Source organism: Streptomyces diacarni, from assembly GCF_003323715.1.
Classification (GTDB): Bacteria; Actinomycetota; Actinomycetes; order Streptomycetales; family Streptomycetaceae; genus Streptomyces; species Streptomyces diacarni.
Map to the genome: position 1 here is coordinate 453,624 of NZ_QOIN01000048.1, position 230,686 is coordinate 684,309.

Annotated in this window: 198 protein-coding genes, 3 tRNA genes, 3 pseudogenes and 1 riboswitch (1 of these 205 running past the window's edge); of the genes and pseudogenes, 139 read left to right on the plus strand and 65 right to left on the minus strand. The window is 71.9% G+C overall.

All coding sequences use genetic code 11. The annotated features are described in order from the left end of the window. The 5 genes in view from DTL70_RS23915 to DTL70_RS23935 are tightly spaced (at most 21 nt apart) and all read right to left on the minus strand, a layout consistent with a single transcriptional unit that may run on beyond the window. Positions 1-109, minus strand: the 5' end (the start) of a protein-coding gene (locus DTL70_RS23915; protein WP_114024018.1) for an SDR family NAD(P)-dependent oxidoreductase. It extends 818 nt beyond the left edge of the window; only the first 109 of its 927 coding nucleotides appear in the window; its start codon is at positions 107-109; the stop codon falls past the left edge of the window. Between the two features lie 21 nt (positions 110-130). Beyond that, positions 131-1,147 (minus strand): SDR family oxidoreductase, encoded by a 1,017-nt coding sequence (locus DTL70_RS23920; protein ID WP_114024019.1) that lies wholly within the window; start codon positions 1,145-1,147, stop codon positions 131-133. Then, positions 1,144-2,469, minus strand: a complete 1,326-nt coding sequence (locus DTL70_RS23925; protein ID WP_114024020.1) for an NAD(P)/FAD-dependent oxidoreductase — start codon at positions 2,467-2,469, stop codon at positions 1,144-1,146. The genes DTL70_RS23920 and DTL70_RS23925 overlap by 4 nt, the downstream gene beginning before the upstream one ends. Continuing rightward, entirely contained in the window at positions 2,470-3,360 is an 891-nt protein-coding gene (locus DTL70_RS23930; protein WP_114024021.1) for an SAM-dependent methyltransferase, read from the minus strand. After that, entirely contained in the window at positions 3,357-3,608 is a 252-nt protein-coding gene (locus DTL70_RS23935; protein WP_027735527.1) for an acyl carrier protein, read from the minus strand. Before DTL70_RS23935 ends, DTL70_RS23930 begins: the two co-directional genes overlap by 4 nt. Before the next feature lie 189 nt (positions 3,609-3,797). Between DTL70_RS23935 and DTL70_RS23940 the strand changes: the two genes are divergently transcribed. From DTL70_RS23940 to DTL70_RS23960, 5 genes are all read left to right on the plus strand, one after another. Next, positions 3,798-5,555 carry a thiamine pyrophosphate-binding protein gene (locus DTL70_RS23940; protein ID WP_114024022.1) on the plus strand — a complete coding sequence of 586 codons (1,758 nt, stop codon included), beginning with the start codon at positions 3,798-3,800 and terminating at the stop codon, positions 5,553-5,555. Then, positions 5,552-6,220 carry an SRPBCC family protein gene (locus tag DTL70_RS23945; RefSeq protein ID WP_245979595.1) on the plus strand — a complete coding sequence of 223 codons (669 nt, stop codon included), beginning with the start codon at positions 5,552-5,554 and terminating at the stop codon, positions 6,218-6,220. Before DTL70_RS23940 ends, DTL70_RS23945 begins: the two co-directional genes overlap by 4 nt. Beyond that, a complete protein-coding gene (locus tag DTL70_RS23950) occupies positions 6,217-7,242 on the plus strand; it encodes a 3-oxoacyl-ACP synthase III family protein (RefSeq protein ID WP_114024023.1) in 1,026 nt (341 codons plus the stop codon). Before DTL70_RS23945 ends, DTL70_RS23950 begins: the two co-directional genes overlap by 4 nt. An 87-nt stretch (positions 7,243-7,329) precedes the next feature. After that, positions 7,330-8,529 carry an FAD-dependent oxidoreductase gene (locus tag DTL70_RS23955; RefSeq protein ID WP_114024024.1) on the plus strand — a complete coding sequence of 400 codons (1,200 nt, stop codon included), beginning with the start codon at positions 7,330-7,332 and terminating at the stop codon, positions 8,527-8,529. A 107-nt stretch (positions 8,530-8,636) separates the two neighbouring features. Beyond that, complete coding sequence (locus DTL70_RS23960) at positions 8,637-9,131, plus strand: hypothetical protein (RefSeq protein WP_114024025.1); 495 nt, start codon at positions 8,637-8,639, stop codon at positions 9,129-9,131. 275 nt (positions 9,132-9,406) lie between these two features. Here DTL70_RS23960 and DTL70_RS23965 read toward each other — a convergent pair whose 3' ends face one another. The 7 genes from DTL70_RS23965 to DTL70_RS23995 all read right to left on the minus strand — a co-directional run bounded on the left by DTL70_RS23965 (position 9,407) and on the right by DTL70_RS23995 (position 19,026). Then, a complete protein-coding gene (locus DTL70_RS23965) occupies positions 9,407-10,156 on the minus strand; it encodes a 4'-phosphopantetheinyl transferase family protein (RefSeq protein ID WP_114024026.1) in 750 nt (249 codons plus the stop codon). Next, complete coding sequence (locus tag DTL70_RS23970) at positions 10,153-12,648, minus strand: helix-turn-helix transcriptional regulator (RefSeq protein ID WP_114024027.1); 2,496 nt, start codon at positions 12,646-12,648, stop codon at positions 10,153-10,155. Before DTL70_RS23970 ends, DTL70_RS23965 begins: the two co-directional genes overlap by 4 nt. A 54-nt stretch (positions 12,649-12,702) precedes the next feature. Next, entirely contained in the window at positions 12,703-14,970 is a 2,268-nt protein-coding gene (locus DTL70_RS23975; protein ID WP_220183647.1) for an MMPL family transporter, read from the minus strand. Between the two features lie 86 nt (positions 14,971-15,056). Continuing rightward, a complete protein-coding gene (locus DTL70_RS23980; RefSeq protein WP_114024028.1) occupies positions 15,057-15,971 on the minus strand; it encodes a TauD/TfdA family dioxygenase in 915 nt (304 codons plus the stop codon). Beyond that, positions 15,968-17,596, minus strand: a complete 1,629-nt coding sequence (locus DTL70_RS23985; RefSeq protein ID WP_114024029.1) for an AMP-binding protein — start codon at positions 17,594-17,596, stop codon at positions 15,968-15,970. The genes DTL70_RS23980 and DTL70_RS23985 overlap by 4 nt, the downstream gene beginning before the upstream one ends. Continuing rightward, entirely contained in the window at positions 17,586-18,233 is a 648-nt protein-coding gene (locus DTL70_RS23990) for a thermostable hemolysin (protein ID WP_147266811.1), read from the minus strand. Before DTL70_RS23990 ends, DTL70_RS23985 begins: the two co-directional genes overlap by 11 nt. Before the next feature lie 25 nt (positions 18,234-18,258). Beyond that, positions 18,259-19,026 carry a thioesterase II family protein gene (locus DTL70_RS23995; protein WP_245979599.1) on the minus strand — a complete coding sequence of 256 codons (768 nt, stop codon included), beginning with the start codon at positions 19,024-19,026 and terminating at the stop codon, positions 18,259-18,261. Between the two features lie 454 nt (positions 19,027-19,480). Between DTL70_RS23995 and DTL70_RS33685 the strand changes: the two genes are divergently transcribed. The 6 genes from DTL70_RS33685 (at position 19,481) to DTL70_RS24020 (ending at position 28,062) form a co-directional block, all read left to right on the plus strand. Beyond that, positions 19,481-19,657, plus strand: coding sequence for a hypothetical protein (locus DTL70_RS33685; RefSeq protein ID WP_181861055.1), 177 nt, complete (start codon positions 19,481-19,483; stop codon positions 19,655-19,657). Beyond that, positions 19,654-21,915, plus strand: a complete 2,262-nt coding sequence (locus DTL70_RS24000) for a TOMM precursor leader peptide-binding protein (RefSeq protein WP_114024031.1) — start codon at positions 19,654-19,656, stop codon at positions 21,913-21,915. The genes DTL70_RS33685 and DTL70_RS24000 overlap by 4 nt, the downstream gene beginning before the upstream one ends. 214 nt (positions 21,916-22,129) lie before the next feature. Further along, entirely contained in the window at positions 22,130-23,380 is a 1,251-nt protein-coding gene (locus DTL70_RS24005; protein ID WP_181861056.1) for a sensor histidine kinase, read from the plus strand. A 58-nt stretch (positions 23,381-23,438) separates the two neighbouring features. Next, a complete protein-coding gene (locus DTL70_RS24010) occupies positions 23,439-24,044 on the plus strand; it encodes a response regulator transcription factor (protein ID WP_114024033.1) in 606 nt (201 codons plus the stop codon). A gap of 135 nt (positions 24,045-24,179) precedes the next feature. Beyond that, positions 24,180-26,294, plus strand: a complete 2,115-nt coding sequence (locus DTL70_RS24015) for an AAA family ATPase (protein ID WP_114024034.1) — start codon at positions 24,180-24,182, stop codon at positions 26,292-26,294. Positions 26,295-26,358: 64 nt separating this feature from the next. Next, complete coding sequence (locus DTL70_RS24020; RefSeq protein WP_114024035.1) at positions 26,359-28,062, plus strand: hypothetical protein; 1,704 nt, start codon at positions 26,359-26,361, stop codon at positions 28,060-28,062. 149 nt (positions 28,063-28,211) lie between these two features. Here the strand turns inward: DTL70_RS24020 and DTL70_RS24025 are convergent, their stop codons facing one another. Both DTL70_RS24025 and DTL70_RS24030 read right to left on the minus strand, forming a co-directional pair. Further along, positions 28,212-28,811: a dienelactone hydrolase family protein gene (locus tag DTL70_RS24025; RefSeq protein WP_114024036.1), complete on the minus strand. Its 600-nt coding sequence runs from the start codon at positions 28,809-28,811 to the stop codon at positions 28,212-28,214. Positions 28,812-28,962: 151 nt separating this feature from the next. Further along, entirely contained in the window at positions 28,963-29,556 is a 594-nt protein-coding gene (locus DTL70_RS24030) for a TetR/AcrR family transcriptional regulator (RefSeq protein ID WP_114024037.1), read from the minus strand. Positions 29,557-29,656: 100 nt separating this feature from the next. Between DTL70_RS24030 and DTL70_RS24035 the strand changes: the two genes are divergently transcribed. Next, positions 29,657-30,397 (plus strand): nitroreductase, encoded by a 741-nt coding sequence (locus tag DTL70_RS24035; protein WP_114024038.1) that lies wholly within the window; start codon positions 29,657-29,659, stop codon positions 30,395-30,397. A 584-nt stretch (positions 30,398-30,981) separates the two neighbouring features. On the opposite strand, the gene DTL70_RS24040 is transcribed toward DTL70_RS24035, so the two are convergent. The 4 genes from DTL70_RS24040 to gcvT form a co-directional block, all read right to left on the minus strand. Next, positions 30,982-32,364, minus strand: a complete 1,383-nt coding sequence (locus tag DTL70_RS24040; protein ID WP_114024039.1) for an L-serine ammonia-lyase — start codon at positions 32,362-32,364, stop codon at positions 30,982-30,984. A 214-nt stretch (positions 32,365-32,578) separates the two neighbouring features. Further along, positions 32,579-33,853, minus strand: coding sequence for a serine hydroxymethyltransferase (gene glyA, locus DTL70_RS24045; protein ID WP_114024040.1), 1,275 nt, complete (start codon positions 33,851-33,853; stop codon positions 32,579-32,581). A gap of 104 nt (positions 33,854-33,957) precedes the next feature. Further along, the gene (gene gcvH / locus DTL70_RS24050; protein WP_114024041.1) at positions 33,958-34,338 is read right to left on the minus strand and encodes a glycine cleavage system protein GcvH; all 381 of its coding nucleotides are present in this window, start codon (positions 34,336-34,338) and stop codon (positions 33,958-33,960) included. Between the two features lie 253 nt (positions 34,339-34,591). Beyond that, on the minus strand, positions 34,592-35,722 hold the full coding sequence (gcvT, locus tag DTL70_RS24055; RefSeq protein ID WP_114024042.1) for a glycine cleavage system aminomethyltransferase GcvT: 1,131 nt from the start codon (positions 35,720-35,722) through the stop codon (positions 34,592-34,594). A gap of 173 nt (positions 35,723-35,895) precedes the next feature. Then, positions 35,896-36,050: riboswitch (glycine riboswitch) on the minus strand. Between the two features lie 252 nt (positions 36,051-36,302). Here gcvT and DTL70_RS24060 point away from each other — a divergent pair. Continuing rightward, positions 36,303-37,046 carry an AAA family ATPase gene (locus DTL70_RS24060; RefSeq protein ID WP_114024043.1) on the plus strand — a complete coding sequence of 248 codons (744 nt, stop codon included), beginning with the start codon at positions 36,303-36,305 and terminating at the stop codon, positions 37,044-37,046. Positions 37,047-37,293: 247 nt separating this feature from the next. Here the strand turns inward: DTL70_RS24060 and DTL70_RS24065 are convergent, their stop codons facing one another. Then, entirely contained in the window at positions 37,294-37,773 is a 480-nt protein-coding gene (locus DTL70_RS24065) for a hypothetical protein (protein WP_114024044.1), read from the minus strand. A 239-nt stretch (positions 37,774-38,012) separates the two neighbouring features. Between DTL70_RS24065 and DTL70_RS24070 the strand changes: the two genes are divergently transcribed. The 8 genes from DTL70_RS24070 to DTL70_RS24105 all read left to right on the plus strand — a co-directional run bounded on the left by DTL70_RS24070 (position 38,013) and on the right by DTL70_RS24105 (position 47,459). Beyond that, positions 38,013-38,810 (plus strand): enhanced serine sensitivity protein SseB C-terminal domain-containing protein, encoded by a 798-nt coding sequence (locus DTL70_RS24070; RefSeq protein ID WP_114024045.1) that lies wholly within the window; start codon positions 38,013-38,015, stop codon positions 38,808-38,810. A gap of 221 nt (positions 38,811-39,031) precedes the next feature. Beyond that, a complete protein-coding gene (locus DTL70_RS24075) occupies positions 39,032-39,823 on the plus strand; it encodes an enhanced serine sensitivity protein SseB C-terminal domain-containing protein (RefSeq protein ID WP_114024046.1) in 792 nt (263 codons plus the stop codon). Positions 39,824-40,139: 316 nt separating this feature from the next. Next, on the plus strand, positions 40,140-41,138 hold the full coding sequence (locus tag DTL70_RS24080; protein ID WP_114024047.1) for an ABC transporter permease: 999 nt from the start codon (positions 40,140-40,142) through the stop codon (positions 41,136-41,138). A gap of 68 nt (positions 41,139-41,206) precedes the next feature. Continuing rightward, positions 41,207-42,958 (plus strand): ABC transporter substrate-binding protein, encoded by a 1,752-nt coding sequence (locus DTL70_RS24085; RefSeq protein WP_181861057.1) that lies wholly within the window; start codon positions 41,207-41,209, stop codon positions 42,956-42,958. 151 nt (positions 42,959-43,109) lie between these two features. Further along, positions 43,110-44,108, plus strand: coding sequence for an ABC transporter permease (locus DTL70_RS24090; protein WP_114024049.1), 999 nt, complete (start codon positions 43,110-43,112; stop codon positions 44,106-44,108). After that, complete coding sequence (locus DTL70_RS24095; RefSeq protein WP_245979601.1) at positions 44,105-45,406, plus strand: ABC transporter ATP-binding protein; 1,302 nt, start codon at positions 44,105-44,107, stop codon at positions 45,404-45,406. The genes DTL70_RS24090 and DTL70_RS24095 overlap by 4 nt, the downstream gene beginning before the upstream one ends. Before the next feature lie 28 nt (positions 45,407-45,434). Further along, positions 45,435-46,598 carry an ABC transporter ATP-binding protein gene (locus tag DTL70_RS24100; RefSeq protein ID WP_114024284.1) on the plus strand — a complete coding sequence of 388 codons (1,164 nt, stop codon included), beginning with the start codon at positions 45,435-45,437 and terminating at the stop codon, positions 46,596-46,598. Positions 46,599-46,736: 138 nt separating this feature from the next. After that, positions 46,737-47,459 carry a trimeric intracellular cation channel family protein gene (locus DTL70_RS24105; protein WP_425470401.1) on the plus strand — a complete coding sequence of 241 codons (723 nt, stop codon included), beginning with the start codon at positions 46,737-46,739 and terminating at the stop codon, positions 47,457-47,459. Between the two features lie 238 nt (positions 47,460-47,697). On the opposite strand, the gene DTL70_RS24110 is transcribed toward DTL70_RS24105, so the two are convergent. Then, positions 47,698-48,624, minus strand: coding sequence for a LysR family transcriptional regulator (locus DTL70_RS24110; protein WP_114024285.1), 927 nt, complete (start codon positions 48,622-48,624; stop codon positions 47,698-47,700). A gap of 85 nt (positions 48,625-48,709) precedes the next feature. Here DTL70_RS24110 and DTL70_RS24115 point away from each other — a divergent pair, with 85 nt between their 5' ends. The 6 genes and pseudogenes from DTL70_RS24115 (at position 48,710) to DTL70_RS24140 (ending at position 54,010) form a co-directional block, all read left to right on the plus strand. Further along, the gene (locus DTL70_RS24115; protein WP_114024051.1) at positions 48,710-49,828 is read left to right on the plus strand and encodes an epoxide hydrolase family protein; all 1,119 of its coding nucleotides are present in this window, start codon (positions 48,710-48,712) and stop codon (positions 49,826-49,828) included. Next, positions 49,828-50,193, plus strand: coding sequence for a hypothetical protein (locus tag DTL70_RS24120; RefSeq protein ID WP_114024052.1), 366 nt, complete (start codon positions 49,828-49,830; stop codon positions 50,191-50,193). The genes DTL70_RS24115 and DTL70_RS24120 overlap by 1 nt, the downstream gene beginning before the upstream one ends. Further along, complete coding sequence (locus DTL70_RS24125; RefSeq protein WP_220183648.1) at positions 50,190-51,080, plus strand: fumarylacetoacetate hydrolase family protein; 891 nt, start codon at positions 50,190-50,192, stop codon at positions 51,078-51,080. The genes DTL70_RS24120 and DTL70_RS24125 overlap by 4 nt, the downstream gene beginning before the upstream one ends. A 57-nt stretch (positions 51,081-51,137) precedes the next feature. After that, positions 51,138-52,091: pseudogene (locus DTL70_RS24130) on the plus strand (SCO6745 family protein). A 386-nt stretch (positions 52,092-52,477) separates the two neighbouring features. Beyond that, positions 52,478-53,344: a thioesterase family protein gene (locus DTL70_RS24135; RefSeq protein ID WP_114024053.1), complete on the plus strand. Its 867-nt coding sequence runs from the start codon at positions 52,478-52,480 to the stop codon at positions 53,342-53,344. Between the two features lie 189 nt (positions 53,345-53,533). Beyond that, complete coding sequence (locus DTL70_RS24140) at positions 53,534-54,010, plus strand: Dps family protein (protein WP_114024054.1); 477 nt, start codon at positions 53,534-53,536, stop codon at positions 54,008-54,010. A gap of 354 nt (positions 54,011-54,364) precedes the next feature. Here the strand turns inward: DTL70_RS24140 and DTL70_RS24145 are convergent, their stop codons facing one another. The 6 genes from DTL70_RS24145 to DTL70_RS24160 all read right to left on the minus strand — a co-directional run bounded on the left by DTL70_RS24145 (position 54,365) and on the right by DTL70_RS24160 (position 56,027). Further along, the gene (locus DTL70_RS24145; RefSeq protein ID WP_114024055.1) at positions 54,365-54,559 is read right to left on the minus strand and encodes a hypothetical protein; all 195 of its coding nucleotides are present in this window, start codon (positions 54,557-54,559) and stop codon (positions 54,365-54,367) included. 61 nt (positions 54,560-54,620) lie between these two features. Next, on the minus strand, positions 54,621-54,857 hold the full coding sequence (locus tag DTL70_RS24150; RefSeq protein WP_114024056.1) for a glycine-rich domain-containing protein: 237 nt from the start codon (positions 54,855-54,857) through the stop codon (positions 54,621-54,623). Positions 54,858-55,066: 209 nt separating this feature from the next. Beyond that, positions 55,067-55,192, minus strand: coding sequence for a hypothetical protein (locus DTL70_RS34820; RefSeq protein WP_281278720.1), 126 nt, complete (start codon positions 55,190-55,192; stop codon positions 55,067-55,069). Between the two features lie 125 nt (positions 55,193-55,317). Next, positions 55,318-55,488 (minus strand): hypothetical protein, encoded by a 171-nt coding sequence (locus DTL70_RS33690; RefSeq protein WP_181861058.1) that lies wholly within the window; start codon positions 55,486-55,488, stop codon positions 55,318-55,320. Next, positions 55,485-55,646, minus strand: coding sequence for a hypothetical protein (locus DTL70_RS33695; protein ID WP_181861059.1), 162 nt, complete (start codon positions 55,644-55,646; stop codon positions 55,485-55,487). The genes DTL70_RS33690 and DTL70_RS33695 overlap by 4 nt, the downstream gene beginning before the upstream one ends. A gap of 135 nt (positions 55,647-55,781) precedes the next feature. Beyond that, complete coding sequence (locus tag DTL70_RS24160) at positions 55,782-56,027, minus strand: hypothetical protein (protein ID WP_114024058.1); 246 nt, start codon at positions 56,025-56,027, stop codon at positions 55,782-55,784. A gap of 156 nt (positions 56,028-56,183) precedes the next feature. Here DTL70_RS24160 and DTL70_RS24165 point away from each other — a divergent pair, with 156 nt between their 5' ends. Together DTL70_RS24165 and DTL70_RS24170 are read left to right on the plus strand one after the other, a co-directional pair. Continuing rightward, positions 56,184-57,635 (plus strand): helix-turn-helix domain-containing protein, encoded by a 1,452-nt coding sequence (locus DTL70_RS24165; protein WP_114024059.1) that lies wholly within the window; start codon positions 56,184-56,186, stop codon positions 57,633-57,635. Between the two features lie 14 nt (positions 57,636-57,649). Further along, positions 57,650-58,138: a hypothetical protein gene (locus DTL70_RS24170; protein ID WP_114024060.1), complete on the plus strand. Its 489-nt coding sequence runs from the start codon at positions 57,650-57,652 to the stop codon at positions 58,136-58,138. A gap of 31 nt (positions 58,139-58,169) precedes the next feature. Here DTL70_RS24170 and DTL70_RS24175 read toward each other — a convergent pair whose 3' ends face one another. Continuing rightward, on the minus strand, positions 58,170-58,400 hold the full coding sequence (locus DTL70_RS24175; RefSeq protein WP_114024061.1) for a hypothetical protein: 231 nt from the start codon (positions 58,398-58,400) through the stop codon (positions 58,170-58,172). 229 nt (positions 58,401-58,629) lie between these two features. On the opposite strand from DTL70_RS24175, the gene DTL70_RS24180 reads away from it, so the two are divergent. Both DTL70_RS24180 and DTL70_RS24185 read left to right on the plus strand, forming a co-directional pair. Next, the gene (locus DTL70_RS24180; RefSeq protein ID WP_114024062.1) at positions 58,630-59,145 is read left to right on the plus strand and encodes an NUDIX domain-containing protein; all 516 of its coding nucleotides are present in this window, start codon (positions 58,630-58,632) and stop codon (positions 59,143-59,145) included. A 169-nt stretch (positions 59,146-59,314) separates the two neighbouring features. Beyond that, positions 59,315-60,502: a cysteine desulfurase family protein gene (locus tag DTL70_RS24185; RefSeq protein ID WP_114024063.1), complete on the plus strand. Its 1,188-nt coding sequence runs from the start codon at positions 59,315-59,317 to the stop codon at positions 60,500-60,502. A 75-nt stretch (positions 60,503-60,577) separates the two neighbouring features. On the opposite strand, the gene DTL70_RS24190 is transcribed toward DTL70_RS24185, so the two are convergent. Beyond that, positions 60,578-61,291, minus strand: a complete 714-nt coding sequence (locus DTL70_RS24190; protein ID WP_245979658.1) for an N-acetylmuramoyl-L-alanine amidase — start codon at positions 61,289-61,291, stop codon at positions 60,578-60,580. Positions 61,292-61,535: 244 nt separating this feature from the next. Here DTL70_RS24190 and mnmA point away from each other — a divergent pair, with 244 nt between their 5' ends. After that, positions 61,536-62,678 carry a tRNA 2-thiouridine(34) synthase MnmA gene (gene mnmA, locus DTL70_RS24195; RefSeq protein ID WP_114024065.1) on the plus strand — a complete coding sequence of 381 codons (1,143 nt, stop codon included), beginning with the start codon at positions 61,536-61,538 and terminating at the stop codon, positions 62,676-62,678. Between the two features lie 125 nt (positions 62,679-62,803). Here mnmA and DTL70_RS24200 read toward each other — a convergent pair whose 3' ends face one another. After that, positions 62,804-63,328 (minus strand): LOG family protein, encoded by a 525-nt coding sequence (locus tag DTL70_RS24200; RefSeq protein WP_114024287.1) that lies wholly within the window; start codon positions 63,326-63,328, stop codon positions 62,804-62,806. Positions 63,329-63,447: 119 nt separating this feature from the next. Further along, a complete protein-coding gene (locus DTL70_RS24205) occupies positions 63,448-65,175 on the minus strand; it encodes a glycine/sarcosine N-methyltransferase (RefSeq protein WP_435846236.1) in 1,728 nt (575 codons plus the stop codon). Between the two features lie 314 nt (positions 65,176-65,489). Here DTL70_RS24205 and mreB point away from each other — a divergent pair, with 314 nt between their 5' ends. From mreB to gatB, 9 genes are all read left to right on the plus strand, one after another. Continuing rightward, complete coding sequence (mreB, locus tag DTL70_RS24210) at positions 65,490-66,530, plus strand: rod shape-determining protein (protein ID WP_114024066.1); 1,041 nt, start codon at positions 65,490-65,492, stop codon at positions 66,528-66,530. 64 nt (positions 66,531-66,594) lie between these two features. After that, a complete protein-coding gene (locus DTL70_RS24215) occupies positions 66,595-67,284 on the plus strand; it encodes an SDR family oxidoreductase (protein ID WP_114024067.1) in 690 nt (229 codons plus the stop codon). A gap of 4 nt (positions 67,285-67,288) precedes the next feature. Then, positions 67,289-68,335 (plus strand): methionine synthase, encoded by a 1,047-nt coding sequence (locus DTL70_RS24220; RefSeq protein WP_114024068.1) that lies wholly within the window; start codon positions 67,289-67,291, stop codon positions 68,333-68,335. Between the two features lie 14 nt (positions 68,336-68,349). After that, positions 68,350-70,557 (plus strand): NAD-dependent DNA ligase LigA, encoded by a 2,208-nt coding sequence (ligA, locus tag DTL70_RS24225; RefSeq protein WP_114024069.1) that lies wholly within the window; start codon positions 68,350-68,352, stop codon positions 70,555-70,557. A gap of 293 nt (positions 70,558-70,850) precedes the next feature. Next, the gene (locus tag DTL70_RS24230) at positions 70,851-73,052 is read left to right on the plus strand and encodes a putative bifunctional diguanylate cyclase/phosphodiesterase (protein WP_114024070.1); all 2,202 of its coding nucleotides are present in this window, start codon (positions 70,851-70,853) and stop codon (positions 73,050-73,052) included. 142 nt (positions 73,053-73,194) lie between these two features. After that, complete coding sequence (gene gatC, locus DTL70_RS24235) at positions 73,195-73,494, plus strand: Asp-tRNA(Asn)/Glu-tRNA(Gln) amidotransferase subunit GatC (protein WP_114024071.1); 300 nt, start codon at positions 73,195-73,197, stop codon at positions 73,492-73,494. A gap of 5 nt (positions 73,495-73,499) precedes the next feature. Then, entirely contained in the window at positions 73,500-74,996 is a 1,497-nt protein-coding gene (gene gatA / locus DTL70_RS24240) for an Asp-tRNA(Asn)/Glu-tRNA(Gln) amidotransferase subunit GatA (protein ID WP_114024072.1), read from the plus strand. Beyond that, a complete protein-coding gene (locus DTL70_RS24245) occupies positions 74,993-75,235 on the plus strand; it encodes a hypothetical protein (RefSeq protein ID WP_114024073.1) in 243 nt (80 codons plus the stop codon). Before gatA ends, DTL70_RS24245 begins: the two co-directional genes overlap by 4 nt. A gap of 26 nt (positions 75,236-75,261) precedes the next feature. Then, a complete protein-coding gene (gatB, locus tag DTL70_RS24250; RefSeq protein WP_114024074.1) occupies positions 75,262-76,770 on the plus strand; it encodes an Asp-tRNA(Asn)/Glu-tRNA(Gln) amidotransferase subunit GatB in 1,509 nt (502 codons plus the stop codon). Positions 76,771-77,111: 341 nt separating this feature from the next. On the opposite strand, the gene DTL70_RS24255 is transcribed toward gatB, so the two are convergent. The 7 genes from DTL70_RS24255 to DTL70_RS24285 all read right to left on the minus strand — a co-directional run bounded on the left by DTL70_RS24255 (position 77,112) and on the right by DTL70_RS24285 (position 85,426). Further along, a complete protein-coding gene (locus DTL70_RS24255) occupies positions 77,112-78,074 on the minus strand; it encodes an MBL fold metallo-hydrolase (protein ID WP_114024075.1) in 963 nt (320 codons plus the stop codon). 69 nt (positions 78,075-78,143) lie between these two features. Then, positions 78,144-78,851: a GAF and ANTAR domain-containing protein gene (locus DTL70_RS24260; protein ID WP_342776509.1), complete on the minus strand. Its 708-nt coding sequence runs from the start codon at positions 78,849-78,851 to the stop codon at positions 78,144-78,146. Positions 78,852-79,053: 202 nt separating this feature from the next. After that, positions 79,054-79,809, minus strand: a complete 756-nt coding sequence (locus tag DTL70_RS24265) for an AIM24 family protein (RefSeq protein ID WP_114024076.1) — start codon at positions 79,807-79,809, stop codon at positions 79,054-79,056. A gap of 18 nt (positions 79,810-79,827) precedes the next feature. Further along, positions 79,828-80,514: an AIM24 family protein gene (locus DTL70_RS24270; RefSeq protein WP_114024077.1), complete on the minus strand. Its 687-nt coding sequence runs from the start codon at positions 80,512-80,514 to the stop codon at positions 79,828-79,830. A gap of 13 nt (positions 80,515-80,527) precedes the next feature. Continuing rightward, entirely contained in the window at positions 80,528-82,348 is a 1,821-nt protein-coding gene (locus DTL70_RS24275; protein ID WP_114024078.1) for a TerD family protein, read from the minus strand. A gap of 163 nt (positions 82,349-82,511) precedes the next feature. Next, complete coding sequence (locus tag DTL70_RS24280) at positions 82,512-84,020, minus strand: M81 family metallopeptidase (protein WP_114024079.1); 1,509 nt, start codon at positions 84,018-84,020, stop codon at positions 82,512-82,514. A gap of 140 nt (positions 84,021-84,160) precedes the next feature. After that, entirely contained in the window at positions 84,161-85,426 is a 1,266-nt protein-coding gene (locus tag DTL70_RS24285) for an ROK family transcriptional regulator (protein ID WP_114024080.1), read from the minus strand. A gap of 174 nt (positions 85,427-85,600) precedes the next feature. On the opposite strand from DTL70_RS24285, the gene DTL70_RS24290 reads away from it, so the two are divergent. The 8 genes from DTL70_RS24290 (at position 85,601) to DTL70_RS24325 (ending at position 99,932) form a co-directional block, all read left to right on the plus strand. Continuing rightward, positions 85,601-87,469, plus strand: a complete 1,869-nt coding sequence (locus tag DTL70_RS24290; protein WP_114024081.1) for a peptide ABC transporter substrate-binding protein — start codon at positions 85,601-85,603, stop codon at positions 87,467-87,469. Then, a complete protein-coding gene (locus DTL70_RS24295) occupies positions 87,466-88,416 on the plus strand; it encodes an ABC transporter permease (protein ID WP_114024082.1) in 951 nt (316 codons plus the stop codon). Before DTL70_RS24290 ends, DTL70_RS24295 begins: the two co-directional genes overlap by 4 nt. A gap of 65 nt (positions 88,417-88,481) precedes the next feature. After that, positions 88,482-89,342 (plus strand): ABC transporter permease, encoded by an 861-nt coding sequence (locus DTL70_RS24300; RefSeq protein ID WP_114024290.1) that lies wholly within the window; start codon positions 88,482-88,484, stop codon positions 89,340-89,342. Positions 89,343-89,351: 9 nt separating this feature from the next. Then, positions 89,352-91,523, plus strand: a complete 2,172-nt coding sequence (locus DTL70_RS24305) for a dipeptide ABC transporter ATP-binding protein (protein ID WP_114024291.1) — start codon at positions 89,352-89,354, stop codon at positions 91,521-91,523. A gap of 121 nt (positions 91,524-91,644) precedes the next feature. Then, entirely contained in the window at positions 91,645-93,765 is a 2,121-nt protein-coding gene (locus DTL70_RS24310; protein ID WP_425470402.1) for a phosphocholine-specific phospholipase C, read from the plus strand. Between the two features lie 205 nt (positions 93,766-93,970). Further along, the gene (locus DTL70_RS24315; protein ID WP_245979605.1) at positions 93,971-96,406 is read left to right on the plus strand and encodes an MMPL family transporter; all 2,436 of its coding nucleotides are present in this window, start codon (positions 93,971-93,973) and stop codon (positions 96,404-96,406) included. Positions 96,407-96,523: 117 nt separating this feature from the next. Next, entirely contained in the window at positions 96,524-96,727 is a 204-nt protein-coding gene (locus tag DTL70_RS24320) for a hypothetical protein (protein ID WP_114024083.1), read from the plus strand. 61 nt (positions 96,728-96,788) lie between these two features. Then, positions 96,789-99,932 carry a helix-turn-helix transcriptional regulator gene (locus DTL70_RS24325; RefSeq protein WP_114024084.1) on the plus strand — a complete coding sequence of 1,048 codons (3,144 nt, stop codon included), beginning with the start codon at positions 96,789-96,791 and terminating at the stop codon, positions 99,930-99,932. Here the strand turns inward: DTL70_RS24325 and DTL70_RS33895 are convergent. The 3 genes from DTL70_RS33895 to DTL70_RS24340 form a co-directional block, all read right to left on the minus strand. Next, positions 99,882-100,349 (minus strand): DUF6191 domain-containing protein, encoded by a 468-nt coding sequence (locus DTL70_RS33895; RefSeq protein ID WP_114024085.1) that lies wholly within the window; start codon positions 100,347-100,349, stop codon positions 99,882-99,884. The two genes, DTL70_RS24325 and DTL70_RS33895, sit on opposite strands and share 51 nt — an antisense overlap. Before the next feature lie 17 nt (positions 100,350-100,366). After that, on the minus strand, positions 100,367-101,527 hold the full coding sequence (locus tag DTL70_RS24335) for a PQQ-dependent sugar dehydrogenase (RefSeq protein WP_114024086.1): 1,161 nt from the start codon (positions 101,525-101,527) through the stop codon (positions 100,367-100,369). Between the two features lie 146 nt (positions 101,528-101,673). Then, entirely contained in the window at positions 101,674-102,669 is a 996-nt protein-coding gene (locus tag DTL70_RS24340; protein ID WP_114024087.1) for an aldo/keto reductase, read from the minus strand. 140 nt (positions 102,670-102,809) lie between these two features. Here DTL70_RS24340 and DTL70_RS24345 point away from each other — a divergent pair, with 140 nt between their 5' ends. From DTL70_RS24345 to serA, 6 genes are all read left to right on the plus strand, one after another. Then, entirely contained in the window at positions 102,810-103,787 is a 978-nt protein-coding gene (locus DTL70_RS24345; RefSeq protein WP_114024088.1) for a 2-hydroxyacid dehydrogenase, read from the plus strand. Between the two features lie 342 nt (positions 103,788-104,129). Further along, a complete protein-coding gene (locus DTL70_RS24350) occupies positions 104,130-107,447 on the plus strand; it encodes a putative bifunctional diguanylate cyclase/phosphodiesterase (protein WP_245979607.1) in 3,318 nt (1,105 codons plus the stop codon). A gap of 264 nt (positions 107,448-107,711) precedes the next feature. Continuing rightward, positions 107,712-109,574: an acetolactate synthase large subunit gene (locus tag DTL70_RS24355; RefSeq protein ID WP_114024089.1), complete on the plus strand. Its 1,863-nt coding sequence runs from the start codon at positions 107,712-107,714 to the stop codon at positions 109,572-109,574. Positions 109,575-109,605: 31 nt separating this feature from the next. Then, positions 109,606-110,130: an acetolactate synthase small subunit gene (ilvN, locus tag DTL70_RS24360; RefSeq protein WP_027735462.1), complete on the plus strand. Its 525-nt coding sequence runs from the start codon at positions 109,606-109,608 to the stop codon at positions 110,128-110,130. Positions 110,131-110,291: 161 nt separating this feature from the next. Continuing rightward, positions 110,292-111,290, plus strand: coding sequence for a ketol-acid reductoisomerase (ilvC, locus tag DTL70_RS24365; protein WP_114024090.1), 999 nt, complete (start codon positions 110,292-110,294; stop codon positions 111,288-111,290). Between the two features lie 216 nt (positions 111,291-111,506). Further along, a complete protein-coding gene (gene serA, locus DTL70_RS24370) occupies positions 111,507-113,096 on the plus strand; it encodes a phosphoglycerate dehydrogenase (RefSeq protein WP_114024091.1) in 1,590 nt (529 codons plus the stop codon). A gap of 108 nt (positions 113,097-113,204) precedes the next feature. Here the strand turns inward: serA and DTL70_RS24375 are convergent, their stop codons facing one another. Next, entirely contained in the window at positions 113,205-114,395 is a 1,191-nt protein-coding gene (locus DTL70_RS24375) for a PucR family transcriptional regulator (protein ID WP_114024294.1), read from the minus strand. Positions 114,396-114,648: 253 nt separating this feature from the next. Between DTL70_RS24375 and DTL70_RS24380 the strand changes: the two genes are divergently transcribed. From DTL70_RS24380 to DTL70_RS24400, 6 genes are all read left to right on the plus strand, one after another. Then, the gene (locus DTL70_RS24380; RefSeq protein ID WP_114024092.1) at positions 114,649-115,575 is read left to right on the plus strand and encodes a proline dehydrogenase family protein; all 927 of its coding nucleotides are present in this window, start codon (positions 114,649-114,651) and stop codon (positions 115,573-115,575) included. A 79-nt stretch (positions 115,576-115,654) separates the two neighbouring features. Then, positions 115,655-117,286 (plus strand): L-glutamate gamma-semialdehyde dehydrogenase, encoded by a 1,632-nt coding sequence (gene pruA / locus DTL70_RS24385; protein WP_114024093.1) that lies wholly within the window; start codon positions 115,655-115,657, stop codon positions 117,284-117,286. A gap of 294 nt (positions 117,287-117,580) precedes the next feature. Then, the gene (locus tag DTL70_RS34825) at positions 117,581-117,709 is read left to right on the plus strand and encodes a hypothetical protein (protein WP_281278721.1); all 129 of its coding nucleotides are present in this window, start codon (positions 117,581-117,583) and stop codon (positions 117,707-117,709) included. Between the two features lie 178 nt (positions 117,710-117,887). Beyond that, positions 117,888-118,952: a 3-isopropylmalate dehydrogenase gene (locus DTL70_RS24390; protein WP_114024094.1), complete on the plus strand. Its 1,065-nt coding sequence runs from the start codon at positions 117,888-117,890 to the stop codon at positions 118,950-118,952. 303 nt (positions 118,953-119,255) lie between these two features. Continuing rightward, positions 119,256-120,362 carry a branched-chain amino acid aminotransferase gene (locus tag DTL70_RS24395; protein ID WP_114024095.1) on the plus strand — a complete coding sequence of 369 codons (1,107 nt, stop codon included), beginning with the start codon at positions 119,256-119,258 and terminating at the stop codon, positions 120,360-120,362. 241 nt (positions 120,363-120,603) lie between these two features. Further along, positions 120,604-122,250, plus strand: a complete 1,647-nt coding sequence (locus DTL70_RS24400; RefSeq protein ID WP_114024096.1) for an alkaline phosphatase D family protein — start codon at positions 120,604-120,606, stop codon at positions 122,248-122,250. Here the strand turns inward: DTL70_RS24400 and DTL70_RS24405 are convergent. Then, a complete protein-coding gene (locus DTL70_RS24405; protein WP_114024097.1) occupies positions 122,213-122,773 on the minus strand; it encodes an ATP-binding protein in 561 nt (186 codons plus the stop codon). The genes DTL70_RS24400 and DTL70_RS24405 overlap by 38 nt on opposite strands. Positions 122,774-122,905: 132 nt before the next feature. Here DTL70_RS24405 and DTL70_RS24410 point away from each other — a divergent pair, with 132 nt between their 5' ends. The 3 genes from DTL70_RS24410 (at position 122,906) to cimA (ending at position 125,886) form a co-directional block, all read left to right on the plus strand. Beyond that, positions 122,906-123,742 (plus strand): helix-turn-helix domain-containing protein, encoded by an 837-nt coding sequence (locus DTL70_RS24410; RefSeq protein WP_114024098.1) that lies wholly within the window; start codon positions 122,906-122,908, stop codon positions 123,740-123,742. Next, a complete protein-coding gene (locus DTL70_RS24415; RefSeq protein WP_114024099.1) occupies positions 123,739-123,951 on the plus strand; it encodes a DUF397 domain-containing protein in 213 nt (70 codons plus the stop codon). Before DTL70_RS24410 ends, DTL70_RS24415 begins: the two co-directional genes overlap by 4 nt. Positions 123,952-124,272: 321 nt before the next feature. Further along, complete coding sequence (gene cimA, locus DTL70_RS24420; RefSeq protein ID WP_114024100.1) at positions 124,273-125,886, plus strand: citramalate synthase; 1,614 nt, start codon at positions 124,273-124,275, stop codon at positions 125,884-125,886. Positions 125,887-125,943: 57 nt separating this feature from the next. Here the strand turns inward: cimA and DTL70_RS24425 are convergent, their stop codons facing one another. The 4 genes from DTL70_RS24425 to ureA form a co-directional block, all read right to left on the minus strand. Further along, positions 125,944-126,498: a TetR/AcrR family transcriptional regulator gene (locus DTL70_RS24425; RefSeq protein WP_114024295.1), complete on the minus strand. Its 555-nt coding sequence runs from the start codon at positions 126,496-126,498 to the stop codon at positions 125,944-125,946. Between the two features lie 136 nt (positions 126,499-126,634). After that, positions 126,635-127,669: an agmatine deiminase family protein gene (locus DTL70_RS24430; RefSeq protein WP_114024101.1), complete on the minus strand. Its 1,035-nt coding sequence runs from the start codon at positions 127,667-127,669 to the stop codon at positions 126,635-126,637. 66 nt (positions 127,670-127,735) lie between these two features. Beyond that, positions 127,736-129,448 (minus strand): urease subunit alpha, encoded by a 1,713-nt coding sequence (locus tag DTL70_RS24435; RefSeq protein ID WP_114024102.1) that lies wholly within the window; start codon positions 129,446-129,448, stop codon positions 127,736-127,738. Then, on the minus strand, positions 129,445-130,209 hold the full coding sequence (gene ureA / locus DTL70_RS24440) for an urease subunit gamma (RefSeq protein ID WP_114024103.1): 765 nt from the start codon (positions 130,207-130,209) through the stop codon (positions 129,445-129,447). Before ureA ends, DTL70_RS24435 begins: the two co-directional genes overlap by 4 nt. A gap of 178 nt (positions 130,210-130,387) precedes the next feature. Here ureA and DTL70_RS24445 point away from each other — a divergent pair, with 178 nt between their 5' ends. From DTL70_RS24445 to DTL70_RS24455, 3 genes are all read left to right on the plus strand, one after another. Then, entirely contained in the window at positions 130,388-132,019 is a 1,632-nt protein-coding gene (locus tag DTL70_RS24445) for a cytosine permease (RefSeq protein ID WP_245979610.1), read from the plus strand. Positions 132,020-132,238: 219 nt separating this feature from the next. Further along, positions 132,239-133,852, plus strand: a complete 1,614-nt coding sequence (locus DTL70_RS24450; protein ID WP_114024104.1) for an acyl-CoA carboxylase subunit beta — start codon at positions 132,239-132,241, stop codon at positions 133,850-133,852. 11 nt (positions 133,853-133,863) lie between these two features. Continuing rightward, positions 133,864-134,121 carry an acyl-CoA carboxylase epsilon subunit gene (locus DTL70_RS24455; protein ID WP_114024105.1) on the plus strand — a complete coding sequence of 86 codons (258 nt, stop codon included), beginning with the start codon at positions 133,864-133,866 and terminating at the stop codon, positions 134,119-134,121. A 136-nt stretch (positions 134,122-134,257) separates the two neighbouring features. On the opposite strand, the gene DTL70_RS24460 is transcribed toward DTL70_RS24455, so the two are convergent. Next, on the minus strand, positions 134,258-134,458 hold the full coding sequence (locus tag DTL70_RS24460) for a hypothetical protein (RefSeq protein WP_114024106.1): 201 nt from the start codon (positions 134,456-134,458) through the stop codon (positions 134,258-134,260). 561 nt (positions 134,459-135,019) lie between these two features. Here DTL70_RS24460 and DTL70_RS24465 point away from each other — a divergent pair. From DTL70_RS24465 to DTL70_RS24525, 13 genes are all read left to right on the plus strand, one after another. Continuing rightward, positions 135,020-139,312 carry a sensor histidine kinase gene (locus tag DTL70_RS24465; RefSeq protein ID WP_114024107.1) on the plus strand — a complete coding sequence of 1,431 codons (4,293 nt, stop codon included), beginning with the start codon at positions 135,020-135,022 and terminating at the stop codon, positions 139,310-139,312. A 9-nt stretch (positions 139,313-139,321) separates the two neighbouring features. After that, positions 139,322-139,735, plus strand: coding sequence for a roadblock/LC7 domain-containing protein (locus DTL70_RS24470; protein WP_181856416.1), 414 nt, complete (start codon positions 139,322-139,324; stop codon positions 139,733-139,735). 67 nt (positions 139,736-139,802) lie between these two features. Then, entirely contained in the window at positions 139,803-140,216 is a 414-nt protein-coding gene (locus DTL70_RS24475) for a DUF742 domain-containing protein (protein ID WP_114015943.1), read from the plus strand. A gap of 49 nt (positions 140,217-140,265) precedes the next feature. Next, entirely contained in the window at positions 140,266-140,874 is a 609-nt protein-coding gene (locus DTL70_RS24480; protein WP_114024108.1) for a GTP-binding protein, read from the plus strand. 353 nt (positions 140,875-141,227) lie between these two features. After that, the gene (locus tag DTL70_RS24485) at positions 141,228-144,539 is read left to right on the plus strand and encodes a sensor histidine kinase (protein ID WP_114024109.1); all 3,312 of its coding nucleotides are present in this window, start codon (positions 141,228-141,230) and stop codon (positions 144,537-144,539) included. A 10-nt stretch (positions 144,540-144,549) separates the two neighbouring features. Next, complete coding sequence (locus DTL70_RS24490) at positions 144,550-144,963, plus strand: roadblock/LC7 domain-containing protein (RefSeq protein ID WP_037792627.1); 414 nt, start codon at positions 144,550-144,552, stop codon at positions 144,961-144,963. Between the two features lie 95 nt (positions 144,964-145,058). After that, positions 145,059-145,889 carry a DUF742 domain-containing protein gene (locus DTL70_RS24495; protein WP_114024110.1) on the plus strand — a complete coding sequence of 277 codons (831 nt, stop codon included), beginning with the start codon at positions 145,059-145,061 and terminating at the stop codon, positions 145,887-145,889. Then, entirely contained in the window at positions 145,870-146,466 is a 597-nt protein-coding gene (locus DTL70_RS24500; RefSeq protein ID WP_114024111.1) for a GTP-binding protein, read from the plus strand. Before DTL70_RS24495 ends, DTL70_RS24500 begins: the two co-directional genes overlap by 20 nt. Before the next feature lie 154 nt (positions 146,467-146,620). Further along, positions 146,621-147,406, plus strand: a complete 786-nt coding sequence (locus DTL70_RS24505; RefSeq protein WP_114024112.1) for a fumarylacetoacetate hydrolase family protein — start codon at positions 146,621-146,623, stop codon at positions 147,404-147,406. Next, positions 147,396-148,925 carry a glutamate--tRNA ligase gene (gltX, locus tag DTL70_RS24510; protein ID WP_114024113.1) on the plus strand — a complete coding sequence of 510 codons (1,530 nt, stop codon included), beginning with the start codon at positions 147,396-147,398 and terminating at the stop codon, positions 148,923-148,925. Before DTL70_RS24505 ends, gltX begins: the two co-directional genes overlap by 11 nt. 179 nt (positions 148,926-149,104) lie before the next feature. Beyond that, positions 149,105-149,176, plus strand: a tRNA-Gln gene (locus DTL70_RS24515). A 39-nt stretch (positions 149,177-149,215) separates the two neighbouring features. Beyond that, positions 149,216-149,288: transfer RNA gene (locus tag DTL70_RS24520), tRNA-Glu, on the plus strand. Positions 149,289-149,323: 35 nt separating this feature from the next. Continuing rightward, a tRNA-Glu gene (locus tag DTL70_RS24525) sits at positions 149,324-149,396 on the plus strand. 46 nt (positions 149,397-149,442) lie between these two features. Here the strand turns inward: DTL70_RS24525 and DTL70_RS24530 are convergent. Next, on the minus strand, positions 149,443-150,096 hold the full coding sequence (locus DTL70_RS24530) for a MerR family transcriptional regulator (protein WP_114024114.1): 654 nt from the start codon (positions 150,094-150,096) through the stop codon (positions 149,443-149,445). 96 nt (positions 150,097-150,192) lie between these two features. On the opposite strand from DTL70_RS24530, the gene DTL70_RS24535 reads away from it, so the two are divergent. After that, positions 150,193-150,687, plus strand: coding sequence for a DUF4188 domain-containing protein (locus DTL70_RS24535; protein WP_114024115.1), 495 nt, complete (start codon positions 150,193-150,195; stop codon positions 150,685-150,687). Positions 150,688-150,861: 174 nt separating this feature from the next. On the opposite strand, the gene ndgR is transcribed toward DTL70_RS24535, so the two are convergent. After that, positions 150,862-151,578, minus strand: coding sequence for an IclR family transcriptional regulator NdgR (ndgR, locus tag DTL70_RS24540; protein WP_114024116.1), 717 nt, complete (start codon positions 151,576-151,578; stop codon positions 150,862-150,864). A gap of 170 nt (positions 151,579-151,748) precedes the next feature. Here ndgR and leuC point away from each other — a divergent pair, with 170 nt between their 5' ends. The 4 genes from leuC (at position 151,749) to DTL70_RS24560 (ending at position 155,173) form a co-directional block, all read left to right on the plus strand. After that, positions 151,749-153,173: a 3-isopropylmalate dehydratase large subunit gene (gene leuC, locus DTL70_RS24545; RefSeq protein ID WP_114024117.1), complete on the plus strand. Its 1,425-nt coding sequence runs from the start codon at positions 151,749-151,751 to the stop codon at positions 153,171-153,173. 32 nt (positions 153,174-153,205) lie between these two features. Further along, on the plus strand, positions 153,206-153,799 hold the full coding sequence (leuD, locus tag DTL70_RS24550) for a 3-isopropylmalate dehydratase small subunit (protein WP_114024118.1): 594 nt from the start codon (positions 153,206-153,208) through the stop codon (positions 153,797-153,799). Positions 153,800-154,155: 356 nt separating this feature from the next. Beyond that, on the plus strand, positions 154,156-154,410 hold the full coding sequence (locus DTL70_RS24555) for an SCO5555 family protein (protein ID WP_114024119.1): 255 nt from the start codon (positions 154,156-154,158) through the stop codon (positions 154,408-154,410). Positions 154,411-154,534: 124 nt separating this feature from the next. After that, positions 154,535-155,173 carry an HU family DNA-binding protein gene (locus DTL70_RS24560; RefSeq protein WP_114024120.1) on the plus strand — a complete coding sequence of 213 codons (639 nt, stop codon included), beginning with the start codon at positions 154,535-154,537 and terminating at the stop codon, positions 155,171-155,173. 335 nt (positions 155,174-155,508) lie between these two features. On the opposite strand, the gene DTL70_RS24565 is transcribed toward DTL70_RS24560, so the two are convergent. After that, positions 155,509-155,712 carry a hypothetical protein gene (locus tag DTL70_RS24565; protein WP_114024121.1) on the minus strand — a complete coding sequence of 68 codons (204 nt, stop codon included), beginning with the start codon at positions 155,710-155,712 and terminating at the stop codon, positions 155,509-155,511. 9 nt (positions 155,713-155,721) lie between these two features. Continuing rightward, the gene (gene cofC, locus DTL70_RS24570) at positions 155,722-156,393 is read right to left on the minus strand and encodes a 2-phospho-L-lactate guanylyltransferase (RefSeq protein ID WP_181861060.1); all 672 of its coding nucleotides are present in this window, start codon (positions 156,391-156,393) and stop codon (positions 155,722-155,724) included. Positions 156,394-156,664: 271 nt separating this feature from the next. On the opposite strand from cofC, the gene DTL70_RS24575 reads away from it, so the two are divergent. From DTL70_RS24575 to DTL70_RS24585, 3 genes are all read left to right on the plus strand, one after another. Further along, complete coding sequence (locus DTL70_RS24575) at positions 156,665-157,510, plus strand: lysophospholipid acyltransferase family protein (RefSeq protein WP_114024122.1); 846 nt, start codon at positions 156,665-156,667, stop codon at positions 157,508-157,510. Continuing rightward, a complete protein-coding gene (locus DTL70_RS24580) occupies positions 157,507-158,571 on the plus strand; it encodes an NAD(P)H-dependent glycerol-3-phosphate dehydrogenase (RefSeq protein ID WP_114024123.1) in 1,065 nt (354 codons plus the stop codon). Before DTL70_RS24575 ends, DTL70_RS24580 begins: the two co-directional genes overlap by 4 nt. Before the next feature lie 111 nt (positions 158,572-158,682). Continuing rightward, on the plus strand, positions 158,683-159,819 hold the full coding sequence (locus DTL70_RS24585) for a D-alanine--D-alanine ligase family protein (protein ID WP_114024124.1): 1,137 nt from the start codon (positions 158,683-158,685) through the stop codon (positions 159,817-159,819). An 81-nt stretch (positions 159,820-159,900) separates the two neighbouring features. On the opposite strand, the gene DTL70_RS24590 is transcribed toward DTL70_RS24585, so the two are convergent. Next, positions 159,901-160,410, minus strand: coding sequence for a DUF3515 domain-containing protein (locus tag DTL70_RS24590; protein ID WP_342776510.1), 510 nt, complete (start codon positions 160,408-160,410; stop codon positions 159,901-159,903). Positions 160,411-160,429: 19 nt separating this feature from the next. Then, positions 160,430-160,663, minus strand: a complete 234-nt coding sequence (locus tag DTL70_RS24595; RefSeq protein ID WP_114024125.1) for an Lrp/AsnC family transcriptional regulator — start codon at positions 160,661-160,663, stop codon at positions 160,430-160,432. Between the two features lie 244 nt (positions 160,664-160,907). Between DTL70_RS24595 and DTL70_RS24600 the strand changes: the two genes are divergently transcribed. Together DTL70_RS24600 and thiD are read left to right on the plus strand one after the other, a co-directional pair. Next, on the plus strand, positions 160,908-161,957 hold the full coding sequence (locus tag DTL70_RS24600) for a thiamine-phosphate kinase (protein ID WP_242754761.1): 1,050 nt from the start codon (positions 160,908-160,910) through the stop codon (positions 161,955-161,957). Positions 161,958-161,971: 14 nt separating this feature from the next. Further along, the gene (gene thiD / locus DTL70_RS24605) at positions 161,972-162,787 is read left to right on the plus strand and encodes a bifunctional hydroxymethylpyrimidine kinase/phosphomethylpyrimidine kinase (protein WP_114024127.1); all 816 of its coding nucleotides are present in this window, start codon (positions 161,972-161,974) and stop codon (positions 162,785-162,787) included. 84 nt (positions 162,788-162,871) lie between these two features. Here thiD and rpmB read toward each other — a convergent pair whose 3' ends face one another. Next, a complete protein-coding gene (gene rpmB, locus DTL70_RS24610) occupies positions 162,872-163,057 on the minus strand; it encodes a 50S ribosomal protein L28 (protein ID WP_016470082.1) in 186 nt (61 codons plus the stop codon). Positions 163,058-163,364: 307 nt separating this feature from the next. Between rpmB and DTL70_RS24615 the strand changes: the two genes are divergently transcribed. From DTL70_RS24615 to mutM, 9 genes are all read left to right on the plus strand, one after another. Beyond that, positions 163,365-165,005 carry a DAK2 domain-containing protein gene (locus tag DTL70_RS24615; protein WP_114024128.1) on the plus strand — a complete coding sequence of 547 codons (1,641 nt, stop codon included), beginning with the start codon at positions 163,365-163,367 and terminating at the stop codon, positions 165,003-165,005. A gap of 247 nt (positions 165,006-165,252) precedes the next feature. Then, positions 165,253-167,439, plus strand: coding sequence for an ATP-dependent DNA helicase RecG (gene recG / locus DTL70_RS24620; protein WP_245979693.1), 2,187 nt, complete (start codon positions 165,253-165,255; stop codon positions 167,437-167,439). Between the two features lie 158 nt (positions 167,440-167,597). Next, positions 167,598-168,197 (plus strand): 16S rRNA (guanine(966)-N(2))-methyltransferase RsmD, encoded by a 600-nt coding sequence (gene rsmD / locus DTL70_RS24625; protein ID WP_114024130.1) that lies wholly within the window; start codon positions 167,598-167,600, stop codon positions 168,195-168,197. Positions 168,198-168,250: 53 nt separating this feature from the next. Then, positions 168,251-168,730 carry a pantetheine-phosphate adenylyltransferase gene (gene coaD, locus DTL70_RS24630; protein ID WP_181861076.1) on the plus strand — a complete coding sequence of 160 codons (480 nt, stop codon included), beginning with the start codon at positions 168,251-168,253 and terminating at the stop codon, positions 168,728-168,730. 82 nt (positions 168,731-168,812) lie between these two features. Further along, positions 168,813-170,027: a cell division initiation protein gene (locus tag DTL70_RS24635; protein WP_114024132.1), complete on the plus strand. Its 1,215-nt coding sequence runs from the start codon at positions 168,813-168,815 to the stop codon at positions 170,025-170,027. Positions 170,028-170,249: 222 nt separating this feature from the next. Beyond that, entirely contained in the window at positions 170,250-170,801 is a 552-nt protein-coding gene (locus DTL70_RS24640; RefSeq protein ID WP_245979613.1) for a YceD family protein, read from the plus strand. 2 nt (positions 170,802-170,803) lie between these two features. Beyond that, positions 170,804-170,977, plus strand: coding sequence for a 50S ribosomal protein L32 (rpmF, locus tag DTL70_RS24645; protein ID WP_016470089.1), 174 nt, complete (start codon positions 170,804-170,806; stop codon positions 170,975-170,977). A gap of 19 nt (positions 170,978-170,996) precedes the next feature. Then, positions 170,997-171,929, plus strand: coding sequence for a ribonuclease III (rnc, locus tag DTL70_RS24650; protein WP_114024298.1), 933 nt, complete (start codon positions 170,997-170,999; stop codon positions 171,927-171,929). A 146-nt stretch (positions 171,930-172,075) separates the two neighbouring features. Further along, positions 172,076-172,945 carry a bifunctional DNA-formamidopyrimidine glycosylase/DNA-(apurinic or apyrimidinic site) lyase gene (gene mutM / locus DTL70_RS24655; RefSeq protein ID WP_114024134.1) on the plus strand — a complete coding sequence of 290 codons (870 nt, stop codon included), beginning with the start codon at positions 172,076-172,078 and terminating at the stop codon, positions 172,943-172,945. 39 nt (positions 172,946-172,984) lie between these two features. Here the strand turns inward: mutM and DTL70_RS24660 are convergent, their stop codons facing one another. After that, positions 172,985-173,860: a CAP domain-containing protein gene (locus tag DTL70_RS24660; RefSeq protein ID WP_114024135.1), complete on the minus strand. Its 876-nt coding sequence runs from the start codon at positions 173,858-173,860 to the stop codon at positions 172,985-172,987. Positions 173,861-174,110: 250 nt separating this feature from the next. Between DTL70_RS24660 and DTL70_RS24665 the strand changes: the two genes are divergently transcribed. From DTL70_RS24665 to DTL70_RS24680, 4 genes are all read left to right on the plus strand, one after another. After that, positions 174,111-174,431: an acylphosphatase gene (locus tag DTL70_RS24665; RefSeq protein WP_114024299.1), complete on the plus strand. Its 321-nt coding sequence runs from the start codon at positions 174,111-174,113 to the stop codon at positions 174,429-174,431. 311 nt (positions 174,432-174,742) lie between these two features. Continuing rightward, the gene (locus DTL70_RS24670) at positions 174,743-174,946 is read left to right on the plus strand and encodes a hypothetical protein (protein ID WP_114024136.1); all 204 of its coding nucleotides are present in this window, start codon (positions 174,743-174,745) and stop codon (positions 174,944-174,946) included. A gap of 358 nt (positions 174,947-175,304) precedes the next feature. Then, entirely contained in the window at positions 175,305-179,093 is a 3,789-nt protein-coding gene (locus tag DTL70_RS24675; RefSeq protein WP_114024137.1) for an AAA family ATPase, read from the plus strand. Positions 179,094-179,324: 231 nt separating this feature from the next. Then, the gene (locus DTL70_RS24680; protein ID WP_114024138.1) at positions 179,325-180,758 is read left to right on the plus strand and encodes a sugar porter family MFS transporter; all 1,434 of its coding nucleotides are present in this window, start codon (positions 179,325-179,327) and stop codon (positions 180,756-180,758) included. Positions 180,759-180,876: 118 nt separating this feature from the next. Here DTL70_RS24680 and DTL70_RS24685 read toward each other — a convergent pair whose 3' ends face one another. Then, positions 180,877-181,893: an LLM class flavin-dependent oxidoreductase gene (locus DTL70_RS24685; protein WP_114024139.1), complete on the minus strand. Its 1,017-nt coding sequence runs from the start codon at positions 181,891-181,893 to the stop codon at positions 180,877-180,879. A gap of 105 nt (positions 181,894-181,998) precedes the next feature. Here DTL70_RS24685 and ftsY point away from each other — a divergent pair, with 105 nt between their 5' ends. Further along, positions 181,999-183,225, plus strand: coding sequence for a signal recognition particle-docking protein FtsY (gene ftsY / locus DTL70_RS24690; protein WP_114024140.1), 1,227 nt, complete (start codon positions 181,999-182,001; stop codon positions 183,223-183,225). 265 nt (positions 183,226-183,490) lie between these two features. Here ftsY and DTL70_RS24695 read toward each other — a convergent pair whose 3' ends face one another. After that, positions 183,491-184,222 carry a bifunctional DNA primase/polymerase gene (locus DTL70_RS24695; RefSeq protein ID WP_114024141.1) on the minus strand — a complete coding sequence of 244 codons (732 nt, stop codon included), beginning with the start codon at positions 184,220-184,222 and terminating at the stop codon, positions 183,491-183,493. Positions 184,223-184,566: 344 nt separating this feature from the next. Here DTL70_RS24695 and DTL70_RS24700 point away from each other — a divergent pair, with 344 nt between their 5' ends. The 22 genes and pseudogenes from DTL70_RS24700 to DTL70_RS24805 all read left to right on the plus strand — a co-directional run bounded on the left by DTL70_RS24700 (position 184,567) and on the right by DTL70_RS24805 (position 205,797). Further along, on the plus strand, positions 184,567-186,162 hold the full coding sequence (locus DTL70_RS24700; RefSeq protein WP_114024142.1) for an NsdA family TPR-like regulatory protein: 1,596 nt from the start codon (positions 184,567-184,569) through the stop codon (positions 186,160-186,162). A 293-nt stretch (positions 186,163-186,455) separates the two neighbouring features. Further along, positions 186,456-187,757: an ammonium transporter gene (locus tag DTL70_RS24705; protein WP_114024143.1), complete on the plus strand. Its 1,302-nt coding sequence runs from the start codon at positions 186,456-186,458 to the stop codon at positions 187,755-187,757. Further along, a complete protein-coding gene (locus tag DTL70_RS24710) occupies positions 187,754-188,092 on the plus strand; it encodes a P-II family nitrogen regulator (RefSeq protein ID WP_114024144.1) in 339 nt (112 codons plus the stop codon). Before DTL70_RS24705 ends, DTL70_RS24710 begins: the two co-directional genes overlap by 4 nt. Before the next feature lie 196 nt (positions 188,093-188,288). After that, positions 188,289-189,851: a signal recognition particle protein gene (gene ffh / locus DTL70_RS24715; protein WP_114024145.1), complete on the plus strand. Its 1,563-nt coding sequence runs from the start codon at positions 188,289-188,291 to the stop codon at positions 189,849-189,851. Between the two features lie 47 nt (positions 189,852-189,898). Continuing rightward, entirely contained in the window at positions 189,899-190,420 is a 522-nt protein-coding gene (locus DTL70_RS24720) for a GNAT family N-acetyltransferase (protein ID WP_242754815.1), read from the plus strand. A gap of 53 nt (positions 190,421-190,473) precedes the next feature. Continuing rightward, positions 190,474-191,109: pseudogene (locus tag DTL70_RS24725) on the plus strand (hypothetical protein); the annotation flags it as partial. A 122-nt stretch (positions 191,110-191,231) separates the two neighbouring features. Next, positions 191,232-191,906 carry a hypothetical protein gene (locus DTL70_RS24730; protein ID WP_114024147.1) on the plus strand — a complete coding sequence of 225 codons (675 nt, stop codon included), beginning with the start codon at positions 191,232-191,234 and terminating at the stop codon, positions 191,904-191,906. Between the two features lie 396 nt (positions 191,907-192,302). After that, positions 192,303-192,749: a 30S ribosomal protein S16 gene (gene rpsP / locus DTL70_RS24735; protein ID WP_114024148.1), complete on the plus strand. Its 447-nt coding sequence runs from the start codon at positions 192,303-192,305 to the stop codon at positions 192,747-192,749. A 2-nt stretch (positions 192,750-192,751) separates the two neighbouring features. Beyond that, on the plus strand, positions 192,752-192,991 hold the full coding sequence (locus DTL70_RS24740) for an RNA-binding protein (RefSeq protein ID WP_114024149.1): 240 nt from the start codon (positions 192,752-192,754) through the stop codon (positions 192,989-192,991). A 136-nt stretch (positions 192,992-193,127) separates the two neighbouring features. Then, positions 193,128-193,718: a ribosome maturation factor RimM gene (gene rimM, locus DTL70_RS24745; protein ID WP_114024150.1), complete on the plus strand. Its 591-nt coding sequence runs from the start codon at positions 193,128-193,130 to the stop codon at positions 193,716-193,718. After that, the gene (trmD, locus tag DTL70_RS24750) at positions 193,715-194,527 is read left to right on the plus strand and encodes a tRNA (guanosine(37)-N1)-methyltransferase TrmD (protein ID WP_114024151.1); all 813 of its coding nucleotides are present in this window, start codon (positions 193,715-193,717) and stop codon (positions 194,525-194,527) included. Before rimM ends, trmD begins: the two co-directional genes overlap by 4 nt. Positions 194,528-194,714: 187 nt before the next feature. Further along, positions 194,715-195,065, plus strand: a complete 351-nt coding sequence (rplS, locus tag DTL70_RS24755; RefSeq protein ID WP_114024152.1) for a 50S ribosomal protein L19 — start codon at positions 194,715-194,717, stop codon at positions 195,063-195,065. Positions 195,066-195,109: 44 nt separating this feature from the next. Further along, complete coding sequence (lepB, locus tag DTL70_RS24760) at positions 195,110-195,826, plus strand: signal peptidase I (protein ID WP_114024153.1); 717 nt, start codon at positions 195,110-195,112, stop codon at positions 195,824-195,826. Positions 195,827-196,190: 364 nt separating this feature from the next. Continuing rightward, a complete protein-coding gene (gene lepB, locus DTL70_RS24765) occupies positions 196,191-197,228 on the plus strand; it encodes a signal peptidase I (RefSeq protein ID WP_114024301.1) in 1,038 nt (345 codons plus the stop codon). 4 nt (positions 197,229-197,232) lie between these two features. Next, positions 197,233-198,324, plus strand: coding sequence for a signal peptidase I (lepB, locus tag DTL70_RS24770; RefSeq protein WP_425470403.1), 1,092 nt, complete (start codon positions 197,233-197,235; stop codon positions 198,322-198,324). 70 nt (positions 198,325-198,394) lie between these two features. Further along, the gene (lepB, locus tag DTL70_RS24775; protein WP_114024154.1) at positions 198,395-199,132 is read left to right on the plus strand and encodes a signal peptidase I; all 738 of its coding nucleotides are present in this window, start codon (positions 198,395-198,397) and stop codon (positions 199,130-199,132) included. Positions 199,133-199,171: 39 nt separating this feature from the next. Beyond that, positions 199,172-199,495: a DUF2469 domain-containing protein gene (locus DTL70_RS24780; protein WP_114015897.1), complete on the plus strand. Its 324-nt coding sequence runs from the start codon at positions 199,172-199,174 to the stop codon at positions 199,493-199,495. Between the two features lie 722 nt (positions 199,496-200,217). Next, positions 200,218-200,655, plus strand: a complete 438-nt coding sequence (locus tag DTL70_RS24785; RefSeq protein ID WP_114024302.1) for a YraN family protein — start codon at positions 200,218-200,220, stop codon at positions 200,653-200,655. Next, a complete protein-coding gene (locus tag DTL70_RS24790) occupies positions 200,655-202,268 on the plus strand; it encodes a YifB family Mg chelatase-like AAA ATPase (protein ID WP_114024155.1) in 1,614 nt (537 codons plus the stop codon). Before DTL70_RS24785 ends, DTL70_RS24790 begins: the two co-directional genes overlap by 1 nt. A gap of 173 nt (positions 202,269-202,441) precedes the next feature. Then, positions 202,442-203,815 carry a DNA-processing protein DprA gene (gene dprA / locus DTL70_RS24795; RefSeq protein WP_245979616.1) on the plus strand — a complete coding sequence of 458 codons (1,374 nt, stop codon included), beginning with the start codon at positions 202,442-202,444 and terminating at the stop codon, positions 203,813-203,815. Positions 203,816-204,114: 299 nt separating this feature from the next. Continuing rightward, positions 204,115-204,969: an RNA polymerase sigma factor WhiG gene (gene whiG / locus DTL70_RS24800; RefSeq protein WP_114015894.1), complete on the plus strand. Its 855-nt coding sequence runs from the start codon at positions 204,115-204,117 to the stop codon at positions 204,967-204,969. A gap of 288 nt (positions 204,970-205,257) precedes the next feature. Further along, positions 205,258-205,797, plus strand: coding sequence for a TetR/AcrR family transcriptional regulator (locus DTL70_RS24805; protein WP_114024156.1), 540 nt, complete (start codon positions 205,258-205,260; stop codon positions 205,795-205,797). Between the two features lie 622 nt (positions 205,798-206,419). Here the strand turns inward: DTL70_RS24805 and DTL70_RS24810 are convergent. Next, positions 206,420-207,169 (minus strand): annotated as a pseudogene (locus DTL70_RS24810) (peptidoglycan DD-metalloendopeptidase family protein); the annotation flags it as partial. A gap of 490 nt (positions 207,170-207,659) precedes the next feature. Between DTL70_RS24810 and rpsB the strand changes: the two are divergent. The 9 genes from rpsB (at position 207,660) to DTL70_RS24855 (ending at position 218,013) form a co-directional block, all read left to right on the plus strand. Further along, positions 207,660-208,601, plus strand: a complete 942-nt coding sequence (gene rpsB, locus DTL70_RS24815; protein ID WP_114024157.1) for a 30S ribosomal protein S2 — start codon at positions 207,660-207,662, stop codon at positions 208,599-208,601. A 156-nt stretch (positions 208,602-208,757) separates the two neighbouring features. Then, positions 208,758-209,594, plus strand: coding sequence for a translation elongation factor Ts (gene tsf, locus DTL70_RS24820; protein ID WP_114024158.1), 837 nt, complete (start codon positions 208,758-208,760; stop codon positions 209,592-209,594). Between the two features lie 196 nt (positions 209,595-209,790). After that, complete coding sequence (pyrH, locus tag DTL70_RS24825; RefSeq protein ID WP_114024159.1) at positions 209,791-210,546, plus strand: UMP kinase; 756 nt, start codon at positions 209,791-209,793, stop codon at positions 210,544-210,546. Positions 210,547-210,856: 310 nt separating this feature from the next. Continuing rightward, positions 210,857-211,414 (plus strand): ribosome recycling factor, encoded by a 558-nt coding sequence (gene frr, locus DTL70_RS24830; protein ID WP_114024160.1) that lies wholly within the window; start codon positions 210,857-210,859, stop codon positions 211,412-211,414. A gap of 40 nt (positions 211,415-211,454) precedes the next feature. Further along, positions 211,455-212,663, plus strand: coding sequence for a phosphatidate cytidylyltransferase (locus tag DTL70_RS24835; RefSeq protein ID WP_114024161.1), 1,209 nt, complete (start codon positions 211,455-211,457; stop codon positions 212,661-212,663). 37 nt (positions 212,664-212,700) lie between these two features. Next, complete coding sequence (gene rlmN / locus DTL70_RS24840) at positions 212,701-213,807, plus strand: dual-specificity RNA methyltransferase RlmN (RefSeq protein ID WP_114024162.1); 1,107 nt, start codon at positions 212,701-212,703, stop codon at positions 213,805-213,807. A gap of 250 nt (positions 213,808-214,057) precedes the next feature. Next, a complete protein-coding gene (locus DTL70_RS24845; protein ID WP_114024163.1) occupies positions 214,058-215,134 on the plus strand; it encodes a thiamine ABC transporter substrate-binding protein in 1,077 nt (358 codons plus the stop codon). Positions 215,135-215,190: 56 nt separating this feature from the next. Next, positions 215,191-216,825: an ABC transporter permease gene (locus tag DTL70_RS24850; RefSeq protein WP_114024164.1), complete on the plus strand. Its 1,635-nt coding sequence runs from the start codon at positions 215,191-215,193 to the stop codon at positions 216,823-216,825. After that, positions 216,826-218,013, plus strand: coding sequence for an ABC transporter ATP-binding protein (locus DTL70_RS24855; RefSeq protein ID WP_114024165.1), 1,188 nt, complete (start codon positions 216,826-216,828; stop codon positions 218,011-218,013). A 95-nt stretch (positions 218,014-218,108) separates the two neighbouring features. On the opposite strand, the gene DTL70_RS24860 is transcribed toward DTL70_RS24855, so the two are convergent. The 4 genes from DTL70_RS24860 to DTL70_RS24875 all read right to left on the minus strand — a co-directional run bounded on the left by DTL70_RS24860 (position 218,109) and on the right by DTL70_RS24875 (position 222,071). Continuing rightward, positions 218,109-219,302 (minus strand): hypothetical protein, encoded by a 1,194-nt coding sequence (locus tag DTL70_RS24860; protein ID WP_114024166.1) that lies wholly within the window; start codon positions 219,300-219,302, stop codon positions 218,109-218,111. Next, entirely contained in the window at positions 219,284-220,060 is a 777-nt protein-coding gene (locus tag DTL70_RS24865) for an ABC transporter ATP-binding protein (RefSeq protein WP_114024167.1), read from the minus strand. The genes DTL70_RS24860 and DTL70_RS24865 overlap by 19 nt, the downstream gene beginning before the upstream one ends. Before the next feature lie 131 nt (positions 220,061-220,191). Then, positions 220,192-221,598 carry an aspartate aminotransferase family protein gene (locus tag DTL70_RS24870; RefSeq protein WP_114024168.1) on the minus strand — a complete coding sequence of 469 codons (1,407 nt, stop codon included), beginning with the start codon at positions 221,596-221,598 and terminating at the stop codon, positions 220,192-220,194. Further along, on the minus strand, positions 221,583-222,071 hold the full coding sequence (locus tag DTL70_RS24875; protein WP_181861062.1) for an Lrp/AsnC family transcriptional regulator: 489 nt from the start codon (positions 222,069-222,071) through the stop codon (positions 221,583-221,585). The genes DTL70_RS24870 and DTL70_RS24875 overlap by 16 nt, the downstream gene beginning before the upstream one ends. Before the next feature lie 171 nt (positions 222,072-222,242). Here DTL70_RS24875 and DTL70_RS24880 point away from each other — a divergent pair, with 171 nt between their 5' ends. Then, entirely contained in the window at positions 222,243-223,676 is a 1,434-nt protein-coding gene (locus tag DTL70_RS24880) for a gamma-aminobutyraldehyde dehydrogenase (RefSeq protein WP_114024169.1), read from the plus strand. A gap of 148 nt (positions 223,677-223,824) precedes the next feature. On the opposite strand, the gene DTL70_RS24885 is transcribed toward DTL70_RS24880, so the two are convergent. The 3 genes from DTL70_RS24885 to DTL70_RS24895 all read right to left on the minus strand — a co-directional run bounded on the left by DTL70_RS24885 (position 223,825) and on the right by DTL70_RS24895 (position 226,016). Further along, complete coding sequence (locus tag DTL70_RS24885) at positions 223,825-224,184, minus strand: zinc ribbon domain-containing protein (protein WP_114024170.1); 360 nt, start codon at positions 224,182-224,184, stop codon at positions 223,825-223,827. 72 nt (positions 224,185-224,256) lie between these two features. After that, on the minus strand, positions 224,257-224,964 hold the full coding sequence (locus DTL70_RS24890; RefSeq protein ID WP_114024304.1) for a glycerophosphodiester phosphodiesterase: 708 nt from the start codon (positions 224,962-224,964) through the stop codon (positions 224,257-224,259). 14 nt (positions 224,965-224,978) lie between these two features. After that, on the minus strand, positions 224,979-226,016 hold the full coding sequence (locus DTL70_RS24895) for an adenosine deaminase (RefSeq protein WP_245979620.1): 1,038 nt from the start codon (positions 226,014-226,016) through the stop codon (positions 224,979-224,981). Between the two features lie 180 nt (positions 226,017-226,196). On the opposite strand from DTL70_RS24895, the gene DTL70_RS24900 reads away from it, so the two are divergent. From DTL70_RS24900 to DTL70_RS24910, 3 genes are all read left to right on the plus strand, one after another. Continuing rightward, positions 226,197-226,925 (plus strand): DUF4190 domain-containing protein, encoded by a 729-nt coding sequence (locus DTL70_RS24900; protein WP_114024172.1) that lies wholly within the window; start codon positions 226,197-226,199, stop codon positions 226,923-226,925. Positions 226,926-227,550: 625 nt separating this feature from the next. After that, the gene (locus DTL70_RS24905) at positions 227,551-229,074 is read left to right on the plus strand and encodes a gamma-aminobutyraldehyde dehydrogenase (protein ID WP_114024173.1); all 1,524 of its coding nucleotides are present in this window, start codon (positions 227,551-227,553) and stop codon (positions 229,072-229,074) included. Positions 229,075-229,265: 191 nt separating this feature from the next. Then, complete coding sequence (locus tag DTL70_RS24910; protein ID WP_114024174.1) at positions 229,266-230,507, plus strand: polyamine ABC transporter substrate-binding protein; 1,242 nt, start codon at positions 229,266-229,268, stop codon at positions 230,505-230,507. Positions 230,508-230,686 lie beyond the last annotated feature (179 nt).

Below are 230,686 nucleotides of genomic sequence, written 5' to 3' on the forward strand. Positions count from 1 at the left end.
CCAGGGCGAGCGCGATGCCGCGCCCCACGCCCCGGCTGGCGCCGGTGACCACGGCGACGGTCTGCTCCAGCCGCGGGGGCTGCCACTCCTCGTGCGGGTCCTCGTTCACGGTTGCGTCCTTTCCGGCTCGTCAGCTGAGGTGGGCGGAGGCGTAGGCGAGGGTCTGCGCGTAGGCGTCCGTGTCCAGGACGTGCGGGACCCCGTAGCGTTCGCGGAGCGTCGGCATGGAGGTGGGCAGCACGCCGCCGCCGCACCGGGTGACCTCGCTGACGTCCCGCAGCACCGAGAGGTAGGAGCGGGCCAGTGCGGGAAGCCGGCGCAGTTCCTCCGGGTCGAGGGCGTCAGGGTCGGTGACCGGCGGCGGGGCCAGGGGACGCCCGAGGGAGGCGGCGTGTTTGGCGCACACCTCGACGGCGGTGGCCATGTCCATCGCCTCCTCGCCGTACGTCACCCAGAACTCCCCGCTGTCGTCGCCCAGTTCGATGCAGCGCAGCACCGCTTTGGCGAGCAGGTCCTGGGGTACGACGTCGATCCGGTTGCCCTCGTGCACCGGGAGGAAGGGGGCGCGCCCGCGGCAGATCCAGTCCGACATCAGCTGGACGATCTGCCCCCGGGAGGTCCAGCCCGTGCGGGAGTCGCCGATCAGGTTGGTCGGCCGGAAGACGGTGTGCGGCAGGCCGCTGTCGCGCAGCAGCTGCTCGGAGCGGAGCTTGGAGCGCACGTAGTTGGTGGTGACGTTGGTCTCGCTGAGCCGGTGGGGGGCGCTCGCCGACAGCGCGGCGACGAACGCGGTGCTCATGAAGTGCACCGTCGCGCCGGACTCCTCGGCGAACTCGATCACCCGGCGGGTGCCTTCCACGTTGACCGGCCGGTAGCGCTCGTCCGGCAGGCCCCATTCGGTCAGCCCGGCCGAGTGGATGACGGTGTCCACGTCGCGGGCCAGCGCCCGGTAGCTGTCCTCGTCCAGGCCGAAGCGCGGCTCGGCCAGGTCGGCCGCCAACTGCTCGCCGGCCTCGGCGGGCAGCGAGGTGCCGTGCCGCCTGGTCATCGAGATCAGCCTCAGGGGGCGGCCCGGTATCTCCCGCAGGATGGCCCGGCCGACGACGCCGGAGGCCCCCGTCAGCAATACGGTGCGGCTCTCGCTCATGCCCGCGACTCCTTCCACTCCATCAGGCGCGTGGTGGCACGGGCGCCGACGTACAGCAGGGGCTCCGGCGGGAAGTCCCGCGCCGAGCGCTGCGCGTCGTCGACGTAGAGCAATCGGGAGAACTCCGAGTCCTTGCCCAGGACGAGGTCCCGCAACACCTTGCCGCCGGTGTGGGTGGCGGCGATCCCGTTGCCGTTGAACCCGTAGCCGTAGAAGATGTTGCCGCCCGGCAGCGCCCCGAAGTGCGGGGCGTAGTCCCGGGTGATGTCCATGACGCCGCCGTAGGTGTAGGTGAACTTGAGGTCCCGCCACATCGGGAAGAACCGGCCGAACTCCTCGGCAAGGGCCCGGTAGGCGCGCTGGTCGTTCATGCGGCGGCGGCGCATGTCGCGGCCCCAGAAGTAGAAGGCGGGCCCGCCCGCCCACAGCAGCCGGTTGTCGGCGGTGAAGCGGGCGCAGGTCAAGAACGTCTTCGCCTCGACCATCCCCTCGCGGCCTTCCCAGGCGATCCGGCCGAGCTGCTCGGTGGTGAGCGGTTCGCTCACCATGGCGTAACTCCACAGCGGCACGGTCTTGTTGCGGAACTGCTGGAAGGTGAACTGGCGTGCGTTGGCGGCGACGATCACCTTGTCGGCGGTGATCGTGCCGCCGGGGGTGACGACCTGCGGCCGCACGCCCGGCCGTACCCGGAGCACCGGGGTGTTCTCGTGGACGACGACGCCCCGCTCCTTTACCACCCGGGCCACGCCGCGGGCCAGCTTGAACGGGTTGACCAGGGCGCCCCCGGTACGCATGGCGCCCAGCACGGCGGGGGAGCCGATCACCTCTTGTGCGTCGGCCGGCGAGAGGACCGGCGGCTGTTCCCGGCCGGCGATCCTGGTGGCCAGGTCGCGGTCGGTACGCAGCCGGCGCAACTGCGCCTGCGTGCTGGCCACCATCAGGTAGTCGTTGGCCTCGTACTCCGCGTCGATCTTGTTGCGGCGCGTGAAGCGGCCGATCTCCAGCACGGACCGTCCGACTGCCTGCGAGGCCTCCAGGGCGCGGCGCGTCCCGAACTCCTTGACCAGTGCCTGGATGTCCTTGCCGATGGTCGGCGTGACGAAGCCGTCGGCCCGGCCCGAGGCCCCGTGCCCCGCGAACTCGGCCTCGACGACGCGGATGTCCAGCGCGGGCTCGGCCTCCTTGAGGAAGTGCGCGGCCCACAGCCCGGTGTAGCCGCCGCCGACGACGGCGACGTCGCAGTCCACGTTCTCGCGCAGCGGCGGTTCCGGGACGACCGGCTCCGTCTCGTGCCAGTAGACCACATGTTTTCGCGTACTCACTCAGCGCCCCTTTTCGAGAATTATTCTCGACAGCCCCAGGTGGCGGTTCTGGAAGTGCCTGACGCTCGCCTCCAGATAATTCTCGTAATTGACGACGTTCTCCTCGCTGGAGAGTCTCACGGCCGCTTCCCTGTTCTCCCGGAGGCGTCGCAGCCATTCCACGCAGGTGCGGCTGTAGTGGTCCGGGTCGTTGCGCAGGGAGACGACGTCGAAGAGTTTCTCGCTCGATTCGACGACTTCCGAGAGGGCCGGGATCTCGGACTCCGGGAAGATCGTTTCCATGATGAACATCAGCTCCCGCACGGTGGCCTTGTCCATCACCGTGTTGTTGCCCTTGACGTTCGTCTGGAGGGCGACGCGGCCCCGGGGCGGCAGCCACGCGAAGCAGCGCTCGAAGAACTCCCGGTAGCCCGCCACCCGCTCGGCGCGGGAGAGGCCGGTCCTGGCGAAGTGCTCGAAGGCGCCGATCGAGACGATCGCGTCGTACGGATCGGCCGGCTGGTGGTCGAGCCAGTTCTCCACCCGGATCTCGGCCCCGGTGATCCGGGCCGACTCGGCCAGCTCGGCCTGGCTGTCGCTGAGCGTGAGGCCCACGGCGTGCTGGACGCCGTGCACCTGGGTCATCCGCTTCAGCAGACTGCCCCAGCCGCAGCCCACGTCCAGGACGCGCCGCGCGCCACCGGCGCGCGCCCCCTCGATGAGGTGGTCCAGCTTCCGCGCCTGCGCCGTCTCCAGGTCGTCGAGCTGCGCCTCCTTCGACCCCGGCTCGGCCCACAAGGCGCAGGTGTAGGTGAGGGAGGAGTCCAGCCAGAGCGCGTAGAAGTCGTTGGAGACGTCGTAGTGGTGCCGGATCGCCTCGGCGGTGGCGCCCTGGTAGGCGGTGGCGCTCACGCCGCGGCGCCGGCGGCCCGGGTCGTCTCGACCAGTTCGACCAGGTCGCCGACCGTCTTCACGTTCGCGGCCTGGCTCGGGTCCAGCTCGACCTCCGCGTCGTCCTCGATCGTGTAGACGATGTCGGCGATCTGCAGGCTGGACAGGCCCACCGAGTCGAAGGCGGTATCGGCGCCGAGAGTGAGGTCGGTGGCCTTGCTGCCGAGCTTCTTTGCTATGAGGGCACACACGGTGTCGACGGTGATCACGGGTTCTCCCTTTCATTCGAACGCGGTTGAAGGAAGCTAACCCCGCCAGGCGGCACGGCACATGACAGACCGGTATGGCAGATCCCTGCCATACGGCCCCCGCTCCCGCATGGCAGACAGGTGCCACTTGCCGGTGCGTGCCGTGCGGAACTGAAATGAACGGACCACCGCCTGAGAAAAGGACGGTCCATGAGAACCCCATTCCGTGTGGTCGACTTCATTGTCGACTTCTTGAGCCGGCAGGAAGTCCGTCACGTCTTCGGAGTCGGTGGCGCCAACATCGAGGACCTCTACGACGCTCTCCACCTGGCGGCACACGGCCCACTCGGCGTGGTCGCGAAACACGAGTTCTCGGCGGCCACGATGGCCGACGGATATCACCGTGCGGCCCAGCGGATGCCCGTGGTCGCCGCCACCTCCGGCGCCGGCGCCATGAACCTGGTACCCGGACTCGCCGAGCTGCGCGCCTCCTGCGTACCGGCCCTCGCACTCATCGGACAGCCGCCCGTGTCGCTGAACGGGCGCGGCTCCTTCCAGGAGACCAGCGGCCTGGCGGGCTCCATGGACGCGGCCCGGCTGTTCGGACAGATCGCCGTCAGCTGCGAGCGGGTGGAGGAACCCGAAGCGATCCTCCAGGCACTCCCGCGGGCCTTCGCCGCCGCGTCGGCCGCGCCGGGCCCCGCCGTGCTGCTGCTGCCCAAGGACGTGCAACAGGCCGTCCTCGCCCCCTGGGACAGCCCCGTGAGGCAGGCGGCGCCCGAGCGCCCGAGCTCCGCCGCGGCCGACCGCGCGCGGGCCGTGACCCTGCTGCGCTCGGCCGCGGAACGGCAGGGCGTGGCCGTGATCGCCGGCGAGGGCGTGGCGCGGGCCGACGCCCGGCCCGAACTCGCCGCGCTCGCCGCGGCGCTCGGGGCGCGCGTCGCGGTGGCACCCGACGCCAAGGACGTCTTCGACGACCGGGACCCCCGGCATCTCGGCATCGCCGGAGTGATCGGCAGCGGCCAGGTGCAGTCCGCGCTGGAACAGGCTTCCGCCGTCCTGCTGGCCGGCACCCGGCTGCCGCAGATGGCAGGCGCCGGGCTGCACGACCACCTCAAGGGGGTGCCGGTCGTCTGCCTCGACCCCCGGCCGCCGTTCCTGGAGCCGCACGAGGACCTGGTGCGGCTCACCGGGGACCTGCGGGAGGAGATGAGGCTGCTCACCGGGGAGCTGCTCGCACCCGGCGCGGGGCTCCAGCAGCGCAACGGTGCCGCGCGGGCCCTGGTGGACAACCTGGCGGCACAGCAGGCGAGCGCCCCGTCCGCGGAGCTGCCGCACGTGCCGGACTCGGCGGCGCTGGACATGACGACGGCGGCGCGCCTGGTCGGTGCGGCCCTCCCCGAGCGCTCCACCGTGGTCAGCGACGCGGGCAACACCGGTGCCGTCACCATCCACCACGTGGGCGTGCCGCCGGGAGGCCGGTTCATCGTCGCCATGGGCATGGGCGGCATGGGCCACAGCTTCGGCGCGGCCGTCGGTGCCGCGTTCGCCACCGGGCGGCGCACCTGCGTACTGGCCGGTGACGGGGCGTTCTTCATGCACGGCATGGAGGTGCACACCGCGATCGAGCACCGGCTGCCCGTCACATTCGTGATCTTCGACAACCGGTCGCACGGCATGTGCCGCACCAGGGAGCAGCTCTTCTACGGGGGCGACTACTCCTACAACCTCTTCCGCCCGGCCCGGATCGGTGACGGCATGGCCGCCATGTTCCCCGGCCTGGACGCGGTGACCGCCCGGAGCGCGGGCGAACTGCGCGCGGCGCTCGGACGGGCCCACGCCACCCGCGCGCCGGCCCTGATCTGCGTCGAGACCGACCCGGCCGAGGTGCCCCCGTTCCGTCCTTTCCAGGACGCCATCGCCGCCGGATCCCACCGGCCTCTCAACCAAGGAGTCGTACCAGGATGACCACCGCCCCGACGCACACCGGCCCGGCCGCCGACTACACCCCGCCTCCCGCGGTCCCCGACGACCTCAAGGACGTCCCCGGGCTGCTGCGCTGGGAGACCACGTCCCGCGAGGAGGCGTTCGCGCACGCGGCGACGCTGACCAAGGAGACCTTCACCTACGACGAGGTGTACGGCCAGTTCGTCACCGTCCACCAGTACATCGACGCACCGCCGCAGGCCGTCTACGACTACCTGACCGACGAGCGCAACCTCAACGAGTACACCTACAGCACCCGCGACTTCGCGCCCACCGACACCCCCGGCCTCTACCAGGGCCGCGACACCCTGCTCGACGACGAGACCAAGATATTCCTGCGCATCGACGGCAACCCGGACGCGCTCACCGTGGACATGAAGTGCGCCTGGGACCAGGGCGAGGAGCTGTGGATGGTCTACATCCACCGGATCATCTCGGCCGAGACCGTGCTGGGCAAGAGCGGTTCGGTGGTCATCTGGACCAACTGCCACCACCCGTACTACGACAAGAACCCGCACCCCGAGCTGGCCTCCAGCCCCGAGCGCCCCTGGGTCGGCGACACCTGGGGCCTCTTCTACGCCGGCCACAAGGTGGAGATCGACAACCTCAAGAAGATCCTCGAACTCCGCCACGGCACCGCCGCATGAGGACGGTCAGCCTGCTCGAACTCGCCTCCTACCTGCCGGGGGAACCGGTGGACACGGACTGGTTCCGCCAGTTCCAGGAGGACGACGGCGAGATGTCCGGGCACACCATGTTCAAGGCGCCGCACCACCGGCACCAGGTCTCCCGGGACGAGACCCCCGCGGACATGATGGAGAAGGCCGGACTGCTCCTGCGCGAGCGGATCGGCAAGGACGCCGTCGAGGGCGCCGACGTGGTGATCACCAACACGCTGCTCCCCGAGGTGCCCTTCACCGGCCCGGGCGCCGAGGTCGCCCACCGGCTCGGCGTCAGCGCCGACTGGGTGCTCGACGCCCACAACGGCGGATGTGCCTCCTTCGTGCACCTGCTCAGGATCGCCCGGGCACTCATCGGCTCGGGACAGGCCGAATCCGCGCTGCTGTTCAACGTCCAAAACAGCGCGGGCCCGGTGATGACCCAGTCGCAGGTGCGCAGGCTCCCCGAGGCCGTCATCCCCGGCGACGGCTGCAGCGCGGCCTACGTGGCGGCGTCCGACGCGTCGCCGGTGCTCGGCATCGCGGTCGCCAACCGCGGTGACTACACCCGCGACTGCGGACTCTCGCTGCACGACGGGCGCAAGTACTGGGAGGCGGGGGAGAGCCAGATGCACGTCGGGTTCACCCCCGACAAGGTGGCGGACATCGTCGAGCGCGGCAACCGGCTCGTCCCCGAGGTGGTGGGCCGGGTCTGTGCGGAACTCGACCTCAAGACCGACGACATCGACATGCTGATCACCAACCAGCCCAACCGGATGTTCCTCAAGCAGTGGCAGGAGAGGCTCTCCATCCCCCCGGAGCGCCATCTGGACACCTTCGACCGGTTCGGCAACCTCTTCGGCGCCGGCGTCCCCATCACCCTCGACCACGGCATCCGGGAGGGCCGGGTCCCCGACGGCAGCCTGCTGATGCTGGCGGGGTTCGCCCACGCCGGGGACTTCGCCGGAGCCGCGGCCGTGCACTGGCGGGCGGGAGGTGCGCGCGAGTGACCGCGTGGGCCGGCCGGAGCGGGCTGCGGCCCGCTCCGGCCGGCCCGCCAGCCCGAGCACGCACCGCACCCCTTCCGAGGAGAGCCCATGTCCCCTCCCCGAGCCGTCGTCATCGGCGGCGGCATCGGCGGCCTGACCACCGCGCTGGCCCTGCACCGGCGCGGCTGGCACACCACCGTCCTGGAGCGCGCTGCCGGCCTCGCCCCCGTCGGGGCCGCCCTCACGCTGGCGCCCAACGCCCAGCGCGCACTGGGCACGCTCGGTCTCGGTACGCAGATCACCGAGCTGGCGTCCTGGCGGGGTGACGGCCTGATGTGCGACCCCGCGGGCCGGCCCCTGACCCGTACCCACAGCGAGGCCGTCGTCGCCCGGTTCGGCGCGCCCCTGGTCGTCCTGCGGCGCAGCGACCTGATCGACCTGATCGTCGACCGGCTGCCCGCGGGCACCGTCCGCACGGGGGAGGCGGCATTCCTCACCCACGCGGGATCGGCCCGGCACAAGGCCCATGTGAGCACCCCCAACGGGAGGCACGAGGCGGACCTGGTCGTCGCCGCCGACGGCGTACGCTCCCCGGCCCGGGCCATCCTCTTCCCCGACCACCCCGGCCCCGCCTTCGGCGGCTGGACCGTCTGGCGCCTCCTCGCGCCGATACCCGGCTCCGGCTTCGTCCCGCACGAGTCGTGGGGCCGCGCCCAGGTGTGGGGCACCCTGGTGCGGGACGCGGACAGCGTGTTCATCTACGCCTGCGCCGCCACCGACGAGGGCGGCCGGTCCGCCGACGGGGAGAAGGCGGAGCTGCGGCGGCGCTTCGGCCGCTGGCACGACCCGGTGCCCACGCTGATCGACTCTGTGCCCGAACACGAGATCCTCCGCAACGACGTCCACCACATGCAGGTGCCGCTCACGGCGTTTCACAGGGGCCGCACAGCGCTCCTCGGCGACGCGGCGCACGCCATGGTGCCGACCCTGGGGCAGGGCGCCAACATGGCCATCGAGGACGGCGTCGTCCTCGCCCACCACGCCGCGCCGGACACCGACCCGCTGGTCGCGCTCGCCCGGTACGACCGCGACCGCAGGCCCCGCACCCAGGACGTGGTGCGCCGGGCCGCGCGCCTCCTCAAACTGACCTCGCTGCGCTCTCCCGTCACCGTCGCGGCCCGGGACGGCCTCATGCGCATGGCCTCCCGGGCCGTGCCGGGACTCCTGCTGCGCGGCTTCGACGGCATCGCCGACTGGCGACCGCCCACCGCGGGGTCGGGGGACCTCACCCGTGCGGCCGCCGGATAGCCCCTCGCCGTCCCCTCCCCCCGGCCCACCCCGAGTTTCCCGGACTCGGGCGACCGACCCCGGCCGCCCGTAGCACCACCCATCACGAGTGAGAAGAGGAACCGAACATGCGTCGGATCATCCAGGCGGGCACTGTCGCCACCACCGCCGTCCTCCTCGGCGGGCTGGCCCTTGCCGCCCCGGCCTCCGCAGCCCCCGCCGCCGCACAGACCGTGACGGCGACGTACGACTGCGGCTCCTACGGGGTCACCGACCTGAAGATCGAGGCGTCCGCCGAGGGCGGTGTCGGCTCGGTCAAGGTCTCCACCAGCGGCGGTCTGGCCCCGGCCGACATCCCCGCCGACTCCGTCACCGCCACCCTGCGCCTGGAGCGGGCCTCCGGCGGCACCGTGGACTTCACGGGCACCGCCAACGAGGCCGCCCCCGCGGGCCAGCCGCTGACCGTCGGCCCGCTGACCGCACCGGTCACCGCGGGCGACAGCCTCGACTCCTACATCCCGGCCGACGGCTCCGACGTCGCGTCGCTCGACCTCAACATCCTGGGCCAGGCCAACACCTGCAAGGCCGTCAGCAAGCAGACACCCGGCCCGATCGTCTTCTGACGCGGTCCCGCCCGGCGAGGCCATCGCCGGGCGGGCACCTGGCGGAAGCCTGTACGCAGGGGGGCCGGCTGTGCGCACAGCCGGCCCCCTGCCGCAGGTCCCACCCCGTGCCGCCACCCGGCTGCGCCCGCACCGCCTGCCGGACAAGTCCGTGCGCGGCATGCCCCGTTGCGTGGTTCGCCCGGCACGACTCGCGCGGGGTCCGCCCGGGCACGCTCCGCGCGGGTTCGCCCGGGCACGCCGGTCTCCGGGGCCGTCCTGCGCGGTGACGGTGCTCAGGACGCCGCGAGCCGCCAGGTCGCCGCGTCCGGCGGGCGGAGCACGAGCGGCGCCGTGTCGTCGGCCGGACGGGACAGCGCGGCCAGGCACTCCCTGCCGGCCGGCACGTCCTGGACCACCCACAGCTCCCGCGCGGCAGCGCCCTCGGCCTCCGTACGCTCCAGCACGGCGCTGCGCAGCTCGGGGCGGACCGCCACCCGGGCCAGGTCGGTGCCCAGGCCGATGCCCCAGCCCTTGACCACGGCCTCCTTCCGCACCCAGCAGCGCAGCAGTTCCTCGTCGCGTGCCGAGCCCTGTGCCGCCGCCGCGACATGGGCGCGCTCCTGGGCGCCGAGACAGCGGCGCACCACCGCGGGCACCGCGAGCGGGCGGCGCAACTCGAGGTCGACGCCGACGGGCGCCGAACGGGAGAGGGCCAGCATCCACCACGGGCCGGAGCGCGACACACTCACCCGCCAGCCACCGCGGGGCGCACGCAGGAGCGGCGGGCCGTGCCGGTCGCTGCCGCAGCCCGGGCACCGCCCTGTGCCCCACACCACCTCGGACGGCCGCACACCGTGCCACCGCGCCACCGTGCGCCGGACCGCGGCCCGCGCCCCCGCGTAGTGGGCGGCCGCGACGGCGTCCCGGTACTCCGCGAAGCGGTGTCGCTCCCGCTCGTCGAGCACCGCCACGTCGTCGGCCGCCGGAGTGTCCCGCACCCGGCCGGTCCACACGTGCACCCCCTTGCGGGCGGTCCCGCTCATCGCTGGGACCGCTGCAGAGCGCGCACCACCTGCACCCGGGAGCCGCACTCCAGCTTCTGCATGACGGCGCGCAGGTGGTTGGTCACGGTCCACTCCGAGATGCCCAGCGCCGTGCCGATCTGCCGGTTGGTCAACCCCTCGGTGACCAGCAGGGCGATCTCGTGCTGCCGGGGCGTCAGGCCGTGCGGGGCCGCCTTCACCGCGGCGCGCTCGGCGGGTTCAGGCCGCGGGCCCGGGGCGAAGAGGCCCGCGATCAGGGCGTCGTGCAGCGAGACCTCCTGCGCCCCACGCCGTATCTGTCGCAGCGCTCCGGCCTCCAGTTCCTCGTGGAGGCGCGCCGATACCGTGCCCGGCGCCGCGTCCTCGGCGGGACCGAGCCCGTGCCGGCGCCGGATGCTCTCGGCGCAGGCCAGCACCCGGGCCGGCGCCTCCGGCTGAGCCCCGTCCCCGGGGCGCCCGATGACCAGCGCCAGAGTCTCCAGGGCCTCGGCGACCTGCGCCGGGCCGCCCGTCCACAGCAGCAGCCGCATCGACTCGCGTACGTCCTCGTACGCCTCGTCGGTGCGGCCGAGCGTCCAGCGGACCCGGGCCAGGGCGGCGAGCAGACCGGCGCGTACCGCAACCGGCGACACCGGGTCCGCCCAGGGCCCCGGCCCCCCGCCCGCCTGCCCGGAAGACCGCGCGTCCGCCGGGGCGAAGGGCCCCGCGTCCGCCGCACTGGACCTCTCCGCCGGTGCGGCGGACGCTTCCGCAGGCACAAGGGCCGTCCCCGCCGGTCCTGGCGCGAGGGGCGGGCCTGGCACGGTGGGCTGTTCGGCCAGTGCCGTGAGCACGGGCGTCTCCGCCTCCGGGTCGCCGAGTGCGGCCCGCAACAGCGCCTGCGACCGGCGGGCCGCAGCCGCGCCGAGCGTGTCCCCGGCGGCGCACAGTTCCTTCAGTGCCGAGGCGAGCAGCGCATCGGCGGCCACCGGGTCGCCCCGGCGGCGCAGCAGTTCGCCGCTGAGCGCGGCCACCCGGGCGCGGTCCGCGGGGTGTCCGGCGGCTGCCGCGTCCGCCGCGTCGAGCGCCTCCTCGGCGCGCCGGAGGGCACCGTGCTCCAACGACCAGCGGGCGACGGCGCGCAGCGCTGCCGCGGTGAGCGGACCGCCCGCCTCCCCGCGTCGGGGCGCGGCGGACTCGGCCAGCTCCTCCGCAGCGTCCGGGGCGAGCCCGTGGTGCAGCAGGGGCACCTCCAGCGCCGTCAGCAGGCGCAGCGCCGCCGCGTGGTCACCGCGCCCGCGCAGGTGACGGGTGGCCCTGCGCAGGTCCGGCAGCCTGGTGGCCACGAGCGACAGCAACTGGGCGACGTCGTGCCCGCGGCGCAGCCGGTCGCCGATGCCGACGGCGAAGGCCGTGCAGCAGTCGGCGTGCCGGTCGAGGGCGTCGGCGAGCGCCGCCGGCCTCTCGGCCAGCCGCGCCCGGTAGTGCGAGCGGACCGGCTGCGGCAGCCGGAACTGCGGGGTGCCGTCGGGACCGGTACCGCTCAGCAGCAGGCTCGCGCGGACGAGGGATTCCACCCCCACCACCGTCCGGGGCCGGTCCAGCTCCGCCGCCCGGCCCGCCTCGGACAGGCCGACCGGTGCCTCGAAGACGGCGAGGCCGTCGAGCAGCGCGCGTTCCGCGGTGCTCGACGGCCGCGCCCCCCACCGCAGTGCGCTGGCGACCGAGGCGTGCCGGGCGGGCGCGTCCCGCAGCCGTCTGCCTCCGGCGGCCACTCCGGAGCGCAGCTTGGCCAGCACGTCGTGCGGGCCCTCGCTCCCCACCGCTTCGGCCGCCAGTTCGATGGCCAGCGGCATGCCGTCGACCACCCGGCAGATCTCGGCCACGACCGACGGCCCCTCCCCGTCGGCCAGACCGGCGCGGTAGTAGGGGCCGACCCGGTCGGTGAACAGCCGCTGGGCGGGTGAGCCCGCGCCGGTGGGCAGCGGCCCCACCAGGACGAGGCGCTCCGCGCGGATGTTCAGCGGCACCCTGCTGGTGACCAGCACCTGCAACCGCGGACAGGCCCGCAGCAGCGAGGAGAGGTGCAGCGCGACATCGGCCGCCACCGGGTCGCTGTTGTCCAGCACGACCAGCAGCTTCGCGGCGCCGATCCGTTCCTCGGCCCGGCTGCCCGTCGCCGCGCCGACGGCGGACCACAGGGCGGCGGCGCCGGACGCCTCGGCCAGGTCGGCCCAGCGCACGGGGACCGGGCCGTGCCGCAGCCGGGCCGCCACCGCCGCGTGGGCGAGGTGGCTCTTTCCCACCCCGGCGGGCCCGGTCAGGGTGATCAGCCGGTCCTCCTCGCCCGCCAGCAGGCCGGCGAGCAGCTCGACTTCCTCTCGGCGTCCGTGCAGCGCGCCGAAGCCGGGCCCCGTGAGGGGGCCGACGGCAGGCCGCGTGTCCCGGGGCGGACCACCGCCCTGCGGCGTGTCCGGGACCGTGTCACCGAGCCCCCGCTCTGGTGCGAACATCTCAGTCCTCCATAGGTGTGTGTTGAGCGAAGCCGCCCACGTCCCGGCCCGGCGCTACGGCGAGGCGCTGCCGGATGCCGGGGCCGGCTCGGCCTCCGGTGTGCGGGGGGCGGCCGCCTCCCGCGCTCCGGCGGCCGTCCCGTGCGGGCCGTCGTACGGGCCGTCCTGTGCCCTCTTCGCGGTGGGTGCGCCGGCGGGCGGCTCGGCGTGGTCCAGGCGCAGCACGCGGTGCAGCCGCCGCAGCGGCGCGGGCGCCCACCAGTTGGCCCTGCCCAGCAACGTCATCAAGGCGGGTACCAGCAGCGCACGGACGATCGTGGCGTCAACGGCGACCGCGAACGCGGTGCCGAGTCCGAGCTCCTTGACGAAGACGATCCGGGAGAACACCAGCGCGCCGACGGCCACGCAGAACAGCAGCGCGGCCGAGGTGACGATGCGCCCGGTCCTGGCCAGCCCCTCGGCGACCGCCGCGCGGTCGTCCAGTCCGGTCGCCCTGGCCTCCTTGATCCTCCCGAGCAGGAAGACGTTGTAGTCCGTGGACAGGCCGAAGGCCAGCGCGAACACGAGGAGGGGAGTGGTGCTCTCGATGCCGCTCTGCGCCCCGAATCCGAGGTGCCCGTCCTGGAAGACCCACACCAGGAAGCCGAGCGCGGCCCCGGTGGAGAGCGTGTTCATCACCAGGGCCTTGAGCGGCAGGAGAACCGAGCCGGTGAACGCGTACAGCAGCACCAGGGTGACCAGGGCGAGTACGCCCGCCGCCCGGGGCAGCCGGTCGCGGATGCCGTCCAGTTGCGAAAGGAAGTCGGCGGTCTGCCCGGTGAAGCGGACCGGCACGGGCGCCCCGAGGTCCTCGACCGCGGTGGCGGCGTCGCGGGCCGCGGTGTCGAGCGGTGCGCCCTTCAGCACGGCGTCGATCTCGAAGTGCTCGCCGTCCAGCCGGACCGGGTCCGCCACCCGCTCGACCCCCGGCACCCGGGCGATCTCGCGTGCGTAGGAGGCGAGCGGAGCCTGGGCACGGCTCTCGGCGACGATGCGCAGCGGGGAGGTGGACGGCTGTGCGAAGTCCGTCTCCAGCGCCGCGGAGACCTTGCCCGCGCTGATGTCGGTGGGCAGCGAGGAGGCGTCGGCGCCGGTGAAACGGATACCGAGGGCCGGCGAGGCGATCAGCAGCAGCAGCGCGGTGGCGGCCAGCGCGGTGGCCACGGGCCGCCGCATCACCCCCAGCGCGATCCGCCGCCATCGCCCGACGGCGGGGTCGTCGGCCTGCTCGGAGCGGCGCAGCCGCCGCGGCGCCAGGGCGTTGATACGGCTGCCGAGCAGCGCGAGCAGCGCGGGCAGCCCCAGCAGCGCGAACAGGACGGCGGCGAGCGAGGTGATGACGCCGGCCAGGCCCATGGAACGCAGGTACGGCTGGGGGAAGACCAGCAGCGCCGCAAGGGCGGCAGCCACCGTCAGGCCGCTGAAGAGCACCGTGCGGCCCGCTGTCGCCAGGGTGCGGCGCAGCGCCTCGGGTCCCGGCCCGCAGACGGCCAGTTCGTCGCGGTAGCGGGAGACGCACAGCAGTCCGAAGTCGACGGCCAGGCCCAGCGCGAGCGCGAAGGCGAGATTGAGGGCGCCGGTCGACACGTTGCCGAAGAACGTGGCCACCCGCAGACCGGCCATCGTCAGCAGCAGCGTGAACACCGCTCCGATGACGGGCACCAGTGCCGCGACCGCCCCGCGGAAGACGAGGAAGAGCAGGACCAGCAGCACCGGCAGGGCGAGCCCCTCGGCCAGCGCGAGGTCCGTCGTGGTGACCTTGCCGACCTGCACCATGCCGATGGTCGGCCCGCCCAGGTGGGCGTGGCCGCGCAGCGCGGGGTCGGCCTCGATGGCGTCGGTCAGCTCCTTCTCGGCCTCCTTGGCGTCCTTCTCCGCCATCGGCCGTACCGCGGCGACCACCACGGTGCTGCGGGAGTCCTCGGAGACCAGCCCCGGGTCCCGGGCCGACTTGTAGTCGACGACCCGCTTCACCTCGTCCCTGTCCTTGAGCAGGCCGATGCCGGCGCGGACGGCTGCGGGCGTGGGCGCGTCGGGGTCGATCGCGGTGCCGGGGCGGATCAGCAGCGCGTACCCCTGCTGCGGGTCGATGCCGGTGGCGTCCTGGATCACCTGCCGGGCCCTGGTGTGCGAACCGGTGGGGTCGTCGTAGTCGGCGAGCCCGTTGGTCACCTTCGTCTGCACGGACCCGCCGAGGACGGCGGCGAGCACCGCGACAGCGAGCGCGAGCAGGAGGGAGAGCCTCCGCCTCGCGTGGAGGGCGGAGCCCAGGGCGTGGAACATGCGGCATCACCTTCGGTGGTTCACAGGGTGCGGGGCGGAGGCCGGTGCGGGGAGGCGCCGGCCTCCGCCGGTCGGGCGGGAGCAGGTCAGGCGGCGAGTCCGCCCTCCTGCGGCGGCTGGACGAAGCTCAGCGCGTTGTAGATGGTGCGGTCCGGGTCGGTGATCGCCCTGCGGCCGTGCATCACCCGGGTGTTGTCGATGACGGCCACGTCGCCGTCGCACCACTCCAGGTTCTCGGTCAGCCGCTCGGTGGTGCCCGCGACCTCCTCCAGCAGGGGCGCCGGCAGGTCCTCGCCGTCGGCGAAGGTGATGCGCGGCTTCTCGTAGTTGAAGGACGGGCCCAGGATGCTGTTGGCGAACGAGGTCCGCGTGCCGAACAGCGTGGGGCCCATCGCCGGGGTGCGGAACGCGTAGGTGACCCCGCCGTCCGCCTCGGGCGTCACCTCGGTGCCGGGCATGGTCGCGGCGAGCGCCGACAGCTCCGCCGCGTCGATGTCGTCGGCGGGCCTCTCCAGCAGGTGCTGCGCCATGACCCGCCACTGCGCCTCGGCGACGTACCGGCTGTAGACGATGTCCCGGCCGCGGAAGGCCTCACGTACCGCCTCCGGCAGCGCGTCCCACACCCGGTACCCGTCGCAGACGGTGGTCTGCGAACCGGAGGCCGCGGCCTTCTCGCAGAAGAACCAGGCCAGGTGGGCGCGGAAGGGGCTGTTGCCGTTCTCGGTGTGCAGCCCGACCTCGTCGAAGCCCGCGTCGACCTTCTGCGCCACGTCGGAGTGGAACTCGCGTGCCGGGTCGAGCGTGGTGGAGGTGGAGGTGCGCTGCACCAGGTCGGTGAAGGAGTCCATGTCCGCGCCGAAACCGCGCAGCAGCAGGTGGCCCGCCTCGGCCAGCAGGCCGAGCAGGTCCGCGGGCGCGATGCCCGCCGTGCCGCCGTCGGCCGGCTCCAGCAGCAGCCCGCTGCCGGTGCCGAGGGGGCTGGTGCGAAACGCCGTGCTCATGCGGTGGTCTCCTCGGATGCCGTACGGGTCAGCAGGTCGCGGACGGCGTCCCGGCGGGGCCGTCCTGTGACCGTGAAGCAGCGGGTGTACTCGGGGTCGTCCTCGGCCATCAGCCGTACGGCGGTGACCCGTTCGACGTCGGAGAGCCGGTCCCGGCCGAACCTTGTGATGTGCCGCAGGGCGTCCGCACGGTCGGCGCCGGCATCGATCACGAACAGGCCGCGCACCTCGTCCAGACCGTCCGCGACGACGGCCACCTCGCGCACGATGCCGATCTCGCGGTAGCGCGCCTCCACCCATTCGGGCGAGAGGTTGCGGCCCGCCGAGGTGATGACGAGGCTCTTCTTGCGGCCGGTGATGCGCAGGTAGCCCTCGTCGTCGAGCGTGGCCAGGTCCCCGGTGTGCAGCCAGCCCTGGTCGTCGATCACCACGCTGGAGGGGTCCTCCTGGCTGTACCCGGCGAACAGCGAGTCGCCCCGCACGAGGAGTTCGCCGTCGGGGGCGAGCGTCACCCGCACGTGGTCCAGCGGCCGGCCCACCGTGCCGAACCGGAACCGGCCGGGGAAGTTCCAGGACACTACGGAGCTGTTCTCGCTCAGCCCGTACCCCTCGTACAGCGGGATCCCGAACGCCTCCAGCCGCTCCAGCATCTGCACCGGGACCGGCGCGCCGCCGCAGGCGATGAAGACGGGACCGGTGTGCCCGAAGAGCCGGTTGCGGCGCTGGGCCAGCGTCTCCGCGGGGTTCTGCTCGCACAGCGAGAGCAGCAGGCCGGCGACTGTGGGCGGCACCACCATGGCGGTGGGCCGCGCCTGGCGCAGCAGCGAGAGCATCCGCGGTCCCGCGTCGGCCACGGTGCCGATCAAGGGGGTGCCCGGCGGGAGGAAGGTGACGCTGCCGCCGTTGAGGAAGGGCATGTACAGCCCGGCCACCTGCTCGATCAGCAGGCTCAGCGGCACCACCGACAGGTACCGGGCGAACGCCTCCTGCTCCACCCGGCCCGCCAGCGATCCCAGCAGCGCCTCGATGCCGCGCAGCCTGATCCGTACGCCCTTGGGCGCCGAGGTGGTGCCGGAGGTGTGCACCACCTTCACGACGGTGTCCGGCGCCGACTCGGCGGCTGCGATGCCGGCGGCGAGTTCGGGCAGGTGCCCGCGGGCCGCCTCCTCGGCCAGTTCGGGCAGGGCGAGGTCCACCACCCGGCAGTCGGCCGGCAGGGGGCGGGGCGCCCCCGCGGCGGCCCGCTCCGCCAGCCAGGCACGGCCGGACGTGTCGACGAGGCAGATGTCGGCTCCGGCCAGCAGCGAGGCGGCCTGTTCGGTGCTGAACGCCGTGGGGACCGGGATCTCCTCGGCCCGTGCGAACAGCGCGGCCAGGTCGGCGGCCACCCACTCCGCGGAGTTCCCGGCCAGCAGACCGACCCGTACCGGCCTGCCGAGCTGAGCGCTGTGCCGTTGCAGCCGCTGGGCCAGCACCCGGGCCGCTGAGATCACCTCCCGGTAGGTGTGGCGGACTCCGGGGCCGCCGGTGGGGGAGAGCACCTCGACCATGGGGGCGTCGCTCCGAGCCCGCCGCAGCAGACCGGCGACCAACGACGGTGCCGAACGGGAGGGTTCAGGCAGCATGTGTCAGCTCCGTCACTTCCGGGGTGAGCAGCCGGATGTCCACCGAGTCGAGGGCGTAGCGCTCGACACCGGTGACCAACTGTTCGGAGTGGTCCGCCAGCCGCCCCCAGCGCACCTCGGGCCGCTGGTCGTAGAACGTGCCCCAGCGCGCGAGTTCCTCGGCTCCCAGGCGGTCGCCGTCGGCCTCGCACAGCCGGTGGGTGACCAGCCCGAGGCGCCGGGCGAGCCCCGCGGAGCGGCCGGTCATCGTCATGGCGGCGTACGACCGGCCCAGACACGCCTGGATCAGCGGCACCGCCCGGTACAGCTCCGCGCCCGCCAGCGTCCTGGTGGAGGCGACGCTTCCCAGGTGCAGGATCTGGCGGCGGCGCACCGGCCGGCCCTCGGCCGCGGTGAGGACCTCCTCGATCGGCGCGTCCAGGTACCGCTCCAGGAGGACGGGCCCGTCCTCCGGCAGCGAGACGCCGATGCAGGCCTCCACCTGCTCGGGGCGCCCTTCTGGTGCGCCCAGGTAGGCGATGAACCGGTCGGGGTCCGGGTCCACCCGGGCCCCGAAGCGTCTCTCGAACACCTCGCTGACCATGGCGGCCGCATCCCGCCATACCGGCGTTCTCCGCCGGGCGATCACTATCCGCACGTTCGGTTTCCTCTCGTGGAAAGGGTCACGGGGCCGGCACCGGGCCGTACCGGTGGGCCACCGCGGTGAGGTGGCGCAGCAGAGCGTTCTCGTGGGTGCGGACGAAGAAGTGTCCGCCGGGCAGCGTGTGCAGCTCGGTGCCCGCACCGCCGTGCACGGACCAGGCGTCCATCGCCTCCACCGGCACCAGCCGGTCCTGCGCCCCGACGAGCAGGTGCAGCGGCACCCGCAGGGGTTCGGTCTCCTCCTTGCGCACTGTTGTGGAACACACCCGCAGGTCGTCCCGGACCAGCGGCATGTACCGGGCCCGGAAGCCGCGCCGGCCGGCCAGCTCGGGCGGTATCCCGCCCAGGTCGGCGAGGGCCGCCGCCAGCGTCTCGTCGTCCGCGTCCGGATCGAGGACACGGTTGGGGGGTACGTGCGGGGCGCGGTGGGAGCTGAGCACGAGGGCCTGCGGCAGTACCGCGCCGCGGCGCTGCCTGCGCAGGGTCAGGGCGTGGGCGACGAACGCCCCCATGCTGTGCCCGTACAGGAGGTGGGGCCCGGCCAGGGCGTCGTCCAGGTGCTCGTCCAACTCCGCGACGAGGGCGTCCAGTTCGGTGAACCGGGCCTCGCCGGCCCGCTCCTCGCGGCCCGGCAGCTGCACCGGCAGCACCCGCAGCCCGGCGCCGTGGCTGACCAGCGCCTGCTGCCACCCCGCGTAGACGGAGGCGCCGGCCCCCGCGCAGGGCAGGCACAGCAGCGACAGCCCCGCCTCGATGGCGGTGGCCGCGCGTGGCAGATACGGCGTCATGGTGCGTCCCCCGTCGGTCCGGCCTTCCGGCCTCTTCCCGTCCCGGCGGAGCCGCACGAACCCGCCGTGCCACCGAAGATGGCACCGCCGGCGGGCCGGAAACAGTGGTGAGGTCCCCGTGTGCGGCGTGGGTTCCGCTGTGCCCGGACATGACGTCGTCATGGTCGGGGCCGCGCCGGGCGAGGACCGCGGAGCGACCTCTCGGGGCGAAACAGGACGGTATGTCGGGAAACGAGGTGCGACGTGCCCACGGTGAGAGCGCGGTGCAGCCGGTGGGGAAGTGAAAATCTGATGGATGTGTCCGGGAATTCTTCACCCGACGACCATGAATCGGTGACTGTCCCAGCGCCGGTCGCCCCGCCAGGATCCTGCCGTGCGAGACGCCGCACCAGCACCTGCCGCGTCCCTCGGAACAGCGCGACGACACCTGCCCGAGACCGGAGAGGACCTGCTCATGCCGGACAACACCGTCTCAACGCCCATCGCCGTCCCCGTCACCGCGGACCCGCACCACGACGCGCTCCCGCAGCTCGTCGTGGAACACCTCGGCCACGACGCCGAGGACACGGGCGCCGCCCTGTTCACCTTCACCGCCACCCCAGCCCCCGGCGTGGAGCCCGCCTTCGCATGACGGCCACCACGGGGGAAGCAGGACTGGTGGAGTTCAAAAGCCACCTCGGATGCACGGTGGTGCCCGGCGAGGCCGCCTACCTGGTCTCCCACTCGGGGACCACCGCACTGCGCGGCCCGCAGGCAGAGATCCTCGCGCCGCTGCTCGACGGAACCCGCACCCCCGACGGCGTCGCCCGGGACGCCGCGGCGTCACTGACCGCCGCCGAGGTGAGCGACGCGCTACGCGTCCTGGGCGACGCCGGACTCCTCAGATACCGGACCCCGGCCGGTCGCACGCCCTGCGACCGGGCCACCGAGGCCTACTGGGACCTGGCCGGGCTGGACGGGGCCCGGGCGGTCGAGGAGACCGCCCGCGCGTCCGTGCGCCTCGTCGCGCTGCCCGGCGTGTCCTCCGACACGGTCCGGGAGGCGTGCCGCGCCACGGGGCTGCGGGTCACCGACTCCACGCGGGAGGCCGCGCTCGGCCTCGTCCTGTGCGACGACTACCTCGCACCAGGACTGAGCACGGTGGACGCCGAACACCGGGCCGCCCGACGCCCCTGGCTGCTGGCCCGGCTGGGCGGGCCAGAGCCGTGGATCGGCCCGTTCTTCCGGCCGGACGACGGGCCGTGCTGGTCCTGCCTGGCCGCCCGGTTGCGCGGCCACCGGCAGGCCGAACCCACCGTGCGGGGAGCCGGGCACCTCTGCCGACCGGAGGCCGCCCTGAGCGCGGGCAGCGCGCTGGCCGTGCAGACGGCCGTGCTGGAGGCGGTCAAGTGGACGGCCGGCTACCGCGGCGCCGAACAGGACGCCGTGCGCACCCTCGATCTGCTCGGGCTGCGGGTCGGCACCCACCCGGTGTCCCGTCGGCCGCAGTGCGCGGTGTGCGGTGATCCCCAGCTCGTCGGCGCCCGCGGCTGGCACCCGCCGCGACTGCGCAGCACGCCCAGGGCCGAGGCCGGCCCGAGCGGTGGCCACCGCGCCCTGACCGCCGAGCGGATGCTGGAGCGGTACGAGCACCTGGCCGACCCGGTCACCGGCGTGGTCGCCCGGCCCCGCCGCGCCCCGGGCGCTCCGGACTTCGCCCAGGTCTACGTCTCCGGACGGAACCTGGCCATGGCGGCGGCAGGGTCCGCCTCCGGAGTGCGCGCGCTCAGCGGCGGCAAGGGTCTCACCTCCGCGGAAGCCCGGGCCGGCGCCCTGGGCGAGGCGGTCGAGCGCTACAGCGGCACCCGGCACGGCGACGAGCCGGCGGTCCGCGACAGCCTCCGGGGCCTGGGCGAGGCGGCGCTGCACCCCAACGCCGTACAGCTCTACCACGATCGGCAGTTCAGGGACCGCGCCGCCTGGAACGCCGGGCGCTCGCCCTTCGCCTGGGTCCCCGAGCGGTTCGACCCGAGCGCGCCGGTCGACTGGACCCCGCTGTGGTCCCTGGCCACCGGCACGCACCGGCTGCTGCCGAGCAGCATGCTCTACTTCTCCGCCCCAGCCGGCGCCCGGGGGGAGCCGCTCGCCGACTCCAACGGCAACGCCGCCGGCAGCAGCTTCGAGGACGCGGCACTCCAAGGCCTGCTGGAACTGGTCGAACGCGACGCGGTGGCCCTGTGGTGGTACAACCGCACGCGCCAGCCGGCCGTCGACCTCGACGCCTTCGCCGAGCCGTACCTGGAGCGCCTCCGGCACGGCTACCGCCGCGTGTCCCGCGAGATCTGGGCGCTCGACCTCACCTCGGACCTGGGCCTTCCCGTGGTGGCCGCGCTCTCCCGGCGTACCGACAAGCCCTCCCAGGACATCGTCTTCGGGTTCGGCGCACACTTCGACCCGCGGATCGCGCTGCGCCGGGCCCTGACGGAGATGGGGCAACTGCTCCCCGCCGTCGGCGACGCCCGCCGCGACGGGACGGGATACCGCGTCGAGCACCCGCAGGCGCTTCAGTGGTGGCGCCACGAGACGGTGACCAGCCAGCCGTACCTGCTGCCCGCCGCCGAACAGGAGCCCCGCACCCCGCACTTGTGGGACCACACGCCCACGACGGACCTGCGCGACGCCATCACGACGGCCACCGCGCTGCTCACCGCACGCGGCATGGACGTGCTGGTGCTCGACCAGACGCGCCCGGACCTCGGACTGCCCGTGGCCAAGGTGGTGGTTCCCGGGCTGCGGCACTTCTGGGCAAGGTACGCGCCCGGACGCCTCTACGACGTTCCGGTCGCGCTGGGACGGCTCGCGGAGCCGACACCGTACGCCCGGCTCAATCCGGTACCGCTGTTCGTCTGACACCCGTCGCGCCGGTGACCGGCACGGGAGTTGCCCTCGGGGCGGCGTGAGTGAAGCGGGGGAGTAATTTCTACGGAAGGGGCTGATGTGAAACAGGTCATCCGCGTAAAGTCTTGCGGACGAGCGTTCGGGCCCTGACAGCAGGCTCCGGTCCTGGAGCGTCCGGAAAATCCCCCCTCGCGAGCGCTCCCGAAGGAACAGGAGTATGCGGAGGATGCGAAGCGACGCTCAGCCGGACACCGCGGCGACCCGCGTCCGATGGTGGAGCACCACCCCCGCTCCACGGCTCGCCCGGGCCATCCTGCTGGCCGCACTCTCCTGCTATCTCGGCATCACGGCGATCAACATCCTCAGCGTCGGGCCGTCGACACCCGCGCTGGTCACCGGACTTGTCACGCTCGCGGCCGTCTTCGTGCTGCAACTCCTGCACTGCCGGCCGGGGGCGGCCCGGGCCCCGCTCTGGTCGAGGGTGGCCACCCTCACGGCGCAGGGCCTGCTCACGTTCCTGCCGCTGGCCTCCTTCGGCATCATGTGGGGCGCCATGGCCGGCTTCCTGGGCGGCTCGCTGCTGCTCCTGCTGCCGCCGCGGGTCGGCTGGCCGCTGTACGGCCTGACGGGGCTGAGCCTGCTGGTGCCCGGCTTACTGCAGAAGATGTCCGTCGTCGACCTGCTGTACATGTGCCAGACCACCCTGCTCACCGGACTGGTCACCTACGGCCTCACCCGGCTCTCCACGCTGGTGGAGGAGGTCTACGCCGCCCGCCCCGAGATCGCCCGGTTGGCGGCGAACAGCGAACGCCTGCGCCTGGCCCGCGACCTGCACGACCTGCTCGGCTACAGCCTCTCGGTGATCGTGCTCAAGAGCGAGCTGCTGCAGCGGCTCGTCCGCGCGCAGCACGAACTGGCCGACCAGGAGGTGGAGGAGGTCCTGACCATCTCCCGCCAGGCGCTGGCCGATGTACGGCGCGTGGCGCAGGGCTACCGCGACATGTCGCTCGCCTCCGAGATCTCGCTGGCCCGTTCGGTGCTCGACGCCGCGGACGTCGAGACGGACGTGGTCCTCGACCCCGCCGTCGAGGAGATCGACGCCCGGTCGCGCACCGTGCTGGCCACGGTGCTCCGTGAGGGAGTCACCAATCTCCTGCGGCACAGCAAGGCCACCCGCTGCGGCGTCACCGCGGTGATCGACCAGGGCACCGCACGGCTCACGCTGCTCAACGACGGAACGGTCGCCGACTACCGCGATCCCGCACCGGACAGCGGCAACGGTCTGAGCAACCTGCGGCAGCGTCTGAGCGAGGTCGGCGGCAGACTCATCACCGAGAGAGACAGCGAGGCGACGACGGACCACGAGGGCTGGTTCCGGCTGGTCGCGGAGGTGCCCGTCGCGACCGAGGCGCGGCCCGCAGCGGGCGGCGGAAAACCCGCATTGATGCCCAATCAGGCGCTTTCGGGAGGCTGTTAGCATGATCTGCTGAGCAGCACGAGTGGCTGCCTGTCGAACAGTCATGGGGGGACTTTCGATGATTCGTGTCCTGCTCGCCGAGGACATGCACATGATGCGTGCGGCGCTGGTGGCGCTGCTGGACCTCGAACACGATCTGAAGGTCGTGGTCAGCGTGGAACGCGGTGACGAGATACTCACCGCGGCACGCGAGCACCTGCCCGACGTCGCAGTCATCGACATCGATCTGCCCGGCATCGACGGCCTGAGCGCGGCCCAGCAGCTCCACGAGCGCGTACCGCTCTGCCGCACCCTGATCCTCACCACCCTCGGCCGCCCCGGCACGCTCCGCCGGGCGATGGCGGCGAAGGTGTCCGGCTACCTGCTCAAGGACGCCCCGCCGCAGGAACTCGCACAGGGCATCCGCAAGGTGGCGGCAGGCCAGCGCGCGATCGACTCCGAACTCGCCCTCGCCGTATGGGGCAGCGAGGACAGCCCCCTCACCTCCCGCGAAACGGAGGTGCTCCGGCTCGCCGCACAGGGGGCGGACGCCGCCGAAATCGCGAAACGACTGCGGCTGACCGCCGGTACGGTGCGCAATTACCTGACCACGGTCGTCAGCAAGCTCCAGGCCCGCAACCGGGTCGACGCCATCCGTATCGCCCAGGACTCCGGCTGGATCTGAGCCCGCGCGGCCAGCCGGCCGGCGGGGGCGCGGCCGGGAAGAGGAGATGCCCATCAGCGGAATCGGTCTCGGCCCCGCCAGGAGAGCCAAGGCATACCCTGTTGGTCGCCGCATGGGGCATCGGAGGGAGCGCGGGTGAACGAGCAGGGCGCGAGTGGCGACGTCACGCGGAATCTCGTCACGGGTCGGGCGGTGATCCACGGGTCGGTGATCCAGGCGAACCGCATCGAGGCGCTGAACCTTCCGGCCTACGAGCCGCCCCGCCCCCGGCAGGTGCCCCCGCTCACGCGGGACTTCGTCAATCGGGACCGGGAGCTCGCCGAGCTGGATGCGGCGGCCGCCGCGGCCGTGTCGGGCCAGGGGCCGCGCATCGTCCTGCTGTCGGGACTCGGCGGCATCGGCAAGACCGAGCTGCTGTCCCGTTGGACGGGCTCCGACCACCACCTGCGGTGGTTCCCCCAAGGGCAGTTGTACGTGGACCTGGAGGAGCTGCGGCAGGACGGCGCTGCTGACGTGTGCGCGGTCCTGAGAGACTTCCTGCTCGATCTGGGCGTCCACCCGGACGTGGTGCCGCACGAGCGCAGGCGCCTGTCGTCGCTGTATCGGTCCGTCTCCGCGAACGGCGGTCTGCTGGTGGTGGTCGACAACGCTCAGCATGCCGCCGAGGTGCGCGGTCTGGTGCCGAGCACGGGGCTCCTGGTCGTCACCAGCCGCAGACTGCTGCCGGCGCTGGTGGCGCGGGACGGAGCTCACCCGATCTCTGTCGACCCCCTGGACGAGCGTGCCGCCTCCCGGCTGATGGCCGGACTGCGGCGTGCGCAGCCGTCTCGGGAGGACGCCACCGCGCGCGAAGCACTGCCGGAAGGGGCCTCGGTGGTCCTGGCCCGGCTGTGCGACGGGATGCCGCTCGCCCTCCTGACGGTCGGCGAATGGCTCGCCGCCCGCTCCCACCTCGACCTCGACCTCGACGAGACGCTGCGCTCCTTCGGGCCCGAGCGCATGCTGACCGCGGTCTCCGGCGACGGGAGCCCGTCGATGAGCGCCATCCTCGACACGGTCCACGCGCAACTCCCCGCCTCCGCCCAGCGGTTGTACGCGCTCCTGGGCGCCGCCGAGCTGGTCAGCTTCACGACGCCGCTGGTCCGTTCCGTGGTCGGCGACCAGGCGGACGACGCGGTGGGCGCCCTGTACCGCTCTCACCTCCTCACCGGCACCGCGAACCCCGGTCGCTTCCGCCCGCACGATCTCGTGCGGGCCCATGCCCGAGCCCTCGCCGTACGACTGCCCGAGGAGGAGCGGCGGTCACTCGCTTTTGCCGCGGCGGCCTTCTACGCCACCGCGGCCGCGCACGCCGACCGGCTCACCCTGGGCGAGGCGCGCTTCCGTCTCCAGGAGCCGCCCGGACCGCTGCCTCCCGGCCTGTTCGAGACCGGTGCCCAGGCCCTGGACTGGCTGGACGGCGAGCGGGGCAATCTGCTCCCTGTGGTGCGGGCAGCCATGACGCACGAGCGGTACGACGAGGTGTGGCGGCTGTGCGAGTCCCTGTGGGCGTGGTTCCACAGCCGGAGGCCGTACGCGGTCTGGCGGCCTGTGCAGGAGTGCGGTGTCGAGGCCGCACAGTGGGCCGGCCGCCGGGACGCCGAGATCCGGATGCGCAACCAGCTCGCCCGCCACGACTACCACAAGGGCCTGTACGACTCGGCCGAACAGCAACTGTCCGTCGCCGGCACGCTCTGCGAGGTCATCGGCCGTCCGGTGCTGAGCGGCATGGTGCACGAGACCCGCGGCCTGATCGCCCTCGCCCAGGAGCGGCATGCGGACGCTCTCCCGCTGTTCCGCCAGGCCCTCCACGCGAACGAGCAGGCCGACGACCGCCACGGTGTGACCGTCCAGACCTACAACCTGGCGCAGGCCCACGTCGCCGCCGGTGACTTCGCCGCCGCGCTCACCCTCCTGGAGGAGGCCGCGGACCGCGCCGCCGGCTCGACGATGCTCACGCGCATCGAGCTGGTCCGCGCCAGGGCCCTGCGGGGCCTCGGCTCCATGGAGGCGGCGCTGGAGGCCGCCGTCACCGGGGCCGAACAGTCGGCCGCGCTGGGCTGGCACACCAAACTGGACGAGGCTCTCGCGTTCCTGACCGGCCTGGCCGGCGACGCCGACACCGCTGAGGATTCACGGTTGCGCCGTGCATGCGATGCGAAACTGCGGGAGCTGCGCCAGATCGTGGGCGCCGTCCCGGACGGTGACTGACCCAGACAGCCAGCCGCCCGACCGCCCGCCCCAGTCGATTCGCCGTCCGGAGTACTCCTTGTCGATGCTGTCGTTCCCGTGGCTGCCCCGCACCCGTGCTGCCCGGTCGCGGCTCCCGCGCTGGAACACCTACCCGGCGCGGGCTTCGGTCCTCGGCGTAGCCCGTACCCTCACCTCGGCCACCCGGGTCCTGGACGTCATGCGGCTGCTGCGCCCCGAGGACGGCATCGACAAGTACTGCACGGTGAATCCGGGTTCCGCCTTCGCGGAGGGGCTCGCCGAGTACCTGGGACGTACCGGAGTCCGGGTGCTCGACTGGCGGGAGGCCACGCGCGGCAGGTTCGACCTCGCCGTCTCCTGCTCGGTGCACCCCTCGATGCGGCGGTTGGACGCGCCCCTCATGGTGCTCCCGCACGGAGCCGGCTACAACCGGCTCGTGACCGAGTCGACCGGGGACACGGTCTCACCTGCCGGCCTGTCGCGCCGCGAACTCACCCACCGCGGCAGAGTGATCCCCTCCGTCATCGGGCTCTCGCACCGAGAGCAGCTGACCAGGCTCGCGCGCTCCTGTCCGGAGGCTGTGCCCTACGCCGAGGTCGTCGGCGACTGGAGCTTCCAGCGGATCCTGCACAGCCTGCCGCACCGTGACGAGTACAAGGCCCGACTCGGCGCGGGCGGTGGGCGCCGACTGGTCGTACTGCACTCGACCTGGAGCGAACACTCCCTGCTGGGACAGCACCCCGACCTGCCGCTGGACCTCGTCTCCCAGCTCCCGGCCGACGAGTTCGCCGTCGCCGCTGTACTGCACCCCAACGTATGGGCACGGCACTCGCCGCTCGGCGTGTACGAGCGGGTCGCCAAGGCCATGGACGCCGGCCTGCGCATGATCCCTCCCGAAGAGGGCTGGCGCGCGGCGGTCGTCGCGGGTGACTGGGTGATCGGCGACCACGGCAGCACGACGTTCTACTCCGCGGCGGCCAACCGCGTCACGCTGCTGGCCGCCACAGGGCTGGACGAGCTGGACCCGGACTCGCCCACCGCCGCCTTCGCACGGCAGGCCCCGCGCCTCGATCCGCACGGTGACCTGTACGCCCAACTGCTGTCGGCCGAGCAGCGGTACGACCCGGAGGCGCTGCGCCCCCTCATCGACTCCCAGCTCGGAGAGGTGGCCCAATCCGACGTCCTGACCCGGGACCACATGTACCGGCTCCTCGACGTGCCGTCCCCGACGGCGCCCCCCGACCCTGACCCCGTTCCGCCACCGCTTCCCCGGCAGGGCCGCCCGCCGACAACCTACGACGTGACCGGCAGCGCACACGGTGACGGCGTCGTGGAGGTACAGCGCCGCCCCGTGATCCCGGGCCACCACCGCGAGGCCCGCGGGTTCTATGCCGCCGCGGTCGAGCAGAGCCATCCGAGCCGGCTCGGCTCGGCCGAGGTGGTGGCCCGCACGGCCACCGACTCGGCCACCGACACCCCCGCGGCGGACTGGCTGCTGACGGCCCCCGACGACTTCCCCGATCAGGACGTGCTGGTCGCCGCGATCGACGAAGCCTGCGCGCTCGTCCGACTGCGGGAGGGCCCCGTCCTCGAGGCGTACACCCGACGCCCCTGGGGCGCCGCCCGCCCCAGCCTCGACCCCCTCCTCCTCGGCTCCGCCCTCCACCTCTGGCTCGTGGCAGGCGGCACCCCGGGGCGCCTCGTCGAAGGTCTCCTGATCCGAACCGGACGCCGCCACATGCAGGTCGGCTTCAGCGCCGCGCCCTGACGATCAAGCCCGTTCCGATCAAGCCCGTTCCGACCGGAGACGAACCGGACGCGAGATCCACCTCGCCCCTCAGCCCTTGCGACTCCGCGGAAGCCCTCTCCAGCCGCTGCTGCTGGACGCTGACCCGGTCGGCAACCAGCCGCTCGGACTCATGGTGGTGGTCCCGCAGTCACATTGACGCGGTCGAGGAAGCCGAGCACCCGATGGCTGACCTGCTCTGCGGCCTGTTCGTCGTAGGACGGCAGGCTGCTGTCGGTGAACAGGTGCCTGCCGCCGGGGTAGAGGAACAGTTCGGCATCCGTCACCGTCTCGACGAGCGCACGGGCGGCGTCCACGTCGCCCTCCCCGGCGAAGAACGGATCCGCGTCCATGCCGTGGATCTGAACCGGGACGTCCCGGGGCCAGGCGCCGCCGAACTCCGAGATCGGTACGCATGCCTCGAGCAGTAGTGCGCCCCTTGCGCCGGGGCGGGTCTGGGCCAGCTTCTGCGCCGGCAGGACGCCGAGCGAGAACCCGACGTAGACGAGCTCCGCAGGCAGCTCCTCGGCGGCGGCGGTTCCGCGCGCGATGATCGTGTCGAACCCGGCGTTCTCGGCGTAGCCGGCGCCCTCCTCGAGGCTGTCGAACAACTGCCCCTCGTACAGGTCTGGGGCGTGGACGGTGTGTCCGGACCGTCGCAGCAGCTCGGCGAACTCGCGAACACCGGCGGTCAGCCCGTGCCCGTGGTGGAGGACCAGCACCTCAGCCATGTTGCTCCCCTCGTGCTGCGGTACCCGGGTGGCGCCGCGGCACGAGTATGGCCCGCAGCGCTGACATCCGCGGGCTTCGACCGGACTCGCGGTCGAGCGGCGGAATCTTCGCATCAGGCGCCAGGCATACCGAGCGACCCGGTGGGGCCTGTCAGATCGTGGTCGGCAGCGCGCTTTCCAGGAGGATCTCTGCCGCTGTCCGCGCGTGCCGGCCGTAGTCCGACTCGCCCAGCACCATGGCGCGGCTGGCGGCGCCGTCCGCGAGGGTCACGAGTTGCTCGGCGAGGACGGCGGGCTCGCGGCAGCCCAGTTGCGCTACCAGGTCGGTCACCAGCCGCACCATCAGCAGTTTCTGTTCGCGGGCGTAGGAGTGGACCGCGTTTTGGGGGTCGGGGAACTCCGCGGCGGCGTCGATGAACGGGCAGCCGCGTACGGGATCCGTGCCGGTCGGTGGCGGGTCGAACAGTGCGAGGATGCGCTCCTTGGCGGGGAGGTCCTCGCGTGCCAGCACGCCCTCCAGGGTGCGTCCCGTCGAGGAGAGGTCCTTGAGATGGGCGAGGACCAGCTCGTCTTTGGCTCTGAAGTGCGCGTAGAGGGTGCGCTTGGACACCGGCGCCCGCTCCGCGATCTGCTCCATGCCGGTCGCGTTGATCCCTTGGGCCGCGAACAGTCCGGCCGCGGCGGCCAGGATGCGCTCCCGCCCTCCGCGCCCCGGCCGTCGAGACGCCGTCGTCATCGTGGTCATGACGTAAGTATACGTTCTCGTTTACTTCGGAGGGGGTGGCTGGCTATAGTGTGCCCAGGTAAACGATTACGTTTACTTTGGTGATCCTGAGGAGAGTTCCATGAGCGGACCGGTCTTCACCCGGACACGCACGAGCGAGGCGTCCACCGGCGGGACACAGCCGGGCGGGACGCGAACGTCGGAGTACGCCGAGCAGCTGATCCGCGGGCGCCGCGCGACCCGCGCATTCCGTCCCGACCCGGTACCCGAGGACACTCTGCGCGAGGTCTTCTCCCTGGCCGGCACCGCGCCGTCCAATTCCAACGCGCAGCCGTGGCGGGTCGAGGTGGTCGGTGGCGCACGGCGAGACCGTCTGGCCGACGCCCTGCGAACGGCCCACGCCGAGCGGCGGGTCACGGCCGACTACCCGTACTCCGAGGACATGTACGCCCCCGTCCACCGGGAACGGCGGGCCGCCTTCGGTGCCGGTCTGTACGGAGCGCTGGGCATCGGCCCCGACGACCACCCGGCTCGCGCGGCCTACGACGCGGAAAGTCTGGGCTTCTACGGGGCGCCCCATGCCGCGTTCCTGTTCGTCACCGGCGACGGCGGGCCGCGACTGGCCGCCGACGCCGGCGCTTACCTGCAGACGCTGCTGCTGGCCATGACCGGCTACGGCGTGGCCAGTTGCCCGCAGGGCCTGCTCAGCTTCTACGCCGACACCGTCCGCGATCAACTCGGAGTGGACGAGGGGAAGCTGCTTGTGGGCGTCTCCTTCGGCTACGCCGACGAGAACGCGCCGGTGAACCGGATCGCGGCCGGCCGGGCGGAACTGGAGGAAACCACCACATTCCGCACCTAGGGTCGGTCCCGGAAGCGCAGGTCACAACCGGTTGTTGAGGGCTGCGACCGACCCCACCGGGCGGCTCACGCCGCGGATCCCCTTTTCGCGCGCGCCGGCGGCGGAACAGGTCGTAGACCCGGTCCCATGGGCCGTACCGCTCGGGGACGTCCCGCCCGGGCACGCCACGCCCAGTCGATGCCGATGCTCGACGATTCGATCGTGCACATCGCGCTGCCGAGTATCCAGCGGGTGGGGTTTCGTGATGCGCAAGAGTGCTCAGACCACACGCGGGTTCACGGTGGTGGCATCGGCACCGGGCGACATCGGGTCGGCGGACTACCGCAACCGGCATGACCATCGGCAGCGAGGCCCGCGAGTCCCGTGGCCGTCCGTCTACGGCGCCGGTGGCTCAAGGCCCCGGCGCCGTAGAGCCGACTCTCGACGAGCTGGCTCGCCGCTGCCCGGCCTCGAAGGCGACGCTCTCCCGGGCTGCCCGTCACCGGCCGGTCCGCCAACGACATCCCGGGGATTTTTCGCCGTACAGAAGAGCAAGCCCGTGACAGAGCTGAAAGGAGCAAAGCGCCTGGTCAGAGCCGCTGCGCTCAGCACTCGATGACGTTGACCGCGAGGCCGCCGCGCGCGGTCTCCTTGTACTTGACCTTCATGTCGGCCCCGGTCTCGCGCATCGTCTTGATGGCCTTGTCGAGGGAGACGTGGTGGCGGCCGTCGCCGCGCAGGGACATGCGGGCGGCGGTGACGGCCTTGACCGCGGCCATGCCGTTCCGCTCGATGCAGGGGATCTGTACGAGGCCGCCGACCGGGTCGCAGGTCAGGCCGAGGTTGTGTTCGATGCCGATCTCGGCCGCGTTCTCCACCTGTTCGGGGCTGCCCCCGAGGATCTCGGCGAGGCCTCCCGCGGCCATGGAGCACGCCGAGCCGACCTCGCCCTGGCAGCCGACCTCGGCACCGGAGATCGAGGCGTTCTCCTTGAAGAGCATGCCGATGGCGCCCGCGGCGAGCAGGAAGCGGACCACGGCGTCGTCGTCCGTGCCGGGCACGAAGTGGTGGGCGTAGTGCAGGACGGCGGGGATGATGCCGGCCGCGCCGTTGGTCGGCGCGGTCACCACCCGGCCGCCCGCCGCGTTCTCCTCGTTGACGGCCATCGCGTAGAGGGTCGTCCACTCCATGGAGTGGGCCTGCGTCTGGCCCTCCGCCCGCAGTTGGCGGGCCGAGGTGGCGGCGCGGCGGCGCACCTTGAGGCCGCCGGGGAGAATGCCCTCCTGGGACAGGCCGCGGGAGACGCACTCCCGCATCACCTGCCAGATCTCCAGCAGACCTGCCCGGATCTCCTCCTCGCCGCGCCAGGCCTTCTCGTTCTCCAGCATCAGCCGGGAGACCGACAGGCCCGTCTCCCGGGTCAGCCGCAGCAGTTCGTCTCCGGTACGGAAGGGGTGGCGCAGGACGGTGTCGTCGAGCACGATGCGGTCCTCGCCCACCGCGTCCTCGTCGACGACGAATCCGCCGCCCACCGAGTAGTAGGTCTTCTCCAGCAGCGGGGTGCCCGTCTCGTCGTAGGCGAAGAGCGTCATGCCGTTGGCGTGGTACGGCAGCGAGCGGCGCCGGTGGAGGATCAGCTGGGAGCGCTCGTCGAAGGCGATCTCGTGCGCGTCCCCTATCTCGGTGGCCAGCAGGCGCAGCCGGCCGTCCTCGCGGATGCGGGCCACCCGCTCGTCCGCCGTCTCGACGTCCACCGAGCGCGGTGATTCGCCCTCCAGGCCCAGCAGCACGGCTTTGGGCGTGCCGTGGCCGTGGCCCGTCGCCCCGAGGGAGCCGAACAGCTCGGCGCGCACCGAGGCGGTGTGCGCCAGCGCGCCCTCGTTCTTCAGGCGCCGCGCGAACATACGCGCGGCGCGCATGGGGCCGACCGTGTGGGAGCTGGACGGTCCGATGCCGATGGAGAAGAGGTCGAAGACCGAGATTGCCATGGTGCGGCTCTCCTTGCCCTTGTGGGGCGAGTGGGATTGCTGGGGCGCGACTCGGGGCGGGTCGCTGGGTGGGCACGTGCGCGTCGGGTCGCGGGCCGGCACGGGTGCGGGGTGGCACGCGCGGGTGCCGGGTGCCCGGCGGGGCCGGCCCGAACCCCGGCCGCCGAAGCGTCCGGGGCGGGCCGGGCCCGTTGTGGTGTGCTGTGTGCCGGTGCTACTTGCCCAGGCCCGGGTACAGCGGGTGCTTGTCGGCGAGGGCGGACACCCGCGCGGCGAGGGTCTTGCTCTTCGCCTCGTCGAAGCCCGGCAGCAGGGCTTCGGCGATGACGTCGGCGACCTCGGTGAAGTCCTCGTCCTGGAAGCCGCGGGTCGCCAGCGCGGGCGTCCCGATGCGCAGCCCCGAGGTCACCATGGGCGGACGCGGGTCGTTGGGGACGGCGTTGCGGTTGACGGTGATGCCGATCTCGTGCAGCCGGTCCTCGGCCTGCTGCCCGTCGAGCTCGCTGTGGCGCAGGTCGACGAGGACGAGGTGGACGTCGGTGCCGCCGGAGAGGACGGAGACGCCCGCGTCGGTGGTGTCCTGGCGCAGCAGGCGCTCGGCGAGGATGCTCGCGCCGGACAGGGTGCGGCGCTGGCGGTCCTTGAACTCGTCGGAGGCGGCGACCTTGAAGGCGACGGCCTTCGCGGCGATCACGTGTTCGAGCGGGCCGCCCTGCTGCCCGGGGAAGACCGCCGAGTTGATCTTCTTGGCGTGCTCCTTCTTCGACAGGATCACGCCGCCGCGCGGGCCGCCGAGGGTCTTGTGCGTGGTCGTGGTCACCACGTCCGCGTACGGCACCGGGCTGGGGTGCAGCCCCGCGGCGACGAGACCGGCGAAGTGCGCCATGTCGACCATCAGCAGCGCGTCCACCTCGTCCGCGACGCGGCGGAAGGCGGCGAAGTCGAGCTGGCGCGGGTAGGCGGACCAGCCCGCGACGATCAGCCGCGGACGGTGCTCCTTGGCCAGCCGCTCGACCTCCTCCATGTCGACCCGGCCGGTCTCCTCGTCGACCTTGTAGGCGACGACGTTGTAGAGCTTGCCGGAGAAGTTGATCTTCATCCCGTGGGTGAGGTGCCCGCCGTGCGCCAGGTCCAGGCCCATGATTGTGTCGCCCGGCTTGAGCAGCGCGAACATCGCCGCGGCGTTGGCCTGGGCGCCCGAGTGCGGCTGCACGTTGGCGGCCTCGGCGTCGAACAGCGCCTTGATCCGGTCCCTGGCCAGGGTCTCGACGACGTCGACGTACTCGCAGCCGCCGTAGTAGCGGCGGCCCGGGTAGCCCTCGGCGTACTTGTTGGTGAGCACCGAACCCTGCGCCTCCATCGAGGCAACCGGGGCGAAGTTCTCCGAGGCGATCATCTCGAGGGTGGACTGCTGACGGTGGAGTTCGGCGTCGACGGCGGCGGCGACGTCGGGGTCGACTTCGTGGAGAGAGCCGTTCAGAAGCGACATGGAAGAACCATCCCTGGGGAAAATGGCGGGCGGGCAAGCTGCCTCGGGCGACCGAGGCCGGCCTCGGCCCACCCGGGACCGAGGCCGAGACCGGGACCTGAGCCTCAGGCGCCTGAGGCGAAGGTGGCGTACTCGTCGGCCGTGAGCAGGTCGTCCGGCAGCTCGGAGACCTTCACCTTGAACAGCCAGCCGCCCTCCAGCGGGGCGGAGTTGACCAGCGCGGGATCGTCCACGACGTCCTGGTTGACCTCGGTGACCTCGCCGGAGGCGGGGGAGTAGAGGTCGCTGACGGACTTGGTGGACTCCAGCTCGCCGCAGGTCTCGCCTGCGGTGACGTCCTCGCCGACCTCGGGAAGCTGGACGAAGACCACATCGCCGAGCGCGTTCGCGGCGTGCTCGGTGATGCCGACCGTCGCCACGCCGTCCTCGGCGTGCGACAGCCACTCGTGCTCCTTGCTGAAGCGGAGCTGCTCGGGGTTGCTCATGGGTCGATTCTCCCGGATGCGGTAGGTGGGAAGGAAAGCGGTCTTGGCAGGTGAACACCGCCTGCCGGCCGCGGGGCCACGGAGCCCCTGCGGCGGGGGCCCGGCCGGAGCGGCCCCCGGCCCTGCCCCGCCCTGGCCGCGTCACGCGGTGCCGGGTGGGTGGCGTGCGGCCCGGCAGGCGCCCCCGCACGGGCTTCGCGCGCCCGGCGCACGCGGGCCGCGCGGGCGCGTCGCCGCGCTGGGGACCGGCGCGCTAGCCCCGCTTGTAGAAGGGCAGCGCGACGACCTCGTACGGTTCGTGGGAGCCGCGGATGTCGACGGCCACGCCCTCCGTGCCCGGGGCCGCGACCGCCGCGTCCACGTACGCCATCGCGATCGGCTTGCCCAGCGTCGGCGACGGCGCGCCCGAGGTGACCTCGCCCACGACGGAACCGTCCGAGGCGACCACCGGGTAGCCGGCGCGCGGCACCCGCCGGCCCTCGGCGACGAGTCCCACCAGCTTCCGCGGCGGCGCGTCCTCGGCCTTCCGCGCGGCCGCTGCCAGCGCGTCCCGGCCCACGAAACGCCCCTCGTTGGTGGCCTTCTCGAACTTGACGATCCTGCCGAGACCCGCGTCGAAGGGCGTCAGGGACGTGGACAGCTCGTGCCCGTACAGCGGCATGCCCGCCTCCAGGCGGAGCGTGTCGCGGCAGCTGAGCCCGCACGGCACCAGGCCCGCGTCCTCGCCTGCCGCGGTGAGCGCCTCCCACACGGCCACGGCGTCCTCGGGCGCGACGAACAGCTCGAAACCGTCCTCACCCGTGTACCCCGTACGGGCGATGAGCGCGGGCTTGTCGGCCACCATGTCGCGCTCGCCCGCGTAGTAGCGCAGACCGTCGACGTCGAAGGCCGTCAGCTGCTTGAGGATGCCGGCCGCGGCCGGGCCCTGGACGGCGATGAGGGCGTAACCCTCGCGGTCGTCGCGCACCTCGGCGCCGAAACCGTCCTGCCGCTCGCGCAGCGCGTCCAGCACCGTCTGGGCGTTCGCCGCGTTCGCGACGACCAGGTACTCCTGGTCGTCCAGCCGGTAGACGATCAGGTCGTCGAGGATGCCGCCGTCCTCGTCGCAGAGCATGGTGTAGCGGGCACGGCCCACGGCCAGCTTCGAGAGATTGCCGACCAGCGCGAAGTCCAGCAGCTGCGCGGCCTGCGGCCCGGTGAGGGTGATCTCGCCCATGTGCGAGAGGTCGAAGAGCCCCGCGGCGGAGCGCACGGCGAGGTGCTCCTCGCGCTCGCTGCCGTAGCGCAGCGGCATGTCCCAGCCGGCGAAGTCGGTCATGGTGGCGCCCAGGGCACGGTGCGTGGCGTCCAGCGCGGTCGTGCGGGTGGCCGATGGGTCGGTCATTCAGGCTCCCAGGTCCCGGAAAGGGGTGTGACGCTGATGTCCTCCCCATCTGTCATCGGAACCTGAGAGGTTCGCCGACAGCCCCGCCGGAAGGCGGAGCGCGGCTTGCACCTTGGGTGGAACCACCGGCCCGCACAGAGCATGAGAGACGGTGGTCCGCTTTTCAGATCTGCCTCGCCCGCACGGTATCGGGGCCTGAGAGATTCAAGGGAGGATCTTGCTCCTTCGGCGCCCTGGCGTGCGGCGTCGCGTCCCGCTCGCGGGCCCTCAAGAGGCCCTGCTCGCGGTTTCGCGCCCTGCTCGCCGGGGACTCTCCCGCGCGGGTTCGAACGGCCGGTATGCAGTTGGTCCGCACATCATCGCACGGGTGAGCGGGCTGTGGCTGCCCCCGAGCGGAAGCCGTTCACCTTGAATCGCATTACCTTTTCTTTACACTTGGCAGCAGTGGCGGCCGGGCCGCCACCTCGGGGAGGGGAGAGCTGTGAGCAGCCTGCGCGGCGCTGAGGCGACACCGACGGACGCGGGGGCGAGGGGGACGAGGGGGAGGGACGCGGCCCCGCGCGCGTCCGTACGCAGAAGGATGCCCGGGCCGCCCGCACACACCGGGGCAACCGGGGCCCGCCCCTGCCGGGGCGCCCGCACCCCCCTCCGCCACGACCTGCGCGACAGCGCCGCACCGCGCACGCTGCGCTACCGCACCGGGGACGTCGTCGTCGTCTCCGGACTGCCGGGCGGCGGGAAGTCCACACTGATGCGGGCAGCGGTGGCGCAGTGCCCCGGCGTGGTCCGCGTCGACTCCCAGGACACCCGCGAGCGCTGGGAGCGCCGGCTGCCGGACTGGCTGCCCTACGGCCTCTACCGGCCCCTCGTCCGCGTGGCGCACTACGCGGGTCTGCGCACCGCTTTGGCCTCCGGCGCCTCCGTGGTGGTGCACGACTGCGGTACGCAGACCTGGGTGCGCCGCTGGCTCGCCCGGGACGCGCTGCGCCGGGGCAGGGCACTCCACCTGCTGTTGCTCGACGTCTGTCCGCGAGACGCGCTGGCCGGGCAGGCGGCGCGCGGCCGCGGCGTGTCCGGCTACGCCTTCCGCCGCCATCTGCGCGCCGTGCGCAGGCTGCGGGCCGCCGCCGAGGGCGGGCGGCTGCCGCGCGGCTGCGCCTCGTCGGTCCTGCTGGACCGCCGCGCGGCCCAGGCCCTGCGCACGGTGTCCTTCGCGCCGCTGCCGGCCGCTGCCCCGCTGTCCGTCACGGCCCACGTCCGACCGGCCCCGCGGCCCGTTCCGGCTCCGAGGCCCGCGCCGGCCGCGAGGCCGACCCCGGCGTAGTGCCGGCAGGGGTCCGCGGGCCGGCGTGGCCCGGTCGGGCCCCGACGGGCGGGTGCCGCCCCCGTCGGGGCCCGCCGCACAACAGAGCGGACAGGGGGAGCGCTTGCGGGCCGAGGGGGCGTCCGCGGGTCGAGCAACCGTCCGTGGGCCGAGGAAACATCCGCGGGCCCGCCACCCGGGAGGGAGGCGGGCCCGCGAACGGGGGACATGCCGGAGCAGCCGGTCGGCTCCGGCGGGCAGCCGCGGCTCAGCGGCCCTGTTCGGGGGTGAGGGGCTTCTGGGCCTGTCCGGGTGCCGCGTTCTCGGCTCCGGGCTTGGCGGCCTCAGCCGCCGGCTTGCCCGGGGCCTGCTGGGCCGGGGCCTGCGGCTTCGTGGCCTCCGGGGAAGCCTGCTCCGGCTGCCCGGGCTTGCCCGGCTTCCCGGTCTGCTTGCCCGGCGCCTGCTCCTCGGTGGGCTGCTTCGGCTGCTGCTGGTCCAGCGGGAACTGCGGCTTGGTGGGCTTGTCCTGGTCGGAGGGGTTGTGCTGCGGCTTGGTGGGCTTGGCCGTCGCGTCCTGCTGGTCCTGGGAGTCCGGGTCCTCCGAAGGGCCGGGCTTCGCCTGGGCGCCCGCCGTGTGCCCCGGGGAGTGGTCGGCGGGCGCGGCGGACGCGGCACCCGCCGCGCCGATAGCGAGCGAGCCGGCCAAAGAGACGGTGACGGCCGCGGCGGTGATCCTGTTCACGCGCATGTGCTTTCCTCCAGTCAGCGTGCCGGTCGGCACGTAGTGGGACGTTCTCCACTTTTCGACCGCCTCCCACGGAACGCAACCGGAGCGTCGCCGTACGTGTCACCCGGCCTCTCGTGGAGCGGCCCGCCGCGCACCAGCCCAAGGCTTCACTGTGCGTATCCCCGCGCACGTCACCGCCCCGCCCCGTACGTCAGCCCGGGCCCCCGGGCGGTGCGCGGACCATGGATAGGCTGGTGCGCATGACAGTTCCCTCGCAGCCCCAGCAGCCGCAGCACTTCGGGCCCGGGCACGGCGGCGGCTGGCCCGGCAACGAGCTGGAGGAAGCCCTCGCCGCCTCGCTCCAGGTGCCGCACGCGGGGGCCCGGCTGCTGGAGGTGCTCGGCCGGTCCAGCGTGTGGGTCCCGCTGCCGGAGGGCGGCAGCCGGGAGAGCCGGGAACTGGACCTGCCCACCATCGAGTTGGACGGCTCGGTCTACGTGCCGGTCTTCAGCTCCGAAGAACAGTTCCTCCAGGTCGTCGGCGCCCACGTCGGCTTCACCATCGCCCCGGCGAAGGAGTTCGCACGCGGCCTGCCGACCGGTGTGGGCCTCGCGGTCAACCCGGACGGCACCGTCGGGGTGCCGCTGCCCGCCGAGGCGGTGGCCGAACTGTGTGCCAACTCGCCCACCGAGCAGGCGGCCGCGGGTGTCGCACGGGGTGCGCGGGTCCGGCTGTTCGAGCCGGACTGGCAGGACGACCCGCTCGCGTTCCTGGCCGCCGCCTCGGCCGAGTTCGCGGCTCTCCCCTCCGTACGCTCGGCGCGCAGAGGGCTCGCCAGCGTCGAAGGGGATGATCCCGCGCTGTTCGTCGGCATAGAACTCGACCTGCTGGAGCCCGAGTCGCGGCACGCGGCGCACGAGGCGCTGGGCAGGGCCCTGCATCAGGCGCAGGTGCGCTGGCCGGTGCAGATGGTGCTGCTGGACGCGGCGAGCGACCCGGTCGTGGACTGGATGCGGCAGTGCGTCCGCCCCTTCTACGACCGCGGGGCCCAGCTCTGACGGGCGACGGGCGACGAGCGGGCGGATGACGGGCCAGGTGCGCCTCGGAAGCCGAGGGGCCGGGAGGGCTGAGGGGGAGGTACGCACCCCGGGGTGGGTCAGGGTACGGGTCCGGACTGAGTAGGAGTACCGATGTCCCGCACCCCTCTTAAGCTGGTTGGATAGCGGTGCGGAGCGACGAGACGGGCAGGGACGGCGTCAGTGGTGGAAGGGCGGCCCAGGTGAGCGCGGGTGAAAGCGTCGATCAGCTCCTGCGGCGGGTCTCGCCGGGGGCGTACGACACCTTCGAGAGCTATGAAGCCCTCCTCCAGGCGCTCGCGGGCAGCCGGCTGTGGATGCTGCTGTGGAACGGGCAGGCCGGATCGCCGGACGCACAGTACGGCAACATGGAAGTGGCCGGGTACGGTTACGCGCCCTGTGCGACCTCGGCGCAGGAGCTGGCGGCGTCGGGCTGGAGCCGCGCGCACGAGGTCGTCGGCGGGCGGGACATCGCGGCGGCCCTCTTTCCCGACCGCTGGGGAATCTGGCTGAATCCGCACGCTCCCGGTGGCGGTGTCGGCATCCCCTGGCTGGATCTGCGGCGTGTCGCCGTCGGCCTCGACCAGCTGCCCGCCGGGCCGCTGAGTATCGGCGAACCCACCCTGGAGATCCCGCAGTTCTACGCGCTGCTGACGCAGAACGCGCATCTGACCCCCGCCGTGCGCTCGCTGCGCCGCGCCTGGGTGCGGCCCGCGCTGGGCGTGCCGTATCTGGCCATCGGGCTGGAGTTGTACGACAGCAGCCCCGCCTCGGTTCAGACGGCGCGGCGGATGATGGCACAGTCGGTGGCCGCCGTCCCCGAGGGGCTGCCGGTCTCCAGCGTGGCGATGGCCGACGACTACGATCCGGTGGCGATGTGGCTGCGCCGCCAGTCGCGCCCCTTCTTCGACCGTGACGCGCAGCCGCGGGCGGGATACGGCGCTCCGGGGCCGCAGGCCGGCGGTTTCGGCTACGGCTATCCGCGGCCTTTCTGAAAAGCGCCGCCTTTTGCGGGTAACCGCTGCCGCGAGAGCGTTCAGATCAGGACATAAGTACTGGTCAGGCACCGCTTAACGTCAACTTCCGTCCGCATAACGGAACATGACGCGTCACATCACAGTTGCGCATCCTTTCACGAGCAGGTCTGGCGACTGATCGTGACCGCGATGAAGACTCCCGAGCCATGAGCCACACGGTCGCCGCCGCACTGTCCGGCGGTTGTCGCGGCTTGCGAAAGTCCTTCAAGTTTCGACCGCTACAGCGGTGCGCGTGGACTGGTCAACTGCCGGTCGAGAAGGGGTCTCCAAAGCGATGACGGCACCACTGCACGAGGAAACGCCTGCGGGAACCGCGGTCGTGGAGCCAGCCCCGACCAAGACGGAACAGGCGATCGAGGGCCGCTCACTCGGACGGATCGCATGGGAGCGGCTCAAGCGTGACAAGGTGGCGCTGATCGGCGGTGCCTTCGTACTGCTGCTGATCCTGGTCGCGGTCTTCGCGCCCCTACTGACGGCGCTGACGGGACAGGCGCCGAACGAGCGCCACGAGGATCTGATCGACCCGCTCTTCAGCACCCCCAAGGGCGCACTCGGCGGGATGTCGGGCGAGCACCTGCTGGGCGTCGAGCCGGTCAGTGGCCGCGACATCCTCGCCCGCATCCTCTACGGTGCCCGCGTCTCGATCCTCGTCGGCTTCCTCTCCGCCGTCGTCGCCGTCGTCTTCGGCACCATCCTGGGCACGCTCGCCGGCTACTTCGGCGGCTGGCTGGACGCGCTGATCAGCCGCGTGATGGACATGCTGCTGGCCTTCCCGCAGCTGCTGTTCATCATCTCGCTGATCTCCGTGATGCCCAACGACCTGCTCGGGCTGACCGGCACCGGGGTGCGGCTGCTGCTGATGATCCTGGTCATCGGCTTCTTCGGCTGGCCCTACATCGGCCGGATCGTCCGCGGCCAGGTGCTCTCGCTGCGGGAGCGGGAGTACATCGAGGCGGCCCGCAGCCTGGGCGCGGGGCGGGGCTACATCATCAGCAAGGAACTGCTGCCCAACCTGGTCGCCCCGATCACCGTCTACATGACGCTGATGATCCCGACCAACATCCTCACCGAGGCCGCGCTCAGCTTCCTCGGCGTGGGCGTCAAGCCGCCCACCGCTTCCTGGGGTTCCATGCTCTCCGACGCCGTGACGTACTACGAGTCGGACCCGATGTACATGATCATCCCAGGTGTCGCCATCTTCATCACCGTGCTCGCCTTCAACCTCTTCGGCGACGGCGTACGCGACGCACTGGACCCGAAGGGGACCCGTTGACCCCCCAATCCAGACCCCGGCCCCGCCCAGCTCGTGCGGGCCGTGACCTACCACGGAGGTTGCGAGACGTGACAACCCTACGCACATCGAGGCGCCGACTGGCCGCGGTGTCGGCCGTCGCCGCCGCGACGCTGCTGGCCACCTCGGCCTGCGGCGGCGGCAACAGCGACAGCGAGGGCGGCGGCGAGTACAACGCGGGCGTCAACAAGGTCGCCAACGCCTCGAGCAAGAAGGGCGGGACCCTGAAGTTCGTCGGTGTCCAGGACGCCGACTCCTGGGACACCACCCGCATGTACTACGGCTTCGTCTTCGACTTCTCCCGCTACTACGCCCGCCAGCTGGTCAGCTACAGCCCCAAGCCGGGCAAGAAGAGCGTGGACCTGCAGCCGGACCTGGCCACCGACAAGGCGCAGATATCCGACGACGGCAAGGTCTACAAGTACACCCTGAAAGACGGCCTGAAGTGGGAGGACGGCAAGCCGATCACCGCCCAGGACGTCAAGTACGGGATCGAGCGCCAGTGGGCGCAGAAGACCCTCTCGGGCGGCCCCACCTACATCAAGGACGTCCTGGACCCGGACGGCAAGTGGAAGGGCCCGTACGAGGAGAAGAGCGAGTTCGAGGGCATCAAGACCCCCGACGAGAAGACGATCGAGTTCCATCTGCCGAAGCCCAACGGTGACTTCGAGCAGATGCTGGCGATGCCGACCAACTCGCCGGTGCGCAAGGACAAGGACACCAAGTCCAAGTACACCCTGCACCCCTTCTCCTCGGGCCCGTACAAGTTCAAGTCGTACACCCCGAACAAGTCGCTGCTGCTGGTGCGCAACAAGCACTGGGACAGCAAGTCGGACCCGCTGCGCAAGGCGCTGCCCGACAAGGTCAAGGTGACGCTGCTGACCAACCCCGACGAGCGCGACAAGCGCCTGCTCAACGGGGACGCCGACCTCGACCTCAACCAGCGCGGCATGGAGGTCCAGGGCCGGCAGAAGGCTCTGAAGGAGCACAAGGGCAACGTCGACAACCCGCAGACCGGGTTCATCTCCTACGTGGCCTTCCCGCAGAGCGTGAAGCCGTTCAACAACATCCACTGCCGCAAGGCCGCCATCTACGGCACGGACCACAAGTCGGTCCAGACCGCGCGCGGTGGCCCGACCGCCGGCGGTGAGCTGGCCGTCAACATGCTGCCCCCGGTCGTGCCCGGGCACGACGAGAGCGACGACCAGTACGGCATCCGCAAGAACAGCGGTGCGGCCAACGTCGCCAAGGCCAAGGAAGAGCTCAAGAAGTGCGGCAAGCCGAACGGCTTCAAGACCACGCTCGCCGTCCGTAACACCGACAAGGCGGACGTGAAGTCCGCGGAGTCGATCCAGGCCTCGCTCAAGAAGGTCGGCATCAAGGTCGAGATCGACCAGTTCGACGGCTCCCAGGGCTCCTCGATCGTCGGCAACCCGGCGACCGTGAAGAAGAAGGGCTACGGGATGGTCCTCTACGGCTGGGGCCCCGACTTCCCCAGCGGCCAGGGGTACGGCATCGAGCTGTGGCACAGCTCCAAGATCCGGGACAACGGCAACAACAACTACGCCCTGATCGACGAGCCGAAGATCGACAAGGGGCTCGAAGAGGCCATCGCCGAGCTCGACCCGGAGAAGTCCGCCGAGAAGTACGCCGAGGTCAACAAGGAGGTCATGGCGGGCGCCTACTACCTGCCGCTGACCTACCTGAAGGTCGTCCAGTGGCGCTCCGACCGGCTCACCAACGTCTACGCGGCCGACTCCTTCAGCGGTTGGTACGACTTCGCGTCCATCGGCGTCAAGTGACCTTCCCGGTCGCTGTGACCGCCACCGACATCACCATCTGACGGCGCCACCCGCCGCTGGCACGAAGGGCAGGTGAAGGCCGCCGCGGCGGCCCGGCCGCCGGCTCCCTGACCGGGAGCGGGCCGGGCCGCCGAAGGGCGGCCGGAGAGCAGTGCTCACATACCTCATCAGGCGGCTGTTCGCCGTCGCAGTGATGCTGGTCGTCATCATCCTGGCGGTCTTCTGCATCTTCTTCCTGATCCCCAAGTGGGCGGGGATAGACCCGGCCACCATGTTCGTCGGCAAGCAGGCCGACAAGGAGAGCATCGAGGGCGTACGCGAGAAGCTCCAGCTGGACGATCCGGTCCTCGTGCAGCTCTTCGAGTTCTTCAAGGGCCTCTTCGTCGGCCGCGACTACACCGGCGGCGGCACCACCACGCACTGCGGGGCGCCCTGCTTCGGCTACTCCTTCCGTACCGAGCAGGAGATCTGGCCCGTTCTGACCGACCGCCTCCCGGTGACGCTCTCCCTGGCGCTGGGCGCGGCCGTCATCTGGCTGCTCATCGGGCTGACCGCCGGCGTGCTCTCCGCGCTCAAGCGCGGCACCCTGTGGGACCGGCTGGCCATGACCGGCGCACTGGCCGGCGTCTCGCTGCCCATCTACTTCACGGGTCTCGTCTCGCTGGCGATCTTCGCCTACCAGCTCGACCTGGTGAGCAACTCCTTCACCCCCTTCGGTGACAACCCGGCCAAGTGGTTCAGCGGCATGGTCCTGCCCTGGATCACCCTCGCCTTCCTCTTCGGCGCGATGTACGCCCGGCTGACCCGGGCCACCATGCTGGAGGTGATGGGCGAGGACTACATCCGCACCGCCCGCGCCAAGGGCCTCAAGGAGCCCGTCGTCATCGGCAAGCACGCGATGCGCTCCACGATGACGCCCGTCCTGACGCTGCTCGGCATCGACATCGGCGCCCTGATGGGCAGCGCGATCCTGACGGAGACCACCTTCAGCATCCCCGGACTCGGGCAGGCCGTGCTCAAGGCGATCACCGACCGTGACCTGCCGCTGATCCTGGGGGTCACCCTCATCACCGCAACCGCCGTTGTCATCGCGAATCTCGTCGTGGACCTGCTGTACGGCGTGATCGATCCACGAGTGAGGCTGGGATGACCGACCACGAGCACAAGTCCCGCAAGTCCCGCAAGACCCCCGAGGCTGCCGAGGCGGCTGCGGCCCCCGCGTCTGCCACGTCGCCCGCGTCCCCCGAGGACGAGAAGGCGGAGGCGCTGCGGACCGAGGTCACCAAGGCCGACACGTCCCTGACGAAGCCCGTCGACGGCGCCGCCACGGGCACCGCCACGGACGCCGCCGTCTCGGACCTGACGAGTTCGGGCACCGCGCCCGGCGAACCGGTGCTGAGCAAGGAACCGCCCACCGCGTTCCTGGAGGTCCGCGACCTGCGGGTGCACTTCCCCACCCAGGACGGCCTCGTCAAGTCAGTCGACGGCCTCTCCTTCACCCTGGAGAAGGGCAAGACCCTCGGTATCGTCGGCGAGTCGGGGTCCGGCAAGTCCGTCACCTCGCTCGGCATCATGGGGCTGCACACCGTCGGCCAGTACGGCAGGCAGCGCCCCCACCTGTCCGGCGAGATCTGGCTGAACGGCCAGGAACTGCTCAGCGCCGACCCCGACAGCGTGCGCAAGCTCCGCGGCCGCGAGATCTCCATGATCTTCCAGGACCCGCTCTCCGCGCTGCACCCCTTCTTCACCGTCGGTCACCAGATCGTGGAGGCGTACCGCGTCCACCACACCGTCGACAAGAAGACCGCGCGCAAGCGTGCCGTCGAACTCCTCGACCGGGTCGGCATCCCCGAGCCGGGCAAGCGGGTGGACAGCTACCCGCACGAGTTCTCCGGCGGCATGCGCCAGCGCGCCATGATCGCCATGGCGCTGGTCAACAACCCCGAACTCCTGATCGCCGACGAGCCGACCACGGCACTCGACGTCACCGTCCAGGCGCAGATCCTCGACCTGATCCGGGACCTGCAGAAGGAGTTCGGCTCCGCCGTCATCATCATCACCCACGACCTCGGCGTCGTCGCCGAACTCTCCGACGACATCCTCGTGATGTACGGCGGCCGGTGCGTGGAGTACGGCGCGGCGGAGCAGGTCTTCTACGAGCCGCAGCACCCCTACACCTGGGGGCTGCTCGGCTCCATGCCGCGCATCGACCGCGACCGGGCCGACCGGCTCATCCCCGTCAAGGGATCGCCGCCCAGCCTCATCAACGTCCCCGACGGCTGCGCCTTCAACCCGCGCTGCCCCTACGCGGACGTCCCCAAGGGCGGCATCACCCGCACCACGCGGCCCGAGCTGAGCGAGGTCAGGCCCGGGCACCTGTCCGCCTGCCACATGGCGCAGGAGGACCGGGAGCGCATCTGGAACGAAGAGATTGCCCCGAAGCTGTGAGCTTTCAGTGAGTGAGGACGACGAGCCGATGACGAACCCCGCGAAAACCCCGGGTGAGGGCTCCGAGCCGCAGACCCCCACCGAGGACGCGGCCGGCGCCACAGCCGAGTCCGGCGCCCTGGGCACCCTCACCGAGCCGCGCGAGGGCGAACCGCTGCTCAAGATCAGCGGCCTCAAGAAGCACTTCCCCGTCACCAAGGGCCTCTTCAAGAGGCAGGTCGGCGCCGTGCTCGCCGTCGACGGCATCGACTTCGAGGTCCGCGCCGGTGAGACGCTCGGCGTGGTGGGGGAGTCGGGCTGCGGCAAGTCCACGATGGGCCGCCTGATCACCCGGCTGCTCGAACCCACCGCGGGCAAGGTCGAGTTCGAGGGCCGGGACATCACACACCTGGGCGTGAGCGCGATGCGGCCGATGCGCCGCGACGTGCAGATGATCTTCCAGGACCCCTACTCCTCGCTGAACCCCCGGCACACGGTCGGCTCGATCATCAGCGCGCCGTTCAAACTCCAGGGAGTGCAGCCCGAGGGCGGGGTCAAGAAGGAGGTACAGCGGCTGCTGGGAGTGGTCGGGCTCAGCCCCGAGCACTACAACCGCTACCCGCACGAGTTCTCCGGCGGCCAGCGCCAGCGCATCGGCATCGCCAGGGCGCTCGCGCTCAGCCCGAAGCTCGTGGTGGCCGACGAGCCCGTCTCGGCGCTCGACGTCTCCATCCAGGCGCAGGTCGTCAACCTCCTCGACGACCTCCAGGAGGAACTCGGCCTCACCTACGTGATCATCGCCCACGACCTGTCCGTCATCCGGCACGTCTCGGACCGGATCGCGGTGATGTACCTGGGCAAGATCGTCGAGATCACCGACCGGCAGTCGCTGTACGACACACCCATGCACCCCTACACCCGGGCGCTGCTGTCCGCGGTGCCGGTGCCCGACCCGCGCCGCAAGGCCGAAGGGGGCCGGGAGCGGATCCTGCTCCAGGGCGACGTGCCCTCGCCCATGAACCCGCCGTCAGGGTGCAGGTTCCACACCCGCTGCTGGAAGGCGACCGAAATCTGCCGGACCAAGGAACCGCCGCTCGTCTCGCTGGCCCCCGGCCACCAGACCGCGTGCCACCACCCGGAGAACGCCCCCGACCAGGAGCCCGGCGACACGAAGCTGCTGCGCACGGCCGCCACCGCCAAAGAACCGAACTGACGCGCTCGCCCTCGATCGCCGGACGGACTGAGACATCAGCCCGCCCGCCGATCGAGGACCGGCGGTCCGGGGTAGGGGAGCGGCGGGGCGAGGGCACGAGCCGCCCACCGTGACCATCCCCGCCCGGGCGGTACAAAGGTGCCCGTGGACTCCCTCTTCAGCCCCTCACTCCAGCACTGGCTGGACCTCGCCGGCATCTTCGTCTTCGCCATCTCCGGCGCGCTCCTCGCGGTGCGGCGCAATTTCGACGTCTTCGGCATCGCCGTCCTCGCCGAGGTCACCGGGCTGGGCGGCGGGCTCTTCCGCGACGTCGTCATCGGCGCCGTGCCACCGGCGGCCTTCACCGACCTCGGCTACTTCCTCACGCCTCTCCTCTCCGCGTTCCTCGTCTTCTTCCTCCACCCCGAGGTGGAACGGATCAACAAGGCGGTCAGCGTCTTCGACGCGGCCGGCCTCGGCCTCTTCTGCGTGACCGGCACCCTCAAGGGGCACGAGTACGGGCTCAGCCTCACGTCGTCCGTCGTGATGGGCCTGGCCACGGCCGCCGGAGGCGGGGTGCTCAGGGACGTACTCGCCAACGAGGTGCCCTCGCTGCTGCGCTGGGACCGCGAGGTCTACGCGGTGCCCGCCATCGTGGGCTCCAGCGCGGTGGCGCTGCTGATCCACCTGGACCAGGTGCGCCCCTCCACCACCGTGGGCGCGGCGCTGCTGGCGTTCCTCCTGCGGCTGCTGGCCCTGCGCTACAACTGGCGTGCCCCGCGCGCCTGGCACCGCAGGAGCGCGACGGTGGACGCGCAGGCCACGAAGGGGGGCGCCACCAGGGAGCCGGAGAACGGCGGCCGCCAGGTCGGCGGCGGCTGACCCGCGGCTGCCGATGCGGCGCCCACGCGCCGCCCGCGCGGCACCCATGCCCGCCGACCGCGCGGCGCTCACGCGCCGCCCGCGCAGGTGCCCTGATCGAGCGCGGTGCGCTCGGCGTCGTCCGGTTCAGCGGTGCGTGGGAGGTCCCCGGAGGAGTCCCCGAGCTCGTCGGGACGCTGTGGCGGCAGACCAGGCAAGGGCCATGAGCGCTTGCGTGTGCGGGCGGAGCCGCCGCTGTTCATGTCGTGCGGATCGGTCCCGCACGGTGGGTTCCGGTGAGCAGAGCTTCGGCATGCTTACGGAAAGCGGTGACCAGACGTGCGCGGTCGCCGGAGCGCGTGGCGAGTACGACCTGGCTCGGTTCGACCCCGCGCAACGGGACGGTGGTGAGGCTGGGGTGCAGGCCGGTCGCGTGGTCGAGGGGCGGCCCGATGGCCACGGCCTGCCCGGCGGCGATGAGTTCGTGTTTGTCCTCAAGGGCTTCGACCAGGGGGCCGTCGGGCGCGGGCCGCCCGTCGGGCCGGGGATCGAGCCGCCAGTAGGCGTTCAGCAACGGGTCGGACTGGCGTACGTGGGGGATCGGCTCGTCGGCGATGTCGCCGAGGGTGACCGACTCATGGCCGGCCAGACGGTGGTCCCGGGGCACGACCAGCACGCGCGGTTCGTCGTAGAGGACGGTGACGCGCAGCCGGTCGGTGGGGAACGGCAGTCGCGTCACCACCGCGTCGACGCGGTGCTCCAGCAGCGCACCGCGCGAGTCGTTCCAGGCGAGCAGGCGGGTGTGGACCTCGGCATCGGGGTCGCGGTCCCGCAGGGCCCGCACGGCCGCGGTGATGACCAGCCCCTTGGTGTAGCCGACGGTGATACTGCTGGGCCGGGCCGCGGCCCGGGTGCGGGCCATCGCCTCGACCGCGGCGCGCAGCAGCCCCTGGGCCTGGGGCAGGAAAACCTCGCCGGCCTCGCTCAGCTGGGTGCCGCGCGTGGTGCGGTCGAGCAGGCGGACGCCCACTTGCTGTTCGAGGCGGCGGATCTGCCGGCTCAGCGACGGCTGGGTGGTGTGCAGCGCCTCGGCGGCACGGCCGAAGTGCTGGTACTCGGCGACCACCGTGAAGCACTGCACCAGCCGGAGATCGAGATCCACGGGCGCGGGGAAGTGTTCGGACACCACCCCACTCTAACTGGCCTTATACGCAGCCTGTATTACCTGTACCGGAACAATCATTGGACTGCGCGCTCGTCGCCGCCGCACCGTGGTGACCATGACATCGGACAGCGTGACACCGTTTCGTATCGACGTCGCGGACCGTGATCTGGAGGACCTGAGGGACCGGCTCCACCGGGTACGCCTCGCCGGCCGGGAGACAGTGCCGGACAGCAGCCAGGGGGTGCGGCGGGAGCGCCTGGAGGAGCTGCTGGAGTACTGGGCCACCGGGTACGACTGGCGCGATCTGGAGCGGCGGCTCAACGAGCTGGGCCAGTTCCGCACGACCATCGACGGTCTGGGCCTCCACTTCATGCACGTACGCTCACCCCGCCCCGACGCCGCCCCCCTGTTGCTGCTGCACGGATGGCCGGGCTCGTTCCTGGAGTTCCTCAAGACCGTCGGCCCGCTCACCGAGCACGGCTTCCACCTCGTCATCCCCTCGATGCCCGGCTACGGCTTTTCCGGCCAACCCGCCTCGACAGGCTGGGACCCGGACCGGATCGCCCGCGCGTACGGCGTGCTCATGCGGCGCCTCGGCTATGACTCCTACCTGGCCCAGGGAGGCGACTGGGGCGGTGTCGTCGCGACCCGCATGGGGGCGCAGCGCCTGACGGGCCTGCGGGCGATCCACGTCAACTTCCCCGAGTTCCTCGCCGCACCACCGGTCGGCGACGACCCGGCTCCTGAGGAGAAGGCCGCACTCGAACAGGGCAGCCGCTTCTTTGCCGTCCATTCCGGATACCACGTCGTGCAGCGCACCCGGCCGCAGACCATCGGCTACGCCCTGACCGACTCCCCGGCCGGGCAGGCCGCCTGGATCTACGAAAAGTTCCTCGACTGGGCCCGGCCCGACGCCCTCACTCCCGACGAGATCCTCGACCACATCTCCCTGTACTGGTTCACCGGCACCGCTGCTTCCTCCGCCCGCCTGTACTGGGAGTACGCCCGGCAGCCGCTCGCTCCGACCGAGCTGGACCTTCCCGTCGGGGTCAGCGTCTTCCCGGACGAACTGACGCGTACCCCGCGCATCTGGGCCGAGCGCGTCTATCGCGACCTGCGCTACTTCAACGACGACATCCCCGCGGGCGGCCACTTCGCCGCCCTGGAGCAGCCTGAGCTGTTCGTCGAGGAGATCGTCAGGTTCGCGCGGACGGTGGCCGCGTGATGACGAGCGAGATCAGCGGGGGCACGGACGGCGTCGGGCGTGGGGGCCGGGTCGTGGCCGTCGGGACCGACAGGGCCAAGGCCGAGTCCGGCGCCCAGTTCCAGCGCCCCAGGCGTACGGAGACCGCCGACGGCCCGGCGTCCGACTCCGCGCCGGCCTGCCGCAGCCGTTCTCCGCTCAGCCACGGCCTGCTCAGCCACGGCCCGGCCGGCCTGCTCGGCCGCGCCGCCTATCCGGTCGTGCTCGACTTCGGCGGCGCCGGGCGTTTCGAGACCGCCGTCAAGGAGATCCCGGACTTCCAGGCATCCTCCCTAGCCGACGCACGACGCCTCTACGACCGCACCCGGGAGGTGCTTGCCCGGTGAAGTGGGTCAGCTACCGCTCCGCCGACGGCTCGACGCGCTGCGGTGTGATGCGCGACAACAAGATCCACGCCGTGGGCGCGGGCCTGTTGGAGCTGCTGCGCGCCGAAGGCGGGCTGGAGGCCGCCGCAATCAGGGAACCGACCGAGATCGTCGAGCCGGCCACCGCCGACCTGCTGGCACCGATACCGGTACCCCCGGCGGTCCGGGACTTCGCCGCGTTCGAACGTCACATCAGTAACGCGGGGAAGGCAGCCGTCGGCGACGGCAGGGTCAGCCCGGTCTGGTACGAGTATCCGCTCTTCTACTTCTCCAACCCGGCGGCGATCAAGGGGCCGCACGACGAGGTCGCCATCGCCCCGGGCGCTCAGTTGTGGGACTACGAGGTCGAGGTCGCCGCGGTGATCGCCGGGGACTGCTCGAACCTCGACGCCGCCACGGCGGAGGAGCACATCGCCGGCTACCTGGTCTACTGCGACTGGAGCGCACGCGACATCTCCGCGAGCGAGATGGGGTTCGTGTACGGCCCGTCCAAGAGCAAGGACGCCTCGACCAGCCTCGGCCCGTTCCTCGTCACCCCCGACGAACTGGAGCCCTACCGCTCGGGCCGGGGCTATGCGTTGCGGATGGACGGGTACGTCAACGATGAGCATTACGGCGGCGGCAGCTGGGACGAGATCCACTGGTCGTTCGGCGAGATGCTGGCGCACGCGTCGCGCGGCACCTCACTGCGAGCCGGTGACATCATCGCCAGCGGCCCTGTGGGCACCGGCTGCATCCAGGAGTTGTCCGGCCGCCGCCCCTACCTGGTACCGGGAGACACGGTCCGGATCCAAGTGCGGGAACTCGGCGCGATCTCCGTACGGATCACCGCGCCGGAGCCGTCCTGACGTACCGGACGCACCAAGAACGACCTTGACCATTCCACTTGCCGGGAGACCACCCCGATGCATCTCGCCAACACCTTCGCTCGCGCCGACACGGACCTGAACGCCGTTCGCGAGGTCAGCCTCACCGTCAACGCGACCCACCTGTTCGTCTACTTCATCCCCGAGGCACCGGAAGAGGCCGCCAAGCTGGGCGTGACCGAGTACGCACCGGCCTACTTCGCGCTCCGGTCAGCCCCCATGGGCGCAGTCCCATGGCAGGTCACGCTCGCGGCCTTCTACAACTTCAGCCCGCGGTCGGTGCGGGCCATGGCAGGCGTCTGGGACACAGCGTCGCCACAGGAGTGGCAGGCCGCTCGTTTCGCAGCCGTCGACCGTGCGATGCGGCGCGTCGGCGTGAGCCTCACCGCCGACCAGATCGCCGAGGCACGATCGCTGATCGACCCGGTCGTCGCGAGCGCCGACCACGCAGGGAAGACGATGGCCGCCGCCAACGCCTCGGTCCCCCTCCCGGACGATCCGCTCGTCGCGCTGTGGCAGCACATCACGGTGCTGCGCGAGTGGCGCGGCGACGCGCATATCACCGTGCTCGCAGCGGGCGGCCTCGGGCCGTGTGACTGCAACGTGCTGCAAACCGCGACAGGTCACTTCCCGGAAGCCATCGCGCGTGCCACCCGGCTGTGGGACGACGAGGAGGTGGCCGCGGCAACCACACGCCTCGTCGCACGCGGCTGGCTCGACGCCGACGGCACCGCTACCGATGCCGGCATCGCGGCGCGCGAGCAGATCGAGGTCGAGACCGACTAGCACTGCGCGGCGCTGTGGACGCCGATCGGCGACGCCGGCGTCCGTCGCCTCACCTCGCTCATCAGGCCGATCCAGGACGCGTTCACCGCAGCCGGGACATACCCCTTCCGCGTGGAGACGGGAGACACGCGGTCCGCCGACCCGGAGGCCGCCAGGCAGGCCCCGTTCTCGCACAGCCGTGACGAACGGACACGCGGCGCAGGGTGACGCTGAGGGCTGGACCGGGCTCCAGGCCGACGGTACAGCGATCAGCGGTAGCAGCGATCCCGCTGTCGGACCGTCGACACGCCTGACGGCTCGCCAGGGTGGTGCCGCAGTACATGCCGGGTTTACTGCGGCAGCCGCAGCGGCAGCGGCCCGCTCCCGCCACGCCTCCGTCCGCTCCCTGGAGCGATACGCAGGGCCCGGCGTCGACTCCGTCACCCGGCACGTCGCCGAACGAGACCCCGCCGCACGTCGCCGCACGTAGATCCGGGCGCATCAGGGCTTCGAGATCATCCCGTTGCCCCTGTGCGCGTAGCTCGGTCACACCCCCACATCGCCGACCCCAGGCGCACCTACCCACCAGTAACAAGGCGGTGTACGGTGCCACCATGTCCGACGCTCCTTCCCAGGCCACCACTGCACCACAACCGGCGCCCCCCACCCCCACCACCAGCGAGTTCGACCGCGACACCGTGGTCAGCACCCGCGAGCCCGGCGTCCACCAGACGCACCTGGCGCCGGGCTGGGCGATAGGCAAGGCCCTCAACGGCGGCTACCTGCTGGCCGTCCTCGGCCGGGCGCTGCGCCAAGCGCTCCCGCACCCGGACCCCTTCACCATCACCGCCCACTACCTGACCGCCACGGCCGCCGGGCCCGCCACCATCCGCACCGACGTCGCCCGCAGCGGCCGCACCGTCTCCACGGCCTCCGCCGGCCTCTTCCAGACGGACGAGCGCGGCACCGAGGTCGAACGCATCCGCGTGCTGGCCACCTACGGCGACCTCGACGCACTGACGGACGACATCCGCACCAGCGCCGGCCCGCCCGCCATACCGCCCCGCGAACAGTGCTTCCGCTCCACGGACCACCCGGACGGCGCCGCCGCCGTCCCCGAGATGGGGCACAGGCTCGACCTGCGGCTCGACCCGCAGACCTGCGGCTGGGCACTCGGGGCGCCCAGCATGCGCGGCGAGATGCGGGCGTGGCTCGCCCTCGCGGACGGCCGCGACCCCGACCCGCTCTCGCTGCTGATGACCGTCGACGCGCTGCCGCCCACCGGATTCGAGCTGGGCCTGACCGGCTGGCTGCCCACCGTCGAACTCACCGTCCACGTCCGTGCCCGCCCCGCACCAGGCCCGCTCCGCGTCGCCGTCACCACCCGCAACCTCGCGGGCGGCTTCCTGGAGGAGGACGTGGAGGTGTGGGACACCGCCGACCGCCTGGTGGCCCAGTCCCGCCAGCTCGCCCGCGCGTAGGCGGGCGGGGCCCGTGGGCGGGCGGGGCACCCGCGTAGGCCGCCGGATGCACCCTCGTAGGCCGACGGGGGCACCCAAGCCCGCCACCAGCGGTCACCGGCGCCCCTTCCGGCCGCGAGTGCTTCGTGCGCGCCGCACGAGTGCTTACGGTGTGCGGAAACGCCACTCTCGGAGAGAAAGCGACGCAAAGTGACCTACACAGTCAAGAGCACGCTTCCGGAGCAGGACCTCAAGACCGTCGCCGAGGCACTGCGCGGCACGCTGCTGGACCTCATCGACCTCTCCCTCGTCGCCAAACAGATCCACTGGAACGTGGTCGGCCCCCGCTTCCGCTCCATCCACCTCCAGCTCGACGAGGTCGTCGACACCGCCCGCCAGTACTCCGACACCGTCGCCGAGCGCGCCTCGGCGCTCGGCATCAGCCCCGACGGCCGCTCCGCCACCGTCGCCCAGGGCAGCGCCCTCGCCACCGTCCCCGAGGGCTGGCTCCCCGACAACGACGCGGTCCGCATCATGGTCGACGCCCTCGGCACCGTCATCGCCAAGTCCCGCGAACGCATGAAGGCCGTCGGCGAGGCCGACCCGGTCACCGAGGACGTCTTCATCTCCCTGACCGGCGACCTGGAAAAGGAACACTGGATGTTCCAGGCGGAAAACCGCGCCTGAGACACAGGAGGGCTGATGGCGGCTCCCTTTCCGCAGGGCGGGAAGGGAGCCTTCGAGCGACTTCTCCGCGCTCGGTGCCGAGCGCTCGGTGCCGAGCCGGCCGCACCATCGGGCGCCTGCGCGGGGAACGCGGCCTGACCCAGGAGGGCGCTGGCCGAGCCCACCGGGCTCTCGGCGGTAAACGATCTACCGCACCGAGATTAGGTACCCGTTCTGCGCGGCTCGACTGGGTGGCGCTCATCGCTGCCGCGCTCATCGCTGCCGCGCGCGACGTGACGCTCGCCGACCTCGTGCGGGACGCGTGGCCTTGGCCGCCTGCGACGGGGGACGCGGACGGCCCGGGGGCGCGGGTGGTCAGCCGTGCATGCAGCGGCAGCAGGTGACGCGGCGGCTGCCGTCGCCGGAGGGGACGAGGAAGGCCGGGGCGCCGAACGAGGTGCGTGCGCGGCGGGCCTGATGGCCTTCCTGCTGCTGGTGCTGCCGGAAGTAGCTGGCCACGTCCTCGTAGCCGGCCGCCACCGATTCGCGCGGTGCGCTGTCCTCGCCCATCCCTCGCCCCTCCTTGTCGCTTCACGGGTCCGTCCGATACGGACAGTACCGGGATCGCTACCTAGTTGAGGCCGCCCCCGGGGTGGTGCCGGCCGGGGCGGGGCGGCTCGGGGACATGGTGGATGAACCGTCCCAGGCGCCCGCACAGTCCCTCGTACCCGCGGGTGTGGAGGATGAGGGCGTGCCAGCCCTCATCGACGGTGCGGGACGGGCGCAGGCCGCGGCTGGTGGGCTGAGTGCAGGCGGCCACGAACGCCAGAGCCTCGGCCACGATCCGCTCGGCCACGACCTGGCTCATGCCGGGGTTGTTGGTTATCACCGTCTGGGTGACGGCCCCGAACTCCGGTTCGCTGATGAGGTGGCGTGCTCCGGTCTCGGCCGGGGCGGCTACCTCGTGCTGTACTGACCTGTGCCTCTCCTGTCTCGATGGGTCGGGTGGCCTCGCTCCCGATGGCCGGCGAGCGTTGGTTGCGATCCCGGTGCGCGGTGGTCACCTGGGGCGGGGTCTCACATGAGGCCGTGGTGGTCCCGGCTGCGGCACCGGCCTGTGGTGGTGCCGCAGGGGGCGCAGCCGTCGCCGGGGTGGTCCTCCTGCGGCTGCTCGGGCTCCTGGCCGTCGTTCTCGTCGCTCACGTTCGTCACCTCCTTGCGCGGGTGGTCGTGGGGATGGGCCCGCCCCGGCCGGGCTGTGGTGCCCACGGGGGTCGGCGCTCGTCGGTGGCGCGACCGACGGCCCAGCCGGGACGGGAGTCGGGCGGTCAGCGGAGGCTGTTGTCGACGCACCTCAGCCGACGTTCGTGCCCGTGCTTCTCCTGCCGGTGCTTGAGCAGCACGCTGGTCAGCACGCGCGCGTTCTCCGTCTCGTCCCGGTTCTCGGCCAGTCGGAGCATGCCGGCGAGCTGCTGGCAGTACCGGCACGGAGCGGTCACTGTGTCTTCTCCGGGCGGGGGCAGCAGCGGGCGCGGATCACGAGGGTGCCGTCCTCGTTCTCGCTGGCGGTCAGCCGGATCGGCTTCCCGCAGCTGCGGCAGGTGCCGTAGGAGCCCTTGCGACCGCGGCTGAACGCGGAGGTGAGGTCACGAGGCACGACGCGGCCCCTTCCGGCAGCGCGGGCACTCGCACGGCGGGAAGCCGCCCGCGGCGGGCGGGTCGGTGTCGCGGTGGGTGCGGCGCCGTGTCCAGGTGCGGCCGGCATCGCGGGAGACGCGGATCGTCATCACGCTCACGCCCGCACCCCCGCCCGGTGCGGCACCGCCGCGTCGTAGGCGGCCCGCTGCGCGGCTGAGGCCTCGCTCAAGTCGTCTACGTGGGCGGTCCACTCGGTGCCGCGCGGGGTGACGAGACGCACGGTCTTTTCGTCGAGGACGGCTTGGACTCGGCCGACCCACGCGGGTTCGTGCGGCACGGCCTGCTCAGTGGCGTCGTCCGTCACATAAGCACCTCGATCCGGGGCTGGTTCACGCGTCATGGCCGGTCCTCGTCATGGGGGAGCAGGTTCACCACAAGCCTCGAACGGCGCAGGCAACGTCGGTATAACCGTGGGGAGTTACCGGCTCGGTAACGCGCTCGTTGCCAGGCCAGCGAGAGACTTTCCACGCGAGGAAGACTTCGAAAGTTGGCTCATATGGATGCCACCGCCTCCGGGCCGCTGTCTGCCGACTTCCTGTCACGGAACGACGTGCGTAGAGCCCTGCAAGAGCACGACTTCGCCGCCGTCTTCGCTTTGATCAAGAAATGGTGCGGCCTCTCCCAGAACCGGATCGCCTCCGCCTGCCAGCTCACCCCCGGCAAGGTCTCAATGATCATCAGGGGGCAGCACCAGGTCACTTCCATGGAGGTGGTCCGCCGCATCGCGGACGGGCTCCGGATTCCCGGAAGCATGCTGGGGCTCGCCCCCCGCCCGTGGGAAAGCAACCAACCCGCCCCCGCGCCGGCCGAGAGGCTGGGCGAATGCCCGGCCGCGGAGGACGTACCGTGGCGGCCGGACGCAACGGTCACCTTGGCTGGCACTCTGACAAGGAGCGATCTCGTGTTGGACCGTCGCGGCGCATCGCGCGCGCTCGCGGCAGCCGCAGCCGCAGTCACCGGCACCGCCCTACTCGACCCGCTGGAACCCTGGCTTCAGCCTGCCGCGGCAGTCGCTCGGTCCGGCCGTGTCGGACGCCTCGGTTCCCGCGACGTACAGCAGTTGGAGCAGACGGCACAGGCGTTCCGCAGCTGGGACCACCAGCATGGTGGTGGTCTACGTCGCAAAGCCGTCCTCGGACAGCTGGCCGAGGTCGCTGCTGCGCTGGACGAGAACCAGACCAATGCCGTGGAGAGCCGCCTGTACAGCGTCATGGCTCACCTGGCCGGGACGGCTGCGACGATGGCCTGGGACTCGGGGTACCAGCGCAGGGCACAGGATTACTACCGACTCGCGCTGCGCAGCGCGCACGCGGGCGACGATGTGGTCTTCGGAGCCAACGTGCTGGCGGGCATGGCTCGGCAGATGCTGTACCACCAGAAGGCGCACGACGCTCTGGAACTCGTCCGCCTCGCGCAGGAAGGCTCACGCCGGGTCGCGGGGCCCCGAGTGCGCGCCATGCTGCACACCCGCGAGGCATGGGCGCTCGCCGCGCTGGGACGCGCTGCGGCCTTCCGTCGTGCAACCGACCAGGCCCGCGAGGCACTGGCCGACGCGGTGGGAGATGATGAGCCGTACTGGATCGCCTACTTCGGCGAGGCCGAGTTGGCCGGTGTCACTGGCGGTCGGCTACTCGATCTCGCTCGCCAGGACCACCGGCACGCGGATAAGGCTGCGGAACACATCCGTCCGGCTCTCGCACGGCGCGGACCGGAGGCGGCTCGTAGCTACGCCCTCGACCGCATCGGGCTGGCCGAGTGTCATTTCCTCACGGGAGACGTACGCAGCGCGGCCGAGGAGACGCGTCACGCGATGGAGGCTGCCGGGGATACCACGTCAGCACGGGTGCGAGAGCAACTGGGAGGCCTGTACTCCTGTACGGTCGGCCAGAGCACAGCGCGAGGGGTCCGTGACGTACGTGATCGGCTCCGTGAACTGTTGGCCAACTGACGAAAGAGCACGTCATGACGACTCTCGCGGTGACCGGGCACATGGATCTCGCAGACGAGACCGTACCTTTGGTCCGCGCCGAGCTGGAGCAGCTTCTCGCTCTGGAGAACCCAGAAGAACTGGTCGGGGTCTCGTGCATCGCGAAGGGCGCGGACAGCGTGTTCGCCGAGGCCGTTCTGGCGGTGGGCGGCCGTTTGGTGGTGGTGCTGCCGAGCAGCGACTACCGGGAAGCGAAGGTCAAGCCGGACCACGCGTCCACCTTCGATCGTCTGTGCCAGGCGGCACGCGAGGTGGTGGTTATGCCACATGGGACTGCGAACCGGGCGGCATACGAGGCCGCGAACAGCGAGTTGCTGCGTCGAGCTGACCGACTGGTGGCCGTGTGGGACGGGCGGCCGCCTTCCGGTAAGGGTGGCGGCACCGCCGACACCGTGGAACAGGCCCGGGCCGCGGGCGTGGACGTGGTCGTGGTGTGGCCCGAGGGGGCAGGGCGGAAGGGCTGAGGCACCAGTTGGTGTGCGCAGCGTGGGGCGGCTACGCCGGTGGGCGGCGGTCGAGGCGGATGAGGGGGGTGTCGGCGTGGTGTTCGCCGTCGCAGGGGGTGGTGGCCTGGCAGGCGAAGCCGCGGTCTCGGCAGTGCCGGCAGCCGTGGGGTGCGGCCACGCTCTCGCCCGCGCCGTGGTCGGAGACGTAGACGGCGCTTCCGTGTACGGTTCCGGTCCCTCCGCAGCCGCGGCACAGCTGGTGCGGGCCCGGGCAGCTCATCGGCTGCCTCACCGGGCCAGGCCGATGCCGCCGGACGGACCGCGCCGCCGTTGGTCGTCACTCACCGTGGACACCTCCCCTCAGAGCGTAGAGCCGGTGCGGGGCTCGCGGACCCGGTTCGGCACGACACGTGCGCGACAGCGGCGGCCCGTTGGCGTTTCGTTGGCGTCGCGGGCCGTGCGGGTGGAGGATCGTGCCCTTGGCATCCACCGCTGACGGGAGACCGGGGATGAGGCAGTTGGCCGCCCGCGCTTGGCATCGTCTGCGGGGGTCGTGGCAGTGGCGTCTGCTGTGGCTCGCGCACGCGAAGTTCACGGTCGGGGTGACCGGCGTGGTGCGGGACGAGGAGGGGCGGGTGCTGTTGCTGCGGCACCGGCTGTGGTCGCGGGAGAGGCCCTGGGGGCTGCCGACCGGGTGCGCGGCCAGGGGTGAGGAGTTCGCGCAGACCGTGGTGCGCGAAGTACGGGAGGAGACCGGTCTGGACGTGCGTACCGGGGCGCTCGTGAGGCTGAGGAGCGGCTACCGGCTCCGTGTCGAGGTGGCGTACGAGGCCGTGTACGTCGGGGGGTCCCTCCGGATCGATCCGATGGAGATCCTCGAGGCGCGGTGGTTCTCGCCCGACGCCCTGCCTGACGGGCTCCAGGAGTCGCACCGCGAACTGATCACACCGACCGTGACCGCGACCGCGACCGCGACGACGGCGCCAACGACGAGGGCGACCGCGCGCACGGTTGCCGACAGCTGAACCCTGGACGGCCCGCGAAGTCCGAACGGCCCGCGAAGTCCGAACGGCCCGCGACCCGCCGCGCGCCTGCGCCCCGCGCGCCTGCGCGGCCGGGCCCCCGCAGGCCGGCCGCGCTCCGCTTCCACGCGCCGGTCGTGCGCCCCGCGGCGGCCCGTAGAATCGGATCACCATGGCTGACACCGTCCACCCCGCCTATCTCGACCACGCCGCCACCACTCCCATGTGGCCGGAAGCGGCGCGGACGATGACCGAGCAGCTCACGGTCGTCGGTAACGCGTCCTCTCTGCACGGAGCCGGGCGGCGGGCGCGGCGCACGGTGGAGGAGTCGCGGGAGTCCCTGGCCGCGTCCCTCGGCGCCAGGCCCAGTGAGGTCGTCTTCACCGCGGGCGGCACGGAGGCGGACAACCTGGCCGTGAAGGGGCTCTACTGGGCGCGTCGGGGCGAGGACGCCCGGCGTACCCGGGTGCTGGCAAGTCCCGCCGAGCACCACGCGGTGCTCGACGCTGTCGAGTGGCTGGCCGAGCACGAGGGGGCCCGTCTGGAGTGGCTGCCGGTCGACTCGTACGGGAGGGTGCGTCCGCAGGCGCTGCGCGAGGCCATCGAGCGGGACCCTTCCGATGTCGCGCTGGCCACCGTGATGTGGGCGAACAACGAGATCGGCACCGTCACGGACGTACGGGCGCTCGCGGACGTCGCGGCTCAGTTCGAGGTCCCGTTGCACTCCGACGCCGTGCAGGCGTTCGGTCAGCTGGACGTCTCCTTCGAAGCTTCTGGGCTGGCCGCGATGGCGGTCACCGGGCACAAGATCGGCGGTCCCTACGGGGTGGGCGCGCTGCTGCTGCGCCGCGCGTACGCGCCGGTGCCGTTGCTGCACGGCGGAGGCCAGGAGAGGCAGGTGCGCTCCGGCACTCTGGACACCCCGGCGGTCGCCGCGTTCGCGACGGCCGCCCGCCTGTCCTCCGAGCGGCGGGAGGCGTTCGTCGCCGAGGTGGGCGCGCTGCGGGACGCGCTGGTGGCGGGCGTGCGGGACGCCGTTCCCGACGCGGTGCTCAACGGGGACCCCGATCCGGCGGGGCGGCTGCCCGCCAACGCCCACTTCTCCTTCCCCGGGTGCGAGGGCGACTCGCTGCTGCTGCTCCTCGACGCGCAGGGGATCGAGTGCTCGACGGGTTCCGCCTGTACGGCGGGTGTGGCGCAGCCCAGCCATGTGCTGCTGGCCACCGGTACGGACCCGGAGTCGGCCCGGGGCACCCTGCGCTTCTCGCTGGGGCACACCTCGACCAAGGCGGACGTGGAAGCGCTGGCCGAGGCGATCGGACCGGTCGTCGCGCGGGCCCGGAGCGCGGGCCTGAGCTGACCGCGGGCCGGGGGCAGGGGGCCTCGGCCAGGGGGCGGCAAGCCGCGGCCAGGGGGCAGCGGACGGCGCCTGCCGTCACCGCTTTTTGAGGGTGCTCTCCACCTTCATCTGGGCCCGGACCATCCGCATGTACTTGTCCCAGTCCCAGTGGCGGCCCGGGTCCGTGTGGTCGGCTCCTGGCACCTCGTTGTGGCCGATGACGTGTTCGCGGTCGGCGGGGAACTTGTAGCGGGTGCAGATGCCCGCCGTCAGCTTGGCGGAGGAGCGGTACATCTCGTCTGTGAAGTCCTGCGGCTTGTCGACCCAGCCCTCGTGCTCGATCCCGATGCTGCGCTCGTTGTACTGCCTGTTCGCCGCGTGGAAGGCCACGTCCAGTTCGCGGATCATCTGTATGATCTGCCCGTCCTGGCAGACGATGTAGTGCGCCGCGGCCCGGTGCTCCGGGTTCCGGAAGACCTTCACGGCAGCCGCCGCGCTGCCCTGGGTGACGTGGACGATCACCCGGTCGATCCCGTAGTCGGCGGGCCGGTCCCCGCGCCGCAGGTTCGCGTCGGCGGCGGCCACCCACCGGGCGCGGGAGTCGTCGACCTGGCCCTCCATCCGGGGCGTGCTGTTGCCCGGCATCCGCCACCACCAGCGCTTGAGCTCCTGCTGGGTGGCCACGCCCAGCACGCCGAGGCCGACGGTGGCGGTACCGGCGATCAGGAACCTGCGCCGGCCCACGCCCCGCGGCCGCTGCCCGCCGGGACCCCGTCCGCCCTTCGGACCGCTGTCCGCGCCGCCGCCCACCGAATCGCCCGCCCCGTCGTGGACCCCGTCGTCCGTCCTGCCGTCCGTCGTGCCGTCCACCGGCCTGCCCGCCCCGTTGCCCACCCCGGCGTTCGTCCCGGCGTCCGGGCTGCCGCCCGCGGGGGCGCTCCCGGCGTCGGGCCCCTGCCCGGATCCGGGTTCTCGTCCGTCGTCAGCCGCCTGTCCCATGTGTTCACCAACGCGTTCGGGCCACCGGGTGGTTCCGTCTACCCTGGAGGGCGCTATGACTATTGCATCCTCGCGGGGGACAGCCTCCGCGCGTCCGCTGCGTGTGCTGGCCGCGATGTCCGGCGGTGTCGACTCCGCTGTCGCGGCGGCCCGCGCCGCCGAGGCCGGACACGAGGTCACGGGCGTGCATCTGGCTCTGTCCGCCAACCCTAAGTCGTTCCGCACGGGCGCGCGCGGCTGCTGCACCGTCGAGGACTCCCACGACGCGCGCCGTGCCGCCGACGTCATCGGCATCCCCTTCTACGTGTGGGATCTGGCCGAGCGCTTCCGCGAGGACGTGGTGGAGGACTTCGTCGCGGAGTACGAGGCGGGCCGTACGCCCAATCCCTGCCTGCGCTGCAACGAGAAGATCAAGTTCGCCGCGCTACTGGACAAGGCGCTCGCGCTGGGGTTCGACGCGGTGTGTACGGGCCACTACGCCACCGTGGTGACGCACGAGGACGGGCGCCGGGAACTGCACCGTGCGAGTGACGCGGCCAAGGACCAGAGCTATGTGCTCGGCGTGCTGGACGAGCGGCAGCTCGCCCACGCCCTGTTCCCCCTGGGCGACACCCTCACCACCAAGGACGAGATCCGCGCCGAGGCCGAGCGGCGCGGCCTGGCCGTCGCCAAGAAGCCGGACAGCCACGACATCTGCTTCATCGCCGACGGCGACACCCAGGGCTTCCTCGCCTCCCGGCTCGGCACGGCCGAGGGCGACATCGTCGACGAGTCCGGAGCCAAGCTGGGCACGCACGAGGGCGCGTACGGCTTCACGATCGGCCAGCGCAAGGGGCTGCGCCTGGGCCACCCGGCCCCGGACGGCAAGCCGCGGTACGTGCTGGACATCTCCCCGGTCGACAACTCGGTCACGGTCGGCCCCGCCGCCTCGCTCGACATCGCCGAGCTGACCGCGGTGCGCCCCCGCTGGTGCGGCGAGCCCCCGGCCGACGGGCCCAGGGGCTACACCGCGCAGCTGCGCGCGCACGGCGCCGAGACGCCCGTCGAGGCGGAGTTCGTGGACGGCGAGCTGCGGGTCCGCTTCTCCTCGCCCGAGCGGGGGGTGGCCCCGGGCCAGGCGATCGTGCTGTACGACGGCACCCGCGTGGTCGGCTCCGCCACGATCGAGCGCACGCGCCGGGCGGTCCCGGCCGCCTGACGTCCGCGCGCTCGATCACCGGAGCCCCGCTCCGAGGTGTCCGCTCGGGCACCGGAGGTCCGCTCCGAGGCGCCGAGGGGCCCCGCTCACGCCGCGAGGGCCCCGCGCACGCCCAAGGGGGCCGCTCAGGCCCCGAGGAGCTGGAGTGCCTGGAGGCCGTCGTCGGCGAAGGTGACCAGGTCGCTCAGCGGGATCGGGAGGAAGCCCTCGGCCTCCATGCGGGCCATCTGCTGCCGCAGGCCGTCGTAGAAGCCGGCGGTGTTCAAGAAGACGACCGGCTTGGCGTGCATGCCGTGCTTGCGCAGCTCCAGGATCTCGGTCGCCTCGTCCAGCGTGCCGGTGCCGCCCACCATGACGACGACGGCGTCGGCGCGGTCCAGCATGAGGGCCTTGCGCGCGGCGAGGTCCTCGGTGACGACCATCTCGTCGGCGCCGGGGCGCGCCACGTCGCGCAGGAACTCCACCGAGATGCCGATGAGCCGGCCGCCCGCCTCCTGGACGCCGTCGGCCACGACCTTCATCAGGCCGGAGTCCGAGCCGCCCCACACGAGGCTGTGGCCGCGCTTGCCGATCAGCGAGGCGAACTCGCGGGCCGCGTCGGTGTAGACGCTGTCCAGCTCGGCGGCCGAGCAGAAGACGCAGATGTTCATGGGGGAGGGCACGGCGGCCGAGGGCGCGGAGGAGGTCATGGCCTCCAGCCTAGAACCGCTGCCCGAGCCGCGGTACCGCGGCTCGGGCAGCGCGCTGTGTCTCAGCGCTCCGGGGCGCCTCAGCCCTCGGAGAGGGTGAAGCGGAAGATGCCCCAGGTCAGGCGGCGCCCCTCACCGCCGTCGACCCAGTGGGTGAGGCCCTTCTTCATCTGGGTGAGGTAGTCGGAGCTGACCTTCGCTCCGAGCCCCTCGGCCTCCTGCCGCTCGGTCTCCTCCAGCACGCGCCCGTAGTGGGTGACGAGCTGCGCGCGCAGGTCCTCGTACCCGCCGGGGGAGTCCTCGTGCTCGCTCGGGACGAAGCCGAGCCGGATCAGCTCGCGGGTGTAGAAGCCGGGTGAGCCCATGTCGTCGAGGTGGATGCGGTCCAGGATGGGCTGGAGGGCGCTCAGGTCGGTGCCGTCGGCGGCCATCGGGTCGGTGAAGACGAGCCGCCCTCCGGGCCTGAGCACCCGCCGTATCTCCTCCAGCACGCGCAGGCGGTTCCCGCTGTGCAGGAACGCGTCCTGGGACCAGACCACGTCCACGCTGGAGTCGGGGAACGGCACGCTCTCGAAGGACCCGTCGACGACCTCGACGCGGCCTGTGAGGCCGCGTTTGGCGTTCAGTTGCCGGTGGCGTTCGTTCTCGACCTCGCTGAGGTTGAGGGCCTGTACCGAGCAGCCGAAGGTCTCGGCGAGGTAGCGGGCCGAACCGCCGAAGCCGGAGCCGAGGTCGAGCACGCGGGATCCCTCGGTCAGGCCCAGTCCCGACGCCATCCGCTCGACGGTGCGGCGGCTGGCGTCCGCGATGGGCTCCGCGGGGTGCGCGTACACGCCGACGTGAATGTCCTCGCCGCCCCACACGGAGGAATAGAAAGCGTCCGCGTCGGGGGAGTTGTAATAACTCCGCGCCGTACTCACGGCGCCCCCGTAAGCCCCTTCGCCCTGGTCCTCCATTCGGTATTCCTTCTCCGCGACGTGCACGAAGAAGTCGGGTTGTTCCTCCCTGTACGTGTGCTGGAAGTCGCCGTACGTCTCGATGCGTTGGAACCCGACGTCCGACATGAGGCGCCGCGTGTAGTCCTTGCGGAGCGGGAACATGTTGAGGTGGTACACGGATTTGTCGGGGAACCTGTACCGCATGCGGCACAGGCCCTCGTCCATGTACTCGGGTTCCACCGCGACGTCTTCGCCGCAGTAGTAGTACGTGTGCTTGCTGGAATAACCGCGGTCCAGGATCGCGTCATAGTTGCGCTGGTCCAGGATGAGGATTCCGTCGTGCTTCAGCATCGCGTAGAACTCGGCCAGCGCCTTGCGCCGATCCCGCTCCGAGAAGAGGTGCGTGAAGGAGTTCCCGAGGCACACGATGGCGTCGTACTCACCGTGAACGTCCCGGTTGAGCCAACGCCAGTCGGCCTGGACGACCCGCAGGATGTGGTCGCCGTTCTTCATTCCGTTCTCGAACGCCATCGCGAGCATATCGGCACTGCCGTCGGCGCTCACGGCCTCGAATCCGGCCTCCAGCAGCCGGACGGAATGGAATCCGGTGCCTGTTGCGACGTCCAGAACGCTTTTGACCCCGCGCTTGCGCAGAAGGTCGATGAAGAAATTTCCCTCGCTCTCCGCTCGCTTCTCCCAGTCGATGAGCGAATCCCACTTCTCGACGAAGCTGGGCACGTATTCCTCTGTGTAGTGTCCGGTTTCCCGAACCTCTACGGGGTTGTCTCCGAATTCCTGAGCCGGTCGCGCGGAAATGACGAAACCTCCAGTAGAAGAGACGGTGGCCCAAGGCGCGGTCGCCGAGGACACACCAGTACTTGGGCTCGGTGAACCGCGCGTGGTCTCCGGTGCATAGCTATCCACCGGCCGGGGATCTATGCCACCAACTCGAAGGAACACCCGTGTGATTTGCCAGAAAACGCGCTCCGACCAGCGTCTTTCCGATTCCAGATTTCTGCACGGGACAGGGACCCCACCCGCCCCAGCAAAGGGGACACTTGGGTATGCTGCGGCTGTCAGCACCACAATGTGGCGACTACGCGTACTACGCGGCACGATCCCGTACGACACCGCACAGACACGGCGCGACTCGTACAACACCGCACCCGACATGGCGAGTACACATGGCTAAGCGCACCCAGTCAGCTCCCTCCGCAGGCTCTTCGGGGTTTCGCGGCCGCGACATCGGCATAGACCTCGGCACGGCCAACACCCTGGTTTTCGAGCGCGGTCGCGGCGTCGTCCTGGACGAGCCGTCCGTGGTGGCGATCGACACGCACACCGGGAAGGTGCTGGCCGTCGGCGCCCGGGCGCGGCAGGCGGTCGGCCGCACCCCCGGCTCGATCACCGCGACCCGCCCCCTCAAGGGCGGGGTGATCACCGACTTCGAGGCCACCGAGGGGATGCTGCGGCACTTCATCCGCGCCGCCCGCGACTCGCAGGGCCGTGGCGGGCGCGGCAGGTCGCCGCGGGTGGTGGTGTGCGTGCCCAGCGGCGTCACCGGTGTCGAGCGGCGCGCCGTGCTGCAGACCGCCAGCCGGGCAGGCGCCCGCTCGGTCCGGCTGATCGAGGAGCCCATAGCGGCGGCGATCGGCGCCGGGCTGCCCGTGCACGAGGCGCGCGGTTCGATGGTCGTCGACATCGGCGGCGGCAGCACGGAGATCGCCATCATCTCGCTGGGCGGGATGGTCGTCTCCCGTTCGGCGCGGGTGGCGGGCGACGCGCTGGACGCGGCCATCGCCTCCTACATCGAGCGGGAGTTCGCGATCGCCGTGGGCGAGCGCACCGCCGAGGAGATCAAGATGTCGTACGGCAGCGCCGACTTCGTGCCCGTGCGCGGCCGGGACAAGGGCACCGGCATGCCCAAGGTCATCCACCTGACGCCCGAGGAGATCGCCGCGGCCGTCGAACGTCCGGTCCGCTCCATCGTGGAGGCCGTGCAGGCGGCGTTCGAGGAGTGCCCGCCGGAGCTGTACGGCGACATCATGGAACGCGGCGTCGTCCTGACCGGCGGCGGGGCGCTGCTGCACGGGTTCGACCAGCGGCTGGCGGCGGAGACGGGCATGCCGGTGACCGTGGCGGACGAGCCGCTCGGCTGCGTCGCCCTGGGGACGGGCAGGTGCCTGGAGGAGTACGACAAACTGGAGTCGATCTTCGCGGCGTGACCCGCGCCGGGCCGCGCCGCCTCCCGGGCCCGCCGGCCCGCCCCCGGTGCGGGATCATGGGGGCATGGCAACACATGTGATCACAGGGGCCGGGTCGGGTATCGGCGCCGCGGTGGCGCGCGCACTGCTGGAGCGCGGTGACACCCTCTATCTGCTGGCCCGCGACGCGGGGCGCGCCAAGGAGCTCGCCCGGGAGTTCGAGGGCGCGCACACGCTGGTGGGCGACCTGGGGGAACCTGAGCGGCTCTCCTGGGCGTTCGAGCACCAGACGCTCCCCGAGGACGTCGACTCGCTGCTGCACGTCGCCGGCGTCGTCGAGCTCGGCGCCATCGGCGACTTCGGCCCCAAGCTGTGGAACGCCACGCTGGCCGCCAACCTGGTCGCGCCGGCCGAGCTGACCCGGCTGCTGCTGCCGCAGCTGCGCAGCGCACGCGGCCACGTCGTCTTCGTCAACTCCGGCGCGGGCCTGCGGGCCAACCCCGAGTGGGGCGCGTACGCCGCCAGCAAGCACGGCCTCAAGGCGCTCGCCGACGCGCTGCGCGGCGAGGAGGCCGGCAACGGGGTGCGGGTCACTTCCGTCCATCCGGGGCGCACGGCCACGCCGATGCAGGAGAAGGTGCACCGCCAGGAGGGCAAGAGTTACGACCCCTCCAGGTGGATCCCGGCCGAGGCGGTCGCCACCACGATCCTGACGGCCCTGGACCTGCCGCGCGGCGCCGAGGTCACCGACCTGAGCGTCAAGCCCGGTGGCTGACGCGATGAACGACACGCAGCCGACAACCGTCTGGGGCCCCGCGGCGGCGACCGGTATCGGGTCCATGCCCGGCACCGACGCGCGGGAGGCGGCCAAAGCCGTCACCGGGTCCTTCGAGGCGCCGGAGCACCTGCCCCACCTCCCGGAACTGCCCGCGCGCGGCCCCGGGGCCGACATGCTGGGCCGCACCACGGGCCTGCTGGCCGAGATGTACGTGCACCTCGAACCCAGCGGCTGGCGGATCAGCGACCGGCCGGGGCGTGACACCCGCCGCGCCCGCGCCTGGCTGGGCGAGGACCTGGACGCGATCGAGGAGTTCACCCAGGGACTCGGGGAGGCCGGGCGGCCGCGCGGTCTGAAGGTCTCCGTCGTCGGCCCCTGGACGCTGGCGGCGGGCGTCGAGCGGCGCAACGGGGAGGCGATGCTGGGCGACCCCGGCGCGGTCCGCGACCTGGCGGCCTCGCTGGCCGAGGGGCTGGCGGGGCACCTGGCCGACGTGCGGCGCCGGGTGCCGGGTGCCGTCCCGGTGCTCCAGCTCGACGAGCCCTCACTCACCGCCGTACTGACCGGCCGGGTGCGCACGGCCAGCGGCTACCGCACCCACCCGGCGGTGGACCGGGCGGTGGTCGAATCGACCTTGCGTGAACTGCTCGCGGTGCACGACGGGCCGACGGTCGTGCACTCGTGCGCGGCGGGGGTGCCGGTGGGACTGCTGCGCCGGGCCGGCGCCGACGGCATCTCGCTCGACTTCTCGCTCCTGACCGAGCGTGACGACGAGGTGATCGGGGAGGCCGTCGAGGACGGCGTGACCCTGTTCGCGGGTGTCGTACCCGCCACCGAGGGCGACGGGCGGGCATTGTCAGACCCTGCCGGTAGCGTCGGGGGTGTCAGGTCGTTGTGGCGCAGGCTCGGGCTGTCCCCGGGCCTGCTCGCCGAATCCGTCGTGGTCACCCCCACGTGCGGGCTCGCGGGAGCCTCACCGGCGTACGCCCGCCAGGCGCTCGCCCACTGCGCCCGGGCGGCACGATCACTCGCTGACAACCCTCAGTGACGGGAGGACCAACGGTGGCTGGCGAAGAGGACGTGACGGCCCCCGCCGAAGCGCGGGAGAAGCACAAGAGCCTCGCGGAGCAGATCGAGGAGCACCGCTTCCGGTACTACGTCAAGGACGCTCCTGTCGTCAGCGACGCCGAGTTCGACCGGCTGCTGCGCGCGCTGGAGGCGCTGGAGGAGGAGTACCCCTCCCTGCGCACCCCCGACTCCCCGACGCAGAAGGTCTCAGGGCACTACGAGACGGAGTTCACGGAGGTCGCCCACCGCGAGCGCATGCTCTCGCTGGACAACGCCTTCGACGACGAGGAGCTGGGCGAGTGGGCCGACCGCGTCGCCCGCGAGCTGGAGGGCGTGGCGTACCACTTCCTGTGCGAGCTCAAGATCGACGGCCTCGCGGTCAACCTCACCTACGAGCACGGCAGGCTGACGCGCGCCGCCACCCGGGGCGACGGCCGCACCGGTGAGGACATCACGCCCAACATCCGCACCATCGCGGACATCCCCGAGCGGCTGAGCGGCGAGCGGCTGCCCGAGCTGGTCGAGGTGCGGGGCGAGGTCTTCTTCCCCATGGAGCGGTTCGAGGAGCTGAACGCGCGGCTGGTCGAGGCGGGCGAGAAGCCGTTCGCCAACCCGCGCAACGCGGCGGCCGGCTCGCTGCGCCAGAAGGACCCGCGGGTGACGGCGACGCGGCCGCTGCACATGGTGGTGCACGGTATCGGCGCGCTGGAGGGCTCCGCCAAGGAGGACTTCACCCGCCTCTCGGCCGCCTACGACCTGCTGCGCGCGTGGGGCCTGCCCACCTCGACGCACGCCAGGGTGGTGGAAGGCCTGGCCGGCGTGCGCGAGTTCATCTCCCACTACGGCGAGCACCGCCACTCGGTGGAGCACGAGATCGACGGCGTCGTCGTCAAGCTGGACGAGATCCGCCTCCAGGGCCGCCTGGGTGCCACCTCGCGGGCCCCCCGCTGGGCCATCGCTTGGAAGTACGCGCCGGAGGAGGTCAACACCGAGCTGGTGGACATCCGCGTCGGTGTGGGCCGCACCGGGCGGGTGACGCCGTACGCGGTGGTCGAGCCGGTCACCGTCGCGGGATCCGAGGTCGAGTTCGCCACCCTGCACAACCAGGACGTCGTCAAGACCAAGGGCGTCCTGATCGGCGACACGGTGGTGCTGCGCAAGGCGGGCGACGTGATCCCCGAGATCCTCGGCCCGGTCGCCGATCTGCGCGACGGGAGCGAGCGGGAGTTCGTGATGCCTGCCGTGTGCCCCGAGTGCGGCTCGGCGCTCCAGCCCATGAAGGAGGGCGACGTCGATCTGCGCTGCCCCAACGCCCGCTCCTGCCCGGCCCAGTTGCGGGAGCGGCTGTTCTACCTGGCGGGCCGCAAGTGCCTGGACATCGAGCACTTCGGCTACGTGGTCGCCAGCGCGCTGACCCAGCCGCTGGAGCCCAAGCAGCCTCCCCTGCGGGACGAGGGCGGGCTGTTCGACCTGACGGTGGAGGATCTGCTGCCCATCGTCGCCTACGTCGTCGACCAGGACACCGGCATCCCCAAGCGCGACCCGGAGACGGGCGAGGACAAGACGGTCACCCTCTTCGCCAACAAGCAGGGCGAGCCGCGCAAGAACACCTTGGCGATGCTGGAGAACATCGAGGCGGCCAAGGACCGCCCGCTCGCGCGGATCATCACCGGGCTGTCGATTCGCCACGTCGGGCCCGTCGCCGCCGAGGCGCTGGCCCGCGAGTTCCGCTCCCTGGAGCGGATCGCCGAGGCCGACGAGGAGGAGCTGGCCGCCACCGAGGGGGTCGGGCCGACGATCGCCGCCTCGCTCAAGGCCTGGTTCGCCGAGGACTGGCACCGCGAGATCGTCGAGCGGTGGCGTGCGGCAGGGGTGCGGATGGAGGAGGCCTCGGGCGGGGAGGAGGGGCCGCGTCCGCTGGCGGGTCTGACGGTCGTCGTCACCGGCACCCTCGCCTCCCACACCAGGGACGGCGCCAAGGAGGCCCTTCAAAAGCAGGGCGCCAAGGTGACGGGGTCGGTCTCGAAGAAGACCGATTTCGTGGTGGCGGGCGAGAACCCTGGCTCGAAATATGACAAGGCCGTCCAGGCGAAGGTGCCGATTCTGGACGATGACGGTTTCGCCGTGCTGTTGGAGCAGGGGCCTGACGCCGCCCGCGAGGCGGCCGTGGCCCCCGGGGAGGGAGAGGAAGCGGGCGACTGACGCGAGGCCGGTCACCAGGGGCGAGTCCGGGGCGATCCGCGAGCGCGCCAGGCGAGTTCGCCACTCGCGCACGGGCCACATTCAGCCACCTGTGCCCCGCCCCTTTCGTGCCCGGGGCACAGGCCCCGGGCCCACAGGCGCCGTACCACGCCCGGCAGTTGCGCACACCGGATGCGAACGCATTGAGGCAACAGCGGCCGATCGCTGCCCCTCTTCCCAGGCAGCGGCCTACTGTTGACGTAGACGCCTGTCGTGGCGAGGGGCAGGCGTGGACGGCTGCGAGAGGGACCAGGATGCTGGATTTCTCCGGGGGCTCCGGGCCCCCGTTCTCCCGCCTGCCCTCGGACGGTACGCGGGGCGGGGCGGGACACGACGCGGGGGCGGGCCCTGGCGGTGCGCAGGCCGGCGGCGCGTCGGCCTGCGGTGCGCGCAGCGAGGAGACCCGGCTGCTGCGGCTGCTCGCCGCCCGCCCGCCGGCGCTGCCCGCGCTGGTCGTCGCCGCCGCGGCGCTGGCGCTGATCGGCGGTGTCGCCCGCGTCCTGTGGGAGGGCCACGCGCTCTTCCCCGGCGGCACCGCCGGGTGGTCGTTCGCGGCCCTCACCGGATGTGTGGTCGCCCACCTGGTCACCATGAGCCGCGACCGCTGGTGGGGCGGCACCGGGTCGGGGCCCGCGCTGACGCTGGCGATCCTGCTGCTGCACGGCTGGGTGCCGGCGCTGCTGGTCAGTCTCGCCGTCGTCGCGCTCGTCGGTGCCGCACGCCGGCACAAATGGCGGCAGGCCCTCGTGCACGGCGCGATCGACCTCCTCGGCATCGGCGTCGCCAGCCTGGCGCTCGCCGTGTGCGGGGTGCGCCCCTCGGTGGAGCAGCCGTGGGGGCCGGACGCGTGGAGCCTGGCCGCGGTCGCGGAGATACCGCTCGCCGCCGCCCTCTACCTCCTGTTCACCCGCGGGCTGCAGTGGTTCTGCTTCGCCCCGCGCACCCGCGGCCTGCCCTCCACGCTGCGCACCGCGCTGATCCGCCAGGGCCTGGTGGGCGTCGCCCTGCTGGGCATAGCGCCGCTCATCGCCGTCGTGGCCTACCACAAGCCGCTGACGCTGCCGCTGTTCGCGGTGCCGTTGATCGCGCTCGACTCCACGCTGCGGATCGCCCGCGCCCGCGCCGAGGAGCAGCTGCGCGACCCGCTCACCGGGCTGCCCAACCGGCTGTGGCTGCTGGAGCGAGCCTGGGCGGCGTTGGAGGAAGCCGAGCGCACCGCGTCGCGTTCCGCGCTCGTCCTCATCGACCTCGACCGCTTCAGGTCCGTCAACGACACCCTCGGCCACCTCGCAGGCGACCGGCTGCTGCTGCAGATCGCCGAGCGGCTGCGGGCGGCGCTGCCGCGCGGCGCCGAGGCCGCCCGCCTGGGCGGTGACGAGTTCGCCGTGCTGCTGCCCGTCGCCGACTCCACGACCAGCGCGCAGCGCGTCGCCCGCAACCTGGTCTCCGCGCTCGGCTCCCCGCTGGATCTGGACGGGCTGACGCTGGTGCTGGAGGCCAGCGCGGGCGTCGCCGTCTACCCCGACCACGCCACCGAGGCCGAAGGCCTGCTGCGCCGCGCCGACGTGGCCATGTACGAGGCCAAGCGCGACCGCACCGCCGTCGAGGTCTACGAGGCCACCCGCGACGGCAACACGCCCGACCGCCTGGGACTCCTCGCCGACCTGCGCAGGGCGCTGGACGCCGGCGAGGTCGAGCTCCACTACCAGCCCAAGGTCGGGTTCGACGGCACCGTCTCAGGTCTTGAGGCGCTGGTGCGGTGGGTCCACCCCGAGCGGGGCCGCGTCCCCCCGGACGAGTTCATCGCCATCGCCGAGACGTCCGGGCTGATGCCGCGGCTGACGGAGTACGTGCTGGAGACCGCGCTCGCCCAGGTCGCGCGCTGGCGTGCCGGCGGCCTGACGGTGCCGGTCGCCGTCAACGTCTCGCCGCGCGACGTCCACTCGCCCGGCTTCGCCGGGGCCGTCGCCGCGCGGCTCGCCCGGCACGGTGTGCCGCCGGGGGCGCTCCAGTTGGAGATCACCGAGCACGTCCTCCTGGAGGACCCGCAGCAGGCCGCCGACACACTGGCGGGGCTGACCGGGCACGGGGTGAAGATGTCGCTCGACGACTTCGGTACCGGGTACTCCTCGCTGGTGCACCTGCGGCGGCTGCCGGTCAGCGAGCTCAAGATCGACCGTTCTTTCGTGGCGCGGCTCGCCGTCGACACCGAGGACGCCGAGATCGTGCGCTGCACCGTCGACCTCGCGCACTCGCTCGGTCTCCTCGTCGTCGCCGAGGGGGTGGAGGACGACGAGACGTGGGAGCGGCTGCGCGACCTGGGGTGCGATGCGGTCCAGGGGTGGCTGGTGGCCGCGGCGATGCCTCCGGGGGAGACCACCGCGTGGCTGCGGGCGCGCGAGGTCTCGGTGAACCGCACCCTTCCCGCTGCCCCGCCCCCCGCCCACACTCCGTGAGCAAGCCCAGGTCACGGGGGTCGGTGCACCGGGAACGGGCGCGGTGGGCCGGGGGAGCGGCCGGGGAGGGAACCGGCAGGGGCGCGGGCCCCATAGGATTGGGGCGGACAATCCGCAACTCACCCATCAAGAGGACCGCCGCATGCCTGGCATCACACGCGAGGAGGTCGCCCACCTCGCGAAGCTGGCGCGTCTGGAGCTGAAGGACGAAGAGCTCGATCACTTCGCCGGTCAGCTCGACGACATCATCGGCGCGGTAGCCGCCGTCTCTGAAGTCGCCGACGACGCTGCCGTACCGCCGACCTCCCACCCGCTCCCGCTGACGAACGTCATGCGGCAGGACGAGGTCCGTCCGTCGCTGACCCCGCGGCAGGCGCTCTCCGGAGCGCCTGCGCAGGAGCAGCAGCGTTTCAAGGTGCCGCAGATCCTGGGGGAGGAGTGACCGGGATGGCCGGTGAACTGATCAAGCTGACCGCCGCCGAGCTGGCGGCGGGGATCGCGCGTGGTGAGCTGACCGCGGTCGAGGTGACCGAGGCGCACCTGGCCCGGATCGAGGCCGTGGACGAGAAGGTCAACGCCTTCTTGCACGTGGACCGCGAGGGCGCGCTCGCGCAGGCCCGCGAGGTGGACGCCAAGCGGGGGCGCGGCGAGAAGCTGGGCCCGCTGGCGGGTGTGCCGCTGGCGCTGAAGGACCTGTTCACCACCGAGGGCGTGCCGACGACCGCGGGGTCGAAGATCCTCCAGGGCTGGGTGCCGCCGTACGACGCGACGGTCACCAAGCGGCTCAAGGACGCCGACGTCGTCATCATCGGCAAGACCAACATGGACGAGTTCGCCATGGGCTCGTCGACGGAGAACAGCGCGTACGGCCCGACGGGCAACCCGTGGGACCTGACCCGCATCCCGGGTGGCTCGGGGGGTGGCTCGGCCGCGTCGCTCGCCGCGTACGAGGCGCCGCTGGCGATCGGTACGGACACCGGTGGCTCCATCCGCCAGCCGGCGGCCGTGACCGGGACGGTCGGTGTGAAGCCGACGTACGGCGGCGTCTCCCGCTACGGCATGGTCGCCTTCTCCTCGTCGCTCGACCAGGGCGGCCCGTGTGCCCGTACGGTGCTGGACGCGGCGCTGCTGCACAGCGTGATCGCGGGCCACGACGAGAAGGACTCGACGTCCATCGCGCAGCCCGTCCCCGACGTGGTGGAGGCCGCGCGGAACGGCGAGGTCGAGGGCCTGCGGGTCGGCGTCGTCAAGGAGTTCCGCGGCGAGGGCTACCAGGCGGGGGTGATGCAGCGGTTCGACGAGTCGGTCGCGTTGCTGCGTGAGCTGGGCGCCGAGGTGGTGGAGCTGTCCTGCCCCTCGTTCACCAAGGCGCTGGCGGCCTACTACCTGATCGCGCCCTCGGAGTGCTCCTCCAACCTGGCCCGTTTCGACGCCATGCGGTACGGGATGCGGACCGGCGACGACGGTACGCACTCGGCGGAGGAGGTCACCGCGCTGACCCGCGAGGCGGGCTTCGGCGACGAGGTGAAGCGGCGCGTGATGCTGGGCACCTACGCGCTCAGCTCCGGCTACTACGACGCGTACTACGGGTCGGCGCAGAAGGTCCGCACGCTGATCACGCGGGACTTCGAGAAGGCGTTCGAGCAGGTGGACGTCGTGGTCTCGCCGACCACGCCGACCACCGCCTTCCCGATCGGGGAGCGCGCCGACGACCCGATGGCGATGTACCTCGCCGACCTGTGCACCATCCCGTCCAACCTGGCGGGCAACTCCGCCATGTCGATCCCGTGCGGTCTCGCGCCGGAGGACGGGCTCCCCGTGGGGCTGCAGATCATCGCCCCCGCCATGGCCGATGACAGGCTCTACCGTGTCGGTGCGGCCGTGGAGGCCGCCTACCAGGCACGTTGGGGTCACCCGCTGCTAGAGGAGGCACCGTCGCTGTGAGCTCGAAGCTTGAGAAGGCCAAGGGTTTCAAGAAGTCCAGGACCGGGCTGTACTTCTCCATCGCCACGTCGCTCATCGGTGTCCCCGGCACCGTCAAGCGCGCCAAGGAGGCGAAGAAGGAAGGGGACACGCTGCAGCTGATCGATGTGGCGGTCTCCGCGGCCGGCATCGTCACCGGCGTCGTGCTGCTCGTGCGTGAGCTGCGCCGCCTCGACGTCGACGACATCCTCGACGACTGACGCGGTCGAGAAAGGTTAAGTTTTCCGTGACCGTCACCGAACTGGTGTCGTACGACGAGGCGCTGGCCTCCTACGACCCCGTCATGGGCCTCGAGGTCCACGTCGAGCTCGGCACCAGGACCAAGATGTTCTGCGGCTGCTCGACCGAACTGGGCGCCGACGCCAACAGCCAGGTGTGCCCCACCTGTCTCGGCCTGCCCGGCGCGCTGCCCGTCGTCAACAGGACGGGCGTCGAGTCGGCCATCCGCATCGGCCTCGCGCTGAACTGCTCCATCGCCGACTGGTGCCGCTTCGCCCGGAAGAACTACTTCTATCCGGACATGCCGAAGAACTTCCAGACCTCCCAGTACGACGAGCCGATCGCCTTCGACGGCTATCTGGACGTCCAGCTGGAGGACGGCGAGGTCTTCCGCGTCGAGATCGAGCGCGCCCACATGGAGGAGGACACCGGCAAGTCCACCCACGTGGGCGGAGCCACCGGGCGCATCCACGGCGCCTCGCACTCGCTGCTCGACTACAACAGGGCCGGCATCCCGCTCATCGAGATCGTCACCAAGCCCATCCAGGGCGCCGGTGAACGCGCCCCCGAGGTCGCCAAGGCGTACGTCGCCGAGCTGCGCGAGCTGATCAAGGCGCTGGGCGTCTCCGACGCCCGCATGGAGATGGGCCAGATGCGCTGCGACGTCAACCTCTCGCTGCGCCCCAAGGGCGTCGAGAAGTTCGGCACCCGCAGCGAGACGAAGAACGTCAACTCGCTGCGCAGTGTCGAGCGTGCGGCCAGGTTCGAGATCCAGCGGCACGCCGCCGTGCTCTCGTCCGGCGGCACCATCATCCAGGAGACCCGCCACTTCCACGAGGAGGACGGCTCCACCACCTCCGGCCGGATCAAGGAGGAGGCGGAGGACTACCGCTACTTCCCCGAGCCCGACCTGGTGCCCGTCGCGCCCTCGCGCGAATGGGTCGAGGAGCTGCGCGGCACGCTGCCCGAGCTGCCGCGGGTACGCCGGATGCGGCTGCGCGAGGAGTGGGGCATCTCCGAGCACGAGATGCAGTCGGTCCTCAACGCCGGTGCGGTCGACCCGATCGTCGCCACCGTGGACGCGGGCGCGCCCACCGACCAGGCACGCAAGTGGTGGATGGGCGAGCTGGCGCGCCGCGCCAACGAGGACGGCGTCGAGCTGACCGCGCTGCCCATCACGCCCGAGCAGGTCGCCCGGATCTGCGCGCTGGTCGCCGAGGGCTCGCTCAACGACAAGCTGGCCCGGCAGACCATCGACGGCGTGCTGGCCGGAGAGGGCACCCCGGACGAGGTCGTCGACAAGCGCGGCCTGGCCGTCGTCTCCGACGAGGGGGCGCTCGGCGCCGCCGTGGACGAGGCGATCGCGGGCAACCCGGACGTCGCCGAGAAGATCCGCGGCGGCAAGGTCCAGGCCGCCGGCGCCCTGGTGGGCGCCGTCATGAAGGCGACGCGCGGGCAGGCGGACGCCGGCCGCGCCCGCCAGATGATCCTGGAGCGGCTCGGCGTGGAGGGCTGACCTCCACGCCTCGACTCCCGGCCAGGGCGGCGCCTCCGCGCGGGGCGCCGCCCTGCGCCCGTACGAGGGCCCGGCGGTCACCGACCGCCGGGCCCTCTGCCGTGCCCGCCGGGTTTTCGTCGTGTCTGCCGGACTTTTTGCGGTAGCCCGCGGGGTTTTCGTCGCGTTTGTCGGGCCCTTGCCCTTGCCTGTCGAGGCTCGTCAGGTCCGGTCGGGCGTCGTTACGCCCGTCATGCCCGTCATGTCCGTCAGGTCTCGGCGTGGACCGCCGGGCCCTCGGCGTGGTCCGCCGAGGGCCCGCGCCGGGGGCGGGTGCTGTCCTGGGTCGCCAGGGATCCGCGTCAGGCGCGTTCCGCCGCGAACGCTGCCACGTCCTCCATGACCTCGGCGAGGGGGCGTGGCGGTGTCCCGTCCAAGTGGCGGTACTCCGAGCCGAGGGTCACGACCAGGCGCTCCACCAGGGCGAGTTCGGGCCGGCGGGCCTCGTCGGCCACCGCGCGGGCCGCGTCGAGCGCGGAGACGCCCCGCGCGTGCAGGGCGTGCGCGCGCTCGCGGAGGTGCACGAGGTAGTCGATGTGGGCACGCAGGCCGCCGGGGTCGAGCACAGGGCCGTGGCCGGGGACGATGGTCTCGGCGCCGGTGGCCAGTATCCGCTCGCACGCGGCGATGACGTTGGCGAGCGGCCCCGCCCAGTGGATCGCGTGGTCGCCGGGCGACTCGGGGGTCGTACCGAAGACGATGTCGCCGGTGAAGACCACGCCGTGCTCGGGCAGGTGGACCGTCATGTCCCCCGCGGTGTGTGCGGGCGGCAGGCTGGTCAGCACGACGGTGTGCGTGCCGACCGTCAGCTCCAGTTCGCCCTCGAACACCGTGGTGGGCGCCACGACCCGGGTGGAGGACCAGTCGAAGTGGCCGAAGTGGCGGGCCAGATAGGAGCCCACGAGCGAGTCACCCGCCGCCTCGATCAGGCCGCTCAGCTGCTGCGGGGTCGGTTCGATCTCGAGGTGGTGGCGGGCTTCGCGCGTCGCGATCACCTCGGCGCCCGGCAGTACGTCGGCGCCCCACAGGTGGTCGCCGTTGGCGTGCGTGACGGCTATGCGCTCGATCCTGGCGTCGCCCAGGAGCTCCTGGGACGCGGCGAGGAAGGCCTCGGCCATCGGCCGGTCGTAGGGCGTGTCGATCCACAGGCCTTCCGACGCGCTGGTGACCAGCCCGCAGTTGGCGAGCCCCCACCCGCGTTGCGGCGGGTTCCACAGGTAGAGGCCGTCACCGAGGACACGGAGATGCGAAGGAGTGAGCGCCACGGGGCCGATTATGCCGTCGGCGCCGCGGGGGCCGGACAGCGGCCGCGGCTCGGTCGGGCGGCTGGGAGGTCATCCGCCGACCGCGCCGGGGATCTCTCCTGTCTCGGCGACCGTGCGGGCGATGTCGCGCAGTTTCACGTTCTGCGTCTGCGAGCTCTCCTTCAGGACGGCGAACGCCTGCGCGGCGGGTATGGAGTACCGCTCCATGAGGATGCCCAGGGCGGCGCCGATGTCGTGCCGGGAGGCCATGGCCGTCTCCAGCTGCGCGTGGCTGCGGGCACTGGAGAAGGCGACGGCCGCGTGGGAGGCCAGCAGCCACCCGATGTGCTCGGAGCGCTCGGTGAAGGCGCCGGGGTGTGGCGAGTACATGTTCAGCGCCCCGAGGTTGTCGTCCTCGGTGTACAGGCAGAAGCCCATGATGCTGCCGACGCCCAGCTCCCGGGCGCGCGGCACATACCGGGCCCAGCGTTTCTCCTCGCGGGTGACGTCCTCGATCCGGTAGACGTCGTGCGCGTACCGGGCCGCGTCGAAGCAGGGGCCCTCGCCGACCTCCTCCTGCAGAGCGTCCGAGGTGTGCACCAGATCGCTGTTGGCGGCCAGGGTGCGCACCCGCCTGCCGCCCCCGATCACCAGTACCCCCGAGTCCTGGCAGCCGTCCACCAGCTCCACCGCGTGCGCCACGATGCGGTCGAGTGTCTTGTCCACCGAGGTCTGCGCCAGCAGGTCCCGCGCCATGTCCGCCAGCCGTGTGGCCAGCTCCGCGTCAGCCTTCGTCAAAGCCCCTCGCCTCCCACACGGCTCGGCCGTCTCTCCTCAGGCACGCTACCCCCGGCCGCTGTGGGTGGCCGACCCGGTGGTGGGGACGGCCGGGAAGAGCGGGAGGCGTGCGGCCGGGCCGCACGGCCGCGGAAGCGACGACGGCTGCCCCGCCGGGTGGCGGGGCAGCCGTCGTGGGAACGCCGGTGCTGCCGGTACCGGTCTACCGGTTGGTGAAGATGTTGCCCTGGTTCTGGCCGTACGCGCCCTGCGCGCCCATGCCGTACTGGGCGCGCAGCCCGCCGCCGATCTCGGCGCCCTGCGGTGGCAGGAGCTCGCTGGGCTGGACGAGCGCGTAGCCCTGGCCCAGGAACGACAGCTCCCAGCCCTCGCCTGTGCTGCCGCGGCGGCGCCAGACGCCCTGCGAGGAGGTCTGGGCCTGCATCTGGACGCGCAGGCCGCTGGACCAGGCGACGACCGCGTCGGAGTCGGCGTTGACGTAGGTGTCCGGGGTGACGTTCAGCAGCAGCGGCTGGCCCGAGGTCATCAGCGCCACCCTGCCGGAGCCCGTGATGTTGAGGTTGTAGGCGCCGGTGCCCGAGATGCCGAACTGGCTGTCCACGGAGATGATCTCGTGGTGCAGCGTGGAGTCCATGGCCAGGACGTAGCCCGCGTCCACGGTGAGGCCGTCGTGGTCGACGTCGACCACGTGGACGTACTGCGCCAGGTTGGCCAGGAAGACCGTGCCCTGGCCCGAGCAGCGCATCAGCGGCAGCTGCTCGCGGGCCGGGCCGCGGCGTCCGCCGCCCGACTGGTACTCGGCGTCGAACTCCAGCAGCCCCTGGTAGGCGACCATCGCTCCCTGGCGGGCCAGGACGTCGTCGTGTCCGGTCAGCTGGACCCGCAGCAGCTGCGGATTCTGTACCGCGTACCGGTCCTCGGTCTGGATCTCGGCGTAGCCGAAGAGTGAGCTCTGCACGGCTGTTCTCCTTCCCCCTCAGCCCCGGATCCGGATGCGGTCCGTGCTGTCCTCGTTCGGCTGGACGACGACGAAGCCCTGGCCCGAGAAGGCGATCTGGTAGGCCTCGCCGCTGCCGCGGCCGATGAGGGCGCTCGCCTTCATGCTGCGCTTGCCCTTCATCTTCAGGCCGCTGGACCAGGCCACGAGCGCGTCCGGGTCGACGTACGTCTCGTCCTCGCCGCGCCCGCAGTCGACGACGACGGGCGCGCCACGGGAGGTCAAAGCGACCCATCCCGTGCCGCGGACGCCGACGTTGAACAGGCCCTGACCTGCGAACTTGGCCAGGCCCTTGACCCGCTCGACGCCCCACTGGAGGTGCGCGTCGAAGGCGAGGAGGTTGGTGCCGTTGACCGACAGCGACTCCTCGTTGAGGTTGAGGCAGACGACGTCGGCGCCGTAGTCGGCCAGGTAGAGCAGGCCGTCGCCGCGGCAGAGCATCAGCGGGTTCTGCTCGCCGGTCAGCCACTGGGAGGCCATCTGGCGGACGGCTGGCGGGTTGGCCTCGTACTGGACGAAGCCCTCGTAGGCGACCATCGAGCCGGGACGCGCGAACAGGTCCTGGCCCGACTGCATGGCGACCTTCACCATGTGGGCGCCGTGGTTGTGCATCCTGGCTGCCACGGGGGCGGGCGCGAAGCCCGCGAGTGCTGCTGGCTGGTTCATGACGGGCTCCCCCTCAGACCTCGTACGGCTGGACGACGATGAAGTTGCCGGGCGCGCCCCGGAACTGGAGGTTCACGGTCTCGCCGCTGTGCCCCGGGTAGGCGTTGCGCCGCAGCCGCACCTGACTGGAGATGATCACCTGGGCCGCCGCCGACCAGGCCACCACGGCCTGCGCGTCGGCGAACGTCGTGGGCGTGACCGGCAGGACGACGGGCGTGCCCTGCGTCTTGACGACGACGGTGCCTGTGCCGGTGAACTGCATGGTGAACAGGGCGCCGCCGGGGATGCCGTGGCCCTCGATCCTGCGCACCTCGTGCTGGAGCGACTCGTCGAAGGCGAGCACGTTCTCGGCGGAGACGCAGAGCGAGTCGCCCTGGAGTTCCACCGGGTGCACGTGTGCCGCGTTCTCGGCGAAGAAGACCTGGCCGCGGCCGCTGCACCGCATCAGCTGCATCTCCTGGCCGGTCGCGTTGCCGACCACGCGCCCGGTGAATCCCGCGCCCTTGTAGGAGAAGTCGACCTTGCCCTGGTAGAGCACCATGCTGCCCTGCTTGGCGAGCACGGGCTGGCCGTCGATGCCGATGTCGGCGCGGACGAGAGAGGCGTTTTGCAGTGTCCAGCGCTGACCGGTCGGCACCTCGTGGAACTTCTGGAGCGCCGCGCCGATGCCGGCGGCCGGGCCCTGCGGGATCTGCGGTGCCTGGCCGCCGCCGAAGCCGCCGGCGCCCGCCGGCTGCTGCGGGGCGAAGGGGTTGGACAGCTGCCCGCCCCCCGGCGGGACGGGCGGTCCCGGCTGCCCGGGCGGCTGCGGGGCTCCGTACGGCTGGGGAGGCTGGGGTGCTTGCGGCGCCTGGGGCATGCCGGGCGCGCCGTACTGCTGCGCTCCGGGCGGCGGCCCCGGCTGCGGAGGCGGAGGCGGCACCTGGCCGCCGTGCTGCGGCTGGTAGGGCGAGGGAGCGACCATGGTGGGCGCGCTGTGCACGTCCGGCGTCGGTGGCTGCGGTGGCTGCGGCTGCTGGGGTACCTGCGGCTGGTGAGGTGCCGGGGGCTGCTGCTGGGCGGCCTGCGGCTGGGGCTGTGCCGGAGCCGGCGGCTGCGGCGCTTGCGGTGGCGCCGGGGCCTGGGGCGCCGGAGCCTGCTGCTGGGCGGGCTGCGGCTGCTGCGGTGCCGGGGCCTGCGGGGCCGCCCCGGGCGGCGGCGCGAAGCCGGGCGCGGGCTGCTGCGGTGCGGAAGCACCGCCCCCGGGCGGCGCGAAACCGGGCACACCCTGGTCGGGGGCGGTCTGCTGCCCCTGGCCCTGCTCCTCGGCGACCTCGCCGCCGAAGTTCTTCAGCAGCGCGTCCAGCCCGCCGTCGAAGCCCTGGCCGATCGCGGCGAACCGCCAGATGTCGCTCTTGCGGTAGATGTCGCCCAGCATCACCGCGCGCTCGGTGCTGAACTCCGAGCCGTCGAAGGCGTACCGCGCGACTTCCTCGCCGCCCGCGACGATGCGGATGTAGCCGGGGCCGATCTGCGACATCTGGCCGGCGCCGTCGAGCGCCGCCGTGAAGGAGAGCCGCTGCACCTGCTGCGGTACGCGCTCCAGGGTGACCCGGAAGGACTCGGTGTCCCCGGCCTGCGCGCCCAGCAGTTGGAGCGACTCCTCGGGTGATGTGGGCTGGTTGAAGAAGATGAAGTAGCGGTCGTCGGAGAGCTGCTCGCGCTCGTCGAGACCGAAGCAGCTGATGTCGAAGGAGAGTCCGGGGCCGGCGATCTGCACGCCCACGTACAGATCGGTGCCCGCCGTCAGATCACTGATCTTGGCCTTGTGGCCGCGCTGCAATTCCTTGGGCATACCTGAACGACCGTCCCCCATCCCGTGGTGGTGCGTACTGCGGGCCATGCGGCCGCCTTGCGGCTGTCCCCGTGCCCGGTCTTCACGTCCGGGCGGCGACAGTTCCCACAGGCTAACGGGTGCCCGGGGCCCGGGGCCCTGGGCAGGGTGTCACGGCTGCGTCTCACAACAGCACCGGCGCCGTCCCGGGCTCCTCGAACCCCTCGTCGTCGAACGGGTACAGCGGGCGGGCCACGTGGTGGTGGCCGAGCCGGAACAGGTCCTGGTCCACGCCGCCGGGGGTCAGCGCGAGGAGCCAGTCGGCGGCCAGGTCGTACAGCTCCGGCTCCAGGTAGCCGATCTTGACGACGACGAGGTCGTACCCGGACGGGTCGAGTTCGCCGAAGTCGGCCCTGGTGTGGAAGGGGGTGCGGCGTTCGGTCAGGACGGCGGTGACTCCGCCACGGCGCACGGCCGCGGCCCGCACGCCGTCGAGCGTCTGCAGGGAGACGACCCGCCCCGTCAGTTCGCGGGGTTCGGCGTGGACGCCGGTGCCCGCGCTCACGTGCCCGCCGACCTTCAGCGTCACCTCGGCGCCGGTGCCCGCGGCGAAGCAGGCGGCCACGGCGGCGGGGTCGTGGATGCCGGGGTGCAGGGCGGTGACCCGGCCTGCCGCGAGGTCCTCGTTGGCCAGCAGCCGCCCCAGCATGTAGGCCAGGTCGCCGGCGCCGCCGGCCGTCGGGTTGTCCCCCGAGTCGCTGATGAGGAAGGGACGCGCGGTGGAGGCCACCGCCGCGGCGATGCACTCGTCGGCCTGCCCGGTCGGTCCGACGAAGGTGAAGTCGTGCCGCGCCTCCCAGTAGCGCCGGGCCAGGGAGCCGGCCTGTTCCAGCGCGAGCTCGGCGTCGTCTCCGGTGACCACGACGGCGGCCCGGCAGCGCGGCTCGTCCGCCCACGCGTAGCCCACCCAGAGCGCCGCGTCGCAGATCCCGTCCCTCGCCTCGATGTCGGCGAGCGAGCCGTAGAGCGACTTGGCGGGCTCCAGCCTGGTGCTGGTCTTCTCGCCGGGCAGCAGGACGGGCACCTGAACCCAGGCGCGGTGCGGCCGGCCCGCTCCGGTGGCCAGGCGCTCGATGAGTTTGCGCGCGGCGCGCTCGCGGGTCTCCCAGGCGTCCTCGTGCGGGGCGAGCCGGTGCGCGGTCAGCAGGTCGAGGTGGCGGGCGAAGTCGTGGGAGACGTTGCCGTGCAGGTCCATCGCCGCTGAGATCAGTGTGTCGGGCCCGGCCGCCTCGCGGACGGCCGCGGTGAGTTCGGCCTCGGCGTCGGTGAGCCCTACGACGCTCATGGCGCCGTGGATGTCGTAGACGACGCCGTCGAGCGGGGCGGCGTCGCGGACGCGGGTGGTGAGCTCGTCGCGGATGCGCTCGAACGTCTCGCGCACCACGGGCCCGCCCGGCAGGGCCACCGCGTGGACCAGCGGCACCCACTCCACCAGGGGCGCCAGCGCGTCGTCGGGGCGCGTCCAGGTGTAGCGGGCGAGCAGGTCGGCGCCGCGGGTGACGCGGAAGTCCTCGTAGGAGGAGCGGTGCGGGCAGAACTCGCTGGACTCGATCGCCATGCCGCCGATGCCGATGCGCAGCCTGCGGCGCGGGGCGCCGGTGCCGACGGGGCCGGGGAGGGAGGTCGGTGTCATCGGGAGGGGGTTCCTTCCTGCGGACGCTGAAGGGATGAGGGGAGTGCGGGGAGCGCGGGGGAGTGGGGTGCGGGAGGGAGCTGTCCAGGGGGCGAGGCGGACGGTCGGGCGGCGCTCGGCCCGGTGCCGCCGCCGGGGCCCTACGCTCGGCCCGGTTCCGCCACCGGGGCTTCACACGCGCGGCCCGGTTCCGTCGCCTGGGCCGCGGCCACGCGGCCGGGTTCCGCCGGGGGTTCGTGCGCCAACTCGCGGAGCGCGGCGTGGCCCGCGCCGAGCAGCCCGGCGTCGGGGCCCGTGGCCGAGGCGGTGATCACCAGGTCGCTGGTGGTCATCGGCAGGCAGCGCTCGTAGAGCATGCCGCGCACGGCGGCGACCAGCGGCTCCGCCTCGGCCAGCGCGCCACCGAGGACGACGGCCTGCGGGTTGAAGAAGTTGACGACGACGGAGAGCACCGTGCCGATGTGCCGCCCCGCCTGCCGGACCAGGGTGGTGGCCCGCGGCTCGCCGTCGCGCACCAGGCGCAGGACGTCGGCGGCGCCGTCCACCCGCAGCCCGCGCTCCCGGAGCGCGGCGACCAGGGAAGCGCCGCTGGCGACTGTCTCCAGGCAGCCGATGTTGCCGCAGGAGCAGGGGCGTTCGGCCGCCGCCTCCACCCGGACGTGGCTGATGTCGCCGGCCGCGCCGCCCGCGCCCCGGTAGAGCGTGCCGTGGCTGATGACGCCCGAGCCGATGCCGCGCCCCGCCTTGACCAGCACGAGGTGGCGCAGGTGCGGCAGTACGGTGCGGTGTTCGCCCAGCGCCATGACGTTGGCGTCGTTGTCGACGAGGACGGGCAGGCCGAGCGCGTCGGCGAGCCGGTCGCGCAGGTCGAACAGGTGCCACCCTGGCATGCGGGAGGGGGCCACCACCCGCCCTGCCCCGGTGTCGACGGGGCCGGGGAAGCCGACGCCGAGGCCGCGGACGGTGCGGCCCGCGGCCCGCTGCCGTTCCGCGAGCGCACGCAGCCGCTCGACGAGCACCCCGAGTGTCGCGGCGGGGCCCGCGGCCAGGTCGAGGGCGTGCTCCTCGACGTCGTGGGCGCTGCCCGTCAGCCCGACGGCTGCGAGCCGCACGTGGTGGCTGCCCAGGTCGGCGGCGAGCGCGACGGCACCGTCGTCGGGTATCCGCAGCAGCCTGGGGCGCCGGCCGCCGCGCGAGGTGCCCTCGCCGACCTCCGTCAACAACCCCTGGTCCACCAGCTCCTGCACCCGCGCGGAGACGGTGGAGGCCGCCAGGCCCAGTTCGCGGACGAGGTCGGCGCGTGAGGAGACGACGCCGCTCGCCACCAGGTCGAGAACGCGGGCCGCCGTGCCGGGCAGCCCCGCCGGTACGGCCGGGGCGCTCGGCTGCTGCGGTGCGGGGGGCATAGACACCTGTCCTGGTCACTCGTGCACGGGTCTTGGTTCGGCTGCCGAAGGAAGTGGCGGCTCCAACTTCCGTCAGTAGACACGATTTCCACAGAATCGGCCAAGAGGTCTTGACCTTTTTTCGGGAGCCTCCGTACTTTGCTCGCTATCTTTGGCCGTTACACCGGAGGCAGCATGCGCCAGTCCAGGACTCGCACACGTGTCAGGACTCGCACACGTGTCAGGGCGCGCATACCCCGCCGCCACGGCCGACTGCTCGCCTCGGTCACCCTGCTCGTCGCCACCTCGCTGCTCGCGGGCTGCGGGCCGAAGGTGGAGGCGGTCACCGATGTGCGTCCTGGCCAGGGCACGCCCGTCGAGGGCGGCACCGCCGTCATGGCGCTCCCCCCGGCGGCCACCCCCAACTGGATCTTCCCGATCGGCGCGCCCGGGTACCTGGCGACCTACAACAGCGCGATCCAGAACCTGCTCTACCCGCCGCTCTACACGCCCGAGCCGGACAAGAGCGGCAAGCTGACGATGGACAGCCCGCGCAACGTCGCGCGCAAGCCCCGCTTCAGCGACGGCAACCGCACCGTCACCGTCACCCTCAAGAAGCGCTACCGGTGGAGCGACGGGAAGCCGGTGACCGCCGACGACGTGCGCTTCTGGTTCGAGCTGATCCGCGCCAACAAGGACGACTGGGGCGGCTACTCGCCGAAGCTGCTGCCCGACAACGTCGAGAAGTTCCAGGTGCTGGACGACCACACCTTCCGGCTGCGCCTGGACCGCTCGTACAACCCGGAGTGGTTCACCGCCGACCAGCTCGAGTACTTCAAGCCGCTGCCCCGGCACGCCTGGAGCAAGAAGGGCGAAGACCCGAAGAAAGTCTTCAAGCGGCTGCTCTCGCACGCCAAACAGCTCTCGAAGTTCGACAGCGACCCGCTGTGGAAGACCACGATGGGGCCCTGGCGTATCGAGAAGTGGACCGCTTCCGGGCACGTCTCCCTCGTCCCCAACAAGCGCTACGGCGGCCCCGACAAGCCGCACCTGGACCGGGTCGTCCTCAAACCGTTCACGACCGCGAGCAGCGAGTTCAACGTGCTGCGCGCCGGCGGCCTGGACTACGGCTACATCCCGCCCTCCGTCATGGCGCAGTCCGCGCACTTCAAGGAGACCGGCTACCGCATCGACCCGTGGGAGAGCTGGGGCATCACCTACCTCGTCCCCAACCTCAACCATCCCGAGACAGGGCCGCTGATGCGGCAGCGGTACGTGCGCAGGGCTCTTCAGTCCCTGATCGACCAGAAGGCGATCTCGGAGCACGTCTGGCACGGCAGCGCCGAACCCACGCTCGGCCCCGTGCCCTCGGCCCTGATGGAGGAGAACGCGCTGCCGTACGACCCGAAGAAGGCCCGCTCGCTGCTCGCCGCGCACGGCTGGAAGCGCGGCGAGGACGGGCACGGCACGCTGCGCTGCGCCGCACCGGGCACCGGCGAGGGGCACTGCGGCAAGGGCATCGACAAGGGACAGGAACTCGCCCTCGAACTCCTCTCGCAGTCGGGGTCGACGGAGACGTCCAACACCATGCAGGCGATCAAGTCGTCCTTCTCCCGCGCCGGCGTCCGGCTCGACATCCGCGAGCAACCGCTGAACACCGTGCTGGGCACCACCGTGCCGTGCAAACCCAAGGAGCCGGTCTGCTCCCAGTGGCAGCTGGGCTTCTTCGGCACCCAGGGGAGCTGGATCTTCCCCGCCGAGCCGAGCGGCCAGCAGCTGTTCGCCACCGGAGCGCCCTCCAACATGGGCAACTGGTCGCAACCGGAGACCGACGAGCTGATCAAGCGCACCGAGTACTCCGACGACGACTCGGCAATGCGCGACTACGCCCGCCACCTGGCCCGCGAGGCGCCCGTGCTGTGGACACCCAACCCCGCCTACCAGGTCTCCGTCATCCGCAGCGACCTGCGCGGCGTCGACCAGAACCCCGCACTGACGCTGGCCCCCCAGGACTGGTACTTCGTGCAGAAGTCGGCGCGGGGCGGCAAGGGGGCCAACCGGTGACCCGCTTCCTGCTCAAGCGCACGGGCCAGGCCCTCGTCGTCCTCTTCCTCGTCTCCCTCATCGTCTTCGTCCTGCTGCACCAGCTGCCCGGCGGGCCCGCGCGCGCCATCCTCGGCCCGAAGGCCACCCCGGAGGCGATCGCGCACTTCAACCACCTCCAGGGCTACGACCGTTCCCTGCCCGTCCAGTACGGCATGTACCTCAAACGGCTGGTCACCGGCGACCTGGGAGAGTCCTACAAGCTCAACCAGCCCGTCTTCGCCCTGCTGACCGAACGGCTGCCCAAGACGCTGCTGCTGACCGGTCTTTCCGTCGTGCTCGCCGCGCTGCTGGCGATCCCCCTAGGCATCCTCCAGGCGGTACGGCGCGGCCGGCTCTCCGACTACGTGCTCACCGGCGCCGCCTTCGTCGCGTACGCCACCCCGGTCTTCTTCCTCGGCCTCGTCCTCATCCTCGGTTTCGCCCAGCAGTGGCCGCTGTTTCCCGCGGAGGCGCCCCAGGCCGAGTCGGTCGGCGGCATCCTCGCCGAGCCCGCCGGGCTGGTGCTGCCCGTGGTCACCATGGCGCTGGGCATCATCGCCATGTTCAGCCGCTACATGCGCTCGGCCGTCCTGGACAACCTCGGTGAGGACTACGTGCGCACCGCCCGCTCCAAGGGCCAGTCGCAGGTGCGGGTGCTGGCCAGGCACGTGCTGCGCAACGCGCTGATCCCCCTCGCCGGGCTGCTCGGGCTCTACCTGCCCACCCTCTTCAGCGGCACCCTCGTCGTCGAGTCGATGTTCAACTACCCCGGCATGGGGCTGCTGTTCTGGAACGCCGCGCAGTCCAACGACTTCCCCGTCCTGCTCGGCGTCACCCTCGTCGTCGGCGTCGCCACCGTGCTCGGCTCGCTGCTCACCGACCTCGCCTACGCCGTCCTCGACCCCCGCATCCGGAGTGTCTCGTGACCGCAGAAGCCGCCACCCCGACCACACCGCAACCGGCCGCGGGGGAACCGGCGGACGACGACGGCATGGACGCCACCCCGGGCCTGGCCCGCCGCACCCTCGCCGTCTTCGCCCGCAACCGGCTCGCGCTGCTCGGCGCCTGCCTGCTGGCCGCGCTGCTCGCCTTCTGCTTCCTGGGGCCGCTGGTCCACCCCACCGACCAGGTGCACACCGACCTCGACCAGGCCAGCCTCGCGCCCGGTGAGGCCGGACACCTGCTGGGCACCACCGACCTGGGCTACGACATGCTGGGCCGGCTGATGCACGGCGGGCAGACCTCGCTGGAGGTGGGGCTGGCCGCCGGGCTGCTCGCCACCCTCTTCGGCACCGTCTACGGCGCGGTCGCCGGCTACTTCGGCGGCTGGGTCGACGCGGTGCTGATGCGGGTGACGGATGCGGCGCTCGCCATTCCGGCGCTGTTCTTGCTGGTCGTCGTCGCGGCGATGGTCACCCCGAGCAAGCCTGTGCTGATCCTCGTCATCGCCTCCGTGGCCTGGCTCTCGCCCGCGCGGCTCATCCGCGGCGAGGCGCTCGCGCTGCGCAGCCGCGACTACGTGCACGCCATGCGGCTGATGGGCGGCGGGGGAGGGCGCGCCGTCTTCCGCCACATCGTGCCCAACGCCGTCGGCACGATGATCGTCAACGCCACCTTCCAGATCGCCGACGCCATCCTCTACGTCGCCTACCTGTCGTTCCTGGGCCTGTCCATCCCGCCGCCCGCCGCCGACTGGGGCTCGATGCTCAGCTCCGGCATCACCTACACGCAGGTCGGCTACTGGTGGCTGATCTTCCCGCCCGGGTTGGCCATCGTGCTCGTCGTCGCCGCCTTCAACTTCATCGGGGACGGCCTGCGGGACGCCTTCGACGTGCGGCTCCAGAAGAACTGAGGTGTCATGATGCCGACCACGCAGCCGCCCGGGCCCGTACCGTCCGGCGAGTCCCCGCTGTCGGGCGAGCCCCTGCCGGCACACGAGCCCCTGCTGTCCGTCGAAGACCTGCACCTGTCGATCGCCGGGCGCGACCGCGCCGGGGCCGAGCGCACCGTGCACGCCCTGGACGGGGTCTCCCTGCGGCTGGCGCCTGGGGAGGCGCTGGGCCTGGTGGGCGAGTCCGGCAGCGGCAAGACCATGACGGCGCTCTCCGTCCTCGGGCTGCTGCCGCCCGGCGCCCGCGTCACCTCGGGGCGCGTCCTGCTGGAGGGCACCGACCTGGCCGCCGCGCCCGACCAGGTGCTGCGCCGGATACGGGGCGAGGCCGTCGGTGTCGTCTTCCAGGACCCGCTCAGCTCCCTCAACCCGACCATGACGATCGGCGCCCAGGTCGCCGAACCGCTGCTGCTGCACCGCGGGGTGAGCCGCGCCGAGGCCAGGGAGCGGGCGGTCGAGACGCTGCGTCTGGTCGGCCTGGGGCAGCCGGGCGAGCGGATGAGGAACTATCCGCACCAGCTCAGCGGCGGCATGCGGCAGCGCGTCGCCATCGCCATGGCGCTGGTGTGCGAGCCGAAGCTGCTGATCGCCGACGAACCGACCACCGCGCTGGACGTCACCACCCAGCACCAGATCCTGGAGCTGATCGGCGAGCTGCGCGAACGCCTGGGCATGGCCCTCATCCTGGTCAGCCACGACCTGGGGGTCATCGCCCGCCGCGTGGACCGCGTGGCCGTGATGTACGCGGGCAAGGTCGCCGAACAGGCCCCCGTCGCACGGCTGTTCACCTCGCCGCGGCACCGCTACACCCAGGCGCTGTTCGACGCGCTCCCCGAGCGTGCCGCCGGCACGAGCCGCCCCCTGGCCACCATCCCGGGACTGCCGCCGTCGCTGACCAGGCGGCCCGCCGGATGCCGCTTCGCCCCCCGCTGCGCGTACGCCACCGACGTCTGCCGCACCGAGGAACCGGCGCCCCGGCCCGCCGACGACGAGGGCGTGCACACCTACGCCTGCTTCCACCCGGCCGACCCCGCGGCGCGGCCGGCCGCGCCGGGCGAGGCACGCCCCGCCGAGGACGCTCCGGCCTCCCCGGGCACCGACGCCGACGTGCTGCTCGACCTCGACGACGTGCGCCGGGAATACCCCCTGCACAGCAGTCCCTTCACCCGGCGCAGGGACCGCCGCCTGGTCAGCGCCGTCGCTGGAGTGTCCCTGACCGTCCGGCGCGGCGAGACCTTCGGCATCGTCGGCGAGTCCGGCTGCGGCAAGTCCACGCTGGGCCGCCTCGCCGTCGGTATGGAGAAGCCGACGGGCGGCTCCGTACGGTTCGAGGGCGATGACCTCGCGACGCTGGACCGCGCGCACCTGCGAGCCCACCGGCGGCGGGTGCAGCTGATGTTCCAGGACTCCTACGCCGCCATGGACCCCCGGATGCGGGTCGGCGCGATCCTGCGCGAACCCCTGGTCGTCCAGGGCGTGGGCGACCGCGCGGCCCAGGAGGAGCGCGTCCGCGGACTGCTGGACGAGGTGGGTCTTGAGCGCGGCGCCGTCCACCGGTACCCGCACGAGTTCAGCGGCGGCCAGCGCCAGCGCCTCGGGCTGGCCAGGGCGCTGGCGCTGGCCCCCTCGCTGGTGGTCGCCGACGAGCCCGTCTCCGCGCTCGACGTGTCCGTGCAGGCGCAGATCCTCAACCTGATGCGGGACCTGCAAAGGGAGAAGGGGCTGAGCTACCTGTTCATCTCCCACGACCTGGCCGTGGTCCGCTACCTCGCCGACCGGGTGGGCGTGATGTACCTGGGCTCGCTGGTGGAGACGGGCCCTGCCGCCGAGGTGTTCGCCCGGCCCCTGCACCCGTACACGCGGGGGCTGCTGGAGACGGCCGACAGCGCGGTCGTGGACAGTGCGGGGGAAACCGCGGTGGACGGTGCGCCGGAAGCGGGACCCGCCGAGGGGGCGGGGCCGCTCGCGGGCGAGACCCCGTCGGCGGCCGACCCGCCCTCGGGATGCCGCTTCCGCACCCGCTGCCCGCTGGCGACCGAGCTGTGCGCGACCACCCCGCCGGAGCCGACCGCGCCCGCGGGGGAGGGGCACCTGGTGAGGTGCCACTTCCCCCTGGTGCCCGTCGCTGGCTCCGCCGGGTAAGGCTCTGCCGAGTAAGGAAATGTCCATCCGGCGACCTTTCGCGCGTCACCTTGTCCCGCTAGCGTCCCTGTCGCGTTCGGCAATGGCCTACGAGCGAACCATTGGGTGAGAGGCGGCAGGGGTGGCTGACGGGATATCGCGCCGGAGGGCGCTGGGCATGACGGCTGCGGCAGCGGGGCTCTCGGTCACCGGCTCCCTGCTGCCGCCGTCGCTGCGGCAGGCCATCGCGGCCGACGCGGGGCACACGGCGGGCCCCGACGGCGGCAGGGGTCTCGGAGACATCCGGCACGTGGTGGTCCTCATGCAGGAGAACCGCTCGTTCGACCACTACTTCGGCACCCTGCGCGGAGTGCGCGGCTACGGCGACCGCAACGCCGTCCAGCTGCCCGGCGGTACAAGCGTGTTCGAACAGCCGGGCGCCCTCGGTGCCGGCACCGTGCTGCCCTTCTCCGTCCGCGAGGCCGCCGAGACCCAGCGGCAGGAGGCCCAGTACATCGGCGCCCTCGACCACGGCTGGGAGGGCGGCGCCACGGCCTGGCACGACGGCTGGATGGACAACTGGGTCACCGCCAAGACCGCCAGCACCATGGCGCACTACGACCGCGCCGACATCCCCCTCCAGTGCGAGCTGGCCGAGACGTTCACCGTCTGCGACGCCTACCACTCCGCCATCCACTCCTCCACCAGCCCCAACCGCAACCACCTGGTCAGCGGCTGGACCGGGTTCGAACCCGTGACCGGGAAGAGAGCGGTCGGCAACGACGCCTACGACGAGGACACCCACCCCGGCTACACCTGGACGACCTACCCCGAGCGGCTCCAGAAAGCGGGACGCAGCTGGCAGGTCTACCAGGAGTGGGACAACTTCACCGACAACAACCTGGAGTTCTACGCGTCCTTCAAGGCCGTCGGCCGCAAGGCCCTCGCCGAGGTGGAGGGGGCCGAGAACATGACGGCCTTCTACGGGAAGCTGGCCGACGCCGACGAGGCGGGGCGCGCGGACCTGCTGGACCGGCTGGAGAAGGGCCGCGCCACGCTCACCGGGACAGAACGCGACCTCTTCGACCGCGCCCTCGTGCGCGGTGAGCCCGGCACGACGGCCGACGCGTTCGCCGCCGACGTGGACGCGGGGCGGCTGCCCGAGGTCAGCTACCTGGTCCCCTCGGCCGCCGACTCCGAGCACCCGGGCAGCTCCTCACCGATCCAGAGCGCCACCTTCGTCTACAAGGTGCTGGACGCGCTGGGCCGCAACCCGAAGGTGTGGCGGCACACGGTGCTGCTGCTGATGTTCGACGAGAACGACGGCTACTTCGACCACGTGCCACCACCCGTGCCGGGACGGGACGTCGAGGACGAGTACTGGCAGGGCAAGCCGACGGGCCTGGGCATGCGCGTGCCGATGACCGTCGTCTCCCCCTGGACCGTGGGCGGCTACGTGTGCTCCCAGGTCTTCGACCACACCTCGATCATCCGCTTCCTGGAGCGGTGGACCGGCATCCGCGAACCGAACATCTCCGCCTGGCGGCGCACCGTCACCGGCGATCTGACCAGCGCGTTCGACTTCTCCCGGCGGCGCGCGCAGCCGTCCGCCCAGGAGCCGGGCGCGATCCCGCCGTTCACCGCCCGCTGGAGCCCGAGGCCGCCCGCCGACCAGCGGCTGCCCCGGCAGGAGCCGGGACACCGCAGGGCGCGTCCCCTTCCGTACCAGCCCGACGCCGACGCGGTGCACGACGCAGGAGCCGCCCGTGTACGGCTCACCCTGCGCAACGCGGGACGCGCCAGCGCGCACTTCGCCCTCTATCCGTACGCGAAGGAGTACGCGGAGCCCCTGCACCTGGACGTGCGCGGGGAGCGGGAGGAGCGGGTGCCGGTCAAGGACGGTGCCTACCGGTTCACCGTCACAGGACCGAACGGGTTCAGGCGCGAATTCTCCGGCAGCGCCCGTGGCGCGGCGGCGGCCGCCAGGGTGACCACGCGGATCGAGGGCCGCTCGCGCGACCTGCGGCTGAGCCTGGCCAACGACGGCGAGCACACCCTCACCTTCCGTCTGGAGCCGCTCGCCTACAGCGACGAGGCGCCCCGCACCGTACGGGTGAGGCCGGGGCGCCGGCACGAGGTCGGGTACCGCACCGCGGCGGCGCACGGCTGGTACGACCTGAAGGTCGGCGTGGCCGAGGACGACTCCTTCGGGCGGCGGCTGATGGGGCACATCGAGAACGGCGAGGAGTCGGTGACGGGCTGAGCGGCGGCGGCCCGCAGCCCCGGTGCCGGGCCCGGAACCGGGTCCGGCACCGGAAAGTTCCCGTGTGCGGCGGGGTTGTGGGTATCGCCACAAAGGTCTCAAAGGATCTTTTCGGGGTGGCAGGCTGCTGAACCGGTGGTTTTGGAGCGGCGCATTCCGCTCCGCGCCGTCCCGCCCGTGCCGAGACCCGAGACAGGCGACGCCCGTGACCGCTCTTGCCCGCTGGTGCCTGAGGCGCCGCCTGACCGTCCTGCTGCTCTGGCTCGCCGCGCTCGCCGGCGCGGTGAGCGCCGCCGCACTCACCGGCAGCGCCTACTCGGACGACTACGGCGCGGCCGGAACCGAGTCGGCGCAGGCAGCACAGCGGCTGGAGAGCGCCTTCCCCGACCAGCGCGGCGAGGGCGCCACCCTCGTGTGGCACACCGACGAGGGCAGTGTGCGCGCCGCCCCCGTCGAAGAACGCATGTCCGAGACGCTGCGGGCCGTCGCCGACCTGCCCGGCGTCGCCTCCGTGCGCTCCCCCTACGCGCCCGGCGGCGAGAGCCGGATCAGCGAGGACGGCCACACCGCCTACGCCACCCTCACCCTCGACGCGCCCACCGACGAACTGGGCGAACAACAGGCCCAGCGCGTCCTCGATACCGCACGCGACGCCGCGGGGGACGGCCTCCAGGTCGAGGCGGGCGGCCCGGGCATCGCGCTCACCGAGGCACCGAAGGCGCAGCTGGCCGAGGTCATCGGGCTCGCCGCGGCCGCCGTCGTCCTCTTCCTGGCCTTCGGCTCGCTCGCCGCCACCGCGCTGCCGCTGATCACCGCCGTCGTCGCCGTCGGCACCGCCGCGGCCGGGATAGGGCTGCTCAGCCAGGTCATGACCGTCGCCGACTTCGCCCCCATGCTGGGCATGCTCATCGGCCTGGGCGTCGGCATCGACTACGCGCTCTTCATCGTCACCCGGCACCGCACAGGGCTGCGCGCCGGATTCCCCGTGCACGAGGCGGCACAGCGCGCCGTGACGGTCTCCGGGCGGGCCGTCGTCTTCGCCGGCGCCACGGTGTGCATCGCCCTGCTGGGCATGTTCATCCTGCGGCTCGGCTTCCTGGGCGGAGTGGCACTCGCCGCCTGCCTCACCGTCGTGCTCAGCGTGGCCGCCTCCGTGACGCTGCTGCCCGCGCTCCTGGGCATGATCGGCATGCGGGCACTCAGCCGCCGCGAACGCCGGCGGCTGACCGAGCACGGGCCGCGCCCCGAGGCGCCCACCGGCTTCGCGGTGCGCTGGTCCGCGTTCGTCGAACGCCGGCCCAAACTGCTGGGCGCCCTGGCCGCCGTGCTGATGGCCGTGCTCGCGCTGCCCACCCTCAGCCTCCACCTGGGCACCTCCGACCAGGGCAACGACCCCGCCACCAGCACCACCCGCAAGGCCTACGACCTGCTCGCCGGGGGTCCCCCAGGGGCCGAAGGCTCCGGGGGAGGCTTCGGCCCCGGCACCAACGGCCCCCTCACGCTGGTCGGCGAGGTCGACGGCGCCGGCGACAAGCTCGCCTTCGACCACCTGCCCGAGGCCATCCGCTCCACCCCGGGCGTCGCCCAGGTCTCCGGACCCGACTTCAACGGCAGCGGGGACACCGGCGTGATCACCGTCGTGCCCGACAGCTCACCCCAGTCCAAGGCCACCTCCGACCTGGTCGACCGGCTCCGCGACGACGTGCTGCCCCAGGCCGAGGAAGGATCGACCCTGCGCGTCCTGGTCGGCGGCCCGACCGCCGGCTACGACGACTTCGCCGACCTCATCGTCGGCAAACTCCCCCTCTTCGGCGGCGTCGTCATCGCACTCGGCTGTTTCCTGTTGCTGCTGGCCTTCCGCAGCATCGCCATCCCCCTCAAGGCCGCGGCCATGAACATCGCGGCCGTCGCCGCCGCCTTCGGCGTCGTCGTCGCCGTCTTCCAGTGGGGCTGGGGCAGCGAACTCCTCGGCCTGGGCAGCGCGGGACCCGTCGAACCCTTCCTGCCCGTCATCATGATCTCGGTGCTCTTCGGGCTCTCCATGGACTACCAGGTCTTCCTCGTCAGCCGGATGTACGAGGAGTGGCGGCTGACAGGCGACAACAGGCGCGCCGTACGGGTGGGCCTGGCCGAGACCGGCCGCGTCATCAACTCGGCGGCCGTCATCATGATCGCCGTCTTCGGCGCCTTCGTCCTCAGCGGCGACCGGCTGATCGCCATGTTCGGCATCGCGCTCGCCGCCGCCGTCGCCCTGGACGCCTTCGTCCTGCGCACCCTGCTGGTGCCCGCCCTGATGCACCTGCTGGGCGGCGCCAACTGGTGGCTGCCCGGCTGGCTGGACCGCCGCCTGCCCCGCATCAGCATCGAACCGGAACCCGCCGCCGTACCGGCCGGCACCAAACCCGCCGGTCCCGGCGCCTTCCCGGCACCCGCCGCACCGGCCCCGGGCCCCGGCACCGGACCCGCCGCCCGGGGGCCCGGGTCCGTGGCCAACGGACCCGCACCCGCGGCGCAGGGTCCCGAACCCGTCGTGCCCGCGCCCGGCGGCGAACCCGCGGCCGAGCCGCCGGGACCCGCACCCGCCCTACCCCGCCTCGGTCCGCCCGGGGCCCTTCCTAAGGCGGGTCGGCCCCGGACCTAAGGCACCCCGGCCGCGCAAGACGGGGCAGTTGCCCGATGTGGCGGGACGCCGCAGGCAGGAGTGTGGACGTGTCAGGTCCGCAGGGACACCGCACACTCCTGGAAGGGGACGAGGGCCATGCTGTACGACCTCAACCACACTACCCACCACCTGCGCATGGACGACCTGCGCCGCGAGGCCGACCACGAGCGGCTCGTACGCCGGGCCAGGGAAGCCCGCCAGGAACCCGGGCGCGGAATCCGCCCCTGGCTCGGCCCCTGGCTCGGCCGCAGGCGACAAGGAGGCCACGGGGAGGGGACCGCCTGGGTCAGGGCCGCGTGACGGGCCGCGGACGCTCCCGCGCCCCGGCCGGTACGGGTGCCCGGTGACGGTGGGGGATGCCATGCTGAACACCGTGCCGCTCACCACCACCGTCAGCCCCGTTTTCGTCGGCCGCGCCGAGGAGTTGGCCGCGCTCACCGAGGCGCTCGCCCGCGCCGAGGCCGGCACGCCGCAGGCGCTGCTGCTCGGCGGCGAGGCGGGTGTGGGCAAGACCCGGCTGCTCGAGGAGTTCCTGGCGCGGGCGCGCGCCCGCGGCGGCGTCACCACGCTCGGCGGCTGCCTCGAACTGGGCGCCGACGGCCTCCCCTTCGCCCCGTTCACCACGGCGCTGCGCGGCCTGCGCCGCGCCGTGGACCCGGCCCGTCTCGCGGCCGCAGCCGAGGGCCGCGAGGCCGAACTCGCCCGGCTGCTGCCCGACCTGGCGGTCCCCGCGCCCGCCACGCAGCGCGAGGCGTATGCCGACGGAGCCGACCTCGCCGACGGAGTCGACGGTGGCCGCGCCCGGCTGTTCGAGGCCACCGCCCAACTGCTGGAGCGGCTCGCCGCCGACCGCACGCTCGTCGTCGCCCTCGAAGACCTCCAGTGGGCCGACCGCTCCACCCGGGAACTGGTCGGCTACCTCTTCCGCTCCACCCGCGCCTGCCGCCTCGCCCTGCTGGCCACCTACCGCAGCGACGACATCCACCGCCGCCACCCGCTGCGCCCCTTCCTCGCCGAACAGGACCGGCTGCGCACCGTCCTCCACCTCGGCCTGCCCCGCCTCACCCGCACCGAGGTCCGGGCCCAGATCACCGGCATCAACGGTGCCGAGCCCGACAGCGTGCTGGCCGAGGAGGTCTTCCGCCGCTCCGAGGGCATCCCCTTCTTCGTCGAGGAACTGACGGCCACCCGCGCGACCTGCTCCATCAGCGACTCCCTGCGCGATCTGCTGCTCGTGCGCGTCGAGGCGCTGCCCGACGCGGCCCAGCGTGTGGTGCGCCTGGCAGCGGGCGGCGGCTCCGCCGTCGAACACGCACTGCTGGCGGCCGTCGCAGGGCTCGGTGAGGACGCGCTGCTGGAAGCCCTGCGCGCCGCCGTGGGCGGCAACGTGCTGCGCGCCACGGACGACGGATCCGGATACCACTTCCGGCACGCCCTGCTGCGTGAGGCCGTCCGCGAGGACCTGCTCCCCGGCGAACTCGCCCGCGTCAGCCGCCGCTACGCCGAGGCGCTGGAGGCCGACCCGACGCTGGTCCGTGCCGAGGAACGGCTGGCCCGCCTCGCGCACTACTGGCACCGCGGCCGCGACGCGGCCAAGGCGCTCCCCGCCGCGCTCTCCGCCTCCGTCGAGGCCCGCAGCCGGCACGCCCACGCCGAGGAACACCACCTTCTCGAACGCGTCATCGAGCTGTGGGACGACGTACCTGACGACGCCAAGGACGGCCTCCCCGCCCTCACGCTGCCGCGCGCCTTCCCCACCGGCGCTCCACCGGGACAGGCTGCACCCTGTCCGCCGCGCTTCATGGAGGTCCTGGCCGAAGCCGTCGTCGCCGCCCGCACCAGCGGCGACGTCACCAGGGCCCAGGCGCTCACCCGCCGCGCGCTCGCCCGGCTGGAGGAGAGTCGGGACCCGCTCACCTGCGCCTGGTTCCAGCTCAAGATGGGCCTGCTGACCGAAGAGGCGGGCAAGGGCGACGGCTGGGCCCAGATCGCCACGGCGCAGGAACTGGTCCGCGGACTGCCGCCCTCCGCCGTGCACGCCAAGGTGCTCTCCAGCGCGGCGAGCTGGGGCCTGGTGCACCGCCCGGGGCGCGAGGCGCTGGCCACCGCCGTACGTGCCGTCGAACTGGCCCGCGTCGTCGGCGTCACCGTCATCGAGCTCGAAGCCCGCGTCACCCTCGGCACCCTCCTCGCCCAGTCGGGTGACCTCGAAGCGGGCCTGGCCGAGATGGCCCGCGCCCGGGACGAGGCGGCCGAGGCCGGCGTCACCAGCGTGGAGATCCGCGCCGCCACCAACATCGCCGTCGAACTGGAGCTGGCGGGACGCTGGGAACAGGCGGCGGCCGAGGCCGCCCACGCGGCCCGCGTCGCCCGTGAACGCAACCGCCCCAACTCCTACGCGGGCGCCCTCGCCTCCCACGCCGAAGCCCTCCTGTCGATGGGGGAGTGGGATGAGGCGGCCGCGCTCCTCGACGAGGCCAGGACCGCGGCCCGCGCCGCCGACGTCCGCGCCTGGGTCGCGCTCTTGCGGGCCCACCTGTCCCACGACCGCGGACACCAGCCGGGGCTGGAGGCCGCCGTCGAGGAAGTGGTGGCCGCGCTCGGCAGCTCCCCCGTCGTCGAACCGCAGAAGGCCGTCGCGCTCCGGCACTTCACCATGGTCCTCGCCGCCCGCCGCGGCGACCTCGCCGAGGCCCGCGCCGAGCTGGCCCGCGCGCTCGAAGAGGGCTTCGGCCCCGGCAGCTACCCGCAGGCCTGGGCCCTGCTGACGGCCGCCGCCACGCAGGAGGCCGAGACCCGCGGCCTCCCCGGCACCGACCCGGGGCGCGGGCCCGTCCTGGACGCACTGCGGCGCGCCGCCCGCAAGCTGCCGCGGCCCGCACCCGTGTGGGAGGGGCACGCCCTGCTCCTGGAGGCCGAACTCACCCGGGCGGCCGGGGACAACGACCCGCACCGCTGGGAGGCCGCCGCCCTCGCCCTCGAACCCCTCGGCCGCCCCCACCCCCTCGCACTGGCCCGCCTGCGCTGGGCCGAGTCCCTGCTGGAGGCCGACGCGGCGCGGCGCTCGGCAGCCGGGCAGGGGCCCGGCGCGGGCCGCTCCGCGGGCGCACTGCTGCGGGCGGCGGGCGCCGAGGCCCTGCGGCTGGGGGCCGCGCCGCTGCGCGCCGAGGCCGAACAGCTGGCGCTGCGCGCCCGGATCGCCCTGGACGACGACGCGTCCGCAGGCCCCGCGCCCACCCGCCCTGCCCTGCCCGCCACCTGTGACCCGGCCGATTCCCTCGGACTGACCCGCCGCGAGCGGGGCGTGCTGGACCTCGTGGCCGAGGGGCTGAGCAACCGGCAGATAGCCGAGCGGCTGCACATCGCGCCGAAGACGGCGAGCGTGCACGTCTCCCACATCCTGGCCAAGCTCGGCGTCGCCACGCGGGGCGAGGCGGCGGCCATGGCCTTCCGGCTACGCCTGGTCACCCCGCGGGGAGCCGCCGTGCGCAGGACGGTCCGCTGACCCGACGGAGCGGCCCGCTGGTCCGCCCGGTCCGCCCGGCCCGCCCTGCCCATCCGGCCCGTGCGCCGGCCCGCCGGTGCTCGTAGGGGGCGGTGTCGCTGAGCCAGGTGCGGTGCGCGGTGCCGGTGCCGATGGCTCGGCCTCGGCGCCCGGCGCGGAACCGCGCGGTGTGTCATCGCGCGGCGCCGAGGCGCGTGGTGCGGAACCGCCCGGCGCCGAGTCTCCCGGCGCTGAGTCTCCCGGCGCCGCGTCGCGCGGTGCGGGCGGGCGGATGAGGACGTGCCCCGAGGTGAGGTCTATCGGGCCCGCCCCCGGATCGGTGCTGCCCGCCTGCACGCGGGTGTGCTCAAGACGCTGCCTCTCGTCATCGGCGTGCTTGCGATTCGGTGCGAACAACTGCTCCAGCAGATTGAACACCAGGCCACCCGGTCCTCTCAGCGCACCTCAAGGCGGAGAATACGGTCGTCCCCCTTCTCCGGGGAGCCACGTCCGTCCGTCTCGCTCGTGACCAGCCAGAGCCCGCCGCCGCCGGTGCCGGGGCCGGCGACGACCGTGCGGAGGCGGCCGTACTTGCCCTTCAGGAACGACTGCGGCTTGGCCACGGGTTCCCCGCCCTTGAGAGGAATGCGCCACAGCCGCTCGCCGCGCAGCCCCGCCATCCACACCGAACCCTTGGCCACCGCGATTCCGCTGGGGGAGGCCTCGGCGGTGCGCCACTGCTCCACCGGGTCCCGGTAGCGCTTCGTTTCGCTCCTGCCCTCGGCGTCGGGCCAGCCGTAGTTCCTGCCCGGCTCGATGAGATTGAGCTCGTCCCAGGTGTCCTGACCGAACTCCGAGGCCCACAGCCGCTTGTCGGCGTCCCACGCCAGACCCTGCACGTTGCGGTGGCCCCAGCTGTAGACCACGGAGTCGGTCTCGGGGTTGCCGTGTCCGGGGGGCTCGCCCTCGGGGGTCATGCGCAGGATCTTGCCGCCGAGCGAGTCCCTGTCCTGCGCGAGCCGCCCGTCGCCGGACTCTCCCGTCCCGGCGTACAGCATCTTGTCGGGTCCGAAGGCGATCCGGCCCCCGTTGTGGGTCCGGCCCTTGGGGATGCCCTTGAGGATCACGTCGGGCGCGCCCAACTGGTCGCCCGGGTCCTTCTTGTCGTCGTAGATCATGCGCACGATGCGGTTGTCGGACGCGGAGGTGAAGTAGGCGTACACCCAGCCGCCGGCCTGTTCGCCGTCGGGCGGCACCGCGATCCCCAGCAGCCCGCCCTCTCCGCCGGGTTCGACCCCGGGCACGGTGCCGAGCTCGGTCTTCTTGCCGCTGTCCGCCTCGACACGCAGGATCTTCCCGGTGTCCCGCAGCGAGACCAGCAGGTCCCCGTCGGACAGCGGCGCCAGCCCCCAGGGGGATTCCAGCCCGGTCGTCACCGTCTCGGCGACCTTCACGGAACCCTTCGCGGGGGCCGCCCGGGAGGAGGGGGTGCCGCCCGCCGTCGACCGCCCCTCCCCGGAGGGCTCGGCGCCCGAGCCGCCGCCCCCGCCCGAACACCCCGCGGCCAGCACCACCGCACAGGCCAAACCGACACCCACACCCGTCGCACGTCGCACGCTCTGGCTCCTCGGCCCCTCGACACCGAACGCTTCCAGGGGACCACACGCGGCACGCGCGGGGGAGTACCCCGCGCGGCCGTCGCCGTCGGCCCCGCCGTCAGGGCGGCACCCGGCTCACCAAACCGGTTCCCGGGTGCCCGGGTTCAGTCCCACGACCCCCGGGCCGTGGGCAGGGCCGCGATCTCCGCGAGGTCGTGCTCGGTCAGCTTCAGCGCCGAGGCGCAGGCGTTCTCCGTGACCCAGTGCGGCTTCTTCGTCCCCGGGACGGGCACCACGTGCCGGCCCTGGGCCAGTACCCAGGCCAACGCGATCTGGCCGGGTGTCGCGCTGCCGTGGCGGCGGGCCACGCGGCGCAGCCCGGCGACGATGGGCTGGTTGGCGGCCATCATCTCGGCGGTGAAGCGGGGGTGCCGCGCGCGCACGTCGTCGGGCTCGAAGCCGCCGCCTGTGGTCAGAGCGCCCGTCAGGTAGCCGTTGCCCAGCGGCATGGCGGCCAGGAACCCGATGCCGCGGGTCTCGCACCAGGGCAGCAGGGTGGCGAGGGCCTCCCTGGACCAGACGGACAGTTCGGCCTGTACGGCGCCGACGGGGAAGACCTGCTGGACCCGTTCGAGCTGCCGTATGGTCCTGTCGTGGATACCGGTGCCCGCGCGCCGGTCCGCGCGGGCGCCGACGGCGCAGAAGCCCAGCGCGCGCACCTTCCCCGCCGTCACCAGTTCGGCCATCGCGCCCCAGGTCTCCTCGATCGGTACCTCGGGGTCGGCGCGGTGCAGTTGGTAGAGGTCGATGGTGTCGGTCTGGAGCCTGCGCAGCGAGGCGTCGCAGGCCCGGTGCACGTAGCCGGGGCGGCCGTTGGCGACGATGTGCTGGTCGCCGACGAGCAGTCCGCACTTGGTGGAGACGAACGCCTCCTCGCGGCGCTCCTTGAGCACGCGTCCGAGCAGCAGCTCGTTGGTGAAGGGCCCGTACATGTCGGCGGTGTCCAGCAGCGAGACCCCGGCGTCCAGGGCCGTGTGCACCGCGCGCAGCGAGGTGACGCCGTGCTGCTCCGAGGAGGAGTAGGCCCAGCTCATCGGCATACAGCCCAGTCCCACGGCCCCCACACCGAGTGCTGCCGCACCGATCGTCCTGCGCTCCACCGCTTTCCTGCTCCCTCCGGGACGGACCCCAAACTAGCGGGCGCCCGGGTGTCACACACGTTTGCCCCGGCCACACCGCCCCCACGCGTCGTGGGAAGGCGCCCCTGTCCTGCGGGGTGGCCGCCCCTTAGTCTCTCCTCATGGCTGATGCGACGGAGGTATGGCTCTCGCTCCCGCCGGAGAGTGTCGAGGGGCTGCCCGACTCCCTGACGTACCGGTACTGGAACGGGGAGGAGGAGTATCCGGCGGACCCCGCGGACTGCGCCTTCTACGTCGTCCCCTATTACCTGGGTGCCGAGGTCGCCGTACGGCCGCTCGCCCGGATGACGGGCCTGAAAGTCGTCCAGACCCTCACCGCGGGCATCGACCACATCGCGTCCGCCATCCCACGCCTCCCCACCGGAACGCGCGTGTGCAACGCCCGCGGCGTGCACGACGCGAGCACCGCGGAACTGGCCGTGGCGCTCACCCTCGCCTCCCTCCGCGACCTGCCAGGATCGGTCCGCGCCCAGGACCGCGGCGAGTGGCGTACCGGCTTCCTCCCCGCCCTCGCCGACCGCACGGTACTGATCCTCGGTTACGGCGCCGTGGGGGAGGCGATCGAGAAGCGGCTGCTGCCGTTCGAGGTCGCCGCCGTGCACCGGGTCGCCCGCTCGCCGCGCCTGGCCGAACTCGGCCCGGTGCGCCCACTGAGCGAGATCGACGAGCTGTTGCCGCTCGCCGACGTCGTGGTAGTGGCGACTCCGCTCACCGAGCAGACCCGCCACCTGGTGGACGCCGGATTCCTGTCCCGGATGAAGGACGGGGCGCTGCTGGTCAACGTGGCCCGTGGTGCCGTCGTCGACACCGGCGCTCTGCTGGCCGAGACGGGTACCCCGGCGTCCGCGCCGGGGGCCGGTGACGGCGTCCCGGGCCGGCTGCGGGCCGCGCTGGACGTGACGGACCCCGAACCCCTGCCCAAGGATCATCCCCTCTGGCGAGCACCCGGAGTGCTGATCACACCGCACATCGGAGGGCCCACTTCCGCGTTCCATCCGCGTGCCAGAAGGCTCGTCGGTGCACAGCTGCGGCGCTGGGCGGCCGGTGAGGAGCCGGCCAACACGGTGGCCGTGGCGTAGGGCGCGTAAACCACCCGAGGCCGCGAGAGGCCACTCTACGGATCCGTACGACTGCACCCTGTTCCGAACTTCCCTCTTGTGGTTACGGTCAGTATTGGGACTATGTCCCTGAGTGACGAACCTGGTGTATCGTCCCGATCGGGGGGCGAAACCCGGACACGAGGGGGGCGACGGGCGAATGCACGATCAACGGACGAACTGCCGCACGGGGGAACGCGCACACGGCGTTCCACGCCACCGCGACCGTCAGCCACGAAACCCGCGTTGCGCCGCACCACCGGACACCGTGCGTGACGGCCGTGCCGACTCCACCAAGTGGCCCCCGTCCTGGCGGGTGGCACGATGACGACCAACGAAGCGGCCCCGCGACGCAAACCGTGCTGGACCACCACACCCGCGGTCCGCGCCGGCGGCACCGGACGCGGTACGTCGGTGCCGCCGCAGACCCGCGGAATCCCGCCACGGGCGAGGGGGACCGGGCCTCGGGCGACCGGCCCCGCCGGCAGGACCGGCAGCACCGATGGCGTCCCGCCCCAGCCACGCGGAGGAGGCTCGGGCGGCGCCACAGGACTCGCCTCGCAGCTGGCGCTCGCCGTCGTCTGCGCCGGCTACGCCATCGGAGCAGCCCTCGGCTGGGGCTCGCACACCGTCGCCGTGTTCATGGGCGACTTCGGGCTCAGCGCCGCCGCCCTGCTGGCCGCCACCTCCTGCCTGTGGTACGCCTACACGCAGCGCCGCGACGCCGAACGGCCCGGCGCGGCCCACCTGGCACCGGCACAGCGCGCCCGGCTGCGGGCCAGCCGCCCCGCCTGGGCGCTCTTCGGCGTCTCCTCGCTGATGGCGGGGCTCGGCAACGGGGTCTGGGGCTGGTACGAGCTGGTGCTCGACCAGCCGGTCCCCAGACCGTCACTGGCCGACTTCTGCTTCCTGCTGTTCGCGCCACCGGCCATCGTCGGGCTGCTCGTGCTCGCCAAGCGCCCGGTGACCCGCGCCGGCTGGGTGTGCCTGAGCCTCGACGCCTGGCTGATCGGCGGCTCCCTGCTGACGCTCTCCTGGTCCCTCGCGCTCGCCCACACCGCCTACTGGCAGGGCGACTCGGTGGCCAGGGCCGCGCTGAACATGGCCTACCCACTGCTGGACATCGTGCTCGTCAGCATGGTGCTGGCCCTGCACTTCCGGCGCTCCTCCGCGCACCGCAGCGCCATCAACACCGCTGTCGGCGCGCTCGCGCTGACGGTACTGTGCGACGCCCTGTTCACCTCGCCGATGCTGCGCGAGCACTACGCCTCGGGCCAGTTGCTGGACGCGGGCTGGTTCGCCGGATCGCTGCTGCTGGCGTACGCGCCCTGGGTCGGCAGAAGCCGCGGCCCCAGCCCGGCGCCGCCGCAGCCGCAGCCACTGGCCACGGCCCGTGAGGCGGAGGCCCGCGCCACGCACCCCAGCCGCCCCATCTCCGGTTCACTCAGCGCGCTGACGCCCTACCTGGCTGCGGCCGTGTGCACCCTGGGCATCCTCTACAACTCGGTGGACGGCCGCGAGATCGACCGCGTCGTCCTCTACACAGGCTGCACGGTCGTGCTGGCGCTGGTGCTGCGCCAGGGCATCATGCTCCTGGACAACATCACGCTCACCCGGGAGCTGGCGCAGAAGGAGAACCACTTCCGCTCCCTGGTGCAGGGCTCCAGCGACGTCATCATGATCACCGCGGCCGCCGGCAGCCTCCGCTACGTCTCGCCGGCCGCGGCGGGCGTCTACGGGCGCGACGCCGAGGACCTGGTCGGCGCCGAACTCTCCTCCCTCGTCCACCCGGAGGACCTCGGCCAGGTGCTGCACGAGCTGCGCCGCTTCCTGGCCGCCTCCTGGGAGCAGGAGGCGTGCACGAGAATCGAGTGCCGCATCCGGCACGGTCAGGGCCACTGGCTCAACGTCGAGTCCACGGTCAACCGCTACCAGGGCGGCCTGATCTTCAACAGCCGGGACGTGACCGAGCGCGTGCGGCTCCAGGCGCAGTTGCAGCACAACGCCTCGCACGACGCGCTCACCGACCTGCCCAACCGCGCCCTGTTCACCGAGCGGGTCCGGCAGGCCATCGGCTCGCGACGCGGCGGTGACTGCGGCACGGCGGTGCTCTTCATCGACCTGGACGGCTTCAAGGCGGTCAACGACACCGTCGGCCACCAGGCGGGCGACGAACTGCTGGTGCAGGCGGCAAGGCGGCTGCACGAGTCGGTGCGCTCCGGCGACACCGCGGCGCGGCTGGGCGGCGACGAGTTCGCCGTGCTCATCCGCGGCGACGGCGAGCCGGGCGCGCCACCGGACGCCGAACGCGAGCTGCGCATACACGACATCGCCGACCGGCTGCGGATCACTCTCTCCGACCCCTACCGGGTCGAGGGCACGCAGGTGCGGGTGGCCGCCTCCATCGGCATCGCCTTCGCCGAGCCCGGCATCACCCCCAGCTCCCTGATGCGCAACGCCGACCTGGCGATGTACCGCGCCAAGCAGGCGGGCAAGGCCCGGGTCGAGCTGTACGCGCCGCAGATGCAGGCCGAGGTCGTCAAGCGCGCCGAGCTGGCGGCGCGGCTGCGCAGCGCGCTGCACGACGGCGAGTTCGCGCTGCTGCACCAGCCGATCGTCGAGCTGGCCAGCGGCAAGATCACCGCGATCGCGGCGGAGGCGCGCTGGCGCTCGGAGGCGGGCATCCTCTTCACGCCGGCGGAGTTCCTGCGCACCGAGGGCGCCTCGGCGCGCGAGGCCCGCGGCATGGGCGGCGAGCGGGCCGCCGAGGTGAGCCGCTGGCTGCTGGAGGAGGCCGTAGCCCAGGCGGCGGCCCGCCAGCGTGCCGGATACGGGGCCCCGGTCACGGTGCGGCTGCCGGCCAGGCGGCTGACCGAGCCCGGCATGGAGCCGCACAGCGTCGGCGCCCTGCTGGCCCGGCACGGGCTGGCCGCCGCGCCGGGGCCCAGCGGCGGCACGGCGCTGGGGGCGCCCGCGGCCAACGCGGGGGTGCCGGGGGCGCCGGGCGCGCTGATCCTGGAGCTGTCGGACAGCGACCCGCGCATCCCGCTGGACGAGCTGGAGCGGCGGCTGAGCGCGCTGCGCAGGCTGGGCGTGCTGATCTCGCTGGACGGCTTCGGCAGCGGGTATGCGGCGATCTCGGCGCTGCGCAGGCTCCCCGTCGACATCCTGCGCCTGGACCGGGGGCTCACGGACGGGATCGTGGAGTCCTCCAGGCAGCGCAAGATCACCGCCGGGCTGCTGCGGATCGCCGGCGACCTGGGGCTGACGACGGTGGCCGAGGGGGTCGACCTGCCCGAGCAGGCCACGCTGCTGCGCGAGATGGGCTGCACGCACGGTCAGGGTGCCGTCTTCTCCGGACCGCTGGACGAGCACCGGCTGCGTACGGCGCTGGCCCGCGGGGTCTACGGGGTGCCCGAGTCGAGCCGCAGCGGCGGCGCTTCCGGCTACGGCGAGGAGCACCCGGAGGGCCGGGAGGCCGCGGTGGCGGTCCCGGGAGCGTCGCCGCTGCGGCGCGCCACCTCGCCGGGGCCTGTGCGACCGGGGCCCGGAACGCTGACGGCGCGGAAGCAGGGCACGCCGGAAGCCCTGGTACATCCGGCGTCGCGTTCGGATGCTGAGACGCCTGTCCCACCCACTTGACACTCGGGGGTTGACGGGGAGAGGGTCATCATCATGCGCACCCGAATTCTCGTACTTGGAAAGCGCGTCGGCTGACCGGGGCTCCACACCCCGCGACCTTCCCGGCGCGCTCCCCTCGCTTGCCTCGCGGCACGAGGGGTTTTTTGTTGCACCAGCACCTGAGCCCATACCAGCGGTAGCCCGGACAAACGGGACATGACCAGCCCCGTACGGGCGCCCGCCCCCGACGAGTGTCAACCCTCACTCTCCGAGAAGAGACAAGCGATGACCGAACAGGCCACCGGGGCCCCCAAGCCGCAGCCGCGGGCCCGCAGCGGCGGACAGCAGCCGACTCCCGTTCCGGCCCAGGCGCCCCGCATCACCGGCGCCCAGTCCCTCATCCGCGCTCTTGAGGTAGTCGGCGCCGACACCGTATTCGGCATCCCCGGCGGCTGCATCCTGCCCGCCTACGACCCGATGATGGACTCCTCGCGGGTCCGGCACGTCCTCGTCCGCCACGAGCAGGGCGCCGGCCACGCGGCCACCGGGTACGCGCAGGCCACCGGCAGGGTCGGCGTCTGCATGGCCACCTCGGGCCCCGGCGCCACCAACCTGGTCACCCCGCTGGCCGACGCGCACATGGACTCCGTGCCGATCGTCGCCATCACAGGACAGGTGGCCTCGAAAGCGATCGGCACGGACGCCTTCCAGGAGGCCGACATCTGCGGCATCTCGATGCCGGTCACCAAACACAACTTCCTGGTCAAGAACCCCGACGAGATCCCCCGCACCATCGCCGAGGCCTTCCACATCGCCTCCACGGGACGCCCGGGGCCCGTCCTGGTCGACATCGCCAAGGACGCGCTCCAGGACGAGACGGTCTTCCAGTGGCCGCCGACCGCCGAGCTGCCCGGCTACCGCCCGGTGACCAAACCGCACGGCAAGCAGATCCGCGAGGCCGCCAAGCTGATCAGCGAGGCCCGCCGCCCCGTCCTCTACGTCGGCGGGGGCGTCCTGAAGGCCGGCGCCACAGCGGAGCTGAAGGTCCTGGCCGAGCTGACCGGCGCGCCGGTGACCACCACCCTCATGGGCATCGGCGCCTTCCCCGACAGCCACCCGCAGCACCTGGGCATGCCCGGCATGCACGGCACCGTCGCCGCCGTCACCGCGCTGCAGAAGGCCGACCTGATCGTCGCCCTCGGCGCCCGCTTCGACGACCGCGTCACCGGCAAGCTGGACTCCTTCGCTCCGTACGCCAAGATCGTCCACGCCGACATCGACCCGGCCGAGATCGGCAAGAACCGCGCCGCCGACGTGCCGATCGTCGGGGACGCGCGTGAGGTGCTGGCCGACCTGGTGGTCTCTTTGCAGACCGAGCAGTCCGAGCACCCCGGCGAGCCGGGGGACCGGTACGCCGACTGGTGGGCCATGCTCGACCGCTGGCGCGAGACCTATCCGCTCGGCTACGACAAGCCCGAGGACGGCTCGCTGGCCCCCCAGCAGGTCATCAAGCGGATCGGCGAGCTGGCCCCCGAGCACACCGTCTTCGCCGCCGGGGTCGGCCAACACCAGATGTGGGCGGCCCACTTCATCGACTACGAGCAGCCCGCCACCTGGCTCAACTCCGGCGGTCTGGGCACCATGGGCTACGCCGTGCCCGCCGCGCTCGGCGCCAAGGTCGGCATGCCAGAGCGCACCGTGTGGGCCATCGACGGCGACGGCTGCTTCCAGATGACCAACCAGGAGCTGGTCACCGCCGCGCTCAACGGCGCCCCCATCAAGGTCGCCATCATCAACAACGGCGCGCTGGGCATGGTCCGCCAGTGGCAGACCCTCTTCTACAACCAGCGCTACTCCAACACCGTGCTGCACGACGGCGAGCAGGGCGAGCCGAGCCGGGGCACCAGGGTGCCCGACTTCGTCAAGCTGGCCGAGGCCATGGGCTGCGTCGGCATCCGCTGCGAGGACCCCGACGAGCTGGACGCGGTCATCGAGAAGGCGAACGCGATCAACGACCGGCCCGTCGTCGTCGACTTCATCGTCCACGAGGACGCCATGGTCTGGCCGATGGTCGCGGCGGGCACCTCCAACGACGAGGTCATGGCGGCGCGCGGCGTGCGCCCCGACTTCGGCGACAGCGACGACTGACGGCCACCGGCACAAGGAAGGCATGACACCGATGTCCAAGCACACGCTCTCCGTGCTGGTGGAGAACACCCCCGGCATCCTCGCCAGGATCGCCTCGCTCTTCTCCCGCCGCGGCTTCAACATCGACTCGCTCGCGGTCGGCGTCACCGAGCACCCCGACATCTCGCGCATCACCATCGTGGTGAACGTCGAGGACCTGCCGCTGGAGCAGGTCACCAAGCAGCTCAACAAGCTGGTCAACGTCCTCAAGATCGTCGAGCTGGAGCCCTCGTCCGCCGTTCAGCGCGAACTCGTCCTGGTGAAGGTCCGCGCCGACAACGACACCCGCTCCCAGATCGTGGAGATCGTCCAGCTCTTCCGCGCCAAGACCGTCGACGTCTCACCCGAGGCCGTCACCGTCGAGGCCACCGGCAGCGCCGACAAGCTGGAGGCGATGCTGAAGATGCTGGAGCCGTACGGCATCAAGGAACTGGTGCAGTCCGGAACCATCGCCATAGGGCGCGGCGCCCGCTCCATCACCGACCGGAGCCTGCGTGCGCTGGAGCGCTCCGCCTGAGTGCTTCGCATGACCGAGCGCGGCGACAACCGCGACCGGCCATCCCGCCGGACCCTCCCCGCCGTGGCCGCACGACGTTGCGGCGGGGTTGGGACGGGCACCCCCGCCCGGCCGCGTAGGTTGGGCACCACACCAAGACTGAGCACAAGGAGAAACATCCCGTGGCCGAGCTGTTCTACGACGACGACGCCGACCTGTCCATCATCCAGAACCGCAAGGTCGCGGTCCTCGGATACGGCAGCCAGGGCCACGCCCACGCGCTGTCGCTGCGCGACTCGGGCGTCGACGTCCGGGTCGGCCTGCACGAGGGCTCGAAGTCCCGCGCCAAGGCCGAGGAGCAGGGCCTGCGCGTGGCGGCGCCCGCCGAGGCGGTCCAGGAAGCGGACGTCATCATGGTCCTGGTTCCCGACCCGATCCAGGCCAAGGTCTACGAGGAGTCCATCGCCCCCCACCTCAAGGACGGCGACGCCCTCTTCTTCGGCCACGGGCTGAACATCCGCTACGACTTCATCAAGCCCCCGGCCTCCGTCGACGTGTGCATGGTCGCCCCCAAGGGCCCGGGCCACCTGGTGCGCCGCCAGTACGAGGAGGGCCGCGGCGTGCCGTGCATCGCGGCCGTCGAGCAGGACGCGAGCGGAAAAGCCTTCGCGCTGGCCCTCTCCTACGCCAAGGCCATCGGCGGCACCCGCGCCGGCGTCATCAAGACGACCTTCACCGAGGAGGCCGAGACCGACCTGTTCGGCGAGCAGGCCGTGCTGTGCGGCGGCACCGCCTCGCTGGTCAAGGCAGGCTTCGACACCCTGGTCGAGGCCGGCTACCAGCCGGAGATCGCCTACTTCGAGTGCCTCCACGAGCTCAAGCTGATCGTGGACCTCATGTACGAGGGCGGCCTGGAGAAGATGCGCTGGTCGGTCTCCGAGACCGCCGAGTGGGGCGACTACGTCTCAGGCCCGCGCATCATCAACGACCAGACGCGCGCCGAGATGAAGAAGATCCTCGGCGAGATCCAGGACGGCACCTTCGCCAACAACTGGATGGCCGAGTACAACGCGGGCCTGCCCAAGTACAACGAGTACAAGAAGGCCGACGAGGACAGCCTCCTGGCCACCACGGGCGAGAAGCTGCGCTCTTTGATGAGCTGGGTCGACGAGGACAAGTAAGAGCCCCTTCTTCCTCCGTTCGCGGGCCCGGCACACCTGGTCGCGGGCGCCCTCCCCGGGGCCGGGGAGGGCGCCCGCACCCTCGGTGTGGGGTGCACGGATCGCCCACATCGAGGGCGGGGCCCTCGATAGACTGCGGGGCACACAGGCTCACAGCGTCGTGCGTCTGCCCTCCCGCCCCGCAGGGACCCGCGCTGTCCAGGACTTGGAGACCACGTGAGCAAGCCCGTAGTACTCATCGCCGAAGAGCTCTCCCCCGCCACCGTCGACGCGCTGGGCCCGGATTTCGAGATCCGGCAGTGTGACGGCGCCAACCGGGACGAACTGCTGCCCGCCCTCGCCGATGTGGACGCCGTCCTCGTCCGTTCCGCCACGAAGATCGACGCCGAGGCCGTCGCCGCGGCGAGCAAGCTGAAGGTCGTCGCCCGCGCCGGCGTCGGGCTCGACAACGTGGACGTGCCCGCCGCCACGAAGGCCGGCGTGATGGTCGTCAACGCGCCGACCTCCAACATCGTCACCGCCGCCGAGCTGGCCTGCGGGCTGCTCGTCGCGACGGCCCGCAACATCCCGCAGGCCACCGCCGCGCTCAAGGGCGGCGAGTGGAAGCGCAGCAAGTACACCGGTGTGGAGCTGAGCGAGAAGACGCTCGGCGTGGTCGGCCTCGGCCGCATCGGCGTACTGGTGGCGCAGCGCATGTCGGCGTTCGGGATGAAGGTGGTGGCCTACGACCCGTTCGTGCAGCCGGCGCGGGCCGCGCAGATGGGCGTGAAGCTGCTGTCCCTGGACGAGCTGCTGGAGGTCGCCGACTTCATCACCGTCCACCTGCCCAAGACCCCGGAGACGGTGGGCCTGATCGGCCACGAGGCGCTGCACAAGGTGAAGCCGGACGTGCGCCTGGTCAACGCGGCACGCGGCGGCATCGTCGACGAGGAGGCGCTGGCCGCCGCCCTCAAGGAGGGCCGGGTCGCGGGCGCGGGCCTGGACGTGTACGCCTCCGAACCGTGCACCGACTCGCCGCTGTTCGCCTTCGACCAGGTGGTGTGCACCCCGCACCTGGGTGCCTCCACAGGCGAGGCGCAGGAGAAGGCGGGCATCGCGGTCGCCAAGTCGGTGCGGCTGGCCCTGGCGGGCGAGCTGGTGCCCGACGCCGTCAACGTGCAGGGCGGTGTCATCGCCGAGGACGTGCGCCCGGCGCTGCCGCTGGCCGAGAAGCTGGGCCGCATCTTCACCGCGCTGGCCGGCGAGGTCGCCGTGCGGCTGGACGTCGAGGTGTACGGCGAGATCACCCAGCACGACGTGAAGGTCCTCGAACTGTCCGCGCTCAAGGGTGTGTTCGAGGACGTCGTGGACGAGACGGTCTCCTACGTCAACGCGCCGCTGTTCGCACAGGAGCGGGGCGTGGAGGTGCGGCTGACCACCTCCAGCGAGTCGGCCGAGCACCGCAACGTGGTCGTCGTGCGCGGCACCCTGGCGGACGGCGAGGAGGTCTCCGCCTCCGGCACCCTGGCGGGCCCCAAGCACCTCCAGAAGATCGTCGCCATCAACGAGCACGGCGTGGACCTGGCCGTCGCCGACCACATGGCGTTCTTCCGCTACGGCGACCGCCCCGGCGTCGTCGGCACGGTCGGCCGCATCCTCGGCGAGGCGGGCATCAACATCGCCGGCATGCAGGTCTCCCGCGCGGAGGAGGGCGGCGAGGCCCTGGTCGCCCTGACGGTGGACGACACCATCGCAGGACCCGTCCTCACAGAGATCGCCGACGAAATCGGCGCCACCCACGCCCGGGCGGTCGACCTGGCGGAGTGACATCCCGGCCGCCACCGTGAGGCGGCGGCCGGCGAGCGGATCCGAGCGGGCCGGTGCGCGGTCACCGGCCCGCTCGCGTGTGTCCAGCGGCGGCCGGGCGGGGCGGGCTCACAGCCGGGCCGCCTTCAGGGCCATGTGGAGTAGGAGGCGGTCCTCGCCCTCGTCCAGGTCGAGGCCCGTGAGGCGTTCCACGCGGGTGAGGCGGTAGTAGAGCGTCTGGCGGTGGATGCCGAGGGCGGCCGCGGAGCGGCCCGCCTGGCCCGCGCAGTCGAGGAAGACCTCGGCGGTGCGGGCGAGTTCGTGGTGGACGGGGCGCAGCAGGTCGCGGACGACGGGGTCGGGCACGGGCCCGGCCTGGGCGAGGCCCGTCAGCAGGCGGTAGGGCCCGAGGGTGTCCCACGCGGCGATCGCGTCCTCGGGGGGTTCGGCCGCGGCGGCCCGCGCGGCGGCCCGTGCCTCGCGCCAGGCGGTGGGCAGTTTGGCCAGCCCGGTGCGCGGCGAACTCAGCCCCGCGGTGGGGCCACCGCCGTCGCCCGCCACCGGAGGCCCTGCGGACCGCAGCAGCCGGCCGGCCGCCGCGCGGGCCGCGTCCAGCCCGTGCGGGGTGCGCAGCCGTACGAGTGCGGCCAGCGCACCGTCGCGTACGCACTGTGCCGCGAGCCGGGGGAGCGCGCCCGTAAGGGGGGACTGGCCGGACGCGCCGGGGTCCTCGTCCTGTTCCCAGGGGAGGACGGCCACCACGGCGAGCGGGCCGGACGCGGCGTCTCCCAGTGCGGCGGCCAGCGCGGCGACCGCTTCGTCACGCGCGCCGCCGCCCCGCTCGGCCAGGGCCGCGCTCAGTAGCTCCCCGGTCCGCTCCTCGGCGCGGAAGTGCGCGGCGAGCTGGGCGCCGGTGCGTTCCGCGACCGTCATCGCGGCGGTCAGCCGGGGGTCGGCCAGGTCGAGTGCGCCGTCGTCGAGGAGCCAGATGTAGCCGTACACCACGCCCCGGTCCCGCACGGGCAGGCAGATCCGGCCGTGCACCACCCCGGCTGCCGGGTCGGGAGGGATGCGGACGGGGCCTGTGGCGCGGGTGATGCCGTAGTTCTCGAAGAACGCGCGCACGGCGGGCGCCGACCTGCGTTGCAGGATCGTACGGGTGCGCACCGCGTCCAGCGCCAGTTCGTGGCCCTGGCCCTCCTCGTCGCCGCTCTCGTGCGCGCCGAAGGCGATCAGTGAGAAGTCACGGGCCTCCAGGGTGGCGGGGGTGCCCAGCAGCTGGGAGACCTCGTCGATCAGCGCCTGGTAGTCCTCCCGCATGCCCGTCCGGCCCTCCGTGCCACTCGTCCGCTTTCCGCGCCGCACGCCGTCGTCGCGCTCCACCGACCATTCTCATACATCTGTATGAGATCCGGTCCACGGACACGTGACAGCTGTCGATGGTCCGCGCCCGGCCGCGCTCCTTACCTTCGAGGTGGCTCAGCGCACCCGCTGTCCGGTACCGCCGTGAGGCACCGCCCCCAGCACCCCGCGCCGCCGAGCCGCCCACAAGAACAATCCGTGGAGGTGCCCCGTGCTGGGACCCGTGCTCCTCGCCGCCGCGCGCAGCGACAGCATCCGCCGCCTCGTCTCGGCCGCTCCGGTCACCCGCCCGATGGTGGACCGGTTCGTGGCGGGCGAGCAGCTGGAGCAGTGCCTGACCAACGTCACCTCGCTCACCGGGCGCGGCATGCAGGTCACCGTCGACCACCTGGGCGAGGACATCACCGACCGCTCGGAAGCCGTCCGCAACCGCGACGCCTATCTCGCGCTGACCGACGCGCTGGCCGGTGCCGGGCTGGCCGAGCACGTGGAGATGTCGGTCAAGCTCTCCGCCTTCGGGCAGGCCCTGCCGGGCGGACACGACCTGGCGCAGCGCAACGTGCTGCCCGTCGTCGAGGCCGCCACGGCCGCAGGCACGACCGTCACCCTCGACATGGAGGACCACACCACGGTCGACTCCACGCTGGCGATCCTCGGACAGCTGCGCGAGCGTTTCCCCCGCACCGGGGCCGTCGTCCAGTCCTACCTCTTCCGCACCGAGGACGACTGCCACGCGCTGGCCGGCGAGGGCTCCCGCGTCCGCCTCGTCAAGGGCGCCTACAAGGAGCCCGCCGCCGTCGCCTTCCAGAACAAGGGCGAGGTCGACAAGGCGTACGTGCGCTGCCTGAAGGTCCTCATGGCGGGCAAGGGCTACCCGATGGTCGGCTCCCACGATCCCCGCATGGTGGCCATCGCCCAGGACCTCGCCGAGCGTTACGGTCGGAAGAAGGACGAGTACGAGTTCCAGATGCTGTACGGCATCCGCGAGGCCGAGCAGGAGCGGCTGGTCGCGCAGGGCCACGGCATGCGCGTCTACGTCCCCTACGGCACGGACTGGTACGGCTACTTCATGCGCCGCCTCGCGGAGCGCCCCGCCAACATGGGCTTCTTCCTGAGGTCCCTCGTCAGCCGGGGCTGAGAAGGTGACGCCCGCACCGTCATCGGCCTGACGGCCCCACCTACACGACGCCCGAATCCCTCGATCACAAGGAGCAACCGTGGACGCTGTGACCCAGGTCCCCGCCCCGTACAACGAGCCGGTGCACGGCTACGCGCCCGGCAGCCCCGAGCGCTCTCGCCTGGAGGCCAAGCTCAAGGAGCTGGCCGACAACCCCCGCGAGCTGCCGATGACGATCAACGGTGTCAGGCGCATGGGCGGCGGCGAGCGCGTCGACGTCGTACAGCCGCACAACCACCACAAGGTGCTGGGCACCTACGCCACCGCCACCCGCCAGGACGCGCAGGACGCCATCGACGCCGCCCTCGCCGCGGCCCCGGCCTGGCGCGCGATGTCCTTCGACGACCGCGCGGCGATCATCCTCAAGGCCGCCGAGCTGCTCTCCGGACCGTGGCGCGAGACGATCGCCGCCTCCACCATGCTGGGCCAGTCCAAGACCGCCCAGCAGGCCGAGATCGACGCCCCTTGCGAGCTGATCGACTTCTGGCGCTTCAACGTGCACTTCGCGCGTGAGCTGATCACCGAGCAGCCGCTGATCCAGCCGAACGGCATCTGGAACCGCATGGACCACCGCCCGCTGGAGGGCTTCGTCTACGCGATCACGCCGTTCAACTTCACCGCCATCGCCGGCAACCTGCCCACCGCGCCCGCCCTGATGGGCAACGTCGTGGTCTGGAAGCCCTCTCCGACCCAGACCCACGCCGCCGTGCTCCTGATGGAGCTGCTGGAGGAGGCCGGGCTGCCCAAGGGCGTCATCAACCTGGTGACCGGCGACGGCAAGGACGTCTCCGAGGTCGCCATCCCGCACCCGGACCTGGCCGGCATCCACTTCACCGGCTCCACCGCCACCTTCCAGCACCTGTGGAAGAGCGTCGGCGAGAACATCGCGACCTACAAGTCCTACCCGCGCATCGTCGGCGAGACCGGCGGCAAGGACTTCATCGTCGCCCACTCCTCCGCCGACCAGGCCGTCCTCAAGACCGCCATCACCCGCGGCGCCTTCGAGTACCAGGGCCAGAAGTGCTCGGCCGCCTCCCGCGCCTACCTGCCCCGCTCCATCTGGGAGAACGGCTTCAAGGACGAGCTGGCCGCCGAGGTCCGGGGCCTGACCATGGGCGACGTGACGGACCTGGCCAACTTCGTCGGCGCCGTCATCGACGACCGCGCCTTCGCCAAGAACAAGGCCGCCATCGACCGCGCCAAGGCCGACCCGGCCTGCGAGATCGTCGTCGGCGGCACCTACGACGACAGCGTCGGCTACTTCGTCACGCCCACCGTCATCGCCTGCTCCGACCCCGAGAACGAGGTCTTCAAGACCGAGTACTTCGGCCCGATCATCGCCGTCCACGTCTACGAGGACGAGAACTGGGAGGCGATGCTGGAGCAGATGGAGTCGGCCTCCGCTTACGCACTGACCGGCGCCGTCCTCGCCAAGGACCGGGCCGTCCTGGCCGCCGCGTCCGAGAAGCTGCGGTTCGCCGCCGGCAACTTCTACCTCAACGACCGGCCCACAGGATCCATCGTCGGCCAGCAGCCGTTCGGCGGTGCGCGGGCGTCCGGCACCAACGACAAGGCCGGCTCCAAGTTCAACCTCATCCGCTGGTCCTCGCCGCGCGCCATCAAGGAGACCCAGGTGGCGCCGACCGACTACCGCTACCCGCACATGGGCTGACACCCCCAGCCCCCACACGTACCGGAGGCCCGGCCCGCGAGGGCCGGGCCTCCGGTACGTGTGGCCGAAACCGTGTGGCTCTCGTCTCAGATAGTAGGAAGCCCAACTAATTGGCGAGACAACACGGCTTCCGGCTCCTATCTTTGTAGGAAGCCGATCGTTCCGCTCGACCGAGCATCTCGCGGATGCGACGCCCGTGCCTCCGGCAGGTGACCCCTGCCGCACCGGCGGTCCCCGCACCTTTGGCTGTTCCGGCAGATCTCTCCTCGCACCGCGCAGAAGGAGTTGTTACCCATGGCCACGCCCACAGCCGACCACGTCCCCGCCTCCCGCCTCCGCCGCTCGCGAGCGGCCGCACAGCTCCGCGAGGAGGACCGCCGCAATGCGGCGAAGGCCTTGCAGCGAGCCTTCGACCGCCGCTGACCATGCCCGTGGGGGCATGGTGGCCCCCCTTGGTCTTCTCCTTCTTTCGTGAGGGTGCCCTCGGCCGTGGTGGGGGCTCCGCCCCCAGGAGCCCCCACTCGGCGTGCTCAGCGCACAAAGGGTCCGCCATGCGGACAACCCCGTGTCACCGCATGGGACAACGAGTAGGCTCCGCCGCATGTCTTCAGGAACGGCCTCCCACACGGACCGCACCATCGACCTCGCAGTGATTTCCGGCGACGGAATCGGCCCGGAGGTCGTCGCCCAGGGCCTCAAGGTCCTCACCGCCGTCCTCCCGCAGGAAGTGAAACTGGAGACGCACGAGTACGATCTCGGCGCCAAACGCTGGCACGCGACGGGCGAGACCCTCACCGACGCCGAGCTGGAGAAGCTCAAGGGCCACGACGCGATCCTGCTGGGCGCCATCGGCGACCCGGGTGTGCCCTCGGGCGTGCTGGAGCGCGGCCTGCTGCTGAAGCTGCGCTTCGCCTTCGACCACTTCGTCAACCTGCGCCCCTCGAAGCTGTTCCCGAACACGACCTCGCCGCTGGCGGGCCGCCCGGAGATCGACTTCGTCGTCGTCCGCGAGGGCACCGAGGGACCGTACGTCGGCAACGGCGGCACGATCCGCAAGGGGACCCCGCACGAGGTCGCCAACGAGGTGAGCGTCAACACCGCGTACGGCGTGGAGCGGGTCGTGCGCGACGCGTACGCGCGGGCCCAGGCCCGTCCGGCGAGGAAGCTGACGCTGGTGCACAAGAACAACGTCCTGGTGCACGCGGGCCACCTGTGGAAGGACACGTTCGACCGGGTGGGCCGGGAGTTCCCCGAGGTGAGCACCGACTATCTGCACGTGGACGCGGCCACGATCTTCCTGGTCACGGACCCGGCGCGGTTCGACGTGATCGTCACCGACAACCTGTTCGGCGACATCATCACCGACCTCGCGGCGGCCGTGAGCGGTGGTATCGGTCTGGCGGCGTCCGGGAACATCAACCCGACCCGCGAGTTCCCCTCGATGTTCGAGCCGGTGCACGGCTCCGCTCCGGACATCGCGGGCTCCGGCAAGGCCGACCCGACGGCCACCGTGCTCTCCGTCGCGCTGCTGCTGCGCCACCTGGGCTTCGAGGCGGAGGCCGCCCGGGTCGACGAGGCGGTCACCGCGGACCTGGCGGAGCGGGGCGAGACGGCTCGCACCACGGACGAGATCGGCGAGGCGCTGGCCGCCCGCGTGGCCGGCTGACACCTCCGGCGGGCGCTCTCGCCCCGGAAGCCACCCAGCTGAGGACCGCCGTCGCGAAGACGGCGGTCCTCACTGCGGCCGCGCCTCACCCCAGGCGGCGCCGTCGCCGCGTACAGCGGCTCGTACCCGCGTCCGAAAAAGGTTGACCCCCGCGCGATAATCGGGGGTGAGGGACCGCCCCATGGGGGAGGACTCGGACGTCCGAGCAGTACGCGCCGCAGCCAGGGGAGTGACCGGGAGAGCGGCCACGCTCTCCCGGGCCGCCGGGGCAGGTCCGCAAACGTACGAGCGAAGGACGCGGACATGACGACGCCCCGTATCGATTTCGACCGCAAGCCCGCGGCGCAGCCGGTCGCTGACGCCGAGCGGGAGGCCGTGCTGGCGAACCCCGGGTTCGGGCGGTACTTCACCGACCACATGGTCACCATCCAGTGGACCGAGGGCCGGGGCTGGCACGACGCGCGGCTGGAGCCGTACGCGCCTCTCCAGCTCGACCCGGCGAACATGACGCTGCACTACGCGCAGTCGATCTTCGAGGGGCTCAAGGCGTACCGGCAGCCCGACGGCTCGGTGAAGGTCTTCCGTCCGGACGCCAACGCCCGGCGTTTCCAGCGCAGCGCGCGGCGTCTGGCGATGCCCGAGCTGCCGGTGGAGACGTTCATCGAGGCGTGCGATCTGCTGGTGGGGCAGGACAAGGCGTGGGTGCCGAGCGAGGGCGAGGCCTCGCTGTACCTGCGGCCGTTCATGTTCGCGAGCGAGGTGGGGCTCGGGGTCAAGCCGGCGAACCAGTACACGTTCATGGTGATCGCTTCCCCGGCGGGCTCGTACTTCCCCGGTGGGGTCGAGCCGGTGTCGGTGTGGCTGTCCGAGGAGTACGTGCGTGCGGCGCCGGGCGGCACGGGTGAGGCGAAGTGCGCGGGCAACTACGCCGCCTCGCTGGTCGCCCAGGCCGAGGCGGCCGAGCACGGCTGCGATCAGGTGGTCTGGCTCGACGCGGTGGAGCGCCGGCACATCGAGGAGATGGGCGGCATGAACCTCTACTTCGTCTACGGTTCGGGTGCCGACGCGCGGATCGTCACTCCGGCGCTGACGGGGACGCTGCTGCCCGGGATCACCCGTGACTCGCTGCTGAGGATCGCGGCCGACATGGGCTACGAGACGGGCGAGGCGCGGATCACGACCGACGAGTGGCGTGCGGGCAACGCGGACGGCTCCCTCACGGAGGTGTTCGCGTGCGGTACGGCGGCCGTGATCACCCCTGTGGGTGAGGTGAAGTCGTCGCGGGACGAGTGGAAGGTCGGCGACGGTACGGCGGGGGAGATCACGCTGAGGCTCCGCGAGGCGCTGCTGGCCGTCCAGACGGGCCACGCGGAGGACACGCACGGCTGGATGCACACGCTGGGCTCCTGAGCCGGGCGCTGAGCCAGGTCCTGGGCCACCGGCCCCGAGCCGGCCCCGAGCCGGGTCCTGGCCGCGTTCCGAGCCGGGTAAGTCCTGGAGGACATCGCGGGACGTGTCGTGGTAAGTCCGGAACGGATCGCGTGTACATGTACCTGACATGCGGCGGTGGGGCGTCCGTGGCCGCCGGGTCTCCCCGCGGCGCTGGGATGACGGGTGTCATCGTCCGTCTCCCGGAAGGCCGCGATCCACGATGCCGCACCTTCAGGTGTCCCAGCAGGAGCAGGCAAGTCAGCAGGAGACAAGAAGGGCGGCGGCGGCACTGGGCCGTCGCCGCTTCCTGACCGTTACCTCGGCCGCCGCGGCGCTCGCCTTCGCCACGAACCTGCCGGGCAGCGCCCGGGCCGCGGAGGCCGACGCCAGGTCGGCGGTGAAGGCCGAACCCTTCACGCTGGGCGTCGCCTCCGGCGATCCGCTGCCCGGATCCGTCGTGCTGTGGACCCGGCTGGCGCCCGAGCCCTACGAGAGCGGCGGCGGACTGCCCAGGGCCCGCATCGCCGTCCAGTGGGAGATCGCCCACGACCGCCGCTTCCGCCGCGTCGCCCGGCGCGGCAGCGCCACCGCCCACCCCGAGCTGAACCACACCGTGCACGTGGAGGCCGAGGGCCTGGACGCGGACCGCGTGTACTACTACCGCTTCCGCGCCGGCAAGTGGACCAGCCCCGTCGGCCGCACCCGCACCGCACCCGCCGCGGGCGCCGACCTGGGCGAGCTGCGGCTGGCCGCCGTCTCCTGCCAGGCGTACCACGACGGCTACTACACCGCCCACCGCCACCTCGCCGAAGAGGACGTCGATCTGGTCTTCCACCTGGGCGACTACCTGTACGAGTACGCCGTCGACGCGCACGGCGGCGCCCGCGCGTACACCGACCGGACCCTGCCGGCGGTCTTCGACCGCGAGATGGTGACGCTGGAGGACTACCGGCTGCGATACGCCCTCTACAAGAGCGACCCGGACCTGCGCGCCGCGCACGCCGCCCACCCCTTCCTCGTGACCTGGGACGACCACGAGACGGAGAACAACTACGCGGGCGACGTGCCCGAGGACGACGGCTCGGCGCAGGACTTCCTGGTGCGCCGGGCCGCCGCCTACCGCGCGTACTGGGAGAACCAGCCGCTGCGCCGCCCGCAGAAGCCCGACGGGCCCGACATGCGGCTCTACCGCAGGCTGCGCTTCGGGAAGCTGGCCCAGTTCGACATCCTCGACACCCGCCAGTACCGCTCCGACCAGGCCTACGGCGACGGCGCCCAGCGCCCGGGCCCCGAGTCCGAGGATCCGTCGCGCACGATGACAGGCGCCGCTCAGGAGCGCTGGCTGATCGACGGATGGCGGGCCTCGGACACCCTGTGGAACGTGGTGCCCCAGCAGGTGACCTTCTCCGAGCGCCGCACCGACGACACCCCGGGGTACAAGGTCAGCATGGACGCCTGGGACGGCTATCCGGCCTCCCGCGCGCGGCTGCTGGCGGGCGCGGAGTCGGCGGGGATCGAGAACCTGATGGTGCTCACCGGGGACGTCCACAAGGGCTACGCGTACGACATCAAGCACGACTTCGGGGACCAGGACTCGCGCACTCTGGGTACCGAGATCGTCGCCACCTCCATCACCAGCGGCAAGGACGGTGAGGACAAGCCCGGCAACTGGGACGCCTACCGGGGCGCCAACCCGCACATGAAGTTCTACAACGGCCGCCGCGGCTATGTGACGGTGCGGCTGGACAAGCATCAGGGCCGGGCCGACTTCCGCACGGTCACCGCCGTGACGAAGCCCGGCGCGCCGATCAGCACGGCCGCCTCCTTCGTCACCGAGGTGGGCAGCCAGGGGCTGCGGGAGGTGTGAGCAGACGCCGGCGGCCGCCCGTCGGACCGACGCCGAGGCGGAGCTCCGCCCACACGGTCTTCCCCGACGGCGGCCGATCGGCGACGCCCCAGCGTGCTGCCACGGCCTCGACCAGGCACAGGCCGCGACCGGACTCCTCGTCGGCGCCGGGAAGCGGACGCGGAGCGGTGGCCGACTCCGAAGGCGTCGGCCACCGCTCCCCGCGCCCGTCCGCGACCTCGACGCGCAGCGTCCTGGGCAGGAGTAGCCCAGGACCGAGCGTCAGCCGCAACTGGAAGTCCCGTCCGGCCAGCCGCCCGGACGGCACGCAGCCGTGCAGCACGGCGTTGGCCGTCAGCTCGCCGATGAGCAGCGCCGCCCTGACGCTGACGTCACTGTCGTAAGGCCAGCCCCAGTCGGCCAGGCGCTGCACCCCCATCAGCCGGGCGAGGCGCGCCCCCCGCCGGGTGGAGCTGAAGAGCTGGCTGAACTCGTGGACGGGCGAGGGGATCGAGGTGGGGATCGTGCGTGCTGCGTTGTGCATGGGTGGGCTGTCTCTCTGTGAGGGCCGTGGACCAGTTGTCACGATGCGCATTCAGAGAGTGATCGAGCCGCGTACGCTCCCGGAAGGGGCGACATCTCAACAACGCCCGTGTCACGGAGAGAAGCTGATCGCATGGCCCATCACCAGTCGAAGGACCTCGACCCCTACACCTCGCCCCGCGCCTTCTACGGCTCGGAACTGCGCCGCCTGCGCGAGGCGGCCAAGCTCAGCCAGGAGGGACTGGGGGACCGGGCGTTCTGCTCGGGCGCGTACATCGGCCAGTTCGAGACCGGCGCCCGGCGCCCGCAGACCGAGCTGTCGCGGAGCTTCGACCAGATCCTCGACGGCGGTGAGCACTTGCAACGCCTGTGCAGGCTGGCCCGCAAGTCGAAGCATCCGGACTACTTCGCAGACGCGGCGGAGTTGGAGGAACTGGCGCAGACTTTCTGTGAGTTCTCGCCCATGCTGGTGCCGGGCTTTCTCCAGACGGAGGCATACGCGAGAGCGCTCACCCGGGCGGCGGTGCCGCTCGCCTCGGAGGAAGAGGTCGAAGGGCATGTAGTGGCGCGCATGGAACGCGGACGACGGTTGCTGGACTCAACAGGCCCCCAGTTGTGGGCCATCGTGCATGAGGCAGCGTTGCACGTGTCCGTCGGCGGAGCCGAGGTCATGGTCGGACAGTTGGCGCACATCGCGGCGGTGACGCGGAGCCGAAGGGCCATCGTTCAAGTCCAGTCCTTCGACGCTGGAGTGCACCAGCTCATGATGGGCGTCACGATCCTGATGAGCTTCAGCGACGCACCTCCGGTCGCATACACCGAGGGGGCGCATACCGGCCAACTCATCGAGGATCCGGCGCTGGTGGCTCAATGCCAGGCGTCGTACGATCTGGCCAGGGCCGCCGCATTGCCGCTGACGGCGTCCTTGGAGTTGATCGAGACGGCGGCTAAGGAGCACCGGAAATCATGATCTCCGCTGACGAACTCAGCAGCGCCGTTTGGCGGACCTCCTCCTACACCAACGGTGAGGGGGGAGCATGTGTCGCGGTGGCGGACGGTTTTCCCGGGGTTCTTCCGGTCCGCGACACCAAGTGCCCCGAGGGGCCCACGCTGGTCTTCCCGGCGGGTAGCTGGGACGCCTTCGTCCGTACGGTACGGGGCTCCTCCGTCACTCGCTGAGACGGGGCCCGCACTCAGGGGCGGGCTTCCGCATGGTGAGACGCGTTGGGGCATGGCGGGCGGGCGTGCCAATATGGCGGGGTGCCCTCGTTCGTCATGATTATTGGCAGCAGGCGCGCCGGTCCGCAGTGACCGACTGCCGTGGAATCACCGCACGGCGGCGGCCACCGTGCCCCAGGCCCGCGCGCAGACCTCTCGCACCCGCGAGAGGTTTTTTCGTTTTCCGGCCCACCCGGCCGGGGGCGGACGCCGCGAGGGATGATGGGGGCAAGTGGAGCGCTTCCTTCCGCAACCACTGAACCCTTCCAGGAGCCACCAGCCATGACACTCCGGACCCCGGACGACAGCTTCCACGTCTTCGACACCACCCTGCGTGACGGAGCGCAGCGCGAGGGCATCAACCTGACCGTCGCCGACAAGCTGACCATCGCCCGCCACCTGGACGAGTACGGCGTCGGCTTCATCGAGGGCGGCTGGCCCGGCGCCAACCCGCGCGACACCGAGTTCTTCGCCCGCGCCCCGCAGGAGATCGACTTCGGCAACGCGCAGCTCGTCGCGTTCGGGTCCACGCGCAGAGCGGGCGTGCCCGCGCAGATCGACCCGCAGGTCACAGGGCTGCTCGACTCCGGTGCCCCGGTGGTCACGCTGGTGGCCAAGGCGCACGATCGGCACGTCGAGCTGGCGCTGCGCACCACCCTGGAAGAGAACCTGTCGATGATCGCCGACACGGTCGGTCACCTGCGCGAGAAGGGCCGCCGCGTCTTCGTCGACTGCGAGCACTTCTTCGACGGCTACCAGGCCAACCCGGACTACGCGAAACAGGTCGTGCGGACCGCGCACCAGGCGGGCGCCGACGTGGTCGTGCTGTGCGACACCAACGGCGGCATGATCCCCGCCCGCATCCAGGCCGTCGTGCGCACCGTCGCCGCCGACACCGGCGCCCGGCTGGGCATCCACGCGCAGGACGACACCGGCTGCGCCGTCGCCAACACCCTGGCGGCCGTGGACGGCGGCGCCACCCACGTCCAGTGCACCGCCAACGGCTACGGCGAGCGGGTCGGCAACGCCAACCTCTTCCCCGTCGTCGCCGCGCTGGAACTCAAGTACGGCCAGCGCGTCCTGCCCGAGGGCGCGCTGGCCGAGACCACGCGCGTCTCGCACGCCATCGCCGAGGTCGTCAACCTCACCCCCTCCACGCACCAGCCCTACGTGGGCACCTCCGCTTTCGCGCACAAGGGCGGCCTGCACGCCTCCGCGATCAAGGTGGATCCCGACCTCTACCAGCACATCGCCCCCGAACTGGTCGGCAACACCATGCGGATGCTGGTCTCCGACATGGCGGGCCGCGCCTCCGTCGAGCTCAAGGGCAGGGAGCTGGGCTACGACCTGGGCGGCGACCGTGAGCTGGTCGGCCGGGTCGTCGAGCGCGTCAAGGAGCAGGAGCTCAAGGGCTACACCTACGAGGCCGCCGACGCCTCGTTCGAGCTGCTGCTCCGCGACGAGGTGCACGGCGGCGCCGCCGGTACGGCTCCCCGCTTCTTCCGCGCGGAGTCCTGGCGCACCATCGTCGAGCAGCGACCCGACGGCGAGCAGGTCAACGAGGCGACGGTGAAGCTGTGGGCCAAGGGCGAGCGCATCGTCGTCACCGGCGAGGGCAACGGGCCCGTCGACGCGCTGGACCGCGCACTGCGGGCCGGCCTGGAGCGCATCCACCCGCAGCTCGCGCGGCTCAACCTGGTCGACTACAAGGTGCGCATCCTGGAGGGCACCCACGGCACGTCGTCCACCACGCGGGTGCTGCTGTCCATGAGCGACGGCAGCGCGGAGTGGACGACCGTGGGGGTGGGGGACAACGTGATCGCCGCCTCGTGGCACGCGCTGGACGACGGCTACACCTACGGGCTGCTCCGCGCCGGGGTCGAGGCACGCGACTGAGGCCCGGCGGCGGGGCGACCCGCCGCCGGCCCCCCGCCCCAGGGGGAGGGCGCCGGGTCAGGGAGTGCGGGAGGGCGGGGTGAGGGCCAGGTCGAAGTGGTCGCGTACATGGCCCAGCACCCTCTCCCGCTCCACGCCGGGCAGCCCCACCACCAGGTGGCTGCCGAACCCGTCGAGGAGGGCACGGGTACGGGTGGCGAACCGGTCGGCGTCGACGGCGGCGAACTCGCCCGCGGCCGCGCCCTCCACCAGCAGCGCCACCAGGTCGCGGTGCCAGCTCAGCTCCAGCTCCAGCTGGCGTGAGCGCGCCTCGTCGTCGGCCAGCTGCGAGCGGTTCCACACCTCGAGCCACAGCGCCCAGTGCGGGTCGCGGTGGCCGTGCGGCAGATAGAGCTCGACCAGCGCGTCCAGCCGCTCCCTGGCAGGCACCCGGCGGGCGAGGGCGGCGCGGCGCTCGACCCCCAGCTGTTCCTCGCTCCACTGGAGGGTCTGGAGCAGCAGCTCGTCCTTGGTCTTGAAGTAGTAGACGAGATGGCCACTGCTCATGCCGACCTCGCGTCCGAGCGCGGCCATCGTGAGCCGGTCGAGACCGCGTTCGGCGATCATCTCCATGGCGGTGGCGAGCACCTGTTCGCGGGGCTGCGCCGCGCGGCGGCCGCCTCTGGGCTGCTTCGTCCCGGTCCGCACGACCACCGCCGTATCCCTCCGCCGTCCACGCGTGGCAATCCGGCCGGTCAGCCTATCCGGCTCACGGGCGGGGCTGCTGCTGGGTGAGGCAGTGGATACCGCCCCCGGCGGCGAAAATGGTCCTGGCGTCCACCAGCGTGACCGTCCGCTGCGGGAAGAGGCGGCGGAAGATCCCCGCCGCGTGTTCGTCGCGCGGGTCGCCGAAGCCGCAGAGCACCACGCCGCCGTTGCACAGGTAGTGGTTGACGTAGGAGTAGTCGACCGGTTCCCCGTCCTCGGTGTGGGTGACCGTAGGCGCGGGAAGTTCGACCACCTCCAGCTCGCGGCCGCGCGCGTCGGTGGCGGCGCGCAGCAGCTTCACCGTCTCCTTGCACAGGTCGTGGTCGGGGTGCGCCGGGTCGGGCTGGGTGTGGGCGACGACGACGCCGGGCGCGGCGAACGCGGCCACCAGGTCGACGTGGCCGCGGGTGCCGTAGGTGCCGTAGTCGGCGGTCAGCCCGCGCGGCAGCCAGAGGGCCTTGGCCGTGCCGAGCCGCGCGTGCACCTCGGCCTCCACCTCCTCGTGCGTCCAGCCGGGGTTGCGTTCGGCGCCCAGCTGCACCGTCTCGGTGAGCAGCACCGTGCCCTCGCCGTCCACGTGGAGGCCGCCGCCCTCGTTGACCAGCGGCGAGGAGTGGACGGGCACGCCCGCCCGCTCGGCGACGAACCCGCCGACCAGCTTGTCCTTGTCCCAGCGCGCCCACTCCTGGGCGCCCCAGCCGTTGAACGTCCAGTCGACGGCCGCCAGCCGGCCGCCCTCGGTGACGAAGGTGGGGCCGATGTCGCGCATCCACGCGTCGTCCAGGGGCTGCGTGACGACCTCGATGTCCGAGCCGAGCTGCTCGCGCGCCCCGGCCACGTCCCGCGGGTCGGCCACCACGGTGACCGGCTCGAAGCGGCGGACGGCGCGGGCCACCCGCGCCCACGCGCTGCGGGCCTCGGCCAGCTTCGAGGCGTCCTCGAAGGTGGGGTTGTGCGCCGGCCAGGCCATCCAGGTGCGCTCGTGCGGCGCCCACTCGGGAGGCATGAAGGGGGCGGCGGGCGTTGCGGTGCTCATGGAAGGGCGTTCCTTGCAGTGCTCGAAGGAGACGGAGAGGAGGGAGGGGGGAGTGGGGGCGGGGGCTCAGAGGAAGTAGAGGCGGTTGAGGCGGACGTTCTGGGCGGGTTCGGAACGCAGCGGCTCGCCGTCCAGGGTGACCAGTCCGGTCCGCTGGTCCACGTCCACCGCGCCGAGACGCGTGTTGTGCACCAGGTCGGCGGGGCCGATGCCGCGGGTGCCGCGGACGGCGACCCGGCGGCGCCTGGTCGGCAGGGTGTCGCCGTCCTGTTCGGCGGCGGCGCGGGAGACGAACGCCACGGACAGTTCGGCGGGCGCCGCACCGTGGCCGCCGAACAGTGGGCCCAGCACCAGCGGCTGGCTGGTGTCGGTCGCCGCGTTGGGGTCGCCGGTCACCCCCCAGGCGGGGAAACCGGACTTGAGGACCAGCTGCGGCTTGGCCCCGAAGTAGGCGGGGTGCCACAGCACGATGTCCGCCATCTTGCCGGGCTCGATGGAGCCGATCTCGTGCGCGAGGCCGTGCGCGAGGGCCGGGTTGAGGGTGAGTTTGGCGATGTAGCGCAGGACGCGCGCGTTGTCGTGGCCGGTGCCGGTGCCGGTGCCGGCGAGAGGGGCGGCGCCATCGGGATCGCTCTGCTCCGCCTTGAGCTTGGCCGCCATCTGGAAGGTGCGCCGCACCGTCTCGCCCGCACGGCCCATGCCCTGCGCGTCGGAGGAGGTGATGCCGATGGCCCCCAGGTCGTGCAGCACGTCCTCGGCGCCCATGGTGCCCGCGCGGATGCGGTCGCGGGCCATGGCGGCGTCGCCCGGCAGGTCGGTCTTCAGGTCGTGCACCGAGACGATCATGCCGTAGTGCTCGGCGACCGCGTCCCGGCCGAAGGGCAGCGTGGGGTTGGTGGAGGAGCCGATGACGTTCGGCACGCCCGCCATCCGCAGCACGTTGGGGACGTGGCCGCCGCCGCAGCCCTCGATGTGGAAGGCGTGGATGGTCCGCCCCTCCAGCACGGCGAGGGTGTCCTCGACGGCCAGGGCCTCGTTCAGCCCGTCGCTGTGCAGCGCGACCTGGACGTCGTACTCCTCGGCCACCCGCAGCGCCGTGTCCAGTGCCCGGTGGTGCGCTCCCATGTCCTCGTGCACCTTGAAGCCGCAGGCGCCGCCTTCGGCCAGCGCCTCGACCAGGGGAGCCGGGTGGGAGGAGGAGCCGCGGCCCAGGAAGCCGATGTTGACCGGCCAGGCGTCGAACGCGGAGAACGCGTGCCCCAGTGCCCACGGCGAGTTGACGCCCACGCCCCACACGGGACCGAACTCCTGGCCGATGACGGTGGTGGTGCCGGAGGACAGCGAAGCCTCCATGATGCGCGGCGAGAGCAGATGGACGTGGGTGTCCACGGCGCCCGCGGTGGCGATGAGGCCCTCGCCGGAGACGATCGAGGTGCCGGTGCCGACCACGACGTCCACCCCGTCGACCGTGTCGGGGTTGCCCGCGCGGCCGAGCGCGTGGATGCGGCCCTCGCGGATGCCGATGGACACCTTGCGGATGCCCTGCACCGCGTCGATGACCAGCACGTTGCTGATGACCACGTCGCACGTCTCGCGGACGGCGGCCGCCTTGAGGTGGAGTCCGTCGCGTGCGGTCTTGCCGAACCCGGCCAGGAACTCGTCGCCGGGGCGCTGGGAGTCGGATTCGACGCGGACGACGAGACCGGTGTCGCCCAGCCGCACCCGGTCACCCGCACGGGGTCCGTGCACCGCCGCGTACTCGCGTGGGTCCACGCTCATGCTTCGTCCTCCTCGGGATGCGGGGGGCCGGGATCGGGCGCTGCGCCCAGGGGACCGGGGTCGGGCGCGGCGCCCAGGTAGCCGCAGGCCGCGGCGCGGCGCAGCGCCTCCTCGCGCGCGCCGGGCGCGTCCAGTGGGCCGTCCACCAGTCCGGCGAAGCCGATCGCCACGCGGTCGCCGCCCAGTGGGAGGAGAGCGACCTCGCTGACGCCGCCGGGGTCGAAGCGGACGGAGGATCCGGCCGGCACCGCGAGACGCATGCCGTAGGCGGCGGCGCGCTCGAAGCTCAGCCGGGGGTTGGCCTCGAAGAAGTGGAAGTGGGAGGTGACGCTGACCGGCACGTCGGCGGTGTTGCGCACGGTCAGCGTCACCTCGGGCGGCGTCGGGGAGTACGCCGCGTCGGTGCCCTCCCCGGGCCCCGCGGGCAGCACCGCGCCCGGGCCCTCGTCCGTGGCGGGGGCGCCGAGGGGGTGGGGGACGACCGCGAGCCGGGAGCCGTCGTCGAAGACGGCCTCGACCTGGACCTCGGTCAGGACGTCGGCCACACCGGGCAGCACGTCGCCGGGGGCGAGGACGGACTGTCCCGCCGCGATCGCCTCGGCGAGCCTGCGCCCGTCGCGGGCCGCCTCGCAGACGGTGTCGGCGATCAGCGCCGTCGCCTCCGGCACGTTGAGCCTGAGCCCTCTGGCCCGCCTGGCCCGTGCCAGTTCGGCGGTGCCGAAGATCAGCAGGCGGTCCCTCTCCGTCGGCCCCAACCGCACGCGCGTTCCACCTTCCGCCTCGCCGGGTGTGCCGCCCAGCGGTGCGGGCGGCCATGGCGCTCCAGGATTTAGAGCAGCGGTCAAATAGTCAAGTCTCTGCTCAACCCATTGACCTGAGTGCGACGCATGCCTCAGATTGAGCGCTGCTCAAACAAGCGCCCGACCCCCAGGGAGCACCATGCAGATCGAGCAGCACGGCGTCGACGTCATCCCCGAAGCCGAGCGCACGAGCCGGCCGCGCGACATCGTCAGCTTCCTCATCGGCTCGAACCTGGCGCTCGGTGTCGTCGTCTTCGGCTGGTTGCCGGTCTCCTTCGGCCTCGGCTTCTGGGCCTCCGCCTCGGCGATGGTGCTGGGCACCCTCATCGGGACGCTGCTGGTCGCCCCGCTCGCGCTGGTCTCCCTGCGTACCGCGACCAACCTCTCCACCAGCAGCGGCGCCCAGTTCGGCGTACGGGGCAGGCTGCTCGGCTCGGCCCTCGGCCTGCTGCTCTCGCTCGGCTACACCGCACTGACCCTGTGGGTCGGCGGTGACGCGATGGTCGGCTCGCTCGCCCGGCTGTTCGGGCTGCCGGACTCGGCCGCCTCCTACGCGCTCGTCTACGCGGTGCTCGCCGTGTGCACCGCCGGGTGCGCCGTCTACGGCTACCGGCTGCTGCTGCGGCTCAGCCGCGTCCTGGCGATCGGCATGACCGCGCTGCTGGTCGTCGGCCTCGCCGCGTACGCGCCGCAGTTCACCACCCAGGCCCCCACGGGCACGAGCTACCTGCTGGGCGACTTCCTCCCGACCTGGTTGCTGGCCGTCGTCGCGGCCGGGCTCAGCGGACCGATGGCCTTCATCACCCTGCTGGGCGACTACACCCGCTACATGTCGCCCACCCGTCACTCCGCCCGCCGGGTCTACCTGACCACCTGCGGCGGGCTCGTCGCCGGGCTGCTCATCCCGCAGTTGTTCGGCACGTTCACCGCGGTCGCCGTCGACGCGGCGAGTGACTACGCGGGCCCCCTCGTCCAGCAGGCACCGTTCTGGTTCCTCGTCCCGCTGCTGCTGGCCGCCTCACTCGGCTCGGTCGGCAACGCGGGGCTGATGCTCTACTCGATGGGTCTGGACCTGGACGCCATCGTCCCGCGCACCACCCGCACCCGCGCCACCTACGGCGTGGCGGCACTGGCCACCGTCCTGGTCTACCTCGGCCACTTCGTGTGGGACGCGCAGGAGGCGATGACGGCGTTCGTCCTGCTGCTGACCGCCGTCGGCACCCCGTGGGCCGTGATCGTGCTGATCGGGCACGCGCGCTGCCGCGGAAACTACGACGCCGAGGCGCTCCAGGTCCTCAACCGGCGTTCGGTCGGCGGCCGGTACTGGTACACGGCAGGGTGGAACGCGCGGGCCACCGCGGCCTGGGCCATCGGCTCGGGCGTCGGCCTGCTGGCCGTCGACACGCCCGTCTACACCGGGCCGCTCGTCGGGCACCTGGGCGGCTTCGACCTCAGCTTCCTGCTCTCGGCCGCCGTCACGGCCGCGGTCTTCACCGCGGTCACGACCGGGGAGCCGGCCCGCCCGGCGGCTGAACCGCCCGCGGCGGGGGAGGCCTCTTCGACGGGAGAGACGCCCGCGGCGGGAGAGAGGTCCGCGGCGGGGGGCAGGTCCGCGTCGGGCCGGGCACCCGCGGGGCACGAGTGCGGAAAAGCCGAAAGCACCGCGGCGGCCGGGGAGCCCGAGGGGGCCGGGGAAGGCGCGGGGAGCGGGGAGGTCGGGGAGCCGGAGGGGTCGTGTGGAGCCCCGGAGGCCAGGGGTGCGACGGCCTGACCTGCGGCTGACCGCCCGCCGGCCAAGCGGAGGCACGCGCTCCCCGCACGGTCCCGGTTGCTGTGGAATTCCCACAGCAACCGGGACCGGTGATGTGAGGATCCCCTGCTTGGCCCCGTGTCCCCTCGCGGGTTCTGTCCAGCGCTGCCATGAATCGGGCGCGGAGACTGTACGAATCTGACCACGGCGGCGAGGCCCACTGTTTCGTAGGGTCTATACATGACCGATCTGTCCCAGCCGTCGCCACGGACCGAGGAGGCCGCGCCCGGCACAGCCCCGGCGCAGGACACGCGCGGGCGTGTCGCCGAGTTGCACGCGATCCGTGCACAGGCGTTCCAGGGTCCCAGCGAGAAGGCGACCCAGGCCCAGCACGCCAAGGGCAAGCTGACCGCCCGTGAGCGCATCGACCTGCTGTTGGACGAGGGCACCTTCCGCGAGATCGAGCCGCTGCGCCGGCACCGGGCCACCGGCTTCGGGCTGGAGGAGAAGAAGCCGTACACCGACGGCGTGATCACCGGCTGGGGCACCGTCCACGGCCGCACGGTGTTCGTGTACGCACACGACTTCCGGATCTTCGGGGGCGCGCTGGGTGAGGCCCACGCCACCAAGATCCACAAGCTGATGGACAAGGCCATCGCGGCGGGCGCGCCGCTGGTCTCCCTCAACGACGGCGCGGGCGCCCGTATCCAGGAGGGCGTCGCGGCGCTCGCCGGGTACGGCGGCATCTTCCAGCGCAACACCAGGGCCTCGGGCGTCATCCCGCAGATCAGCGTGATGCTCGGCCCGTGCGCGGGCGGCGCCGCCTACAGCCCGGCGCTGACCGACTTCGTCTTCATGGTCCGCGACACCTCGCAGATGTTCATCACGGGGCCCGACGTGGTCCAGGCGGTGACAGGTGCCCAGGTCTCCCAGGACGGGCTGGGCGGCGCGGACGTGCACGCGGCGACCTCCGGCGTCGCGCACTTCGCCTACGACGACGAGGAGAGCTGCCTGGAGGAGGTCCGCTACCTCCTCTCCCTGCTGCCGCAGAACAACCGCGAGAACCCGCCGTCCGAACCCACCGACGACCCCGCCGAGCGGCGCGGTGACGCGCTGCTCGACCTGGTGCCCGCCGACGGCAACCGGCCCTACGACATGCGCAAGGTCATCGAGGAGCTCGTCGACGACGGGGAATTCCTGGAGGTGCACGAGCGTTGGGCGACCAACATCATCTGCGCCCTGGGGCGGATGGACGGCGAGGTCGTCGGCATCGTCGCCAACCAGCCGCAGTCGCTGGCCGGGGTACTGGACATCGAGGCCAGTGAGAAGGCCGCCCGCTTCGTGCAGATGTGCGACGCCTTCAACATCCCGATCCTCACGCTGCTGGACGTCCCCGGCTTCCTCCCGGGCGTCGACCAGGAGCACGGCGGCATCATCCGGCACGGCGCCAAGCTGCTGTACGCGTACTGCAACGCGACCGTGCCCCGCATCTCCGTCGTCCTGCGCAAGGCCTACGGCGGCGCCTACATCGTCATGGACAGCCAGTCCGTGGGCGCCGACCTGACCTTCGCCTGGCCGACCAACGAGATCGCGGTGATGGGCGCGGAGGGCGCGGCCAACGTGGTCTTCCGCCGCCAGATCGCCGCCGCCGACGACCCCGAGGCCATGCGGGCCCGGATGGTCAAGGAGTACAAGGCCGAGCTGATGCACCCCTACTACGCCGCAGAGCGCGGCCTGGTGGACGACGTCATCGACCCGGCCGAGACCCGCGAGGTGCTCATCCGGTCCCTCGCGATGCTGCGCAGCAAGCACGCCGACCTGCCGTCGCGCAAGCACGGCAATCCTCCGCAGTGATGGGAGCACAGATGAACGAGACCCCCAAGGAGTCCGCCAGTACGGGCCCGTCGAGCGCCACGGCCGACGGCGTCGTGCGCGTGGAGAAGGGCCAGGCCAACGCGGAGGAGCTGGCCGCGGTCACCGCGCTGCTGCTCGCCCGCGCCGCCGCCACGACACGGGCCGGCCGGACACAGGCGCCCGCGCGCCGCGGGCGCCCGACGAAGGCCGGGTGGCGCCGCCTGGAGCGCCAGCACGGCTTCCGCGCGCCGCACAGCTGGCAGGGCTGAGCGCCCGAAGCGGGAGGAGCGGGCGCGAACGCGGTGCGGCGCCGGCCCGCGGCCCCGAGAACGACCGAGGCGCGTGCCGGAACCCCGGGGACAGGGTTCCGGCACGCGCCTCGGTGTATGCGCGGGTGCGCTGCGCTCAGCTCGCCGGCGCGTCCACCAGCGTGGTGCGGCGGGGGTTGGCAGTCTGGCTGGGGAGCACGTCCTCCGCGTTCTGCGCTGCCTCCTGTGAGACGTCTGCCTCCACCGCGCGGGCCGTCAGCTCGTCGGCGTCGTTGAGGTGCGCCAGAGTGGTGCGCCGCGGGTTGGCTATCTTCCCCATGGTCAGTGTGGACTTCACTGGATGCCCTTACCTCGCTCGGCTTGTCATTTCGATATGAGATGTAAACGCCGAGAGTAGGCCCGCTATTCCCCGCCCGAACGTGACCTAGGCAACGCTTGCCATGTGAGTTTCCTCACGAGCCGGTTACCAAAAGCGACATAAAGAAACGTCGGCCAGGTGATGCAATCGGGCAGAGCGGGCCAACGGGGGCAATCCGTGCACAGTGTTGATCTTGCAGTCATGGTGGGCAGGTCCGATGGAGCGGATGTTCGATCGGGAGAAGTCCGGCATTCCACTTCACCGTTTCGACGCACCGTGAGGGGGTGGATGCGAATAGTTACTGATCGCCGGTGGTTATCCACAGCCCTTGTTGCAGATCCGGCACTGTGCTGGAATTCCACGGACCGCCGCAGGACGAAACCATGACCGGCGCGCGTCGGACGCAGAAGCGGCGCCGCGCGACGGTGCTGAGGGGACGCGCCGGTCATCACGACCGCCATGGGGGCCTGGGACCCCCACGACTCGATACCGTCCCGCCGTCGCGACGGAGGGACGCCTGGTCCAGAGGTTGCGACGCTAGTGCAGGGACGTTTCAAGAGGGATGGCAGCGCTGAGGGAGCCCCGGAGGCGCGCGGCTCGGCCGACCGCGTCTCCCAGCCTCAGCGCGCCCAGGACGGCGGGCCCCAAGGTCAGGGCGCGCCCTCCGGTCAGCAGGTGAGCGGTGAGAAGGGCGCCGCGGCCACGAAGGCCGACAAGACCGGCAAGCTCGGGAAGACGGGCAAGGCCGCGAAGAAGGACGGCGCCAAGGGCGCCGCCTCGTCCTCTTCTTCGGCTTCCTCGGCTTCCTCGGCTTCTTCGGCTTCCCCGACCCCCGACCCGGGTTCGCGCATGGCGCTGCGCAACTGGCACATCAGCACGCGCCTGGTCTCCCTGCTCGCCCTCCCCGTCATCGCGGCCACCACGCTCGGCGGCCTGCGCATCTCCGACTCGCTCCAGAACGTCGACCAGCTCGACAACATGAAGCGCCTCACCGAGATGACGGAGCAGGCGACCGAGCTCGCCGCCGCCCTCCAGGAGGAGCGCGACCGCTCGGCGGGCCCCCTGGTCAGCACGGGGAACCAGAAGGACGACGTCGTCGTCGGCGCCCGCGAGGACACCGACAAGGCCTTCCAGTCCTTCAAGGAAACCACCGGCGACATCGACGGCAGCGACAAGGTGATGGCGGGCGTCCAGTCCACCGTCTTGGACATCACCCGCCAGCTCACCGCGATCAACACGGTCCGCGAGCGCGCCTACGAGAACCCGGAGTACGTCTCCCAGACGGTCAACTCCTACAACCAGCTCATCGAGTCCCTGCTCTCCCTCTCGCAGGACATGGCGCAGGCGACGAGCAACTCGGAGATGATCCGCAGCACCCGCGCCCTGGCCGCGTTCTCCAGCGCCAAGGAGTACGCCTCCATCCAGCGGGCCATCATCTCCGCCGGCCTGGCCCACCAGCCCACCCCCAAGCTGTCCGAGAGCGACCGGCTGTTCGCCAGGACCGCCACCGACAGCGAGGGTGCCGAGCTCGACAGCTTCGGCCAGATCTACGGCTCGGGGGAGACCGACGACCTCCTCAAGCCGCTCGGCGGCAGCGACGTCAACGTCGTCATGGCGAACAAGTACCGCGACCGGATGCTGCACAGCCCCGACGCGATCAAGAAGCAGCGCCGCACCTACGTCGACTGGATGGACCAGGACGAGTCCAAGATCCAGGCGATGCGCAAGATCGAGCACACCCTGCTGGAGAAGATGGAGCAGCAGGCCCGCGAGCTGCGCTCCGAGGCGCAGCGCGAGGCGCTGATCAGCGGTGCGCTCATCCTGCTCGTGCTGGGCATCTCGCTGGTCGGCGCGTTCGTCGTCGCCCGCTCCATGGTCCGCTCGCTGCGCCGCCTCCAGGACACCGCGCAGGATGTCGCGCGCAAGCGGCTGCCCGAGCTGGTCAAGCAGATGTCCGAGGCCGAGCCGCAGGACGTCGACACCTCCGTCGAGTCCGTGGGCGTGCACAGCCGGGACGAGATCGGCAAGGTGGCCTCCGCGTTCGACGACGTCCACCGCGAGGCCGTCCGCCTCGCCGGCGAGCAGGCGCTGCTGCGGGGCAACGTCAACGCGATGTTCACCAACCTCTCGCGCCGCAGCCAGGGCCTGATCCAGCGCCAGCTCTCGCTCATCTCCGAGCTGGAGTCCCGCGAGGCCGACCCCGACCAGCTCTCCTCGCTCTTCAAGCTCGACCACCTCGCCACCCGCATGCGCCGCAACGGCGAGAACCTGCTGGTCCTCGCGGGCGAGGAGCCCGGAAGGCGCTGGACCCGTCCGGTCCCGCTGGTCGACGTGCTGCGTGCCGCCGCCTCCGAGGTGGAGCAGTACGAGCGCATCGAGCTCAACTCGGTGCCGGCGAACGAGGTCACGGGCCGCGTCGTCAACGACCTCGTCCACCTGCTCGCCGAGCTGCTGGAGAACGCCACCTCGTTCTCCTCACCGCAGACCAAGGTCAAGGTCACCGGACACGCGCTGCCCGACGGCCGGGTCCTCATCGAGATCCACGACACCGGCATCGGGCTCTCGCCCGAGGACCTGTCCGCGATCAACGAGCGGCTGGCCAACCCGCCGACGGTGGACGTTTCCGTCTCCCGCCGCATGGGCCTGTTCGTGGTCGGCCGCCTCTCCCTGCGGCACGGCATCCGCATCCAGCTGCGCCCCTCCGACTCCGGTGGCACGACCGCGCTGGTCATGCTCCCCATCGACGTCGCACAGGGTGCCAAGGGCCGCGCCGGTGCGCCCGGCGGCCAGAGCGGGCCGCCGCCCGCGCAGCAGCGCGGCGGCAGCAAGGGCGGCAACCTCGCGGCGGCGCTCCAGCGCGGCCCGCAGGGCGGCACGCCCGGCGCGCCGTCCGCGGGTACCGGCGCGGGAGCCGGCTCGCTGGGCCAGGGCGGCTCGCGGCTGGGCGCCCTGCCCACGCGCGGTCAGAGCGGCGGCGCACGCCCGGCGCTGCCGGGCGGCGGCGCGCAGGGTGGCTCCGGCGGCAGCGCCGTGAACTTCTTCGGCGCCCCGCCGAGCCCGGCCCGCCCGGGCGAGGCCCCCGCGGGTCCGAGCGGCTCCGGCGGCGGTGCCCAGCCGCCGCTGCCCACCCGCGGCGGCCCCGCGGGGCAGCTCCCCGGCGGGTCGGACGCCCCCGGCGGCCCGCAGCAGGGCGGCACGGGCCAGTTCGCGCTGGAGCAGGGGCCGTCCGGCCCCCACGACACCGGCCAGTTCGCCCAGCCGGGCACCCCCTCTCAGGGCCCGGGCAGCACGAGCGAGATTCCGCGGATCGCGCCGGACGGCCCGGCGGGCACCGGCCAGTACGCGCAGCCGGGTGGCTCCGTGCAGCCGGGCGGCTCCGCGCAGGACGAGGGCCCGGGCAGCACGAGCCAGTTCCCGCGCGTCAGCGCCGACGACGCGGCCCGGGCGGGCCGCTTCCCGCAGCACGGTTCCCCGTCGGAGGGCCCCGGCAGCACGAGCGAGATCCCGCGGATCACGCCGGACGGCCCGGCGGGCACGGGGCAGTACGCGCAGCCGGGCGGTCCCGAGTCCACGGGCCGGTTCCCGCAGCCTGACGCGCCCGGGGGAACAACGGGCCGGTTCGCGCTGGAACAGGGGCCGACAGGGCCGGCCGACACCGGCGCTTTCCCGCAGCAGGGTGCGCCCTCTGGGGGGCCTGGCAGCACGAGCGAGATTCCGCGGATCACGCCGGACGGCCCCGCGAGCACCGGCCAGTACGCGCAGCCGGCCGACCCGTACTCCACGGGTGGGTTCCCGCAGCAGTCGGGCCCCGCGGACACCGGGCAGTTCCCGCAGCAGTCGGGTCCCGCGGACACCGGGCAGTTCCCGCAGCAGTCGGGCCCGGCGGACACCGGGCAGTTCCCGCAGCAGTCGGGCCCGGCGGACACCGGCCGGTTCGCGCTGCCGCCGCAGCCGGGCGGCCCGGCGGACACAGGCGAGTACCCGCAGGCGCCTTCCCCCTCGGACACCGGCGAGTACGCCCGCCCCGACGGGCCAGGCGACACGGGCCAGTTCGCGCGGCCGCAGCAGGCGAACGCGTCCGACGCGTCGCAGGGCCGCCCGAGCTGGGCGCGGCCCGAGCGGGGTCCGCAGGACGCCGAGGCGCCGCGTGGCCACGACGAGCCCCAGGGCACCGGCGAGCACGCACGGCCGCAGCAGCCCGGCACCGGTTTCCCGGACGGCATACCCTCGGGGCCCCCGGCCCCGCAGGACGCGCCGACTCCGATCTTCGCCTCCATGGAGTCCAACTGGTTCCGTGGCGCGGGGGAGCCCACCCCGCAGGCACAGCCGCACGAGGGCCGTCCGGGCCCGGCCGACGACGGCAGCGGCATGCAGGGCAACGGGCGGCAGCACGCGCCGGCGTCCGCTCCCCGCCCCGGGCAGCCCGCCTCGGCGGTGCCGCCGCTGCCGCAGCGCCGGTCCACCCCCGGTGCTCCCGCGGGGAGTGACGGGGCGGCCGCCGAGGGCAACTCGGCCGCCTCCCACGGCGCGGCGCCCGACGCCGGCCACTGGGGAGCCTCGCCCAACGACGAGCGCTGGCGGCGTGCCGAGCAGCTGCGTGAGCCCGCCGCCGGCGGTGTCACGACCTCGGGTCTGCCGCGCCGCGTGCCCCGCGCCAACCTGGTGGCGGGTACCGCACAGCAGCAGTCCACCGCACAGTCCGGTCCACAGGTCTCCCGCGCGCCCAACGACGTGCGTGGCCGGCTGACCAATCTCCGCCGTGGCGTCCAGCAGGGCCGACAGGCCGGCACGGACACCCACGGCGCAGGTCCCACCTATCAGCAGGAGCGTTAGTTGAGTCCGATGAGCCAGGCTGCGCAGAATCTGAACTGGTTGATCACCAACTTCGTGGAGAACACCCCCGGGGTGTCGCACACGGTGGTGGTCTCCGCCGACGGCCTGCTTCTGGCCATGTCGGAAGGGTTCCCCCGGGACCGTGCCGACCAGCTGGCGGCGGTCGCCTCGGGGCTGTCCTCGCTGACGTCCGGTGCGTCGCGCATCTTCGAGGGCGGCGTCGTCAATCAGACCGTGGTGGAGATGGAGAGGGGATTCCTCTTCATCATGGCCATCTCGGATGGTTCCTCACTGGCCGTCCTCGCCCACCCGGAAGCGGACATCGGCCTCGTCGGCTACGAGATGGCGCTGTTGGTGGACCGTGCTGGAAGCGTACTCACTCCGGACGTGCGCGCGGAACTCCAGGGAAGCATTCTCAACTGATCGTCACGCTCCCCCCACCTGAGCACCACAGTCCGTCCGCCGACCCCATGCCTCGCTCGGAGGAGCCATGACCCCGCCGCCCGCCTCGCACGACCCGTACGGCGCGTACAACGCCCATGCGCCGTACGGTGGTGAGGGCGACCAGCCGCTGGTGCGCCCCTACGCCATGACGGGCGGGCGCACCCGGCCGCGCTACCAGCTCGCCATAGAGGCCCTGGTGAGCAGCAACGCGGACCCGATGCAGCTGCAGGGGCTGCTCCCGGAGCACCAGCGGATCTGCCACCTGTGCCGGGAGGTCAAGTCGGTCGCGGAGGTCTCCGCGCTGCTGGCCATCCCGCTGGGGGTGGCCCGGATTCTCGTCGCCGACCTCGCCGAGGCCGGGATGGTGGCCATCCACCAGCCGGGCAGTGCCTCGGACCCGGGCGGTACCCCCGATGTGACGCTGCTGGAAAGGGTGCTCAGTGGACTTCGCAAGCTCTAGCCCGCGCAGGGACCCGGCCGGGCGGCAGCCGGCCCCGCCGGTGGGCCCGATGGGCTCCGTGGGCCAGCACGGCCAGCAGGGCTTCGGGGCGCCCGCGCCCGCGCCCGCGCGTTCGACGACCTCCGCGAAGATCGTGGTGGCCGGCGGCTTCGGCGTGGGCAAGACGACCTTCGTCGGCGCGGTCTCGGAGATCAACCCGCTGCGCACCGAGGCCGTGATGACCTCGGCCTCGGCCGGTATCGACGATCTGACGCACACCGGTGGCAAGACGACCACGACGGTGGCGATGGACTTCGGCCGCATCACGCTCGACGACGACCTGATCCTGTACCTGTTCGGTACGCCGGGTCAGGACCGGTTCTGGTTCATGTGGGACGACCTGGTGCGCGGTGCCATCGGTGCCGTGGTGCTGGTGGACACCCGCCGGTTGGCGGACTGCTTCCCCGCGGTGGACTACTTCGAGAACAGCGGGCTGCCGTTCGTCATCGCCCTCAACGGGTTCGACGGGCACCAGCCCTACTCTCCCGAAGAGGTCCGCGAGGCGCTGCAGATCGGCCCCGACGCCCCGATCATCACCACCGACGCCCGCCACCGCGCCGACGCCAAGAGCGGGCTGATCACGCTGGTGGAGCACGCACTGCTCGCCCGCCTCAAGTAGCGCCGTGGATCCGCGGGACCGGGCAGGCGCCACGCTGTGTTTTTCGCCATGTCCGGCAACCGTCGCGGCTTCACGTTCATAACGTTTCGAAAGAGAATCACGCCCGGGCGAACACGCCGGGCGCGCGGAACGTTTCGCTCTGCGTACGAATCCCGGGCCATTTGGCGCCGCACGGCCCCAATGCCCGTTTTTCCGTCGCCGGCTCCGCGCGGCTCTCTTCGCCTTCCGTAGCCCTCCGTAATCCGCCAGGTGTTTGGACGGGGCGGCTTTGACGTGCTGGAATTCCCTGAACTCAGCAGTAGCGCAGGCGCAGTACGTCCGAAGGCGTCGCGCACCGAGAGGTGAGAAGTCGAGTGAGGCGAACGACCAGGGGTACGCCGGGCCCGGCGGCGGAGGGGTCCGAGGGGGGCGGCTCCACGCAGTCGCGGGGCAACTTCACCCCACCGCCGCGCCCCGCCGCGCCCCGCGGGCCGCAGGGTGCGCCGCCGCGTCCGGTGCCTGCCACCGGTGGTGGCAGCCGGTGGTCGGCGCGCAACTGGCGCGTGGCCACCCGGCTGAACGCGATCCTGCTCATACCCGTGCTCGTCGCCCTCGTCTTCGGCGGCTTCAAGGTCGAGTCCGATATCGCCGCGTGGCAGGACGCCAAGGAGGCCCAGCGTACGGCCGAACTCGTCGAGGCGGCAGCCGATTACGGCAACGCCCTCATCGACGAGCGCGACAGGACCGCCGAGCCGCTGCTGAAGGGGAACGGAGACGCCTCCGAGGTCAAGAAGGCCAGGGACGACACGGACGCGGCCGCCAAGAAGTTCAAGCGCGCCGCCTCCCACCTGCCGGACAACCCCGGGCTCAAGCGCCGGCTCGCCGCGTTCGAGAAGGCCGAGCCGAAGCTCCCCGCTCTGCGCACCGCCGCGTTCTCCGGGGAACTGAGCGGGGTGCAGACGGAGGAGGGCTATGTCGACGTCCAGCATCCGCTGATGGAGTTCGCCAACGAGCTGGGTCTGGGCACCGGCAACATCACCTCCTACGGCCGCACCGTCTACGCCATCTCGCTGGCCAAGGCCGCCGAGTCACTCCAGCGCTCGCTGGGCACCCACCTGCTCGTCAAGCCGGGGCCCTCGGCCAAGGACAAGCAGGCGCAGCTCACCGCGCTGGCCTCCTACCACTACCTGGAGCGCATCGCCCTGGGCGAGTACACCTCCGGCGGCCGCCCCGAGGATGTGGGCCTGCTCAAGGAGCAGGTCGCCAAGGCCAAGAAGGCGGGCGGCGCGCGCATCCAGGCAGCACGTGAGAAGGCGACCGCGAGCGGGCGGAAGTTCGTGGCGCCGCCCTCCATGGACGCGATGGTCAAGGCCATCGGCTCCGGTGCGAGCGCCCGTGAGCTGCGCGCCAAGGGCATCACCACCGACAGCTGGTTCGCGACCTCCACCGCCACGTTCGACGCCTACCGTGCCGTGGAGTCGAAGCTGACGCGCGACGCGGTCGCGGAGACGGAGAGCATCGCCTCCGACGCCCGCCGAGACGCGATCATCAACTCCGCGATCGTGCTGGTGGCGCTGTTGCTCGCGTTCGTCGTGGCCGGCCGGATGGCCCGCGCCATGAGCCTGAACATGCGGGCGCTGCGCGCGGCGGCCTTCGACGTGGCCCAGCAGCGGCTGCCGATGCTCGTCGACCAGCTCTCGCGTACGGACCCAGGCCGGGTGGACACGCGGGTGGCGCCCATTCCGCTCACCAGCAGGGACGAGATCGGCGAGGTCGCCCGCGCCTTCGACCAGGTGCACCGTGAGGCCGTACGGCTCGCGGCCGAACAGGCGATGCTGCGCGGCAACGTCAACGCGATCTTCACGAACCTCTCGCGGCGCAACCAGGGCCTCATCGAGCGCCAGCTCGGCCTGGTCACGGAGATGGAGAACAGCGAGGCCGACCCGGATCAGCTGGAGAAGCTCTTCCGGATGGACCACCTCGCCACCCGCATGCGCCGCAACGGCGAGAACCTGCTGGTCCTCGCGGGCGAGGAGCCGGGCCGCCGCTGGACGGAGCCGGTGCCGCTGGTCGACATCCTGCGCGCGGCCTCCTCCGAGGTCGAGCACTATGAGCGTATCGAGATCACCGGCATCCCGGAGACGGACATCCACGGGCAGGTCGTCAACGACCTGGTGCACCTGCTCGCCGAGCTGCTGGAGAACGCCGCCTCGTTCTCCTCGCCGCAGTCGAAGGTGCGGGTGACCGCGACGCGGCTGCCGGACGGCCGGATGATGGTCGAGATCCACGACAAGGGCATCGGGCTGACGGCCGAGGACTTCGCGGACATCAACCACAAGCTCGCCAATCCGCCCACGGTGGACGCCGCCGTGTCCCAGCGCATGGGCCTGTTCGTGGTCGGCCGGCTCGCCGACCGGCACGGTATCCGCGTCCAGCTGCGGCCCTCGGGTGAGCAGGCGGGCACCACCTCGCTGGTGATGCTGCCCGACGTGATCACCCACGGCGGGGGAGGGGAAGAGCGCCTCGACGAGGACTTCACCGTCTCCCGGATCGTCCCCGAGCACCAGCACGAGTCCCCGCGGCCGGTGCGCGACGACTCTCGCTCGGCCGCGGAGCTGGGCTTCGACGACTCGCGCTACGGCGCCTCGGTCCCGTCCGCGCCGAGGGGCCCCGCGGACGACCGGCGATCCCTCGCCGCGGAACCCCAGCAGCAACCGCTCTTCCCCGAGCAGCAGGGCCCGTTCACGGGTCAGGAGGGCGTGCAGGGCAGTACGGGTCACGTCGGACAGGCCCACGGCGGGCAGCCGTACGACGCGCAGCACCAGGTGCCGCAGATACCCGACCCGTTCGGGCTGCCCGGGGGCGGCGGCCAGGGGGGCGGCTACCCGCAGGGCTTCGAGCCCTCGGGCGAGATCGCCGCGCAGCAGTACGCGGGCGCCGGGCACGACCAGCAGTTCGCTCAGCAGTACGAACAGCCCTACGCTCCCGCGCAGGACCAGGATCCCTTCGGCCGCCCGCACGGCCGGCCCGAGGCGACCGGGTACCCGCAGCCCTTCGACGGGTCGGGCGCGGGGCTCCCCGGCGCCCCGGAGCAGCAGGCCGCCAGGGCCCAACTCGACCCGTACGAAAGCCAGTACGGCTCGCCGCAGCAGGAAGCGGAATCCTCCGTCGGCATGGCCCAGACGGATGCCGAGCGCGTAGGCTTCGACCGTCAGGGTCCCCTCCCGAGCAGCTATCGCACCACCACCGAAGCGGGCCTCCCGCGTCGTGAGCCGGGGCGAGCGCAGCAGGAAGGGGACGCGGGAACGGGAGGCCCGGGCCTGGCGCCAGGCGGGCAGGCCCCGTCCGCGGAGCCCGCGCGGCCCTCGTCGCCGGACGGAACCGGAATGCCCCGGCGGAACGAGAACGACGAACGCTGGGACAGGGCGGGCCAGTTGCGGGACCCGCAGGCCGGTGGGACCACCACCTCCGGGCTGCCGCGGCGGGTGCCCAGGGCCAACCTGGTCGCGGGCGCCGCCGAGGAGAACCAGCGGGGCGGCCCCTCGGTCTCCCGCGCGCCCGAGGACGTGCGGGGCAGGTTGAGTAATCTGCACCGCGGCATCCGCCAGGGGCGCACGGCGGGGGACCCCGACCAGACCGACCGACAGGGCTTCGGCCCCGGCAGCACCTACGATCAGGAGCGTTAGTGTGAGCCCGATGAGCCAGGCGGCGCAGAACCTGAACTGGTTGATCACCAACTTCGTGGAGAACACCCCCGGGGTGTCCCATACCGTGGTGGTCTCCGCCGACGGACTTCTGCTCGCGATGTCCGAGGGCTTCCCCCGCGACCGCGCCGACCAACTGGCGGCGGTCGCCTCGGGACTGACCTCGCTGACGTCCGGTGCGTCGCGCATCTTCGAGGGCGGCGTCGTCAACCAGACCGTGGTGGAGATGGAGCGCGGCTTCCTCTTCATCATGGCCATCTCCGACGGTTCCTCGCTCGCCGTCCTCGCCCACCCGGAGGCCGACATCGGTCTGGTCGGCTACGAGATGGCCCTGCTGGTCGACCGTGCGGGAGGCGTCCTGACCCCGGATCTGCGGGCGGAACTGCAGGGCAGTCTTCTCAACTAGGGCACAACTGACCCGCGGCCGTGCGCATCGCGTCCGGGCGCCATAAGGTGCCGTCAGCGCAGACGGCCGTATGTCCGTGAGTCGGAGGAGGAAACGTGGCAACGCCCCCAGGAGGTCCGTCGTCGTACGGCAGTGGTCATGCCGACCAGCCGCAGGACGTCCAGTCGGCCGCGGCCCCGGGCGGGGACGCGCCCTTCCTGAACCGTTTCAACTTCCCTTCGGCGCCCAGCGAGCACGTCCAGCGGCCCGCCGGACCCGGCGGCCCCCAGCCGCACGCGCCGCACCAGGGTCAGCAGCAGCCGCACCAGGGTCAGCAGCCGCCCGGGCAGCCGCTCCACGGGCAGCCTCCGCACCCCGCCCAGCCCCAGTACGGCCAGCAGCCGCCCCACCAGGCCCAGCCTCCGCACCCGGCGCAGCCGGACCAGGGGGCGCAGCAGCCGCAGCCCCACCCCCAGTCGCCGCACCAGGCTCCGCAGCCCCAGCAGCGGCGACCCCAGCAGTCCCGTATCCAGCCGGTGCAGCCCACGCACGGTGAGATGTCGGCCGCCAACGAGCGCGGCGTCGAACACTCCCCGCCCCCGCAGCAGCCGCTGGTGCGCCCCTACGCCATGACGGGTGGCCGGACCCGTCCCCGCTACCAGCTCGCCATCGAGGCACTGGTGCACACCACGGCGGACCCCGCCCAGCTCCAGGGCCAGCTCCCGGAGCACCAGCGGATCTGCCGCCTGTGCTACGAGATCAAGTCGGTCGCCGAGATCTCCGCACTCCTGACCATCCCGCTCGGCGTCGCCCGGATTCTCGTCGCCGACCTGGCCGAAGCGGGGCTCGTGGCCATCCACCAGCCCGGTGGCGACGAGACCACCGCCGACGGCCAGCCAGACGTGACACTGCTCGAAAGGGTGCTCAGTGGACTTCGGAAGCTCTAGCGCCGGGCCCGTCGGGGATACGACAGCCCGTTCGACGACCTCCGCGAAGATCGTGGTGGCCGGCGGCTTCGGCGTGGGCAAGACGACCTTCGTCGGCGCGGTCTCGGAGATCAACCCGCTGCGCACCGAGGCCGTGATGACCTCAGCCTCGGCCGGTATCGACGACCTCACGCACACGGCCGACAAGACCACCACGACGGTGGCGATGGACTTCGGCCGCATCACGCTCGACCAGGACCTGATCCTGTACCTGTTCGGTACGCCGGGTCAGGACCGGTTTTGGTTCATGTGGGACGACCTGGTGCGCGGTGCCATCGGTGCCGTGGTGCTGGTGGACACCCGCCGGCTGGCGGACTGCTTCCCCGCGGTGGACTACTTCGAGAACAGCGGGCTGCCGTTCGTCATCGCCCTCAACGGGTTTGACGGGCACCAGCCCTACTCTCCCGAAGAGGTCCGCGAGGCGCTGCAGATCGGCCCCGACGCCCCGATCATCATCACCGACGCCCGCCACCGCGCCGACGCCAAGAGCGCACTGATCACCCTGGTGGAACACGCGTTGATGGCGCGGCTGCGCTGAGGAGCGCGCGGCCGGCCCGTCCAAGGGCACCTCGAGAAGGCAGTCCCGGAGAGCGAGGGGGCGGGGCACGGGCCGAAAACACCCGGCCCCGCCCTGCGCGCCCGGTGGAATACGCTGGGGTCCCAGCCATTGACACCGGTACCAAAGGACCCCCGTGCGCATCGCAAGATTCTCCCTGGACGGAACCGTGGGTTTCGGCGTCGTGGAGGGCGAGCCCTCGACCTCCGAGGGCCCCGTCCTCGACATCATCAAGGGCCACCCCTTCGCGGAGTTCGAGCGCACGGGCCACAAGCTCCCCCTGAACAAGGTGAGGCTGCTCCCGCCGACCCTCCCCAACAAGGTCGTGGCGATCGGGCGGAACTACGCCGAACACGCCAAGGAGATGGGCAACGAGGTCGACGAGACGCCGGTCACCTTCTTCAAGCCCTCGACCTCCGTCATCGGCCCCGGCGATCCCATCGCCTACCCCTCCTTCTCCTCCGAGCTGCACTACGAGGCGGAGCTCGCCGTCGTCATCGGCCGCATGTGCAAGGACGTGCCCCGCGAACGCGCGCGGGACGTCATCCTCGGCTACACCTGCGCCAACGACGTCACCGCGCGCGACGTCCAGCGCACGGAGAAGCAGTGGGCCCGCGCCAAGGGCTTCGACAGCTCCTGTCCGCTGGGCCCGTGGACGGAGACCGACCTCGACCCGGCCGACGTCGGCATCATGTGCACGGTGGGCGGCGAACAGCGCCAGCTCGGCCGTACCAGCGAGATGGTCAGGTCCGTCGAGGACCTGATCGTCCACATCACGGAGGCGATGACCCTCCTGCCCGGCGACGTCATCCTCACCGGCACCCCCGCGGGTGTCGGTCCCCTGCACGTCGGCGACGAGGTCGCCGTCACCATCGAAGGAATCGGCACTCTCACCAACAAGGTGATCAAGCGTGACTACTGAGTTCTCCGGGAGGGAAGGGACCGCGGGCACGGACGTCCGCGTACGTTTCTGTCCCTCCCCGACCGGCAACCCCCACGTGGGCCTGGTCCGTACCGCCCTGTTCAACTGGGCGTACGCCCGGCACACGGGCGGCACCCTGGTCTTCCGCATCGAGGACACCGACGCGGCCCGCGACTCGGAGGAGTCCTACCAGCAGCTGCTGGACGCGATGCGCTGGCTGGGCCTGGACTGGGACGAGGGGCCTGAGGTCTCAAGGGACGGCTTCGTCGCGGGCGGCGGCCCGCACGGCCCCTACCGCCAGTCCCAGCGGATGGACATCTACGCGGACGTCGCGCGCAAGCTGCTGGACGGCGGCTACGCCTACCCCTGCTACTGCACGGCCGAGGAGCTGGAGCAGCGCCGCGAGCAGGCCCGCAAGGAGGGCCGCCCCTCCGGCTACGACGGCGCGTGCCGCGACCTGAGCGGCGAGCAGATCGCCGCCTACGAGGCCGAGGGCCGCAGCCACGTCGTCCGCTTCCGGATGCCGGACGAGCCGATCACCTTCACCGACGCGGTACGCGGCGAGATCACCTTCCAGCCGGAGAACGTGACCGACTACGGCATCCTGCGTGCCAACGGCGCCCCTCTCTACACGCTGGTGAACCCGGTCGACGACGCGCTGATGGACATCACGCACGTCTTCCGCGGCGAGGACCTGCTCTCCTCCACCCCGCGCCAGATCGCCCTGTACTGGGCGCTGATGGAGCTGGGCATCGCCAAACGGGTCCCGGAGTTCGCACACCTGCCCTATGTCATGGGTGAGGGCAACAAGAAGCTCTCCAAGCGCGACCCGCAGTCCGCGCTCAACCTCTACCGGGAGCGCGGTTTCCTCCCCGAAGGGCTGCTCAACTACCTCTCCCTGCTGGGCTGGTCGATCTCCGAGGACCGGGACATCTTCTCGCGGGACGAGATGGTCGCCGCCTTCGACATCCACGAGGTCAACGCCAACCCGGCGCGCTTCGACCTCAAGAAGTGCGAGGCGATCAACGCCACGCACCTGCGGGAGCTGCCGCTGGGCGACTTCGTCGCGGCCTGCGCGCCGTGGCTGAAGGCCCCCTACGCGCCGTGGCCGGCGCAGAACTTCTCCCAGCAGGCGTTCGAGGAGCTGGCTCCACTCGCCCAGACCCGGCTCACGGTGCTCTCCGACATCACCGACAACGTCGACTTCCTCTTCCTCGACCAGCCCGTCGAGGACGAGAAGTCCTGGCAGAAGGCGATGAAGGAGGGCTCGGCCGACCTGCTGCGCACGGCGCGCGGCAAGCTGGACATCGCCGACTGGACGTCCGCCGACGCGCTCAAGGAGGCCGTGCTGGCCGCCGGTGAGGAGCACGGCCTCAAGCTGGGCAAGGCCCAGGCGCCCGTCCGCGTGGCCGTCACGGGCCGCACCGTGGGCCTGCCCCTGTTCGAGTCCCTTCAGGTGCTGGGCAAGGACCGCACTCTGGAGCGGGTCGACGCGGCCCTGGCGAAGCTGGACTCGTAGGCCTTGGACGGAAGACGGTGCTCCGTGGCGGGCCCGGCGGAACTCGTTTTGGAGCACCGTCTTCCATCGGGTAATGTTCTTCCTGTCGCCGAACGGGGCAGGCCGAAAAGGCCGGATCCGGAGGCGGCCACCCAGACAAGATCCCCGCAGCCGGTTGCGGTTCAGGGGTTGCGTTTCGGTGGGCTATGGTGTAATTGGCAGCACGACTGATTCTGGTTCAGTTAGTCTAGGTTCGAGTCCTGGTAGCCCAGCAAGGTCCGCGCGCAGGTCACGCCCTCCGTGAGATCGAGGCCCCCGTTGTGTAGCGGCCTAGCACGCCGCCCTCTCAAGGCGGTAGCGCCGGTTCGAATCCGGTCGGGGGTACGGATTCCGTCCGACAGGCCGGGATCGCAGGTAGGGCCCCCGTTGTGTAGCGGCCTAGCACGCCGCCCTCTCAAGGCGGTAGCGCCGGTTCGAATCCGGTCGGGGGTACTCGATCACGAAGGCCCCGCACCTCGGTGCGGGGCCTTCGGCGTTCTCACCACTCCTCCGGCCGCCCGGTGCGCCGGGCCGACTCCTGGGCCTGCGCCAGCCGCCGCAGGGCGAGCAGTACGGGCTCGTGCAGCACTGTCAGCGCCACACTCGCCTCCACCTGCTCCTCCTCGCTCGTGAAGTGCTCCAGCATGTCCAGATCCGCTTCGGCGGCGCGCTCCGCGGCCCGGGCGTAGGGCAGCAGTCCTTCCGCGTCGTGCGGGTAGCCGAGGCCGGCCAGCGCCGCGACGGTGCGCACCAGGGCCTGTCCCGGCGGGGAGTCGAGGTCCTCCGATGGCCAGCCGAGCCGCTGGAGCAGCGCTGCGACCTGCGTGCGGGCGGCTGCCGTCTCCTCGGCCGTGGCCTCGCGGGTGCGTGCGGGTGCGGGCTGGGGTATGGCCCATACCGCGGCGCCCAGCCTGTCGTGCCGGGTGAGTCCCTCGTCGTCCACGGCGGCGAGCACCTCACGCGCCGTGGCCACCGGGACGCCGCCCACCTGGATCAGCGCGCGCACCAGCCGTAGCCGGCGCAGGTGCGTGCCGTCGTACTCGGCCTGGGTGGCGCTGAGTCGTCGGCCCGGTGGAAGGAGGCCCTCACGCAGATAGAACTTGATCGTCGCGGTGGACACACCGCTGCGGGCGCTGAGTTCGGCCAGCCGCATCGTTTCTCATTTCCCCTGGCGCTCACGTCTGGATAGTGTCACTATCCAAGCATGGGTAGTGACACTATCCAAAGCGTCGGCCCAGGGAGGGGTCTCATGAGTGATGCCGTACTGCGGGGGCGGATGACGGCCGAGGCGGAGGGAGACGTGGTGGTCTTCCTCATCGGCATGCGGATCAACCGCTTCCGGGCGGTTCGCGCGTGGCTGCCGGTGTTCCGGGCCATGCCGCGCATGATGCGGGAACTGGCGGCCGAACCGGCCCACGGGTTGCTCGCCCACAGGGTCCTCCTCAGTGGGCCGCGCGAATTCGCCGTGCTCCAGTACTGGGAGTCCACCGGCAAACTGCTGTCCTACGCCTCGGCCGGGGACCTGGAACACCGGCCGGCGTGGGCCGCGTTCAACCGCCGGGCCAGGGCCGCCGACGGCGCGGTCGGCATCTGGCACGAGACGTACGCGGTGCCCGCGGGCTTCCGTGAAGCCGTCTATGTCGACATGCCGCGCTACGGACTGGCGGCGGCGCACCAGGCGGTGCCCGTCAGGAGCGGCCGCGACCGGGCCGCCCAGCGGCTGGCGGCCGGAGCGGAAGCGTGACGCCCGACGTCACCGGGCGGTCCCGCGGCGCACGATCCGCCCGGGTCGTCCGGTGACGTCGCGGAGTGTGCGGTGTCCCTCACACGCCGGACCGCGTCCGCCGGCTCGGAAGTCGGCGGACGCGGTCCGGTACGCGACGGAGCGGCCGGCGGTGCGGCCGGCCCGTGAGGGGCGTCAGCTCGGGCGGCGCAGGGACTCGCTGAGGCGGGCAGCGGCGTCCACGATGGCCTGGGCGTGCATGCGGCCGGGGTGGCGGGTCAGCCGCTCGATCGGGCCGGAGACGGAGACGGCGGCCACGACGCGGTTGGAGGGGCCGCGCACGGGCGCGGAGACGGAGGCGACGCCCGGTTCGCGCTCGCCGATCGACTGGGCCCAGCCCCGGCGCCGTACGCCGGAGAGCGCGGTGGCGGTGAACCGGGCGCCCTGCAGCCCGCGGTGCAGCCGCTCGGGCTCTTCCCAGGCCATCAGGATCTGCGCGGCCGAGCCCGCCTTCATCGGCAGCGTGGAGCCGACCGGGACGGTGTCGCGCAGCCCGGAGAGGCGTTCGGCGGCGGCGACGCAGATGCGCATGTCACCCTGGCGCCGGTAGAGCTGGGCGCTCTCGCCGGTCACGTCCCGTAGGTGGGTGAGTACGGGGCTCGCCGAGGCGAGCAGCCGGTCCTCGCCCGCCGCCGCGGCCAGTTCGCCCAGCCGCGGGCCGAGTATGAAGCGGCCCTGCATGTCGCGGGCCACCATGCGGTGGTGTTCGAGGGCCACCGCCAGCCGGTGCGCCGTGGGGCGCGCGAGCCCGGTCGCGGAGACCAGCCCGGCGAGGGTGGCCGGACCGGACTCCAGAGCGCTCAGTACCAGAGCCGCCTTGTCGAGAACGCCGACGCCGCTAGAGTTGTCCATGCGTCGATACTCGCGTCTCATAGTGTGAAACGCAAGTTCAATTTTCCGGGCGACCCGCCAACCTTGAAGGACGGCCGCCGCTCCTGGGGGTCCCCCCCCCGGCCGAAGGCTGGGGCGGCGGAAAGCATCTCGACATGTGGTCGGCAGCGCTGCCGGCCGGAGGGAAAGCGATGGGACGCACACTCGCGGAGAAAGTCTGGGACGACCACGTCGTCAGGCGCGTGGAAGGCGAGCCGGACCTGCTCTTCATCGATCTCCACCTGCTCCACGAGGTGACCAGCCCGCAGGCCTTCGACGGCCTTCGCAAGGCGGGCCGCGGCGTGCGGCGCACCGACCTGACCCTCGCGACCGAGGACCACAACACCCCGACCCTGGACATCGACAAGCCGATCGCCGACCCGGTCTCACGCACCCAGCTGGAGACGCTGCGCAAGAACTGCGCCGACTTCGGCGTCAGGCTGCACCCGCTGGGCGACGTCGAGCAGGGCGTCGTCCACGTCGTCGGCCCGCAGCTGGGGCTGACGCAGCCGGGCACCACGGTGGTCTGCGGCGACAGCCACACCTCCACCCACGGCGCCTTCGGGGCGCTGGCCTTCGGGATCGGCACCTCGCAGGTCGAGCACGTGCTGGCCACGCAGACGCTGCCGATGGCGCCGTTCAAGACCATGGCGGTCACCGTGAACGGCGAGCTGCCCGAGGACGTCACCGCCAAGGACCTGATCCTGGCGATCATCGCCCGCATCGGCACCGGCGGCGGCCAGGGCTATGTGATCGAGTACCGCGGTGAGGCCATCGAGAAGCTGTCGATGGAGGCCCGGATGACGATCTGCAACATGTCCATCGAGGCGGGCGCCCGCGCCGGGATGATCGCCCCGGACGAGACGACCTTCGCCTATGTCGAGGGCCGCGAGCACGCCCCGCAGGGCGAGGAGTGGGAGGCGGCGGTCGCCTACTGGAAGACGCTGCGCACCGACGAGGACGCCGTCTTCGACCACGAGGTGGTCATCGAGGCCTCCGAACTGGCGCCGTTCGTCACCTGGGGCACGAACCCGGGCCAGGGCGCCCCGCTGTCCCAGGCGGTGCCGGACCCGGCCACCTTCCAGGACGTCAGTGCGAAACTGGCCGCCGAGAAGGCCCTGGAGTACATGGGCCTGAGCGCCGGTCAGCCGCTGCGCGAGGTCACCGTGGACACCGTCTTCGTCGGCTCGTGCACCAACGGCCGCATCGAGGACCTGCGTTCGGCGGCCACCGTGCTGGAGGGCCGCAGCGTGGCGGACGGTGTGCGGATGCTGGTGGTACCCGGCTCCGTCCGGGTGGCGCTGCAGGCCGTCGAGGAGGGGCTGGACAAGGTGTTCACCGCCGCCGGCGCCGAGTGGCGGCACGCAGGATGCTCGATGTGCCTGGGCATGAACCCCGACCAGCTCCAGCCGGGTGAGCGCGCCGCCTCCACCTCGAACCGCAACTTCGAGGGCAGGCAGGGCAAGGGCGGGCGCACCCACCTGGTGTCGCCGCAGGTCGCGGCGGCGACAGCGGTACTGGGCCATCTGGCCTCGCCCGCCGACCTGGCCGACGTACGCGAACCGGCAACGGTCTGACAAGCGCAAGGCACCCGAGGGAGACGCAACAGATGGAAGCCTTCACCACCCACACAGGCCGGGCCGTACCGCTGCGCCGCAGCAACGTCGACACCGACCAGATCATCCCCGCGCACTGGCTGAAGAAGGTCACCCGCGACGGTTTCGAGGACGGGCTGTTCGAGGCCTGGCGCAAGGACCCTGACTTCGTGCTCAATCAGCCGGCCCACCAGGGCGCCACGGTGCTGGTCGCGGGCTCCGACTTCGGTACGGGATCCTCGCGCGAGCACGCGGTCTGGGCCCTGCAGAACTACGGCTTCAAGGCCGTCATCTCCTCCCGGTTCGCCGACATCTTCCGCGGCAACTCGCTGAAGAACGGCCTGCTCACGGTCGTGCTGCCGCAGGAGACGGTGGACGCGCTGTGGGAGCTGACGGAGGCGGAGCCGACCGCCGAGGTGACCGTCGACCTGGTGAACCGCAAGGTCGTGGCCCCCGGCGTCGAGGCGGACTTCGAGCTCGACGAGAACGCGCGCTGGCGGCTGCTGGAGGGGCTGGACGACATCAGCCTCACCCTGAAGAACGAGGAGGCCATCGCGGAGTTCGAGGCCTCCCGCGCGGCCTTCAAGCCCCGGACGCTGGCCGCCTGAGCCCCCTTCACCGCCTGTCAGAACCTCTCCGCGCCCCCGCCGCAATCCGGTGGGGGCGCGGTGCTGTGCGGGCGGGCCGCGGGGGCTCGGGGATGCGGGGGCCCGGGAAGGCGGTGCCGTAGTGACGCGCTGACGCAGACAGGAGCACACGTGCGCCACTGAATGACGTGAATTAGTCTTGACGTCGGCTCTTGTCGCACCAAAGAACAGTGCCGTTCGCGACGCGCCAGCCCGACTCGTCGCGAGGGGGTCAACTCGGCTGCTGCCCAGTCGAGTTGCCGTCCACACCTCGTGAGGACCCGCCCGACGTTGACCCGCTGGAAGCGACAACTCACCCCAGATGGCACAATCACCGCATGGAACGCGACGGTCAACTGGAGATCTACGACCGACTCGCCGCCCGACTCAAGGAGGCGCACTCCCGAGTGCGCTCCCCGCAAATCCCACAGAGCGCACGGGTCGCGCTGACCCGGAAGCTGCTCGTCATCACCGCGGCTTCCAAACACGATCTCGCCGATGCCGAACGGCGTCTGGAGCGTCTGATGGCCGACCTCGACGAGGGACGATTCACCGCAGGGCGGGGGGACGTGTGCGCGGACGGAACTCCGTGACGGGCGAGTTCGTTGCGACACAAGGGTGATTCGCCCGTTTCGTGTTTGATTTGCGGTATATATCTGCCTAACGTGCGAAAAAGCTGAACACATTCGTTCCGGCAATGTCTCCGAAGGGGAAGACGTGAACAAGGCGCAGCTCGTTGAAGCTATCCAAGATGACCTCGGTGGACGCCAGGACGCCGCCAAGGCGGTCGATGTCGTACTGGACGCGATCGTCCGTGCGGTTGTCGCCGGTGAGCGTGTTTCGGTCACCGGCTTCGGCTCCTTTGAGAAGGTCGACCGCCCGGCCCGTTACGCTCGCAATCCGCAGACCGGTGAACGCGTCCGGGTCAAGAAGACCTCGGTGCCGCGCTTCCGCGCAGGTGCCGGTTTCAAGGAACTGGTGAGCGGCGCGAAGAAGCTCCCCAAGAACGATGTCGCGGTCAAGAAGGCCCCCAAGGGCAGCCTCACCGGCGGCACGGCCACCAAGAAGGCCACGGCCAAGAAGGCCGGCGCGAAGAAGGCCACGGCCAAGAAGACCACGGCCAAGAAGGCTCCGGCGGCGAAGAAGACCACCGCCAAGAAGGCCACCCCCGCCAAGAAGGCCCCGGCCAAGAGCACGGCGAAGAAGAGCACCGCGAAGAAGGCGCCGGCCAAGGCCCCGGCGAAGACCACGGCCAAGAAGGCCCCGGCGAAGAAGAGCACCGCCAAGAAGGCGCCGGCCCGCAAGACGGCCGCGCGCAAGACCACCGCGAAGAAGACCACCTCGCGCAGGCGGTAAGGACGCGGAGGCGGACACCGCACTCCGCCGCCCCGCCCGCAGGCGGGGCGAAACGATCCCTCTCCCGGACCAGGGCCCCGGGAAAGGGACCAGGCGGCACCATGCCGCGTCGGCAACGCCGGGCCGGGCTCCCTCGGGGGAGCCCGGCCCGCGGCCGTTCGGCCCCTCGCACCTTGTACCGAGCCCGCGCAGCGCGCCGAGCGCCGAGCGCGCCTGGCCCCACGAGTTCGCTGAGCCCGTGGAGCGCGCTGAGCTTGTGGAGGGCTGAGCCAGTGGAGCGCGCCGAGCCCGTGAAGACGCCCGGGCAGCCGTTCACCGGGTCCCCGGACACCCGTTCACAGGGTCTGCAGCGTCACCAGAGTCACGCGGCGGTCCGTTCCGTCGCCCTCGGTCTCGATCCGCACGCGCTGTCCCGCGCGCAGCAGCAGGAGGCCGCCCGCGTCGAACGCGGCCGCGTCGAAGGTGAGCGGGGTGCCGTCGTCGAGCAGTACGCTGCCCGAGCGCGAGTCCGGATCGTAGGTGTATGCCGTGGCCTGCATGGCGGAAGCCTAGCCGCAGCGGTCGGCCGCCCGCCTCGCCAGCAGTCCCGCGGTGGAATCGCCGACACCCAGTGCCAGCGCGGCGCGCAGGTCGGCGGGCGTGTCCACGTCCTGGCGCACGCTGCGCACCCGCCGCGCGTCCAGTTCCCACGCCCCCGACGCCCGGTGCCGGGCTCGTGAGGGGCCCCCGAAAGCGGGGGAAAGCGCGACGCCTGGCAGGGCCGTCAACAGCGTTGTTCCGATTTCCGCGGCGTCGGGCAGAAAAGCGCGGCGGAATTGTGCGGCCGCATTCAGCACGCGCGCCAATTCGGCGGGGCGCAGGGCGGGGAGATCGGCGTTCAGCGCGGCGAGGGCCGTGTGCGGGTGCCGGGCGCGCGCGGCACCCGCACCGTGGGCGAGGGCGGCGTTGAGGCCGTCCCCCGGTTCGTCCGGCACCCGGTGGGCGCCCAGCACCTCCAGCGCCCGTGCGGCCAGCGGATCGTCCGTGACAACCACCACATCCCGCACGGCGGCGCAGGTGAGCGCGGCGCGCACCGTGTCCTCGGCGAACGCCAGCGCGAGCTGCGGCAGGGGAACGCCGGGGACGGCGCCCGTCAGCCTGCTCTTGGCCCGAGTCAGAGGCTTCAGCGGTACCACGAGGGTCCAGTCCACGGGCGTCACATGGGGCTGCATCGGCCCCATTCTCGCCTGCCCGCCCGGCGTCGGCGCAGGGGCGGGGTTACCGTGTGCCCCGCGACCGGGCACGGACAGTGTGCTCGACAGCGGGGCGGTTGGTGGCGACACTTGTGCGGTTGTCGATTGGCCCCCCACGTGGATGGGCCCCACAAGGAGCCCCCTGAAGGAGATGGTGTCCGGGTGTCCCGCCTCATCGTGCCCGCACCGGGAGCAAACCCGCGACCACCGGCCACACATGCCGGGAGCAACGGGAAGAAGGGGAACAAGGGGGCGCACGATGGCGGGGAGTGACGGTAAACGCAGGAAGATCGGTTTCTGGTACCGGCTCGCCGCTTTCCTGGCGAAGCCGCCGCTGATCCTCCTCTTCAAGCGGGACTGGCGCGGAATGGAGAACATTCCCCGTGACGACGGCTTCATCACCGTCGTCAACCACAACTCGTATCTCGACCCGCTCTCCTACGCCCACTACCAGTACAACACCGGTCGCGTCCCGCGCTTCCTGGCGAAGGTCGGCCTGTTCAAGGGGGGTTTCGTCGGCGCCGTCATGCGGGGTACGGGCCAGATCCCCGTCTACCGCGAGTCCACCGACGCGGTGGGCGCGTTCCGGGCCGCCGTGGAGGCGATCGAGAAGGGGGAGTGCGTGGCCTTCTACCCGGAGGGCACCCTCACCCGCGACCCGCAGATGTGGCCGATGGCCGGCAAGACAGGTGCCGCCCGCGTCGCCCTGCTGACCAGGGCGCCCGTCGTGCCCGTCGCCCAGTGGGGCGCCAACCTGGCGATGCCGCCGTACGCCAGGGAGAAGAAGCTGCGGCTCTTCCCCCGCAAGACCCTCACCGTGCAGGCGGGCCCGCCGGTCGACCTGTCCGCCTACTACGACCGGGAGCCCACCGCCGAGGTGCTGCGCGAGGTCACGGACGTCATGATGGACGCCGTCACCGAGCAGCTCGCCGTCGTCCGCGGCGAGGCCGCGCCCGCCGAGCGCTTCGACATGCGCAAGGCGGCCGCTCTGCGGCGGGAGCAGCGTTCTTCGGGAAAGAGCACGGGCGCCGCGCGCCACGAGCACGACGAGCCCGGTCCGGCTCCGGCCGCGGCCGAGGCGGCAGAGGGAGAGAAGAACGCGTGAGGGCGAGCGAGGAAGACCGGCACCGGGAGCGGGGGGACGCGCGGGAGGCAGGGGAACGCCCGAGGAAGGCCGCGGTCTTCGGTACGGGTTCCTGGGGCACCGCCTTCGCGGCGGTGCTCGCCGACGCCGGATGCCGGGTCACCTTGTGGGGCCGCAGGCCCGAGGTCGTCGAGGCGATCAACACCACGCGCCGCAACCCCGGCTACCACCCCGACGTGGAACTCCCGGCAGGGGTGCGGGCCACCACGCAGGCCGCCGAGGCGGCGCGGGACGCCGATTTCACGGTGCTGTCCGTGCCCTCCCAGACGCTCCGAACCAACCTGGAGTCGTGGCGTGAGCTGCTGCATCCCGGCACCGTGCTCGTCTCCCTGATGAAGGGCGTCGAACTGGGCACGGCCAAGCGCATGAGCGAGGTGATCGAGGAGGTGGCCGAGGCGCCGGCCGAGCGGGTCGCCGTGCTGACCGGCCCCAACCTCGCCCGGGAGATCGCCGCCCGCCAGCCCGCCGCCGCGGTGGCCGCCTGCGCGGACGAGGAGGCGGCGCGGGCCGTGCAGAGCGCCTGCCACACCCCCTACTTCCGCCCCTACACCAGCACCGACGTGGTCGGCTGCGAGCTGGGCGGCGCCGTCAAGAACGTCATCGCGCTCGCGGTGGGCATCGCCGACGGCATGGGGCTCGGCGACAACTCCAAGGCGTCGCTGATCACCCGAGGGCTGGCCGAGACCACCCGGCTCGGTCTTGCCATGGGGGCCGAGGCGCACACCTTCGCGGGCCTGGCCGGCATGGGCGACCTGGTCGCGACGTGTTCCTCGCCGCTGTCCCGCAACCACACCTTCGGCACCAACCTCGGCCGGGGCATGACGCTCCAGGAGACGATCGCGGTCACCCAGCAGACGGCGGAGGGCGTCAAGTCCTGCCAGTCGGTGCTCGACCTGGCCAGGCGGCACGGCGTGGAGACGCCGATCACGCAGACCGTCGTGGGGATCGTCCACGAGGGCAAGTCGCCGCACGTGGCTTTGAAGGAACTGATGTCCCGCAGTGCCAAACCCGAGCGGGCCTGAAAGGGTCCTGCGGGGCACGGAGCCGCCCGCGGGATCCGGGTGCGCCGGGTGCGGGCGCAACGGGGCGTCCGCATCGGCGGCGCGGGCCCGACGCGGTAAAGTCCCAGCGTTATGAGCAGCCAGAGCCCCGCCCCCAAGCCCCGAGTCGCCGTCGTCTTCGGCGGCCGCAACTCAGAGCACCAGATCTCCGTCCTGACGGCCGGCGCGGTGCTGGGCGCCATCGACCGCGACAAGTACGAGGTGCTGCCCATCGGCATCACCGCGGACGGACGCTGGGCGCTGGCCGCCGACGATCCGGCCCGCATGGCGATCGAGGGCCGCAGCCTGCCCAGTGTCGAGCAGCTGGCCGAGTCGGACACCGGCGGCGTACTGCTGCCGGTCTCGCCCGCGAGCCGCGAGGTCGTCCACACGGAGCCGGGCCAGGTCCCCAAGACGCTCGGTGAGGTCGACGTGGTCTTCCCCGTGCTGCACGGTCCCTACGGTGAGGACGGCACCCTCCAGGGGATGCTGGACCTGGCGGGGGTGCCGTACGTGGGCGCCGGTGTGCTGGCGTCGGCGGTCGGCATGGACAAGGAGTACATGAAGCGGATCTTCACCTCCTTCGGGCTGCCGGTCGGCCCGTACGTCACGGTGCGGCCGCGTGAGTGGGAGAGGGATCCGGCGGGGGCGCGCAAGAAGATCGTCGACTTCGCTGCCGAACAGGGCTGGCCGGTCTTCGTCAAGCCCGCGCGTGCCGGCTCCTCGATGGGCATCACCAAGGTCGGTGGCCTGGGCGAGCTGGACGAGGCGGTGGAGGTCGCGCGGCGCCACGACCCGAAGATCATCGTCGAGTCGCTGCTGCGCGGCCGGGAGATCGAGTGCGGCGTCCTGGAGTTCGAGGACGGTCCGCGCGCCAGTGTCCCCGCGGAGATCCCGCCGGTCAGCGAGCACGACTTCTACGACTTCGAGGCCAAGTACATCGACTCGGCCTCCGGCATCGTCCCCGCGCCGCTGACCGAAGCGCAGACGGCGCGGGTGCGCGAACTGGCCGTGGCGGCCTTCGAGGCGGCCTCCTGCGAGGGGCTGGTGCGGGCCGACTTCTTCCTGTGCGAGGACGGCGAGTTCGTCATCAACGAGATCAACACGATGCCCGGCTTCACGCCGATTTCCATGTATCCGCGCATGTGGCAGGAGACCGGCGTCGGCTATCCGGAGCTGGTGGACCGCCTCATCCAGGCGGCGCTCACCCGCTCGACCGGCCTGCGCTGAGCCGCTTCGGGGTCCGCGCGGGCGCGGCAGCAGCGGTTCTCGCGCGGGCCCGCGCGGCGGCAGGGGAGAGCGCGCGGGCGCTCAGCTCGTCTTCTTCGGGACCGAACGCTTGACCGCTTCGCTGAGGTCGGCCAAGGGGCTCACTTCGGGGGCGTAGTCGTCGGGAACGGTCAGTTCGATGTAGACGGCCCGCTCCGTGGTGGTGAAGCGGTAGCCGTCGTCCCGCTTCTCCATCATCCAGGACACCCCGTTCACCTCCGCCGCCTCGGTGGTGGGGTTGTACTCTTCGTTGCCTGGCGTGAGCCTGGCGGGCCGTGGCACCCCGCAGCGCAACGCGATGGCGGGATCCCCCCAGACGGCCGTGTAGTCCGAGGCGGGTTCGGCCTCGCCGCGCTGCTGCCCGACGACCTTCTCGGGCAGCGCGTCGTGCAGCGTCCGGCACGCCTGCGCGGCCTTGCCTGAGGGGCTGGGGGGCGTGGGTCCGGCGTCACCGGTGACCGAACAGGCGGAGGCGGCCACGGCGGCCAGGCCGCAAGCGGCGATGTAACGGACGGGAACGGAACGAGGGCAGGCCCGGCGTCGAATCCTCACCGGGCGAGCATACGGGGGCTCAGAGATGGACGATGGGGCAGGTCAGAGTGCGGGTGATGCCTTCCACTTGCTGGACCTTGGCGACCACCATGCGGCCGAGATCATCCATCGTGTCGGCCTGGGCACGCAGGATCACATCGTACGGACCCGTTACATCCTCGGCCTGGATCACGCCCGGGATCTTGGAGACGATCTCCGCGACGGTCGAAGCCTTGCCAACTTCGGTCTGAATCAAGACGAACGCCTGTACCACGGAACCTCCCAGGGGGCCGCGAGGATCATGCGGGGCGAGAGAGAGACGCCACCGTACCGCGTCACCCCGGCCATCGGGAGACCACCGGGCCGTCCTCGTGGCGGCGAGGCGGCACCCGGCGGCGGTGCGGTACACCGCGCCGACGGCGTACGAGGGGGGCGCGGGCGGGGGACCTCCGCGCACGGCACACCATCCGCGCACGACCGGCGCGCGAGCAACGACGGAAGCGAAAAGGGGCACGACAATGCGTGATCTGAACGGTGGTACCGCGCCAGGGCCTTCACCCTCCGGTGCCCAGGCCCCCCACGGCCCGGTGCGGGAGCGGGCCAAGGGGACCGTGGGGGAGCTGGGGGAGTTCGGGCTGATCCGGGAGCTGACCTCCCGGCTGACCTCCACGACCGCCGTACGGATCGGCCCGGGCGACGACGCGGCGGTGGTGGCCGCGCCGGACAGGCGTGTCGTCGCCACCACGGACGTCCTCCTCGAAGGGCGCCACTTCCGCCGCGACTGGTCGACGGCCTACGACGTGGGGCGCAAGGCCGCGGCCCAGAACATGGCGGACATCGCGGCCATGGGCGCCTACCCCACGGCCCTGCTGCTCGGCCTCGTCGTCCCCGTCGACCTGCCCGCCAACTGGCCGACCGAGATGATGGACGGCATCCGGGACGAGGCGCAGGTCGCCTCCGCCGCGGTGGTCGGCGGCGACGTGGTGCGCGGCGACAGCGTCGTCCTGTCCATCACCGCGCTCGGCGATCTGCGCAACACCGACCCCGTCACCCGCTCAGGCGCCGGCGCCGGCGACGTCGTGGCCGTCACCGGATGGCTGGGCTGGTCGGCGGCCGGGCACGCCGTCCTCACCCGCGGCTTCCGCTCCCCGCGCGCCTTCGTCGAGGCCCACCGGCGCCCCGAACCCCCCTACCACGCGGGCCCCGCCGCCGCCGGGCTCGGTGCCACCGCCATGATCGACGTCAGCGACGGGCTGGTGGCCGACCTCGGGCACATCGCGGAGGCCAGCAAGGTCCGCATCGACATCCGCTCCGCCGACCTCGACATCCCCGCGCAGATGTCCGACATCGGCCAGGCCGTCGGCGTCGACCCGCTCCAGTGGGTGCTCACCGGCGGTGAGGACCACGCGATCGTCGCCACCTTCCCCCGCGAACAGAAGCTCCCCGCCCGCTGGCGCGTCATCGGCGAGGTCCTCGCCCCCTCCGCGCTGCCCCACGTGACGGTCGACGGCGCGCCCTGGACCAGGACGGGCGGCTGGGACCACTTCTCGGACGACATCGACGGCTGAGTACCGTCGGTGCCATGGACGATGTGAACCCCCGCCCCGGCAGGCCGCCGCTGGTACTGACCGTCGCGGGATCCGACTCCGGCGGCGGCGCCGGTATCCAGGCCGACCTGAAGACCATGCTCGCGCTGGGCACCCACGGCATGAGCGTGATCGCCGCCGTCACCGCGCAGAACTCGCTCGGGGTGCAGGGCTATTGGGAACTGCCCGTCGAGGCCGTCCGCGCGCAGTACCGCAGCGTCGTTGGGGACATCGGGGTGCAGGCCGTCAAGACGGGCATGCTCGCCTCGGCGGCGCTGGTCGAGACCGTCGCCGAACTCCTGTCCGGTACGCAGGCCCCCGTCGTCGTCGATCCGGTGGGCGTCTCCAAGCACGGGGACTCGCTGCTGGCCGGCGACGCCGTCGACTCGGTGCGCTCCGCACTGCTGCCGCTCGCCACCGTCGTCACCCCCAACCTGGACGAGGTGGCCCAGCTCACCGGCGTACAGGTCACCGGCGAGGACAGCATGCGTGAGGCCGCGGCCGCGATGCTCGCCTACGGGCCGCGCTGGGCGCTGATCAAGGGCGGGCACCTGCCGGGCGAGGCCGTCGACCTGCTCACCGACGGCACGCGGGAACACTGGCTGCGCGCCCCGCGCCGGGAGAACCGGCACACCCACGGCACCGGCTGCACCCTGGCCAGCGCCCTGGCCGCGTCGCTGGCCAAGGGGCTGGACGTGCCGGCTGCCGCGCGCGCCGCGAAGGAGTACACGACGGGCGCCATCGAGGCGGGCTTCCCGCTGGGCTCGGGGCTGGGTCCGGTGCACCACGGCTGGCGGCTGGCGGAGCGCTGAGAGCACACGCAGAAAACCGGCCCGCTCACAGCGGGCCGGTTCTTCGTTCTGCTCGGCGTGGGCCGCGCGGTTACGTCGGTGACGTCAGCGCGAGACCTTGCCGGCCTTGATGCACGAGGTGCAGGCGTTGAGGCGCTTCGGCGTCCCGCCGACCACGGCACGCACGCGCTGGATGTTCGGGTTCCAGCGACGGCGGGTGCGGCGGTGCGAGTGGGAGATGTTGTTGCCGAACTCCGGCCCCTTGCCGCAGACGTCGCAGTTCGCAGCCACGGGTCACTCCAAAGACTTCAGATACACGTACGGTGAATCCCGGCCACGCGGGACCACGAGTGACCGGGCGCGCCAGGGAGATCGTCGCCGACCGGAACAAACCATCCGGATCAGGCAACCGGAGCAGCATACAACGGCCGGTCTCGAACAGGGAAACCGGGGGAATCCGGCCCCCCTGCATCCCGGCCCCGACCTGGGATTCCGTCGGGGGCCGCACTAGCCTTCCCCCACAACAGCCTCCCCGAGCGCCCCACCGTCCGCGCAGGCGCCCAGGGGGCCCGCGCTCCCCACGAGGAGGTCAGGTCACGTGCCGCAACCGCTCGACGCCGCCGCGGTACGCCGGTGGTGCGCCCTCGGCCGGGAGTCACTGCGCGCCCACTGCGCGCGCATGGACGCCATCAACGTCTTCCCGGTCGCCGACGGCGACACCGGCACCAACCTGTGCCTCACCTTCGAGGCCGCGACGGAGGCGGTCCCGGCCACGGAGGCGCCCCCCGCGGCGGGGGACGAGGAGCACGGCGGCCGGATGCTGCGCGCGATGGCGCACGCCGCGCTGCTCGGTGCCAGGGGCAACTCGGGCACCATCCTCGCCGAGTACCTGCGGGGCATGGCACGGGGCCGTACCGAGGGCGGCGGCCTCGCCGCGGTGCTGCGCGGCGCCGCTCGGGCCGCGCACGCCGCCGTCGCCCACCCCGTGGAGGGCACGATGCTGACGGTGGCCGCGGCCGCCGCGGACGCGGCCGAGGCGGGCGGCGATCCGGCCGCCGCCGCGAACGAGGCGCTGAGCGCCACCCCGGGGCAACTGGCGGCGCTGGCCAGAGCGGGCGTCGTGGACGCCGGCGCGCTCGGCCTCACCGCCCTGCTGGGGGCGCTGTGGGCGGCGCTGGGGGAGCAGGCGCCCCCGCCGCCCGGGCCGTCCGCGTCGTCGTCTGAGACATCCGAGTCATCCGGGGTATCCGAGTCGTCCGTGCCTGCGGCGCCCTGCGGCCCCTCCCGCGGGGAGCCCGCACCCTCCCGCTCCGAGTTCGAGGTGATGTACCTCCTCGAAGCGGACGATCCCGGTGCCCTCGACGCGCTGCGCCACCGCCTCGATCCGCTCGGTGACTCCCTGGTCATCGGCGGCGGTGAAGGCCTGTGGAGCGTCCACGTCCACGTCGCCGACGCGGGGGCGGCCGTGGAGGCGGGCCTGGCCGCCGGACGCCCGTACCGCATCCGCATCGCCCACCTGCCCGTGCCGCCGGGCGCACCGCGAAGCGACCGGGCGGCCGGCCCGGCGCCCGGGACGGCGCCCGCGCGGCGTGCCGTCGTCGCCGTCGTACCCGGAGAGGGGCTGGCGGCGCTGTGCCGCGACGCGGGCGCGAGCGCGCTGCCGGCGCCCGAGGCCGCCCACGAGGAAGCGCTGCTCGCGGCGGTGCGGGCCACGGGCGCCGGCGAGGTGGCGCTGCTGCCCAACGGCGGCGGGCTCCACACCGTCGCGGCGCGGGCTGCCGACGCCGCCCGCACCGAGGGCATCCGGTGCGCCGTCATCCCCACCCGCGCCGCCGTGCAGGGACTCGCCGCGCTCGCCGTGCACCAGCCGGACCGCCGCTTCGACGAGGACGTCGTCACGATGACCTCGGCGGCCGGCGCGACGCGGTACGGCGAGGTGACCCTCGCCACCCGGCAGGCGTGGACCTCGGCCGGTGTCTGCCAGGCCGGGGACGTGCTCGGACTCGTCGAGGGCGATGTCGCCCTCATCGGAGGCGGCACCGCGCAGGTCGCCAAGGACGTGCTCGCCCGGATGCTCGCGCCGGGGGGAGAGCTGGTGACCCTCGTGCTCGGCGCGGACGCGCCGCGGGGCCTGGCCTCGGAGCTGGAGGCCTATGTACGCGCCGGGCACCTGGCCGTCGACACCGTCGTGTATGAGGGAAGGCAGCACGACGCCCCGCTGCTCATCGGCGTCGAGTAGGCGCTGCTCGGCGGCGTCGAGCACAGGCGCGGGCGGGCGCGGTGCCGTGACGGGCGCGGGCCGGGCCCGTCACGGCACCGGCCCGGCCCGGCCCGGCCCGGCCGTGATGCTTCCGCTCCTGGCGAGTGACGCGGACGTTGTCACACCCGTCCGCCAAGATGGTGCCGTGCCCTCGATCGAAACGACGCGAAGCGAACCGCTCCGGGAGCCGCTCAAAGCACTGCTCGGCGGCAACACCGCCAAGGCCATGGCGGACCACCTCGGCCTGCACACGGTCGGCGATCTGCTGCACCACTACCCGCGCAGATACGCCGAGCGCGGAGAGCTGACCCGGCTGTCCGAGCTGCCGCTGGACGAGCACGTCACGGTCGTCGCCCGCATCCACGACGCGCGGGTGCACAAGTTCAACCGGGGCAAGGGGCAGCGCCTGGAGGTCACGCTGACCGACGGCAGCGGCCGGCTCCAGCTCGTCTTCTTCGGCCGCTCGGTCCACTACCACCAGCGGGAGCTGCTGCCCGGCAAGCGCGGCATGTTCGCCGGCAAGGTCGGGGTGTTCAACCGCAAGCTCCAGCTCTCCCACCCGGATTACAAACTGCTGGACGAGGAGAGCGGCCAGGAGACGGTGGAGCGTTTCGCGAACGCGCTGCTGCCCCTCTACCCGGCGTGCCGGCAGCTGACGTCCTGGAGTATCGAGCAGTCGGTCGCCACACTGCTGACGGCGCTGGAGGCCACCGGCTGGCGCGGGCTGACCGATCCGCTGCCCGAGACGCTCCGCGCCCAGCGCGGGCTCCTCCCGCTGCCCGAGGCGTTCGAGAAGGTGCACCGTCCGCGCACCAAGGACGACATCGGCCAGGCACGCGCCCGCCTCAAGTGGGACGAGGCGTTCGTCCTCCAGGTCGCTCTCGCCCGGCGCCGGGCCAAGGAGACGGAGCTGCCCGCCGTGCCCCGCCGCCCCACCCCCGGCGGGCTGCTGGAGGCGTTCGACGCGCGGCTGCCGTTCACCCTCACCGAGGGGCAGCAGCAGGTCAGCCGTGAGATCTTCGCCGACCTGGCCACCGAGCACCCGATGCACCGGCTCCTGCAGGGCGAGGTCGGTTCCGGCAAGACGCTGGTGGCGCTGCGGGCCATGCTCGCCACCGTCGACGCGGGCGGTCAGGCGGCGATGCTCGCCCCCACCGAGGTCCTCGCCCAGCAGCACCACAGGTCCGTCACCGAGATGATGGGCGAGCTCGCCGAGGGCGGCATGCTGGGCGGCGCGGAGCAGGGCACGAAGGTGGTGCTGCTGACCGGCTCCATGGGCGCGGCCGCCAGGCGGAAGGCGCTCTTGGACCTGGCCACCGGTGAGGCCGGGATCGTGGTGGGCACCCACGCGCTGATCGAGGACAAGGTCACCTTCGAGGACCTGGGCCTGGTCGTGGTGGACGAGCAGCACAGGTTCGGTGTCGAGCAGCGCGACGCCCTGCGCTCCAAGGGCAAGCAGCCGCCGCACCTGCTGGTGATGACGGCGACGCCCATCCCCAGGACGGTGGCCATGACCGTCTTCGGCGACCTGGAGACCTCCGTCCTCGATCAGCTTCCGGCCGGACGCTCCCCGATCGCCACCCACGTCGTCCCCGCCAAGGACAAACCGCACTTCCTCTCGCGCGCCTGGGAGCGGGTGCGGGAGGAGGCCGAGGCGGGGCACCAGACGTACGTCGTCTGCCCCCGCATCGGTGACGACGAGGACGGCAAGGCGCCGGGCGCCGGCAAGAAGCGCGTCGCCGAGCTGGAGGAGGTCGACGACCCCGAGGCGGGGGAGGAGGGGGACGGCGAGGAGAAGCGGCCCCCGCTGGCCGTGCTCGACATCGCCGCGCAGCTCGCCACCGGGCCGCTGGCCGGACTGCGCGTGGAGGCGCTGCACGGACGGATGCAGCCGGAGGCGAAGGACGACGTGATGCGGCGGTTCGCCGCCGGCGAGGTCGACGTGCTGGTGGCCACGACCGTCATCGAGGTCGGTGTGAACGTGCCCAACGCCACCGGCATGGTCATCATGGACGCCGACCGTTTCGGCGTCTCGCAGCTTCACCAGCTGCGCGGCCGCGTCGGACGCGGCGCGGCCCCCGGCCTGTGCCTGCTCGTCACCGACATGCCGCCCGAGAGCCCCGCGCGCACCCGGCTGGACGCCGTCGCCGCCACCCTCGACGGCTTCGAGCTCTCCCGCATCGACCTCGAACAGCGCCGGGAGGGCGACGTGCTGGGGCAGGCGCAGTCCGGGGTGCGCTCCTCGCTGCGGATGCTCGCCGTCATCGACGACGAGGACGTCATCGCCGAGGCGCGCGACGAGGCGGCGCAACTGGTCGCCGACGATCCCGGCCTGGAGCGCCATCCGGAGCTGCGTACGGCACTGGCCGCGCTGCTGGACGCCGAACGTGAGGAGTACCTGGACAAGGGCTGAGCGCCCCGCGGGGATCCGGGCACGGGGGTGCCCGGTCGTCCGTCCTGCTGTCGCGGCTCTCGCGGGCGCCGGAGGACCTCCTCGCGCCGCGCCCGCCCGGTGCCGCGCGTGGGATCCTGGAGCCGAAGAGGACCCCACCAGCGAAGGACCCGCCACCCATGACCCGCGTCATCGCCGGAGCCGCCGGCGGCCGCCGGCTGACCGTGCCGCCGGGCACGGGCACCCGCCCGACCTCGGACCGGGCCCGTGAGGGCCTGTTCTCCAGCTGGGAGGCCCAGTTGGGCGGCGCGGCCGCGTGGCGGGGGCTGCGGGTGCTGGACCTGTACGCGGGCTCCGGCGCGGTCGGTCTGGAAGCGCTCTCGCGCGGTGCGGCGCACGCGCTGCTGGTCGAGCCGGACGCCGGGGCGGTGCGCACGATCAGGCAGAACGTGCGCACGGTCGGGCTGCCGGGAGCCGAGGTGCGGCAGAGCAAGGCGGCCAGGACCGTGGCCCAGGAGCCGCCCGAGCACCCGTACGACCTGGTGTTCCTCGATCCGCCGTACGCGGTGACGGACGACGCTCTGGGGGAGATACTGCTCACACTCCGGGACGGACACTGGCTGGCCGAGGACGCGCTGGCCACCGTGGAGCGCAGCACAAGGGGCGGCGAATTCCGCTGGCCGGAGGGTTTCGAGGGGCTGCGGTCCCGTCGTTACGGCGAGGGAACGCTTTGGTACGGTCGCGCCGCCGCGCGGGAAGTTACCCGCGCGTCATGCTGAGACCACCTGAAGCGGGACATGGGGCCCGCTGTGAGGAGAGCGAGGAAGTGCCCGTGCGCCGCGCCGTCTGTCCGGGGTCCTTCGACCCGATCACCAATGGCCACCTCGACATCATCGAGCGCGCTTCCCGGCTGTACGACACGGTCCATGTGGCCGTGATGATCAACAAGTCGAAGCAGGGCCTCTTCACCGTCGAGGAGCGGATCGACCTGATCCAGCGGGTCACCGAGAGCTTCGGGAACGTGCGGGTGGAGGCGTTCCACGGGCTCCTCGTCGACTTCTGCAAGGACCGGGACATCCCCGCCATCGTCAAGGGGCTGCGCGCGGTCAGCGACTTCGACTACGAGTTGCAGATGGCGCAGATGAACAACGGCCTCTCCGGCGTCGAGACGCTCTTCGTGCCGACCAACCCGACCTACAGCTTCCTCTCCTCCAGCCTGGTCAAGGAGGTCGCCGCCTGGGGTGGCGACGTCTCGCACCTGGTGCCCGAGACCGTCCACGCGGTGCTGGCCGAGCGGCTGAGCAAGCGCTGAGGTCCCTTGTGCGCGGGACGGAACCTGTGGAACCCGTGGAAGGGGTGACGAGTCGGCGCTGACGGGCCGTACAGTCACCACCGTGGACGTACAGCAGAAACTCGACGAGATCGTCGCGACCGTCGACGGCGCGCGCTCGATGCCCATGTCCGCCTCGTGCGTGGTCAACCGGGCCGAACTCCTCTCCTTGCTGGAGGAGGTGCGCCAGGCGCTGCCGGGCTCGCTCGCCGAGGCCCGCGAGGTGCTCGGCGGCCGTGAGCAGGTGGTGGCCGGTGCCCGGCAGGAGGCGCAGCACATCATCGAGACGGCTCAGGCCGAGCGCGCCTCACTGGTGACCGGTACCGAGGTCGCCCGCCACGCCCAGCAGGAGGCGGACCGCATCCTGGCCGAGGCGCGCCGGGAGGCCGAGGAGATCCGCGTCGAGGCGGACGACTACGTCGACAGCAAGCTCGCCAACTTCGAGGTGGTCCTCTCCAAGACGATCGGCTCGGTCGACCGCGGCCGGGAGAAGCTGCTGGGCAGCGGCCCCGGCGCCGAGGAGTGGAGCGACCAGTACGCGCAGGACGCTCCCGAGCGCACCGCCGACCCGCACGAACTGCAACGCCGTGCGGACGACTACGTGCAGGCCCGGCTCGGTTCGGTCTCGGCGGTGCTCGGCAAGACGCTGGAGGCCGTCGGCCGCGGCCGCCTCAAGCTGCGCGGTCACGAGCCCGTCGACGAGCTGGCCGCCCACATGGCGGCGCAGGACGGAGCGGAGGGCTACGCGGCGCACGCCAGTGACTCCGACTACCTGGCGGGCCTCGCCCACGCCGACCCGGTGGCCGCCGGGGGGCCCGCGCAGGGGAACGCCCCGCTGCCGGGCCAGGACCCGGCACAGCAGCTGCACGAGGCGCAGCAGGCGCAGCAGATGCAGCAGATGCAGGGGGCGCAGGAGGTGCAGCCGCCGCAGCCCGCGCACCTGCCGCCGCAGCCGCAGTCCCCGCCGCCCGCCGCGGACCCGTACTACGTCCAGCAGCCGCAGCCGTCGCCCTATGACGGTGGCGTACCGCAGCACGACCCCTACGCCGCGTACGCCCAGCAGAACGCGTACTACCCGCAGCAGCAGGACCTCTACGGCTACGGACAGCAGCCTGACCCGTACTACGCGCAGCAGGTCCAGCAGCCCGCCTACTCGGCGCAGGCACAGCAGACGCACCCGCAGCAGGCGCAGCTGGACGAGACCAGCCTGTTCGACACGAGCATGATCGACATCGAGCAGGTCAGGGCGTACGAGCAGCGGCACGGGCACGGCGGCTGATCCTGCCGCGCCGGTGCGGCACCGGCCCGTGACCGGGGGCGCCGGCGGAGTGAGGGCGCCGATTGGGTCATGGGGGAGCCGTCACGTATCCTGTCTCTTCGGCCGTGAGTACTCGCGCGGCCGCAGCCCCACCGTAGAAAGCAGGACGCCCTGAACACCCCCCTCGACGCCCGCTCCCCCCTCGTGTTCGACACACGCGAGCTGGGGCGACGTCCTGGTGCGATGAAGCGGCTGACCCGCGAGGTGGAGTCTCCCCGTGACCTGGGGGTCGAGTTCGTCAAGGTGCCCGACGGCGCCACGATCGAGCTCGATCTGAGGCTGGAGTCGGTCATGGAGGGGGTCCTCGTCACGGGTACCGCCCGTGCGCCGTTGACGGGGGAGTGCGTAAGGTGTCTGGAGCCGCTCGACCAACGCGTCGAAGCGGACTTCCAGGAGATGTTCTCCTATCCCGACGCCGACGAACGGGGCCGCCCTGTGGCGGAACCCGGCGAGGACGACGAGGAGACGTATCTCCTCGAGGGCGACCTGTTCGACCTCGAACCCGTGCTGCGTGACGCGGTGGTGCTCGCACTGCCGTTGCAGCCGGTGTGCCGCGCGGACTGCCCCGGCCTGTGCCCCGACTGCGGGGCCAAGCTGGCGGACGAGCCCGACCACCGGCACGACGATGCCGTCGACATCCGGTGGGCGGCACTGCAGGATCTCGCCGAGACCATGAAGGACGGCGAGCAGGACAACGAGCCCCGCACCGACGGGGATGACTCACAGGAGAAGTAGCCGTGGCTGTTCCGAAGCGGAAGATGTCGCGCAGCAACACGCGCCACCGCCGGTCGCAGTGGAAGGCTGCGGTCCCGACCCTGGTGAAGTGCGAGCGCTGCCGCGAGCCCAAGCAGCAGCACATCGCGTGCCCGAGCTGCGGCACCTACAACAAGCGTCAGGTCCTCGAGGTCTGATCGGCGGGTGACAGGCTTCATGTCCAACGCCGGTACTCCGAAGAACGCCGCTCCCGGCAGGGGAGGGGATTCCGCGGAGCTGGTGGACGCGGCCTCGTCCCACGCGGTTCTGGAAGGGCGGCTCGGCTACAAGCTGGAGTCCGCCCTTCTGGTGCGTGCGCTGACGCACCGCTCTTTCGCGTACGAGAACGGCGGGCTGCCCACCAACGAGCGTCTGGAGTTCCTCGGTGACTCGGTCCTCGGACTGGTCGTCACCGACACGCTCTACCGCATGCACCCCGACCTGCCGGAGGGCCAGCTCGCGAAGCTGCGTGCCGCGGTGGTCAACTCGCGCGCCCTGGCGGGCGTCGCCCGGGGTCTCGACCTCGGCGCCTTCATCCGTCTCGGCCGGGGCGAGGAGGGGACCGGCGGCCGCGACAAGGCCTCGATCCTCGCCGACACCCTGGAGGCGGTCATCGGTGCCGTCTACCTCGACCAGGAGCTGGAGGCGGCCTCCGAACTGGTGCACCGCCTCTTCGATCCGCTGATCGAGCGCTCCTCGAACCTGGGCGCCGGCCTGGACTGGAAGACCAGCCTCCAGGAGCTGACGGCCGCCGAGGGCCTCGGCGTCCCCGAGTACCTGGTCTCCGAGACGGGCCCCGACCACGAGAAGACCTTCACGGCTGCTGCCCGCGTCGGTGGTGTCGCGTACGGCACCGGCACAGGACGCAGCAAGAAGGAAGCCGAGCAGCAGGCGGCGGAGGCGGCCTGGCGCGCCATCTCGGCCCGCAGCGAGACCGGCGAGAGCGCAGCCGTCGCCGGCGCGGGCGCGGCCAAGCCGGTGAAGAGCACCGCGGACTCGGCGAAGTCCGCGGGCCCGTCCCTCGGGGGGCAGGCGGCGCAGGCCGATGGCAGCCCCGCGCCGGAGGGCCGGCGCGGCGAACCGAGCGAGGACACCACCGCGCCCCGCTGAGGCCGCCGCGCGCGCCGGGCGCCCTCGCCCGGGCCGTGGACCGTGCCGCGAACCGTTTCACACGGCCGCTCCCGACCGGGGGCGGCCGTGCGGTGTCGCCGCCCCCGCCACAGCGGGGCCCCACCGCCCGTACGCCTGGAGGAGCCGTGCCCGAACTGCCGGAAGTCGAGGTCGTCCGCCGCGGCCTGGAGCGCTGGGTCAGCGGCCGTACGGTCACGGCCGCCGAGATCCTCCACCCGCGTGCCATCCGACGCCACGTCGCGGGACCGCTGGACTTCGCCGGCCGGCTCGCCGGCCACCGCATCGGCGCGGCCATGCGGCGCGGGAAGTACCTGTGGCTGCCCGTCGACGACGGGGCGCACGCCGTCCTCGCGCACCTCGGGATGAGCGGCCAGCTCCTCGTCCAGCCCGCCGCCGCCCCCGACGAGCGGCATCTGCGGGTCAGGCTCACGTTCGAGGACGCGGACGGGGGCGAGCTGCGCTTCGTCGACCAGCGCACCTTCGGCGGGCTCTCGCTGCACCCGGCGTCCGCTGACGGGCTCCCGGACGTGATAGCCCACATCGCCCGCGACCCGCTCGATCCGGAGTTCGACCAAGACGCCTTCCACGCCGCCCTGCGCCGCCGCCGTACGACGATCAAGCGAGCCCTGCTCGACCAGTCCCTGATCAGCGGCGTCGGCAACATCTACGCCGACGAGGCGCTGTGGCGCGCACGGCTGCACTACGACCGGCCCACCGCCACCCTGACGCGGACGCAGACCACCGAACTGGTGGCGCACGTCCATGACGTCATGACGGCCGCGCTGGCCGCGGGCGGCACCAGCTTCGACAGCCTCTACGTGAACGTCAACGGGCAGTCCGGCTACTTCGAGCGCTCCCTGGACGCCTACGGACGCCAGGACGAACCCTGCCGCCGCTGCGGCACCCCGATGCGCCGCAGCGCCTGGATGAACCGCTCCAGCTATTTCTGCCCGCGCTGCCAGCGGGCACCGCGCCCGCGGCCAGCCCGCACGTAGCCGCCCAGGTCTGCCCGCGCGTAGCCGCCCGGCACCGGGTCAGAAGCCGAAGTCCTGGGTCCACCAGGGGCCGCCCTCGGCGAAGTGCGCGCCGACACCCAGCGTGCGGTAGTCGCAGTTGAGGATGTTCGCGCGGTGGCCCGGGCTGTTCATCCAGGAGTCCATCACCGAGCGCGCGTTCGCCTGACCGCGTGCGATGTTCTCGCCGCCCAGGTCGGTGACGCCCGCGGCCTCCGCGCGGTCCCAGGGGCTCTTGCCGTCGGGTGAGGTGTGCGAGAAGAAGCCGCGCCGTGCCATGTCGGCGCTGTAGCCGCCGGCGAGCGCGGCCAGGTCTCCGTCGGCTTTCACGGGCCGGCAGCCGGCCTTGGCGCGCTCCTGGTTGACCAGGGTGAGCACCTCCTGCTCGGCGGCGGACTCCTGGTCGGCCGCCGCCGTGCTCCCGCCCGCTGAACCGCTCCGCGCCGGGTCGTGGTCCCGCCCGTCGCGGGAGCCGCGCTCCTCGTCGCCGGGTGCTGCCGTGGGGCGGGAGGGGGAAGCCCCGGAGGGCGAGGACGAGGGTTCGTTCTTGCGGGAGTGCCGGCTTCCGGGAGCGGTCGTGCGCCGGTCGTCGCCTCCCGGGTCCGCGGTGGCGGTCACTTCGGCCGGGGCGCCGGACGTCGTGGGAGGCCCGGTCTCCTCGGGCTCCTCCTGGGCGCGGACGCGGTGATCCCCGGGTCCGTCGGGCGCGGGTATCAGACCCGACGCCACGGCCACCGCCCCCATCGCCAGGGCCGCGGAGGCTCCCAGCAGCCCCGTCCGTACCGGGGCTGCGGTACGCCGGGGGCGCCTGCCGTGCCGCTGCCGGGTCGCGCCCCGGGCTGGGGCGTTCTCCTCCGGTGCGGGCGGGGTGGGGGTAGCGCGTCGATGGCGGCCCATCTGTGCTGTCCTCACGTTGCTCGGCGGTCACTGCGGCTCACTGTCTCCTCTCCCCTCGCCCGAAGTGTGCGGGGCGTGTGAAGAGAGTTGCCGGGCAATGTACGGCATCCGCACGGGGGTGGATGTGTCCGCTCGGGAATTGTCCGGATAGCGTGCACCCATGGTTGCCATCAACCCGACCGACGACAGCCCGGACGGACGGCTGCACGCACCGGGGAACGAGCCCGCGCGGGCGACGGAGCGTGACCGGATGTCAGAGCAGGTGCCCGAGCAGCCGGGCGGGGCGCGTCCGCACGATCCCGCGCGCCTGACCGCGTGGGTACGCGGCGAGGTGCAGGGCGTCGGTTTCCGCTGGTTCACCCGCGCGGCGGCACTGCGCATCGGGAGGCTCGTCGGCTTCGCCCTCAACCTGGGCGACGGGCGGGTCCAGATCGTGGCGGAGGGCACCCGCGCCGACTGCGAGCAGTTGCTGGAGTGGCTGCGGGGCGGTGACACGCCCGGACACGTGGACGGTGTGACCGAGATCTGGGACACACCCCGCGGGGGGTACCGCGGCTTCGCGATCCGGTGATCCACAACGGTTGCCATTCGGGCTGTGGCGTGCAAAGCTGCCGCAACGAGTCAGCGCGGTGGATCTTCCTCCCAGCCCCCGAGGGCAGCCTGCTCCGGCGCCGGTCGCCGTCGAGTGGAGGCACACCCGGGGGTGCCACGTGTGATCGTGTTGACCGTCAAACCTTTTGGTGAGACCCTGGAATCCCCGCGCACCTGAGCTGTTTGATCGAAGATTCTTCAGTAAAAGTCCAGAGCAGACCCTCAACGGTGCGATTCCCTCACGACCCACCAGACTCACGGTCGGTCACTCAGTGTGGAGGACCATCCATCATGGCAAAGGCGCTTCTCGGTCACGTCGGCGGCTCCGACCCCCGAGTGCTAGCCGAGATGCGACGGCTGCAGCAGCGTGTCCAGGACCTCGAATCCGAACTTGTACGGATGCAGGCCGAGAACGACGCTCTGTCCGCCGCCGCTCGGCATGACTCGGTGTTCGAAGACATCGACGTGACGACGGCCGAGCCCGCGCTCACCTGATCCAGCCCCCGGGCAGGACGGGCCGAGCAGGACGGCCGCGCTCGACAATCTTTAAGGGACGCTTCGGCGTCCCTTTGTTCTTCCCGCACACTGCCGGGCGCCGTCGCGGCTGGACGGCGTCGCCGGCGTCGGTTGTCTTCGCCGCCGCGCTGCGGTTCCGGCGCGGCGCGAGCCTGATGGGCCTGCCTCGTGCTGTCCTGATACTGAGTGGCGGTCCCGGTGCACTTCGTTACGTCTGGTGTGCCCTGGCGCCTCCACGGCGAAACCCGGCGGCGCGACCCCGGTACCGGAACCTTCCCGCCCCCTTCGGTGCGGTGGGCGCGACATCCCCGTACCAACCTCGGTAGGGTCCGGACGCGTGCACCTCAAGAGCCTGACACTGCGGGGATTCAAGTCCTTCGCCTCCGCCACGACGCTGCGCTTCGAGCCCGGCATCACCTGCGTCGTCGGCCCCAACGGCTCCGGCAAGTCCAATGTCGTCGACGCCCTCTCGTGGGTGATGGGCGAACAGGGCGCCAAGTCGCTGCGCGGCGGCAAGATGGAGGACGTCATCTTCGCCGGGACCACGGGGCGCCCGCCGCTGGGCCGGGCCGAGGTCTCGCTGACGATCGACAACGCCGACGGCGCGCTGCCCATCGAGTACGCCGAGGTCACCATCACGCGGATCATGTTCCGCAACGGCGGCAGCGAGTACCAGATCAACGGCGACACCTGCCGGCTGCTCGACATCCAGGAGCTGCTCTCCGACTCCGGCATCGGCCGCGAGATGCACGTCATCGTCGGCCAGGGCCAGCTCGACGGCGTCCTGCACGCCGATCCGACGGGGCGCCGCGCCTTCATCGAGGAGGCGGCCGGAGTCCTCAAGCACCGCAAGCGCAAGGAGAAGGCGCTGCGGAAACTGGACGCCATGCAGGCCAACCTGGCCCGCGTCCAGGACCTCACCGACGAGCTGCGCCGCCAGCTCAAGCCACTCGGCCGCCAGGCCGCCGCCGCCCGCAAGGCGCAGGTCATCCAGGCCGAGTTGCGGGACGCCCGGCTCCGCCTGCTGGCCGACGATCTCGTCTCGCTGCGGGAGGCGCTGCGCACCGAGGTCGCCGACGAGGCGGAGCTCAAGCAGCGCAAACAGGCCGCGGAGGCCGAGCTGAAGGAGGCCCTGCGCCGGGAGGCCGACCTCGAACAGCAGGTCCGCACCCTGACGCCTCGCCTGGAGCGCGCCCAGCAGACCTGGTACGCACTCTCCCAGCTGGCCGAACGTGTGCGCGGCACCATCGGTCTGGCCGACCAGCGCGTCCAGCACGCGGCCTCCCCTCAGCCCGAGGAGCGCAGGGGGCGCGACCCGGAGGAGATGGAGCGCGAGGCGGCCCGTGTCCGCGAGCAGGAGGCGGAGCTGGAGGCCGCGCTGGAGGCGGCGACGACGGCGCTGGACGAGACCGTCGCCCACCGCGCCGAGCTGGAACGGCGGCTGGCCGACGAGGAGCGCCGGCTGCGTGACGAGGCCCGGGCACTGGCCGACCGGCGCGAAGGACTCGAACGCCTGCGCGGCAAGACGAGCACGGCGCGCAGCCGTGTGGCCTCCGCGCAGGCCGAGATCGACCGCCTCGCCACCTCCAGGGACGAGGCACTGCGGCGCGCCGAGGCGGCCCAGCAGGAGTACGAGGCACTGCGCGGCGAGGTGGCCGGGCTCGACCAGGGCGACGAGGAACTGGCCGAACGCCATGAGCAGGCCAAGCGCGAACTGGCCGAGGCGGAGACCTCCTTCAACGCCGCACGGGACGCACTGAACGAGACCGAGCGTGAACGTGCCGCAGTGTCCGCGCGCCACGACACCCTGGCCCTCAACCTGCGCCGCAAGGACGGTACGGCCGCGCTGCTCGCCGCCAAGGACCGCCTCACAGGGCTGCTCGGCCCGGCGGCCGAACTGCTGACCGTGACCCCGGGCCACGAGCTGCCCATAGCGGCGGCGTTGGGTTCGGCCGCCGACGCGGTCGCGGTGACGGACGTGCGGACGGCGGCCGAGGCGCTGCGACTGCTGCGCAAGGAGGACGGCGGCCGCGCCTCCCTGATCGTGGCCAACGCGGAGTGCGAGCGGGCGGACGGACCAACGCCCCCGCCCGGCGACGGCACCGTGCCTTCTCCCTCTCCCTCTCCCTCTCCCTCTCCCTCGCTTTCGCCGCCGTCCGGCACCGGGGCCGTGCCCTCCCGCTCCACCGCCGCGACAGCGCTGGTGGCCGCGCCGGAACAACTCCTCCCCGCCGTCGAACACCTGCTCGCTCGCACCGTCGTCGTCGACACCCTGGAGACGGCCGAGGAGGTCGTCAGGGCGCACCCCCGCCTCACGGCGGTCACCGCGGAAGGCGACATCCTGTCCGCGCACCACGCCGGCGGCGGCTCGGAGGGTGCCCCCTCCCAGCTGGAGGCGCAGGCGGCGGTGGACGAGGCGGCGTCCCGCCTCACCGAGCTGGAGACCCGCTGCGAGCGCCTCAAGCTGGAGCAGGCCGAGGCCAAGGAAGCCCGCCGCACCAGGGCCGCGGCCCTCGACGACCTCGCGGCCCGCAGGTCCTCCGCGGAGCGCGAGAAGTCCCGGGTCGCCGGGCGGGTGGGCACCCTGTCGGGACAGGCGCGCGCCGCACAGGGCGAGGCGGAGCGGGCCGAGGCGGCGGTCGCCAAGGCCGAGGAGGCCCTGACGCGGGCCGGGCAGGAGGCCGAGGAGCTGGCCGCACGGCTCGCTGTCGCCGAGGAGGCCCACGAGGCCGAGGCCTCGGACGATCCGGACACCTCCATGCGGGACCGGCTCGCGGCCGACGGCGCCAACGCGCGTCAGACGGAGATGGAGGCCCGGCTCCAGGTCCGCACGCACGAGGAGCGGGTCAAGGGGCTCGCGGGGCGCGCGGACTCCCTCGACCGGGGCGCCCGCGCCGAGCGCGAGGCCAGAGCGCGTGCGCGGGAGCGCAGGGAGCGGCTGCGCCACGAGGCCGAGGTGGCCGAGGCCGTCGCCGACGGGGCCCGGCAGCTGCTCGCGCACGTCGAGGCTTCGCTGGAGCGGGCGCGCGAGGAACGGGAGGCCGTCGAGCGGGCCAAGGCCGAGCGCGAGCAGGCGCTGGGCGAGGAGCGCAGTCAGGGCCGCGGGCTCAAGGACGAGCTGGACAAGCTGACCGACTCGGTGCACAAGGGCGAGGTTCTCGGCGCCGAGAAGCGCATGCGCATCGAGCAGTTGGAGAAGAAGGCCCTGGAGGAACTGGGCGTCGAGCCGGAGGGGCTGGTACGGGACTACGGCCCCGATCAGCTGGTCCCGCCCACTTCACCCGCCGAAGCCACCGAAGCCGCCGAAGCAGCCGGAACCACCGATGCCACCGAGGACGGTGGGGCCGCCGGGAACAGCGGGACTGCCGAGGACGGCGGGACTACCGAGGACGGCGGGCCCGTCGCCGAGGACGGGGCCCTCAAGGCCGCCGGTCCCGCGCGGCGCCAGGCGGCGCGGGGCGGGGAGCCGGTGCCGTTCGTCCGTGCGGAGCAGGAGAAGCGGCTCAAGGCGGCCGAGCGGGCATACCAGAAACTCGGCAAGATCAATCCGCTGGCGCTGGAGGAGTTCGCCGCGCTGGAGGAGCGGCACCAGTTCCTGAGCGCGCAGCTGGAGGATCTGAAGAAGACGCGCGCCGATCTGCTGCAGGTCGTCAAGGAGGTGGACGAACGCGTCGAGCAGGTCTTCACGGAGGCGTACCACGACACCGCTCGCGAGTTCGAGGGCGTCTTCTCGCGGCTGTTCCCCGGCGGCGAGGGGCGGCTGGTGCTCACCGACCCCGACGACATGCTGGCCACCGGCGTCGACGTGGAGGCCAGGCCGCCGGGCAAGAAGGTCAAGCGGCTGTCGCTGCTGTCGGGCGGTGAGCGGTCGCTGACGGCGGTCGCGCTGCTGGTGTCGATCTTCAAGGCGCGGCCGAGCCCCTTCTACGTCATGGACGAGGTCGAGGCGGCGCTCGACGACACCAACCTCCAGCGGCTCATCCGGATCATGGAGGAGCTCAAGGACAGCTCCCAGCTGATCGTGATCACCCATCAGAAGCGCACGATGGAGGTCGCCGACGCGCTCTACGGCGTCTCCATGCAGGGCGACGGCGTCTCGAAGGTCATCAGCCAGCGCCTCAGTTGAGACGACACCCTCCTTCGGTAAGCCTTCTTGCTTCACAAGCCGAACACTGCTTCCCCTCTGCTGTGCGTAGAGTCGCAGAAGCTGACCTATTGACTTCATGAATTGAAGATTTACAGTCTTGAGGTGCCCCGTGAGCTCGAAGGCGGCGAGGCATGCCACGCGCCCGTCTTCGACCTTTGGACGGATGCGTCCCCTCCCGGCACCGTGGCCGGGGTACCTCAGGAGAACAACGTGACCAGCACACCGCAGGCAGCGCCGCAGACGCGGCCCGGCTCCGGGGAGCACACGGCCCCGCTCGGCCGTGTCGTCTTCATCACCGCGGCGGCCGCCATGGGCGGCTTCCTCTTCGGCTACGACAGCTCAGTGATCAACGGAGCCGTGGAGGCGGTCAGGGACCGTTTCGACGTCGGTTCAGCGCTGCTGGCACAGGTCATCGCGGCGGCCCTGATCGGCAGCGCCATCGGCGCCGCCATAGCCGGGCGCATAGCCGACCGGATCGGCCGCATACCCGTCATGCGGGTGGCCGCCGTCCTATTCACCGTCAGCGCCGTCGGCTCGGCCCTCCCGTTCGCGCTGTGGGACCTGGCACTGTGGCGCGTGCTGGGCGGCATCGCCATCGGCATGGCGTCCGTCATCGGCCCCGCCTACATCGCGGAGGTCTCACCACCCGCCTACCGCGGCCGGCTCGCCTCCTTCCAGCAGGGCGCCATCGTGCTGGGCATCGCCCTCTCCCAGCTCGTCAACTGGGGCATCCTCACCGTCGCCGACGGAAACCAGCGCGGCACCCTGGCGGGCCTGGAGGCCTGGCAGTGGATGCTCGGCATCATGGTGATCCCCGCGCTCGGCTACTTCCTGCTCTCCTTCCGCATCCCCGAGTCCCCCCGCTTCTTGATCTCCGCGGGACGCGAGAGCGAGGCCCGCCGTGTGCTGGCCGGCGTCGAGGGCGAGCGCACCGACCTGGACCAGCGCATCGACGAGATCGAGACGGCGATGCGCAGCGAGCACCGGTCCTCCTTCCGCGACCTGCTCGGCGGCCGCTTCGGGCTGCTGCCCATCGTGTGGGTCGGCATCGGGCTGTCGGTCTTCCAGCAGCTCGTCGGCATCAACGTCGTCTTCTACTACTCCTCGACGCTGTGGCAGTCGGTGGGCATCGACCCCAGCAGCTCGTTCTTCTACTCCTTCACGACGTCCATCGTGAACATCGTCGGCACCGTCATCGCGATGGTCTTCGTCGACCGGATCGGCCGCAAACCGCTGGCGCTGATCGGTTCGGTGGGCATGACGCTCTCGCTGGCGGCGGTCGCCTGGGCGTTCTCGTACAAGACCGGCTCCGGGGACGACGTCTCGCTGCCGGACGCCCAGGGCGTCGTCGCCCTGGTCGGCGCGCACACCTTCACGCTGTTCTTCGCGCTCTCGTGGGGCGTGGTCGTCTGGGTGCTGCTCGGCGAGATCTTCCCCAACAGGATCCGCGCCGCCGCACTGGGCATCGCCGCCTCCGCCCAGTGGATCGCCAACTGGGCGATCACGGCCAGCTTCCCGAGCCTGTCGGAGTGGAACCTGTCGGTCACCTACATCGTGTACACGGTCTTCGCCCTGCTCTCCATCCCGTTCATCCTCTTGTGGGTGCGCGAGACGAAGGGCAAGGCGTTGGAGGAGATGGGCTGAGTCCCCGCCGCCCACTCCTCGTACGGCGCTGCCCCGGCCCCTCGCCAGGAGCCGGGGCAGCGGACTGTCCGGCTCCGGTGGAAGGGCGCCCGGCGGTGACCGTCCGGCTCGCCAGGCCCTACTCCTCGATCTCCGCGAGCCGGGGGATGACCTCCTCGGCCAGCAGGCGCAGCGAGCGCCTGCCCTCCTCGATCGGCATGCCCCCGCACAGCGGATGCAGCAGCAGCTGCCGGGCCCCCGCCGGCTGCCCGGCGACCAGCGCGAGGCACTGTTCCGGCGTGAGGAACCGGTAGACGCCCTCCGCGCGCAGGTCCTCCACCGTGGCCGCCCGTGCCGTCATCAGCGAGTGCACGTCCGGGGTCTGCCACGAGGCGTACCGGCGCGCTTCGTGTAGGAAGTGCCCGCCCAGCTCGGCCCAGGCACGGTCGGGGTCGTCGGTCAGATGCACGGCAGGCAGCTCGGGCGGTGGCAGCAGGCACAGCGGGGCGTTCCCGGCCTCGGCGCAGCGCTCCTCGTAGTAGCGCGCCAGCTCGGGCAGGTGTGCGGGCAGGAACAACGGCAGCCCCAGCCGGGCGGCGCGGCGCGCCGCCGGACGCGAGCTGCCGCCGACGAACAGCGGCGGGTGCGGACGGGTGTGCGGGCGCGGAGTGATCCGCACGGTGCGGTCGCGGTAGGTGAACGGCTCGCCCGTCCAGGCGGCCAGCAGTGTCTCCAGCGCCTCGTCCTGGAGCGCGCCGCGCCGCGCGAAGTCCACCCCGAGTGCCTCGTACTCCTCTTTGCGGTAGCCGATCCCCGCCACGGTGATCAGGCGCCCGCCGCTCGCCAGGTCGAGGACGGCGAGGTCCTCGGCGAGCCGCAGCGGGTCATACAGCGGCGCCAGGATCGCGCAGGCCGTCACCAGGGTGGTGCGGGTCCGCCCCAGCAGCGCGCCCGCCAGCGCGAGCGGAGCGGGGAGCCAGCCGTCGGGCGAGCCGTGGTGTTCCTCGACGATGAGAGACGTCACACCGTGCGCGTCGGCGTAGGCGGCCATCTCCAGCGCCGCTTGGTAGCGGTCGCCCAGCGGCGGTCCGGATCCCGCGTCCGAACACGCGTCGGGCTGGACGAGATTGAAGCGGATGGTGGTCGTCACGGTCACGTGGGACTCCCCGGCAGACGGCACGGTGCGTGACGGAAGGTAACCCAGCGCGCGCGAGGAGGGAATGACCGTGAAGCGTTGACGGTGGCGGATACTGGAGCCGCTATGGAAATCGTCATCCTTGTCGTAGTCATCGCTGTGGTCGCTCTCGTCGCGATCAGTGGGCTCGTGGTGACCGGCCGGCGCAAGAAGGCGGCCGAGACCGAGGAGCCCCGCACCCCCGAGAGCACGACCGAAGCGCCCACACGTACCGCCGAGCCGACGGTGGGGGAGGAGGCGGAAGCCCCGCCCGAAGGCACCCGCCGTCCCATCGAGGAGGTCGGCCTCCCCGAAGCGGAGGAGGCGGAGGCACCCGCCACCCCCGAGGCCGCCGAGGCCGCACCCGAGGTGGAGACCCCCGAGCCGACCGCGGGCCGCCTCGTGCGGCTGCGCGCCCGGCTGTCCCGCTCCCAGAACTCCCTGGGCAAGGGGCTGCTGACCCTGCTGTCCAGGGAGCACCTGGACGAGGAGACCTGGGAGGAGGTCGAGGACACCCTGCTGACCGCCGACGTCGGCGTCGGCCCCACCCAGGAGCTGGTCGAACGGCTGCGCGAGCGCGTCAAGGTGCTCGGCACCCGCACCCCCGAGGAACTGCGCACCCTGCTGCACGAGGAACTGCTCACCCTCGTCGGCCCCCACCTCGACCGCACCGTCCACACCGACACGCAGGGGGCCGTCGACCGCCCCGGCGTCGTCCTCGTCGTCGGCGTCAACGGAACGGGCAAGACCACCACCACGGGCAAGCTCGCCCGGGTGCTGGTCGCGGACGGCAAGTCCGTGGTGCTGGGCGCCGCCGACACCTTCCGCGCGGCAGCCGCCGACCAGCTGGAGACCTGGGGCACCCGGGTCGGCGCCCGTACGGTCCGCGGCCCCGAGGGCGGAGACCCGGCCTCGGTCGCCTTCGACGCCGTCAAACAGGGCACCGAGGCCGGCGCCGACGTGGTGCTGATCGACACGGCGGGTCGGCTGCACACCAAGACCGGGCTCATGGACGAGCTCGGCAAGGTCAAGCGCGTCGTGGAGAAGCAGGGCCCCGTCGACGAGGTGCTGCTGGTGCTGGACGCCACGACGGGTCAGAACGGGCTGGTGCAGGCCCGGGTCTTCGCCGAGGTCGTGGACATCACCGGCATCGTTCTGACCAAGCTGGACGGCACCGCGAAGGGCGGCATCGTCATCGCCGTGCAGCGCGAGCTGGGCGTCCCCGTCAAGCTCGTGGGGCTGGGCGAGGGCGCCGACGACCTGGCGCCGTTCGAGCCCGACGCGTTCGTCGCCGCCCTGGTCGAGGAAGCCTGAGCCGACGTCCCGGGCCTGGGCGGCGCCCGGGCCCGGGACGACGCCCCGGCCTCTGGGCCGGCCTCCTGGCTCTGCGCCGGCGCCCCGGACCTTGGTCGATGCTCTGGGCTTGGGCCGGCTGCCTGGGACGAGCCGGCTGCTCGGGGACGAGCCGGGGCGCGGTGGGCTGTGGTGACCGGCCGTCCCGCCGGGCCTCCTCCGAGAGGGCCGCTCGTCGTCCGCTGCGGTGGGGAGCGCCCCCGGAGGGGCCTTCGGCCGGCGCCGACTACCGCGCCGTGGGGCCGTCCCCGCCCGTACGCGGGCGCACGCTCGCCGAGCGATGGCAGACATACGCCAGCGTTCCCAGCAGCAGCCTGGCCTGCGGCGGACGCCCGGCCGTCTCCAGGGTGGGCGGGCGCAGCCAGCCGACCGGGCCGTGGGCGGCCAGGTCCGAGGGGGGCGCGGTGATGTGCTCCCCCTCGCCCCTGCCGCGCAGGTCGAGGTCCGCGTCGTCCCAGCCCATCCGGTAGAGCAGATCGGGCAGCTCGGCCGCCGCGCCGGGGGCGACCAGGAACCAGGCCATGCCGTGCGGCGTCACCGCCACGGGGCCCAGCGGCACCCCCATGCGCTCCAGCCGCACCAGCGCGCACCGGCCGGCGGTCAGCCCCACCTCGAGCACGTCGAAGGCGCGGCCCGTCGGCAGCAGCGTGGCGGCGCCGGGCACCTGGGACCAGGCGCGTGTGGCCTCGTCGAGGGTGGCGCCCGCCGGCACCTCCACCGTCGCGTCGAGGGGGTGGTCGCCGGGGGCCGGGCACGCGGCGGCGCCGCACGAACAGGTGACGCGGTCTCCCGACCGCGCGGCCCGGGCGCCCGGGACGACGTCCCAGCCCCACAGGCTCGTGTACTCCGCCACGGTGGTGCACGCCTGGGCGCGCTCGCGCCTGCGTGCGCCGGGCCGCAGTTCGCGGATCTCGCGGATGCCGCTGAGACCGCCGATGGCGCCGATCGTGAAGCCCATGCTCACTCCAACGGGTCCCGAATGCTGATGGTTACGAAGCGTTGCACACAGTGACGATCGGAATGCCGGAACGGGGCGGGGAGTTGGGGCCTTCTCTCCGTGGGCTGATGCCCGGTGTCAAGTCAAGCGCTTACTGACGCTGAAGGGTTCATTCGAAGGGGTGGCGAATGGTGGCGATTCTGCAATTACACTCGCCAGGCTCGTGATCGTAGGATTACTTTCGGTGCACACAGTGGAGAGAGCGCGGCAGCGGACTATGCCTGGGGCATGGCGCGGCCGAGGGTGCGGTGGGGCGCGCGGGGGAGCGCGGGCCGCCCCCGGCCGGTGTCCGTCGCCGATGCGGGATGGGGGCGTTACCAGTGGCTGAGCGAGGCCGGACGAGCAAGAGCCCGAACGAGCGCCTGGGCTCGTGGTTCGTGCGCAGTGGCTGGTCGAAAGGGGAGCTGGCGCGCCAGGTCAACCGCCGGGCACGGCAGTTGGGTGCGCACCACATCAGTACCGACACCTCGCGGGTGCGCCGCTGGCTGGACGGCGAGCAGCCCCGCGAACCCATCCCCCGCATCCTCTCGGACCTGTTCTCCGCACGCTTCGGCTGCGTCGTCGCCGTCGAGGACCTGGGCCTGCGACCCGCCCGGCGCTCCCCCGCCGCCTCCGGTATCGACCTGCCCTGGACGGGGCCCCAGACCGTCGCGATGATCAGCGACTTCACCCGCAGCGACCTGATGCTGGGCCAGCGCGGCTTCCTGGGCACCTCGCTGGCCGTCTCCGCGGGGCCCGCCCTCATCGAGCCCATGCAACGCTGGCTGGTCCCCGGACCGCAGACCGACGCGCCGGCGTTCCCTGGGCCGGTTTCCGGGCACGCCTCCGAGCAGTCCTTCGGGCAGGCCTGTGCGGACGGCCACGGGCGGCCCGGCGGCACGGCCGTTCCCGCGCCCAGGGCGGCGGCCGCGGCGCAGCGGCGTCCGCCGCGGCTCTCGGGCCCCGAGCTGGAGCTGCTGGAGCAGACGACGGAGATGTTCCGCGCCTGGGACGCCCAGTGCGGGGGAGGGCTCCGCCGCAAGGCCGTCGTCGGCCAGCTCCACGAGGTCACCGACCTCCTCCAGGAACGCCACCCCGAGCCGGTCAGGCGCCGCCTCTTCCGGGTCACGGCCGAACTGTCCGAGCTGGCGGGCTGGATGAGCTACGACGTCGGCCTCCAGCCCACCGCGCAGAAGTACTTCGTGCTCGCCCTGCACGCCGCCAAGGAGGCCGGCGACCGGCCGCTCGGCTCCTTCATCCTCAGCAAGATGGCGCGCCAGATGATCCACCTGGGCCGCCCCGAGGACGCCCTGGAGCTGACCCATCTCGCCCAGTACGGCAGCAGGGAAGGCTCCACCCCCCGCACCCAGGCCATGCTGCACGCCATGGAGGCCCGCGCCTACGCGAACATGGGCCAGCCGGGCAAGTGCAAGCGCGCCGTGCGGATGGCCGACGAGGCCTTCGCCGACATCGACCGCCGCGACGCCGACCCCGACTGGATCCGCTTCTTCTCCGAGGGCGAGCTGTGCGCGGAGAACGCGCACTCCTACCGGGACCTGGCCTACTCCTCCGGGCGCAGCCCCAGCTACGCGTCGCTGGCCCGCCCTGCGATGGAGCGTGCCGTCGCACTGTTCGCGCGCGAGGCGCGGGAGGCCGAGGGCGGGGGCCACCAGCGCTCCTACGCGCTCAACCTGATCGGGATGGCCAGCGTGCACCTTCTGCAGAACGAGCCCGAAGGGTGCGTCGCCCGCGCCAGCGAGGCCCTCGGACTGGCCAAGCGGCTGCGTTCCGAGCGGGTCAACAACCGGCTGCGGCGCACCGCCGCCGGTGCCGTCCGCGAGTTCGGCGGGATCGCGGACGTCGTACATCTGAGCGAGCGGCTGCGCGTGGAGCTGGCCGAGAACGAGGCCGTGGCCGGCTGACGAAGGCGTCGGGCTGCCGCTGGAGCCGGGGCTGACGAGGGGATCAGGCTGACGCCGGGCCCGGGCTGACGAAGGGGTGGCGCCTCGGTGCGCCCCGGCAGCGCTTCCTCGTCCGGACGTGCGCTTCATCTCCTCGTAACGCCGGCGGGCCGGTTTTCACGGTCGCGCAACACCGCGTGGCGGCGGCGGAAACCGGGCGGGGGAAATCTGGCGGACACGCCCGCCCTCCCGCGGTCTTCGGCCGGGCGGGGCCCCACGGCCCCCAGGGGCCACGACCCGAGGAGACGTTCGCATTGAACGGCGCGGATACCGCTTTCGTCCTGGTCAGCGCGTTCTTCGTGATGCTGATGACACCCGGCCTCGCCTTCTTCTACGGCGGCATGGTCCGGGTCAAGAGCGCCTTGAACATGCTGATGATGTCCTTCATCTCGCTGGCGGTCGTCAGCGTGCTGTGGGTGCTGTTCGGCTACTCGCTCACCTTCGGCCCCGACACCGGCGGCCTGATCGGCAACCTCGACCACGCCGGGCTCAGCGGGCTCTCGCCCGACTCCCTCACCGAGCAGGGCGGCATCCCCCTGCTCGCCTTCGTCCTGTTCCAGATGATGTTCGCCGTCCTCGCCCCGGCGCTGATGAGCGGCGCCCTCGCCGACCGCGTGACGTTCGGCGCCTGGGCGGTCTTCCTCACCCTGTGGGCGACGCTCGTCTACTTCCCCGTCGCACACTGGGTGTGGGCCGAGGGCGGCTGGCTCCGCGAGCTGGAGGTCATCGACTTCGCCGGGGGCACCGCCGTCCACATCAACGCGGGCATCGGCGCGCTGGCCGCCGTCCTGGTCGTCGGAGAACGCATCGGCTTCACGAAGGACCCGATGCGCCCGCACAACCTGCCGCTGGTCGTGCTGGGCGCCGCCCTGCTCTGGTTCGGCTGGTTCGGCTTCAACGCCGGCTCCGCACTCGCCGCCGACGGCACCGCCGCCACCATGGCGCTCAACACCCAGATCGCCACCGGCGCCGCCCTCGCGGGATGGCTGGCCTACGAGCGCCTGCGCCACGGAGCCTTCACCACGCTGGGCGCGGCCTCCGGGGCGATCGCCGGGCTGGTGGCGATCACCCCGGCAGGCGCCTCGGTCAACGCGATGGGCGCGCTGGTCATCGGCGCGGTGGCCGGCGTCGTCTGCTCCTGGGCGGTCGGCCTGAAGTACAAGCTCGGGTACGACGACTCGCTCGACGTCGTCGGCGTCCACCTCGTCGGCGGGCTGGTAGGCACCCTGCTGGTCGGGTTCCTCGCCGTGGACGGGGTCGGTGGACCCGCGCAGTTCGGCAAGCAGGCCCTCGGCGCCTTCTCGGTGCTGGCCTTCTCCTTCGCCGTCTCGTGGCTGCTGGCCAAACTGGTGCAGGCCACGATCGGCTTCCGTGCCGACCCCGACGACGAGACGGCCGGCGTCGACCAGGCGTTCCACGCGGAGACGGCGTACGACTTCACCGCCGTCGGCGGCTCCACGGGCCGCGACCCGGGCGGACCGCCCGCGCCGCCCGGCACGGCCGCCGCACCCGAGACCGCCCCCCGCCCCGGCCGCGCGACCAAGGTGGACGCATGAAGCTCCTCACCGCCGTGATCAAGCCCGCCCAGCTCGACGAGGTGAAGGAGGCGCTGCGCGCCTTCGGCGTCCAGGGCCTCACCGTCACCGAAACCGGAGGATACGGCCGCCAGCGAGGGCACACCGAGGTCTACCGCGGCGCCGCCTACACGGTCGACCTGGTCCCCAAGGTGCGCGTCGAGGTGCTGGCCCCGGACGAGGACGCCGGGCAGCTCGTCGACGTCGTCGTCAAGGCGGCTCACACCGGGAAGATCGGCGACGGCAAGGTCTGGGTCGTGCCCGTGGAGAACGCGGTCCGCGTCAGGACGGGCGAGCGGGGTCCGGACGCGCTGTGAGCGGTTCGGGGCGGGGTGACAGGCCCCGCAGCGGGGCACGGAAGCCTCCTGGGGTCGGTCGGCGGCAGGGGCCGGAGGCCGCCTCGCGGTGACGCCGTATCCCGTCCGATCCGGACTGGCGGGGACCCGTCGGCGGGAGGGCGGCTACCCTTGCCAGTGATTGACTCCGCCACCGACCCGAGGACCGACGAGCGCTGTGTTCGATACCCTTTCCGACCGCCTGAGTGCGACGTTCAAGAACCTCCGGGGCAAAGGGCGCCTCAGCGAGGCGGACATCGACGCCACCGCGCGTGAGATCCGCATCGCCCTGCTCGAGGCGGACGTCGCGTTGCCCGTTGTCCGCGCCTTCATCAAGCAGGTCAAGGAGCGCGCCGCGGGGGCCGAGGTCTCCCAGGCGCTGAACCCTGCCCAGCAGGTCATCAAGATCGTCAACGAGGAGCTGGTCGGCATCCTCGGCGGCGAGACGAGGCGCCTGCGGTTCGCCAAGAACCCGCCGACCGTCATCATGCTCGCCGGCCTCCAGGGCGCGGGTAAGACGACGCTGGCGGGCAAGCTGGGCCGCTGGCTCCAGCAGCAGGGGCACACGCCGGTCCTGGTCGCGGCCGACCTCCAGCGCCCCAACGCGGTCAACCAGCTCTCGGTCGTCGCCGAGCGCGCCGGGGTGGCCGTCTTCGCGCCGGAGCCGGGCAACGGGGTCGGCGATCCGGTCAAGGTCGCCCAGGACTCGATCACCTACGCGCGTGACAAGCAGCACGACGTGGTCATCGTCGACACCGCGGGACGCCTGGGCATCGACCAGGAGCTGATGCGGCAGGCCGCCGACATCCGCGACGCCGTCAGCCCCGACGAGGTCCTCTTCGTCGTCGACGCCATGATCGGCCAGGACGCGGTCACCACGGCGGAGGCCTTCCAGGAGGGCGTCGGCTTCGACGGGGTCGTGCTCTCCAAGCTGGACGGCGACGCGCGCGGTGGTGCGGCGCTCTCCGTGGCCCAGGTCACCGGCAAGCAGATCATGTTCGCCTCCAACGGCGAGAAGCTGGACGACTTCGACGCCTTCCACCCGGACCGGATGGCGTCCCGCATTCTCGGCATGGGCGACATGCTCACGCTGATCGAGAAGGCGGAGCAGACCTTCAGCCAGCAAGAGGCCGAGAAGATGGCCGCCAAGCTGGCGAAGGGGCCCAAGGAGTTCACCTTCGACGACTTCCTGGCCCAGATGGAGCAGGTCCGCAAGATGGGCTCGCTCTCCAAGCTGCTCGGCATGATGCCGGGCATGGGCCAGATGAAGGAGCAGATCAACAACCTGGACGAGCGCGAGGTCGACCGCACGGCCGCCATCATCAAGTCGATGACGCCGGCGGAGCGCGCCGAGCCCACGCTCATCAACGGCTCCCGCCGGGCCCGTATCGCCCGGGGCTCCGGGGTCGACGTCAGCGCCGTCAAGAACCTGGTCGAGCGCTTCTTCGACGCCCGCAAGATGATGTCCAAGATGGCGCAGGGCGGCGGCATGCCGGGAATGCCCGGGATGCCGGGTATGCCCGGAGCCGGAGGCGGCAAGAAGAAGGGCAAGCAGCAGAAGAAGGCCAAGGGCAAGCGCCAGTCGGGCAACCCGATGAAGCGCAAGCAGGAGGAGCAGGCAGCGGCCGCCCGCCGGGCCGAGGGCGAGCAGGGCGGTGCCTTCGGCATCCCCGGCGCGGGCCAGGACCCGGGCGACTTCGAACTCCCTCAGGAGTTCAAGGACATGCTGCCACCGAAGTGACCTCCCCTGACGCGAGCCTGCCGCGGCAAAGGCGGATGATGTCGTCCATGCGCGTATACATCCGCCCCCCGCGGCCGGCCGACGAACAGCTCTACAGCGAGGCCGTCGTGCGGTCGGCAGACCACCTCAGCCCGTGGAACCCCGTCGAGCCCGACGGCCTCCCCGACCTGCTGCGCCGTCAGGGCCCCGCGCTGCGTACGTTCCTCATCCTCGACCGCGAGGACGAGGGCCTGGTCGGCCGGGTGAACGTCGCCAACATCGTCAGGGCGCGCTTCCGCAACGGTTCCCTCGGCTATGACAGCTACCTGCCCTACGCCGGGACGGGACGGATGACCGAGGGACTGCGGCTGGTGGTCGACCGCTGCTTCCAGCCGGGACCCGACGGGCTCGGGCTGCACCGGCTGGAGATCAGCGTCCAGCCCGAGAACGAGCGGTCACTGGCGATGGCCAAGCGGCTCGGCTTCCGCCACGAGGGCTACTCGCCGCGCATGCTCTTCATCAACGACGCCTGGCGGGACCACGAGCGCTTCGCGCTGACCTCGGAGGAATGGCCGGGGCCGACCGCCTGACCCCACCGCGCCGCGCCGGACGAGGCCGCGGAGCGGTCCCTGTCTCACCCAACGGCGGAGGCAAGCAGCTGGAAGAGCCCGCCGTGGTGCGGCCCACCTCCAGCCACGAGCTGGGGCAGAACTTCTCCCGCGCCTTCGGCACCAGGTTCCTTACCCGGGAGGGCACTCGCGAGCACGCCTGGCAGACCTCCTGGGGCAGCACCACCCGCATGGTGGGCGCGATGGTGACGGCACACGGTGACGACCACGGACTCCGTCTGCCGCCCCGGCTGGCCCCCGTGCAGGTGGTGGTCCTCGCGGTCAAGGGCGAGGACGCCGTGCTGACCCGGGTGCGCACCCTGGCCGAGGAACTGGGCACCGCAGGACTTCGGGTACGGATCGACGACTTGTTGAACCAGACGCGCGAGCGGCGCGTACAGCACACAGAAAACGTCCGTACCATCGGCGAGGCCGTGGAAGCCGCCGCGACCGGAGGGTGGGCACGCCTGCCGTGGTGGTCCGCGCTCGGTCCCCAGGGCGGGACGGCGCCGGCCGAGCACCCGGTCACGGTGCGCTGTCTGGTCGCCGAGGACGGCTCGGTGCCGCGGAGGGAGGACGAGCCGGGCACGGTCGCGCTGGTGGCACGCGCGTACTGGCACGCGCGTACTGACACGCCCTTGGGGGCGGGCATGCCGACGTGTCCGTACTGACGTGCCCCTACCGGCGATACGTCCCGGGTTGCGGCGGGTGCGCGGCTTGGCCGCAGATCGGGGCACCCGCCCCGCTCCTGCCGCAAGGGCGGCGACTGACTGGTACGTGCAAAATATTTGCGATGCCCCGGAATCGGAACACCAGGGCCCTTCCGCTCGTTGAGCACGACGTGAGCACGACACCACCAGTTCTCGCCGCCGAGCTGGCAGCCGCCTGGGCCGACATTCAACGGCACCACCCCGAGCTGCCGGACCTGGCCGCGCCCGAATCACTCATCGGAGAGTCCTCGTCCGCATGCGGTACCGGCCTCTCCTTCGAACGGCTGCTGCACGAGGCAGTCCACGGCATCGCCGCGGCCCGCGGTGTCCGTGACACCTCACGCGCGGGCCGCTATCACAACCGCCGCTTCCTGGCGATCGCCGAGGAGTTGGGGCTCGACCACCCCGAGGAGCCGCATCCCAGCAGCGGCTTCTCCCTCGTGGTCCTCACGCCCGACACCCGGCGGCGCTACCGGCCCACCAGCGAGCGGCTCCAGCGGGCCCTGAAGGCCTACAGCGCGGCCACCGAAACCGACACCGGGCGCAGTTTCCGCGGCCCCGCCGCGCGCCACGGCTCCTCGGGTGGCGGGGTGCGCGTGAAGGCGGTGTGCGACTGCGGCCGCAACGTCCGGGTCGTTCCCTCGGTCCTCGCGCAGGCCCCCATCATGTGCGGAGCCTGCGGCAAGCAGTTCCGCATCCCCGCCGAGGCGCTGCCCGCCGAGATGGCCGCGAGCGCGGAGCCGATCCCCGTCGGCTGATCCGCACCCGCACCCGCACCCGTGCCCGCCGCCTCCGGGTGCCCGCCGCCTCCGTTTGCCCGTCGAGGCGTGCAGCGTCGTACCGGGCCGTACCGGGCCATCCCGGACCTCGCTGGCCCGCCGCCCGCTTGCGGTGGGCGCGCGGCCGCGGGTCCTGGGGTCGCGGTTCCCGGGGCAGTGGGCGGACGGGCGGGGGCCGCGGAGTCTCTGGGCGCGGGCCGACGGGGCTGGTTTCCGGCGCGGCTGCGCGGTGTGGCATCATGGTCGGCTGAACTCGACAGTCGCACAGGACCCCTCTCTCCTCCGGCTGACGCGTCCATCGGACACCCGGCGCCACAACCCCACGTGGCATCCCCGACGTGTCCACCCACGTCAAGACCAGGAGACACCACACCCGTGGCAGTCAAGATCAAGCTGAAGCGTCTGGGTAAGATCCGTTCGCCTCACTACCGCATCATCGTCGCCGACTCCCGTACCCGCCGTGACGGCCGGGCCATCGAGGAGATCGGCCTGTACCACCCGGTGCAGAACCCCTCGCGCATCGAGATCAACTCGGAGCGTGTGCAGTACTGGCTCGGCGTCGGCGCCCAGCCGACCGAGCCCGTCGAGGCGATCCTCAAGGTCACCGGCGACTGGCAGAAGTACAAGGGCCTGCCCGCGCCGGAGCCGATGAAGGTCCCGGAGCCGAAGGCCGACAAGCGTGCCCTCTTCGAGGCCGCCGCCAAGGAGTCCGCCGACGAGCCGCAGGGTGAGGCCATCACCCCGAAGGCCAAGAAGGCGGACAAGGCCGAGAAGAAGGCGGACGCCGAGGCGTCGGCCGCCACCGAGTCGACCGAGGCCTGAGGATGCTCGAGGAGGCCCTCGAGCACCTGGTGAAGGGCATCGTCGACCACCCCGACGAGGTGGGGATCGCATCCCGCAACCTCCGTCGCGGACGCGTGCTGGAGGTCCGGGTGCACCCCGACGACCTCGGCAAGGTGATCGGCCGCAACGGTCGCACCGCGCGCGCTCTGCGCACCGTCGTGGGAGCTCTCGGCGGCCGCGGTATCCGCGTCGACCTCGTCGACGTGGACCAGGTCCACTGAAGAGCGGTATGCAGCACCGGCACGGGCCGGGGACGGCGACCACGCCGTCCCCGGCCCGTTGTCGCGTCGCCGCCTCCTCCGCCCCTCCCACCCCCAGTCGTTATGTACGGATGAGCACCGAGCACGGAGAGGCACAGTGCAGCTAGTCGTCGCGCGGATCGGCCGCGCCCACGGCATCAAGGGCGAGGTCACGGTCGAGGTCAGGACCGACGAGCCGGAACTCCGGCTCGGGCCTGGTGCGGTACTGGCCACGGACCCGGCTTCCGCCGGGCCGCTGACCATCGCCGCCGGGCGGGTGCACAGCGGACGGCTGCTGCTGCGCTTCGAGGGCGTCCGTGACCGCAACGCCGCCGAAGCCCTGCGCAACACCCTGCTCGTCGCCGAGATCGACCCCGCGGAGCGTCCGGAGGACCCGGAGGAGTTCTACGACCACCAGCTGGAGGATCTGGAGGTGGTCACCGTCGACGGAGCCGTCGTCGGACGCATCGAGAGCGTCGCGCACCTGCCGGCCCAGGACCTGCTCGTGATCCGGGGCGCCGACGGCGGGGAAGTACTGGTCCCGTTCGTCAGCGAGATCGTTCCCGAGATCGACCTGGACGCTCAGCGCGCCGTCGTCGACCCGCCGCCCGGCCTCCTCGACGAGGGGGAGCCGCAGGCGAGCCCGGCGGAGGGGAAAGCCGGCTCACTCGAGGAAGAGGCCCAGGCCGACCCGGGGAACCCGCGGTGAGGCTCGACGTCGTCTCGATCTTCCCCGAGTACCTGGAGCCGCTGAACGTCTCCCTGGTGGGCAAGGCCCGCAGCCGCGGCGTGCTCGACGTCCGCGTCCACGACCTGCGGGACTGGACGCACGACCGGCACCACACCGTCGACGACACCCCCTACGGCGGCGGCCCCGGCATGGTGATGAAGCCGGAGCCGTGGGGCGAGGCCCTCGACCACGTGCTGGCGAGCGGCGAGCCGGCGCATGGGCGGCCCGTCCTCGTCGTGCCCACCCCCAGCGGCAGACCGTTCACGCAGGAACTGGCCGTCGAACTGTCCGGCGAGCCCTGGCTGGTCTTCACGCCCGCCAGGTACGAGGGCATCGACCGCCGCGTCATCGAGGAGTACGGGGAGCGGCTCGACGTACGGGAGGTCTCCATCGGCGACTACGTGCTCGCCGGCGGGGAGGCTCCGGTGCTCGTCATGGTCGAGGCGATCGCCAGGCTGCTGCCCGGCGTGCTGGGCAACGCGGCCTCGCACCAGGACGACTCCTTCGCGCCCGGGGCCATGGCCGACCTGCTGGAGGGCCCCGTCTACACCAAGCCGCCCGAATGGCGCGGACGCGGCATCCCCGAGGTGCTGCTGAGCGGCCACCACGGCCGGATCGCCCGCTGGCGCCGCGACCAGGCCTTCGCCCGCACCACCGACCACCGGCCCGACCTGATCGAGCGGTGCGACCCGGACACGCTGGACAAGCACGACCGGGCGGCGCTGGAGGAACTGGGCTGGCACCGGGACGCGGAGGACGGCCACTGGCAGCGCCCGGCGGGCGAGTAGCCTCCGCCGTCCTTCCGCCCGGCCGATTTGGGGCGGAGGGGCGGCCCATGGAAGAATGGGCAGCTGCCTCCCATCCGGCGCGCGACCCTGCCACAGGGGGACCGACGCCCGCCGCGAGTGGCGGCTCTCCGATCAGATCACGATATGCCGCTGATGACCTGTGGCATCAGCGAGGAAAGCAGACGACATGTCTCACCTTCTCGACAGCGTCGACGCCGCGTCCCTGCGCGACGACGTCCCGGCCTTCCGCCCGGGCGACACGGTCAACGTGCACGTGCGCGTCATCGAGGGCAGCCGCTCCCGTGTCCAGCAGTTCAAGGGCGTCTGCATCCGCCGCCAGGGCTCCGGCGTGCGGGAGACCTTCACCGTGCGCAAGGTCAGCTTCAGCGTGGGCGTCGAGCGCACCTTCCCGGTGCACACCCCGATCGTCGAGAAGATCGAGGTCGTGACCCGCGGTGACGTCCGCCGCGCCAAGCTGTACTACCTGCGTGACCTGCGCGGCAAGGCCGCGAAGATCAAGGAGAAGCGCGAGAACTGATCTCGCGTCCTCGGTGTTCGGAGCGCCGGTTAGGCTTCCGCCCGATGGACACCGAGGAACAGCACGACGAACCGGAGCGCGATCGCTCCTCCGCTTCCGAAGAGGAAGCGGGGGGTCGGTCGCGTTTCGCGCGTCCGGCCCTGTACGCGGGGCTCGTGCTGGGGGCACTCTTGCTGACGAACGCATTCGTCATGCAGCCTTTCCTGATCCCGAGTTCCTCGATGGACCCCACCCTGCGCGTCGGGGACCGGGTGCTGGTGAACAAACTGGCCTACCGCTTCGGTGACGGTCCACAGCGCGGGGACGTCATCGTCTTCGACGGCACCGATTCGTTCTCCACGGACGCGGACCCCGACGCCAACGCCGTCACGACCGCACTGCGCAAGGCGGGCGCGGCGACCGGGTTGGTGCCGCCTGCCGAGACGGACTACGTCAAGCGCGTCATCGGGGTCGGCGGAGACCTGGTGCGCTGCTGCGACAGGCGGGGGAGGATCGAGGTGAACGGTCGGCCCGTGAGCGAGGACTATCTGCACCCCGGCGACGCGCCCTCCACGGTGCCCTTCGAAACACGGGTACCGGAGGGGCGCCTGTGGGTGATGGGTGACCACCGCGACAAGTCCAGCGATTCCCGCGACCATCTCGGTGATCCCGGCGGCGGCACCGTCCCCGTCGACCGCGTGATCGGACGGGCGGACTGGATCGGCTGGCCGCTCGGCCGCATCGGCTCCCTCCCAGCGGGTGCGGACGGTGACGATGACTGACCCCGAGGGCAGGTACGGACACCAGCACCCCCACGGGGCAGGGCAACAACCGCAGGGCCCGTGGCCGCCGCCCCAGAACCCGCGGCAGGCCTCCGGCCACCCGTCCGACCCCTCGTACGGCAGTGCGGGCCCGTACGGCTACGGCGACGCGGCCACGCCGTACCAGCACCCGGGCGCGGCCCCGTACGACCCCTCCGGCACCGCCGGCCCGTACGACCCCGGCCCGTACGACCCCTCCGGTGCCGCGGCGCCCTACGGCTACCCCGGCGCCGCCGAGCCGTACGCCCCCTCCGGTACGGCGGCCGGGCCCTACGACAGCACCACCGGTCCGGCCGGGCCGTACGACCCCTCAGGTGCCGCCTTCGTGCCCAGCGGGGATGAGGAGTGGGACCCGGAGGAGGAGTCGGCGCCGCTACGGCGTCCCGGCCAGGGGCGGGCGGACCGCAGAAGGGCCGCGAAACGCATCAAGCGCCGCCGGAGGCTCTCGGCCACGAAGGAGATCCCGATCCTCGTCGGGGTCGCCGTGCTGATCGCTCTGGTGCTCAAAACCTTCCTCGTGCAGGCATTCGTCATCCCTTCGGGCTCCATGGAGCAGACCATCCGGATCGGCGACCGGGTCCTCGTGGACAAGCTCACTCCCTGGTTCGGAGCGGAGCCGCACCGCGGTGACGTCGTCGTCTTCGAGGACCCGGGCGGCTGGCTCAAGGACGAGAAGAAGGAGAAGAAGGACGATCCCCCGGGGATCAAGCAGGGCAAGGAGCTGCTGACCTTCATCGGGCTGCTGCCCTCGGACGACGAGCAGGACCTGATCAAGCGCGTCGTCGGCGTCGGCGGTGACACCGTACGCTGCTGTGACAAGCAAGGACGCGTGACGGTGAACGGCACACCCCTGGACGAGCCGTACATCCATCCGGGCAACAAACCCTCGAAGATGGAGTTCGAGGTGACCGTGCCCGTCGGACGCGTGTTCGTGATGGGAGACCATCGGGGCAACTCCGCCGACTCCCGTTACCACTTGCGAGGCCCCGACAAGGGAACGATCGGGGTGGAGCGGATCGTTGGAAGAGCGGTCGTCATTGCCTGGCCGTTCGACCACTGGAGACGGCTCGAAGAGCCCAAGACCTACGCTTCGGTGCCCGACGCGGGCGGTACTTCGGCGGCGCCGCCCGGGGGCCGTGAGAATCGAGTGGCGCAACTCCCGTTCTCTGCGGAACTTCCGCTCGTTATGGGAGTGGTGGGCTTGTCCCGATTGCGGAACAGGCGAATGCGCAGTGTGAGGAGTGGATGTGGGGGACTTGGCGGTCGGCGCACGGTCCGGTTCCGGGTACCCGGAGGACGAACGTCCTGGTACGGACGGCAGGACGGGCGACGCAGGACCACCGGCCGTGGGAAGAGAGAGTGACGGCGTGACCGCCGAGACCGACGGGACAGCAGCGGGCTCCGGAGCGGGCGAAGACGGACTGCACGGCTTTTCCCCGCCCCCCGGCCACCAGCTGCCGGAAGCGGAGCGGGCAGCTCAGAGCAAGCGAGACGAGCACACGGACCGGGCCGACCACATGGACGACAGCGGCGGGCCGCACCAAGGCGCCGAGTGGGGCGAAGCGGACGGCGAGGACGGCCAGGACGGGGACGGCGGAAGGGGCCGCAAGGGTCGTAAGGACGCCGCCAAGCAGCAGCGCTCCTTCTGGAAAGAACTCCCGATGCTCATCGGCATCGCGCTGGTTCTCGCCCTGGTCATCAAGACCTTCCTGGTCCAGGCCTTCTCCATTCCCTCGGCTTCCATGCAGGACACCCTCCGGATCGGTGACCGGGTCCTGGTCGACAAGCTCACTCCGTGGTTCGGGGCGACGCCGGAGCGCGGCGAAGTCGTCGTCTTCCACGACCCGGGCGGCTGGCTGCCCGAGGCCCAGGTGGAGGAGAACTTCGTCCAGACCGCGCTCAGCTTCATCGGCCTGATGCCCTCCGCGAACGAGAAGGACCTGATCAAGCGGGTCATCGCGGTGGGCGGCGACACGGTCGAGTGCAAGAAGGGCGGCAAGGTCCACGTCAACGGAAAGGCCCTGAACGAGACCTCGTACATCTACCCCGGCAACAGCCCGTGCGACGACAAGCCGTTCGGCCCCCTCAAGGTGCCCGACGGCAAGCTGTGGGTGATGGGCGACCACCGTCAGGACTCCCTCGACTCCCGCTACCACCAAAACCAGCAGGGTGGTGGCTTCGTCCCCGAGGGGCAGGTCGTCGGGCGGGCCATCGTGAAGGCGTGGCCGATCGACCGGTGGGGCACGCTGCCCGTCCCCGACACCTTCGACCAGCAGGGCATCCAGGCGCGCGCGCTGAACGCCGCCCCCGGTGCTGTCGGGCTGGCCGGAGCGGTTCCGCTGGTGCTCTGGCGCCGCAGGCGCCGACTGGTCCTGACGGCCAAGCCGGCCGGAGCCGCCAGGCACGCCGGGGCTGCGGGGCCCGCGTCGGCCACCGGAGTGGCGGAGGGCGAGGGCTGACGTATCCCGTACTCCTGGGTAGGGTGCCGCGCAGACTCGAGGCTGCCGCGGAGAACCCGGGAGAACGCACGTGAGCAACGCAAGCCATACCGATGAGGGCCGCGGCCGACTGGGCAACCGACTGTCCGGAGTGGCCGTGGCCCTCGGCTGCGTGCTCTTCCTCGGGGGTTTCGTCTGGGGTGCACTGCTGTACCAGCCGTACACGGTGCCGACCGACTCCATGGACCCCACGGTGAAGGCCGGGTCCCGGGTGCTGGCGGAGCGGGTGGACGGAGACGAGGTGCACCGCGGCGACGTCGTCGTCTTCCAGGATTCCGTCTGGGGCGCCGTCCCCATGGTCAAGCGGGTCGTGGGCGTCGGAGGCGACAAGGTGGCCTGCTGCGACCGGCAGGGACGGCTCACCGTCAACGGCGACAGCGTCGACGAGCCCTATCTGCGCAGCCAGGGCCGCGACTCGCAGCGGCCCTTCGAGTCCACCACGGTGCCCGAAGGGAAGCTGTTCCTGCTCGGCGACAACCGGTCGGCCTCCCTCGACTCACGCGTGCATCTGCAGGACGGCGAGCACGGCGCAGTGCCCCGCTCCGCCGTCAAGGCGCGCGTGGAGGCCATAGCCTGGCCCGTCGGCGGGCTCGGCATGCTGCCCGAGGCGCGTGGATTCGCCGACATGCCCGGCGGCACCTCCAGCAGCGGCCCCCTGCCGACGGCGCTGATCGCCGTCGTGGTGGGCGCGGTCCTGGTGCTGGGCGGAGCCGCCTGGGGGCCGATCGCGCGCCGCCGCGCGATGTCGGCCCGCCGCCGCTCGGGGTGACGCACAATAGGGGGACGCACGGCTGAAGGGGAACATGCCATGAGCGCCGAGGACCTCGAGAAGTACGAGACCGAGATGGAGCTGAAGCTCTACAGGGAGTACAGGGACGTCGTCGGTCTGTTCAAATACGTGATCGAGACCGACCGGCGCTTCTACCTCACCAACGACTACGAGATGCAGGTCCACTCGGTGCAGGGCGAGGTCTTCTTCGAGGTCTCGATGGCGGACGCCTGGGTGTGGGACATGTACCGGCCGGCCCGGTTCGTCAAACAGGTACGGGTGCTCACGTTCAAGGACGTCAACATCGAGGAGCTGAACAAGAGCGAGCTCGACTTGCCGGAGGATTCGGACTTCAAGGGCTGATCCTGGCGAATCGCCCTCGGTGCGATTCCTGTGATCCCTGTGCCTCTTGTGAGTGACGGAGTTGTCCACAATCATCCGGTGCTCCACAGAAACAGAGCAAGATCCACACGCTGCCTCCGGTACCGCCACAGTCGGTGCCGGAGGTGGTTCATGTGAACACCAGCGAAACGCGGCGCGGTTGGGCCGGAGGCCCGAAAGCGTGGAAAACGGACGATCCCGGCTCTGCCGAACGGAGTGACCGGGGCGCGGGCGGGCGCACCCGTGACGGGCGCACCCTCGATGGGCGAGGTGCCCCGGGGGCGAGCGGGCACGGCCCCGACGGGCGCGGCCCCGGCCAGGTTACGGACAAACCCAGCGGCCCGAGTGCTGACAGGCGCTGCCTCGCCGGGCGGGGCGATCGGGATGTTGGCGGGGGATGCGCTGACAGGCCGCGCGGTCTTGGTGCTGATGGGCGGAGTCTCGTTGAGCGGGGCGGCCGGGATGTCGGCGGTTGGATCGCTGACAGGCCGCTCGGCTCAGGCGCCGATGGGCGAGGTCCCGTCAGGCGCGGCTCCGGCGGTCGGGAGCTCGGCGATCGCGACGTGCAGGGTCGCGACGTCGGCGGGCACTCCGCCGACGAACAGGGCATCGGCGGGACGGAGCCCAGCGGTCCCCGCTCCGTCGGACGGAGCACCGGTGCGGCGGGCGCGGAGGCGCCGGGTGCCAGGGCGCGGGGCGGCCGCGTGCAGTCGGGCACGGGCTCGCGTGCCGCGCGGACCGGCCGCGCGGCAGGCGCTCCCGGCCCGACCCGAGCCAGGAGCGCCTTGGGGCGGTACGGAGAGGACCTCGCGGCGCGACGGCTACGTGAAGCGGGGATGACGGTCCTGGAGCGCAACTGGCGCTGCGCCGAAGGCGAGATCGACCTGATCGCGCGCGACGCCGATGCCGTGGTGATCTGCGAGGTCAAGACCCGCAGGGCCGTTCCTTTCCAGCACCCCATGGGTGGCCTGCCACCGGCGAAGACGGCCCGCCTGCGCCGCCTGGCGGCGCGCTGGCTCAGCGAGCGTTGGATCGCCCGCTACGGGCAACCGCCCGTGGGCGGCGTCCGTATCGATCTCGTCGGCATCGTCCTTCCCGACCGTGGGGCACCCGTGCTCCAGCACGTCCGGGGGGTGGGTTGATGGGATTCGCCCGAACGTGCGGGGTGGCGCTGGTCGGCGTCGAGGGAGTGCTGGTCGAGGTCCAGGCCGACCTGGAGCCCGGGGTCGCCGCCTTCACTCTCGTGGGCCTTCCGGACAAGAGCCTGACCGAGAGCCGGGATCGGGTCCGCGCGGCCGTGGTCAACACCGGTGTGCCCTGGCCGCAGAAGAAGCTCACCGTGGGCCTCAGCCCTGCTTCGGTCCCCAAAGGCGGCAGCGGTTTCGACATCGCGGTCGCGTGTGCCGTTCTCGCGGCGGCAGAACGCGTCGACCCCCGCCAGATCGCCGAGGTCGTGATGATCGGCGAACTGGGCCTTGACGGCCGCGTACTGCCGGTGCGGGGCGTCCTGCCCGCCGTACTGGCGGCCGCCGACGCGGGGTACCGGCAGGTGGTCGTTCCCGAACAGACCGCGGCCGAGGCCTCGCTCGTCCCGGACGTCTCCGTGGTGGGCGTACGCAGCCTCGGCCAGCTCATCGCGGTGCTCAACGACGAGCCGGTGCCCGAGGAGGAGCGGCCTGATACGGGCCTGCCCGGATCCGTCCACGCCGGTCTCGCCGGGCTCCCCGCCGCAGCGCCGGGGCTGACCGGCCTGCTGGCCGAGGAGCGCCCTCTCGATTTGGCGGAAGTGACCGGCCAACGGCACGCGCGGCGCGCTTTGGAGATCGCCGCGGCAGGACGCCACCACATCTTCTTCAAGGGCCCCCCGGGGGCGGGGAAGACCATGCTGGCCGAGCGCCTACCGGGGTTGCTGCCACCGCTCAGCCGCAAGGATGCGCTGGAGGTGACGGCTGTGCACTCGATCGCGGGGGCGCTGCCGCCAGGCCAACCGCTGGTCGCCCGGCCGCCCTACTGCGCGCCGCATCACTCGGCGACCATGGCGGCGCTGGTCGGCGGTGGCTCCGGTGTGCCACGTCCCGGCGCGGTCTCGCTCGCCCACCACGGCGTTCTCTTTCTGGACGAGGCCGCGGAGTGCAGCGCCCGGGTCCTGGACGCGATGCGCCAGCCGCTGGAGTCCGGGCACGTCCTGGTGGCCCGGGCCGCGGGCATGATGCGCATGCCGGCGCGCTTCCTGCTCGCCCTGGCTGCGAACCCATGCCCGTGCGGACGCCACGGCAGCGTTGGTGGCGCATGTGAGTGCAGGCCGGCTTCGGTGCGCCAGTACCGCGCCAGGCTCTCGGGGCCGCTGCTGGACCGGGTCGATCTACGGGTCCTCGTCGAACCGCTCGCCCGCTCGGAGCTGATGGCGGCCGTCGGAGGCGGGGAACCCACCGCAGTGGTGGCCGCCCGCGTACTGGAAGCGCGGGACCGCGCCGCTGCCAGGTACGCCGGCACGCCGTGGAAGACCAACAGCGACGTGCCAGGTCACGAGTTGCGCACCCGCCACTCCGCCCTGCCGGGAGCGCTCAACGAGGCGGAGGACGAGTTGGAGCGCGGCATACTCACCGCTCGCGGCCTCGACCGGGTGTTGCGGGTCGCGTGGACGGTCGCCGACCTGGCAGGCCACGAGAGGCCGACCCGTGACGATGTCCACTACGCGCTCGGACTGCGCACCGGTGTGCACCGAGGCACCCTCGTCCCGGAGGTGCCCGCATGACCGGCGGCACCCGACCGACGACGCCGCCCTCCGGGCCGGGTCCCGACCCGGAGACCGACGCCCGCCACCACCACCCGGGAGCGCACGCCCCCGGGCGGGTACGTACCGCTTCGACAACGGACCGCTCCCGTTCGCGGTCGCCACGGCCGTCATCCAACAGGCCCTCGGGTCCTGTGAGCCACAGCCACGCGGGCATGGGGCTCGGCGCGGGCTCCGAGAGCGCGGCTCGCGCAGTCGACGCCCCAGGCTCCAGCCTTTCCCCGGACCAGGACCAGGACCAGGACCAGGACCAGGACCAGGACCAGGACTCGCGCTCGGACCCGGACCCGGACCCGGTATTGGACTCGAAAGGAGGGAAGCCGGCGAGCTCCCCGCCACGAGGCGCGGCCCTGCCGGTAAGGACCGACAAGGGACCCTCCGCACGGTCGGAGCGGCTCGCCCGAGCGGCTCTGACCCGTATCGCCGAGCCGGGGGACGAACAGGTGGGGCGGTGGGTCGCGGCCCATGGCGCCTGTGCGGTCGTCGAAGCGGTGTGCGGATCCGGGGCGCCGCTCGACGGGGCCGGCGTACAGCGCTGGGCAGGGCTGCGGCTGCGCGCCGCCGATGTCCGCCCCGACATCGACCTCGACGCCATCGAACGGCTGGGTGGCCGGTTCATCTGCCCCGGTGACCCGGAGTGGCCGAGCCAGCTGGACGACCTGGGCCCTGCGCGACCGCTCGGGCTGTGGATCAACGGAGTTCCGTCACTGCGTGTGTGGGCGCTGCGTTCGGTCGCGGTCGTCGGCGCCCGCGCCTGCACCGAATACGGGGCGCACTGTGCCGCCGTGCTCGCGGCCGGCCTGGCCGAGCGGGGCTGGACGGTCGTCTCCGGTGCCGCCTACGGCATCGACGCGGCCGCGCACCGCGGTGCCCTCGCCCTTCACGGGCCGACTGCCGGCGTCCTGGCCTGCGGGGCGGACGTCGCCTACCCGCCGGGGAACCAGGAGTTGATCCGGGCATTGGGGGAGCGCGGCCTGCTCGTGGCCGAACTCCCGCCGGGCGCTCACCCGACCCGCAGCAGGTTCGTCCTCCGCAACCGTGTGATCGCTGCCCTCACCAGGGGCACGGTCGTGGTCGAGGCCGCGGTGCGCAGTGGCGCGCTGGTCACGGCGCGTCGCGCGATCAGGCTGGGACGCCACGTGATGGGTATGCCGGGCCCGGTCACCTCCGGACTCTCACAGGGCGTGCACGAACTCCTGCGCGGTGAGGCCACGGTGGTCACCGACGCCGCCGAAGTGATCGAGCTCGTCGGCGCGATGGGAGAGCTCGCCCCGCAGCGCCGGGGAGCTGCCGTACCGCGTGACACCCTCAGCCGCAGCGCGTCGCGCGTATTGGAAGCGGTTCCGGGGCGGGGCGCGAGCGACCTCGCTGGGATCGCCTGCTCCGCGGGGGTGCCCGCCCAAGTCGTTCTCGCCCGGCTTCATGAGCTGCGGGCTCTCGGATTCGTCGAACGAGACGGTGACCACTGGAAGTTGGTCCGCCACCGCCAGGGGCACACCATCGAGTGATGAGGCGGTCCTTGACCTGGGGCTATCGGGTGAAAAGCTGAGCCGTGCGCCCTCGCCGGGGCGGCACGGGCCACGCGAGGCTCCGCACCCTGGCCCGTGCCCGGTCACCCGCACCGCACCCGCCGTACGGCCCCGCCGAGACGTCGCGGCAACGAGCACGCCAGCACGGAGGAGGAAGAACGATACGTCGCACGTTGCGATGCCGCGGTCACGTTACGCTCACACCGTCTCTCCGCGAGACGCACGTGTCCGCGCATCAACAGACCACCACTACCCAGCAGAACGGCTCAAGGCGACGTATGCCTCAGCACATCTCCGGGCCCGACCGCACAGCCGCAGCGGCTTCCGCCGTCACGCGCGCCGTGGTCGACGACAACGCGCCCAGGACTGCGCCCAGCTCGCTGGATGAACTCTGGCGGTCCTACAAGGCCACGGCCGACAGCAGGCTGCGCGAACAGCTGATCCTGCACTATTCGCCGCTGGTCAAGTACGTCGCGGGCCGAGTCAGTGTGGGGCTTCCCGCCAACGTGGAGCAGGCCGACTTCGTCTCCTCCGGAGTCTTCGGACTCATCGACGCCATCGAGAAGTTCGACCCCTCCCGCTCCATCAAGTTCGAGACCTACGCCATCACCCGCATCCGCGGAGCGATGATCGACGAGCTGCGGGCGCTCGACTGGATCCCCCGCTCGGTGCGGCAGAAGGCCCGTGCGGTCGAGCGTGCGTACGCCACTCTCGAAGCCAGGCTCCGGCGCAGTCCCTCGGAAGCCGAGGTGGCCGGCGAGATGGGCATCGAGACGGAAGAACTGCACGGCGTCTTCAGCCAGTTGTCACTCGCCAACGTCGTCGCCCTCGAAGAGCTTCTGCACGTCGGCGGTGACGGGGGCGACCGGCTGAGTCTCGTGGACACGCTCGAGGACACCGCCGCGGACAACCCGGTGGAGGTCGCGGAGGACCGCGAACTGCGCCGCTTGCTCGCCAGAGCCATCAACACCCTGCCGGACCGTGAGAAGACCGTGGTCACTCTCTACTACTACGAGGGGCTCACCCTCGCCGAGATCGGCCAGGTGCTCGGAGTCACCGAGAGCAGGGTCAGCCAGATCCACACCAAATCGGTTCTGCAGCTCCGCGCCAAGCTCGCCGACGCCGGGCGCTGACGGAGGCGGCCTGCCACCGTCCGCTGCCGGACCGCGACCCCGTCGGGCCGTGGCCCCGCTGGACCTGTGGCCCCACCGGACCCGTGGCCCCGCTGGGGCCCCTCGGACCGCGGCCCCTCCGGGCCCGGAAAGGACGGCATTCGGTAAGGGTGGGCCATCGGAAAGATGTGGCGGTCGGGAAGGCTCGGCAGGATCGATTCGCCAGGACTCGTGTGAACCGTGGGCGTGGGTCCGTAAGCTGGAGACGTGCCCAGGATTCGAGCGGCCTCCGTGGCCGAGCATCGGAACATGCAGCGTGCGGCCCTGTTGGACGCCGCCCGGTCGCTGCTGTCCGAGGGCGGGACCGAAGCGTTGACCTTTCCCGCCCTCGCCCAGCACACCGGCCTCGCACGCTCCTCCGTGTACGAGTACTTCCGCTCCCGCGCCGCTGTCGTGGAAGAGCTGTGCGCCGTCGACTTCCCGGTGTGGGCGGCCGAGGTGGAGTCGGCGATGCGGGCCGCGGAGACCCCGGAAGGCAAGGTCGAGGCCTACGTTCGCCGGCAGCTCGCGCTCGTCGGGGACCGCCGCCACCGCGCCGTCGTCGCCATCTCCGCGGGCGAGCTGGACGTGGGAGCCCGCGAACGGATCAGGGCCGCGCACGGTGGCCTGATCTCCATGGTCGTCGAAGCGCTGGGCGATCTCGGTCACGAGCAGCCCCGCCTCGCCGCGATGCTCCTCCAGTCAGTCGTGGACGCAGGGGTACGCCGCATCGAGCTGGGAGCCGCCGAAGCACCCGAGCAGATCGCCGAAGCCGCCGTCTCCATGGCGCTGAACGGCGTGCGAGGCTGACCCGGCTTTCCAGGCTGCCCTGGCTGTCGAGACCGTCGCGTCTGTCGTGCCGGTCGAGGCCGACGAGGCGGCGCGCCTGTCGATGGCGTCGGCGTGGTGACCCTCGCCGCCTCGGTGAGAGCCGGCGTTGGTGCCCGGTCGTCTGGGACCCGCGCGGGGCCGGTCGGGGCTCGCGACTGGTCGGCACTCTCCGACTCGTGCCGCGCCTGGGCGACGGCCGGAGCACGCGGGCCGACGGGTGCGGTTCCGATGCGTGCGCGTCGGGGTCCGCCGGGGAGTACGGTTTCGCGCCGTCGCGGGCGTTCCGCGCGCCCCGCTGCCCGGTCCGGCTCCGCAGCTGTCGGTGGGCCCACAGCGCGCAGATCGTCAGCGCGGCTGTCGCGCTCCAGGCGGCGAGGTCTCCCGCGCCGCTGGGGGCGGCTGGAGACGCGGCTCTGTGCGCTGCGGCGATGCCCTTGCCCGACTTCCGTTCCTGACCTGCCGCCGCTTCGGGGACCGGTACTCCGAAGATCGGGAGCAGCCGGGATCGGCCGCCCAGCAGGGACGCGGGCAGCAGGGAGAGCGGATCGAGGTAGCGGTCGCCGCGCAGGAGCCCCCAGTGCAGACAGGTACGGGGACAGTGCTGCCCCCGTACGACCGTCCCGACCTTCTCGCCGGCCTCCACCCGGTCGCCCTTGTGAACGGAGGGCCGTACGGACTGGTAGGTCGTCCGCAGTGGTGGCCGGCCCGTTCCGGACAGCTCGATCGAGACGACTCCGCGTCCAGCGACCTTCCCTGCGAAGGAGACCTTTCCCGCAGCCACCGCCCGCACCGGTTGGCCCGGGCGGGCCGCGAGATCCACCCCCCGGTGGCCGGGAGCCCACCGTTGGGGCGGCGGGTCCCAGCCGCGGTCCACGCGTGGCCGCCGGGCGCCGTCCACCCCGTCGACCGGCCAGTTCCGGCCGACGGGACGGTCGACGGCCCGGGGGCCGGCCCGGTGCGCGGTGGCCGGACCGTCTGGGGGCTTCGAGCGGACTCTCGCACCCGCGGGCGTGGGGTGGACATCGGGTGCGGGAGGCTTGGGGGACCACGGCGTACGGACCGGGGCAGCGACGTGGCCAACCGCCGGCCACGCCCCCAGCCACACCAGCGTCAGTGCGCCGAGGACGGCCGCGGACCGCAGCGGTCCGCGGCGTGGCGGGCCGAATCGGGAGCACGCCCTCAGCGCGGCAAGGCAGGCGAGGACGGCCCGGACGATCATCGGAGCAGCCCGCACCTCTCCGCTCGGCAGTCCCGCAGGTCGCTCACGCTGCGCAGGTCGCTCACGCCGCGCAGACCGCTCAGGCCGCGTGCTGGTGCGTGCCCCCTCGGCCGGGGGCCTGTGCCGTGTCATGCGGAAACCGTCGCGCGGATCGTCGACCCTCGGGGATCATGGCCTGGATCTGTGGACAACCGGCAGGTTGTGGACAACTCCGTCACTCGTGTGAGCGGATGGGGTGGTGAGAGCGCGGATCCGTGTGAGCGGGTGGGGCCGTCGCGAGCGGCCGTTTCCGTGTTTCTCGGCCGGCACGGGTCTCGGCCGGCACGGGCGTCAACGGCCGGCCCGCTGACCTCTCAACACCTGTCCCCGCATCTGTCCCTTCCGTCCCCGCGCCCTCTTGGCCCCCGCCCGGCGCGGCCCACCTCCGCGGTCCCGTACACTGCTGGTGCGGCCCGGGTGACCGGGCTGACTTCGCACGCCCCGCCATCCTCACCCGGTGGCCGCGCATCTCGGTCCCAGGAGCGGTCGTCACTCGGCCCCCCAGGGCGGCGCGCAGGGGCGTCAGGCAAGCGGAGGCGTCCGCCTCCGCTGACGACAACCGAGTAACCCAAGGAGAACGGCCATGGCCGTCGTCACGATGCGGGAGCTGCTGGAGAGCGGCGTCCACTTCGGGCACCAGACCCGCCGCTGGAACCCGAAGATGAAGCGCTTCATCTTCACCGAGCGCAACGGCATCTACATCATCGACCTGCTCCAGTCGCTGTCGTACATCGACCGCGCCTACGAGTTCGTCAAGGAGACCGTCGCGCACGGCGGCTCCATCATGTTCGTCGGCACCAAGAAGCAGGCCCAGGAGGCCATCGCCGAGCAGGCCACCCGCGTGGGCATGCCCTACGTGAACCAGCGCTGGCTCGGCGGCATGCTGACCAACTTCTCGACCGTCTACAAGCGGCTGCAGCGCCTCAAGGAGCTGGAGCAGATCGACTTCGAGGACGTGGCCGCCTCCGGCCTCACCAAGAAGGAGCTTCTGGTCCTCTCCCGCGAGAAGGCGAAGCTGGAGAAGACCCTCGGCGGCATCCGCGAGATGCAGAAGGTCCCCAGCGCCGTCTGGATCGTGGACACCAAGAAGGAGCACATCGCCGTCGGTGAGGCGCGCAAGCTCAACATCCCGGTGGTCGCGATCCTCGACACCAACTGTGACCCGGACGAGGTCGACTACAAGATCCCGGGCAACGACGACGCGATCCGCTCCGTCACCCTGCTGACCCGTGTGATCGCCGACGCGGTCGCCGAGGGCCTCATCGCCCGTTCGTCCGGCGGTTCCGCCGAGGGCAAGGGCGAGAAGGCCGCCGGTGAGCCGCTCGCCGAGTGGGAGCGCGACCTCCTGGAGGGCGAGAAGGCCGCCGAGAAGCCGGCCGCCGAGGCCGGGGCCGAGGCACAGCCCGCCGCCGAGGCCGAGAAGCCCGCCGAGGAGCAGCCGGCCGCCGCCGAGGCACAGCCCGCCGCCGAGGCCGAGCAGGCCGCCGAGGGCGAGCAGCCGGCGGGCGCTGCCGAGCAGGGCTGACCGACCGGTCCACGTGAACCGCGTGGGCCCTCGGGGTTCGTGGTGAGACGGCGGGGGCCGGGCGCCCCCGCCGTCCAGCCGTGACCTGGGCCGCGTTCACGTGATCACATCCATCCTCATCGACTTTTCGACTTTCCGGGAAGAGATTCACAGACCATGGCGAACTACACCGCCGCCGACGTCAAGAAGCTCCGGGAGCTGACCGGCGCCGGCATGATGGACTGCAAGAAGGCGCTGGACGAGGCCGAGGGCAGCGTCGACAAGGCCGTCGAGGTCCTTCGCGTCAAGGGCCAGAAGGGCGTCGCCAAGCGCGAGAGCCGCACCGCGGAGAACGGCGCGGTCGTCGCCCTCATTGCCGACGACGACACCGCCGGCGTGCTGGTCGAGCTGAAGTGCGAGACGGACTTCGTCGCCAAGGGCGACAAGTTCGTGGCCGTCGCCGAGTCCATCGCCAAGCACGTCGAGGCCACCTCCCCGGCCGACATCGACGCGCTGCTCGCCTCCGAGATCGAGGCCGGCAAGACCGTCCAGGCCTACGTCGACGAGGCCAACGCGACGCTCGGCGAGAAGATCGTGCTGGACCGCTTCGCGCAGTTCTCCGGCGCCTTCGTCGGCTCCTACCTGCACCGCACGAGCCCGGACCTGCCCCCGCAGGTCGGCGTGCTGGTCGAGCTGGACTCGGCGAACGCCGACATCGCCAAGGACGTCGCGCAGCACATCGCCGCCTTCTCCCCGGCCTACCTGACCCGTGAGGACATCCCGGAGGAGACGGTCGCCAACGAGCGCCGCATCGCCGAGGAGACCGCGCGCGAGGAGGGCAAGCCCGAGCAGGCTCTGCCGAAGATCATCGAGGGTCGGGTCAACGGCTTCTTCAAGGAGAACACCCTCCTCGACCAGCCCTTCGCCAAGGACAACAAGAAGTCCGTGCAGAAGGTCCTGGAGGAGGCCGGTGTGTCGCTGAAGCGCTTCGCCCGCTTCCGCGTCGGCGCCTGAGGGCGCGGTCCTGACGTATCCCGCAGGTCGGTTCCGTCGGCGCGTGCCCCGTACACACCGGGCATCGCACACGGAACCGGCACGGGCCCGATAAGGTCGGGCACAGGGCAGTTGTGACGAGGAGGCCATTGCCGCAGAGGGAACCGCGAGGGTCCGACGGCAGTGGCCTCTTTCGTATGTGCACGAGGAGATCTCCATGACTAGCAATGACACCGGCAACGACAGTGACAGCCGCCGGCGCTTCCTGCTGAAGCTCTCCGGCGAGGCGTTCGCCGGGGGTGGTGGCCTCGGTGTCGATCCCGACGTCGTGCACAAGATGGCACGGGAGATCGCCTCGGTCTGCCGGGACGGCGCAGAGATCGCCGTCGTCATCGGTGGCGGCAACTTCTTCCGCGGCGCCGAGTTGCAGCAGCGCGGTATGGACCGGGCCCGCTCCGACTACATGGGCATGCTGGGCACGGTCATGAACTGCCTCGCGCTCCAGGACTTCCTGGAGAAGGAGGGCATCGACTCGCGCGTCCAGACCGCCATCACCATGGGACAGGTCGCCGAGCCCTACATCCCGCTGCGCGCCGTCCGGCACCTGGAGAAGGGCCGGGTCGTCATCTTCGGCGCCGGTATGGGCATGCCGTACTTCTCCACCGACACCACCGCGGCCCAGCGTGCGCTGGAGATCAACGCCGAGGTGATGCTGATGGGCAAGAACGGCGTGGACGGCGTCTACGACTCCGACCCGCGGAGCAACCCCGCGGCGGTGAAGTTCGACGCGCTCGAGTACGGCGAGGTCATCACCCGCGATCTCAAGGTCGCCGACGCCACCGCGATCACCCTCTGCCGGGACAACAAGCTGCCCATCCTCGTCTTCGAACTGCTCGCCGAAGGCAATATCGCCCGTGCGGTCAAGGGTGAGAAGATCGGCACCCTGGTGAGCAACCAGGGCACGCGGGCCTGACCGGCTCAGCCGCCTGCCCGGCCCCGTCGGTGGTCCGGGCGTCGTGCGGCCGGTACGGGCCGGTGGCGTCCCAACGTGTCGGCCACACAGCGACGCGGGCCTGTGGCGTCGCGCCACGGGTCTCGTACCGCCGCGGTATGGCAACACGGCGGTACGGGAACGGCCCGGTACGGGGATGGACAACAGCCTGCCGGTCGGACACCGTGCAGGAATCAGTGCACTGCGGGGGCCGGGGCGGCCCGCGGGGCGGCCGACAGCTCACAGCCCCGGATGAAGCAGTCAGGCTCATTCATCGAACCAGGAGCACGTGGTGATCGAAGAGACCCTCCTCGAAGCCGAGGAAAAGATGGAGAAGGCGGTCGTCGTCGCCAAGGAGGACTTCGCCGCTATCCGCACCGGCCGTGCGCACCCGGCGATGTTCAACAAGATCGTGGCGGAGTACTACGGCACGCTCACGCCGATCAACCAGCTGGCGTCGTTCTCCGTTCCGGAGCCCCGGATGGCGGTGGTGACTCCGTTCGACAAGAGCTCGCTGCGCAACGTCGAACAGGCCATCCGCGACTCGGACCTGGGCGTCAACCCCTCGAACGACGGCCATATCATCCGGGTGACGTTCCCCGAGCTGACCGAGGAGCGGCGCCGGGAGTACATCAAGGTCGCGAAAAACAAGAGCGAGGACGCCAAGATCTCCATTCGCAGCGTGCGGCGCAAGGCGAAGGAGACCATGGACAAGGCCGTCAAGGACGGCGAGGTCGGCGAGGACGAGGGCCGCAGGGGCGAGAAGGAACTCGACGACACCACGGCCAAGTACGTCGCACAGGTGGACGAGCTGCTCAAGCACAAGGAGGCCGAGCTGCTCGAAGTCTGAGGTCCCCAGTCTCAAGGTCCGAGGTCGAAGGCTGCTATCTGTGAACGACTCATCCTGGGGAGCGCCGCAACCACACGCGGGGTACCGGGGCCCTGGCGAGCAGGGGCCCCTCGCCCCGTCGGCGCTGCCCCGCCCGGGCGATGGTCACCTCTCCACGCGCGACGTGAGCGTCCCCGTGCACGATGTCGGGGGTGATGCGTCGCAGACTCGGCGTATGCCCATTGTGTCCGACCCCGGGGACTCCGGTGACGAGAATGGCGGCCCCTCCGGCCGCCCGGAACGTCCAGGCGTCCCAGGCCCCGGCCCCGCCGACTCCACGGGCGGCGCGCTCTCCCCCGAACAGGACCGGCCGCACGCGCAGCCGAACCGTCCGCACGAGCAGTCGGACGTTCCGACAGGCGCCACCCCCGCGCCGGCGGCGAGGGAGGGCAAGAAGCGTGCCGGACGGGACCTGCGGGCCGCCATAGGGGTCGGTCTCGGGCTCGGCGTGGTCATCCTGGCCTCGCTCTTCTTCTACAAGCCGGTCTTCCTCGGCGTCATCGTCGTCGCCGTGGTGGTGGGGCTGTGGGAGCTGACCTCGCGGCTCAAGGAGCGCAAGGACATCAGCGCCCCTCTGGTGCCTCTGGTGGTGGGTGGGGCCGCCATGACCGTCGCCGGGTACCTGCGGGGCGCGGAGGGGGCCTGGGTGGCGATGGCCCTCACGGCTCTCGCGGTGCTCGTGTGGCGCATGGCCCAGCCACCGGCCGACTATCTGCGGGATGTGACGGCAGGCCTTTTCGCGGCCTTCTACGTCCCGTTCCTCGCCACCTTCGTCGCCCTCATGCTGGCGGCCGACGACGGGCCGTGGCGGGTGCTGACGTTCCTGATCCTCACCGTCGTCAGCGACACCGGCGCCTACGCCGTGGGCTGGCGCTTCGGACGGCACAAGCTGGCGCCCCGCATCAGCCCGGGGAAGACCAGGGAGGGCCTGATCGGTGCGGTGTCGTTCGCCATGGTGGCGGGGGCGCTGTGCACCCAGTTCCTGATCGACGACGGCAGCTGGTGGCAGGGGCTGCTGCTGGGCCTGGCCGTCGCCGTCAGCGCCACCCTGGGCGACCTGGGCGAATCGATGATCAAGCGCGATCTGGGCATCAAGGACATGGGCACCCTGCTGCCGGGGCACGGCGGCATCATGGACCGCCTCGACTCCCTGCTGCCGACGGCCCCCGTCGTCTGGCTGCTTCTGGTGATCTTCGTCGGGGCAGGCTGAGAGAGCACCGTCGCGGGTCTGCGACACTGGGAAGGTCATGCCTAAACCCGGAGAACTCACGTTCGTCGCGCCGCGCGGAGCCAAGAGGCCGCCGCGGCACCTCGCCGACCTCAGCCCCGCCGAGCGGCGCGATGCCGTTGCCGCGGCGGGGGAGAAGCCGTTTCGCGCCAAGCAGCTCTCGCAGCACTACTTCGCGCGGCTGGAGCACCGTCCCGAACAGTGGACGGACATCCCCGCCGCCGCTCGCGAGAAGCTGGCCGCCGAGCTGCTGCCCGAACTGATGAGCGTGGTGCGGCACATCAGCTGCGACGACGACGCGACCCGTAAGACGCTGTGGAAGCTGCACGACGGGACGCTGGTGGAGTCCGTGCTGATGCGGTATCCGGACCGGGTCACCATGTGCATCAGCTCACAGGCCGGCTGCGGCATGAACTGCCCGTTCTGTGCGACAGGGCAGGCCGGGCTGGACCGCAATCTGTCCACCGCCGAGATCGTCCACCAGATCGTCGACGGAATGCGCGCGCTGCGGGACGGCGAGGTGCCCGGTGGTGCGGCGCGGCTGTCCAACATCGTCTTCATGGGCATGGGCGAGCCGCTCGCGAACTACAAGCGGGTCGTCGGGGCGATCCGCAGGCTGACCGATCCGGAGCCCGACGGACTGGGGATCTCGCAGCGGGGTATCACCGTCTCCACCGTGGGTTTGGTGCCGGCCATGCTGCGTTTCGCCGACGAGGGCTTCAAATGCCGTCTGGCGGTCTCGCTGCACGCCCCCGACGACGAGCTGCGCGACACCCTCGTCCCCGTCAACACCCGCTGGAAGGTCAGGGAGGTGCTGGACGCGGCCTGGGAGTACGCGGCCAAGTCCGGGCGCCGGGTCTCCATCGAGTACGCCCTGATCAAGGACATCAACGACCAGGCATGGCGTGCCGACCTGCTGGGGCGGCTGCTGAAGGGCAAGCGGGTGCACGTCAACCTCATCCCGCTCAATCCGACGCCCGGCTCCAAGTGGACCGCCTCCCGCCCCGAGGACGAGGCCGAGTTCGTGCGCACACTCGCCTCGCACGGTGTGGCGGTGACCGTTCGGGACACCCGGGGGCAGGAGATCGACGGGGCGTGCGGCCAGCTCGCGGCAACCGAACGCTGACGCTCGCCTGGTCGGGTCCGACTGGTACTGTTCGAAGAGGTGTGCCCGAACGGCACCTCACCGGCCGACCGACATCGGCCGCGAACACACGCTGATACCGGCTCGCCACCGACCAGCCGGTAGCGGCACCCACAACCGAACAGCCGACAGGGGAGCGCTCACAGCGCTGAGAGTGCGGCCGTGCGTCCCGTACGTGCCGCAGACCCTCGAACCTCGCCCGGGTCATGCCGGGTAGGAAGTCGATGCCTTGATGAACACGCACGTGCGGCGCGCCGCCGCTGCCACCACAGCCGTCCTCACCCTCGCCCTTCTCGCCACCGCTTGCGGCGGCTCGGGGGGCGGCGAGGACTCCAAGACGGTCACGCTCGTCACGCATGACTCCTTCGCCGCCTCCAAGTCCGTCCTGCGCGACTTCACCAAGAAGACCGGCTACAAGGTCAAGGTGCTCCGTGGCGGCGACGCCGGAGCCGCCGTCAATCAGGCCGTTCTCAACAAGGGCAACCCGCAGGGAGACGTCTTCTTCGGCGTCGACAACACCCTGCTGTCCCGTCCCCTCGACCGTGGCGTCTTCACGCCGTACGAGGCCAAGGGACTGAACAAGGTCCCCGGGCGGCTCCAGGCCGACCGCGACAAGCACCGGGTCACCCCCGTGGACACCGGCGAGGTGTGCGTCAACTACGACCGTGCCTGGTTCGCGGACAAGAAACTCGAACCTCCGCGCACCCTGGACGATCTGACCAAGCCCCGGTACAAGGACCTCCTGGTGACCGAGGACGCCGCCACCTCCTCGCCCGGCCTGGCTTTCGTCCTGGCGAGCGTCGCCGAGTACGGCGAGAAGGGCTGGCAGGACTACTGGAAGAAGCTGCGGGCCAACGGCGTGGAGGTCGTCGACGGCTGGGAGCAGGCCTACAACGACCGTTTCACCGGGTCGCGCGGCGGCAAGGGCAAGGGCGACAAGCCTCTCGTCGTCTCCTACGCCTCCAGCCCGCCCGTCGAGGTGCTGGGTGACAAGAATCCGCCCGCGCAGGCGCCGACGGGCGTCGCCAAGGGGACGTGCTTCCGGCAGACCGAGTACGCCGGGCTGCTCGACGGGGCGCAGAACAGCAAGGGCGGCAAGGCTCTGCTCGACTTCTTGCTCAGCAAGCGGTTCCAGGAGGACCTGCCGCTGCAGATGTTCGTCAGCCCGGTCCGTGAGGACGCACAGCTGCCGGAGCTGTTCACCAAGTACGGCCAGACCATCGAGGACCCGGCCACCCTGGCCCCCGAGAAGATCACCAAGAACCGTGAGCGGTGGATCAAGACGTGGACCTCGCTCGCCGTGAAATAGCCCCCCGAGGCCGCACCGGCGCCCGGGACCGGGGCACCTGGGTACGGCTCGGGCTGATGGCCGTGCCGGTGGCGTTCTTCGCCGTCTTCTTCGGGTACCCCGTCGCCGCCATCGTCGGGCGCGGTCTGCGTGCGGGCGGCCAGTGGCACCTGGAGCGGATCGGTCAGGTGCTCGGTGACGCGGGCACCCTGGAGGTGCTGTGGTTCACCGTGTGGCAGGCGGCAGCCTCCACGGCTCTCACGCTCGCTCTGGCGCTGCCCGCCGCCTGGGTCTTCGCGCGGCTCGACTTCCCCGGCAAGCGGCTGCTGCGCGCCGTGGTGACCGTGCCGTTCGTCCTGCCGACCGTGGTCGTCGGCTCCGCCGTCCTCGCCCTCGCCGGGCGCGGAGGGGTCCTCGACGCATGGTTCGGACTGCGGCTGGACACCAGCGTGTGGGCCATCCTGCTGGCACACGTGGTCCTCAACTACGCCGTCGTCGTCCGTACGGTCGGCGGTTTCTGGTCGCAGCTGGACCCGCGCCAGGAGGAAGCGGCGCGGATGCTGGGCGCGGGACGGTTCACCGCTTGGCGGCGTATCACCCTGCCCGCTCTGGCGCCGTCCGTCGGCGCCGCGGCCCTCATCGTCTTCCTGTTCACCTTCACCAGCTTCGGCGTGATCCAGGTGCTCGGCGGACCGCGCTTCGCCACGCTGGAGGTGGAGATCTACCGCCAGACCGCCTCCCTGCTGGACCTGCCGACGGCCGCGGTGCTCACGCTGCTCCAGTTCGTCGCTGTGGCGGCACTGCTGGCGGTGCACGCCTGGTCGCTGCGGAAGCGGGAGACAGCGCTCCGTCTGCTGCCTGCCGAACACACCGCACGGCGCCCGGCGGGGGCCGGCCAGTGGACGGTGCTGTGCTGCGTACTGGCCACGATCGTCGTGCTGACTGTCGTGCCGCTGCTGGTCCTGGTCCAGCGGGCGTTCGACGGGCCGGACGGATACGGGCTCACCTCCTTCCGCGACCTGGCCGGACAGTCGGACAGCGCCACCTTCGTCGTCGCCCCCGTCGAAGCGATCGGCAACTCCCTCGCGTACGCGGCGGTGGCGACTGCCCTCGCCCTGGTGGTCGGCGGACTGGCCGCCGCGGCACTCACCGTCACCCGCACGAACGGCAGCGCTCCCCGCGCCGGCCGACTGGTGCGCGGATTCGACGCCCTGCTGATGCTGCCGCTGGGTACGTCCGCCGTCACCGTCGGGTTCGGTTTCCTCATCGCGTTGGATGAGCCCCCGTTGGATCTGCGCTCGACGTGGATCCTGGTGCCCCTGGCACAAGCACTGGTGGGCGTGCCCTTCGTCATCCGCACGATGCTGCCCGTACTGCGCGCCGTGGACGTCCGTCTGCGCGAGGCCGCCGCCGTACTGGGAGCCTCCCCCCTGCGTGCCTGGAGGGAGGTCGACTTCCCACTGGTGCGCCGGGCCCTCCTGGTGGCGGCGGGCTTCGCTTTCGCGGTTTCCCTGGGGGAGTTCGGCGCCACCGTGTTCATCGCGCGCCCGGACACGCCGACACTGCCGGTGGCCGTGGCCCGGATGCTGGGCCGCGCGGGGGAGTCCAACTACGGCCAGGCGATGGCTCTGAGCACGATCCTGATGCTCGTCTGCACGGCCGTTCTCTTCGCGTTGGAGCGCGTGAGGACCGACAGCCAGGGAGAGTTCTGAATGCTGCGACTGGACGGCGTGACCGTACGGTTCGGAACACACACGGCGCTCGACGCGGTCGACCTGGAGGTCTTTGAGCACGAGACGGTGTGCGTGCTGGGTCCCAGTGGCAGTGGGAAATCCACCCTCCTGCGCGTCGTCGCCGGACTCCAACGAGCCGACGAGGGGCGCGTACTTCTCTCCGGGCGCGACCAGAGCGCCGTACCGCCGCACAAGCGGGGCGTCGGCCTGATGTTCCAGGACCACCAGCTCTTCCCTCAGCGGGACGTGGCCGGAAACGTCGCCTTCGGGCCGCGCATGCACCGTACCGGCCGGGCCGAGACCGAGCGCAGGGTCGCCGAACTGCTGGATATGGTCGGGCTGCCCTGGGCGGGACGGCGCAGTGTGACAGCACTGTCCGGCGGCGAGCAGCAGCGCGTGGCACTGGCCCGCGCGCTGGCTCCCGAGCCCCGGGTGCTGATGCTGGACGAGCCGCTGGGGCAGCTCGATCGCGGGCTGCGCGAGCGCCTCGTCGTCGAACTGAGGGCTCTCTTCCAGCGGCTGGGCACCACGGTGCTCGCCGTCACGCACGACCACGGCGAGGCCTTCGCACTCGCCGACCGGGTGGTGGTCATGAGGGGCGGCCGTATCGCGCAGACCGGTACGCCGCTGGAGGTCTGGCAGCGCCCCGCCTCCCCCTTCGTCGCCCGCTTCCTCGGCTTCGACAATCTCGTCCCCGCCACCGTGGGCGGTCAGGCGGCCGACACAGCCTGGGGCAAACTGCCGGTCCCCGAGGGCACGCCGCAGGGCGCCACCCAACTGCTCGTGCGCCCGGGAGGGGTCTCGCTGCGTGCTCCGCAGGAGGGGCTGCGCTGCACCGTGGAGGCGCGTACGTTCCGGGGCGGGGACGCGTCCACGGTCACCGTGCTGCTGCGCCCGCACGACGGGCCGCCTCTGGAGGCCGCCTGCACCCTGCGCGACGCCCCCGAGGAGGGCGCGGAAGTAGGCGCCGTCTTCGACCCACGAGAGGTGGTCGCCCTCACCGGACCGGACGAAGGGAGCGTCGGAACGCAGCAAGGGGACTTCGAAAGGGAGGAGGGCAGCAGCCCCCGAACGGACGCAAGGGACGCCGAAACAGACAACGGCAGTCCTCGACCCGGTCTCTCCCCCGGCGAGCCGTTCAGGGGGGACGTGTCCAAGGACGCGTGACCAGCGCCGGCGCGCACGGAAACGCCACCGGAGCACGCACGGGCCGGAGTCCGTACGCGTGGGGTCCCGCAGGCAGCGCGGGCCGAAGGCCAGTGTCAGTGCGAGGGCAGCGGAGTCAGTAGGCCTGCCACCAGCGTCAGCGTCGTGAACACCGTCGCGACGACCGCCACCCGCACCGCGGCCACCGCGCGCTGCGTCCCGCGAGAGGCGCCGAGCCGCTCGAGAAGCAGTGCCAGCGGCGCCCTGGAGCGGCGTGCCCCGGCCATCGCCGCCAGCGCCACGCCGCCCAGGCAGCAGGCGACCAGCACCGCGGCCAGCGTCCCCGCAGGCCCCCAGGCGGGCAGCTCCGTCTCCGCCAGCCGCGCGCGGACGGCGACGAGCGCGGCGGCGCCCACCACGCCGAGCGCGGCCAACGGGCGCCCGGCGAGGGCGGACTCGCGGGTGAGTGCCTTCCCCGCCAGCAGCCGTACGGCCCCTGGCCGGCCCGCCGTCAGCAGCCGTCCGGCCAGGCTGGTCAGCGCCGGTCCTGCCAGCACCAGTCCGAGTGCCGTGAGCAGCCACCCGGCGGCCAGCGGCGAGGAGGCGAGTTCCGCTGCGCCCGGCGACCCCGTACGGGCGGTCTCCGGTGCGTGCCGTACTGCCCGCACTGCGTAGGCGGCCGACAGCAGCCCGGCTGCGATCAGTACGAGGCCTGCCACGACGGTGGCCGTGCCGGTGGAGCGTCGCCCGTGGGACGCGCGAGCGCAGGGCGCGGTGCCGCCGGACGCCGTCTCTGTTCCGGCCGCCCGGGCGGCCGCGAGAGCGGCCACAACAGGGACGGCGCTCAGCAGCGTCAGCGCCGCCGGCAGCGGGAGGGCCTCGTGCGCGAGCGGCAGTTCGGCGGTGGTGCCGGTCAGGCTCACAACGGGTGCCCCGTCTTCGGCGCCGCCTTGCCCCCACACCGTGACCAGGAGCGCCAGCCCACCGCCCACCGCGCAGGGGAGCGCTGACGTGCGGGCGACCAGCAGCGGGAGCCGTACGGGGCCCAGCCCCGCCGCGTCCAGCCCTGAGCGCAGGGAAGCGCTGGGCTCGGCCGCCACGAGGGCGGCCGCGAGGCGGGCGGTGACCGCGAGGGGGACCAGGCACCACAGCAGCCCCGGCAGGGCGGCTGCGGGGTGGGAGGGGTGCTGCACGGCGTGGGAGAGGGCGTTGAGCAGGAGGAGGCCGACTCCTGCTGACGCGAACACGAGCAGCAGTCTCAGCAGCAGTGCCAGGGGGGATGCCCGCAGAGTCAGACGGAGAGTGAGCATGGCGCCGCGCCCTCCGGTCTCGCAGGGGCCGGCAGGTCCTCGGCGGGAGGGGTGCGGGAGCGGCGTCCGTCCGCCAGGGTGAAGATGCGGTCGGCGAGGACGGCACCGGTCTCGTCGGCGGTCCGTGCCGTCGGGGTGAGCGTGAGGTCGTGGGTGGCGAGTACGACGGTGATGCCGTGCGAGCGGGCGGCCGCGCTGAGCGTGCGCAGGACCTGGGCGCGGTCCGTGCGGTGGAGCGGTGCGGTGGGCTCGTCGGCGAAGAGCACGGCGGGGGAGTGGACGAGGGCGCGCGCGACGGCGACGCGCTGCCGCTCCGCCTGCCGCAGCGCCCCCGGCCGCTTGCGGGCGCAGTCGCCCACGTCCAGCCGGTCCAGCCACGCGCAGGCCTGCTTGCGGGCGGCGCGGTAGCCGATACCGTGCAGCAGGAGGGGGAGGGCCGCGTTCTCCCAGGCGGTCAGCTCGGCGACGAGGTGGGGACTGCTGTCGATCCAGCCGAACCGGTGCAGCCGCAGCCGTTCGCGGGCCGCGCGGCCGAGTGTGTGCACGGGGGAGCTGTTGAACCAGACCTCGCCCGCTTCCGGAAGCGTCTGTCCGGACAGACAGCGCAGCAAAGTGGTCTTTCCGCTGCCCCGAGGGCCGCTGACGGCGACGACCTCTCCCTCCCGGATGCCGAAGGAGACGCCCTGCAGGGCGGGTGAGCCGTCGTAGGCGTAGTGCAGTCCGCGGGCCCAGAGCACGTCGTCCGGCGGGGCGGCCATGCGGGCACCTCCACTCAACATCGCGATCCTTCGTTCCCTCTGGAGGGTGAAACGAGAGGCGGGGGCATCGGTCACTGGAACCGATGCCCCCGCCCTCGTACGGACCGATGTGAGGAGCGACAGGAGGCGGTTTACAGCTTCGTCCACGCCTCCGTCAGCACGGACCGCAGGATTTGTTCGGCCTCGTCGAAGACCTTCTGGTCGGAGATCAGCGGCGGTGCCAGCTGGATGACCGGGTCACCCCGGTCGTCGGCGCGGCAGTAGAGGCCGTTTTCGAACAGTGCCTTGGACAGGAAGCCGTAGAGCACCCGCTCGGACTCCTCGTCCGTGAACGTCTCCTTGGTGGCCTTGTCCTTGACGAGTTCGATGCCGTAGAAGAACCCGTTGCCGCGCACGTCGCCGACGATGGGCAGGTCGTGCAGCTTCTGCAGCGTCTGGAAGAACTTCGCCTCGTTGTCGAGCACGTGCTGGTTGAGGCCCTCGCGCTCGAAGATGTCGATGTTGGCCAGGGCGACGGCCGAGGAGACCGGGTGGCCGCCGAAGGTGTAGCCGTGCAGGAAGGTGTTGTCGCCCTGGTAGAACGGCTCGGCGAGGCGGTCGGAGATGATCGCGGCGCCTATCGGAGAATACCCGGAGGTCATGCCCTTGGCGCAGGTGATGATGTCGGGCACGTACCCGAACTTGTCGCAGGCGAACATCGTGCCCAGCCGGCCGAAGGCGCAGATGACCTCGTCCGAGACGAGCAGCACGTCGTACTGGTCGCAGATCTCGCGGACCCGCTGGAAGTAGCCGGGCGGCGGCGGGAAGCAGCCCCCCGCGTTCTGCACCGGCTCCAGGAAGACCGCGGCGACGGTCTCCGGGCCCTCGAAGAGGATCTGCTGCTCGATCTGGTCGGCGGCCCAGCGGCCGAAGGCCTCCGGGTCGTCGCCGTGGAGCGGGGCGCGGTAGATGTTGGTGTTCGGCACCTTGTGCGCGCCGGGGACCAGCGGTTCGAAGGGTGCCTTGAGCGCCGGCAGGCCGGTGATGGACAGGGCGCCCTGCGGCGTGCCGTGGTAGGCGACGGCCCGCGAGATGACCTTGTGCTTCATCGGGTTGCCGGTCAGCTTGTGGTACTGCTTGGCCAGCTTCCAGGCCGTCTCGACGGCCTCACCCCCGCCAGTGGTGAAGAAGACCTTGTTCAGGTCGCCCGGCGCGTAGTGGGCCAGCCGCTCGGCCAGCTCGACGGCCTTGGGGTGCGCGTAGGACCAGATGGGGAAGAAGGCCAGGTCCTGCGCCTGCTTGTTGGCCGCCTCTGCCAGCTCGGCGCGGCCGTGCCCCGCCTGGACGACGAACAGGCCCGCCAGGCCGTCGAGGTAGCGCTTGCCGTCGGTGTCGTAGATGTAGACGCCCTCACCGCGGGCGATGGTCGGCACCGGTGCGTCCCTGTACGACGACATGCGGGTGAAGTGCATCCACAGGTGGTCGTGTGCGGTGCGGGAGAGGTCCTTGTGCCCCTGGTCGGCCTGACTGTCCTTGCTCACTTTTATCGCGTTCCCCATGTGTAGGTCTGCTTGCGCAGCTTGAGGTAGACGAAGCTCTCCGTGGAGCGCACGCCCGGCATGGTCCGGATGCGTTTGTTGATCAGCTCGAGGAGATGGTCATCGTCGTGGCACACGATCTCGACCAGCAGGTCGTACGAGCCCGCCGCGATCACGACGTAGTCGACCTCGTCGATCTGCGCGAGCGCGTCGGCGACCGGTTCCACGTCACCGTCGACCGTGATGCCGAGCATCGCCTGGCGCATGAAGCCGACGGTCAGCGGATCCGTCACGGCGACGATCTGCATGACGCCCTGCTCCTGGAGCTTCTGGACGCGCTGCCGCACGGCCGCCTCGGACAGGCCTACGGCCTTGCCGATGGCGGCGTACGGACGCCGTCCGTCCTCCTGGAGCTGTTCGATGATCGCCAGGGACACGGCATCCAGGGAGGAGGAGCCGCCTGTCTTCTTCGAGTCGCGAGCCACAGGTGTCACTGTGCATGAGACCTCCTCCGTCCCGCAACCCGTGAGCGATGTAATCCGCAGCGTTCGGAGCGAGTGAAAACTGAATCCGTCGTTCGATACGGTCAGGTGTATCGAAAACGTTAGTCAGCCGGTTAGGCTGGCAGTCTCACCCAATGGACAACGGAGCAGGAGGGGTGCGAAGTGACCACCGAGCTGCGTCGACTGCGCAACTACATCGACGGAGAGTTCAGGGACGCCGCTGACGGCCGGACCACCGAGGTGGTCAACCCGGCGACGGGTGAGGCGTACGCGACGGCGCCGCTGTCCGGCGCCGCCGACGTCGACGCCGCGATGGCCGCCGCCGAGGCCGCCTTCCCGGCCTGGCGCGACGCGACACCCGGCACTCGCCAGCAGGCGCTCCTCAAGATCGCCGACGCGCTGGAGACGCGCGCCGACGAACTGCTGGCCGCCGAGTGCGAGAACTGCGGCAAGCCGTTGGAGCTGACCCGGCAGGAGGAGCTGCCGATGATGCTCGACCAGATCCGCTTCTTCGCCGGCGCGGCCCGGATGCTGGACGGCAAGGCCGCCGGCGAGTACATGGAGGGCCTCACCTCCTTCGTGCGGCGCGAGCCGATCGGCGTGTGCGCGCAGGTCGCGCCGTGGAACTACCCGGCCATGATGGCCGTGTGGAAGTTCGCCCCGGCGCTGGCCGCGGGCAACACCGTCGTGCTCAAGCCCTCCGACACCACACCGGCCTCCACGGTCTTCCTGGCCGAGGTGATGGGCGAGATCCTGCCCAAGGGGGTCTTCAACATCGTCTGCGGCGACCGCGACACAGGGCGCCTGCTCGTCGAGCACGACACCCCGGCGATGGCCTCGATCACCGGTTCGGTACGCGCCGGCATGGAGGTGGCCGCCAGCGGCGCCAAGGACCTCAAGCGCGTCCACCTGGAACTGGGCGGCAAGGCCCCCTGCATCGTCTTCGACGACGCCGACATCCCGGCCGCCGTGGAGGGCATCAGGGACGGCGGTTTCTTCAACGCGGGACAGGACTGCACGGCGGCCACCCGCGTGCTCGTCCAAGAGGGCGTGTACGAGGAGTTCGTGCAGGCCCTCGCCAAGGCGGCGGCAGAGGTCAAGACGGGCGACCTCAGCGACGAGGACTGCTTCTACGGCGCACTGAACAACCCCACCCATCTGGAGAAGGTCGCGGGCTTCATCGACCGTCTGCCGGCCCACGCCAAGGTGGAGGCGGGCGGCGAGCGCGTCGGCGACAAGGGCTTCTTCTACGCGCCCACCGTGGTCTCCGGGCTCAAGCAGGACGACGAGATCATCCAGAACGAGGTCTTCGGCCCCGTGATCACCGTCCAGAAGTTCACCGACGAGGCGCAGGCCGTCCAGTGGGCCAACGACGTCGACTACGCGCTGGCGTCGTCCGTGTGGACGACCAACCACGGCACCGCCATGCGCCTGTCCAAGGCGCTCGACTTCGGCTGCGTGTGGATCAACACCCACATCCCGCTCGTCGCCGAGATGCCGCACGGAGGCTTCAAGAAGTCCGGCTACGGCAAGGACCTGTCGATGTACGGGCTGGAGGACTACACGCGGGTCAAGCACGTGATGACGGCACTGTGAGCCACGCGGTCCGCTGAGCCCCGCTCACACACCGGCTCTCACAGGGGCACACGAGGGGCCCGTACCCACCAGGATGGGTACGGGCCCCTCGTCCGCGCCACAGCCGCAGGCGGCGTCCCGTGCGCGCCGCCTGCGGCTCGTCACCGCCTCAGGACTGGTACGGGTTCTGCGGCTGCTGAGCGGCGAAGGGGTTGCCGTCCTGTGCGGCACCCGGCTGCTGCGGGACGCCGTTGCCGCTGCCGCCCTGCGGGCCGAACTGGCCGCCGGGCGCGCCCCCGTGGGCGAGCATCTGCTCCGCCGACTCCTTGGAGATCTCGGTCCCCGCGCCGCAGAAAGTGCACTGTATGGAGTGTTTCGCGGGTGCGATCGGGAAGAGCGGGATGAAGAACAGCGAAAACTTCGTGACCCGCTTGCGCAGCGGGTGCGCAGCCGGATTGCCGCAGAAGCCGCAGAGCAGGTTCAGCATGGCCAGCTGCACCAGCTTGCTGGTGGTGCCGAAGATGATCACGGTGGGCTCCGATCCCGAGTGCCTAGGCGTCGGAGGGAAGCCAACCATTCTGTCGTGCCCACCGTAAGCCGCTCACGTAACAGCCCTGCTCCAACCGTGCGGCACGGGCGCGTTCTCCCGGTCGCGGACGAGCCGCTCGATGTGGTTGGTGGTGATCGCGTCCACACCCATCGCCGCGAGGCGGCGCATGGTGCGCACCCGATCGGCCGTCCACGCGGACACGAGACGGCCGTCGGTGTGCGCCCGGGCCACCAGCGGGGCGGTGAGCAGCCCGAAACCGTAGTTGAGCCAGCGGGGACGCAGCTCCTCCAGCAGCGTCGGGCGCACCGGCGCCGCGCGGTCCCAGCTGAGCGCCACTTCCGCGCCGGGTTCCGCGGCGCGTACCCGGCGCATCGCCACCGGGCCGCCGCAGTAGTACACGCGCTCCGCGGCGTCCGCCTCGCGCACAGCCGCGACAGTGGCCGGCACAGCCGCCGGGTCCGGAAGATCGATCAGCGTGCGGACCGCCCGCGTGGCGGCCAGCGCCTCGGAAAGGGTGGGCACGCCCGCCGCAAGGGAGACCAGGCGTTGCCGCGTCAGCGCGGCCACCGCGACGTCATGGCCCCACAGCCGCGTCAGTGTGCTGTCGTGCAGCACGACAGGGACCCCGTCGCGGGTGAGCCGTACGTCCAACTCGACGGCGTCGGCGCCCGCCGTCACGGCGGCGCGGAAGGAGGGCAGGGTGTTCTCCCGGGCCACGAAGGGCGCGCCCCGGTGTGCGACAGCGCTCACTTCGCGCAGCGGACAGGGGATGGTCACTTCGGACGCTGCCAGCCGGCCAGGTAGGTGTCGATCTCCTCGCACAGCCGTGCCTTGCCGGCGGTGTCGAGGAAGGACACCTCGACCGCGTTCCGGGCGAGCGCCGCCAGACCGGGCGCGTCCAGCCCCAGAAGCCGCGCCGCGATGCCGTACTCGGTGTTGAGATCCGTACCGAACATCGGTGGATCGTCGCTGTTGATCGTCACCAGGACGCCCGCCTTGACCATCTCGGCGAGCGGATGGTTCTCCAGTGACTCCACGGCGCGGGTCGCGATGTTGGAGGTGGGGCACACCTCCAGCGGGATCCGGTTCTCCGCCAGGTGCTCCAGCAGCCGGGGGTCCCGCACCGCGCTCGTGCCGTGCCCGATGCGCTCGGCGCGCAGTGAGGTGAGCGCGTCCCAGATCGTCTCGGGGCCCGTCGTCTCGCCCGCGTGCGGCACGCTGTGCAGCCCGATGGCCAGCGCGCGGTCGAAGTACGGCTTGAACTGCGGCCTGGGAACACCGATCTCCGGGCCACCGAGACCGAAGGAGATCAGCCCCTCGGGGGTCATCTCGGTGGCGATCCGGGCAGTCTCCTCCGCCGACTCCAGTCCTGCCTCGCCGGGGATGTCGAACGTCCAGCGGAGCACCACGCCGAGTTCCCGCTCCGCCGACCGGCGGGCGTCCTCGATCGCCTCCAGGAAAGCACCGTCCGGAATACCGCGGCTGACGGAGCTGTAAGGGGTGACGGTCAGCTCCGCGTAGCGGATCGACTGGCGCGCCATGTCGCGGGCGATCTCGTAGGTGAGCAGCCGCACGTCCTCCGCGTCCCTGATGAGACTCACCACGGCGAGGTAGACCTTGATGAAGTGGGCGAAGTCGGTGAAGGTGAAGTACTCCGCGAGTGCTTCCGGATCGGCCGGTACGCCCGCTTCCGGGTGCCGCGCCGCGAGTTCGGCGACGATACGGGGCGAGGCGGAACCGACGTGGTGGACGTGCAGCTCGGCCTTGGGCAGGCCCGCGATGAAGGCGGTCAGGTCGGAAGAATCGGACAACAGGTGCCTCCAGCTCTTGAGGGACCGGATCATCGTAGGCGCCGCCACGCAGCGGTGGGGCCGAGAGCCGATCAGGCGGCAGAACGGATGTGCGGATACGCGGGGAGTCGCCAGTGATCCCCGACCCGGCCGCGGCATAGCATGGGAGTCGCACAAGGGGAGGGCACGAGAGGGGGCACGATGGGCCACGGGGCGGGACAACCGCCGCCTTCCGGAGAGCCGGGTCAGCCGGGCGGAAGCGGCGGCAAGAACCAGGAGAGCGACCAACCGCCCCCGATACCGCTGGCCCCGGACGGCCCCGGCCGCACGTACGGCACGGCCGCTGGCGCCCCGTACGGAGGGGGCTCCCCGTACGGAGGGCAGAGCGGGTACGCCGGAGGGGAAGCGCCGCACGCGTACGGCGGCACGCCTCCCGGATACCCGGCGCCCCCGGGATACCCCACGGCCGACGGCGGCGGCGGACCGGGATATGGCGCGCAGGGCGGCTACGGCGGTCACGGTGCGGCCGCGTACGCCCCCTACGGGTACGGATGGCAGGGGCCGCCCCTGCCGGCCGGCAAGTCGATCGCGGCCATGGTGGTCGGCATCGTCAGCGCCGTGCTGATCATCACCTGCTGGGGCAGCTTCCTCAGCGTGATCTCCTCCACCGTGGCGCTCCTCCTGGGGATCAGCGCCCGTCGGGCGGTGCGCAGGGGAGAGCTGGGCGGCCGGGCGCAGGCGACGGCCGGATTCGTGCTGGGCATCGTCAGTCTCGCTCTTTCGGTGATCGTCAGCGTGCTTCTCGTGCTCTCTTTGACGGTCTGGGCCGACGAGACCGACGGTGGCGGCTCGGGCCCGGGTGGCAGCGGCGACTCCTACGACGCCAGGGGCGCGGGGGCCGCGCCTGTGGCGCTCCTGCTCGGCGGGTGATCCGGCCGGGGCGGCAGGACTGCTGACCCCCTCCGCCGGGGGCGGACCGAGCAGGCTCTTTCAGGGTGGGTCGGTGGCACCCTTTTCCCGTCCGGAGGGAGTCGCGTTTGTGCTCCGGGGGAAGCACCGTTTCTGTCCGGACGGGTGCTTGTTCGTACCAGGAGCGGGTGGATCCGCGTTTCCCGCGGGGCGCGGGGCGCCGGACGTCGGGGCGGGTGCCTGCGGTAGGGGCCTGTGCCGTCGCGCCCCGACGGCTCCCCGTACGTCCTGCCGGACGCTCTTCACGCGGCCTGGCGGGTTCGCACGACCTGGTGCGCTTGGCCCCGCCGTGTCGGCCGTCTCGGCCGTCTCGGCCGTCTCGGCCGTCTCGCGAGGCCTTGCGGGCAGGGGGTGCCCAGGGGGTGCCGATCGCCGGACGGAACAGACAACAGGGTTCAGATTCCGTGGCGTAATCAAAAGATGAATACGGAATCCCTTGTTGGATGGCCTAAGCCCTGCCAGGATCGGCTGCCAACAGTGGTCCGGGCCACGTTCCGGCGTCAGAGGGACGCGGGTCGACGGACGACGCGAGCCGTGCCGTGGGACCACCGCAATACGTCACACGCCGTAGTGGTCAGGAGTCCCGATGGTTCAGCGCTTCGATGTGTCCGAACGGTTCGCCGCGGGTGCCCAGTACGTGGCCGGACGGCTCTGCCCCGGCACCTCGGGACGCTCGCACGCGATCGTCGACCCGGCTACGGGAGAGGACGTCCACACGTTCGCACTCGCCGGGCCGGCCGACGTCGACACCGCGGTCCACGCCGCTCGCGAGGCCTTCCCCGGCTGGGCCGGCGCCACCCCGGCTGAGCGTTCCGATGCCATGCACCGCTGGGCCGCCCGCCTGGCGGAGCTGACCGACGAGTTCGTGTACGCCGAGTCGCTCCAGTGCGGAAAGCCCCTCAAGCTGTCCGCCGAGTTCGACGTTCCCGGCTCCTTCGACAACGTCGCGTTCTTCGCGGGCGCCGCACGCCGTCTCACGGGTGCCGCAGCGGCCGAGTACAGCGGCGAGCACACCTCGGCCGTCCGCCGCGAGCCGCTCGGCGTCATCGGCTCCATCGCTCCGTGGAACTACCCGCTCCAGATGGCCGCCTGGAAGGTCCTGCCGGCTGTCGCCGCGGGCAACACCATCGTGCTCAAGCCCTCCGAACTGACCCCTCTCACCTCCCTGATGTTCGCGCAGGCCGCGACGGAGGCAGGCATCCCCGACGGGGTCATCAACATCGTGACCGGCGCGGGCCACGACGCGGGCGAGGCGCTGGTCGCCCACCCCGATGTCGCGATGACCTCCTTCACCGGCTCCACGGCCGTCGGCCGCCGGGTCGCCGAGATCGCCGCCACCGCATCGCGGCCCGCCAAGCGTCTGCATCTCGAACTGGGCGGCAAGGCACCCTTCCTGGTGTTCGACGACGCGGACGTGGAGGCCGCCGCGCACGGGGCCGTCGCGGGTGCCTTGATCAACACAGGCCAGGACTGCACGGCCGCGACCCGCGCCTATGTGCAGCGTCCGCTCTACGACGCGTTCGTCAGCGCCGTCGCCGACCTGATGAGCGGCGTGCGTGTCGGTGATCCGTTCGCCCAGGACACGGACCTCGGCCCGCTGATCTCGCACGCGCAGCGCGACCGGGTCGCCGGCTTCGTGGACCGCGCGCGGGCCTACGCCACCGTCGTCACCGGTGGCGAGGCACCCGGTGGAGAACTCGCCAAGGGCGCCTACTACCGGCCGACACTCCTGACCTCGGCCCCGCAGGACAGCGAGGTCGTACAGCAGGAGATCTTCGGCCCGGTCCTCGTCGTCCGCCCGTTCGACACCGACGACGAGGGCATCGCGCTGGCCAACGACACTCCCTACGGGCTGGCCGCCTCCGCTTGGAGCCGCTCGGTCTTCCGTACCGGGCGCGCTGCCCGCGAGATCCAGGCCGGGTGCGTGTGGCTCAACGACCACATCCCGATCATCAGCGAGATGCCGCACGGCGGATACAAGGCCTCCGGGTACGGCAAGGACATGTCCGCCTACTCGTTCGAGGAGTACACCCAGATCAAGCACGTCATGTCGGAGACGACGGGCCTTGTGCGCAAGGACTGGCACCGCACGGTCTTCGGCGACCGCTGAGCCGCCGTGTGCCACCGTCTGGCCGGGGTGCGCCACCGCTGAGCGGCGAGGCCGCCCCTGGCGACCCAGCCCAGCCGAGCCCCAGCCCCGTCGCCCCCGTCCTCATTCCCTCACCCACCCACCTACTCGCCCACCTCACCCTTCACCCCCTTCACCCCCTTCCCCTCCTCCCTTCAGGAAGGCGGTCCCCCATGGACCTGTACGAAGGCCTGCCGGAGCCCGTTGCCAAGGCGTGGGAGCGCGGTCTGACCAGCGGGCGCGCCGCGATGTCGCGGCGCAGACTGCTGCGGGCCGCCTCCCTCGCCGCCGCCGGATCGACCCTGGCCGCCTGCGGCATTCCGCCCGCCGCAGGGAGCAAGGGCGGTGAAGGAGCCGAGGAGGCCCCCGATTACTCCAAGAGGGAGAGGGTCCTCAACTTCGCGAACTGGCCGCTCTACGTCGACGTCGACGAGAAGAACAAGAAGAAGCACCCCACGCTCGACCGCTTCGAGCGCGAGTCCGGGATCAAGGTCAAGTACGTCGAGGACATCAACGACAACAACGAGTTCTACGGAAAGATCAAGCCGCAGCTCGCGGCAGGCCAGAGCACCGGGCGCGACCTGATCTGCCTCTCCGACTGGATGGCGGGCCGCCTCATCAGGCAGGGCTACGTGCAGCGGCTCGACCCGGCGAACATGACGCACGCGGTCACCAACCTGGAGGACCGGTTCCGCGCGGCCGCACACGACCCCGGACGGCAGTACAGCTACCCCTGGGCGGGGACCGCCTGCATCGTGGCCTACAACAAGAAGGCCACCAAGGGAAGGAAGATCACCAGCGTCACGCAGCTGTTGGAGGACGACGCTCTCAAGGGCCGCATATCGATGCTGACGGAGATGACCGACACCGTCGGTCTCACCATGCTCGACATGGGGGCCGACTCCGAGCACTTCACCGAGGACCAGTTCGACGCGGCGATCGCCCGCATCCAGAAGGCCGTGGACCGCAAACAGCTGCGCCGCTTCAGCGGCAACGACTACCTGGACGAGTTGAACTCCGGCGACATCGCCGCCTGCCTGGCCTGGGCCGGCGACATCGTGCAACTCCGGATGGACAACGACGACATCGCCTTCGCGGTGCCCGACCGCGGCTATCTGTTCGGCACCGACGACCTGCTGGTCCCCGCCAAGGCACGCCACCAGAGCAACGCCGAAGCGCTGATCGACTACTACTACCAACCCGACGTGGCCGCTCAGCTGGCCGCGTGGGTCAACTACATCTGCCCGGTCACCGGGGCCAAGGCCGAGATGGAGAAGATCGACAAGGAGCTGGCGGACGACCCGCTCGTCTTCCCCGACCAGGACATGATCGCCAGGGGCAAGAACTTCCGCCCGATGAGCGCCAAGGAAGAGGCACGGTACGAGGAGAAGTTCTCCAAGCTCATCGGGGCCTGAGCCCGCTGGGACCGGACCCGACGCCCGAGGCCCCTCCGCTGGAAGAAAGGGCTTCCACCCCAGGGGCCCCCTCCGGTTCGAAGAGCACCTCCGCCGCAGGACGTGCCTCCGCCCTACGAAGCGCCTCCGCTCGAAGAAGAGACTCCGCAGCGCACCCGCCCAAGTCTCCACCTCCGTCC

What these genes read in the sequence shown, in the direction of transcription:
- DTL70_RS23920 (WP_114024019.1), bottom strand. Translation starts at nt 1,147, where the DNA reads ATGAGCGAGAGCCGCACCGTATTGCTGACGGGGGCCTCCGGCGTCGTC.
- DTL70_RS23940 (WP_114024022.1), top strand. Translation starts at nt 3,798, where the DNA reads ATGAGAACCCCATTCCGTGTGGTCGACTTCATTGTCGACTTCTTGAGC.
- DTL70_RS23945 (WP_245979595.1), top strand. Translation starts at nt 5,552, where the DNA reads ATGACCACCGCCCCGACGCACACCGGCCCGGCCGCCGACTACACCCCG.
- DTL70_RS23950 (WP_114024023.1), top strand. Translation starts at nt 6,217, where the DNA reads ATGAGGACGGTCAGCCTGCTCGAACTCGCCTCCTACCTGCCGGGGGAA.
- DTL70_RS23955 (WP_114024024.1), top strand. Translation starts at nt 7,330, where the DNA reads ATGTCCCCTCCCCGAGCCGTCGTCATCGGCGGCGGCATCGGCGGCCTG.
- DTL70_RS23960 (WP_114024025.1), top strand. Translation starts at nt 8,637, where the DNA reads ATGCGTCGGATCATCCAGGCGGGCACTGTCGCCACCACCGCCGTCCTC.
- DTL70_RS23965 (WP_114024026.1), bottom strand. Translation starts at nt 10,156, where the DNA reads ATGAGCGGGACCGCCCGCAAGGGGGTGCACGTGTGGACCGGCCGGGTG.
- DTL70_RS23970 (WP_114024027.1), bottom strand. Translation starts at nt 12,648, where the DNA reads ATGTTCGCACCAGAGCGGGGGCTCGGTGACACGGTCCCGGACACGCCG.
- DTL70_RS23975 (WP_220183647.1), bottom strand. Translation starts at nt 14,970, where the DNA reads ATGTTCCACGCCCTGGGCTCCGCCCTCCACGCGAGGCGGAGGCTCTCC.
- DTL70_RS23980 (WP_114024028.1), bottom strand. Translation starts at nt 15,971, where the DNA reads ATGAGCACGGCGTTTCGCACCAGCCCCCTCGGCACCGGCAGCGGGCTG.
- DTL70_RS23985 (WP_114024029.1), bottom strand. Translation starts at nt 17,596, where the DNA reads ATGCTGCCTGAACCCTCCCGTTCGGCACCGTCGTTGGTCGCCGGTCTG.
- DTL70_RS23995 (WP_245979599.1), bottom strand. Translation starts at nt 19,026, where the DNA reads ATGACGCCGTATCTGCCACGCGCGGCCACCGCCATCGAGGCGGGGCTG.
- DTL70_RS33685 (WP_181861055.1), top strand. Translation starts at nt 19,481, where the DNA reads ATGCCGGACAACACCGTCTCAACGCCCATCGCCGTCCCCGTCACCGCG.
- DTL70_RS24000 (WP_114024031.1), top strand. Translation starts at nt 19,654, where the DNA reads ATGACGGCCACCACGGGGGAAGCAGGACTGGTGGAGTTCAAAAGCCAC.
- DTL70_RS24005 (WP_181861056.1), top strand. Translation starts at nt 22,130, where the DNA reads ATGCGAAGCGACGCTCAGCCGGACACCGCGGCGACCCGCGTCCGATGG.
- DTL70_RS24010 (WP_114024033.1), top strand. Translation starts at nt 23,439, where the DNA reads ATGATTCGTGTCCTGCTCGCCGAGGACATGCACATGATGCGTGCGGCG.
- DTL70_RS24020 (WP_114024035.1), top strand. Translation starts at nt 26,359, where the DNA reads ATGCTGTCGTTCCCGTGGCTGCCCCGCACCCGTGCTGCCCGGTCGCGG.
- DTL70_RS24025 (WP_114024036.1), bottom strand. Translation starts at nt 28,811, where the DNA reads ATGGCTGAGGTGCTGGTCCTCCACCACGGGCACGGGCTGACCGCCGGT.
- DTL70_RS24030 (WP_114024037.1), bottom strand. Translation starts at nt 29,556, where the DNA reads ATGACCACGATGACGACGGCGTCTCGACGGCCGGGGCGCGGAGGGCGG.
- DTL70_RS24035 (WP_114024038.1), top strand. Translation starts at nt 29,657, where the DNA reads ATGAGCGGACCGGTCTTCACCCGGACACGCACGAGCGAGGCGTCCACC.
- DTL70_RS24040 (WP_114024039.1), bottom strand. Translation starts at nt 32,364, where the DNA reads ATGGCAATCTCGGTCTTCGACCTCTTCTCCATCGGCATCGGACCGTCC.
- glyA (WP_114024040.1), bottom strand. Translation starts at nt 33,853, where the DNA reads ATGTCGCTTCTGAACGGCTCTCTCCACGAAGTCGACCCCGACGTCGCC.
- gcvH (WP_114024041.1), bottom strand. Translation starts at nt 34,338, where the DNA reads ATGAGCAACCCCGAGCAGCTCCGCTTCAGCAAGGAGCACGAGTGGCTG.
- gcvT (WP_114024042.1), bottom strand. Translation starts at nt 35,722, where the DNA reads ATGACCGACCCATCGGCCACCCGCACGACCGCGCTGGACGCCACGCAC.
- DTL70_RS24060 (WP_114024043.1), top strand. Translation starts at nt 36,303, where the DNA reads ATGCCCGGGCCGCCCGCACACACCGGGGCAACCGGGGCCCGCCCCTGC.
- DTL70_RS24065 (WP_114024044.1), bottom strand. Translation starts at nt 37,773, where the DNA reads ATGCGCGTGAACAGGATCACCGCCGCGGCCGTCACCGTCTCTTTGGCC.
- DTL70_RS24070 (WP_114024045.1), top strand. Translation starts at nt 38,013, where the DNA reads ATGACAGTTCCCTCGCAGCCCCAGCAGCCGCAGCACTTCGGGCCCGGG.
- DTL70_RS24080 (WP_114024047.1), top strand. Translation starts at nt 40,140, where the DNA reads ATGACGGCACCACTGCACGAGGAAACGCCTGCGGGAACCGCGGTCGTG.
- DTL70_RS24095 (WP_245979601.1), top strand. Translation starts at nt 44,105, where the DNA reads ATGACCGACCACGAGCACAAGTCCCGCAAGTCCCGCAAGACCCCCGAG.
- DTL70_RS24100 (WP_114024284.1), top strand. Translation starts at nt 45,435, where the DNA reads ATGACGAACCCCGCGAAAACCCCGGGTGAGGGCTCCGAGCCGCAGACC.
- DTL70_RS24120 (WP_114024052.1), top strand. Translation starts at nt 49,828, where the DNA reads ATGACGAGCGAGATCAGCGGGGGCACGGACGGCGTCGGGCGTGGGGGC.
- DTL70_RS24135 (WP_114024053.1), top strand. Translation starts at nt 52,478, where the DNA reads ATGTCCGACGCTCCTTCCCAGGCCACCACTGCACCACAACCGGCGCCC.
- DTL70_RS24145 (WP_114024055.1), bottom strand. Translation starts at nt 54,559, where the DNA reads ATGGGCGAGGACAGCGCACCGCGCGAATCGGTGGCGGCCGGCTACGAG.
- DTL70_RS24150 (WP_114024056.1), bottom strand. Translation starts at nt 54,857, where the DNA reads ATGAGCCAGGTCGTGGCCGAGCGGATCGTGGCCGAGGCTCTGGCGTTC.
- DTL70_RS24160 (WP_114024058.1), bottom strand. Translation starts at nt 56,027, where the DNA reads ATGACGCGTGAACCAGCCCCGGATCGAGGTGCTTATGTGACGGACGAC.
- DTL70_RS24165 (WP_114024059.1), top strand. Translation starts at nt 56,184, where the DNA reads ATGGATGCCACCGCCTCCGGGCCGCTGTCTGCCGACTTCCTGTCACGG.
- DTL70_RS24170 (WP_114024060.1), top strand. Translation starts at nt 57,650, where the DNA reads ATGACGACTCTCGCGGTGACCGGGCACATGGATCTCGCAGACGAGACC.
- DTL70_RS24175 (WP_114024061.1), bottom strand. Translation starts at nt 58,400, where the DNA reads ATGAGCTGCCCGGGCCCGCACCAGCTGTGCCGCGGCTGCGGAGGGACC.
- DTL70_RS24180 (WP_114024062.1), top strand. Translation starts at nt 58,630, where the DNA reads ATGAGGCAGTTGGCCGCCCGCGCTTGGCATCGTCTGCGGGGGTCGTGG.
- DTL70_RS24185 (WP_114024063.1), top strand. Translation starts at nt 59,315, where the DNA reads ATGGCTGACACCGTCCACCCCGCCTATCTCGACCACGCCGCCACCACT.
- mnmA (WP_114024065.1), top strand. Translation starts at nt 61,536, where the DNA reads ATGACTATTGCATCCTCGCGGGGGACAGCCTCCGCGCGTCCGCTGCGT.
- DTL70_RS24200 (WP_114024287.1), bottom strand. Translation starts at nt 63,328, where the DNA reads ATGAACATCTGCGTCTTCTGCTCGGCCGCCGAGCTGGACAGCGTCTAC.
- mreB (WP_114024066.1), top strand. Translation starts at nt 65,490, where the DNA reads ATGGCTAAGCGCACCCAGTCAGCTCCCTCCGCAGGCTCTTCGGGGTTT.
- DTL70_RS24215 (WP_114024067.1), top strand. Translation starts at nt 66,595, where the DNA reads ATGGCAACACATGTGATCACAGGGGCCGGGTCGGGTATCGGCGCCGCG.
- DTL70_RS24220 (WP_114024068.1), top strand. Translation starts at nt 67,289, where the DNA reads ATGAACGACACGCAGCCGACAACCGTCTGGGGCCCCGCGGCGGCGACC.
- DTL70_RS24230 (WP_114024070.1), top strand. Translation starts at nt 70,851, where the DNA reads ATGCTGGATTTCTCCGGGGGCTCCGGGCCCCCGTTCTCCCGCCTGCCC.
- gatC (WP_114024071.1), top strand. Translation starts at nt 73,195, where the DNA reads ATGCCTGGCATCACACGCGAGGAGGTCGCCCACCTCGCGAAGCTGGCG.
- gatA (WP_114024072.1), top strand. Translation starts at nt 73,500, where the DNA reads ATGGCCGGTGAACTGATCAAGCTGACCGCCGCCGAGCTGGCGGCGGGG.
- DTL70_RS24270 (WP_114024077.1), bottom strand. Translation starts at nt 80,514, where the DNA reads ATGAACCAGCCAGCAGCACTCGCGGGCTTCGCGCCCGCCCCCGTGGCA.
- DTL70_RS24275 (WP_114024078.1), bottom strand. Translation starts at nt 82,348, where the DNA reads ATGCCCAAGGAATTGCAGCGCGGCCACAAGGCCAAGATCAGTGATCTG.
- DTL70_RS24280 (WP_114024079.1), bottom strand. Translation starts at nt 84,020, where the DNA reads ATGACACCGACCTCCCTCCCCGGCCCCGTCGGCACCGGCGCCCCGCGC.
- DTL70_RS24285 (WP_114024080.1), bottom strand. Translation starts at nt 85,426, where the DNA reads ATGCCCCCCGCACCGCAGCAGCCGAGCGCCCCGGCCGTACCGGCGGGG.
- DTL70_RS24290 (WP_114024081.1), top strand. Translation starts at nt 85,601, where the DNA reads ATGCGCCAGTCCAGGACTCGCACACGTGTCAGGACTCGCACACGTGTC.
- DTL70_RS24300 (WP_114024290.1), top strand. Translation starts at nt 88,482, where the DNA reads ATGGACGCCACCCCGGGCCTGGCCCGCCGCACCCTCGCCGTCTTCGCC.
- DTL70_RS24305 (WP_114024291.1), top strand. Translation starts at nt 89,352, where the DNA reads ATGCCGACCACGCAGCCGCCCGGGCCCGTACCGTCCGGCGAGTCCCCG.
- DTL70_RS24320 (WP_114024083.1), top strand. Translation starts at nt 96,524, where the DNA reads ATGCTGTACGACCTCAACCACACTACCCACCACCTGCGCATGGACGAC.
- DTL70_RS24325 (WP_114024084.1), top strand. Translation starts at nt 96,789, where the DNA reads ATGCTGAACACCGTGCCGCTCACCACCACCGTCAGCCCCGTTTTCGTC.
- DTL70_RS24345 (WP_114024088.1), top strand. Translation starts at nt 102,810, where the DNA reads ATGGCTGATGCGACGGAGGTATGGCTCTCGCTCCCGCCGGAGAGTGTC.
- DTL70_RS24350 (WP_245979607.1), top strand. Translation starts at nt 104,130, where the DNA reads ATGACGACCAACGAAGCGGCCCCGCGACGCAAACCGTGCTGGACCACC.
- DTL70_RS24355 (WP_114024089.1), top strand. Translation starts at nt 107,712, where the DNA reads ATGACCGAACAGGCCACCGGGGCCCCCAAGCCGCAGCCGCGGGCCCGC.
- ilvN (WP_027735462.1), top strand. Translation starts at nt 109,606, where the DNA reads ATGTCCAAGCACACGCTCTCCGTGCTGGTGGAGAACACCCCCGGCATC.
- DTL70_RS24375 (WP_114024294.1), bottom strand. Translation starts at nt 114,395, where the DNA reads ATGCGGGAGGACTACCAGGCGCTGATCGACGAGGTCTCCCAGCTGCTG.
- DTL70_RS34825 (WP_281278721.1), top strand. Translation starts at nt 117,581, where the DNA reads ATGGCCACGCCCACAGCCGACCACGTCCCCGCCTCCCGCCTCCGCCGC.
- DTL70_RS24390 (WP_114024094.1), top strand. Translation starts at nt 117,888, where the DNA reads ATGTCTTCAGGAACGGCCTCCCACACGGACCGCACCATCGACCTCGCA.
- DTL70_RS24395 (WP_114024095.1), top strand. Translation starts at nt 119,256, where the DNA reads ATGACGACGCCCCGTATCGATTTCGACCGCAAGCCCGCGGCGCAGCCG.
- DTL70_RS24400 (WP_114024096.1), top strand. Translation starts at nt 120,604, where the DNA reads ATGCCGCACCTTCAGGTGTCCCAGCAGGAGCAGGCAAGTCAGCAGGAG.
- DTL70_RS24405 (WP_114024097.1), bottom strand. Translation starts at nt 122,773, where the DNA reads ATGCACAACGCAGCACGCACGATCCCCACCTCGATCCCCTCGCCCGTC.
- DTL70_RS24410 (WP_114024098.1), top strand. Translation starts at nt 122,906, where the DNA reads ATGGCCCATCACCAGTCGAAGGACCTCGACCCCTACACCTCGCCCCGC.
- DTL70_RS24415 (WP_114024099.1), top strand. Translation starts at nt 123,739, where the DNA reads ATGATCTCCGCTGACGAACTCAGCAGCGCCGTTTGGCGGACCTCCTCC.
- cimA (WP_114024100.1), top strand. Translation starts at nt 124,273, where the DNA reads ATGACACTCCGGACCCCGGACGACAGCTTCCACGTCTTCGACACCACC.
- DTL70_RS24425 (WP_114024295.1), bottom strand. Translation starts at nt 126,498, where the DNA reads ATGGAGATGATCGCCGAACGCGGTCTCGACCGGCTCACGATGGCCGCG.
- DTL70_RS24430 (WP_114024101.1), bottom strand. Translation starts at nt 127,669, where the DNA reads ATGAGCACCGCAACGCCCGCCGCCCCCTTCATGCCTCCCGAGTGGGCG.
- DTL70_RS24435 (WP_114024102.1), bottom strand. Translation starts at nt 129,448, where the DNA reads ATGAGCGTGGACCCACGCGAGTACGCGGCGGTGCACGGACCCCGTGCG.
- DTL70_RS24445 (WP_245979610.1), top strand. Translation starts at nt 130,388, where the DNA reads ATGCAGATCGAGCAGCACGGCGTCGACGTCATCCCCGAAGCCGAGCGC.
- DTL70_RS24450 (WP_114024104.1), top strand. Translation starts at nt 132,239, where the DNA reads ATGACCGATCTGTCCCAGCCGTCGCCACGGACCGAGGAGGCCGCGCCC.
- DTL70_RS24455 (WP_114024105.1), top strand. Translation starts at nt 133,864, where the DNA reads ATGAACGAGACCCCCAAGGAGTCCGCCAGTACGGGCCCGTCGAGCGCC.
- DTL70_RS24470 (WP_181856416.1), top strand. Translation starts at nt 139,322, where the DNA reads ATGAGCCAGGCTGCGCAGAATCTGAACTGGTTGATCACCAACTTCGTG.
- DTL70_RS24475 (WP_114015943.1), top strand. Translation starts at nt 139,803, where the DNA reads ATGACCCCGCCGCCCGCCTCGCACGACCCGTACGGCGCGTACAACGCC.
- DTL70_RS24480 (WP_114024108.1), top strand. Translation starts at nt 140,266, where the DNA reads ATGGGCTCCGTGGGCCAGCACGGCCAGCAGGGCTTCGGGGCGCCCGCG.
- DTL70_RS24490 (WP_037792627.1), top strand. Translation starts at nt 144,550, where the DNA reads ATGAGCCAGGCGGCGCAGAACCTGAACTGGTTGATCACCAACTTCGTG.
- DTL70_RS24530 (WP_114024114.1), bottom strand. Translation starts at nt 150,096, where the DNA reads ATGCGGCTGGCCGAACTCAGCGCCCGCAGCGGTGTGTCCACCGCGACG.
- DTL70_RS24535 (WP_114024115.1), top strand. Translation starts at nt 150,193, where the DNA reads ATGAGTGATGCCGTACTGCGGGGGCGGATGACGGCCGAGGCGGAGGGA.
- ndgR (WP_114024116.1), bottom strand. Translation starts at nt 151,578, where the DNA reads ATGGACAACTCTAGCGGCGTCGGCGTTCTCGACAAGGCGGCTCTGGTA.
- leuC (WP_114024117.1), top strand. Translation starts at nt 151,749, where the DNA reads ATGGGACGCACACTCGCGGAGAAAGTCTGGGACGACCACGTCGTCAGG.
- leuD (WP_114024118.1), top strand. Translation starts at nt 153,206, where the DNA reads ATGGAAGCCTTCACCACCCACACAGGCCGGGCCGTACCGCTGCGCCGC.
- DTL70_RS24555 (WP_114024119.1), top strand. Translation starts at nt 154,156, where the DNA reads ATGGAACGCGACGGTCAACTGGAGATCTACGACCGACTCGCCGCCCGA.
- DTL70_RS24565 (WP_114024121.1), bottom strand. Translation starts at nt 155,712, where the DNA reads ATGCAGGCCACGGCATACACCTACGATCCGGACTCGCGCTCGGGCAGC.
- cofC (WP_181861060.1), bottom strand. Translation starts at nt 156,393, where the DNA reads ATGGGGCCGATGCAGCCCCATGTGACGCCCGTGGACTGGACCCTCGTG.
- DTL70_RS24575 (WP_114024122.1), top strand. Translation starts at nt 156,665, where the DNA reads ATGGCGGGGAGTGACGGTAAACGCAGGAAGATCGGTTTCTGGTACCGG.
- DTL70_RS24585 (WP_114024124.1), top strand. Translation starts at nt 158,683, where the DNA reads ATGAGCAGCCAGAGCCCCGCCCCCAAGCCCCGAGTCGCCGTCGTCTTC.
- DTL70_RS24600 (WP_242754761.1), top strand. Translation starts at nt 160,908, where the DNA reads ATGCGTGATCTGAACGGTGGTACCGCGCCAGGGCCTTCACCCTCCGGT.
- thiD (WP_114024127.1), top strand. Translation starts at nt 161,972, where the DNA reads ATGGACGATGTGAACCCCCGCCCCGGCAGGCCGCCGCTGGTACTGACC.
- recG (WP_245979693.1), top strand. Translation starts at nt 165,253, where the DNA reads ATGGCGGACCACCTCGGCCTGCACACGGTCGGCGATCTGCTGCACCAC.
- rsmD (WP_114024130.1), top strand. Translation starts at nt 167,598, where the DNA reads ATGACCCGCGTCATCGCCGGAGCCGCCGGCGGCCGCCGGCTGACCGTG.
- DTL70_RS24640 (WP_245979613.1), top strand. Translation starts at nt 170,250, where the DNA reads ATGAAGCGGCTGACCCGCGAGGTGGAGTCTCCCCGTGACCTGGGGGTC.
- rnc (WP_114024298.1), top strand. Translation starts at nt 170,997, where the DNA reads ATGTCCAACGCCGGTACTCCGAAGAACGCCGCTCCCGGCAGGGGAGGG.
- DTL70_RS24660 (WP_114024135.1), bottom strand. Translation starts at nt 173,860, where the DNA reads ATGGGCCGCCATCGACGCGCTACCCCCACCCCGCCCGCACCGGAGGAG.
- DTL70_RS24665 (WP_114024299.1), top strand. Translation starts at nt 174,111, where the DNA reads ATGTCAGAGCAGGTGCCCGAGCAGCCGGGCGGGGCGCGTCCGCACGAT.
- DTL70_RS24670 (WP_114024136.1), top strand. Translation starts at nt 174,743, where the DNA reads ATGGCAAAGGCGCTTCTCGGTCACGTCGGCGGCTCCGACCCCCGAGTG.
- ftsY (WP_114024140.1), top strand. Translation starts at nt 181,999, where the DNA reads ATGGAAATCGTCATCCTTGTCGTAGTCATCGCTGTGGTCGCTCTCGTC.
- DTL70_RS24695 (WP_114024141.1), bottom strand. Translation starts at nt 184,222, where the DNA reads ATGGGCTTCACGATCGGCGCCATCGGCGGTCTCAGCGGCATCCGCGAG.
- DTL70_RS24700 (WP_114024142.1), top strand. Translation starts at nt 184,567, where the DNA reads ATGGGGGCGTTACCAGTGGCTGAGCGAGGCCGGACGAGCAAGAGCCCG.
- DTL70_RS24710 (WP_114024144.1), top strand. Translation starts at nt 187,754, where the DNA reads ATGAAGCTCCTCACCGCCGTGATCAAGCCCGCCCAGCTCGACGAGGTG.
- DTL70_RS24720 (WP_242754815.1), top strand. Translation starts at nt 189,899, where the DNA reads ATGCGCGTATACATCCGCCCCCCGCGGCCGGCCGACGAACAGCTCTAC.
- DTL70_RS24730 (WP_114024147.1), top strand. Translation starts at nt 191,232, where the DNA reads ATGCCCCGGAATCGGAACACCAGGGCCCTTCCGCTCGTTGAGCACGAC.
- DTL70_RS24740 (WP_114024149.1), top strand. Translation starts at nt 192,752, where the DNA reads ATGCTCGAGGAGGCCCTCGAGCACCTGGTGAAGGGCATCGTCGACCAC.
- rplS (WP_114024152.1), top strand. Translation starts at nt 194,715, where the DNA reads ATGTCTCACCTTCTCGACAGCGTCGACGCCGCGTCCCTGCGCGACGAC.
- lepB (WP_114024153.1), top strand. Translation starts at nt 195,110, where the DNA reads ATGGACACCGAGGAACAGCACGACGAACCGGAGCGCGATCGCTCCTCC.
- DTL70_RS24780 (WP_114015897.1), top strand. Translation starts at nt 199,172, where the DNA reads ATGAGCGCCGAGGACCTCGAGAAGTACGAGACCGAGATGGAGCTGAAG.
- DTL70_RS24790 (WP_114024155.1), top strand. Translation starts at nt 200,655, where the DNA reads ATGGGATTCGCCCGAACGTGCGGGGTGGCGCTGGTCGGCGTCGAGGGA.
- whiG (WP_114015894.1), top strand. Translation starts at nt 204,115, where the DNA reads ATGCCTCAGCACATCTCCGGGCCCGACCGCACAGCCGCAGCGGCTTCC.
- DTL70_RS24805 (WP_114024156.1), top strand. Translation starts at nt 205,258, where the DNA reads ATGCAGCGTGCGGCCCTGTTGGACGCCGCCCGGTCGCTGCTGTCCGAG.
- rpsB (WP_114024157.1), top strand. Translation starts at nt 207,660, where the DNA reads ATGGCCGTCGTCACGATGCGGGAGCTGCTGGAGAGCGGCGTCCACTTC.
- tsf (WP_114024158.1), top strand. Translation starts at nt 208,758, where the DNA reads ATGGCGAACTACACCGCCGCCGACGTCAAGAAGCTCCGGGAGCTGACC.
- pyrH (WP_114024159.1), top strand. Translation starts at nt 209,791, where the DNA reads ATGACTAGCAATGACACCGGCAACGACAGTGACAGCCGCCGGCGCTTC.
- rlmN (WP_114024162.1), top strand. Translation starts at nt 212,701, where the DNA reads ATGCCTAAACCCGGAGAACTCACGTTCGTCGCGCCGCGCGGAGCCAAG.
- DTL70_RS24845 (WP_114024163.1), top strand. Translation starts at nt 214,058, where the DNA reads ATGAACACGCACGTGCGGCGCGCCGCCGCTGCCACCACAGCCGTCCTC.
- DTL70_RS24850 (WP_114024164.1), top strand. Translation starts at nt 215,191, where the DNA reads ATGGCCGTGCCGGTGGCGTTCTTCGCCGTCTTCTTCGGGTACCCCGTC.
- DTL70_RS24855 (WP_114024165.1), top strand. Translation starts at nt 216,826, where the DNA reads ATGCTGCGACTGGACGGCGTGACCGTACGGTTCGGAACACACACGGCG.
- DTL70_RS24860 (WP_114024166.1), bottom strand. Translation starts at nt 219,302, where the DNA reads ATGCTCACTCTCCGTCTGACTCTGCGGGCATCCCCCCTGGCACTGCTG.
- DTL70_RS24865 (WP_114024167.1), bottom strand. Translation starts at nt 220,060, where the DNA reads ATGGCCGCCCCGCCGGACGACGTGCTCTGGGCCCGCGGACTGCACTAC.
- DTL70_RS24870 (WP_114024168.1), bottom strand. Translation starts at nt 221,598, where the DNA reads ATGGGGAACGCGATAAAAGTGAGCAAGGACAGTCAGGCCGACCAGGGG.
- DTL70_RS24900 (WP_114024172.1), top strand. Translation starts at nt 226,197, where the DNA reads ATGGGCCACGGGGCGGGACAACCGCCGCCTTCCGGAGAGCCGGGTCAG.
- DTL70_RS24905 (WP_114024173.1), top strand. Translation starts at nt 227,551, where the DNA reads ATGGTTCAGCGCTTCGATGTGTCCGAACGGTTCGCCGCGGGTGCCCAG.
- DTL70_RS24910 (WP_114024174.1), top strand. Translation starts at nt 229,266, where the DNA reads ATGGACCTGTACGAAGGCCTGCCGGAGCCCGTTGCCAAGGCGTGGGAG.